Source organism: Bacillus sp. USDA818B3_A, from assembly GCF_009928415.1.
Lineage (GTDB): Bacteria > Bacillota > Bacilli > Bacillales > Cytobacillaceae > Neobacillus.
In genome coordinates this window covers 115,344-293,264 of record NZ_JAABNN010000005.1, presented here as the reverse complement: position 1 = coordinate 293,264, position 177,921 = coordinate 115,344, and the positions used below count along the sequence as shown (strand labels likewise).

The following is a 177,921-nucleotide window of genomic DNA, read 5'->3' as shown; positions in this document are numbered from 1 at the left end:
CGAATAACTCTGAAATCGCCCATTCCTTTTGGTAATGCTTCCTTTCGCGGTCTTTCTCCGCCTTGGCCCATAACTCTTTATTTAAATCATCTAGATTCAGGACATGCAATCCTGGTAAGAGAAAGTTATTCCGGACATACTTGACCATGGCCTCTACATGACCTTTCTCGTTTCCGCTATTTGGATTGCAGAACTCACACTCGAAACCATAATGAAGAACGAAGTTCTGGAATTCCTCTGTTAATTGCCGTTCGCCATTTGGTAGTATTTTCTTAACGGCAGGTGATAGGTTGTCGAATCGTATGGCTTTTGGCACGCCCCCCATATGGTGGAACACTCTTTTCATCCCTTCAAGAAAACACTCTTTGTTTTGAGAAGGGAATACTTGAAAATAAAATGAATTACTAAATGGGAAGGAAACTACAAGGTATGGCAAAACGATATCTGCCCCTCCGTAAATAAATGGTGCTTCCCCGAAATCTACTTGTGCTGTCCCAGGGACAGATTCTAATGGAAGAGCAGCCTCATCTACCACATTGAGGAACTCTTTTTTTCTCATAGAAACATACTCCCGAACCGTACGATCAGAGCCTTTAAAGCCATGGTTATCTTTTAACAAATCCCACATTCTCTTGGCGGTTCTACGAAACTTCTTTTTCTTTTTCATGTCCTCCTTGATCCATTCATCAATGATTGTCTTTACAGGCCCTAATACCGGAGCTATCCTAGTTTGCTTTTTCTTTGGCTTTTGGTTGAAATCCTCCATTTCTGCATACTTCTTTATAGTTCTTGGATCTCTTCCAGTTCTATTTGCTACATCTGAATATGTACAGTCTTTATTGTTAACTTCATGTCTGATATAATTAATTTCGGCCACTGCCAACATCTCCTTAATACCTCCTGCGCTTGTTTGTCCCAACAGGAAGTGTATGTGTATTTTGGAATGTTGACAAGTGGTTTTTTTATTTGTTTAGCCCCTAGAAGCCAACACAAATTAGGTGCCATATCCTACATTTTTATGATGCCATAAACATAGTTATCATGACGCTTGCACGTTCATAACGACCGGCAAAGAATTGGAATAAGAGTTCAAATCCTATTTTTGTGAATGGAACGTAGTAAGTCTAAGTAACTCGAATGGATGGCCCATTTATTTCATTAAATCGCTGAGCGATTCCGAAGAACTTATGTGGAGTGAGCTTTCGGCTATGTCGAAGGGGCTTTTACTGGAGCAAGGCGACAAGGGTATAAAGGGAAATTTGAATAGGCTCAGAAGGAGAAGATCTTTCATGATGAGATAGGCGAAATTCCCCATTCCATGCAAGTGGCCTTATTGCGTGTACTTCAGGAAAAGAAAGTTTTTTACAGTAACCCACCATGTTATTATGAAAATCAGGAGGGACGGTTCTAGAGGTTCACTGTTAAATAAATGGTGGACCGGAGGAATCGTCCCACTAGTATCTTAGGCTTTCCACTTTTCATACAAATACTTCAATCATTTTTTCAGTTTATAGCTTACAAATAAAAATCCGAATAAGATATGGTTGAAATCCCCACTGGCAATTTCAAAATTATTTGGAGAGTAAAGATGCAATAATTGCTAAGATGCCGGTCTTTCATTGACCGCTATTTTGGGATGAAGAAAATACTTAAAATACGGAAGGAACCTCTACTTTTCTCTTCAAGGTTTATCAAGTGAAAAATCAGTTAACAAGTCATCCCTATCATTAAATTCAGGATAAATGTCTGGATGCAGGATAAACCCAATTTTAGCCAACCCGTTTATTAGTCGGGGCGATGGTCTGCAAAAAAGGGGTTCATCCAGAATGAAAAGTTGATTGTTTTTGATGGCGTTCATATCATCCCAACCTGGACGCTTAAGGATTACTTTTGGGTTAACCTTCTCTTTTTGAACTCCTACCCATACAACACATATAACATCTGGATTTCGAAGTTTTACGTCTACCCAATCTGTTTGGACATTCGCCTCTGCTCGGTCTTCAAAAACGTTTCTTCCTCCTGCAAGTCTGCTGACCTCGGTTAGCCAGTTCTCTGCCCCAGGAGTGAAAACGGGCTTCGCCCACCACTCCCAATAAAGTGTTTTATGAGTATGTACTTTATGACTTAATGAGTCGTAATATTGAATAATTCGACTGAACTTTTCGTATAATTCTTTTGCTTTGTCATCCATTTTCGTTGCTTTTCCGACAAACAAAAAACATTCTCCGACTTCTTGTAATGTCTTCGGGTTCGGTACTATGACATATGGGATCTTGCGTTTTTCCAGTTCCATTATATTTTTTTTCATCCCGGGAACGGAAAGGGAGGCTAAAACTAAATCAGGTTGTAATTCCTCGACCTGATCCATGTCAATGTCCAAATCCGGACCTAACTTTGGTAATCCTTTGATTTCTTCCGGCCAATCAGAATAATCGTCTACTCCGATTAGTGACGAGGTTAACCCTAAATATGCTACTAATTCAGTATTGCTCGGACAAATAGAGATCAATTTCAATTTACTTCCCCCGCAAATAAATATTATTGCCCATGCCGATGGGCTAATAGTCTACTACTTTTTAAAAAAACATGTACAAATGGATAATTTTATATAATAATAACTTTAGCATAAAAAAATAATTTCACAACAGGTGCTAGAATCAATTGGGGTTCTAGCTTAAAAGGGAAGTTGGTTAAATTCCAACGCGGTCCCGCCACTGTAAATGGGAGCAGACTATAATTGACCACTGTCGAAAGATGGGAAGGTATAGGAAGCGATGATCATGAGCCAGGAGACCTGCCTGTTTATTACGCCAAAACCTACGCGGATAGGAATGTGTGGCATGTTAGACTCTATACTATTCTGTATTTGAATCTACCCATACCAACATCTCCATGATCTCATGGAGATGTTTTTTTTTTCGGACAAAAAGGCTTTGGCTTGATTACTTTTCATTATGCTAAAAAACAAAATCAGGAGGAATCGAAATGAAAAAATTGTATTCACTGTTGTTGATTACACTCTTAACAATAGTTTTGCTGGCAGGTTGTGCCGGGGCAACGAAACAGACGCAGGAAGGAAAACAGGCTGATTCAGCAAAGGTAACTTCAACCTTTCCAGTAACAATTAAGGATGCATTAGATAATGAAGTAGTGATTAAACAGAAACCTGAGAGAATCGTCTCTCTTATGCCAAGCAATACAGAAATTGCGTATTCTTTAGGGTTAGGGAAGGAAATTGTAGGTGTATCCGATTATGATAATTATCCGGAAGACACACGGAATAAAGAAAAAATTGGCGGACAGGAATTTAACACGGAGAAAATTATTGGATTAAAACCAGATCTGGTTCTAGCTCATGCTTCATCAGCCTTGATAGTGAAAGATGCACTAAAGCAGTTGAAAGATGCCGGCATTCCAGTTCTTGTTATTGCGAATGCCGAAAACTTTGAAACCGTTTATAATACGATTGATATGATTGGAAAAGCAACGGGCACAAACAAAAAAACGGATGAAGTGATTAAAGGAATGAAGGATAAAATGGCTGCTATTCAGGAAAAAGCAGCATCGATAAAAGATAAGAAAAAAGTATATATAGAGGTATCTCCTGCACCTGATATTTATACAACCGGAAAAAATACATTTATGGATGAAATGCTTGCATCCATTCAGACTAAAAATGTGGCAGGCGATCAACAGGGATGGATTAAAGTAGATCAGGAAGCGATTATTCAAAAAAATCCTGATGTTGTTATTACTACATATGGATATTACGTTAAGAACCCTGTCGAACAGGTGTTATCAAGAAAAGGCTGGGATAATATTAACGCGGTAAAAAATAAACAAGTCATTGATGTGAATTCAGACATTATGAACCGCCCAGGTCCAAGGGTTGTTGAAGGAGTAGAGGCGCTTGCAAAAGCAATCTATCCGGATGTTTTTAAATAATAAATACATGGCCTACGGGGCGGCAGGAGTCTTCCTGCTATTATCTGTGCTATTGGGAACATCGATTGGAACGGTGAATGTTCCCATTATAACCATTATCAAAATACTAGGATCCAAACTTCTTGGGCTGACTACAGAGCGAATGGATCCAATGTTCACCAATATTGTTCTGGACATTCGCTTGCCCAGGGTGATATTATCCGGTCTTGTTGGGGGAGCCCTCGCGATTGCGGGGGCGGCTTTTCAAGGCTTACTAAGAAACCCATTGGCAGATCCTTATACATTGGGGGTTTCTTCCGGTGCATCAGTTGGAGCTGTTTTCATACTATTCTTGCAAATTTCAATTCCATTTCTTGGTTCCTTTACCTTACCCGTAGTTAGTATCTTTTTTTCGCTCATTACTATCTTTTCTGTCCTTACTTTTGCACGAAAAATTGAGCGTTCAATGAGGATGGAAACCATTATTTTAACAGGAATTATTTTCAGTTCATTTCTTGGAGCCATTATATCCCTGTTGATTGCCCTGACAGGTGACGAACTCAGGCAAATTATCAGCTGGCTTTTGGGTAGTGTTTCGATGAGGGGATGGGCGTACATCAAGATGATCCTGCCGTTTTTTATGATTGGCTCGGTTATCCTGGTTCTGAACGCAAAAGAATTAAATGCGATGTCGTTTGGAGAGGAAAGGGCGCAGCATTTAGGTGTTAACGTTCAAAAAAGAAAACTAATCATTCTGATATCCGGTTCTACTTTAACAGGAGCCGCCGTTGCCGTTTCGGGAACGATTGGTTTTGTAGGACTTGTGATTCCACATTTGGCCAGATTATTATGGGGACCTGACCATCGACATCTCCTGCCATTATCCATTTTATTAGGGGGCGGGTTTTTAATCATAGCGGATCTTATTTCAAGAACCATCATTTCTCCGACGGAGTTACCAATTGGAGTGATTACAGCGCTTATTGGCGCACCGGTATTTGCAATCATTCTTTTACAAAGAAAAAAGACAGAAAGAGGTGGGTAAGAATGATCAGTGTTCAGCATGTTTCCGGCGGTTATACAAGTGAGTCCGTCCTTACGGATGTTTCTTTTGAAGTCGGTACAGGGGAATTGTTTGGAGTCTTAGGTCCAAATGGAAGCGGAAAGACTACATTGTTAAAAATTCTTAGCGGAATTTTGCCGATTCGAGATGGTGAGGTTTTCATAAAGGGAAAAAGGCTTCAGGAGTACACGACTAAACAGCTGGCGCGGATGGTTGCCGTTTTATCACAGCATTCTTCGCAATCCTTCTCCTATACGGTAAAAGAAACGGTTTCACTCGGACGCTATGCCCATCAACAAGGCTGGTTTCAATCGTGGAGTAAGGAGGATGAACAGGTTATCCAAAGGGTTATGGTGCAGACAGAGGTATCTTCTTTACAAAATAAAAATATACTCGAACTTTCCGGGGGGGAGAAGCAGCGTGTTTTTTTAGCACAGGCACTTGCCCAGGAGCCTGAAATCCTTCTTCTAGATGAACCGACAAACCATTTGGACCTCTCCTATCAAAAAGGATTATTGGATCTTCTTAAAACTTCGACGATTGAAAACGGCTTAACGGTAGTTTCTATTTTTCATGATTTAAATCTTGCCGGGCTTTATTGTGATCGGATTCTATTGTTAGAAAAAGGATCCATTAATATACAACATATACCGAATGAAGTACTGAAAGAAGATCGGATCCGAAGAGTATTTCATGCTGAGATCAAGAAACATCCACATCCAAAAGTCGCTGCACCCCAGATGGTTCTGCTTCCCAATTTGGAAAGGATAAAACATTCGGTGAAAATTGATGGGGATTTGCTTTCTTTTTCCAAGGAATACATTGAATTATCAGCTCCCATAGCGTTACGTACCATGTCTTCAGCTGTCTTGGGTTCAGGCGTGGGGTGGTATCAAAAATTTGTAAACCGGCATGTTGATAAGAACTATAATTGCGATGATTATCGGGAAGAAATGTCTGCTTTCCTTAAAGAAAATGGATTCGAACCGGCAGAGACAGTCGGGATGATGACCGCTGTTTATCTCGAGGATGTGGTATATCAATTGTATGAACAGGATGATCTATCAATCTTTGTTGTTGTTACTGCCGGTGTCAGCAATGCGATTGATGCTTCGAAAAGTGAAATCCACTCCTTTGAAAATATACCTGGAACCATTAACACATGGATTTTCGTCAATGGTGAACTGACAGAGGAGGCATTCATTCAAGCCATTATGACTGCAACCGAAGCGAAAGGGAAAGCCCTGTATGATCAAAAGGTCATCGACAAGGTCACGGGAACGATTGCGACTGGTACTTCAACCGACAGTATTTTAATAGCCGCCACTCAGGAAGGGAAATGTCAAGAAATTGCCGGAACAATTACGCCCTTGGGTAAACTCATTGGTAAAGCAGTTTATGAATGTACGACCAAAGCAATCCAAAAATCACAAAAAAGGATGCGCAGATGATGGTATATCATTTAATTTCGATTACAATCGCGTATCTCCTTGATTTGGTAATCGGCGACCCGCCAAATTGGCCACATCCCGTTAAATGGATGGGCAGCATGATTTCGTTTTTGGAAAAGCGTTGGAATAAAGGAGAAAGAAAACGCTTGAAGGGAACGTTCATGCTGCTAACCATTTTATTGGTAGTTTTTTTGATTAGTACTTTCTTTGTTTTAATAGCTTATAAACTTCATCCTGCACTTGGAATTCTACTGGAGAGCATGATGATTTCAACGACCATTGCGCAAAAAAGCTTAAAACAAGCCTCTCTGGAGGTTTATCGGCCGTTAAAAGATGGGGATCTGCAAACAGCCAGAGTAAAATTATCCTATATTGTCGGCCGGGATACTGATACGTTGGATGAAGCGGAAATTGCCCGCGGTGCCATAGAGACTGTCGCGGAAAATACAAGTGACGGGGTCACAGCGCCTATGTTTTGGGCATTATTGGGCGGCGCACCGCTTGCCATGGTTTATCGGGCAACCAATACATGCGATTCCATGGTTGGTTACATAAATGAGCGTTACAAGGAATTCGGTTTGGCATCAGCGAAATGGGATGATGTGATGAACTGGATTCCGAGCCGTTTGACAGGAATGATCATGGTACTGGGGAACAAGGTTAAAAAAACTAGCTTTCATGAAGCATGGACCGTCTTGTTTCGCGATGCCAGGAAGCACCCAAGTCCGAACAGCGGCTGGGGAGAAGCTGCTGTTGCTTCAATTTTGGGAATCCAACTGGGAGGGATTAATTATTACAAAGGTTTGGTATCGAATCGCGCAAAAATGGGGGATCCCATTCAACCGATACAGTCGGTGCATATCCGGCAAGCTAATACGATATTAAGTAAAACCGTTTTTTTATTTTTACTTTTTTTATGGGCAGGAGGGATGATCCTTGAAATGGCCATCACATGGTTCGAATCCACAATACTTATATGAAGCAATGGGTATACCGCTTCCAGAACGGTATCTTGATTTTAGCGCCAATATCAATCCACTTGGTCCTCCTGATACATTGAAAAAGAAGTGGCAGGATATTTTTAAAGAGGTCATGGTGTACCCTGACCCATATGCGTTAACGTTGAGGGAACAAATCTCAAAAAAGGAACAGATCCCAGTCGAGTCATTGCTGGCTGGTAACGGTGGAGCCGAGCTTATCACTTTACTAGCGAGAATGCTGGAAGGGAAAAAAGTGTTGGTGATTCAGCCCACATTTTCCGAATATGAGCAAGCATGCAGGGCCAATCGCTGCGAGATGATGACTCATCAATTAGAAGCACCAGATTTTGATCTCAACCTTGATCAAATCTGTTTAAAGTTGCAGGATGCAGATGCCATTTTTTTATGTAATCCCAATAATCCTACTGGAGTTGCCTATTCGGCATGCGATATTCTTGCGCTTGTCGAAGAATGTGAAAAGCAAGATTGTTTGTGTGTCCTGGATGAAGCCTTTTATGACTTTCTGCTGGACTATCAATCGTTAATGCCATACATAAATAAATTTTCCAATCTCATCATCATCCGGTCTATGACCAAAATGTTTGCCATTCCGGGAATTCGTCTAGGCTATGCCGCGGCAAATCCGGCCATTATTTCCAAATTGCAAACCTTACAATCCCATTGGAGTACCAATGCGATTGCTTTAGCAGCGGGGGAATTGTGTGTCAAAGAGGAAGCCTTTATAAAAAGGACCCAGGCCTTTATTGCCAATGAACGAAAAAGGCTATTTAAGGATTACAACCAACAGGAGTTTACCGTTTCAGCTTCTAAGGTGAACTTTTATTTACTTCAGGATACCTATTTAGATGGCCAATTTCCGTTATTTGAATATCTCCTGAAAAAAGGAATTATTCCACGCCACACCTTTAATTTTTCTGGGTTAGAAGGGAAATGGTTGAGATTTGCCATTAGGAGCAGTCAAGAAAATCAGCAGTTATTGGAGGTGTTGCACCAATGGCGGATACAGCATCATTGATCTTCATTACTGGCGGTGTCAGAAGCGGCAAAAGCCGTTTTGCTGAACGGATGGCTGAGATAATCGCTGCTCGGTCGGGCCGAAACCTGTATTATATTGCGACAGGTGTGCCATTTGATTCCGAAATGAGAGAACGAATCAAAAAACATCAGCAGGATCGTGAAAATCAAAAGGTTCACTGGAATACCATTGAGCAGTCTATAAGTATTGGGAATCTGGCTGACCAAGTTCATGACCGGGATATTTTGTTACTTGATTGTGTAACCACTTTATTAAACAATGAGCTCTATTCATCTAGGGATATAAGCGAACAAGTAGTATATGACAAGATGATAACCGGAATATTGGCATTAAAAAGACAAGCAGGGACCTTGATTGTTGTCAGTAATGAAGTTTTAAACGAACCAATAGTAGATAATGTGCTGGTACAAAGCTATAAACGGTTGCTAGGGTCTATTCATCAGAGATTAGTAGAGTCATCGGACCAAGCTTATTTAGTAGAAGCGGGAATTCCGATTGCCATGAAGAAGGTGATTACATGAAAGGCGTTATGATTCAAGGAACCGCATCGGATGTGGGAAAAAGTTTAGTTGTGACGGCTATTTGTCGAATGTTTGCAAATGAAGGCATCAAGGTTGCCCCTTTTAAATCGCAAAATATGTCAAATAACTCTTACGTCACTGTGGATGGAAAAGAAATCGGCAGAGCCCAGGGAATACAAGCGGAGGCGGCCTGGACAGAAGCAAGTGTATGGATGAACCCGATTTTATTAAAACCAAGATCGGATATGCACTCAGAAGTCGTCTATTTAGGAAAAGCAACCAAAACATTATCTGGACGGGAATATAGAGACAGCTTTTATGAAAAAGCGCTTGAGGTAATTAGGGAATCTATATCCCAATTGGAAAAACAATACGATTTCATCGTGATAGAAGGGGCTGGCAGTCCAGTAGAAATCAATTTAAAAGACCGCGAGATAGTAAACATGAAAGTTGCCGAAATGGCAGATGTCCCGGTAATCCTCGTTGCCGATATTGACCGTGGCGGGGTGTTTGCTAGTATCATTGGTACACTTGAATTGCTTGAACCGGAGGAAAGAAAAAGAGTTACCGGTATCATTATTAATAAATTCCGCGGGGATCTTACATTATTTAATGATGGGATCCGCTGGATAGAAGAGAAAACAGGCATCCCGGTTTTAGGTGTATTTCCATATATGGAAAACCATATGATTGATGGGGAGGACTCATTATCATTAAGCAGGCATTTCACCAGCAAAAAAAATGCAGCCCTTGATATTGCGGTGATTCAACTTCCGTTTATTTCGAATTACAGTGATCTTGAGCCGTTTTTGTACGAAGAGGATGTTTCACTGCGCTGGGTGAAAGATGCTTCGGAATTTGGCCAGCCTGATGCTGTCCTCATACCCGGAACAAAAAGTACAATCAATGATTTGCACTATTTAAGAGCAAAAAATCTGGAAACATCCATTCGAAAACATATAGACGATGGTGGTTTTTTGGTCGGAATTTGCGGGGGTTATCAAATACTTGGAGAAGAATTAATCGATGAATCAGGTTCAGATACTGGGATAACCAACAACTGTGTAAATGGATTGGGAATGATTCCTGCAAAAACCTTTTTTAAAAGTGAAAAAGAAACCATTAGGAAAGCCGCATATCTTCACGAGAATACCGGATTGTTGAAGAGTCAAAGGCTAGAAGGATATGAGATTCATTTAGGCCGTACGATATTAACGCAGGAGGGATGCTCCTTTCTCCAATCTTCGGAAGGAAAAGCAGATGGCTTCTACGGGGTAAATGGCAAAATCATTGGTACGTATCTTCACCATTTGTTTCATAATGATGAGTGGAGAAATCAATGGTTGAACAGGATTCGTGAGTGGAAAGGACTTTCAAGCAAAGAAGCATTTTATATCAAAGATTATAAGGATCTAAGGTTTGATGAATTGGCCCGGAAAATGAAGGGAAATCTCAACTGGGATCTGCTTAACCAAATTATCAACCAATGGAGTCAAAGAGCATGAAATGGATGACTGGGCTGTTGATTAACCTGCAATTTTTTACAATTGTCCCAATTAGACTGGAACTTCCAATGGGCCAAGACCATTTACGGAGTGCGGTACGAACTTTTCCATTATTAGGGTTATTGCAGGGGGTTTTTTATTCCTTCCTTTTGTATGCTGTGACGAACTGGATGCCTTTCTCCCATTTAGCTGCTGCATTTCTTTTGTGGCTGGCAACCATTGTGCTTACTGGGGGAATCCATTTGGATGGCTGGATGGATGCAAGCGATGCCTATTTTTCCTATCAGGATTGTGAAAAAAGACTTGAGATTATGAAGGACCCAAGAACTGGTGCCTTTGGAGTCATTTCCATTATTGTTTTATTAAGCTCCCGTTTCTTCTTTATCTACGAGGCAGGAATTAACATCCATTTGGAGGGCTATATCCTGATTGCTGCATTGCCTTTTTTTGGCAAGAGTATCATGGGTACCGTACTGTTAACCGTTCAAAGTGCAAAAAATGAAGGGCTTGGACAATTGTTTCAAGCTGCTGCCACAGTCAAAACGCTGTGGGTTTATCCTCTGTATATTATGACTTTTCTTTTATTTGCCGTATGTTTAGGGGGAAGTTTTATTTCTATGGGGATTTTTGCCCTTGCTGCCATGATTTGTTACTTGCTATGCCGCAGGAATGCCCTTAAGTGGTTTGGCGGGATTACCGGTGATGTGCTTGGGGCTGCGGTGGAAGGGACTGAATGTATTTTATGGATGACCATGTGGTTATTGCATTATTTCGTCATGGGCTAACCGAAGAGAATAAAAGAAAAGCATATATGGGCTGGAGTGACTCTCCGTTGTGCCCGGAAACGCAAAATTTAGCGACAACCAGGACATATGAGTGTTATTTTTCCAGTGACCTGCAACGGTGTGTAAGAACAGCCAATTTAATGTTTGGAAATGCAGAAATTTTCCATTTAAAAGAATTAAGAGAAATGAATTTTGGAAAATGGGAAGGAAAAACGTATGAAGAATTAAAGGATGAAGAGCTATACCGACAATGGGTTGATGACCCCATTACTATACATCCGCCAGATGGAGAATCTTATCCGCAATTCAGCAAAAGAGTTCAAAATAGCTGGAATCAAATAACTCAAATGCTTCTTTCAAAAAACATTCGGCGCTGTGCCTTGATTACACATGGAGGCGTCATACGGCTTCTTTTAGAAAAATTTGCACCGGAAGAAAAGCCATTTTGGAGCTGGAACGTGCCTCACGGAACAGGGTTCGAACTTATTTTTGAAAAGGTAGCGCTTAGGAGGAGAGAACGTTGCACTTTATTACAGGAGGTGCCTATAACGGGAAAAGAGCTTGGGTGAAAAAAACATATGGGCTTCAAAAAACGGACAGTTGGTTGTCCGCATATGAAAACCATCAGATTCCAGAGAATGTAGCCCATGATCGGGATTTTCTCATATTGGAAGGAATCGAGATTTGGTTAAAGTTGTTAACAGAGAAGGACGATATACAACAGTCTCGTAACTTTTGGAATAGATACTTGGATAACTGGCTGGAATGGGAAAGAGAAAAGGCTGACCGAAGTTTAATTGTGATTGGAACGGATATTACAAAGGGAATTGTCCCACTCGAAAAGGAAAATCGGATTTGGCGTGACCTGACTGGATGGGCGTTTCAAGATACGGCTGCTAAGGCTGAAAAAGTGGACATCATCTGGTACGGGCTTAATATAACCTTTAAATAAGGAGGAAATTAAGATGAGAATTTACACACGAACAGGGGATCAAGGGAAAACCAGCATTATTGGGGGCAGGGTTGATAAAGACGATACTCGCGTAGAAGCTTACGGAACAGTAGATGAAGTCAATTGTTTTGTCGGACAGGCAATGGTTGAATTGGACAAGGAAATTTTTACGGATGTCTTGGCAGATTTAGAAAAAATCCAGCATGAATTATTTGATTGCGGAGGAGATCTTGCCAACATATCAGCAAAATGGGAGAACAAGCTTCAACAAGAGTCTATTGATTTCTTAGAATCAAGAATCGATCAGTATATGGCAGAGGCACCTGAGCTTGAACGTTTTATCCTACCTGGAGGAACAAAGCCTGCCGCATCCATCCACATTGCCAGAACTGTGACAAGAAGAGCGGAGAGATTAGTCGTCAAACTATTGAAGACAGATCGAAAACCGCCGGAAATTACTCAGAAATTTTTAAATCGGTTATCGGATTATTTCTTCGCCTTGTCCAGGGTCATAAACTTCCGCCTGCAAGTGAAAGACGTTGAATATGTCCGTAGTGCGAAAGTATTTCGGGATGGAAAACGTAAGGCGGAAAAGTAAATGAATATAAGAAAAATAAGTTTACTAGCTTTAATGATTGCCTTGTCAGCAGTTGGGGCAAGCATCAAAATTCCTGCAGTTGTCAATAGTGTGGCTTTGGATGCATTTCCGGCTCTTCTTGCTGCCGCCTTTTTGGGAAAAGGTTTCGGAGCCATTACCGGTGGGCTCGGTCATCTATTATCGGCAATGATTGGCGGTTTTCCTCTGGGTGCGCTGCATTTCGTCATTGCAGTTGAAATGGCTATGCTAGTTTGGGTATTCGGGATCTTCTATGAAAAAAACAAAAAAATCTTGGCGGGCCTTGTTTTTGTTGTAAGTAATGCTTTTGTAGCGCCGAGCCCGTTTATTTTTATCATGAATTTGGGCTTTTATACTGCAATGATCCCTTCACTGTTAATTGGTTCGGCCATGAATACAGTGCTCGCAATCATTTTAATACCAAGACTTTCATACTTGGTGCAGTTTAGAGTAAAAAAGAAGGACTTCGACCTATGAGAAATGTTAAAACCATTCCTTTTCAGGAGGCAGGCAATCTTATTATTGCCAGCGATAACAGTGGTGCGATAGGAATAAAAAAAGATGACCTTGTTTTGGCACCATATGAAACAATTGCCTATTACTCTTTTCGAGTTGCCGTGATTGAATGTATGGCAGCAGGCGGAGAACCTGTATCGGTCGTTCTAAGTAACTTTTGCGGGAACGAGGCATGGGAGAAACTAACAAGAGGAATCGAAAGGGGCCTAGACGAACTTCAATTGAAAGATGTTGTGATTACAGGAAGCACAGAAAGCAATTTTTCATTGCAGCAATCTGCCATTGGGGTGATTGTCATTGGCAAAAAGCCAAGTGGAGAGATGGAAGATTTCATATTTAACGAACAGTCGCAGCTCGCTATTATTGGTAAGCCGTTGGTTGGTAATGAAGTAATCGAACAAGAAAATCATATTGTGCCATTGTCTATTTTTCAAGAGATTAGCAGGATGGATGGGATACAGGTGTGGCCTGTCGGTTCTAAAGGGATTTTATTTGAAATGAATCAGCTGAGCAAGAGTAAAACATTTGTAAAAGATAAAATGATTACGGAAGTAGATGTAGTTAAATCATCCGGACCAGCTACGTGTTTTATTGCAATTTATCAGGAAAGTGTAGAACCAGAAATTAGAAAATTGGCCGGAAGATATTTTCATACGGTCAAAATCATGAGCTAAATAAGAAAGCTCGAGGGAGGAGGGTTCAGCCGTGGAAAATCGTAGACTTGTCATTGCAGGTACAGGCAGCGGTGTCGGGAAAACAACTTTAACGATAGGACTTATGTCAGCCTTAATAAAAAAAGGTTATATTGTTCAAGGTTTTAAATGTGGTCCCGATTATATTGACCCCACCTATCATACAGCTGTAACCGGCAGACCAGGGAGGAATATTGACAGCTGGATGCTAGAGTCTGAGATTGTTAAAGAGATTGTATACCGTGGTAGCAAAGGGGCAGACATTTCCATTATAGAAGGGGTAATGGGATTCTTTGATGGGCATAATCCACTGAATAATACTGGTTCGACTGCAGAAATCAGCATGATTACGGAAAGTCCAGTGATCCTTGTCGTTAACTGTGATAATATGGCCAGAAGTGCAGCCGCAATTGTCAAGGGATTTCAAGAGTTTCTTCAAGGAACTAATATTGTCGGTGTAATTGTTAATCAGGTAGGCAGTGAAGGGCATTTTCAAATCGTCAAATCAGCGATTGAACAAGAATGCAAGATTTCGGTTCTAGGCTATTTGAAAATGGAACATGATCTTAGTATCCCGGAAAGGCACTTGGGGTTGATTCCTTCCGTGGAACGGGGTGACCTTACCTCCTATTTTGACAGACTTGGAGATTTAGTGCTTGAAACTGTGGATGTTCAATCCTTATTTGGACTAGCTAAGGCTCCAGCTTTAAAAATTAAAGAGTCCCAGTTTATTCGAAAAGAAAAATTGAAGGTACGAATTGCGGTTGCAAGAGATTCTGCTTTTAACTTTTATTATCAGGAAAATCTTGATATGTTGGAAGCGTTCGGGGCAGAGCTTGTTGAGTTTTCCCCGTTAAAAGGGGAAAAATTGCCGGACCATGTGAATGGTCTGTATATTGGCGGGGGATTTCCAGAAGAGTTTGCCGCAAAACTTGCTGAACAAAGAGATGTAAAATACTCCATCCGTACTAGGATTGAAAATGGCTTACCAACCCTGGCTGAATGCGGCGGCTTTATGTATTTAACAAATTCTCTTGAAACGACAGATAGAAAGAGATATGAAATGGTAGGGATCATTCCAGGTGAAGTGAAAATGCAACCCCAGCTTGCCGCTATAGGATATCGCGAAATTACAGGAGTGGAAGGCAATTATTTATTGGCTCCAAATCTAAAAGCAAAAGGGCATGAATTCCACTATTCTACCTTTCTCCCCAAAAAAGAAGGTCATCATGCCTACCAAATTAAAGGGATGCGAGGATTAACAGAAGAGGGCTATATGAAAGGGAATTTAATCGCGGGGTACACGCATTTTCATTTTGGTTCTTGCCCTGAAATGGTTGAAAATTGGCTGAAGAAATGTAAAGAGTCTCAAACAAAAAATTAAGCCTATAAAAATGACCCAAGACCATAAGACCTTTTCCTTTTTTGTATAGGACTTTGTACACTTATTAATCGGTTATTTAATTATCTGCCATCACCACCCAAGCCAAGTGGAGTGTGAAACCATTAATATTGGAATAGATAGAAGCTCATTCTAAATTTTGTTTTGATGAGCTTTTTTAAGAAATCTAAAAGATATTTTTATAAAAAATTTTGGATGGTTAATAAGAAAGGGGTATCCAAGTGATTTTTTATTCATTGGCTACCCCTAAATCTTTATTTAAAACACTTTCGTAGTCCAATCCTCACAATTCCAAATATCGGTCGCAATTTCACGATAGAAATCAGGTTCGTGGGATACCATCAAGATACTTCCGCGGTATGCCTTTAAAGCACGCTTCAATTCTTCTTTTGCGTCAACATCCAAGTGGTTGGTAGGTTCGTCTAGAATCAATAAATTCGTTTCTGTGTTTAAAATTTTACACAAGCGAACCTTGGCCTTTTCGCCACCAGAAAGGACTTCGACTTTACTTTCAATATGTTTCGTCGTTAATCCACACTTTGCAAGAGCCGCACGGACTTCCGCCTGATTCAAACTTGGGAACTCGCTCCAAATCTCTTCAATACAAGTGTTGTAGTTAGACTGTTTAACTTCCTGCTCGAAGTAACCGATGTGTTGATACTCGCCACGTTCCACTTTACCCGAAATTGGATCAACCAACCCAAGAATACTTTTTAAAAGAGTTGACTTACCAATACCGTTTGCACCCACGAATGCAATTTTTTGTCCGCGTTCCATTTTCAAGTTCAGAGGGCGGGAAAGTGGTTCATTGTAACCAATGACAAGATCTTCAGCCGTGAAAATATAACGACTAGCTGCACGAGCTTCTTTGAAGTTAAACTCTGGTTTCGGCTTCTCTTTGCCCAATTCAATAATGTCCATTTTGTCGAGCTTCTTCTGACGAGACATTGCCATATTACGAGTCGCCACACTTGCCTTGTTACGGGCAACGAAATCTTTCAAATCAGCAATTTCTTGTTGTTGACGCTTGTAAGCAGACTCTAGTTGTTGCTTCTTCATTTCATATATATTTAAGAAGTTATCATAGTCGCCAACATAGCGATTCAACTCTTGGTTTTCCATATGATAGATCAAGTTAACAACATTGTTCAAGAATGGAATATCATGTGAAATCAAGATAAATGCATTCTCATATTCCTGTAAATAGCGCTTCAACCATTCGATATGCTGTTCATCCAAATAGTTCGTAGGCTCGTCTAGTAATAGGATCTCAGGCTTTTCTAGCAACAGCTTAGCCAGCAAAACTTTCGTACGCTGACCACCGCTGAGATCATCTACATCTCGATCGAGTCCAACATCGTCTAATCCTAGACCACGAGCAACTTCCTCAACTTTTGAATTAATTTGATAGAAATCATTACTATCTAAAGTTTCTTGTAACTCTCCAACTTCTGCAAGTAAGGCATCGATATCAGCACCTTCGTCACCCATTTTTGCATAAAGTTCATTGATTTCTGCTTCAGTATCAAAAAGATATTGAAAAGCGGTGCTTAAAGCGTCACGCATCGTCGTACCTTTTTGAAGGACAGCATGCTGATCTAAATAACCAACACGAACTTTTCGTGACCACTCAACTTTCCCTTCGTCGGGCTGCAACTTCCCAGTAACGATATTCATGAAAGTAGACTTACCCTCACCGTTTGCCCCAACTAGTCCGACATGCTCTCCTTTTAAAAGTCGAAAAGACACATCATTAAAAATCGCACGATCACCGAAACCGTGACTTAAGTTTTTTACGTTTAATACACTCATTTTTTAACCCCTTATCTAATATCACATGTGGATATTTTACTAGATTTTAGCTACTTTTTCTATATTGAAGTAATTTTTGTGAAAAATGTAATCGATTTTCGAGGCGAATGGAAGTCTGCCCCTTATTAATTAAATGAGATTATTGAATTATATTTACTTGGATTATAACAATTGAGTAAGAGTCTAAGTAACGAAATCTCCTCTTCATCTATATTCTAAATTGTTGGAGGCAGAAAATCATTGTAAATTTTAGGGATATGGACCTTGAAATATTCAGATAAAAAATAATAGGGAAGTCATGAGACGTATAAAAATAACAGGCACAGATTTAGAAGTTCATTCCTTTCCCTTGAAGGAGTTGCTTTGGGAAGTAATTTTAATAAGGAAGACACCTTTAAATTAATAAAAAATTTTATCAAAAATCTTTTCTATTAACAGTCAATAAGATAACTGATAAAATGCTTGCAAAGCAAGGACATTTTTGAATCAGATTTGCTCATCATCACAATACTGCGGGGAGGAATAACTTTTTCTACATTTAATTGAAAGATTCGCCCTTGTTGAATCAACTCCAGTGCGAACATGGAAGGAACAATGCCAATTGCTAGATTACGTTCAACAAATGGCAGTACGGTTGTGGAGGTTCGAACACTGTATTCCGGATCAAGAAGAATTCCCTGCTCTTCAAACCACAAATCTAAATGTTCCCGAGCGCTCGTCCCTTTTTCTACTGTTACAAGCGGCAGCTCGCTTACCTCGTTTATGGACACAATCCGATTTTGGAGATTATTGTATGCAGAACCCGCTATTAAAATATCACGGAAATCCGAAACCTTAGTAATAATTAAATCTTCCGCATCAGGAATCGGGGAAACAGCAAAGGCTAAATCTACATTTCCATTACGCAGCATATGAATGATCTCAGGAGTCGAACTGCCCACAACATTCATATAGATGTCTGAGTGGCTTCGACGGAATGCCTCAATTTTTGGTATTAAATAATGATAAAGGGCTGTTTCGGTTGCACCAATTTCCAGCTTCCCAATCTCAAATTTTATCATTCGATTAAGCTCTTTTTCCCCGGTCATTAGCTCTTCCATTGCCTTCGTAACGTGCGAGAATAAAATCTCTCCTTCATTTGTTAATATCATCCCTTTTGCTGTTCGTGAAAACAATTTGCATTCAAAATGGTTCTCCAATTTTTTAATGGATTGTGTTACGGCAGGCTGTGAAAGGAACAAAGTATCAGCAGCTTTTGATATGCTGTTTAGACGTCCCACATAATAAAATGCACGATAATATTCCAAATTCAATTCAAGTGGCATCACAAATCCCCCTGCACTATTACTTATACTTATATTGTTTATAACTATCATTTATTAGCATTATAATACCTTTGCCAATTAAAATATAGGTAGAACAGATAGAAAGATAGACAAACTACTCGGAGATGAAAAAATGAAGTCAATTAGAATTGCGGCTGGAGCAGGGTTTGCGGGAGATCGAATAGAACCTGCACTGGATAACATTATCAGAGGGAATGTGGACTATATCATATTCGAATGCTTGGCAGAAAGAACCATTGCTCTCGCACAAAAGGAAAAGCATTCCAATCCAGACAAAGGTTACAATTATCTTCTAGAATATCGCATGGATAAAGTAATTCCATTGCTTAAGGACCATCCGGTTAAAGTCATTACAAATATGGGAGCAGCCAACCCCATTGCTGCAGCAAAGAAAATCTATGAAATTGCTTGTAAAAATGGGCTAAATCAATTGAAAATTGCTGCTGTTAGCGGTGATGACGTATTGAGTATAATCAATAACTATAGCCAAATGCCAATGATGGAAACGGGAGGTAAACTTGAAACAATCAGGGACAATATCATATCGGCTAACGCATATATTGGCGGACAAGCCATTTCAACAGCACTAGCAGAAGGGGCAGATATTGTTGTAACAGGCCGGGCTGCTGATCCTTCGTTAGCAACAGGTCCCATAATGCATGAATTTGGCCGATCCTATAGCGATTATGAGTTTCTCGGCAAAACAGTTGCAGCTGGGCATCTTTTGGAATGTGCAGGGCAGGTAATAGGCGGATATTTTGCTGACCCGGGTTATAAGGATGTACCGGAATTGTGGAATTTAGCATTTCCAATCCTAACCTTTTTTGAAAACGGCAACATAGTGATTGAAAAGCTTCCAGATACCGGAGGGATTTTAAACAATTTAACTGTAAAAGAGCAGTTGCTTTACGAAGTGCAAGATCCCATGAACTATATTACACCGGATGTAGTGGCGGATTTTTCTAATATTACGGTGGAGGAACTTGGAACCAATAGGGTGCTGGTGAAAGGAGCTTCTGGGAAAAGTAAAACCGGTTCATTAAAAGTAAGTGTTGGCTATCTTGATGGATTTATTGGCGAGGGTGAAATAAGTTATGGGGGACATAATTGTGTGGCCCGCGCTCAACTTGCAGAAGAAGTTATTAAAAAACGCATAGAAATACTAAAGGTGGATTATAAAGAGCTGCGGACGGATTTGATTGGAATCAATAGTCTATTTGGAGCAGCAACAGTTCAATTAGAAAAGACAGAACCAAATGAGGTTCGATTACGTGTATCGATGAGGACAGATCATAAAGAAATCGCAGAAATCGCAGCAAGAGAAGTAGAATCTTTATATGTAAATGGACCGGCAGGAGGAGGCGGAATTAGAGGAGATGTCACAAACATCGTATCAGTTGCATCTGTTCTGATACCCGAAGAAGATGTGAAATCTGGCATTATATGGGCTGGAGGTTCTGCACAATGAAGTTATATCAAATTGCGCACTCACGCACTGGTGACAAAGGAAATATCTCTACTATTTCTGTAATCGCTTACAGACAGGAAGACTACCCGTGTTTATGCGAACAATTAACAGAGGATAAAGTTTTGGCATGGTTTTCAAAAATAGGGGCAACAAGGGTGAAACGATATGAAGTTCCTAGTTTGGGAGCGTTAAATTTTGTTCTGGAAAACACTCTTGGGGGCGGTGTTACACGCTCATTGGCACTGGATAAACACGGGAAGTCATTAAGCGGACTTATGTTGGAAATGGACCTAAACTAAATAAAAGAAAGCGAAGGCAGGGGGGCTGGTTATGGATGAAAACGAATGGTTAGAGGAAGTTCAGCAATATATTAAACAGCAATACGCTAGTCTAGAAGTTAAGCCGATAGGTGAGGTACAAGAACCTGAAGAAATTATGTTAGCGATGGATGATGGTGTAAGGCTGCGTACAGTTGTGTATAACCCCCCTGGAAATGGTCCATTTCCAGCGATTCTAACACGAACCTGCTATCCTGCGATGGAAAGTATAATCCGTATCCAATCTGAAGAATACTGCAAGCGGGGATTCATGTTTGTCTACCAATTTTGCAGAGGAACTGGCGGTTCAGAGGGGAATTGGGAGCCAAATATCAATGAACGAAACGATGGGAAGAATACATTAGATTGGATTAACAGCTTGAATGAAGTGGAGAGTATCGGGTACATAGGGAATTCGTATCTTGCCCTTACAGGATGGGCAGTAGCAGATATTGTACCAGATAAGGTGAAGACCATGTACCTTACACATTACGGTACAGACAGGTTCACATCAGCCTACAAAAATGGATTGTTCAGACAAGATGTTCTGACTTCATGGGCAATGGATAACGCTGGCTTCCCAGTAAAGGCTGACTACATTGATTCTGCAAAATACCGGCCTCATATTAATGTTGATGAAGAGATGTGGGGAGCACGTCTCGATTGGTATCGGAGCTGGATTACAAGCACAAACCGGGATGACAGTTACTGGCGTGAAGGATTTTGGAGAGTGCTTGCTGATATACCGAAAAAGGTCACAATCCCCATTTATTTAGGTGGAGGCTGGTATGATCATCATCTGGGGAGTGCCTTCAAGACGTGGCAAAATTTATCGCAAAAAGCAAAAGAGCACAGCGTTTTCCGAATAGGGGCATGGAATCATGGTTTCATGCCATGCGTCCAAGGGGTTAAAGCGGAAAATTTGGATAATGCAGATGAAGTAAATGCGTTTAATTGGTTTTACAATTTGCTTGTCCAAAAAGAACTACCTGATGGGGAAGTAAAAATTTATAAAATTGGTGCTGACCTTTGGCAAAGCAAACGGGAATACCCATTTCAAAATGGTCAGTTGGAGTACTTTTTTTCAACTGACAAATGTGATGAAGGTGCATATGTGCTGCAAAGAAATGCGCCTGAAAAAAAGGACCAATTACACTATATTTACGATCCTGCTCATCCTGTATTATCTCATGGCGCAGAATCCATGATGCGTACCATGAATGAAGTCGGGAGTCTGCCGCAGCCCGAATGCGGGTGGCGTGAGGATGTCTTAAGTTTTGTATCTCCACCGCTTGAGACGGATCTTGATATTTTAGGCAATATAAAATTACAGTTATATGTCAGCTCAGAGGCCAAGGATACAGCATTTACCGCAAAAGTAATGGAAATACACGAAGATGGCAGAACGTATAACATACGTGGGAGCATTGGAACACTTGCCTATAGACAAAATGACGAAAGCAGCCGTTTGCCTTATGAACCAGGTGACATTGTAGAACTACATTTGGATATGTGGGATATTTCGTGGCGGCTAAAAGCTGGTTCACGCCTGCGTGTAGATATTTCCTCATCTGATTTTCCGCAATACTCTATTCATAGCAATCAAGAGGGGATTTGGTCATTACAAGAATCCACAAAAATAGTAAACCAGACACTGCACTTTGGGGGTAATTGCAAATCCCGCCTAATCCTTCCTATAGAAAGGTAAGTCGGATTTTCGTTAAGAGAGATAGTTAAGATTAAGAGAATCATATCTACAATTAGAGGGGATAAAAAATATGAAAAAAACAAGAATGATGGTAAAGGTATTTTTACTCGTTTTAGTCGCTATCCTTTTGACAACAGCTTGCTCTAGCAAAAGTAGTACAGGTACTACAGAATCCGGGGATAAAGGCTCAGCTTATAAAATCAAAATGGCCTACGTTAGCACTGGAACCAATCTTGATGACATTTCACAAGTGCAGGAGGAAATAAACAAGATTACCAAAAGGAAAATAAATGCCACTGTCGAGTTGGATCCAATCGGTATATCTGCATGGGACAATCAATCAAAGTTGATGGTAGCAAGTGGTGAAAAATTAGATCTCATCCTCTCCACATCGGTATTTGGTAATTATGCTCTTCAGGCAACAAGAGGAGAATTTATTCCCTTAGATGATTTACTAAAATCGCATGGAAAAGACATACTAAAGGTTTTTTCTGAAGATGTACTGGAAGGAACGAAAGTGAACGGTAAAATTTATGCAATCCCTAGTGCCAGGGAGTTTGGAGCTAATTATGGCTTTATAATGAGAAAGGATATTGTTGATAAATATCATATTGATCTCTCAAAGGTTAAGACATATCAAGATTTAACAGATGTATTTAAGATTGTGAAAGAGAATGAATCTAATTTAACCCCAATTGTAAACACTGGGAGTGGTGCAACAGATTCAAGGCTTGGTGGAATGTATGATTCATTAGGGGACGGTTTTGGAGCTATTAACTATCATGGTGATCCTAAGAAAATCATTAATTTATATGAAGATAAAGATTATATAGATCAGATTCAGTTATCAAGAAAATGGTACGAAGCAGGATACATTATGAAAGATGCAGCTACATCAAAGGAAACTGCGGCAAACATTGTAAAAGCCAATAAAGGATTCGGTTACTTTAATAATTTAAAACCTGGTTTTGAAGCGCAAGAATCAAGGCTAACTGGTCATGAGATGGTTTCTGTGGCACTATCAGATAGTTATATGGCAACAAATGGTGCAACAGCATTTGGTATGTCTATTTCTAAGAATAGTGAAAATCCTGAAAAATCGATGGAATTTTTAAATCTCTTATATAGCGACAAAGATATTATGAATCTACTCGCTAACGGAATAGAAGGTAAACATTATACCCAAAATTCTGATGGATCAATTAGTTTACCAGAAGGGGGAAAGGAGTCAAAGTATGTATTTAATAACTGGGAGGTTGGAAATAACTTCCTAACTTCTGTTTGGAAGGGTGACGATCCTGATCACTGGAAGCAATTACAGAGTTTTAATGATTCCATGATTAAATCACCAGCTTATGGTTTCACTTTCGATGTTAATCAAGTGAAGTCAGAAATTGCAGCATGTCAGAATGTAGTAAATCAATACCGGGATGGACTAGGATCTGGAACATTAGATCCTGATAAGTCACTAGTAGATTTTAATAAAAAGTTAAAAGCAGCTGGAATAGATAAGATTATTAAGGAAAAGCAAAAACAATATGATAAGTGGATGAAATTGCAATAATCCATCATAAAAATAATGGCTCTCAACCAGTTGGTTGGGAGACTTTTTATGTACATTTAAGGCTAACAAGTGTCATAACTTAAGGAATTTTATCGGTTAAATATAATATAATTATGTAAACTTATAATCAAGATGCAAAAATTTATTTACCATAATTTGTATTAAAGTTGTTGGATATATATCTAAAAAGAACGATGCTGCCGCAAGCTGCATCGTTCCTTTTTAATTAGGATCGTAGTTTAGATGTTTAATACATTTACATTACCTATCATAAAGGGATGGAAGATCCATTTATTGAATCTTTCTTACTTTCGTTTTTGTGATACTACGGCGGCCATCTAAGCTGCTAGGTGTCTCTCCATCAATTGTAACTCTTCGGACAACTCTTTGTGCATTGCCATAGTCATTGACTGCATAATGTTGGGTTGCGCGGTTATCCCAAATGATGACATCCCCCGCTTTCCATTTCCAGCGGACCGTATTTTCGAGTTGTGTAACGTGTCCTTGCAGGACTGAGAATATATGTGCAGAATCAGTGGAAGAAAGCCCGACAAAGTTTTTCACAAAATGGCCGAGTAGGAGATGGCGCTCTCCTGTTTCAGGATGGACATGGACAACGGGATGTTCGGTTTCATAAATGGTGGAAGTAAAGACCTCATCATGGCGTTTTTTCGCTTCAGCTGAAACGTTATTTTTCTTGGACGCATAATCGTAAGCATTGGTATGGACTGCCCATAATTGATTGGCTAGAATTTTTAATTCTTGTGGCAGATTTTCATAGGCAGCAGCTGTGTTTGCCCAAACGGTATCGCCACCTGCCTCTGGTATCACTACTCCCCGTAAAATAGAGAACTTAGGATATGCCGCTTCAAACGTTACATCTGTATGCCATGAATCGGCACGACCGCCATGATCCGAATGAAGTTCTAAAATATAGTTTGTTCCATTTTTTGCTGGAACCGTTGGATGAACAACTGGTTTACCGAACAGTTGCGCAAAAGCTTCCTGTCCTTGATCGTCTAATTGATGTTGATCACGAAAGAAAACAACCTTATACTTTAACAGGGCTTCACGGATAGAATCAACAGTATTGGCGTCTAGTTCACCTGAAAGTTTTACCCCTGAAATTTCTGCTCCAATCCGTCCAGCCACTGGTGTGACTACAATTGCAGCTCCATTTTGCACTTCTTTCACATTACTCATTTTATTTCCTCCTTGTTTTTCACCGCGAAAGCGGCGCTTAAATAATGGACCGATAAGACAAAAGAAAGCCAGAGCATTTGGCTCCGGCTTCCAGGTGACTGGTCAGCAATTCATTTGAATGTTAATTATGTAATCCCTATCGGTTTAATGTGATTTTAAAGGGTCTAAATTCTACTGTCAATTAAAAATATATAATGAGACTAATAGAAAAATCCTATTTGGAAAATTTTAAACATACCGTTGACGTTTAAAAATAGAGCTGTTAGGATAAGTGAAAACCAAGTAATTCAATAGGAAATAACCTATATCCACCGGACAACCGGAGACTTTTCTTTAAAAAGAGATGTCTTCGGTTTTTTATTTTCAAGAAACAGGCACCAAATAGAAATGCACCCAAAGCTCTTAGATATTTCTCGTAGCCGGTAAGGATATTTCAATTGGATGGATTGGTTTAGATCTTAAGAGAAGGAAGGGCATGTTATGAGGAATTGGAAAGGGAAAGTACTTTTATTATTAGTAGTATTGTCAATCGTTATTTCCGCTGGATGTCAGGAAAAAAAGACAGGTGCAGCCGGGACTAAAGAGGATGGCGGGTATGAAACATTAAAAATAAGATATGAAGGGTCGGTTGGCAGTGTTATTTACCCAGAGCTAGCGGAGGATTTAGGCTATCTTGGTCCAATTAAACTGGATTGGATCGGAAATCAAACAAGCGGACCTGCTTCTATTCAAAATGCAGCTACCGGTCAAACCGATTTTGGCGGTGCATTTAACGGGGCTATAGCCAAATTGATAGCGAGCGGGGCACCTATTAAGTCAGTCATTGGTTATTACGGCAGTGATAAGGATACATATACCGCTTATTACGTATTAAATGACAGTCCGATAAAAACTGCCCGCGACTTAATTGGAAAAAAGGTAGGTATGAACACAATGGGAGCCCATGCTGAATTCGTTCTAAAAGAATATTTAAAACAAAATGGATTAACAGATGAGGAAATTAAGAAAGTAACTTTAGTTGTTCTGCCACCGGTAAGTACAGAGCAAGCACTGCGGCAAAAACAAATCGATGTCGCTGTTTTGACTGGGATGTTAGGGGATCTGGCTGTAAAAAATGGTGGGCTCAGCAAACTTTTTAGTGATTATGATTTGTTAGGTCCGTTTACAGCCGGCAGCTATGTCTTTACCGAAAAATTTATTAAACAAAATCCAAATACAGTGAAAAAGTTTGTTGAGGCTACAGCAAAAGCCATTGAGTGGGCACAGACCCATTCACGAGAGGAAGTGATAGCCCGTTATGAATCTATTATTGAGAAACGGGGGCGCAAAGAAGATACAAAAACGCTGCAATATTGGAAAAGTACCGGTATAGCTGAGAAAGGTGGAGTGATTCAGGAAAAGGAATTTAGTATTTGGGTCGATTGGCTGAAGAAAAATGGTGAGTTCAAAGATGGCGAAGTGAAAATAAATGATTTATATACCAATGAATTTAACCCATATAAGGATGAACTTCAAAAAAAGTAAAGAGGTGAGAGAATGACAGCAAAAATTGAGTTTGAACATGTCAGTAAGGTCTTTAAAGTAAGGGATGTAGATAAAGGAAAGGGATCGTTTAAAGAATTTACAGCCATTAAAAATGTTCATTTTTCGGTAAACAGTGGAGAATTTCTTTCATTAGTAGGCCCATCTGGCTGCGGAAAGTCCACTTTGCTGGACCTTTTAGGAGGTCTGACGAAACCCACCTCCGGACGGATCTTATTGGATGGAAAACCGATTGAGGGACCCGGTTTAGATCGGGGGATTGTCTTTCAGCAGTATGCATTATTGCCTTGGAAGACCGCCAAAGGAAACATTGAATTTGGTCTAGAGTCAAAAGGTATTCCGAAAAGAGAGCGGGCTGAAATTTCGCGCTACTATTTGTCACTGGTTGGATTATCAGGTTTCGAGGATCGTTATCCGCATGAACTCTCAGGAGGAATGAAGCAGCGTGTGGCTATTGCCCGAAGTTTGGCGTTTGACCCTGAGGTGCTGTTAATGGATGAACCTTTCGCTGCACTTGATGCACAGACACGTGAAACCTTGCAGACAGAATTGCTTCGAATCTGGGAACATACTAAAAAGACCATTGTGTTTATTACACATGGGATTGACGAGGCAGTGTATCTAGGCCAGCGTGTGGCCGTCATGACTTCCCGGCCGGGTACGATTAAACAAATTATTGATAATCCGCTCCATTCAACAAGTCACGAAGAGGATCTGCGTTCGACCACAGCATTTGCAAATGCACGGCACCAGATTTGGGATTTACTCCGAGAAGAAGTGGTCAAAGCGCAAACATTTGAGAATAAGGATCAATCAGCTTAACAAGGTTTTAATTACTTAATAGAAGAGGTGAAGAAATGTCTGTTTTTGATAAATCATTCACAGTCCCAATGCAAAGTTCCCAGCGGATTGGTTTTAAATTTCATTGGGTGCAAAGTCTTGTAAAACAATCGATTGTCATTTTGCTTTTATTAATCCTTTGGGAAGCCGCTCCCCGAATGGGTTTTGTGGATCCCACATTCTTTCCGCCTTTTTCCAAAGTAGCAGAGAGTTGGTGGGGGTTAGTCATTTCGGGTGATCTGTATGCCCACTTTCAGGCCAGTATTCTCCGTTCGCTTTTCGGATTTGGGCTGGCAATCCTCGTTGCTATTCCTTTGGGGTTAAGCATTGGCTGGTATCCACTGGCTAGCGAATTGTTAAATCCGGTGCTGGAGGTGTTTCGTAATACAGCAGCCTTAGCGTTATTACCAGTCTTTATCCTGCTGCTTGGGATTGGTGAAACCTCTAAAGTTTCCATCGTCTTTTTTGCTTGTACGTTTCCGATTCTATTAAATACGATTAATGCTGTTCGAAATGTCGATCCGTTACTTATTAAGGCCGCGAAATCGATGGCACTGCCCCCGTACAGGTTGTTTTATAAAGTCATTTTGCCGGCTTCAATTCCGACTATTTTTACCGGAATACGTATGGCTGGATCCTCATCCATTCTTGTGTTGATTGCAGCCGAAATGGTTGGTGCTAAGGAAGGTCTGGGATACCTGATTAATTACTCGCAGCAGAACTTCCAAATCCCACAAATGTATGCAGGCATTATTACCATTTCATTGCTTGGTGTGTTCATCAATTATCTATTGGTATCCTTAGAAAAGAAATTTTCAAGCTGGAAAACAAATACAAATTAAGATTAAAAGAAAGAAGGAATGAAACATGACTGAAAATAATCGCGAAATGAAATTAGGCGCATTTTTTATGATTCCTGGACATCATGTCGCAGCTTGGCGCCATCCAAAAGCGGAATCTGATCAAATCATGAGTTTTGATTTTATAAAAAGACTGGCCCAAACAGCAGAGCGTGGAAAGTTTGATATGGTTTTTGTTGCCGATAACTATGCGGTAAGAAGGAACAATCAAAAGGCCCTTGGCCAAACCGTGAATACGTTATTTGAACCCTTTACCCTTTTATCCGCGCTATCTGCGGTAACAAACCATATTGGATTTGTCGGTACGGTATCAACTACTTTTAATGAACCATTCAATGTTGCCCGCAGATTCGCCTCACTTGATCATTTAAGCGGCGGACGTGCAGGGTGGAATGTCGTCACATCCAGCACTGACGTAGAGGCCCAAAATTTCAATTTAGAACAGCAGCTCCTTCATGAAAAACGTTATGAGAGGGCCGAAGAGTTTGTCGACGTGGTCACGAAGCTATGGGATAGCTGGGAGGACGATGCTTTAATTATGGATAAAGAGGCGGCCCAATTTGCGGATCCTGCCAAAATACACGCGATCAATCATAAAGGAGAATGGTTTTCTGTTGCGGGTCCATTAAATATATCCCGTCCGGTGCAAGGGCATCCTGTTGTGATCCAGGCTGGTTCTTCAGAAGCAGGGAAGGAGCTTGCGGCGCGGACAGCAGAGGTTATCTTCACTGCATGGCAGACCCTTGAAGAAGCACAAGCCTTTTACGTAGATGTAAAAGGAAGAATGGCAAAATACGGCCGCTCACCAGAGGAACTGAAAATCATGCCTGGGATTTTCCCAGTGATTGGAAGAACGGAGGAAGAAGCAGAAGCTAATAAGATCCTGCTTGAGGAACTTATTCCGGTCGAAGCGGGGTTATCTCTTCTGTCTGGAATGATAAGTGTTGATTTATTAGGCTATCCGGTAGATGGGCCTCTCCCTGATTTGCCTGAAGTGAGTGAGATAAATGGCGGGAAAAGTCGTTTCCAATTATTAAAGGATCTTGCTGATCGTGAGGGATTGACGATCCGCCAGTTGTATCAACGGATAGCCGGTGCCCGCGGACATCGGGAGATTAAAGGGACACCTGAACAAATTGCAGACCAAATGCAAGAATGGTTTGAAAATGGTGCAGCGGATGGGTTCAATATCATGCCTCCGTATTTGCCTGGTGGTCTGGAGGAGTTCGTCGATCTGGTTATTCCAGTACTGCAGCAACGCGGATTGTTCCGTACAGAATATACAGGCAAGACATTAAGGGAGAATCTCGGCTTAAAACGGCCAGTTAATACACTTATTGAGTCCATAAAAGAAACGGTTTAATCTCGTGTCTTTTAAAAAATCCTAGTTAATTAAACCTTGATTAGTTAAAGAGCGCAAAGTATCGACCATTATTGATCATTACTTTGCGCTCTTTTTTTTTGCCCTAATAGTTTAATAATCAGCTTTTAACTCCTATTTCAAATACATTTCTACCCCCGGTCCAATTGGAATATTTAATAAAGCAAAAACGACAAGCATAATAATCCAAACAACCAGAAAAGCAATCGTATATGGAAGTACTAAGGCGATATGAGTGCCCAATCCTGCTTTTTTGTCATATTTGATTAAGAAGCCAAGCATAACAGCCACAAACGGATTAAGCGGAGTGATCATGTTGGTGACCGAATCCGCGATTCGATAGGCTACCTGAGTATAAGCAGGGTTGAAACCCAACACCATAAACATCGGTACAATAATCGGAGCCAACAACGACCAGAGTCCGACCCCGCTTGTTACAAATAAACTCGAAAGGACAGTGACCAATACCAATAAAATAATTGCTGGCAGCCCGGTCAAATGCATCGATTCTAACAGCTCCGCTCCATTGACAGCCGTAAACACAGTTAGATTACTCCATGACAGATAAGCAATAAATTGCGCAATGAAAAAGGCTAGGACAATAAAACCGGATAGATCCTTAATCGACTCACCCATCATTTTGACTACATCTTGGATTCCCTTTATTTTTTTCACAGTAATTCCATATGTTAGGCCGATGACAATAAAGAAAAGCAAAATTATTGTGTTGATTCCGTTCATAAATGGTGAGGCGGCAATACTGCCATTCTCGCCCCGAAGCGGTGAATGGGGGACGGCTAGCGTCAAAATAATCAGCCCCCAAAACAAAATGGCGGAAAGAAAGGTATTCCGTATTGCCTTCCTTACTAGAGGGTCCTTGTTCGTTTCATCGTCTAAATCAATATGGACGTCTCCTTGATAGTTTCCTAACCTTGGTTCCACGAATTTATTATTTACAAACGCACCGACGATGGTGAGAACGAAAACAGATATGCCCATGAAATACCAGTTATCGACGGTATGCACGATAACCTTTGGGTCAATGGTATGTGCAGCCTGTGTGGAAAGACCAGATAGGGCGGCATCAAAGGATGAAACCACAAGATTGGCTGAAAAACCGATTCCGGTTGCGGCAATACCCGCTGCCAGCCCAGCAATCGGATTCCTTCCAAACAGGTGAAAAATCATCGCCGCCATGGGTGGAACAATAATGTAGGCGGAGTCTGCCGCGATATTGCTCATGATGCCGATAAAGAAGACGGCGTATGTAATGAAGCCTTTTGGAGCTCTAATTAGTGTTTTTTTAATAGCTGCTTCAAATAAACCTACTTTTTCTGTCAATCCTACCCCAAGACCAAGGACAACTACGATGCCTAATGGTTTAAATTCAACAAAGTTGCCGATTGTGGAGGATAACATATATTGAAGACCTTCCGCGGAAAGCAAACTTTTTACGATAAGTTCTTCTTTCTTTCCAGGAACTATTACACTAGTTCCTAACAGATTAAGAATCCAGGATGCTATCATGACAAAAATAGTTAAATATAAGAAAATTAAGACCGGGTGGGGAAGCTTGTTTCCCGCACGTTCTACCCCATCTAATAGAAACATGTATTTAGGGCGCTGCTGTTTCATGGTTGATTGACTTTGACTCATCTGTAAACCTGCCTTTCTCATCTCAAACTCTCTAAACTAGTCTCATTTATTTTTTGCATATTCCCCAAGCGCATGAAGTACATGGCAAGTGGATTTGATGCCATTAAAAAAGTAATCCATCCGTATATTTTCATTAGGAGCATGGTTTCTCTGATCAAAATTTGCATATGGAACAATCATCGACGGGGCTCCTAAAATTTTTGTCCAGACATAATCCGGAAGTGACCCGCCAAGACTCGGCTGAATGAGCGGTTCCTCACCATGAGCAGTGCCAATCGCTCTAGTCACCACCTGGACGACCTCAAGATCAGCCGGAGTTCTGGACGGTTTCATTGACCCCAAATACTTGACTTCGATGTCAGGGGCATGTATTTTGACATGCTGACAAAATTTTTGATAAATGTCCATCGGGTCCTGATCGGCAACCAAACGGATATCCATTTTTAAACTAGCGGTAGAAGGAATAATGGTTTTTAAACCCTCTCCAGCATGACCGCTTTGGATGCTGTTAATATTAAACGTCGGCTCCATCGTCAGCTTTTGATAATACGTTTCGCCATCCATATCGAGTTGCGGATAGCCCATTTTTCTGCCTATATCTTCGGCATCAAAGGGCAGGGTTCGAAGCAGCTCCGCTTCCCGCTCAGTTGGCTTTAGAATATGATCGTAAAATCCTTCAATTAGTACATGGCCATTGTTGTCACGCATCGTTTGCAATAACTCGACCAGTTTCCAAACGGGGTTCGGAACAATATTGCCCGCATTTCCAGAATGATTATCCCATTCAGCGCCCTTTGCTTCTAACTCAATTGCTAACATCCCCCGTACACCAAGTAAGATAAGTGGGGAGCCGCTTGGATGGGAGGAGCCGTCTGCTGTAAAGACAAGGTCCGCCTTCAAAAGTTCCTTATAGGTTTCGACAAAGGATGGGAGATGAACACTTCCCATTTCTTCCTCGCCTTCAAAAACAAACTTGATATTGATCGGTAATTCTTCAAACACATCCAGGTACGTTTTTATTCCAAGAAGCTGAGCCATCAGCTGGCCTTTATTGTCACCAGCTCCTCGAGCAAAGACTCTTCCTTCTCGGACCTCGGGTTCAAAGGGAGGGGATAGCCAATCCTCGATGGGCTCGGGAGGCTGGACATCATAATGGCCGTAAATCAGCAGAGTAAAGATGTTTGCATCCTTCATATATTCACCATAGACAACTGGATGCCCTTCTGTCTCTAAAATCCTAGTTGTAATACCAATTTTCTCCATCATTATTGAGAGGAGTTGAGCACATTCTCTAATCCCTATATTCTGAGTACTAATGCTTTTTTGTTGCAGCAGCGTAAACAGCTGTTGCAAATATCCTTCTTTTCTTTGTAAAATCAGCTCTTCCACATTGTACAGACTCATTTTCTGACCTCCTTTCGTAAAATAATCTAAATACTATTAATAATTAGAATAATAGTAATATATTATTATATTAACATGTTGAAAACAATGGAAAAATAGGGAGTAGATAGCGTCGTTTTCAAAAGGATTACAAAGAGGGTAAAAGGTCCTATCCTTATTCGATAAGACCTTCTATTTTTTGTGAGGCCTAGAATCTTTTTATCACTAAGATTGAATAAATTAATAATAATTTCATATTTTTTTAAATAGAGTAGTAAATTAGTCTCAAATAGTTAAGAAATTTTTGAAAAGAAAATGGAGTGATACGATGCATAATAGCTTTGATGTAATCATTACAGGAGCAAGATGCGCTGGTTCGACGCTCGCGTATTATCTTAGTGAGGCAGGCTTCAAGGTTCTGCTGGTTGATCGTGCGACTTTTCCGAGTAATACGTTATCCACTAATACCTTCTTTAATAATACAACAGCCCTGTTAAGAGAAATCGGTGTTATGGACCAATTATTAGCAACAAATGTGACCTCGGTTCGGGCCATTAAATTTCAGTTCGAGGACACCGTAATAGAAGGCCCTATTCCTGAGGTTGAGGGAGAGGATACTGCCTATTGTATTCGAAGAACATACCTTGATGATATTTTGTTGCAGCATGCAAAAAAACAAAAGAATATAACAGTAATTGAGGGATTCCGTGTAACGGATGTCGTTTATGATGGAGAAAAAGTAATCGGTGTGAAAGGGGCGGACGGATCTAAAAGAGAACAAGAATACCGGGCTCGATTAGTAGTGGGAGCTGACGGAAGAAACTCCACGATTCGAAAACTAGTAAATAGTCCGCTTAAAGTCAGCAGTCCTTCAACAGTTGCTGTCTACTTTGGCTATTTCAGCGGTATTCCTCATGATCCCGAACCTAAATTTGAGATATACAAAAGAGAAGATAAGCTGGCCATTCTTTTTCCTACAAATAATCATTCCTATGTAGCGGTGGCAAATTTTCCATTAGAAAATAAAAACTTAATGAATAGCTTTAAACAGAATCCAGAAAATAGTTTGCAAAGGTTTTTAAGTGACTATTTTCCAAATACAACAATAAGTGATCGGATAAAGGATGCCAAACTGACTGAACCGATTAGAGGATTGATTGGCTATGAAAATTACTGGTACCAAGGGATGGGGAAGGGTTGGGCATTGGTTGGGGATGCCATTTGCTTTAAGGATCCCGCTATGGCACAAGGTATCCATGATGCGATCTATGGTGCGAAAATTTTAGCAGATACCCTAATCAAAAATCGCGGTCAATTCGACCAATGGGAAAAGATAGCTGATGATTATCAACTCTCAATGGAAAATGAGTTCATGGTTCGTTTTTATATGGGATGCGAACTTTCCAAGAATGAATTAATCACCGAACAACAGGATGCAGTTAATAAAATCATCAGCATTCATCCTTCGGTAATAGAAAAGTTCTTCGGGATTTATAACTATGCAAACGAGCCGGCTGATTTTGAAAAGGAACTCAAACAGATTATCGAATCTATTTCCTAATTCAATCATAATATCTAAACTGAAATTGATTCCAATAAAAAATTAAGTTTACCAGCCTTCTTTGCTCTGTTAGGAACTCTACAGATCAAAGAGGCTTTTTTTGCGGGAATTATCATAATCTAAAAAACTATTAGCAAATTTAGACAAATAGATGAGAAGAATATATACTTATTATCAGGAAAAAACATGAAAAGAGGAGAAAAAATGGATATAAAACGTCAGAATGTCGATTTTGGTAATTCTATCTTTCAAACACTTGTGGATGGTTATTATTTTGAGATTCCTACCAATGTTGTAGAAATAACGAAAGAAAAGGCAGAAGGCCATTTTCCGTCTACCTTTAATGACCCCCAATTCCTTCTTCAAAATATGCTCATTTCAACTACGATTGACGGTACAGAAAAATATTATTTAGTGGGCGATTCTGCGGAAAAACAGGTGTTAGGAAACATTCATATCAACAAGCTTCATGATAAAACAGAATCTGAGATTCCCTATGTGATGTTCCTGGCGTCAGTCGCCTATTACCATGTATTAAAAGAAAGCAGCCATGAAGATAACCATGTAAATATTAATTATTTTTCAACCATGCTCCCCATCTGGTTACTAAAGAAAACAAACAAGTTCAGTGATATGCAGAATAAAATGGCCAGCAGGTTTGCAGGGGATCACTGCGTCGCGATTTTAACTCCAGGATTTGAGAGAAATGTAACGATCCACGTCGAAACAAGCAAATGCCGGATTGAAAGCGAAGTGGCTCGTTGGGCCATTAAAAAAGATTTTGATTTACAGGATCGTGAGGAAGCCAATTCATTTAATCATGTTGAAACCCTAATAGTCGACTTAGGGGGAGGGACCGTTGATCTAGCCTTGCTCCAAGCTGGACTTCAGTCACCTAAGAGCAGGGACTCATTGAACTGCTTCACTGACATTTCATATTTAAAACACATCGAAAAACTGAGAAACGAAAAGTTTCTCGAGTACTTTGATGATGTTCGCTCACTAGAAGAATTCATCATCAATAATATAGAGAAAACAAAAATGGAGCAGCGGGATGGAAATAGCGGTAAAACCGTTGATCTTACCGAGCAAATCCATGAGTCATTAAGGGAATATACGCAAATTTTATTAACAAAAATTGAAAACACATTCCCATCACCGAAAGATAAGGTTTATAAATATGTTTATATCGGTGGAATCGCCGGTATCCTTAAACGATTCATCGAAGAATCGATTGATACAAGGTATGGAACCGAAATTAGAGAGCAAAATCATCTGTTCCTGCCTGATGCAAGAAAGTTAAATTTATATGGTCTAGAAATATTAAGCAGGCATGAAACAAACGTAGTTTCCGCATAAGAGGGGAGAAGACCGTATGAGCAACAAAAATCAGCTTGGTAATAAATCTGCTGTCGGATCACACAATATCTATTCAGATCTGACTGCACAGATGTTTGCACCATTTTACGCTCTATCAAACTTTTTTTTACCTCCTGCTACTCGTCAAACGGATGCAGTCAGATCAAAGAATTTGGAATCAGGCAATAAAAACGAACGTGAAAGTATGTCTTTAAATACCTTGAAAATCTCTCCTAGGGTGTATTCATTTCTTGAGCAAAAAGCACAGGAGAATGAGTTGGAGGATTATATCTCGAATCTTGTTGAGCAGGATTTGGATCAATTGAAAAAAGACGAGACACTAGCATTAATCGATACTCTGCGTGAAGAGTTTTTAGGTAAGATCAATTTACTTAAACAGGAATTTGCCTCTGGTCCGGCTGCTAATCCTATTATGACAGGGGCCCTCCAGGCAAACGAGTTACGGGATTTTATCACGAAGCTCGGGGAGCAAAAATTGGATAAGGATCAATTCCAAGCTTTGTTAACGTCCTTTCGAAGCGAGCTCTTAAGTGAAATTAACCAGCTTAAAAATGAACTTACTTATCGTCCTGTTGAACCGACTCATCCAGATAATACAAAGCTTGCTATGGAAGATGCTAAACAAGTGGATGATATTAAAGAGGGGCAATTACTCAAAAGTGATCAAGTGACAGGCACTATTAATGAAGTGATTGAAATTGATTTTTAAAATAGGAAGTAGCAGAGTGATGTTAAGTGGTTCGGTATAGAGGAGGCAGCAACTGAAAAAACACGGGGAGAGGAAAATATGAAACAATTGGGGACGCTCTACTTTTTCTGTGGAAAAATGGGTGCAGGAAAATCAACTAAATCAAAACAATGGGCGATAGATAAAAATGCGGTACTGTTGTCTGAGGATGAATGGCTTTCATCTCTTTACCCCAATCAGTTCACATCATTTGAGGACTATCTAAAATTCTCTGCACAGCTCAAACCGTTGGTGAAAAAGCATGTCCAAAACATATTAAGTACCGGTACAGATGTAGTGATGGATTTTCCAGCTAACACTCAAAAACTGCGAAAATGGTTTTTGGATTTGGTATCAGAAGTCAATGCAGACCATCAACTCATTTTCCTTAATTTAAATAACGAGCAATGCCTGCGTCAAATTGCACAAAGGCGTAACGAACAACCCGAAAGAGCAGCTTTTGACACGGAAGCGATGTTTATTCATGTCACTAGTTTTTTTGAAGCGCCAAAAGAATCTGAGGGTTTAAATATTTTAGAGATCAGCGGAAAAGAATAACAAGAAGTTCAACACAGCTTTTTGGAACCATAAAGAACAAGTTTTCGGTTGGAGCCCGCTCTGATAAATTAAACGGAAAAATTCCGCTTAAATAGTAACTATGATTAAAAAAGGCTTAAATAGACGGAGAAATTCCGTCTATTATCTTAAAAAGTGCAAAAGTGGGGGATTTTTCAATGCATAACCGGAAAACCTCCCCTTATTTACTCCGAAATGAGCTCCATTCTAAATTTAACCGGAAAACCTCCGCTTATTTAACTTTTGCTGATTACTCGATTAAGGGCAAGACATCTTATTAAAAAGGGAGTAATTTTCATCCTCAAAAGTCCAAGAGAACCTCATTTTGATGCATTACGTACGGTGAATCAATTCACAGGTAAGTGAGGTTTTATATAAATAAGGTTTTGGTATTCCTACTAAAGAAACTCGCCAATTACTATGGCGAGCTTTAATCTCCTATATTCCAAAACGATACCAATGCGACTGTCATTTCGGCACCTTAATTTATAGGATTTCCACCTGGGTATCTATTTTACTGCTTCAACAGTGTTGCACTCAGACTCTTTTGCGGGTAATAGTCTATCAGAAACAATATACAAAATAATGGATCCAGACACGATGATTAAACCAATCGCATGAAATACAAGGGAAGGGGAAACCTTTTCACCTATATAGCCAATAATCGCATAGATAACAAACCCAAATATGGACGTTAAAGTGTAAATCATACTGTTCACTCGGCCTTGGTAATGGGTTTCTACCTGTTCATGGATTAACGTACTAAACAGGGTACGCGCCTGCAGGAGCGTCGTTCCGAACAAGAGGAAAATAGCACCTCCAGAAAAAATTCCTTCCATCAAAGGGATCATTCCAAAGAAGACTCCCATTAGCAGCAGGCTGATCGACATAAAATATTTCCTGCCAAACCAAGTAATCATAGTGGTTAAAGTAATTCCTCCAATGATCGCTCCCCAGGCAAAAAACGAATCTAGTAATCCCAAAACCTCTGGTCCCATTTTCATATCATTTCGAATGAACGGGACACTTAAAATATTATAAATTTGAATGGTGAACTCTGTTACGGCAACCAAAACCGCGATTTTTAATATCGTTTTGTTATCTCTTACATACTTTAAGCCATCCCTTAATTCACCGAAGAATGAGTTATACCCTTTCCCAATTTTGGATTTAGGATTGACCATCCCTTTTCGCGTGAAAAAGATCATAAAGCTAGAAGCAAATGCAAGTATTGAATTAGCAAGAATGGTATTTGCTCCTCCGATTAAGTGTAGCAGGAAGCCAGCAATGACCGAACCAATCAACATTCCTAATTGCATAGCTACACCAGCCATAGAGTTTGCCGATAGTAATTGATCTTTAGAAAGCATTTCTCTCATGAGTCCCTTTGAGGCTGGATAATATAAGCGGTCTGCTATGGCCATGAGAAATGAGATGCCATAAAGGACGGGGAGATGAAAGGTCCCTGTGAGTAAAAGAATCGGCACAGTGAGCAATAGAATCCCTTTCAAGCCTTGAATGATTACTACAATCATTCTTCTATCCCAATTATCTATTAACACCCCGAAGAAGGGTGAGAGAATAATGACTGGTAAGGTTGACAAGGAGAACAACCAGCCCAGGGAAGACGTGGATTCCGTTAGGTCCAGTACTAACCAAGACATAGTGAATAAGTGAATGCCTAATCCAATGTTTGATAGCGTATGACTGAATAGATAGAGAAAGAACGGCCTGAACTTGATTAACTGGAGCATACGATAACTCCTTCATTTTGCTCATCTTCTATAATAAATTGGATCTTGCTAAGGGCACACTGCGCATTACTCATGGCGGCATCTGTGTTTTCTCCTGTTGCCAGTACGCAAGCGGAACGGGAGAAGGAGTCTTTCATTCCAGTAATTTTATGTCCTTGTTTTTGCAAGATTTCAACTCTCGAAACTCCTGCTGTCGAGTTTGCTTCTTCTTCACCTAGAATTTCTTTCACTACCCCAGTCGTAGAAGGTGTTCCATACCAAATAGCAGCTGATTTTTTCATGTTTGGCGTTTGGGGAATCTCGTTAATAATACTTTCACCCATCGCTTGTTTTGCCCATAAATCTAGTAATTCTATTCCACTTGCCATATGGATTAACTCTGGAATAAAGTCTCCTCCTAAGCGGGTATGGGTTTCGATGATTTTAGGACCATCGCTTGTTAACATGATTTCCGTGTGGCTTGGGCCATGCGTTATTCCAATAGCGGTGAGGGCATGTTGAACAAATTCATGAATGGAGCGTTCGTAATCAAAATACACCCCTTGATAAGGAAGTCGATGGCCGACTTCAACAAAATGTTGTTCCTCTTTAAATTTTTCAGTGATACACATGATTTTATGAATCCCGTTCTCCGAAAAGGCTTCGACACTAAATTCTTTTCCCTCTAAGTATTCCTCTACAATCATCCCGGAACCGAAATCTGCCGTTTGGTACCAGCCTAACGCATGTTCTAATTCCTCTGCGTTTTGAATTTTAGCTACGCCAATGCTTCCCCAGCCATCAACGGGTTTGATGATAATAGGATATCCATGCTTTTCACCGAAACTAGCAATCTCTTCAGGGCTGTTAACAATGGTATTTTTTGTTTGATCCACACCATATTCTCTTAAGATGGATCTCATTATGATTTTGTTGCGGGTTCTCTCAATCACAATGGGGTCTAAATAGGTTAATTTTAGTTCTTGCGCAATATAAGCAGCCTTTTCTTGATCCATTTCATGGAAGCAGGCGATGCCATCAAAAGGGTCTTGTGTTTGGAAAAAGGCAGCAATCTCCATCCACTCAATCATGCTCTTATCTTTTGGTACACCAATGATACGGTGGTAGGTTTCTTTCTCATTTGATTTAATTTCAGAAGATACGTTGATCAGAGTAATTTTAGCCCCTAATTTTTTTAACCGTTTATGCATAATACTAAATCCACCAATTACTAAAATATGTTTACCCATGTTTAATCAAAACTCCCTTCATTTTTTGGTTTTCTGATTCTTTAATAAACTGAATCGGGTCCTTCATTCGGTCTGTTTCTGAGAAAGAGTAACATTCATTTCTAAACTGATGTTTTTTTATCTTTGGCGGGCATGACAAAGAAACCCCTTCTTGCAAAGCAAATTTTTCTAGCCATTCAAGTTTTAGACCTCGTTCAGACTCCCATTTTTGTAATTCTTCCATAGACATATTGTTTTGCTTAGCGCGTAAAGCTTTTATAAATGCTTTTTTTTCTTTTAATATTTGATTGGAGGCAGTCGTCATTTTAGTCATCCATGTCTCACTAAGTTTTTTGTATTCGATTACGTTTAAATAACCTAGGTGAAACAAGCATTGGTTGGCAGCTAAGGTCAACTTTTCTCCTAATTCCTGAGGAAGTTTTTTTCCTGCAATCGTTACGGATAGCTGACGAACCATTTTTTTCAATGCATGACCAGCACCTTTAGATTCAAACGCAGCCCCATCTACTAACAACGCAACGATTGATCGAATATGATTGATCCATAAATTTTTATCGTAAAAGGATAAATCTGCAAAAAATTCATGGTTGTTGACAATATTCGATAAGGGAGCAAAGTATTGATCTTGATAAAAGGTAGGAAGGCCTTCTCTTACAAAAGAAAGTCGTTCCATAAAAAAAGCACTATCTACGGATAGAGTGCCATTTGATTCTATAAAGCCAATAGAACCAATAGGAATGAGCCCATGCCGATAGGGGTAGAACATTTTTACATAATAGCCAGTCGGTCGACCGTTTCCTAAACTGGTCTCCAGACTTTGATTCCAACTAATCACACGATTCGAGGAAATACCTAGCGATAGAACATCATTTCTTAATCCAAGTTCATATGGTGCAAGAAAAATCAATTTACCTGGGTCTCCGTTAATGGCTTTGCAGACAAAATCTATGGCAAATCTTAACGCTTCCCGGCCGTCTGTATCTCCAAAACGAAACATTGATAACATTACTTCAAATGACGTTGATAAGGGATACTTGCCAATCTCCTGCAGCCTTTTGCTCGAGAATATTCTTTGGGCGGCCACATAAGCTGCCGGAGTGTGTTGTTTTTTTTCAAATAAATGCATGTGTGCCATGACAGCAGAGCCGATATAGTATGTGTCCTGGTTTTCTCTTACCAGGGACACTTCTGGCAAAATGTTATAATTTCTTTCTTCTCCCATACGAAAAAACAATTGACGAATCAACTTTTTCCACCTCTTTTATCAATTTGTTACAAGTTTGGTTTGCCTTGCTTGATTATTATGTTAAGGTTCGAACCTTACAAGTTTATAAACAGCAGCTTAAAAATGAAATACACCAATCTTACAATTTTTGATAGGTCTAAAAATGGCTGGCAGGGAATATCAGTTGGGCATGGAATTTATTAAGGATGTGTTTATAGGGAGGAATCAGTATATGGATGGAAGAGTGTTAATTATTGAGGATGATGATGCGATCGCTAGTGTGATAGGGACGTATCTTAGGAAAGAAGGATTTCAAACCGAATGGATTGATAATGGGCATGATGCTCTTACAGCTGCATCATCCGGTGAATGGGACTTAATTTTATTGGATGTGATGCTCCCGGGATTGGATGGGTTTGAAATATGTATGAAGCTGCGGACATTACGTATCGATGTACCGGTGATTTTTCTTACTGCTCGTGGAGAAGAAGTAGATCAAGTTTTGGGTCTTGGTCTGGGGGCAGATGATTATATAACGAAGCCATTTTCAGGTTTGGCGTTAACTGCAAGAGTGAAGGCACATTTGAGGCGTTATCGTGAATTAAAAGGAAACCAAGCTAACAATGAAACCGATGTGTTAATTTTCTCTGATCTAGAAATCGATCTTGGGGCATGTGTGGTCCGAAGGGAAGGCCGTGAAATCACATTATCTGCTAAAGAGTATGAATTACTCCGGTTCCTTATCTCCCGCCCAGGGCAAGTATTTACGAAGGAACAAATTTTCAGCAACGTTTGGAGTGATGGATACTATACCAGTGATGATAATACAGTAATGGTACATATCCGCCGGCTCCGTGAGAAAATCGAGGCAGACCCGTCCAAACCTCGGTATGTAATAACCGTACGTGGTCTAGGATATCGCTTTGCAAAGGATGCCTAATGGAAAGAACATAAATTTGTAAGCTTCTATTTAGGTTGATGTAAGATTGTCTCCTTATGATTGTTAGAAGGAGGTGTATCGATGATGAACTCAATGTCAATCGGGAAATATGAAGGACTTATATAAAAAAAGGTATGCCCCTGGCATACCTCAAATGGTTTTATTACCAGAAAATAGGGAGCCACGGCCATGACCACTGGCCGTCACCTGGTTTACGATGAGATACTTTCCCTTCTGGTAAGTTAATTTCAAATTCAATATCATATTCATGATCGGATCCCTTATATGTAAGGTAAACCTGATAACTCCGGTTTCCTAGATCGATGATCACAATCTTTGATCGATCAATTTCGTATCCAGAATCGCTTAACGCTTTTTCGCCCTCCTTAAAAGTAGAAGAGGAAAACAATAAAGCCTTTACTTGATTAATCTCACTTGGATTTTCCGCAGCAAACGCTGGAGTTGCAATCATGCTTAATAGAAGAATAAGACAAATAACTAATCGGTTGATAGAAACCATATGATACCCCCAATTTGATATTTAAGAATAAATCGTTTATTGGCCAATATTTATATTTTACAAGAAAACTAGGAAAATGTTAACAATTATCCATTAATATTGACCTATATTTTTATAAAATTAATAATCTTCAGAAATAGGAGTTTTCTATATGTTTAAAAAACTAAAAGTAAAGATGGTTTTCGTTTATATCGTGGCCGTGACATTGGCCTCCGTCTTTTTTATTTTGTTTAGTATGCTTTATTCCTATTTTCGTGGTCCATCGATGGCATATAATCTCCTTGCTGACTTAAAAAGTTCATCTTCGGAAAGAGTAGAAAAAATTGAAACGGCATTAAACCATAACAATGAATCAAGGATTCAAGAGATCTTTATGCCTAAAAAAATGTATCCTGGGGAACGAATTCAAGTAATAAAAATGGATGGTTCCGTTCTCGCTGATTCTCATCCGGGATTAAGCAAAAACGAGGAAGACACCATCCCTATACAAGAAGCCGTAGATTATCTGTATCTTTATTCAAAACAACTTTGGGAAGTGAAGTATGTAGATAAGCTGCCTTTTGTGGTTGAAATTAAAAAAGATGGTCAGATTTGGGGGTTATATATTATTACGATCCCTTCGAGTTCAATCCCTAACGTTGATCATATAACCTCTCCGCCGGGCACCCTTTTTTGGGTAATCAGTCTACTTATAACGATCATACTCATTGGTTTTATCCTTCTTTCTGTTTACGGCAGGATTTTGGTAAATCCTATATTGAAGCTATCTAGCATTGTGGAGCAATTTGCCCATGGGAATCTTAGCGCACGAGTGGAATTTAAAAGAATGGATGAAATTGGTACGCTTGGCCGGGATATAAATGTGATGGCAGATAATCTTCAAAAAGCGAATAGGAAGATTGAAGAGTTGGATAAAGCCCGCCGGTATATGGTAGCGGCGGCTTCTCATGACCTTCGAACTCCCCTTACAGCTGTTCTTGCCCATGCGGAAGCATTAGAAAATGGAATTACCGATAATCCTCAAGCATCACTTTCTGTTATCCATAACAAAGGATTATTACTCAAGGGGTTGATTGACGATCTATTTGAACTTGCCTCATTAGACGCACATCAGGAACAATGGGATCGAGTTCGGTTGAATCTAACAGAATTAGTTCGACGGGAAGTGGTGGCTATTTTCCCAAAAGTAGAGACCTCAGGAATTGAGATAGATATTGATGTACCTGAAGAGGAGTATTGGGTGAACATCACCCCAGGGAAGATTGAACGGGTAATTAGTAATTTTTTAGAAAATGCTCTTAAGTATGGGGCTATTGGAAAGTGGATGAGGGTTCGTCTGTGTTCGGAGAACAATTGGGTGCGTGTGGAAGTAGCAGATCGTGGATCTGGTATATCACCTGAAGAACGAGAACGGGTATTTGATCGTTTCTATCGTTCCGATACCGCGCGAACAAGTCGAATGGGGGGGAGTGGTCTTGGATTATCTATTGCACGTGAAATCATTCTAAGGCACGATGGAAGAATCGGAGTAGATAGTCCTGAGGAAGGATATACATGCTTCTGGTTTGAATTACCTATGATTTAAAGTGAAATAGGTTTTCCTGGACATGGAGATACATCGGTTGATTCCCATCTCGAGTTGCCAATCGTTTATAAAAATCTGACGGAGCTAAAAAAACTCGAGTTAATCCCATTTAAGCGTGCCATTGATAATGGGGCCTTTAGAAGTAGGTCAATCTGTGACTTTCGATGTTGAGCAAGGTCAACGTGGAGCTCGAGCAACAAACATCCGTAAATATTAAGAATAACAATTCATGCAGGCTCTTTTTACTGAGTCTGTTTTTTTATTTAAAAATTTTATTTAAAAAGCATGGAACCCACTCACGAATAATAGGGCACTTTTCTGAAATAAGAATTGCGCCCCTTATTTGGGAAAAAGCAGAATCAAAATTTTGCGAAACAGAACAGTTGAAAAGGACGGGGAGTAGATTATCCAGGTCCTTTTTTAGCTTGTCATTTTATTGGTGCTCCTGGAGCATAGTAGTATGGAGGCACTTTAAGCCATCCCCGTCTTTTCACAAGTTCTTTTAAGGTTGCTCCAAACGTCATATATTCCTGTAAATATTCAAGCCATATCAAGGTAACATCATTGCGCACGGTTTGAATGATTGCATTTGCACAATAGGAAATTAAAATAACCATTTTAATATTAAGGCTGTTTGCAAGTTCATCATCCGTTAACTTGACACCCAATGGAACATCGCTTGGGTTAGACTGAGGCTTGGACTCACTTAAGGGCGGAATGGGAACTCCCTCAGATAACATAAAGGTAATAATTCGTTCTTTCTGTGATTTGAACATCTCTACGGCTTCATGGAAAGCTTTTCTTAATTCGGGGTCCGTTGTACTGTTAATCCCTGCTTCGGAATGAACTTGTTCATCCGATAATTCGGAAAGATAGGACCAGCAGGACATGACTTCCCCCACATGTAATGGTGATTTGGGTTCATCATCAACAAATGATTGGATAACATTATTAACAGCTTTTATGACATCTGGCATACTCCTCACCTCACTTTTCCGTTTGTGGCAAACTTGCAGGATAATACGGTGGTGGAACCTTAAGCCATCCCCGTTTTCGCATCAATGATTTAAATGTTGTTAAAAAAGTTATGTGTTCTTGTAAAAATACGGCCCACATCAGACTAACATCGCTGCGAAGGGATTGTGCCGCCGTTTCCGAACTGTTTGTAATCGCCATCGATATTTTTTTCTTAAGGCTGTTTGCAAGTTCGTTATCTGTCAGCTTAACACCCAATGGAACAGTATTCGGGTCAGAGATTGGTTTCGATTCACTCAGAGGTGGTAATGGAATCCCTTCTGACCGCATAAATGCCGAAATTCGCTCTTTCTGCGATTTGAACATGTTAACTGCTTCTTGGAGAGCTTTTCTCAATTCAGGGTCCGTTGTACTGTTAATCCCTGCTTCAGTCTGTACTTGTGTCTCACCAACTAAAGCTAAAAATATCCAGCATCCCATAGCCTCGCCAATATGAAGAGGCGTTTTATTCTCATCTTTAATAAAAGACTGAACTACACTTTTCAACGCTTCTAAAAGATCAGGCACATACTCCACCTTCCTCTCTTTTTTTAAATTTCCCCCTAAAGGGTATTTTTAATGCACAGAAGTACAGACCTTTTATTGTGTAAATCCTTTATTTCTTACCTGATTGAAAAAGTAAGGACATCTGCTTGGCAAGAAATTGCGGTGTATAGGGCATATCCTTACGCAGCCACGCTGAAATCGTACCGATTAGAGCCGAAGAACCATGCCAAATAGCAATATCCTTTTGAATGCCTTTAGAAGCGAGCGAATTACTATCTATACTTTCAGTTATGGTTTCAGTAATGATCGTTAACAATCGCTCCGTAAAAATTGGAGTTCGTCTAGAACCAAGAACCACTTTATAGAATTTAGCATTCTCGGCAATATGCTCAAGCAGGGTGAGCAGCTTTAACCAATTAATATCATTTAAGGGATTTTGATTAGTTTCCGTACTCTTTAAAATAGACTCAATATCCTCTGCCATTTCTTGGGCCATTTTCTCTAGCATATCTTGAATGTCATCGTAATGGAGATAAAATGTCACACGGTTAATCGTTGCGCGTTCGGCAATCCGATTAACCGTTATTTTGTTGATTTCCATCTCCTGCAGCAAATCAATTAAGGCATCCTTAATCAATTGGCGGGTACGAATGATTCGAGGATCTACTCGGTGCTTTACATTATCCGTCATGTATATTCTCCCTTCCTTTTATTTGGTAATTTACAAAAATCTCAGTTCTGTCTATTATTTTCAAACTCCTAAACATAAATAAACTAAACGTAAACTAATTTACACTTCCTGAGAAATTGTCTGTTGTCATAACCAAGATCTCATTATAAAGTAATTTATACAATGTTAATTATTAAACACATTGTAAAAAAAGTCTACATTCAAAGGAGAAAGGATCGGAGAGATTTGACGAATACTCATAAAACTGTCACAAACTCGATAAAAAAAGGACCTATTATGTTCATTATGATTTTAGGTGCTTTCATTGCAACATTAAACCAAACACTCATGAGCGTCGCAACGCCTGAACTAATGGTTGAATTTAATATCACAGCTGCAACAGCACAGTGGTTAACAACAGGATACATGCTTGTTAATGGTGTCTTAATTCCCATTACCGCTTACTTTATGCAGCGGTTTACAACGAGGCAGCTTTTTCAAGCTTCCATGTTTATCTTTTTAGCGGGAACCATCGTTTCAAGCTTGGCAGACGGATTTTCATTATTATTAACCGGCCGTATGATACAGGCGGCTGGAGCAGGAATTATCATGCCGCTGCTTACGAATGTGATTCTGACCATCTTCCCTCCTAATAAAAGAGGAGCGGCGATGGGGATGGTCGGACTTGCGATTATTTTTGCCCCAGCTATTGGGCCTACCATTGCCGGCTATATTATCGAAAACTACAAATGGGAAACGATGTTTTATGGTATGATTCCATTTGCTGTCATTGTTATTGTATTGGGGTTCATTTATCTTCGAAATGTATCCGAACCAATCAAGACAAAGCTCGATATCCTGAGTGTTATCCTCTCAACCATTGGATTCGGCGCATTACTCTATGGTTTCAGCCGGGCAGGAAGTCTAGGATGGTCAGACATTGAAGTACTTAGTACGATTGCTGTTGGTGTCATATCGCTTGCACTCTTTTCATGGAGGATGTTGAAGACGCACAATCCTTTGCTCGACTTACGTGCATTCAAATACAACATGTTCTCTCTAACGACCATTATTAATATCGCGGTTACGATGGTAATGTATGCGGATATGATGCTGCTTCCGCTATACCTTCAAAACGTCCGCGGTTACACAGCCATAGAATCCGGCCTTCTCCTTCTGCCGGGTGCGCTGGTCATGGGCTTCCTTATGCCAATAACCGGCAAGCTGTTCGATCGTTTTGGCGCGAAGTGGCTGACGGTGATTGGAATGATTATTACCATTGTCACAACGTTGGGCTTTACGAACCTAACAGATTCTACAAGTTATACCTATTTGGTACTCATGTCCACAGGGCGTAGGATTGGGATGGCCTTGATGATGATGCCTTTGCAGACAGCTGGTTTGAATCAGCTGCCACAGAGTCTAAATGCACACGGAACCGCTATAAGCAATACGATTCGGCAAGTGGCTGGTGCCGTCGGTACTTCACTACTAGTAACGGTTATGTCAGACAGGACGAAAACACATCTTCAGGATATGATTCCTACGGCAGCTGCTAAGGGCTTGACCCAGTCACAGTTGATAAAGGAATCGACCATACAAGGGATTAATGACGCGTACCTTGTCATCATTGGAATTGGTATTATCGGATTATTACTTTCCTTGTTTATCAAGAAGGTTAAACAAGTCTCAGAAATGGAATCCAAAACCCTTATGGAACAAGCGAAACAGAGAACAGTGGAAACAACTAACTAAATCAACATCTAGATAATTGGTTATTTATGTTAAAATAAAAGGATAGTTTATTCAACTAAACCGCAGGTTGGTGAAATAAGAAAAGCAAAAAAAGGTTAACATTACCAATTTGTCATGATAATATGAATGTAATCTTTTAGAGAGGTGAGTTTAGTTGAGTAGAGTTGAGCAGAGTACAAAGTTAGATTTAGAACGAATTATTTTTATTGGTAGGACCTTTGAAGAGTATATGGACATGTTCTCGCTTTCAGAAGAAGAACTGCGAGGAAAGAAAATACTCGATTGTCCAGCAGGAGCTTGTTCATTTACTGCTGTTGGTAACAAATTGGGTTTAGATGTAACAGCTTGTGATATTGCCTATTACCATTCGGATGAAGACCTAAAAAATAAAGGTCTCCAGGATATTGAACACGCAATGGAGCATATGCAAAAAGCCCAAAACAATTATAAATGGGATTATTTCAATGATATAGAAGGTCTTAGAAAACATCGTTTAAGTGCCTTACAAGATTGTGCTAACGATATGAGGGAATCCAATGAAAGATACATCCCTGCCACTTTACCTTCTTTGCCGTTTAAGAATGCAGAATTTGATATTCTTCTCTCTGCACATTTTCTATTTATGTATGCCGATAGATTAGATTACCAATTTCATGTCGATACGCTAAATGAATTATTGAGAGTTACGAAAGAGGAAGTTCGTATTTTCCCGTTAATTGATTTAGAGGGAAAAAGATATGAGCATTTAGATAAATTAATAAGTTACCTGGCTGACAGTAGTTGTACAGTTGAAGAACTGAAAGTACCATATGAATTTCAAACAAATGCCAATTCGATGTTAAAAATAAAAAAAGGATAGTAAAAAGGGGTCAACGTAAATGCGTTGGTCTTTTTTTCTACCCATCTTGTAGAACTAACAATGCTTTAGTTTTAAAAAATTCATATACCAAAACTATAATAGCATACAAGACGAAAATCAATTTCTATATGGAATCGATTGCATTAAGGGCTTTGGTCAAGTAAACTTATTTTAATAATGAACAATGTAATTGATAAGGTGGTTTAATTAGTAAATGGCTACAATTTCAGATGTTGCAAAGTTATCGGGACAATCCAAAACGACCGTATCAAGGGTTATAAATAATCATCCATATGTTTCCGATGAGAAAAGGGAATTGGTTTTAAAGGCAATGGAAGAGCTGGGCTATACACCAAACCCTACCGCCAGGAGACTAAGAGGCCAGCTAACTACAACCATAGGGGTCATTGTCCCAAGAATCGTTAATCCTTTCTTTTCCTATCTCGTGAATTCTATCGAAAATGCAGCCTACCAAAAAGGATATCAGGTGTTAATAGCTCAAAGTAATGAGGACAAAGAAAAGGAACTGGCCTTTTTAAATCTGTTAAAAAACAAGCAGGTAGATGGGATCATCATGACCTCAATTGAAAATGATTGGAAAATTATAGAACAGTATACAAAATATGGTACCATCTTGCTGTGCAATGATTACGTCAATCAGGAAGTGGCTCCGATGATCCGTTTGGACCAGATAAGAGGGGCTTATCTAGGAATAAAACACTTAGTTGAAAAGGGTCATCAAAGAATCGCTTATTGTACGGGTGGATTATTCGATGCGCATGGGAGAGGGAGAGACCGCAATCTTGGATTCCAAAATGCCATGCAGGAAGCAAAAATAAAGATTAATCCAAGATGGATCTTTGTGGACCAACATACGATTGAAGATGGAAAAAGAGTGTTGAAGCAAATTCTTGAGATGGATGACCGTCCAACGGCCATATTTACAGGAAGTGATGAGGTAGCTGCAGGAATCATCATTGAAGCAAAGGAGCATAGTCTATCCATTCCTCAAGATCTTGCTGTTGTTGGTTTTGATGACCAACCAATTGCAGAAATTTTGGATCCGAAACTGACGACGATCCGTCAGCCTATGGACCAGATGGGGGAAAAGTCCGTACAGGTTATGATTGATTTGTTAGAAAATCCTAAAATGCAGATAAAAACGTATGAGCTGCCAATTGATTTAATTGTCCGCCAATCGACGTAAGCGTAGTCTCATGTTTAAAAGTGAAGTCTGGTATCGATTTCACTTTTTTATGTTATTAGGTAAATCGTTGGAAGAGATTGTATGATATTTGCAAACAAGAAAGCGTTGACAGGTTAAAGAACAGTAAATATAATAAAAATAGAACCGGTTCCCAAAGTTTATTATGATGATGTGGAATCGATACCATAAAAATATTTTAAGTGGGTTATAATTTTAAGCTATTATTATAGCGATTATTTTTTTTAATGAGTATGGAATCGATACCATATAAATGAATCGAGGGACTCATTTACAACAGGAGGGCAACATGGAGAAAAAATGGTGGCAAAAAGAAGTAATTTATCAAATCTATCCAAAGAGTTTTAATGACTCCAATAATGACGGAATAGGGGATATAAGAGGAATCACCCAAAAATTGGATTATCTACAGTCACTTGGGATTACAATGATATGGGTATGTCCAATCTATCAATCTCCGATGGCTGATAATGGATATGATATTTCTGATTATTATCAATTAAACCCAGAGTTCGGGGACATGAAAGATCTTGATGAATTAATAGATAAGGCAAAGGAAAAAGGGATAAAGGTTGTCCTTGACTTGGTCATCAATCATACATCCGATGAACATCCATGGTTCCAGGACTTATTGAATAATCCAAAGGACAGTAAATATAGGGATTACTACATTTTAAAGCAAGGAAATAACGGTCAGCCACCTACAAATTGGCGCTCAGTTTTTGGCGGGAGTGTATGGGAACCCTTGAAAGGTACGGAAGAGTATTATTTTCATTCTTTTCATGTGAAACAGCCTGACTTAAATTGGGAAAACAGGGAAGTTCGCGAAGAGTTATATAAAATGGTCAATTACTGGCTGGAAAAAGGGATTGCTGGATTTAGAGTAGATGCTATTACATTTATTAAAAAAGATCAAAGCTATGATAACATCCCTGCTGATGGGGTAGACGGGCTAGGCAAATGTACAAGGAAAACGCGGAATCGTCCCGGAATTGAAGTTTTCTTACATGAGTTAAATAAAGAAACCTTCTCTAAATATCATTGTGTAACTATCGGTGAAGCCCCAGGCGTTCCGTATGAACAATACGGTGATTATATTGGGGACAAAGGATATTTTTCCATGATATTTGATTTTAAATACGCAGATCTTGATGTTGCATCTGGCAGTGAGTGGTTTAAGAGGGTTGAATGGAATGTCTTGGATTTAAAGAAATTAATCTTTACTAGTCAAAATGAAATCCAAAAAGTCGGCTGGGGAGCCAATTTTATAGAGAATCATGACCAGAATCGTTCCATAAGCAAGTATATAAAAGAAGAAGCGGATCGAAATTTCTATTCAGCGACCATGCTGGGTGCTATGTATTTCAATTTAAGAGGGACACCTTTTATCTACCAAGGCCAGGAAATTGGAATGACAAATTTTAAACGAAAAAGCATTGAGGAATTTGACGATATTTCAAGTATTGATCAGTACTATCGATCAATGGAGGAAGGCTTTAGTGCAGAAGAAGCATTGCACTTTATAAACCTGCGAAGCCGTGATAATTCTAGAACACCTTTCCATTGGAATGCGCAGGAATATGGCGGATTTTCAAAAGTCAAACCATGGCTGGGGATGAATGAAAATTACAAAACGATTAATGTAGAACAACAAGAACAAGACCCAAATTCCATTCTCAATTTTTATAAAAAAATGATTCAAGTTAGACAATCAACTGAATCTCTTATTTATGGAGAGATTAAACCTATATTAGAAGAACATCCAACCATTATAGCTTATAAACGAAATTTTAACATGGAAGAAGTTGTTTGTTATTTCAACTTTTCAACTGAACCAGAGAACGTTGAATTGGAACTTTATCCATACGATGTCCTCCTTAATAACTACAAAGAAGAAGACGCTGCGATAACAGAGCAAGAATATACATTAAAGCCATATCAGGCACTAGTACTCTTAAAGAAGGAAGCGAACTAGCATGAGCGAAAATAAATATGAACGTATAGGAAATGAGATAGTTAAAGTTATCGGTATGGATAATATTGAATCGTATACTCATTGTGCCACGAGATTGCGCATTTCCGTAAAGAATCGTGAAAAAATTGATGATGAAGCGATTGAGAGAATCGATGAAGTCAAGGGCGTTTTTTATAATGCTGGTCAATACCAGATTATTTTGGGTACGGGGACAGTAAATAAAGTTTATGCCGCGCTAAGAGGGAACCAACCTGATCAGATGGATGAGCATCCCAATAAGAAAGCTTCTTCTGCCAGTAAGGAAAAGGGAATAAGAAGGGCTGTCCGGACATTAGCAGATATCTTTATCCCTATTATCCCAATTATTGCAGCTACAGGCTTATTTCTTGGTTTAAAGGGTGTATTGTTCAGTGACGCCTTCTTAGGTTTAATGGATATGAGTGCAAATGATATTCCTGAAAATTTAAAGACCCTTACATCTGTACTAACAGACACTGCGTTTGCCTTTTTACCAGCTTTAATTTGTTGGTCTGCATTTAGGAATTTTGGCGGTATGCCTATAATCGGTTTTGTCCTTGGATTAATGCTCGTTTCTCCTGCTCTTCCAAATGCTTATGCGGTAGCAGATGTCAATAGTGGGGTAGAACCATTAATGGCTTTTGGTTTTATTCCGGTAGTGGGTTATCAAGGTAAAGTATTGACAGCACTGGTGGTTGGTATTCTCGGTGCGAAACTTGAGAAAAAGCTCCGGGCCATCATGCCGAATGCGTTAGATTTAATTTTTACTCCTTTCTTTGTTTTATTAACGATGATGATTACTGGTTTACTCATCATCGGTCCTTTGCTACATTTTGTAGAAGCAGGGTTAGTAACGGTTATTACTAAACTTATTAGTGCTCCTCTTGGCATTGGGGGATTGTTAATTGGTTTCCTTTATCCATTAGCGGTCATGACGGGAATGCACCATTTGTTTATTGCAATTGAAACAACCTTGCTTGCCAACACTGGGTTTAATCCACTTATTACTCTATGTGCGATGTATGGATTTTCCAATGCAGGGGTTTGTTTAGGGATTACCTTAAAAGCAAAAAAGAAAACGGTAAAAGTAACTGGGATGAGTGCAACTCTAACCCAATTACTTGGTGTTAGTGAACCAGCCTTGTTTGGTGTCGTTATGAGATACAGTATGAAACCACTTTATGTGATGATTGCTTGTTCAGCGGTCGGGGGTGCGATTCTTTCGTTCTTGAATATTAAAGCTAATTCATATGGCTTGGCTGTCGTCCTTTCTCCTTTAATGTACATTTATGAGTGGAACCAGCTTGCTGTGTACGTTGTAGTGTCAATATTGATTTTTGTTGCTGCCTTTATTATCACATACCTTTTTGCGGTACCAAAAGCAGTTATGGAAGATGACCAGGATCAGAGTAAAAGTAGAGCCAGCTGATTGGTACTATTTTGATGAATTTTATACGGTTTATACGAGTTGCACTTAGCAGCTCGTATTTTTCATAAAATTAGTTTTGGAGGAAAAGCAGCATGGCATGGACAGTAGAAGAACGTTATCGAACATATGACAGTATGACTGAAGAAGAACGAAAAAGGCTGGAAGCATCAGTATCGGACAGTTTATGGCGGCAAAAATATCACATTCAACCGAAATATGGACTGTTAAATGATCCTAATGGATTTGTCTGGTATAACGGACGTTATTATTTGTTTTATCAATGGTTCCCTTTTGGAGCTGTTCACGGGATGAAGCATTGGTTCCAGACAGAATCCGCCGACCTGATAAACTGGGAAAATAAAGGGGTCGCGTTAAAACCTGAGTTTGGTTATGAAAGTCACGGGGTATATTCTGGAAGCGGGTTTGTACATAATCAACTTCTTTATCTGTTCTACACGGGAAATAAACGTGATGAACAATGGAATCGTCATGCTTCTCAATGTTTAGCGATCATGGATGAATCAGGAAGAATTATCAAACAGCCTGAACCAATTATTAAACGGCAGCCAGAAGGATACACGGACCAATTTAGAGATCCAAAGGTTTGGAAGGCGGATGATAAGTTTTTTATGATTGTTGGGGCACAACGAAGAAATTTGACGGGTTGTGCACTTCTTTACCAATCGAGTGATTTAACACAGTGGACGTGGATTGGAGAGGTCATAACAAAAGAAAAAGATTTTGGTTTTATGTGGGAATGTCCAGATTACTTTGAGTTGCAAAATCAGGGAGTTCTTTTATTTAGTCCCCAGGGGCTCGAGCCTAAAGGTGATGCTTATCAAAACATTTATCAAACGGGATTTTTTATTGGTAATCCTTTAGATACCTTAACGGGTACTTTTGAACATGGTGATTTTCAAGAACTGGATGCTGGGTTTGATTTCTATGCTCCGCAAACCACTTTATCCCCTGACGGAAGACGTATTCTTGTTGGCTGGATGGGATTGCCCGAAATTGAATATCCTACTGATTCCGAAGGATGGGCTCATTGTTTAACCCTGCCAAGAGAGTTATCTATTAAGGAGGGCAAGATTCTTCAAAAACCAGTAGCTGAACTTGAATTGCTTCGTGAAGGGAAAATAGAAGCTAATAAACTATTGAATAATGAATCAATAACTTTCGAAGACTTTGAGGGGGATATTTACGAACTATTAGCAGAATTCTCCTCAAGTACAGCTGAGGAATTTGGTATTGAGATCCGTGTTGGAGCAAATGAAAAAACAGTGATTAAATATCACGCTGATGAGAAAAAAGTTATTTTCGACCGTACCCACTCCGGGCAGGCGTTCGGTGAGGAGTTTGGTTCGATTAGGAAATGCAGTACGGAATCTGAAGCCATATCGTTCCGAGTCTTTGTTGACGTTTCTTCAGTTGAAATCTTTGTAAACAATGGGGAGAAGGTTTTCACTGGGAGAATATTTCCTGGCAAAGAAAGCAGAGGAATCCGCTTTTTTTCTCTTGGAGGACAAACAAAGGTAAAAGCGGAAAAATGGGAGCTTGGTAAAAAATAATATTTATAACAGGCTAATTGTTAGTATTTAACTAGTTTTTAAAAAAGGAGAAACATCCATGACTTACTTTAAAGTCGAGGCTGCTTCTCCTTTTTTTGAAGTAACGAATAAATTAGAAATGGTAAAAGAAGATTCCTTAAGTGATAGTGACCTTTTTTGGTGAATATTAGATAACAGATCATACTGATTTTGAAATTCCCCAGCATTTCATTAATTTGTGGATCCCATCTTCCATTTGTTGCAATGGAATCCCGCCAAAGCCCAATAGAAATGTTGGAGATTTCCATTCAATGGGGCTTAATAGATAATCGCTTACCGGATAAATGGCAATCTTGTTTCTTTCCGCCATCTCTTTTAACTCATTTTCACTTTTATTCAGTGGGACTGAAATTAAAATGTGCATTCCGGCTTTGTCACCGGTGATGGAGACATGCGGATAATACGTTTCAAATACCTCGGTTAATTTTTCATGTTTTTTTCGATAAATTTTCCGCATCCGGTTTAAGTGTTTGGAAAAATAGCCATCTCTCATAAAGTTAGCTAGAAGATGTTGATCAAATCTTGGTACGGTGGCGGAGTAAAAACTTAAAGTCTGTTTGTACTTTGACAGCAATGGCAGCGGCAATACAAAATAAGCAACACGCAGTGAAGGCATTAGCGATTTGGTAAACGTGCTGAGATAAATAACTTTATGATTTTGGTCCATACCTTGTAAAGCGGGAATGGGTTTTCCTTTATAGCGGAACTCACTATCGTAATCGTCTTCAATAATATAGCGATTTTCATCTTTTGCCGCCCAGTTTAATAGCTGGGTCCTTCTTGTTGCTGATAGAACCGCACCTGTAGGGAATTGGTGGGAAGGTGTAATGTAAACAATATTGGCATTGGTCCTTTCAAGCTTATCCACTACTAAACCATCATCATCAATCGGAATGGGCACGGCTCTATTTTGCAATTGGATTCTTGGGATGGCCGAATAGCCGGGATTTTCAAGGGCAAATTTTGAATCCTCTCCCAATAATCGCAGGATCATAGGCAGCAGTTGTTCCGTTCCTGAGCCGATGACAATCTGTTCAGGCTTGCAGCAAATCCCTCTAGATTGATAAAGATAATTCGAAATTTCTGCTCTTAATGCGAATTCTCCTTGCGGGTCCCCAATTTGCAACAACTCTTTTGAACCTTGATCATATAAGTTTTTCGCATATTTTCGCCAGATTGAAAACGGGAATGAATCGGTATCAATTTTTCCTGGGTGAAAGTCAAATTGATAGGTTTTATCCTTTGCTATATCAATAGGCATGGTTAACGGCTCTTTTTCAATATAAGGTAATTCATCAAACTCTTCTACAAAGAATCCTATCCGTGGTTTCGAACCAACATAGCCTTCCGCCATCAGCTGTGCATAGGCAATTTCAATGGTGGTTTGGCTGATATTTAAAAAGTCGGCTAATTTTTTTTTGGAAGGCAATTTAGTTCCAACTTCAATTTGTTTATGGATAATGGCGTCTTTGATTCCGAAATAAAGCTGTTCATACAAGGGTTTTTTTGTATTTTTATCCAATGTAAACATCAGCATGTCCATCTGCAATCCCTCCATCTGACCACATAATTTTTTTAAAAATTGAACCTTTTCACAAAGTCAATTTCTATTATACTAGTAATCATTAAAGAAATGGAGGGTTTATTGATGAAACAGGTAGGAACAGATAGAGTAAAACGCGGTATGGCGGAAATGCAAAAAGGCGGCGTGATTATGGACGTCATTAATGCCGAGCAGGCAAAAATAGCAGAGGCTGCAGGTGCAGTTGCTGTTATGGCTTTAGAGCGGGTACCATCCGATATTCGAAAAGCTGGTGGTGTAGCTCGTATGGCAGATCCTCGGATTGTAGAGGAAGTGTTGAACGCAGTAACCATTCCAGTAATGGCAAAAGCACGTATTGGCCATATTGTCGAAGCACGTGTTTTAGAATCAATGGGCGTTGATTACATAGATGAAAGTGAAGTATTAACACCTGCTGATGAGGAATTCCATTTATTAAAAAGCGACTACACCGTACCTTTTGTATGTGGATGCCGCGATTTAGGGGAAGCTGCTCGTCGTATTGGAGAAGGAGCTTCCATGTTACGTACGAAAGGTGAACCGGGAACTGGAAATATTGTCGAAGCTGTTCGTCATATTCGTAAAGTTAATTCACAGGTAAGACGTGTTGTTGGTATGAGCGCAGATGAATTAATGACAGAAGCGAAAATTTTAGGTGCACCATTTGAATTATTATTAGAAATCAAAAAATTAGGGCGCTTACCAGTTGTAAATTTTGCTGCTGGTGGGGTGGCAACACCTGCAGATGCCGCTTTAATGATGGAACTTGGAGCAGATGGTGTATTTGTAGGATCAGGTATTTTCAAGTCTGATAACCCAGAAAAATTCGCACGTGCCATTGTAGAGGCAACAACGCATTATCAAGACTATAAACTAATTGCTGAAATTTCAAAAGAGCTGGGTACACCGATGAAAGGTATTGATATTGCAACGCTAAATGCAAGTGAACGTATGCAGGAACGTGGTTGGTAATATGCTGAAAATTGGGATACTTGCCTTACAAGGTGCAGCCAGAGAGCATATAAGACAAATTGAAGAGCTTGGCTGTGAGGCCATTCCGGTTAAATCAGTTGAAAACCTAAATGAACTTAATGGACTAGTATTACCTGGCGGGGAGAGTACAACCATGCGTAAACTGCTAGACCGTTATGAACTGCTTGAGCCCATTCGTGATTTAGCCCTTAATGGAATTCCGATGTTTGGAACATGTGCAGGTCTGATTTTATTGGCAAAAGAAATCGCCGGCTCTGACACGCCGCATTTGGGATTAATGGATGTCGTGGTTGAACGGAATTCCTTTGGACGCCAAGTGGATAGTTTTGAAGTAGAATTGTCCACTCGAGGAATAGGGGACGACATTCCCGCTGTGTTTATTCGGGCCCCGCATATCGTGGCGGCAGGTGAAAATGTTGAAATTCTCGCCAAGCATGAGGATCGCATTGTTCTAGCTCGCGAAGGTCAATTTTTAGGTTGCTCTTTTCATCCAGAACTAACAGAAGACACTCGAATCATGAAATATTTTATTGAAATGGTACGAGAATACAATTAAAGATATCTTTCACGCCCTGCATTATGTCGGTAAAGTCGGCTTATTCAGGGCTTTTTTTAAAATATTTGTTGAATTCACTGCATGTGAAAAATAAACGGTAAATTTCCGGCTAAATTGGGAAATACCCATATTTCCTTAATAATAAGGGGAGTTTTTCCGTTAATATGCTCCAAATCTCTTGATTTAGCCTTATTTAGAGCAGTTAATCGGAATATTTCCGCTTATATCCGCTTCTTAAGCCTCCCCTATATACATTAGCAGGAAATTCTCCGCCTATGAATTTTCATCCCTTCACAAAATTGATACGGAGAAGGCAGAAATGGTTTGCAAACTTCATCATTCGCAATCAGAGGCATTGGTCATATAAGAAAAAATAGCAAGGGTAAAAACCTTGCTATTTCAAATATTACCTAATCTTATCATGTTCACTTCTCTTTACAATTAAGATTCCATGTAATTATGCTGCCGTTCAATTTTTCCATCATCATCATGAATATAGGCCATTGTTTTGGCTTCTTCTGCCATACGTTTTGCTTCTTTTACGGCCTCATTCTTTGAATCAGCTGTATAGGCTGGTTCCTCTTCACCCTCAACCTTCACTGCCCAGCGATCCTCGTCATGTGGAACGACATGAAATCTTGCCTCATCGGTCCCAGCGCGCTCCTTGAAATATTGATCACGGTCCGTTTGGTTATCTCTTTTATTTGTCATAGGTTTACCTCCAAGTATAAATTTTCCTAATACCGTACATTTACCCCTTCATCAAAATTAGAAACATAAGGTTGTTACTAGAATTTTTGATTAGTAGAAATTGGAAGTGAAGGATCCAAAATGAAAGGGTATATAACTTAAAAGATTGTAATAAGGAAGTGATTGGTATGCGTTTCGAACGAGCACTATTAATTTATAACGGTAATGCCGGAAAAAAAGACATGAAACAGGCACTTGGGCTTTCAGTCCCCATTCTGTCCTCTCATATATCAAATTTAATGATTATGCCAACCCAAAGAATCAACCATGCAAAAGAGATTTGTGAGCAATATGGATCGGAAATTGATTTGGTCATTATCCTGGGTGGAGATGGTACGGTCCATGAATGTATCAACGGATTGTCCAACCTGGATCATCGCCCGATGATTGGGATCCTGCCTGCTGGTACCTGCAATGATTTTTCAAGGTCCTTAATGGTTGACCAGGATATCGCAACTGCTGCAGAACAAATCATTCATGGTAAAAGTATGCCAGTGGATATACTCAAAGTAGATGACCATTACTGTCTAAACTTTTGGGGCACAGGGTTGATTGCCGAAACCTCCAATAACATTAGACAAACGGAAAAACATCATCTCGGAAAGATTAGTTATATGTTAAGCGCCATTCGTACAATGAAAGATATGGATCCATTTCATTATGTACTAGATATAGATGGGGAGAGAAAGGAAGGAGAGGCGCTATTAATTATTGCTATCAATGGGAATTACATAGGAACAAGGAAGCTGCCATTTCAAGCAATCAGTTATAATGATGGACTAGCAGATGTTTTTATCATCAAACATACAAACATGACGTTGTTGAAAGAACTTTTTACGACAGATATTACGATACTTAATAATGAAATAATCCAGGAAATGGACCATTATTCAGGAAAATCAATCACCATTCATACACAAGAAAAACAGGATGCAGATATGGATGGTGAAGTGTATACCAAGACACCTAGTCATATTAACGTTCTTAAACATCATCTTCAAGTGTTAATCCCAAATTAGAGGCGGCAGACAATTATATCTATCAGGCAGTGAACAGGGAGTTGTCACTTGGATATTGGAGTCAATCAATCACAGAAAATTTTAAAATAGACATTCTCATTAAGCAAATGATAGCATGAGAATAATAGAGTAGAGAGGATGTTTATTGATTTGATTCAGACTGTGATTTCAACCCTTTTTCAAGTGATGGTTCCGCTGTCGATACCGGTTATTGCCGGGTTTCTCCTTGGCCGATTTGCACGGATTGACACCAAGCCATTGTTAACCCTTACATTATATTATTTAAGCCCGGCTATGATATTAGATACCTTAATGACTGCCCGTGTTTCACATCATGATATCTTTCAAACGCTTGCTTTTTCCTTGCTTAACCTTGTCATGCTCTGGGTGATTGCAACAAGCGTAAGTAAGCCGCTTCATTTTCCGGCTAACGATAAGGCAGCTCTCGTATTAGTGTCCTCCTTTACAAACAGTGTCAACTATGGGCTTCCGCTAGTTTTACTTGCGTTCGGAAAATTAGGGCTCGAAAAAGCATCTGTTTATGTTGTCATTCAAATGGTCATCGTCAATACCATTGGCGTTTATTTTGCGGCACGCTCGCATTTTTCGATAAAAAACGCGGTGCGATCGGTGTTTACCCTTCCAGCTATTTATGCCGCGATTCTAGCACTTGTCCTTCGAAGCTTAGATCTTCCCTTACCTGGCGGAGTGGCGAAAGGGGTGTCCATGATTGCTGATGCTTACTCTCCAGTTGTCATGGCGATTTTAGGGGCGCAAATTGCAAGTGTCAAAGTCGCGAAGTTCGATTGGAAATCTCAACCCGCCTTTTGGACAGGGATGACTGTTCGTTTGTTGATTTCCCCTGCAGTTGCTTTGCTTTGCCTATCAATCTTGCAAATAAAAGGCATCTTGCAATCGGTTCTGTTTATTTTAGCGTGTATGCCTGTAGCCGTAAATGCCGGCATTCTTGCGGAAAAATTTAATGCATCACCTACAATTGTATCTAAGTGTATTCTTTGGACAACACTTGTCTCATTTATTATTTTGCCATTTCTAATTGTAGTTATAAAGTGATAGAGGATTTATATATTTTTTAGAAGGATATAAAAAAATAAGCAATCTTAGTCCTGTAAAGTACAGAAATACTAAGATTGCTTGGGAACGATACTTTTTATTTGAAGTCCTATGTTCGTTTATTATGAAAGTATGAAATAATTTTATGAAGGATAAAGGTTATGCAAAAATAGCTTTTGTTATTAAGAATAGAACAGATGGGGCAAGCAGGCACCCTAGGCCAGTATAAAATGTAGCGGTTACCGCCCCATATGGAACAAGTTTTGGATCGGTTGCGGCTAATCCTCCTGCTACTCCACTCGTAGTTCCCATCATACCGCCGTATACCATGGCAGTCCGCGGATTATTTAATCCAATATATTTTGCAATAAATGGTGTGCCAATCATGGTCAAGATGGACTTTACCAGTCCTGCGGCGATGCTAAGAGTGATTACTTCGGAACTTGCACCAATGGCAGATCCTGTTACTGGTCCTACAATGTATGTAGCCGTCCCGGCACCAATAGTCGTTAAGCTAATGGCATCTCTGTATCCAAAGGCAAGTGCAATAATAACACCAACGACAAAAGAGAGGACAACACCAATAAATAAGGATAGGACCCCGTTTACACCAGCTTTCTTGATTTCGCTAAAGTTTGCCCCAAAGGCGGTAGCAACGATCGCAAAGTCCCTGAGCATTCCGCCGCCCATTAGCCCGATGCCAGAAAAGAGAGTAATGTCTGATAAACCTTTTTCTCCTCCGGTAACGGCTCCCCCGATGTAAGCGAGGACAAGCCCAAGGGTAATGGCAATCGCAGAACCATGGATGCGGCCCTTTGTTAATTTATTAGAGAGAAAATAAGAGAGATACATAGTTAATCCGACAATGGCAAAAGCAACAATGAATCCATTATTTTTAAGAACATTACCTAATATTTCTAACACCCTGCTCGCCTCCATTCACATCGATTTCAAGAATATCTGCCTTGCCGCCCTTACTTAAAAGAGGAACGACCGCCCAGCTAATCACCACTACAGCCACTCCGGCGATAATAGCCAAGAATCCTCCATCTAGGGCCGCAACTACATTTTGCTGTGCTGACATGGCAATAACGATTGGAATGTACATTCCACTCCAAAAAGATAGACCTTCTTGCGTTTGTTTGTTTAGCTTATCTTTCTTTTTTAAATATTCCACAAGTAGAATCAGCATAAGCATAGCAAAGCCAACACCGCCGACATTTGCATCAATTCCAAGGATGTGACCTAAAAGATCTCCAAAAAACACCCCTGATAAAAAGCAGATCGATAATATTGCGACCCCAAAAATAATCATGCAATTTCTCCTTTTCAATTTTTTCTTTCGAACAAAAGGCATAAAACTGAAAGCGAACAGAACAATGAAACGTATGTCTGTACTAAGAAGAAATTCGAAATAAAGGAAAGCGTTTGCAAAACAAAAGAATCAACAGTCGACTGTATTCCTAAAACCCATAATAAATCGTAAGAAAATAAAATGTCAACCATTTTTTAAATTTTCTAAATATATTGAAATCTAATAACATAGGAGCTATAATGAAATCGACAGTCGACTATTTTAAAATCTATTAAAGGAGACCTCGTCATGAAAACGAATAAATTGACTCAAAATGCCTTATCCAATCATATTGCTGAACATATTACAGATCAAATTATTAAGGGGGAACTAGCCCCTGGAGAAAAACTGATTGAACATATTTATGCAGAAGAGTATGGAACCAGCCGCGCTCCTGTTAGGGAGGCTATTTATCTACTTTCCATTGAAGGTCTCGTGGAAAGAATTCCAAGAAAAGGGGCCGTGGTCAAAGATTATACAGAAAATGAGATCTATGATCTTCTTGAAATACGTAACATGCTTGAAATGATGGCGATTGAACGCATTGGCCGAAATGGAGTAGACCAAGTGGAATTACAGAAGATGGCTGATATTTTAAAAGAAATGAATGATGAGACCTCGGTTCATCAATATACCCAACTAAATCACTCTTTCCATATGGTACTCGTGGAAATGAGTAAAAGTGAGACGATTAAAACGATGTATTCAAGGCTAGGATGGCCACTGCTAAGAATTCAAAGCCTCTCGTTTGCAAACGATGGGAATATTGAAAAGTCTATAAAAGAGCATCAAATGTTAATCGAATTTTTGAGAGAAGAAAACATCAAGGAAGCAGCGAATCTCTTAAAGCGTCATAACGAGGATGTCATTTCAAGTATGAAGAAAAAGCTAGCTTCCCAAAATAAATAAGTTTTTACATGATTAATAGACTAGTTGATTTTTCAAACAAGGTGGTGAAAGTTGGTGAAGCTCGCATTCTTATTTCCTGGCCAAGGTTCTCAAAAGCCGAATATGCTAAAAGAACTGCCTGAACATCCAGCAGTTGAAGCTGTCCTGCAAGAAGCTACAGAGGTACTCGGAGAAAGCGTTTGCAATTTTCATTCCAATAAAACTTTGACATCGACCGTATCTGTTCAAATCTGTTTGCTAGTTTCCTCAGTTGCAATCTTAAAAGTCTTTGAAGCAGAAGGAATCTACCCCCATATTGTGGCAGGCCATTCGGCAGGTGCTTATGGTGCAGCCGTTGCCTGTAAGGCCATTGGGTTTGCTGATGCTTTAAAAATGATCAAGCTAAGAGGGCAGCTAATGGAACAGGCCTTTCCCAGCGGATACGGAATGGGTGTCATTACAGGATTGAATGAACAGACTGTAAAAGAACTTGTAAATTCTTGTTTTACAGAGACAGAACCTATTTACACCGCAAATATTAATGCTCCGGATCAAATTGTCATTGCAGGTTCTATTACTGCTCTGAACAAGGTCATTGACCGTGCCTCAACTAGTGGGGCAAGAACAGCGGAACTTCTAAATGTGAACATACCGTCCCATTGCTCCTTATTAGACGCAGTTTCTAAATCTTTACATCAGGAATTATCAAAAATTACATTCAGCCAGCCAGTCATTCCATATGCCTGTAACCGAACGGCAAGGCTTTTAAGATCGCCGGATCAGATTAGGGAGGATCTTGCCTTTAACGTTTCCCATCCAGTTATGTGGCATAATATTTCTTCCATCCTTTGTGAACACGGTACAAGGCTCTTTATTGAAATGCCGCCAGGGAATGTTCTTAGCAGCTTATCTAAAAAAGCATTGCCGGGTGCACGTTCTCTTTCTGTGGATGAAAACGGGTTTGGAAATTGTTTGGTTTTGGCTAGGCGTTTCTGTTCTGAACATTCTTAAGTATAAAAGATTGATAGGAGAAAGGGGATAGCAGGATATGCAGGCAATTAAGAAACACTCTTGGACAAAACGATTAGAGGCAAAAGAGAAGAGAATGGAGAAAATGAAAGACATAACAAGCAGCCGGATTATTCCTACGAACAAAATTGTTCAGGCGCTTGAAACCTTAATCGAGCCTGGTGACCGCGTTGTTTTGGAGGGAAACAATCAGAAGCAGGCATCCTTCCTGTCGACAGCCCTTGCCAAGGCAGACCCGGGAAAATTATATGATTTGCATATGATTATGTCGAGTATCTCCCGGCCTGAGCATTTGGATCTGTTTGAATATGGTATTGCTAAAAAAGTAGACTTTTCTTATGCCGGCCCGCAAAGTCTTCGGATTGCACAAATGCTGGAGGATGGGAAACTTACAATGGGTGAGATCCATACTTATATCGAGCTGTATGGAAGGTTGTTTATCGATTTGATTCCATCCGTTGCGCTGGTTGCTGCTGACAAAGCCGATGCGGCTGGTAATTTATACACTGGACCGAACACAGAAGAAACTCCAACCTTGGTTGAAGCAGCTGCTTTTCGTGATGGGATTGTCATAGCGCAGGTGAATGAACTAGTGGATGAACTTCCGCGTGTTGACATACCTGGTTCATGGATTGATTATGTCGTAGTGGCTGACAAGCCGTATCAGCTTGAGCCTCTTTTTACCCGTGATCCGCGCCATATTACTGATATTCAGGTGCTTCAAGCAATGATGATAATTCGAGGGATATATGAAAAGCATCAGGTGAAGTCGTTGAATCATGGAATTGGCTATAATACAGCTGCTGTGGAGTTGTTACTACCTACATATGGAGAAAAGCTTGGGCTTAAAGGGAAAATCTGCAAACACTGGGCGTTAAATCCTCATCCTACATTGATTCCCGCCATTGAAAGCGGCTGGGTAGAGAGCGTCCATTGCTTTGGCGGGGAAGTGGGCATGGAAAAATATGTGGCCGCAAGAAGGGATATATTTTTCACAGGCCATGATGGAAGTTTACGCTCCAACCGGACATTATGCCAGCTGGCAGGACAATATGCTGTTGATTTGTTTGTAGGTTCAAGTCTGCAAATCGACGCTTTCGGAAATTCTTCCACAGTTACCCGCGGACGGCTTGCAGGGTTCGGCGGGGCACCAAATATGGGGCATGACCCAGGCGGCAGGAGACATTCTTCCGAGGCATGGCTGGACATGAAAACGAATAATGAACCGCTTGCACGTGGGAAAAAGCTGGTAGTCCAAGTGGTAGAAACCTTCCAAAACGGAAATAAACCGGTGTTTGTTGAATCATTAGATGCCTTGGATGTAAAAAAGGATGCAAATCTCGCAACGGCACCTGTGATGATTTATGGTGAAGACGTCACACATATTGTGACTGAAGAAGGGATTGCCTATTTATATAAGGCAACCAGCATGGAAGAACGCAGGCAGGCCATTGCAGCCATTGCAGGCGTTACTCCAATTGGGCTTGAACATGACATCAGAAAGACGGATAAGTTGAGAAGGGAAGGACTCATTGCGCTCCCTGAGGATCTTGGGATTAGAAGAACCGATGCAAAGCGTTCCTTGCTTGCTGCTAAAAATGTAGAAGAGCTGGTGGAATGGTCAGATGGTTTATATGAACCGCCTGCTAAATTCCGCAGCTGGTAACAGGGTACAGTTCAAATGGAAAAAATACAAACCTACCCAGAGAAACTTGCCATTTTAGCAGTACAAGCGCTGATCGAAGAGGCAGAACTGACACCGAAACCAGGTCTTGTTGACAAAGAGAGCACAGGTTCCCATCAGGATATGTCGATAGAATTAATGATTCAATCTGCGAGATCATTAGAGCCGGCGTTCAGAGAAATGGCCAAGGTAAGCTATGGAAGGGTTCCTTCTCAGGAATTAAGGGAAGAGGTTGCTGCTATCGGGCGCCAAGGGGAAATCGATATGTTCCAAGCTACCGGGGGCGTGAATACACACAAAGGTGCGATCTGGGCATTGGGCCTGCTTATTTCAAGCGCAGCCATGAACCCAGGAGAGACATCTTTGGACCTGATTGCTAAAACCGCAGGAAACCTCGCCCTCTTCCAGGATAGGCACCTGCCGCAGCAAATAACAAATGGTAAAAGAGTAAAATCAAAATATGGAGTGAATGGAGCACTGGGGGAAGCACAACTTGGGTTCCCTCATATAAGAAATATATCTTTACCTGTTCTTTATGATTCGAGGAGCAAGGGCATTAAAGAGGACCTGTGCAGGCTGAATACCTTAATTGCCCTTATGGCAAATCTTGATGACACCTGTATTTTACATCGGGGTGGGGCTCGAAGCTTGACCACTACCAAGGAACTTGCTTCCGAGATCCTAAAATCTGGCGGAGTTTGGACACCGAAAGGCTGGAGGGTTTTAGAGGTGCTTAATAAATACCTAATAAAGAGCAATGCATCCCCAGGCGGAAGTGCGGATTTGCTTGCGGCTACGATCTTCCTCGATTCACTCTATGAAAATAACACTAGCCATTTATGGGGGTTCAATAAGTATACGATTATTAGTATCTAAGGAGGGAGCCATTATGGAAAAATTACTATTTCGTTTTCCTGCAACAAAAAAATTAAATTCGGTTTCACATGTGGGTGTGGTTGGATCTGGGGATTTGGAAATTTTGATGGAACCTTTAGATGGTACCTATACAGAAGTCATTGTACGTACTGGTACAACGGGGTTTAAAGAAACATGGAGTTACGTTTTAGAGAGATTTTTTTCACAGCATGATGTTTCCGCAATGATTAAGATTAATGATTTCGGTGCAACTCCAGGAGTTGTCACATTACGTTTATCACAAGCATTGGAGGTGGCTAATGATGCTCAATACGTTGAAAAATAGTTTTGTTGAATGCGGTGGTCGTGATCGGGCACGGGCATTGTTGGATGAATCCAGTTATAGGGAATTACTGGACCCATTCACAGGGATTGAATCACCCCATTTGGAACCACAGGGCATTGTCCCGCAATGTGATGATGGGGTGGTGATTGCAAGGGGAGAACTTCAGGGTCTTTCTCTATTGGTGATTTCATTAGAAGGGAATTTCCAAGGAGGAGGAATCGGTGAGGTCTCAGGTGCTAAAATTGCCGGTGCGCTGGAACTTGCTCTGGAGGAAAATAAAGCAGGCGGAGCAGTGTATCCAGTCATTGTGTTTGATACAGGGGGCGTAAGGCTGCAGGAAGCAAACTATGGATTATTGTCGATTGCAGAAATTGGAGCTGCCATTGTTGCGCTTAGGGAATATGTGCCGGTAATTGGTATGATTCCAGGGAAAATTGGAGCGTTTGGCGGGATGTCCATTACGGCTGGTTTATGCAGCACCTTAATCATGACCCGTGAAGGGCGGCTTGGATTAAATGGACCTGAGGTGATCGAACAAGAAGCGGGAATTGAGGAATTCGATTCCATGGATCGTCAGTTAATCTGGAATACCATCGGCGGGAATCAAAGAAAGGCAATGGGATTTGCCGACCTTATTGTAGATGATGATATGGCAGCTTTTCAACAGGCCATTCTTTCTTCAATCAAAACAGCTGCCGGAAAACCCCCAAGATGCACACAGGTTGAAAGGTATCTATCGTTTTTACAAACGGTCGATCCTTTTAAACCCATTAACGCAGAAAAAGCACGTCAAGTTTGGAAACAATTCGAGCAAAATACTCTAAATGAATATTTTTTTGAAGGACCTATTCAGGAGAAGGGGATCGTAAGCAGAGGGAATAAATGGTTTACTCTCTTAACAAAGGGGGCTCCATCTATTAGTGAAATCTCTTCTGTTCTTTGTGCAGATTCAATTATTGGAAATATTCCTGCACGGTTCCTTGCAGTGGTACCAGATCCATCTAGCCGCTTCCCAAGAGCACGATCCGGTGAATTCGGCCTTGAACAGGGATGGATGATCGCGAAGCATGTACGGGATGTGATCGAGGAGGATCGGTACCAGGAGAAGCGAGCCATTGTCGCCATTGTTGATGTACCAAGCCAGGCTTACGGCTATCGTGAGGAACTTCTGGGGATTCATCAGGCATGTGCTGCGGCAGTTGATGCGTATGCCACTGCTAGATTAGCAGGACATCCAGTCATAGCCTTTATACCCGGAAAGGCTATCTCGGGTGCATTTCTTTCCCATGGAATGCAAGCCAACCGTCTGGTCGCACTAGAGGATGAGGGTGTGAATGTTCATGTCATGTCCAAAAAATCAGCGGCTAGAATTACACGCCGTACGATTGAAGAAATGGAAGAAGCGACAAAAAAAGTGCCTGCCATGGCTTATGATATTCATTCCTTTGAAAAACTAGGGGCACTATTTGCCCTTATGGGTGGTATCAACGCAGATTCCCCTGGGATTTCTGACCGTGAAGCAGTCATCGGTAAATTAGTTGAGGCCATTGAAGACACCAAAAACAGTCCAAGCGATCTTAGCAGCAGACTCCACACTTCTTTTGCTCGAGAAGGCGGGCGGGCAGCTTCGATACTTGTACGGAAGAAGCTTTCAGAACAATGGCATTAGAACCACATGATTTACTAAAGATTAATCCAAAGGATATCATCAGCCACTCTCCATTCCCTGAATGGGTGTTTCCTTCTTTGGAGGCAGCCCCGTTTGTTGTGGTCAGGAGGATCCATGCTCCAAGAGGGGAGGTTGCCATTGGTATAAGAGGGAAGGAAAGAAGCCAGAGATTCGGTGCATTTTTACCAGTACAGTGTGTCATAAAACAAATAAAGCCTGAAGACCTTACCGGAAGAGATCTGTGGAAAGGTAAACCTTCCCCAGTTTTCGCTGCAATGGAGTTGGCAGAGGGCATACTCAATACCCACAAACTTTCATGGGGGCCCGGAGGAAGTGCGGGTTTCGAGCTTGCTAGTGGAGTGGAAACTGTAACATCCAAAAGTGACCTGGATTTAATCATTCGCTCACCGGAACCATTGGAGTTATCAATAGCGAGGGAGATAGTGGAAGGATTAAAAAAAAGTCTGGTAAGAGTAGATGTACAAGTGGAGACCCCTGCCGGTGCCTTTTCATTAATGGGGTATGCAAGGGGACAGGGACAGGTGTTAGTAAAAACGATGTTCGGTCCAACGTTGAGCAGCAATCCTTGGGACGTATCTATTCCTTCCTCCTTATTTAAGTAATGATCGCTTTTTTGGTTTAACTTTTAAAATTCGGGTATATAGTAATTAGCTGCTTTCCCCCATATTCTTTTTCCATACTAACTTTGACTATCTTATGGATAGTCCTTTTTTTTTGATTACATTAATCTATAAAAATTTCATTTACCTCGAATTACTCAACTAGTTTATAATATAAGGATGTCCTAATTGATTAATAGACATTAAATCCATTCAAAGTGTAAAAGATTTAAGCAGGTGATTACAATCGATATCATTGAAACAAGGGTGAGAAGTTTTATTGAAGATATCCAGCACCCTAAACAAAAAAAGAAAATCAATATTAATGATTTAGAAATTCAGTTGCGCAAGCGGTTGGATGATTATTTTGAAATGGATGGTTATACGTTGTTCTATCGGACAATCGAAGCATTGCAGGCAGAAGGACAGCTGACCCCGATTCAAAATCATCAATACAATGGAAGAACGCCAGCGCTTGCCTTATACTACTGGGTCAATATGAAAGTTCAGGCAGTCAAATGGGATCGTCTCGCGATGATGAAATTAGGAGACTTGTTTGATTTTTCCTATTATGAACGTCATCCCGAATGGCAAACAGAAGAGGAATGGAGCCGAATCCAAAATCTATATACCTTTCTAAAGTCCAGTCAGGAACGGGAAACCGTATCCGTTGAAGAAAGAAGCCTCGAGCTCTTTGGCCATGAAAAATTCTTACTAGATGGAGATAGTTTTCCTGAAGGAAAAGGCTTTTTAGCTAGAATTGGGGTATCAGAAGAGCAGCTTAAAATGGTGAACTACGGGGAGCCTTTTGTATTCTGGATTAAACAAGGGAAAGAACTCAAAGATATTCAGCGGGTTCTGATTGTGGAAAATCTATCTTTCTTCCATACTTCCATTAAATTATTGGAAGCAAATGAACTTGATTATGAACCAGAACTGATCATCTATGGGGAAGGAACGAAGATTGAACGGAGCTTTTCCTTTTTCTTTCGGATGTTTCCAGCTAAACCTTACCTATTTTATTATGCCGGAGATTTAGATGCTGCAGGATATGCTATTCTTATTCGCTTGATCGAAAAGTATCCAGATTGCTGTATTCAGCCGGCCTTAAAAATCTATCGCAAAATGCTAGAATGTCTCGAACAAAGAAATGACCAGAAAGCGGGCCAAACACAAAACACCCAATACCGTGATCCATTTTTTCAATGGTTTACTGACGACGAGCAAGCGATATTACATCAATTATGGCAGGAAAATAAACGGATTGCTCAAGAAGTGTTGACAATCGAATCATGGAGGAGATGGATGTGAACGAGTCATGGGAAGGATTTGGCAAGCGACTGCAGCGGCTAAATCCATTATTTGAACTTGGGAGGGGAATGGAAGTAGGGGAGTTGAAACCTTATATTCAAACCATTCTCATGCAAGTGCTCCTCACTATCTTTTATCGGGAATTAAATGATGATGATCATCGGCGCAAAGCGGATATCAAGTATATGGTGCAAGATTCGATCAAACAAATGAGGCTTTTAGCAGACGAAAAACAGATTGAACGGATTACAAGCGGGCTTTTATATCAGGGAAAAGAAGAGTATAGTAGACCGTTTGAAGCCTTCTATTATGATGAAATCAAACAATCCTGGGAAACGCAGACTTTCCGCTATGTTGCAATGGATGAATTATATACCAATCTAGAGATGGGCGGATCGATTGTTTATAAACTGACGGATGTTGCGCAAGAAATGATTTTTATGAGCAGGGAAATGGCGGAGGAGTTCTCCATCACCATTGAGCAGCTCTATAGTATGCAGCTGATTAAAAATGGTAATTTCCGCAAAGCTACGCGAAACCTCGATCACCTCATTTCACGAGTAAACCGCCTGATGGCTAATGAATTTACCTTCCAGAAGGAAATGATTAACAATCCCAAAATCTTATTGATTGAAGAAGAATGGCAGCGGGCTGACAATCGTGTGGAAATTGAAAAGCAATTTGAAGAAGAAAAAAACCACTTCCGTACGATCACTAGCATGATCGAAAAAACAAAACGAAGGAACGAAGAAGATGATTATATTCAGAAGGAACTGATTCTTCTTCAAGAAAAAATTGGCCATACCAGGCAATTGCATGATCGTTTTGCTAAATTGGTGATTCAAAATATCTCCTATGAGATGAAATTAAAAGCGGAAAACCCTTCCTTGTTCTGGGAAAACAGCCTGGTTTCCTTCCGTGAGCATTTTTATGAAAATTGGTTCCTGAGGGAAGGGGTTCAAGGGTTTAATGAAATAGAACGGGTGCTTTCGCCTTTATTTTCACCGAAGAATGAGTTTATTTTGCCGCTCGATTGGATTTGGGGTGAACAGGAATTGAACGAAACTCTAAATGCGGACATCGTAATCGAAGATGAGGTCGAAGAAAGCATTACTCGCCAGCGTGTAACCAACTGGGACTCTGTTATTAAGGCCTGGAGTTATGTTTTTCAATTTCTGCAAACATCCGGGGAGTTTTCATTGGCTGATTTAGAAGAACTGCCATTAGAAGTGCAGGATTTATGGTTTGAAGAATCTGAAACGATTGATTTATGGATGATGTTTGATAAAAAGCCGCTGAAGGTTCAGGTGCTGCATCGAAAGGAAGATACCTTAAGTGATGAAAGGGAAATCCTTCTTTATAAACTAATGATGGAGTATCCGCAATTTCAAGTGTTTGAAGGCTCTAAGATTTTCACATCCTTTGATCATCGAGCGGAGCCTTTCACTTGGTACAGAATGAAAATCACTCCTTTTAAAATATGTGTACAGGAGGAGAAAGTATGAATGCAGAAACAATTAAACAGGCGTCGGCCGTCTATTTTACTCTATTAAAAGACAAAGTAATCGACGAGAATAGTGAACATTTCCAGGCTTATTTTCATCCGGAAGTGAGACAGACCGTTCTCTTATTAGCGGACGAATCTGGTACCTATATCATTGAATCACCCAAGCGGATCCAATTGGTGGTCCAGCCAACCGGTTCCGTCTTTGCCACGAATTTTACTCATTTGAAAGATAAACATCGGCAAGTCGAAACGAAGAAACACTTTCATCTGATGAGCGTTGTCATTATGTCGTTTTTGGCGGCGATCGACCGCAACCAGGCGGCAAAAATCCGCACCAAGCGGGAAGGGATCAGCTATTACGCGTTAGAGCGGCAAGTGAACGATCTTATCATGAGTTGGGATAGCATCCTTAAAACGAAGCCTTCTTTTGGGGAAGAAGAACGGATTGATATGAAAGATGTGGTGACCACCTGGAAATACATGGAGGTCGACACGGACGATTATGGTGTTAAAAAAGGCAATCGGCGAACCAGAATTGGGTTAATTGCCGGTGCGATGCGTTTATTAGAGACGGAAGGATTAATTGTCATCCTTGACCGCGACGATATTCCAAAGGCGATTCCCAAACAAGAGCTTTTTGAGCGAATTGAATACTTGTATCACGATTATGACCGTTATGAATTATTTAAACAGTTAATGACTTCAGAGGAGGATGAGCATGCCGAAAATCCACAGAATTAGAATTGTCGGCCTCAAGTATGATGGCATGCAAAAGCAATACAAAGATACGACTTTTAATTTCCATAATGAGGAGACATCGACAAATGGCCTCATTGCGATGATGAACGGGGGCGGGAAAGGTGTGTTCCTGCAAACGATTTTTCAGATACTGAAACCTGGTACTTCATGGGGAAAACAAAATAACCGATATTATCAGCAGTTCTTTTTTAACAATAAAGAACAATTTATTCCTTACACCTTTCATGTCCTGATTCAATGGGAATTGGACGGTGCTGACCGCAGGCATTTGGTGACAGGAGGAATGTTCTCAGCTGAACAGCGGATTTCGATGAGTGAAGAAAGTGGAAATGATAGTAAGACATTGGAACAAGAAGCAAAGATCCTTCCTAATATTACTTTTTATACAAGAGAATTTGACCGGAAAGAAGAGGCAGCACTTGAGCATATTCCACTCTTTGAAAATGATGAGGTGGCTGAAACCGAGAGCTTGAAGGATTATTTGAAATGGAATGGATATGACGTTTACCGAGATACGAAAAAGCACTATCGCATCCTTGATACATACGGAATTAACCGTAAAGATTGGGATATTATGAAGGACATCAACAAGGATGAAGGAGGCGTTGGGAAATATTTTGAAGGAGCGGAGGATGATTTTTCCCTGTTTCAAAAAAGAATTATTCCGACCGTTAGTCAAGTGTTGCATCGAACCGAACATCAAAAGAACGATCTTGTGGAGATTTTCAAAAGCCAGGCAAGTATCGCGAAGGACCTGCCTGTTCTGTTAAAAAGAGAGCAAGCCCATAAAGAGTTTTTAGAAGACATTGTCCCATTTGAAGCGCACCTTGCTAAAGGGGTAGAACATAAAGAAATTGTTCAGGAAAGTATAAAGACTGGCAGACAGCTGCTGGGGGCTTTAGAGCATTTGAAACAAACGGAAGAGGAAGCACTGCTTACTTTAGAAAAAGAAATTGAAAAATTAATCGTAAGGCAGGCAGATTTACGTTTCCAAAAAGACAACTTAGAGTATGCAAAAGCGCACAGAGAAGTAATGGATTGGGAAAAGAAATTAGCCGAAGAACGAACCAAGCATACGTCTTTACAAGAGATTGTGAAAGAAAAACAGGAACGAAAAGATCAATACTCGTTTCAACTTTTATTGAAAGAGTGGTTTGAAAACGAACAGAGCATCCGCTCGCTTTCACAGCAAATCGAGAAATTGGAACAAAATAGCGGTTTAGAGCAAGTGAATCAAAGAATGGATGAAATCAAAAAAGAAGCAAGGGCGCAATGGGAACATTCCTATCTCTCCATTCAAGAAGCAGTTAAGCAGTACGCTGGGTATCAAAAGTTTCTTACTAAAAAAGGAACGGAGCTGTCGCGCCAGGATAAACAAAAGACAAAAGACATTGCGCAGCTTAGTACAGAAATTGATTATATCTATACGGATATACATAACTTTGAATCGAAGGAAGCGGCACTGGTCAAAGAATTTGGCGACCGTTTAACCTATGATTTAAAGGGACTCGTCGATTACCTTCAAAAACAAATTGAAGACAAGCAGGTAACGTTAGAGGAGCTGCAAGCAAAAGAGAAAGAATCTAGTGAAAAGCAAAATCAGCTTGCCACCTCACATGGGACACTTGTCCAATCCATTCAATTTTCAGAAGAAAAATGTGAAGAATTACAGGCTGCCAATGAAGCGCAAAAGCAGAAAGAATCGAAACTATTAGATAGGCTGCATGGTTTATTAGATGATGTCACAGCGCCGTTTACTCATTCGCTTCTTTCGAAGTATGTCATCCAGATTGAAGAGATGCTAGTAGACAACCGGGAACAAGGGGAACAAATTAAAAAAGATCTGTGGGAAACCCAACTCGACCATTCCTTAAATGATGAGCATTTCTGGATTGCCAATAAAGATGTGAAGGAATTAAAGGAATGGATCGATGAGAAGACGGGAATTGATGTCTTTTATGGAACTCAGTTTCTGCAATCACTAAGTACGGAGGAAATGAATAACTATCTTTTGAACTATCCGCTTCTTCCATACGGTCTGGTCGTCAGCCAGCATCAATGGCAAAAAATTAATCAGCAGGTCCTTTCAGGCAGGATGTTTAAAAGCCCTGTTCCCATTTTCTTGCGTGAAGAAATGAACCGTGAAAATCAGCAGTTATCCTTTGTGATTATCAACGGAACCGAGAGAGAGCTGTTAACTGATAAAAACCTATTTACTAATTGGAAAATAAAGATTGCTAAACAAATAGACGAAAAGAAAGATACTCTCAACGAAATTGAAAAAACAGAAGACTCCTACCGTCGTATTTTAAAAGAAATGGATCGTTTTTTATCAGGCGAGTTATCGAGTGATATCGAAAGAGCACTCCATCAAGAACAGAATGCCCTTCTTTCTAAGAAATCGAAATTACAGGAAATCACCACACAGGAAGCTAAAGAAAAAGAATTACAGCTTCAGCTCAAAGATCAGCTGGAAACGACGAAGCGAAAGATAGGCAAGCTTTCAAAAAATGTTGAGAAATTAGAGCTGTTTGACCAAGAAAAGACCCAATATCAAGAAAATAAACGGGTGAAACTAGAGAAAGAGAAACAAAAGGATGCCTTTAGCTCCGAGCAGCAAGAGATTGTTAAAGAGCACCAAGACATCGTTGCTCTGCAAAACAAGTGGAATCAAACGTATCTGGAATGGAAACTTTCAATCGAACAAAATATCAAAGAGATTAGCTTTTTTATAGAAGGGTCGGCTTATCCTGCTGATGAAAAAGCGGATCTTAGTGAAGAGGTTCCGAGTCTATCCCCACATTTATTAGAAGAGATCAATGGAAGTATACAAGAGTTAAAACAGCTGCAAAAGTCTAAGGAAGAACAGGCGAGAGAATTACTTGTGATTCAAGCAAGAAAAGAAACCGAGCAAAAGCAGCAAAAGAAATTAGAAAAGAAACTCGATTCGCAAAATAAGGAATGGAATCAAGCTCCAGAACCAGAGGAACCGATTAGTATATTAGAAAATATGCAGCAAACCGCACAAAAGGAAGCGAAGGCAGCGGAAAAAGAGGAACGGGAACAAGGGACGGCTGTAACCGTAGCCGAAACCTCCTTAAAGCTTGCAGCCGAACAGCGCGGCAAGTTAGGTAAAAAGATCGAAAAGCATGAGAAACAGCCTGAAGCATGGGAAGACCTCGATTTAGAGATTAAGGAAGTAGAAATTAAAGACCAAACAAAATTAGCGAAAGACGAAATAAAGAAGGCGGAGAAGCGCCAAAAAGAAACAGAAACGAAAATTACGGGATATGAAGGAGATTTATTAACCTTATCCGTTATCCTTAAGGAGGAAGCGGCAGCCTTTACGGACGAGGATGTTGAAAGAATTAACAGCCAAGGAAAAGCAGGGATCCTATCCTGGTGTGAAGAACATCAAGCGATTCAGGACGAAGGTCAAGAAAAACATGCGAAAATCGAACAATCCTTGCGTAATTTAAAGCTTGCGATTGAGGGAAAAGATTGGGAGATCCGCTTTAAAAATGAGGTCCTAACCACACTCGATCATCTGGATACAAGGCATTATGCACATATCCAAACCATCGTGAAAAACATGAAGCGTTTTTCACAAAGTGGATTGGAGCAATTAGAACTAGATAAAGAAAGGGCAGAGAACGCTCAAAGCTTCTGGGCCAGCCGTGCCAGCATGAAAGTGATGAGCATTTCAGAGGCCATTCGTTCGATGATTGCAAAAATGAAGCTGAAAAATGAACGAGGTTCCTTTCCTCTCGTTCAGCTAAAAGAAGATATCTTACCGAAAAAAGCTGAAGATATCGAACCATTATTAAAGCAGCATTTTGTTGCAGCGATTAATAAAATAACGAAACAATTTGATGTGATTGATGATGGGAATCAGGCCTTAGACCAAGAAATCAAACAGCTGATTAGTGATGAGCAAATTTTATTTGTCTCACTGCGGAATCGATATCCTGAACTGCTTGTCTATAATATGCGGACGGATAATGCCTTTATGTACGGAAAGCCGCAAAGGGAGCACTATTCAACCTGGCAGACGATTAATCAGGGTTCTCGGACGAAATCGGATGGCAGCGGCGGGCAAAAGTTATCGGCTCGTATGGTGATGATGATGATGTTATTATCCGTGAAAAGTGAGACCGATCAAAGCTGGGTTCCGTTAGTGTGTGATAATCCGTTCGGTCAAGCTGCATCCGCACATGTTCTTGACCCGATCTTCGCAGTTGCTGAAAAGTTGAAGTTCCAATTCATCGTCGTGACTCCGCCTGAACTGGTGAAAACGGAAATCAGCCAAAGATTTGAGGCCTATTATAAATTGGAATTCATCCGGGAAAAAGGAAAAGAAATTGTATCGGATACGATTGTTCCAGCGTTTCGGATTTACCAAGGGGAGGAAGTCTCTCCGGTAAGGTAAACAACGATCGAATCTAATAATCATGTAAAAAGTCTCACTTTCTGAAGGAAGGTGAGATTTTTATTTGTATCAGGAAAAAGGAAAAAAGGGGAAGAAGTCAAATGTTTTGTAATCACTCCTTGGTAAAGCTCAATGAAAGAAAGCTGATTTCCTTATTTGTTTAGAAATCAAGAAACTATTATAAAAAGCGTTAAGTCCACTTGGAGTAAATTCATGGTTTATTCCAAAGAACGCCCATTATTATAAAAAATAGAACAATAAATACAACAGCTAAAGCAATAAAACCTAATACTATCTTTCTCAATAAGCCTTTTTCAGAAATTAAAGCTAATATGAAAGAAATAATAATTGAGCCAAAGAGAATTTGAAGATAATATTTAACAAAGAACTGAGATTCCTTTTGGGAAATTAACCTGTCCTTTATTGGTAATTCAACACGAATCCTATTGTTTTTGCTTTTTTTGATTTTTAATGAAAAAAGTAGTTGACAATAAAAATAAAATTATGATATTATTAAAAATTTGATTAAAAATAATTTATATGTTAAGGTTAAAAAGGTTACCATATATGGAGGTGGATTATTTGTTTCAAATAGGCGATAACATTGTTTATCCAATGCACGGAGCAGGTATAATTAAAGCCATAGAAGAAAAGGAAATCTCAGGGGAAAAACAACAGTATTATGTCATAAAAATGTTAATCGGTAATATGCAAGTCATGATTCCTACGGGTGAAATAATGAGTTCAAGAATACGCCCTGTTACTGACATAACTGCATTAAAACACATCATAAGCATTTTTCATCAGGGAGAATCAGATAGATTACTGCCGTGGAAACAAAGGTATAAAGTGAACACGGACAAAATAAAAACGGGTAAAATACAAGAATGTACTGAAGTTGTACGTGATTTAATGCGTATGAAGAAAGAAAAAGCACTTAATACAAGCGAAAAAAAAATGTTAGATAACGCACATGAATTTTTGATTAGTGAACTGGGATTAATTAAAGGGATTACTGAAAATCAAATAAAAAGTTTCTGTTAAGGTAATTTAAGAAAAATGTATTATATCTCCCGGAAGTGTTCTGAATTTTATAGAAATATGTTTATTATTAAAAGTAAATCTTTTCAGAGACATTCAACTTCTCCAACACACCTTTAGAGCATTAACCTCTTTATTAATTCTACAATCTGATCCATTTAATTATTTAAATTTCTTTTACGAACGTTTGAGGAAATCTGGAAGAAACGCTCATGAAAAATGGGTGTTTTTTTAGCGAATAAAAAGAATAGAACTACCAAGTTATGGGGAAAGGATGGCAGTTGACAGTAAAAGGTTCCAAGCTTTTGGCGCTCTTTGTACTTTTAAAATGGGTTATTTAAAAATTTTATACAGTATAAAGTAAAAGAAAGCCAACCTTATTACTAGATGCAGGGTCACACTACATCAAAGTATTAATTAGCTCCTCTTTTATTATATGCCATTTTTTAGTGGATAAAAAGCAGTAAAACAAGTCCAAATTTATAACCATCATTCTTGGATGGTTTCGTATTAAACATATATACTGAATAAACTTTCATTCTTCAAGGTAATAATATGACCATACCAAGATATCTTGGTCATGTTTCAATCCATCAACAATTGTGTGCAATTTACACAATAGGAGGCAACTAAAAGTGGAAAAAGGTAAAGTAAAATGGTTTAACAGCGAAAAAGGTTTCGGATTCATTGAACGTGAAGGTGGAGACGATGTATTCGTTCATTTCTCAGCGATCCAAGGCGAAGGATATAAATCACTTGAAGAAGGTCAAGAGGTTACTTTTGACGTAGAGCAAGGTCAACGCGGACCCCAAGCTTCAAACGTCCATAAAGCTTAATTATAAGAAGAACGAATAAGGACAGACTTCTATTTAAGAGTCTGTTTTTTATTTTAAAACAAAATCAGGGTATCCCCAGATTATAATTGTAAAATTGCTTGTTTTTTCTTTACTTCTTGTTTGGTAGAAGATGATTGGAAATCTATGAAAAATACGTATTTCTTGAAAACAATATTCTTTTTTGGCAGGTCACATACAGTGGGATGCGTCGACACTTTTATATCAAACGTGATGATGCCTATTGTCTTTATTTCCCTTGCAACCGAGAGGTGGATGCCTTACTTACCTAATTAGCTTTTAAAATCAATATAGATGTGCATTCAATCAAGGAGTTTAGTCTAATATAAAAAATAGTAAACGCATAGAAGGGGTTTTTGGGTATGACAACATTTAAGGAATTGGGCATTAGTGAGCCCATTAAAAGAGCGATTACGGATATGGGATTTGAAGAAGCATCTCCTATACAAGAGAAAGCCATTCCCATAGCTTTGTCGGGGAAGGACATTATTGGTCAAGCACAAACAGGTACCGGAAAGACGGCTGCCTTCGCCATACCGATCTTGGAGAAAGTGGATACGAGCAAAAAATATGTTCAGGCGATTGCAATTGCACCTACGAGAGAATTAGCTATTCAGGTTTCAGAAGAGATCAATCGACTGGCGAAATACATGGGCATAACCTCTCTCCCTATTTATGGAGGGCAGTCGATAGATCGCCAAATTAAGGCATTAAAAAAGGGACCTCACATTATTACGGGTACACCCGGAAGACTTTTAGACCACATTAAACGTAAAACGCTAAAATTAGACCGCATCTCATTGGTGGTTTTGGATGAAGCTGATGAAATGTTAGATATGGGCTTTCTGGAGGATATCGAACGAATCCTAAAAGAGACCCCTGAAGAAAAACAAACCTTGCTGTTCTCCGCAACCATGCCTAAACCGATTCAAAATCTTGCAGAAAGGTTTATGAACGATCCAGAGTTAGTAAGGATGAAAGCAAAGGAAGTTACCTCTCCAACTGTAAAGCAAATTTATTACGAGGTTAATGAACGGGATAAATTTGAAGTGCTTTGCCGTCTTCTAGACGTAGATAACCCAGAATTAGCCGTGATTTTTGGAAGAACAAAACGACGCGTGGATGAATTAAGTGATGCATTGAATAAAAGAGGGTATCTTGCTGATGGATTGCACGGAGATTTAAATCAGCGACAGCGAGATGTTGTGATGAATAAATTTCGTGAGGGAAACATTGATATTTTAGTGGCGACCGATGTGGCTGCGAGGGGAATTGATGTATCAGGAGTTACCCACGTCTACAATTTTGACATTCCTCAAGACCCGGAAAGTTATGTTCACCGAATCGGACGAACGGGGAGAGCAGGAAAAACAGGTTTAGCTATTACATTTGCTACACCAAGGGAAACCGGACAGATCCGCAATATTGAAAAAGCCTCGAAAGGAAATATCCAGCGCAAATCAATACCGACGATAGCAGAGGCAAGGGAGTCTATACAGCAAGCCGCAGTAGAAAAGATGATTCAAATGGTAGAAGAGGAGCAGTACAACCAGTTTAAACGTGCAGCAAGCGAATTGCTCGATCAGTACGATTCGATTGAATTAGTTTCAGTTGCCTTGAAATTGTTGTCGAAGGAACAGAGGAATGTTCCTGTTCAGTTAACTTCCGAGACACCGCGATATGCCAGTAAGCCTAAAATAAAGGTACAAGAGAAATCAAGGAAAAACTATAGAGGGAATAGGGAATTTGGTGGAAAAGCGGGAAATGGTAAACGAAAAAAAACTACCATGACCTCACATAAAAAGTAAGGATTGTGAAAATAATGCAAGGAGGATTATAGTAGCTATTGTCCTCATTGTTTGCTTTTTTTCCTCCTGAATTAACTATATTTGGAACAATATAGCTTAAGGATTAATCGGCGTTAGAAAAAATATTTAAAGCTAACAAAATAAACCTCATACTAAAAAGTGCTGACGGATACAACTATTAAGCTACCGATATTAAAAGAAAATAAAAGATAATGTACTTGCAAATACTTTTCAAAAATGTTAAACTTTAGAAGAATTATTTTTGTTCGGTGTAAAGGATAATATAAGATTGACTATGCGTCTTGATGATCACTGAGTGCAAGGATAGTAACACATTGTGTGTGTAAAGCACACAGCAGGAGGAAACAAAATGGAACAAGGTAAAGTAAAATGGTTTAACGCAGAAAAAGGTTTCGGATTCATCGAACGTGAAGGTGGAGAAGACGTTTTCGTTCATTTCTCAGCGATCCAAGGCGAAGGTTTCAAATCTTTAGACGAAGGTCAAGCAGTTACTTTTGACGTTGAGCAAGGTCAACGTGGAGCTCAAGCAGCTAACGTGCGTAAAGCTTCATAATAATAATAAAAAAGCAGACTCTTAATAGAGTCTGCTTTTTTATTATTATTCGGTTTAAAAACAAGGAGCCCCACTCACGAATGAGTAGGGCACATGTAAACAAGTAAATCAAATGGTAAACACAGTGTATCACATAATGACGAATTCTCCTAATTACATTTTTATTGTGCTATTGTTGAAAGTGGCTAAAATTGTGAAGTTTTATACTTAAACTCCCTCAGTTTAATACGAATATCCCCCGAAGACTCGCTTATTAGAATCTTTTTCACAGAAACTAATACAAATGACCCCAATGAAGCTTTTAATGAAACAAAAAAACTAGCTATTTTCTGTGCTTTTAAGGACGGAGGAACTGACGAAGGTCGATTATTTATCTCCAAAAACTTGTGCTGAAACGCCTAATTTAGACAACGAAATGTCAACGCTATAAATTGATATCTTTATCGGTGTTCTCATTGGTTTAATAGGAGTATTCTTCGTAGGAAGGCAGTCTGCCTCAGGTCGACTCCCAAATTTAATAACCAAAACCATCCGAAGTCAGTCTCAATTTAGAAACTGTCTGAAAAAGGCGTTTGCTTTATGGGATAGGTTTAGACAGAGGCAATTACCAGTTAATATAGCTAGAGCGCAAAATAACTTTCCTTTTAGGAATTATTTTGCGCTCTTTTTAAAACATATAACACAACTTATTTATGATACTAGTTATTCATAGAATCACGAACTTCAAATGTTGAAAAAAATTTAAATCGCTACTAGTTGTGCTTCTTCAGCATCTTTATCTAATTTGAAACTTACTGTTTTATCTCCACAAACAAGTTCATAATCACCAAGGAATCCTTCAAATGTAACGATTCCGTTGTCATCTGTCTTACTCGTCACATTTGTATTCCAGTCTTCTTTGATCAGTTTCTTTACTGCTTTAAAGGATGGTTTTGGGCTATTATCTTTTCTGATAAATCCGGCAGGAGCACCCAGCCATGCACCATCATCGCTGAAAGACCAGGCTGTAATTGCTTCTACTAGAGGGTGTTTGAACAGAATGGAGTACATTTCTTCTACTTCTTTTGCCTGACGTTCTTCAAATTCAGGTGTAGATGGCCATTCTGGAATTTGGTAATCATTCAGGTCTTCAATTTCAGCTGGCATGATGTGGCCAGATGGTAATGTGTTTTCTGTAAAGTGAATGGGAAGGCCAAAGTGAGAGAAACGGTCTAGTACTTCTTCTAACTTCTCATGTCCCCAATACCCCTGATGCTGATGTGACTGTATTCCAATCGCATCAATGGAAATGCCTGCATTTAAACAGCCATCAATTAAGATTTCATAGTTAATAGATGTATTAAAGTCATTTAATAATAGTGTTGCACCAGGATTGAATTCACGTGTTTTAGCAAACATTTCTTTAATGATTCCCACACGGCCAAGGTCCTTAGATATTCTTGTAATACCATTATCATACTTGTCAAAGATAGGCATGATCACGACTTCATTGATGACATCCCAAATATCGATTAGTCCCTTGAAGTCAGAAACTTCCCGTTCAATTCTAGCAAACTGTGCTGCTAGGATTTCCTCATTGCTCATTTCCAACAGCCATGGAGCAGTTACCGTGTGCCAGCTGAGGGGGTGGCCTTTGACTGTTATGTTTCGGTCTTTTAACCACTGTGCAGCCGCTTTTAATTCTTTTGTCTTCGGTTTTCCTTTTTCAGGCTCGAATGTTCCCCAATAGAAAGGAAGTGTTGCAGCATTAAATACATCTAGGAACTGATCCAGTTTTCTTTCCTGAAAAGCAAGTCTTTCAGCTGAAACATTTTTGTTTGCTACGTCAATTGCATCGAAAATGCCGCAGCCAAATAGGAACTTATGGTTAGTCTGTTTTAATGCAATTTCTTTTCCTGCAATAGGATTTCCTGATCCATCCACAAGTTTGATCGTCTTGCTCGCCACACGGTGTTTCAATTCTTCCATTTTTGCCATTTTATTGCCCCCATTTCATGCATGTTAGCACAGCTTAATAACAAGAAAACGCTTTCGTGCCACTATTCTAAATTTTATCAAACTTTGTTTATCCATACAACTAACTATAATGATTTTTTAGAAGTTTTTTATTAATTTTTTCTTATTATATTTATAAATCTTGTAGAAAACCCAGACCGTTTCTTTCTACGAAAAAACTTATTTTTTTATTGCCAAAATTGGGCAAATATTACACAATAGAATAGTCAAAGTTAGAAGGTTAGTGGGGATGAGACACGATGAATGTACTTGTAGACAACAATGAAAAAAAGGCAGAGTTTATGAATCTATGGAATCAAATCGCTAACGAGAGGAAGTACCAAGTAACAGAGCTTGAAGAAAACTCCGAAGCATTTATCTTAAAAGACAAAGCCGGGAACGGAATTGGAACCATCGAGTTTGTTCCATGTGTTGGGAATCTCTTGGAAATGAATGACCTAGTGGATATATCAAATGAAACGCGTATTATGCAAAATCTAAAGCATTCTTACCAGGTTCGAAAAATGGGAGTGAAAAGAGAGTTTGCCTCAAAGACTGTCTTATTAGATTTGCTTAAACTTGCCGCTATGCATGCCAAAAATAAACAGGTACGCTTTTATTTGAGCTACTTGGAGAAAAACCATTATGACAAATTAACCGAAAAGTTTAAATTTCGAATCGAAAAAATAGGTGAGGAAACTGTGTTTGGCAAGAAAAGATTTGTTCCTGCTTTAATAGATGTTGAAGATGCAATTCAAAACACTCAAGGATATCCTATCTATATTAAATCCATCGCCTATTTAGTTAAAGGCACGAAAAAAGTTAAAACGTTTTTTGCATAGTGATTCTAATCATTTAAACAACTACATTCAAAACCATCCTGTCGGGTGGTTTTGCTCGTTTATCAGGAAATATTAAATTTCAAAGATTACTAATAAGGAAATATTTTTGGAGATTGATAACCTCATGTAGTGGTATTTATAATTAGAAGACGACTTAATTATGAAACGGGTGTTTAAAGTAATGAAAATCTTAAAAAATGATTGGGCTCCTTTACTAGCAGAAGAATTTGCAAAGGACTATTATATTAAGCTGCGTGAGATATTAAAGGAGGAATACCAAAACAAAGTGATTTATCCTGAAATACAGGATATATTCAATGCACTCCATTTTACTTCCTTTAAGGATACGAAAGTGGTGATAATCGGACAGGATCCATACCATGGAGCGGGACAGGCTCAGGGACTTAGTTTCTCGGTCAAGCCAGGGGTAACTGTTCCTCCGTCATTGAAAAATATATATAAAGAATTACATAGTGATATCGGCTGTGAGATACCCAATCATGGATCGCTGACGGAATGGACGAAGCAGGGGATACTGCTCCTTAATGCGGTGCTGACCGTACAGGCGGGGAAACCCAACTCGCATAAAGGGTTGGGTTGGGAAAAGTTTACGGATCGAATCATCGAAATCTTAAATGAACGGGAGACACCGGTCGTTTTTATCTTATGGGGGAAATTCGCTCAACAAAAGCAGCAGTTAATTACTTCGACAAGGCACTTTATTATAAAATCGCCGCATCCTAGTCCGTTTTCTGCTAACAGTGGTTTCTTTGGCAGTAAACCTTTTTCTCGAACTAATGACTTCTTACGAGAAATGGGGCAGGAGGAGATTGATTGGACTATCTCTAACATATAAAAATAAGAGGGCAAGTACTAGGTTAAGTCATATATTTAGAAGATCAGAAAAATACCCTGAATGTTTCAGATTCAGGGTATTTTTTGATGCAAATCTTATTTTGATTGATCGTGTGGAACTGTGACGGTAACGGTTTTAGTTGTCTTATTGCCAACTTTATCTGTTGCCGTAAAGGTAATCGTGTATACTCGTCCATTACCGCTTCCTAATCTGTCTGCACGAAGGTCAAAGGAAGTAGTAGAACCTGTAATAGGTTTATTGAAATTAGCTTTCTGAATATCATCAGATTGAAGCTTCTCATTGCTAGTAATGGAAGTTAACGCAACTGAGTCCATTCCTGATGCGGCATCAGATGAAGTAATTGTTGCCGTAACTGGTACCATTTTGTGATTTGGTGTCAAAATTTTCGTTTTGTCTAGAGTGATAGTTAACGATGGTGCGGTCTTGTCAATTTTGACTGTGGCTGTGTGTTTTGCCTCGACGTTTCCAGCGTTGTCTTCACTCCAATAAGTGATGGTGTGAACACCTTCATCAGAAATTGTGATAGATTTTCCAGTTTGTTCAGCACCGTTATCCACTTTGAAATGAGTTGCTTTAACACCAGAACCATTATCCGTTGCTGTTAAATCAACCTTAACGTCTTTATTCACCCAATCAGTTGGTGCGTTATCAGTGGTAACAGGGGCAGTAGTGTCAGCAGGCTTAACAAGCGTCAGAACTCCGAACACCGATGTATCTTGATATCCATTACCAGTTGTGTCGTTCCATGTAGCCGCACTTTGACGAGCGCCTTCTTTACCATCGTTAATTTGTACGTCAAAACCGATCTTAGTGTTATTTCCTGGCGCAATTGTCTTTAACGGAATCTTTATTTCAACAACGTAGCTATTACCAGATACATGGGTTGCTGATTCGAAACCATCAGCGATGCTAACAGGGTTGAAAGATGCCTCATTGGCAAAGTTTACGCGATATTGTCCATCGCCATTTTCATAGGATGATGTCTTTCCATTGTTTTCGTCAACGAAGACTTCAACTGAATCCTGTTCCCATGGATTTGGGCTGGACTTATCAAGCTGCGAGTCGCTTACCTGAGTCAGTACATAAAGGTTTTCGTTATCCCAAAGGACTTTGGAAACGCCATTTGCTCCTTGCCAAGCCATTTGATAACTGTTGACTGGAAGTTCCGGTGCATTGGTCCACGCAGCATCAATTGATCCGTCAATAACAGGTGTACCGTACATACCATTTCCTTGTCTAGCTTCTCTTTGTTCAGGCTGATTTTCTTCAATAAAGTTATCAGGATTAATTACTCCATAGTAAGCAGGTTTTGCTTGCAGGTCTTTATCAAATACTAATGGACTAGTGGCCGCTCTCCAGCTTGTTGCGTCATTCAGTCCCCAGAATGTAACACGAGAGATATGATCTGCATGTTCTTTGTAGATTTTAAATAACTGTGCGTATAAATAACCTTGCGTTCTTGCTTCCTCTGTAGTCAGTACATTGTTGGTTCCAGCTTGAATGTCAAGCTCGGTCACACTTACTTCTACACCTAGGGAAATAAACTTCTCCAAAGACAATCTTACATTTTCTGGGTTGGTGTTTTTATTGTAGTGTGCCTGCATACCGATGCCGTCAATGAGAAGTTTTCCATTGTGTGTGCTTGCATATCTTTCATTGATTTCTTTTACCATTTGGTAAATGGCTTCTGCTTTATTTTGATTATCGTCGTTGTAATCGTTGTAATATAGCTTCACGTTTAAGCCTTTTTCATCCAATACTTCTCTAGCTGCGAGGTAGGCCTGTTCCACGAAGTCTGGCCCAACTGCCTTGTACCAGCCGGATTGACGAAGTGATGCTTTCCAATCTGAAGGGTTGGATAGGCCATCGTTTATCGCTTCATTGACGACATCCCAAGAAATTACATTGTTGCCGTAATGCTCTACGACTGTTTTTACGTGGTTTCTTAAGTTTGCAAGTGCTACTTCTCTGCTTAAAGGATTACCATTATCATCTGCAAACAACCATGTTGGAGTCTGCTGATGCCAAACAAGGACATGTCCATGTAATTTTAGACCTTCATCCTTAATTTTTTTGACTAGCGCATCCTCATCGGTAAAGTCAAATTGACGATTCGCATCATACGCTTGGTCGGGTTTCATAGCGTTTTCTGCTGTAACCACATTATGATGCTTTTTGAGAAGTTGAAGTCTGACACCGTCCAGATCTCCCATTGATACTGCGTTTCCGATTAAGAAATCATCTTTGTAAACATCTTTTATTGGAGTTAAATCTTGGATTTCAATCGGGCCTGTACCAGTAGCTTCAAAGGTGATATCGTCAATATAGAAGGATGCAGTAGCGTTATTTGAACTTTCTACATAAATAGATAAAAATTCATCGCCTGCATTGGTATAACGGTATGTGCCTTCTAGCTTAACCCAGCCGTCTGCCTTGTTGATTGTTTTACCTTGAAGATTGTTATAGCTTGCGCTTCCGCCATTTCCTACCTGTGTGGAAAGCTGAAGCTGTGTGCTATCAGGTGAAATCAGCTTGACCCAAGCAGAAATCTTATATTCTTTTCCAAGGTCAACATATTTTTCAACACGTAAAGATGGACCATTCCAAGCCTGTGTTCTGCCATCAACTTTAAGGGCATATGAACCGCCAGAAGTATGGTTTGCTTCATTGGTTACAGTTAAAGTCTCAGTACCAGCTCTGCCTTCGAAACCTCCTGTTGTTTGATCCTCAAAAGTAATTGTGTTAAAGGCTTGCGAAGGTGGTCTTTGGTCTACAGGATCAGTGCCGCCGCCAGAAGTTACCTGTTCTGTTATCAGAATATCTCCGATGTAGAACGGAACGGTTTTTCCTGGATCGTTTGACTGAATGCGTAGTGCTCTATCTTTACTTGTATCAACAGTGTAATCCCCTGTTAAAGTAAAAGCTTGGCCAGCCTGATAATCTGCAGCTAAATACAAGCCATTATAGCTGTCCACATTCTGAAGGAGAGCTTGTGCACCTGATGGAACACTTACACTACCGTCAACATAACCTTTGACTGTAATCGTATATTTTTTTCCGTTTTCCATCCCGACCTTGCTGAATGGAATATCCACGCTATCCCAGTTGTTCGTTCTGCCACTTACATAGATAGCTTTTCCATCATCATTGCCATCAAACACTTTTCCGGAAACTGCTTCTACTTGCGGGTTGCCCGCTTTTGTAGCAACACCTACTCCCCCAGCAAAGGTTTCATGATATACCGTTTGCGTTGAAGTCTGGTCTCCAGTAGTCGGAGCCGGTCCGCCAATCATTTGTGCAAACTGAGCCAGGGTCTGATTGGTTACATAGTAACGACCCATGGTATAATTGTCGGCCCCATTAGGGTATCCAACCTTAAATGCATACTTAATCCCATTTTCTTTGTTTACCTGTATTACAGCATCATTATAGCTGCCATAAGGATATGCCATGAGAACAGGGTCTTTGCCTGTAATACTTTTAAGGTAAGTATTTGCTGATTTGATTTGATCCTCAGCTTGTTCTTTCGTTATAGAACTTCTAGTACCGCCATCAGTTCCCCAAATAGCACCGTCGTGAGTTTTTGTATGGTTCTCCAGACTCAAAGACGGGTTCTTGGCAAGATCTTGAAGCTGTGCTAGTGACATGCTGTAACCGCCGCCGATCCAGTCGCTCACAATAAACAAGACAGTCTTCATGTTATATTGCTCCAATGTCGGAAGGGCGTTGGTTATAAATTCAGGAGTTCCATCATCAAAGGTTAATAGAATCGGTTTTGCAGGAGCCGTTTCTTTTCCTTCCAAGATGTTCACATATTGTTCCGAAGACAAAGTGGTATAACCATTGTCATCAAGATACTTCATCATCTGTTTAAACGTATCTGTGCTAGTATCAGTCCATTGGTTGTTGGGATTATCCATAATTCGATGATAAAGAATAACTGGAATATCTGCAGTTGCCGCTTTTGCAACATGCGTAAACCAGCCTGACGGGATGACCAAAAAGGCTACCAGAAGTAATGAAACCAATCTTTTTATCTTACTCCTCATTTACTGCATTCCCCCATAAAATTTAATATACGGTATATAAAGCGCTTACAAAGAAACTCTAACTATCCTCCTCTCATTCTATTATCCTTCTATTTTAGCCTGTTACTAATAACAATTAACCCGTAAAAACTAAAGATATTCTTTAGAAAATTAAATATCTTTCATCATATAAAGTGGAATAATGTCCTTTGAAATAGTTATTTAATCCAGGTTTTGAAGGTAGTGATTCTAACAATCTTTAAATAAAACACTTCTATTTTTAGTAATTTATCTATATAATAAACTTTAAATTCATAAGTTTCATATTATTCAACTATGTTGAAATCCATAAATTAAAGAAAGTGGAGCTTGATTTGTTTAAATTGGCTGCAAAAGTTATTAGGAAATAAAAAAGAGAGAATGTTGATTAGTGGGATTGGTTTAGTCTGGCTTCTTGTTCTTCTTAATAAATAAATTAATTTCAATCATTCCTGAAAAATGAAAGGCGGGTGGAAAATATTTTTCCCTCTTTTAGTCCAATTGAATGGATCATTTCTATCATTGTAGGATGTTTAATAGGTGTAGCCAAGACAGCAATTGCTACTTTGGGAATTTTTAATCTCACTCTTTTGGTTCAGGTTTTTCCTGCAAAAGAAACAGTAGGTATGATGCTTCCGATGTTAATTATTGGTGATTTATTCGCTGTAATTTATTATCGCCGTAGTGTCGTTTGGAAACACTTATTTTCACTAATACCTTGGGTTTTTGCAGGGCTCTTAATCGGCTTTTTTGTATTGTGGAAAGTCAATAGTGAACAGCTGACTCTCTTACTTGGTTTATTAATTTTTGTTTTATTGGTTCTGCAAATTTGCAAGGACTTTATCCATTCTAAGGTTAATGATCATTTATTCGATTCAACTTGGTTCACCTATTTTATAGGAATATTGGCTGGTTTTGCTACCATGATTGGAAATGTATCAGGCGTGATTATGTCAATATACTTAATAGCTAAAGACCTTCCAAAAACCGAGTTTATTGGGACAGGAGCTTGGTTTTATTTAGTTGTAAATATAATAAAAGTTCCTTTTTACATTGGATTAGGAATGATTACTGTACATTCCTTTCAAATCAATCTTTGGATTACTCCTTTTATTTTTATTGGCGCTTATATTGGAATTAAAATAGTAAAGTATATTTCTCAACACATTTTTCAGAGGATAATATTAATTTTAGGTATGATAGGAGCCATTAAATTAATCTTGCAGAATTTATTTCCCTTTTAATATCTTAATATAAGAAATCCTTTGACTAAATTATCTAGTTGAAATAAACTAAACATAGTTGAATAAAATTAAAATTAGGTGTGATTGTGGATGGATTTGGGACAAAAGATTCGAAAACTGCGTAAAGAACAAAATCGAAATTTATCTGATATTGCAGATGCATGTGGATTTTCCAAAAGTTTGCTATCTAAAATAGAAAATGGAAAGACGGTTCCTCCAATAGCAACACTTGTAAAGATTGCGGAAACATTAGGAACCAAAGTTTCAGCATTGTTGGATGATCATGATGAGTCGGGCACTATTTTTACCACTAAAGAAACAAGCATGGATCAATTAGTTAAAACTGAAAAAGGTTATTCTTTTTTTGCTTTTGCTGTTGAACGACAAAATAAATTAATGCAGCCGTATTTGTTTGTAGCTAAAAAAGGTGAAACAGATAAAAAACCATTATCCCATACAGGTGAAGAGTTTATTTATGTACTTGATGGTGTAATGAAATATATAGTCGGTAATAATCAATATACACTTAGCACCGGGGACAGTATTTATTTTGATTCACTTGAAGAGCATAGATTGGAACCGTTAACGGATGAAGTAAGATACTTAGCCGTTTTTACCCAATCCAAAGCCGATGAATAGAACTATTGAAAACAACTATTTTAAAATAGTTGTTTTTTTCATTGTTATATATAAAAAATATTTCTAGATTCTATTGAGTGTTAAAGTCCATTGCTTGATCACCCCTGAAAAAAAGATTTTGTTTACTGTTTATCACTATCTATTTAAAAATAAAAAATTTGTATTAAAGAAGGATATCGTGGGAAATGAGTGAATTTTTTAAAGAATCTAAAGTTTTGAAAAAGTAAAAAAATAATATTGACTCGGAAACTTAGTTGAATTAAAATAAAAACAGTTGAACAAGGTTCAATAGCTTTTAATAGGAATAAGGGGTGAGCTTGTATGGGTAAATGTTTTAATATAGGTCTTATTGGTGCTGGTGGAGTAACAGAATTGCATTTAGAAGGGTACAAAGGTAAGAGTGATCGTGTGAAAGTAACTGCAATTTGTGACTCAAATCCTGCCATTTTAAAAGAGAGAGCAGACAAATTTGGAATACCTAACAGGTTTACTAGCTTAGAAGATTTTATTCAATTTAGTAATGTTGATGTAGCTGTTGTTTGTACTCCAACTTCAATCAGAAAAGATATTCTATTTCCGCTAATAGAAGCGGGATTTCCAATTTTTGTTGAAAAACCTTTTTCGGATTCTATTCAAGAAGCAATCGAAATAACGGAAAAGGCTAAAGAGCATAAAGTCCCTATTTCTGTAAACCAAAACTTTAGACGTCATTATCCGTTTGAATTAATGAAGGAAATAGTTGGTCGGGGGACAGTTGGAAATGTTACACAAATCATCTTTAATGAGATGTTTTTCAGGCAGGACCAAGGCTGGCGGTTAAATTGCGAACGACATGCTATGTCCGTTATGGGGATTCACTGGTTTGACGGTTTTAGGTTAGTTCTTGGTTCTAATCCAGCATCAGTTGCCTGCTTAACCCGTTCCTCATCTGCGATAGATTGTAAAGGTGAAACTGATTCCACTGTTTTAGTAGCCTTTGAAAATGGCACCATTGTAACCTATGTTCAAAGTTTTTCCAGTACATACCGGAAAAATGAAATGACTCTAATTGGTGAAACAGGAACCTTAGTCGCAAATCATACTTCTGTAAAACTGTACCGAAATGGTGAAAGAGAGCCGGTTCAAACTTGGGAGAATCATATTTCAAGAGAAGAAGCTACGTTCGGGGGGATCAATCAGTTACTAACTTCAATAGAAACAGGACAGGAAGCTCCAAATAGTTCTATCGATAATTTGAAAACGGTTGCATTACTTGATGCTGCCTATAGAGCTGCAAATGAAAAAAGAATCGTCACCTTTAAGCAAGGGGTATTAGTATGACGGAAAAATTGGCTTTTTCAAGACCAACAGAAACCATTGAAGAACAAGCTTCTCTTTTTCAGAACTATCGTTCCATTGGTTACGATGGTCTCCAATTAAAGATTGGGCAGTATGCACAGTATTTAGATAAACCAGAAAGATTTCTAGCAGATTGGGATACATCCCCTGGACTAGCTTCCGGGTTAATTACTGCAGGAATTCTTGATGACAAGAATAAAGAACAGCTGCGACGGGTTTTTAAATTTGCAGAAAAAGCGGGAACGGATCTGATTATCTTTTGTCATTTAATTCCAAGAGATCAGGTTGGAGTGGATGATATACGCAAGTTCGCAGATTTGTTCTCCGAACTGGGAAAAGAAGCAGAACAGTTTGGTGTAAAGCTATCCCTTCATCACCACTATAATAACCCAGTTATGTATAGAGATGATTTTGATGTATTTTTTGAAAAAGCTAAAAATAAAACGGTTGGGTTAACCGTTGATACTGCCCATCTTGTAAAATCAGGTATTACGAATATATCAGAAGTCATTCAAAGTTTTGGAGGAGTGATTGATAACTTCCATCTGAAGGATTTTGCTGATGGAGATTGGAGAGTCCTTGGAAAAGGAGATATCGATTTTTCACCAGTTTTTAAAGCAATTGACGATATTAAGTATAGTGGATGGATATCTGCTGACGAGGAAAGTGGAAGCAGTGTCATAGGTGGAATGAAGGATTGTTATTCCTTTATTAAACAGGGTTTACTGGTCAAAACAACCGATTAGTAAATTTTTAAAATAGCTGTTATCACCATTAAAATGAAATCGTTTTAATAGAGATAGCAGCTATGATTTTATCTTGGAACCAATCTGTAAGGATTATAGAAAGGTTGTGTTTCGAATTGGAAACCGTGTCTACAGTAACTTCTTCTTCACAAGTGATTGAAAAAAAGAAGAAAAGATCAAAGTTTTACGCGGATTTAAAACGTGATAAATTCCTTTATCTATTAATGCTCCCTGGTATATTGTTTTTTATCATTTTTAAATTTATTCCGATGTGGGGGATTATAATTTCATTTCAAGAATATTCGCCCTATCTTGGAATCTTAGATAGTGAATGGGTGGGTTTAGCTCATTTTGAAAGATTTTTTACTAACCCGGATTTTCTTATCCTTTTTCGTAATACGATGATGATTAGCTTATTAAATCTAGTTTTCTTTTTCCCGATACCAATCCTCCTAGCAATATTGCTAAATGAAATACGATCGAAAGTATTTAAACGGTCTATTCAATCAATTGTATATTTGCCTCATTTTCTTTCTTGGGTCATCATTGCAGGAATCTCATTCTTATTACTAGCTGAGTCTACTGGTATCATCAATCTCTTACTTGAGAAAATCGGATTGAAAAGCTTTGACTTCCTGACCAACGAAGGAACATTTTGGTATCTGTTAGTAGGGCAAAATATTTGGAAAGAAACGGGCTGGGGGACAATCATTTTCCTCGCAGCTGTTGCAGGAGTAAATCCTCAATTATATGAAGCAGCCAAAATAGATGGTGCGAGCAAACTCAGACAAATCTGGCACATTACCTTACCAGGGATAAAAAATGTCATTATTGTTCTGTTTATATTGCGACTTGGAAGCATTATGGATGTGGGTTTTGAACAGGTATTTTTAATGGCAAACGGTGCCGTCTCTAATGTAGCTGATGTATTTGAAACATATGTATATCGGAACGGTATCCAAAGCGGCCAATTTAGCTATACCACAGCAGTGGGCTTGTTTAAATCAGTAATCGGGTTAGTACTAGTAGTGTTTGCTAACTGGTTAGCAGAGCGTTTCGGGGAAGAAGGAATCTATTAAGAATGAGGGGGAAGAGATGAGAGAAAGTTCTGGGGATCGCTTATTTAATTTTTTTAACTATACTGTACTAACCATAATTGGGCTTGTAACTTTATTCCCTCTTTACTATGTTTTTGTCGTTTCATTTGCTACACCCCAAGAGTTTGTTGAAAAGAATGGATTTATATTGTTTCCAACTGAATGGACACTTGCGGCTTATAAATATTTGCTCAACACCTCAGCTTTTATTAAATCTCTTGGTGTAAGTACTTTTTTAGCGACTGTAGGAACAGCCTTAAGCCTTGTGGTAACAGCCGGAATGGCATTTTCTATCTCTCGTAAACGATTAAGAGGGAGAAAGATCATGTTAATGTTAATTCTATTTACCATTTTATTTCATCCTGGAATTATTCCACAATACATTTTGGTAAGGGATCTAGGTTTAATTAATAGTGTATGGTCATTAATTCTTCCAGTCCTTACTAGCGGATGGTACGTTATTTTGATGAAAAGCTTTTTTGATAGCATTCCAATTGAATTAGAAGAAGCAGCTAAAATGGACGGTTGTAACGATTTGGGGATATTTTTTCGAATTGTTCTGCCGTTATCGCTGCCAGCAATGGTTGCATTTGGATTATTTTATGCTGTTGCTTACTGGAATACTTTCTTTAACGCAATACTTTATATAAATGACTTTGACAAAGTACCTCTGCAGGTTGTGTTGAGAAATATGTTGATTGATTCAGATACATCAACGGGCGGTGCAGCGGCGGTTGAAATGGTCTCAGACCAGCAGATTCCTACACAAACAATAAAAATGGCAGCAGTGGTCCTTTCTACACTGCCAATTCTATTAGTCTATCCATTTTTACAAAAACATTTTTCAAAGGGTGTAATGTTAGGTTCCATTAAAGAGTAATCCAATTATTGTAAATGAGGGGGGCAGTATATGATGAGTAGAAATACAGGGGTTTCAAAAAGAAAATGGTTTACCTCCATATTGGTCACAGGGGTATTATTTAGCTCGGTGTTAGCCGGATGTTCCAATACAGAGGAAAGTTCAGCTGGTCAAAAAGGACCGGTTAAAATTTCGATTATGTCTGATTTTACAATTGCACAACCACCTTCAAAGGATAATCCTGTGTTAAAAGAGTTAGAAAAGAAAACAAATACAGACTTAGATATTACTTGGGTGGCAGGTCCAGATTATTTAGACAGATTAAATGTTGTCTTAAGCTCAGGTGATCTACCCGATCTTATTAAAATTGATGATGTCGTAAATCCGGTTTTTCAAAAGCTGGTAAAACAAGGTGCCTTTTGGGATTTAACCCCTTATCTGAAGGATAAAAAGAACTTAAAACAATATCCCGAGGTCATTTGGAAAAATACAACAATTGATGGGAAAAACTTTGTCGTTCCAGTTGCCAGACCTTTGGATGGCTTTGTTACCCCGTCTATCAGGAAAGATTGGCTCGATAAGCTAGGGCTTGAGATTCCTAAAACCACTGATGAATTATATGAAGTCATGAAGGCTTTTAAGGAGAAGAAACCAGGCGGCCAAGATACCACATATGGGTACACTATGCGTGCGGATTATTGGCTTGAGTCTGTATTTACGGGTGCAAGAGGAAAATGGAAAGAAGAAAACGGGAAACTCGTTGATGTAACACTGGGCTCTGATATTCGAGATGCTTTATTGTATAAAAACAAATTATATAATGAGGGCTTAATTCCACCTGATTATGCAGTGATGCAGGAATCGCAATTCTGGGATCTTGCCACTGGTAACAGGGCTGGTATTACGGCCGAAACGATTGAAGCAACATGGCGTTGGACCTACGACCAGTGGAAAAAGGATAACACGGTTAACTGGGAGCCGCTTGTTGCCATTAGCGCACCGGGGAAAGAACCATATGCCGAACAGTATAGAGGATATATTGGCAGTATTGCCATCCCTAAATCAGTCCCTGAAGCGAAGATGAAAAAGATCTTATCACTTATCGATTACGGCGCATCCGAAGAAGGTGGTACGTTAACTCTTTATGGTATAAAGGGTGTGCATTTTAACGAAGAAGATGGATTTAAGGTAACTACAGAACAAGCTGTAAAAGATAGTGTAGGTGTTGGGGCATTTGGAAAAATGTTTATGAAATTTGATCCCTATATGTATGCCTATGCACCGGGGATGCCAAAGGAAATATTTGATCGGAATAAAAAGATTATTGATGAAAAAGAACCTATAAGTGAACCAGATCCATCTATCGGATTGGTTTCCCAAACACAATTAACTATGGGTGCTGATTATGATAAAAAAATCAATGATTTAAAAATTAAAGTTATTATGGGGAAAGAGCCAATTGAGGCATGGGATAAACTGGTTGCCCAGCTTAAGAAAGATGCTACGTACCAAAAAATTATCAAGGAAATGAATCAAGCATACAAGGATCGTGAGGCTTCTTTAAAATAGTTAACTATCAGGAGGGCATGATCCATTTGTAAAAACGAGATGATTCTGATGCCAGGATTTTCGATAAATGGTCATGCCAAATCTTTAAAATTATAAGGAGATGAGAAAATGGCGACAATTACTGATTTAAAAGAAAAAAAACATGTTCTAGATATGGAGTGGGGAAAGATTCAATGGTTATGCGGCCAAGAGATAGATTCGGATTGTGAAATGACTTTTGGCATGGTTTTTATTAATGCTGGTGAGTCAAACCCGAGACATATACATCCCAATTGTGAAGAGTATATTTTTGTACTTTCAGGTGAATGTGACCATACATTAGGGGATGAGGTTCACCATCTTTCACCCGGTATGATGTTGAGAATTCCACGGGGAGTATCGCATAATGCAGTGGTAACAAGTTGGGAGCCGTGCCGTATGATTATTGCTTATTCTGCACCTGACCGTCAAACCATTGGGGAATAACAATTAGAACTAAATATTCACTTTGAGATGTTTATACTGCACAATTTCATTTGAGTAAAAGGGGTGTAGTACTTTTGACGAAGAAAGTGGTTCTTGTTGGTTCATTGGACACAAAGGGGATTGAATTCCAGTATGTAAAGGATGCTTTAGAAAAATTGGGCATCGAGACTCTGGTTGTTGACGTGGGTGTCCTTGATAAACCTGCTTTTAATCCAGATATTCCAAGTTCTGAAGTCGCACAGTTAGCGGGAACAACGTTAGAAATCCTTAGAAAAGAAAAAGATAGAGGGAATTCAGTAACTGTAATGGCTGAAGGAGCTGCCAAAGCGGTAGAAAAATTACTGGAACAAGGGATTGTTGGCGGCATTTTTGGAATGGGAGGTACAGCAGGTACTACTGTTGGGGCCACTGCCATGAAGGTCGTGCCTATTGGAATCCCTAAATTACTTCTTTCAACAGTTGCATCCGGTAATACAAGGCCATATGTGGGTGTGAAGGATGTATCAATGATGTATTCAGTGATTGATATTGCTGGGCTAAACAAACTATCACGCCGTATCTTGAGTAACGCTGCCTATGCAATGGCAGGAATGGTTAAGGGGATTTCTAGTGAGTTTGAACAAGTAGAAGAAAAAACAACGATTGGAATGACCATGTTTGGGGTAACAACACCATGTGTAACAAGAGTTCGGGAAATCCTTGAAGAAAAAGGATTCGATATATTAGTATTTCACGCAACTGGAACAGGTGGTCTCGCTATGGAAGAGTTAGTTGATGCAGGTTTTATTAAGGCAATTGCTGACATTACGACTACTGAATTAGCGGACGAATTGGTAGGTGGCATTTTCACTGCTGGCCCTTCAAGATTGGAAGCGGCAGGCAGATCTGGAGTACCACAGGTTGTATCGGTTGGAGCTTTGGACATGGTGAATTTCGGACCACCAGATACTGTTCCAGAAAGGTTTAATAATCGCAAGTTTTATCAGCACAATCCAACGACAACCTTAATGAGGACAACAATAGAAGAGAATCGTCAATTGGGAGAAATCATAGCGAAAAAGCTGAATCAAGCCAAGTCACCGACTGTTGTTATTTTTCCAAAAGGAGGAGTTTCGCTCATTGATCAGGTCTCTCAAGTGTTTGAAGGGGTAGAGGAAAGGAAAGCCCTATATAAGTCTTTGAAAGAAAATTTGCGATGTGATATTCCATTTTTTGAGAGTGATAAGGACATAAATGATCCTTCTGTATCTGCACTTATTGCGGAGCAATTATTAAGTATATTAAGAGAGGAGATCTCTATTAAATGAGTATAGCTAGAGAAGAAATCTTACAAAGGCTGAGGACAAATATTAAAGAAAATATAGCTGTGGTTGGTGCAGGAGCGGGTACAGGATTATCAGCTAAATGTGCTGAAATGGGCGGAGTAGATTTAATTATTATTTATAATTCTGGCAGATACCGTATGTCAGGCAGAGGTTCGTTAGCCGGATTAATGCCTTATGGGGATGCCAATCAAATTGTAGTAGATATGGGAAGAGAAGTTCTGCCAATTGTAGAAAATGCACCAGTGTTAGCTGGAGTATGCGGAACAGATCCTTTTAGGATAATGGATGTTTTCTTGGAAGATTTAAAACGTATGGGCTTTTCTGGGGTACAAAATTTTCCTACGGTTGGGCTCTGTGATGGGGTTTTCAGACAAAATCTTGAAGAAACTGGCATGGGGTATGATCTCGAAGTGGAGATGATTAGAAAAGCTCATAAACTTGGATTACTTACGACTCCCTATGTTTTTAATGAAGAAGATGCAATGAAAATGGCGGAAGCTGGAGCTGATGTGCTAGTAGCACATGTTGGGCTGACCACTAAGGGCAGTATTGGCGCAAAAACAGCCTTAACGCTTGACCAATCAGTGGATCTTGTTCAGAAAATACATGATGCAGCCAAATCTGTTAATCCAGAAATAATTGTATTATGTCACGGCGGACCTATCTCTGAACCGGAAGATGCAGCCTATGTTTTAAGTAAAACCAATGGAGTTGCAGGCTTTTTTGGAGCTTCCAGCATGGAGCGGCTGCCAACGGAAATTGCCATTACTGAGCAAGTTAAAAAGTTTAAGAATGTTTTATAGTTTATAAGAGTTTTTAAGTAGGAGTATTATTTCGATAAGGAAATACACATAATAATCATAATATTATTATGTTAACCAAATAACTTATTTTTTATTCATATAGAAACAGTCTCCAATCAGGTGGCTGTTTTTACTTTTTGAGATAAGCAGTATGACAACACAGTAGCAAGATTTTTCCTACAACTGAGATCACTAATAATAATATTAAAAATATTGTATGGAAATTTTATTAAAATAAAATTATCTTGATCCTTTGGAAAAGGGCCGGTTTTGAAAACCATAAAAGTGGAGATGATGGGGAGGATAAATCATATAAGTCATAGAAAAAGTATAGCGTAGTTTATTTTTTGAGGAGGGTTATAAATGGGAAGATTAGTTCATTTCGAAATACATGTAGATGATATGGAACGTGCCAAGAAGTTTTATGGAGAGGTATTCGGATGGTCCTTTCAAGACTGGACTGAATATGCGGGAATGCCTTACTTTGGAGCAGTAACAGGCAGTGAAGATGAACTTGGGATTAATGGTGCTCTAATGCAGCGCCAAAGTGCTCCGCCGGCGCCAAACCAAGCTTTAAATGGATATGCTTGTACAATGGGTGTGGAAGATTACGATGTAACAGAAGCTAAAATCATTGAAAATGGCGGCAAGGTGGCATTGCCAAAATATGCACTGCCAGGTATGGCTTGGCAAGGTTACTATGTGGATACTGAAGGCAACATATTCGGCATCCATCAACCGGATGCGAATGCAAAATAGAGTATATGATAGGTGAATACAACATGAACTCACAAGACACTGAACGAACGTTAGAGAAATTGCGGAATATCTGCCTTTCATTGCCCGAAGCCATCGAAGTCATTGACGGGTTTGGGCACAATACTTTTAAAATCAATGGGAAATCATTCGTCATCTCAGGTGAAAGTGAGAAAGGATTTAACTTATCATTCAAGTCCGACCGGGAAACGCAAGAACTTCTGCTGCAAAAGGAGCATTTTTATAAAACTCCCTATATAGGTCATCATGGCTGGGTCTCTATCAAGAATCCGGCTGAGGAAGACTGGGAAGAATTGAGTGATCTCATTCAAGAAGCCTATTTACGCGCGGCGCCGAAGCGTTTGGTTAAGAAATTTCGGGAGTTCGTTTAATGGGTGAAAGAAAATGAGACTTAGAAAAGCTGCCGATTCCCGCAGATAGAATCAAGAGGGTCCGCACTTATCGGTTGGGGGATCAGGGTTATAAAAAGACGGAAAAATTTCTCTTAATTAGTATTTATTGTTAAAAAGGGCTTAAATAGACGGAGAGATTCCGCCTATTGGCCCGAAAATTTCGATAATTAGAGATTTTGCTTTGCATAATCGGAAAACCTCCCCTTATATCCCAAAAAACGAGCTCCATTCTGCATCTAACCGGAAATTCTCGGCTTAATTTACTTTTGCTGGTCACTCGATTAAGGAAAAGACACCTCAAAACGGAACCCTTATATTTGCAAAGGCGCTGTGATGATATAGTTATTCAAGTATACAATAATAGACTTGGATAAATCTGTTTAGAAATAAGAGTTATATTCTGCTATAATAAATACTTTGAAAAGCAATCCTATGTCTTTACATAAGAAAAGAAACAAATTTTTTAGAAGGTGATCATCTTGAATAATAGCAACATAGACAAAGAGACTTATGATAAATTACTTGGCGCTTTAGAAGGAATGAAAGAAATGACTCAGAAAGCTCAAGCGAAACGTGAATTGAAAATTTGGAGTGAAATTTCTGTTCCTATAACCATAAAGGATGCTCTTGCGAGGCTTTCAAAAGACGATTTAAGTATCATTAGAAGACGTTTAGACATAAAAGGCGCAAGTCAATTAAAAAAAGGAGACTTAATCGAATTATTAAGTAGTAAAATCCCATTTGCTCTTGAAAAGCAATGCATGTATATGGACCAAGAGCAATACAACTTGATCAAAAGAATCATTCGTAATGGCGGGTATATGGAAGAGCCAAAATTGACTGCGAATCAATTAAACTACTTTCGCGACATAGGCATCCTATATACCGGAACTTTTGATGGAAAAAGAATCATCGCCCTTCCAGAGGAAATCGTCCAAAATCAGTTTTTGCAGGAGAACCACAAGCCATTAATCGCCATTTGCCGTCGAAATACCGAATGGATTAAGCTTACACAAGGATTACTCTACTATTATGGAACTCTCACTATAGTTGAGTTACAAAGTTTGCTAGAAAAGTACACGAACGGACCCGTCCAATTATCCGACTATCTATCAGTAATCGAGCAAGCTGTTTCTTACTATGAACAAATTAGGATGGACAAAACAGGATTTTCTAATATAAGAGTGTTTGATCCAGAAAAAGTGATTCTTGAACACAAAATGAGAAAAGACGTGGAATTTTTCCCATACTCCAAAGAACAAATTCTTAGAGCAGGTGAAGTGGACTATATTGAACGGAACGACAGCTATCTTCAATTTGTTCATTTTTTAACGCAAAACTATGAAATGACAAAACAAGAAGCTGATGATATTGTTAGCGAATGTGTCTACGCAACTAACATTGGTGAGGGTCCAAATGAGATTGTAAAATTTCTTCAAAGCAGAATCGAACTTCCGACTTTGGAAAGCCTGCGGGATACCATGGATATGCTCGTAAACCTTATGAATCATACGAAACAATGGGTGCTTAAAGGATATACACCGAAAGAGCTATCCGCACACAAGCAGCAATTTACACAAGTCTTACCAAAAAATAAAGACAATATTATCGATTTCACAACAAAAAAGAAAATTGGCAGAAATGATCCATGTCCTTGCGGCAGTAACAAAAAATTTAAAAAGTGCTGTGGAAGATAATTTATTGTTGAATGATTCAGTCTGCCTCTTTTAAGGGGCAGACTTTTCCTGTGGAACGCCTTGCACGAACAGGACAGGAATGATTATTATTAAAAGATTGATACGAAATAGGAAAGGATTTTCCGATGAATACATCTTTAGAAATGCTGATCCATTTATTTGAACGAGCGGCGCTTTTGTTAATTTGTCTGTTTTTTATGATCAGGATTCCAAGGTTTAAGGAATCCCTGCAAAAAGATCGTCATTCTCTTACCGAGCGGCTTGTGATTACACTCATGTTTTGTTTGTTTGCTATATTTGGTACCTATTCGGGGATCCATGTCGAAGGTTCACTGGTTAACATCAGGATTATCGCGGTTGTGTCGGGGGGGATTCTGTTCGGACCTTGGGTAGGGATTATTTCAGGAGTCGTTTCAGGCGTACACCGCTATTTGATTGATATTGGAGGAATCACTTCGGTCCCATGTCTAATCACAAGTATACTTGCCGGGATTGTTTCGGGTTACATCAACCGAAAAGTAAAAAGATCCTTACGTTGGATTTATGGAATTGCTGCCGGGATGTTTTGTGAAGTTTTGACGATGCTGTTGATTCTTGCCATGGCAAACCCATTTTCACTAGGCTTGGATATCGTGTCGAAGATAGCATTTCCAATGATCGCAGGAGAGGTTAATATTGGCCTGATCGTCTTATTGGTGATGAGTGTGGAGGGGGAAAAGGAAACCATTGCTGCAAGACAGGCCAAGCTGGCTTTGGATATCGCGAATAAGACGCTTCCTTATTTCCGCTCGATTAATGCGGATTCATTAAGGAAAATCTGCAGCATCATAAAAAACGATATCAAGGCAGATGCCGTTGCCATTACGGATATCCATAATGTGCTTGCCTATGTTGGTTTTGGGGAAGAACGGTATAAGATTGGACAAGAAATCATTAGTGATTTGACGAAAGAAGCGATTCGAACGGGGAAGTTCATTATACGAAATCAAATAGCCGATCACCATACGCCGCAAATCCACTCACTGTTGATTGTTCCTTTTGAGGAACATGGAGAGGTGACGGGAACATTAAAAATCTACTATCGTAAAGCATATAAGATGACTCATTCACTGCAGACGATGGCGATTGGGCTCTCTCAAATTATTTCAACCCTTATGGAAGTTTCTCGGATTGAACAAATAAAGGTAGCAGCGAATAAGGCAGAGTTGAAGGCACTTCAAACAAAGATTAATCCTCACTTTTTGTTTAACGCCCTCAATGCCATTGCCTCTACCACTCGCAGGAATCCTGACAAGGCCCGCGAGTTGATCATCAATCTTTCAGGATATATGCGCTACAATTTAGAAGTAAGTGATGAATTGATCGACATTCATAGAGAATTAGAGCAGGTCCGCGATTATGTGGAAATTGAAAAAGCTAGGTTCGGTAACCGTCTCACGGTGGAATATGATATTGATGAAGTGAATGTAAATATACCAAGCCTTCTTATCCAGCCTTTAGTGGAGAATGCCATCATCCATGGCATTTTGAAGAAAAAGGGGCCTGGAGTGGTAACCATTGAAGTCAAGGATTTCTTGGATAAAATAAGGGTCAGCGTTAAGGATACAGGGGCGGGAATTACTGAAGAAGTCATCAACAATTTACAGTCTGATACTGTACCGGCCAACAAAATTGGTTTAGCTAATGTTCACCAGCGTGTAAAACTTATTTATGGACATGGACTGGTTATACGCCTGCTGAACCCGGGAACAGAAGTTTTTTTTGATATAGAAAAGGAGTCTGTATGAAAGCAATTATTGTAGAGGATGAATTACCAGCTCGTCAGGAACTGGAGTATTTAATTGAGGCTTATAGTGAAATTGAAGTGACGAATACCTTTGATGATGGCTTAGAGGTGTTAAAATTTGTGCAAGAACAGGAAACAGATGTCATTTTTTTAGATATCAATATCCCGTCACTTGATGGGATGCTGTTGGCAAGTACAATCAGTAAATTCACAAAAAGACCGTATATAGTATTTACTACCGCCTACAAAGAACATGCCGCGCAGGCATTTGAACTTGAAGCATTTGATTATGTTCTAAAGCCATACGATGAAAAGCGGCTTGCAGCCATGTTAAGCAGGCTTGAGGCTGCGTTTAAACGTGACCATGCGGCGGAAGAAACAAAGCCGGACAGAAGGCGGAATGGAGAAGCACACGAAGTTGAGACCTATGCAAAAACTTCAACCCGAATCAATTTAAAAAAGAACGATAAAATCATTGTTACGGATGTAAACGACATTTATTATGCAGAAGCAAGCGAAAAGGTAACATTAGTTTATACACGTAATGACGAATATACCATGCAGATGAGCATCTCGGAATTTCATGCCCTGCTGCCGGAAGACATGTTCTTTCGCTGCCACCGTTCCTATACCGTTAACATAACAAAGATACGTGAAATTGTTCCTTGGTTTAACCAAACCTACCAATTGCGTCTAAAAGATCTCGCCATAGAGATTCCGGTAAGTAGAAGCAAGGTGAAAGACTTCCGGCAAATAATGAATCTATAACCTCCATTCATTCCGGATTATAGGCATTTCATTCCGAAAACGGTTTCTCTCTTTTTTTCAGTGGTATTATCAATCATGTAAACGATATCAAATAATATAAAACATGATTTTTTTAAAGGAAGAAAAGAGGGATTCTGATGAAAACAAGCACAGACCGCCGTTGGTTGATTGTGGTAGGAACAATTATCGTACAAATGGGGCTAGGAACTATTTATACCTGGAGTCTTTTCAACCAGCCTTTAGTAGACCGCTTTGGCTGGAACTTAAATTCTGTTGCTTTTACTTTTTCAATTACTAGCTTAGCCTTGGCATTATCCACTTTGGTTGCCGGAAAGCTGCAAGATAAATGGGGAATTCGCCGATTACTTACATTCGCCGGCATCGTGCTCGGTGTTGGATTAATGGTTAGTTCCCAAGTATCATCCTTGTCGATGCTTTATATTTTAGCAGGTGTCATCGTCGGTGCAGCAGATGGTACTGCCTATATCACTTCTTTATCTAATTTAATTAAATGGTTTCCGGAAAGAAAAGGGCTTATTTCTGGTATATCTGTTGGGGCATACGGTACGGGTAGTTTGATCTTCAAGTTTATTAACGGTTCATTCATTCAATCAGTAGGAGTAACCCAAGCATTCTTCTATTGGGGATTAATTGTAATGATCATGGTTGTCGGAGGATCTTTCTTAGTACGTGAAGCAAAAATAGCTCAACAGAACAGTATGCAAAACGGCAGCATTCAAAAAGATTATACGGTTAAAGAAATGCTGAAAACAAAGGAAGCGTATCTCTTATTTGTCATCTTCTTTACAACCTGCATGAGCGGATTGTTTTTGATCGGAATTGTGAAAGACATCGGCGTTAAAATGGCGGGGCTTGATATTGCAACAGCAAGTAACGCAGTGGCCTTAGTCGCCATCTTTAATACAAGCGGCCGAATCATTCTCGGTGCTTTATCAGATAAAGTGGGCCGTTTACGAGTGGTATCAGGCGCATTGCTGGTGACCGCAGCAGCCGTTACTGTTTTAAGTTTTGTTCAATTGAACTATGCACTGTTTTTTGCTAGTGTGGCCGCAATTGCGTTTTGTTTTGGCGGTAATATTACGGTGTTTCCGGCCATCGTAGCTGATTTCTTTGGCTTGAAAAATCAAAGTAAAAACTACGGAATTATCTATCAAGGCTTCGGAATAGGCGCGATTTCAGGATCATTTATTGCTTCTTCTTTAGGAGGATTTATCCCAACCTTTAAGTTGATTGCCGTCTTAAGCATTGTTTCTGTCATCATTGCTATGATGATTAAGGTACCGGGCAATGGAAAGCCGAAGATGAAGGATAAAAGGAATTCTGGGAAAATCCGCAGCTTGTCACCGGATACAAGAGCTAGTTAATAGCTGGTTCAATCAAATAAGTTAAAACAAAGCAAAGGCAGGGTAACTTGCCTTTTTTTTATATAAATTATTCTTTGAAACCTTTATTTTATGGGTAATAATATTATATCAAGTTATATCTAAATCTCTTGGAAGGACTTTATACTTTTTTTCAAGCTTTAAATAGTTTATAATTATCAGATAATACTAGATATTTTAGTAAATGAATTATTATAATAGAATAGGATAGCAATATTATTCAGTCAGAAAAGTCGTGTTCTATGTTGCATCTTGGATTTATAACACCTAAGCAGGACACGTTAGTCTTATTTGCAAAATAGGGGATGGGGAAGTTAAAATGAGCAACATGCCGAATAAAACAGATGTTATTTTAATTGGCGCCGGAGTCATGAGCGCTACCTTGGGATCTTTACTGAAAGAATTAGCACCTAATTGGGATATCAAAGTTTTCGAGAAACTTGAGAGCGCGGGAGAAGAAAGCTCAAACGAATGGAATAATGCGGGAACGGGTCATGCTGCATTGTGCGAACTTAATTATACATCCGAAAAATCTGATGGATCGATAGACATTAAGAAAGCGATTAATATTAATGAACAGTTTCAGCTTTCCAGACAGTTTTGGGCTTATTTAGTGAACAGCGGTTTGATCAGTAATCCGCATGAATTTATCATGCCAATCCCTCATATGAGTTTGGTGCAAGGTGAAAAGAATGTATCTTTTTTGAAGAAACGCTTTGAAGCACTGTCAAAAAATCCATTGTTCCAAGGGATGGAGTATTCCGATGACCATGACAAACTGAAGGAATGGATTCCGCTTATTATGGAAGGCCGGACATCGAATGAACCGATTGCTGCAACCAAAACGGATTTTGGTACGGATGTAAACTTTGGTGCATTAACTCGTTTATTGTTTGACCACTTAAAGCGGGAAAACGTTGAGATTAACTATCGACATAGTGTAGAAGACCTTAAACGGACAAGCGACGGCTTGTGGGAAGTGAAAGTGCATGATATCAATAGTGGAAAAATAGAATACCATACGGCTAAATTTGTTTTTATCGGCGGTGGGGGCGGAAGTCTGCCTTTACTCCAAAAAACGGGTATTCCTGAATCGAAGCATATCGGAGGATTCCCAGTTAGCGGACTATTTTTAGTATGCAATAAGCCGGAAGTGGTCGAGAAGCATCACGCAAAAGTGTACGGTAAGGCAAAGGTTGGTGCGCCGCCAATGTCTGTTCCGCATCTTGATACTAGATTTATTGACAACAAAAAATCATTACTGTTTGGACCGTTTGCCGGATTCTCACCAAAATTCTTAAAAACAGGCTCAAACTTTGATCTAATCGGTTCCGTAAAACCGAATAATTTATTAACGATGCTGGCTGCAGGCGTAAAAGAGATGTCTCTAACCAAATATTTGATTCAGCAAGTGATGTTATCACATGAGAAGCGTATCGAAGAATTACGTGAGTTTATTCCAAATGCAAAAAGCGAGGATTGGGATATTGTGGTAGCAGGCCAGCGTGTCCAAGTCATTAAAGATACGGAGACCGGCGGTAAGGGAACACTTCAATTCGGTACAGAAGTGGTCAGCGCTTCTGATGGCTCGGTTGCTGCTTTACTCGGTGCTTCTCCAGGTGCTTCTACTGCCGTTCATGTCATGCTGGAGGTACTAGAGAAATGCTTCCCGCAGCAGATGAAAGAGTGGGAGCCGAAAATAAAAGAAATGATTCCTTCTTATGGCATTTCCTTAGTGGAAAACCCAGAGCTTTTCCAAGAACTTCACACCTCAACAGCCGAAACACTTGGTCTAGTCGAGAAAGAACATGTCTACTCATCAGAAGAAGCACTTCCTGAAACTGAAAAAGAGCTAATTTTTAATTAATTAATCTTTAAGGAAGATAAAAATAAAAACGTGGAACCTTTGATCTATTATCGATTGAAGGTTCTTTTTTCGATTCAATTTGGTTGTAAATTATCTTATTATGTAAACTTAATTAATGCAACATAGAAACAGGAAGAATGTCCTAATAGTCTTTTTTAGCCATTCACTTTATAGCTTAACTCCTATAAGATAAAAAGATGAATGATAGTAATCTATTTGTAAGAGCTTTATACATAACAAGATGAAGTAGAATCGGCATTGCTAAACGCATTGTGGAAAGGTGATCTATGTGAATACAGATCAAGCTTTTGATTTTTTAAAAGACGCCGGACTTTCGGAAGATCTTTGTATGCAAACCGTTAGGCGCTGGCTGCGTGAGAAAAAAATTAAATTTGATGGTAAGTTGGGGCTTCAACAACCCGCCGGATATATTTTACAGGATACGGATCAAGCGATTCATTTGTTAGAGGACGCTGGTATTTCTGCTAGTATGGGCATTCAAGTCGTTCAACGCTGGCTGTATGAAGGTAAAATTCAAAAAGTAGGGAAGGGGAAGCAGCTAGCCGATTACCTGTCAAATGTAAAAAATCCTAAGCAGTTATTAAGCCGGCCTTCTGACCAGGACAAACTGATCCGTGAGTTAAAAGCAAAAATAAAAGTCCAGGATGACCATATCAAAGAACTAGAAGAGCTGCACAAGACTTCAATGAAATCTTTAACTCAACTAAGAAATAAATTGCAAAAACAAATCATCAACCTCGAGCTGGAGAAAAATGATTTACAAAGCGAAACTAGAAAAGTATTAAAAGAAAATATTGAGCTACGGAGCGAATTGTTATACTTAAAAGAAAAACTTTCTAAAGGTAAAAGAGAGCCTGAAAAAGTCCATTTTACCGCGTCTGCTCAAACATTGGATCATCGTAAGAAGTTAGGGTTATCTAAAAATGCGAGCGAGAAAGAAGTTTTATCAAGATATAAAAAATTATTACTCATGACACACCCTGATCATGGCGGCAACCCTTTAGTTTTTAATTACGTTAAAGCAGACTATGATGAATTTAAAAATGGTTTTTAAGGAAGTTATCTTGAATATGGAATTAAAATGGAATACTAAACACAGTGAACGGATCAAACAACTTAAGGAACCTGTTGCGAATCCAAGATTAGTGAGACTTTCCCCTTATCTTAAAGGTGGAATCGCTCTGGATCTAGCTTGCGGGCTCGGTGGTAACAGTTTGTTTCTAGCTCACAAGAATTATCAAGTGCTAGCATTGGATATTTCGGACGTAGCAATTGGTTATCTAAAGGAACAGGCAGCAAAAAATACCCTTCCAATTGATGCCAAAATAACAGACCTCACCAAACTCGACCAATTGAGCTGAGATAACCAATCCTTTGATACCATTGTAGTGACCTATTACTTGGACCGTACTCTTTTTCCTCATATCAAAAAAAAAGTCTAAAAGTGGGTGGGTATGTTTTCATAGAGACCTACTATCTCTCACCTAAAAACGGGAGCCAAGGAGTTTCAGATCAGTATAAGCTCAAACCTAAAGAATTGTTGGGCGAATTTGCAGACTGGAGAATACTTTATTTTGAAGAAAATGAAGATGTGGGACGTCAAACCCTTTTTTGTCAGAAACAATAGCATTCATCTAAACAATTTTTAACTCTCTTATAAACTGAAAAAAAAATAACTTTTATGGCACTATCTGATGTGAGAGGATGGTGCTTTTTTAATACTCTTTTAACTAGTTTCATGTGTAAATTACATATTGTTTTATCAAATTTTTATATGATTTTTGTGTTAATTTGTTAGGTTTAAAGAATTTCTCAAATTCGATAAGATGTAATCAAATAGTAAGGAGGAGGTCAAATGAAACCAGTTTTTAAGAAAGCGGATACATTGGTGATGGAATCCCCGAAAGATACAATCATGCCAGTAAGTAAGAAAAGGAGCTTTTGGAAAGTTTTTTTGCAGCAAAGATATTTATATCTGATGTCCATCCCTTTTGTCATTCTGGTGATTATTTTTAATTACCTGCCACTATGGGGCTGGACAATGGCTTTCCAAAATTATAAGCCGGCCCTTCCATTTTCAGAACAAGAATGGGTCGGGTTCAAACACTTTGCAGAGCTATTCTCCGATGAGAGATTTTACTTGGTCCTTCGTAACACCCTTGCGATGAGTATCTTGGGATTAGTTGTTGGCTTTGTGTTTCCCATTATGTTTGCTGTTCTATTAAATGAAGTAAGATTATCCTATTTTAAAAGAACCGTCCAAACGATCACCTATTTACCACACTTTGTTTCATGGGTGGTTGTTGCCGGGATCATTACGAAAATGCTTTCCATTGATGGCGGGGTTGTCAATGAGCTGTTAGTAAATTGGGGCATTATTGATAAACCCGTTCAATTTATGGCCAAAGGAGAGTATTTCTGGGGAATTGTAGTGTTATCTGACCTTTGGAAGGAAATGGGCTGGAATGCCATTATCTTTTTAGCGGCAATTGCAGGAATCGATTCACAATTATATGAAGCAGCCAAAGTGGATGGAGCAGGAAGATGGAGACAAATTTGGCATGTCACTTTACCGGGAATTCGGCCAACCGTTTTAGTTCTATTAATCCTCTCGATTGGCCATTTAACCAGTATCGGCTTTGAAAAGCAATTTTTATTAGGAAATTCTTTAACAGTTGATTATTCAGAGGTGCTTGATCTGTATGCATTAAACTACGGGATTGGTCTAGGCCGTTTCTCTTATGGTACCGCAATAGGAATCTTTAATTCAGTGATTAGTATTATCCTGCTGCTTATTGCCAACGGAATCTTTAAGCGCTTTTCAAATCAAAGTGTGATGTAAGGAGGGAGTGTGTACTTTGGCGAAGACAGCTTCATTTGGCAGACAAAAAAAATACGACCGGCTATTTGATATTGGAAATATTATTTTTCTAACGGTGATTGCGATCGTGACAGTTTATCCCTTTTTAAACGTACTGGCGATCTCCTTAAACGACTCTATCGACACTGTTCGCGGCGGCATCCATATTTGGCCGAGGGAATTTACATTAGACAATTACCGTGAAATCTTTAAATATGATAATTTAATTACAGGTTTTATCAACTCGGCTACTCGGACAGTTATTGGAACGATCCTTGGCGTTTTATCATCGGCTATGGTAGCGTTTACCTTAAGCAGAGCGGATTTTCAAGGACGTAAAGTGATATCAACCATTATTGTTCTGACCATGTATTTTTCAGGCGGACTTATTCCTGGCTACATGTTAATTAGGGATTTAGGGATGATTAACACCTACTGGGTTTATATTATTCCTGGTATTGTAAACGCTTTTAATATTATTATCGTTCGTTCATTTATGGATGGACTGCCTTATTCGCTGCAAGAATCGGCGAAAATTGATGGGGCCAATGATTTTACGATCTTTTGGAAAATTATTATGCCGCTCTGTAAGCCCGTTCTTGCAACAGTTGCCCTGTTTGTAGCAGTTGGTCAATGGAATTCTTGGTATGATACCTACTTATTTAACAGTCAAAACCCAGCCTTAACCACCTTGCAATATGAACTAATGAAAATCTTACAAAATACTAATATGGGTGCAACCGATCCAAATGCCATGAAGGGATTAACCAAGGACCAGATGGCTCAGTTTGTTTCCCCTGAATCTATTAAAATGGCGATTACGATTGTAACCGTTGTTCCTATCTTAATTGTCTATCCTTTCGTTCAAAAACATTTTGTACAGGGGATGACGATCGGAGCAGTTAAAAGCTAGGAAGTTAACTAACAGAGTATCTCTAAAAATAACAAAAAATGATAGTAGGAGGCAAAGTATGAAGCGCACTAGTAGATTTATCTTTTTATCGGTCCTCATTTTTATGCTGGTCATCACTGGGTGCAGCAAAGAAACATCCAAAAAAACAGCAAGCAAAAACAAAGACGGGCTAACGGAACTGACCTTATTTAGTGCCGATCCTAACTCCCAGTGGGACAATATGGAAAGTCCGGTAAGTAAATTGATTAAAGAAAAAACAGGTGTGACCATCAAACCAGAATTCGATGTAAATGGTGGTACACAAAAGATTTCATTAATGGTAGCTAGTGGTGAATATCCTGATTTAATTTTTCCAAAAGGCAGTGCAGGAACGTTAGTAGAAGCAGGTGCCCTTATTGATCTTACCGATTTAATAGACAAACATGCACCGAACCTTAAGAAAATTTATGGAGACTACTTCAGCCGTTTAAAATGGAGCAATGACGATAAATCCATTTACATTTTACCAACAAGTGCAATCGATACACAGTATTTTAGCCCAGGTCATGGGGTGGGACTTCAAAACTCTGTTGTAAAAGAACTTGGATATCCACAAATCAAGACATTAAAAGATGTGGAGAATGCGGTGAAAGCCTACAAAGAGAAATATCCGAAAATTGATGGACAAGACACCATTGGTTTATCCTTACTGGCAGATGACTGGCGCATTATGATTTCCACCACGAACCCTGCTTTCTGGGCAACTGGTGCATCTGATGATGGAGAATACTACATTGATCCTAAAACCTACAAAGCCACTATGCACTATAAACGTCCAGACGAGAAAGAATATTTCCGCTGGTTAAACCATATGAACGATATTGGCTTACTTGACCCTGAAAGCTTTGTTCAAAAATATGACCAATATATCGCGAAACTATCTTCTGGCCGTGTCCTTTCTATTACGGATGATGACTGGGAGTTTGCAGATGCCCAGCGTGCATTAAAGGAACAAGGGAAAGCGGACAGAATGTTTGGTATGTACCCGGCAACACTTACTGGTGATATGAAACATGCAAACTTCCAAAGCAGCGGTTACTTAGCTGGCTGGGGAATCGGGATTACAAAAGATTGTAAAGATCCGGTAGCTGCGATTAAATTCTTGGATTTCTTAGCTTCAGATGAAGGCCAGATCCTTCAAAACTGGGGGATTGAGGGTGAAAACTATAAGGTTGAAAATGGCAAACGTGTGATCCCTGCAGATGAAATGCAAAAACGTAATACCGATGCTAACTATGTGAAGAAGACTGGTATTGGTGTATTAAAAGGCTGGGCCCCTTCTTATGGTGATGGAGTAGCGGATGAAAGCGGCCAAACGTATACAATTGCCTCTCCAGAACAAGTGAAAGATTCTTACACAGATGTAGAGAAGGACGTATTGAAAAACTACGGTGTGGAAATGTGGAGAGATCTTTATCCAAAAACAGAAGAGTTCTCTGTCAAACCTTGGGGTGCCTCTTATAATATCCAAGTCGCAAGTGATTCGGAATTAGCTCTTATTGAGAAAAAAGCTCTCGATATTGTGAAAAAGCGTATTCCTGAAGCGATTCTTGCAAAACCATCTCAGTTCGATAAGGTCTATGATACTTTCCTTAAAGAATTAGATGCTGCCGGGGTAGAAAAAGCTGAGAAAGAACGTACAAAGTTAATCAAAGAAAGAGTGGAACTCTGGAAATAAACATGACGAAGGAGACCCATTATTTTTGGGTCTCTCTTTAAAAATATAACGAGGTGTGTGAAGAATAATGAAATTTACTGATGGTAACTGGCTAATACGTGAAGGCTTTGAGTTAATATCTGGTGTACAATTTTTCAAAGCCAGTCGACAAAATAATGGATTAAAAGTTCTTGTTGGACCAAGGGACCTCTCTGCCCGCGGCGGACAATTGGATACCCCGCTGCTAACGGTTGAGTTTTCTTCCCCCAAAGAAGATTGTATTCGTGTGAAGCTATATCACCATAAGGGTGTAAAAAAGCGCGGTCCTGAATTTGAATTATATGAGACTCAGGTACCTGTGTCCATTTTGGAGACAGAACAAGAAATTATTTTTACGAGCGGTAAAACTAGTGCAAAGATATCAAAGCAGGGTCCATGGGGAGTCGAGTACCAATATAATGGAAAGAAAATGACGGGCAGCGGCTTTAAAGCGATGTCTCATATTACAGATGCCAATAAAACAACTTATATGCGGGAAGAGCTGAATTTAGGTGTCGGTGAATATATTTACGGTTTAGGGGAGCGATTCACTTCCTTTATCAAGAATGGCCAATCAGTTGATATTTGGAATAAAGACGGCGGAACCAGCTCGGAACAATCCTATAAAAATATTCCTTTCTATCTATCAAACAAAGGGTATGGAGTGTTTATCAATCAGCCTGAAAATGTTTCATTAGAAGTCGCTTCGGAAAAGGTGTCAAAGGTTCAATTCAGCGTAAAAGGTGAATCACTGGACTATATTATAATTGGCGGCAGCGATTTGAAAGAAGTAATCAGTCATTATACTAGTCTGACAGGAAAACCTGCCCTTCCGCCAGCTTGGTCTTTCGGTTTATGGTTATCCACCTCCTTTACAACCAATTATGATGAAAATACGGTTAATAGTTTCGTAGAAGGTATGAGTGAACGGGATATTCCATTATCGGTATTCCACTATGATTGCTTCTGGATGGAGGCCCTTCACTGGACAGACTTTGAATGGGATCAGAGTATGTTCCCAGACCCTGCTGGGATGCTCCGGCGGTTAAAAGATAAAGGGCTGAAGATTTGTGTCTGGATTAATCCATATATTGCCCAAGAGTCGATTCTTTTTGATGAAGCTGTAGAAAATAGTTATCTATTGAAAAAAGCTAATGGTGATGTTTGGCAATGGGATAAGTGGCAGCCGGGAATGGGAGTAGTCGACTTCACTAATCCTGAAGCTTGTGAATGGTTTGCCGGTCATTTACGTCGATTGGTGGAAATGGGGGTAGATGCTTTTAAAACAGATTTCGGTGAGAGGATTCCTACAGATGTGGTTTATTTCGATGGTTCTGACCCGGAAAAAATGCATAATTACTATACCTTCCTTTATAACAAAGTGGTCCATGAGGTGTTAAAAGATCAGTTAGGGGAGGGAGAAGCAACCTTGTTTGCGCGTTCTGCTACGGCGGGCGGGCAGCAGTTCCCCGTTCATTGGGGCGGTGATTGTGATGCCACTTATGAGTCAATGGCCGAGAGCATTCGTGGAGGTCTTTCCTTAGGAATGACAGGTTTTGGTTTTTGGAGCCATGATATTGGCGGTTTTGAAAGTACGGCGCCAACCGATCTTTTTAAGCGCTGGCTGGCATTCGGATTGCTTTCGAGCCATAGCCGTCTGCATGGCAGCAGCTCCTACCGTGTGCCATGGGCATATGATGAAGAAGCCTCTGATGTTGCCCGTTTCTTTACAAAATTAAAATGCGGTCTCATGCCTTATATTTTTGATTCTGCCACAGAGTCTGCTGTCACGGGTCTGCCAATGATGAGAGCGATGGTTTTAGAGTTTCCGAGGGATCCTGCTGTTGAAACGCTGGATAGACAATACATGTTTGGTGACTCTTTACTAGTTGCCCCAGTGTTTAATGAAGAGGGGGAAGCTTCTTTCTACTTGCCAGAAGGCAAATGGACTCATTTATTATCAAATGAGCAGGTAGAGGGCGGTACTTGGAGACTAGAAGAACACGATTATTTTAGTCTTCCTTTATATGTACGGCCAAATTCTCTTGTCGCATTTGGCGGCGTCAATTCCAAGCCTGATTATGATTATGCGGATGGTGTCAACCTTCATTTATTTAATCTGGAGGATGGAAAAACTGCAAACTGCACCGTGCGGAATTTGTCTGCTGAAGCAGAGTTAGAGGTTTCAATAAGCCGCGAAGGCAACAAGCTATTTGTTTCTACAGATAGAAACGTTGGAAAACCATGGAGTCTAGTCGTTCGTGGCAGGGAGGAAGTTTTAGAGGTTACCGATGGAGCCGTGGAAACCACTGAACTGGGTGTCAAAATTACACCTGAAAGAGGAGTAAATCAGTTTACTATTACTCTATAAATAATAAAGAGTCCTCTCGGTTTGAGAGGACTCTTTATCCCGTGACGTAAAATTGGGTACTGCCTCTAATACTAGAATCTTACAAAAGAAGACCTGTTTCGGCAGGTTTTTTAATCTATCTGCAACACTCTATCAATCTAGTGTATAATTAAACTTATCACAAATTTACATATACTTCCTCATGGCGGTGAGCCTTTGTTAAAATATTTTATTAAAAAATTTAATGACCGTAATATCCATTCAAAGCTGGTGTTTTCATTTTTTGTCGCAGTCATTATCCCGTTGCTTATTGTTGGATTTTATTTAACACATGAACTTAGGACAAAGGCATTAAACGATGCCATTAGTGAATCATCCGCCAATATTGAGAGGGTAAAGAAACGGACAGCCGAAACATTAGAATCAGCTATTTATGTAGCCAACAATCTAACGCTCGACCAACAATTAAAAGAACTTGTAAATACGAGGTATTCCACTAGACAGCAAGTAGTGGAGGCCTACCGGGAGTATACAGCGTTCAAAACATCGCTTAATAATTTTGATGAATTATCCAATATTCGATTATATGTGGATAATCCCACGATGCTGAATAATTGGGAGTTTATGCCGGCTGAGGACTCCATCAAGAATACCTTTTGGTATAAGGCAGCGGACAAGGCAAATGGGCTGAATGGATGGTTTTATATGCCAGATGAAACCAAAAAAAGCCGCATGTTTTTAAGCTTAGTTCGGAAAATTAATTATTTTGATTATAAGACAAGCACCATTTTAGTGATCGATGTTAATACAGATAATTTAAATACAATCCTAAATCAGGAAAGTTCACCCATTATGATCGTTGATGATAGCAATAATGTGGTGGTCTCGAACCGGAAAAGTTTTATTGGTAAAAAGCTGAATCATATCATTAAAACGGACCAAAAGCTTACAGGAACCAAGGACTCCATTCGCGGCGAAGTAAATGGACAGCAATCAGAGATCGTAGTTGATTTGTTGTTTCCTGATACAAGTGTAAATAAACTCAAGTTTGTATCGGTTATTCCTAACGATACGATTTTAGCTGATGCAAATCGCTTTGTCACTCTTGGTGTTATGGTTATTTTTGTTAGTTTTGTAATCGCTGTCATCCTGATCTATCTCTTTTCCCGCTTGATATCTCATCGGATTGTCACCCTGAGTAATCAAATAAATGTGGTTGCAGAGGGGAATTTAGATGAAGTGATCCATGTCGAGGGCAGTGATGAGATTGGGCTGCTCGCTAACCAGTTGAATCGGATGGTCAAAAATATTAAAGATCTCATTACCGAGCTAGAGAAAATGCATTTAGAGAAGAATATTCTGGAAAAAAGGCAGCAGGAAATAAAGCTGAAAATGATGGCCAGCCAGATTAATCCACATTTCTTGTTTAATGCATTGGAATCCATTCGTATGAAGGCCCATTTAAAAGGCGAAAAGGAAATTTCCAGTGTAGTCAAGCAATTGGGAAAGCTAATGAGAAAAAGTATTGAAGTTTCAGCCGAAATGATACCTTTAAAAAAAGAAATCGAAATGGTCGTTTCCTATTTAGAAATCCAAAGGTTTCGGTATGAAGACCGTCTTAAATATGAGTTGGACATAGACCCCTTGTCGGAGAGCCTTTTCATTCACCCGTTGATTATCCAGCCTTTAGTAGAAAACGCTGTTATTCATGGATTAGAAGATAAGGGGAAAGGCGGAAAAATCAGTGTCATAACCCGGGTATTGGATAACCAGCTACAAGTTCAAATAAAAGATAATGGCACTGGAATTCCTGAGGAGAAAAGGGAGGCTATTCATAGAGCATTAAATCATATTGATGACAGCAAGGAAAATAGAATTGGATTGCTGAATGTTCATCAAAGATTATGTTTGACCTTTGGCAAGGCCAGTGGGCTTGTTATAGAGAGTGAGGCAGGCAAAGGAACGTGTGTTTCGTTCATCATACCAATAGGGGGAAACGAATATGTATAGGGTTTTAATTGTTGATGATGAACCACTGATTCGTGATGGATTAACAAGCTTAATACCTTGGTCTGATCATGGTTTTCAAGTGGTGGATACAGCCGTTGATGGGCATGATGCCCTTCAAAAACTAAAAACCCATTCCATTGACTTAGTGATTATTGATATTCGGATGCCGGGAATGGACGGAATCCAATTAATTGAAACGATTAGGCAGACTAATGCTGACATACGTTTTATTATTTTAAGTGGTTATGCTGACTTTGAGTATGCCCAAAAAGCCATCCGCAATCATGTGACAGGGTATTTATTAAAGCCTATTGATGAAGACGAGCTTATAGAATTATTAGGTCCTTTAAAAGAGAAAATGGACACAAAGAAGGAAATCATGCAATTACAAAGCCACAACTTATCTTTTCATAAAGATCAACTGATCCAGATATTGTTAAATACAAACGATGCAGCAGAACATCCTGATGTAAAATCAAAGATTGAAGAACTTAAACTTGATTGGAAAAAGTTTACTTTGGTTTTAATAAAAGAACAAACTAGAAACAAATTAGAGGCGAATCCTCTAAATTCTCTAAAAGAAAAGCTTGAGACGGTAGTTGAAGCGGAAAAAGGAATCGTATTTTCAACTGCGGAGCCATATATAGGCATTTTGTTAAAAGAATCTCTAAGAACAGAAGAAAGTCAAAAAAATCTTTTTGAGATTATCTCAAAAACAGCCGGTAAAGAAAGTATCATTGCTGGCATAAGTGAAGAGTTTCTTAGTATTTATGGGGTTAAACATGCGTTTGATGAGGCAAAAACTTTATTGGGCCAACACTTCTTTTACATGGAAAATGGTATCTTGAAAAAGAATTCAGAGTTATTTATTAAGGAACATCAACTGACTGACATCGAGATTTTACACCATGAATTCCCCTTGCACCTCTATTCTGAAAAAATCTATTATGCTATTGATCTTGCAGACAAAGAGGCTGTTGCGGAAAGGCTCCTAGAAGCAGCCCAGGTAATGGTCAAACTAGATTTTAATGAAGACGAAATTAGAAAAAGATTTATCCAGCTAGTGACGAATTTATTAAGCAAGTGTTCTGCTGCTAAACCTGCCCTCCAGCAAGTGATTACGGAGGTGTCGACAAGTGTTGTGGTCGACATTCATCATCAACCTAATTTATATTCACTTATTTGTTATCTCAATAAAATCTTAAGGAAAATTATAGATCATTTAGATGCGGGGGACCAAACGATTCAAATTAAAAAATTAGTGGATTTTATTCATCGTAATTATTATAAAAATTTAAAACTAGAAACCCTGGCGGATTTATTTAATTATAATAGTGCCTATTTAGGAAAGCTATTTAAAAATTACACTGGGGATTATTTTAATACATACCTTGATAAGGTTAGAATGGAAAATGCCAAAGCTTTGCTATCTCAAGGAAATAAAGTTTATCAAGTGGCAGAAAGTGTTGGATATGCTAATGTTGATTATTTCCATAATAAGTTTAAAAAATATATTGGTATGTCGCCAACAACCTTTAGAAAAAAGGGAAGAACAGAAAATGCATGATAATTATGCTTTTTAAAACAATGAAATAAATACTCTCTTAAAACCTGTTGAAAACAATCAATAGGTTTTTTTCATTTTTTGTAGTTACGTTCATTGTATGATTTATTTTTATTATCTAAAATCTCTAAGTCGAGATACATTTCTTGACGGTAAAAAAGTGGGAGAGTATCATGGGTACGTAAAATAGCCTAGGGTTATTTAGGTTACTTAAATGTTTATTAGATAAATATATATATTGGGGGATAAACAATGGAGGAAGTGACTTTATTAATTCATTATAAAGGGAAAAACTTTTTAACAAATGTAATTGTTGAGAAGGGTACCCCGGAAAAACAAATATTGCAGATCGCAAAAGAACAAATTAAGAAACAAAGGGGTAATTTAAAAAGGGCAATATAGATTCCCCTGATATAAATGGGAAGGAGTATGACGCCTTGAATGAGAAGAAAGAAGTCGGTGAAAAAGCGGCAGAGTTTGTAAAGGATGGGATGGTCATTGGTCTTGGAACGGGTTCAACCGTGTACTATACCATTTTGAAATTAGGAGAATTAGTCCAACAAGGACTCTCTGTTAAAGGGATCCCCACTTCTTTACAAACAGAGAAGTTAGCAAAAGAACTTGGCATCCCTTTAGTTTCCTTTCATCAAATTGATCAACTTGATGTGGCGATCGATGGTGCGGATGAAGTCAGCCCTGAATTGAACCTCATTAAAGGTGGAGGCGGTGCCCTATTAAGAGAGAAAATTATAGCGCAAGCAGCGAAAACTTTTATTGTTGTGGCAGACTCTCACAAAATGGTCAATAAGTTAGGGGCGTTCCCGTTGCCAGTTGAAGTGACACCTTTTGGAATGGAAATGACCAGAAAATATCTGCAAGAACTCGGAGGCTCTCCGGTAGTAAGAAAAAAGGATGGGATTCCATATCGAACAGATAACGGGAATTATATATACGACTGTAATTTCCCGGATATTATTCATCCTGGGGATTTGGAGAGAGACTTGAACATGATACCCGGCGTTGTCGATAATGGCTTATTTATTGGAATGGCCGATATAGTCATTACCTTAAATGCAAATAAGGAAATTGAAACCCTTTTACGGCATTAGGATGGTCGAAAAGGTACCACACCCTTCCAATTTATTAGATGAAAATGGGTTGAAAAAATAGAACACAATAAAAAGATGACCAGGCTTTAACCAAAGAACTCGTTCAATCTTTTGAACAGCCAGGAATATTATGGATTATGCCGCGCATGTGGATATGCGGCAGCAAAAACAAGTAAATAAAGGCATTCATACAAATGGAGGAAGTAAGCATGAAATTTTTTATCGATACTGCCAATTTAGACGAAATAAACAAAGCTTACAAAATTGGCGTTTTATCTGGTGTTACTACCAATCCATCTTTGGTTGCAAAAGAAGGCGTAAAATTTGAAGATCGGATCGCAGAAATCTTAAAAGCTGTTCCTGAGGTGGAGTCTGTATCGGCTGAAGTAACTCCAAATGCTTTAACTGCGGTCCAAATGATCGCAGAAGCTAATGAATTGATTAAAATTAATGGGGGGGATAAAAATATCACCATTAAATTACCTATGACATTAGATGGCTTAGAGGCATGCCGTTACCTTACTAAAAAGGGAGTAAAGACAAATGTCACCCTTATCTTCTCAGTTAACCAAGCTCTCTTGGCCGCACGTGCCGGAGCAACGTATGTATCGCCATTCTTGGGCCGCTTAGATGATATCAATGAAGATGGCGTACAGCTTGTTTCAAAAATTGCGGAATTGTTCCGTATTCAAAAATTGGATACACAAATCATTGCTGCTTCTGTTCGCCATCCAGATCATGTGACACGTGTGGCCATGGCAGGGGCTCATATTGCGACTATTCCATTTAAAGTCATTGAGCAATTATCTAAACATCCATTGACCGATCAAGGAATTGAAAAATTTGCCGCTGATTGGAAAAATACGCTGTAAACTAAAAATACCCTTATCTCCTAGGTAAGGGTAAAAAACCTAACCGTTATTAAGCCGGCATCTGTGGATTATTAAGGCAAAAAAATATTTTTATTCATTATAGTTAGTTGTCATTTCTTCTGCGAAAGCCATTCTGAAACAATTTTTGCTTTTTCAGGAGGGATGACCCCTGCAGGCATAGCATTTTTCCCGTGATTAATGATATTTTCGATTTCACTTTGCGAATACTTAGAGCCTATCTTTGTTAAATTGGGACCTGCTCCGCCTTGCAGGTTTTGACCATGACAGGTGACGCAATTATTGCCTACAATCTGTTCTGCCTTATCGGTTGAAGAGGTGCCCTTATCTGCGACTTGATTTGTTGCTTGTTTTTGAGGACCTTCATAAAAAAATAGTAAAAACACAAGACATCCTGCAAGGATTAGATTACCAATCATTGTAATCCGTACTTTCTTCATGCTAACACCCCCTTGTCCATAAAAAGATCATGATTTACAGCAGTGATGACCAATTATAAAAGATCGACCAAACAAAACCACTAAATAATATACCGGTTATAAAAATGCTCCATGAATATTTTTTATCTTCCCAGCATGCAACCATAAGGGCAATCCCCAATGGGAATCCGATGAATGTAAGCCAAGGGAAGGGATCGCTAAATTTGTAACAAAAGAGACCAATGGTCGATGTTAGTAAGATTGAAAAGAGCAGCTCGCTTAATGAAGATAATTCAGATTTCACATGAGTGTCCATGATTGACCTCCGTTTTAAGGTTCTTTCAAACAAAGTATTATTTAATATCCATGTAATTTTTCTTTTTCATTTATTTATTGTTAATATGTGCCTCAATCATAAACTTAGTCGAAAAGAACTAACACAAATTTTGTCAAAAAAAGTGAAAGGAAAATATAGAAACCTGTCCAATTTTGGAAAGGTTAAACTTGGATTAGAAATAGTCTAACAATGGCTAAATCCGAACATTCACCCAGTTAGTTCTGAATTCTTTATATTTTTTTACTCAAATCACAAAAATTTTTTTAATAAAGAAGAGGTAGTAAAGCAAAATCAGCCCTATGGTATATTGAAATATTCACATGATCAATTACTAACCTTTCAACGCCTTAGGTATCCTGTGTCTAAAAAGCACAGTTTTTTTTGTACCTGCTTATACTAATTCGTTAAAATGCCAATTATAAGCACGTTCATCGTTTATTCCTAGAAAATGAGTCGTGTTATAAAATATCACACAAAATATCAAGTGTTTGGGAAAGGTGATTTTATCTTCACTCTAGTATTTAATTATTTTAAAATATAAATTTATTGTGAGTTTTTCTGACAAAACCTTATAAAGTAAACGTTTTTCATCAAAAAATGTAAATGTTTTCATTTGAAAATAGATACTGAGAAAACATTTTCTTGCGATTTATCTATTTACGAATGAAAAATTGCAGTATATAATTTGTATTAAATTAACATCGAATGTAAGAGATGGAAGGGAAATCATCAAAAATCTTACTAGATGTTAAAAAATCTAACATAAGCCTATCTATCATCACTGTATTCTACTTCTAAGACACTTCTCATCACGAATGCCATTTCAAAATATACACTTTACTATTTTCTAACTCCTAAGAAATGTTACTAACTCTCGAGCAACAGCAAAAGATCAACTAAGGTTTTTACCTTCTTGCCAACATGTTTGGTTGGAAGCTCATATTAATCATCGATCCAATAAGGGGGTGGGGTAAAGGAAGGTAAATTTTTTTACCTATTGAAATCTGAATATTAAATAAATTCAATAAACAAGGGGGCCATATGATGAGAGGAAAACGAAGTATTTTTAACAGTCTAATAGCGATGCTTGTAATGATTTTAGTTCTTAGTGCCTGCAGCAGTAATTCTAGTACAACAAGTTCAACAGAAAATACTTCAGCAAAGGATTCAGGGAAGCCTACATACGGGGGGACGTTAGTCAGAGCCAATATATATGGAGATCCGCAAAACTTAGATCCGGCCATTCGCTCACATGGCACGAACCCATCGATGATAACATGGAACATATTTGAACCGCTTGTCCGCTACGATGCTGTGGAGGGGAAATTCCTGCCGGCCAATGCTGAAAGTTGGGATATTAGCTCAGACGGCAAGGTGTATTCCTTTACCTTACGGAAGGGAGTAAAATTCCACAACGGCCGCGAAGTAACGGCAGAAGATTTTAAATACACATTAGAACGTGTTCTAAATCCAAATACAGCTTCCCCTAATGCAGGTAGTTTAACAGTTATTGCGGGCAGCAAAGAATTTATGGCTGGAACGAGCAAAGAAGTTTCCGGAATTAAAGTCGTTGATTCTAGTAAGTTAGAAATTACCCTATCAAAACCTGATAACACTTTCTTAACCATTATGTCCTTACCATTTACAGGGGCTGTGCCAAAAGAAGTGGTAGAGGAAAAAGGAGAGAAATTCGGTCAGGAGCCTGTCGGTGCAGGGCCATTTAAGTTCTCCAAATGGGTAAGAGACAGTGAGGTGGATTTAGTCGCAAACGAGGACTACTATGCTGGTAAACCATACCTCGAAAAAGTAGTTTATAAGATTATGACCGACCAAACGGCGCGTGACAATGCGTTTGCTTCTAAACAAATCGATATGATGGTTTTAGGTGATGCTCAATATAAGCGTTATTCAACCGATCCATCTTATAAATCTCAAATCGTTGAAGTACCGGAACTATTTACCCGAAATATGAAATTCAATCTTGATAAAAAGGGACCATGGCAAGATGTTCGCGTCCGTCAAGCCATTAACTATGCCATTGACCGTGAGACGATTATTGACTCTGTTATCCAGGGCAAAGCCTATTCTGCTCAAGGTGTATTGCCAACTTCCATCCAAGGCTTTAACAAAGCGGTCAGCACCTATAAATATGATCCTAAAAAGGCAAAGAGTCTACTTGAAGAAGCAGGGTATGGCAATGGATTTACCTTAACGATTTTAACTACTTCCCATCCAGCCTTTGGCTTACCGGCTGTTGAAGCATTAAGTGGATATCTTGAAAAAGTAGGAATAAAGGTGAAGACAGAGCAAGTCGATTTTGCTGCACTAACAGACCGCTTAAATAGCGGCGATTATGAAGTGGCCATGTCTTCAAACGGGGGTTCTACCAATCCAGTTGAATATTTAAGCCGCTATTTCCACTCGAAAAATGATGGAGCTTCCGGAAATACCAGTCATTATAAGAACACAGAGGTAGATACGTTACTGGATCAAGCGAGTGAGACCACTGATGACAAGGAAATGATTAGTGACCTTCAAAAGGCGGAAGATTTGATTGTGAAAGATGCCCCGTGGTGGTTCTTTAACTACAATAAAGCAGTTATTGTCCATCAGAAATGGGTAAAGGGCTTGCAGCCTGTTCCAACAGATATTGACTATCAAGATCTGACAAAGGTGTGGATCGACGAAACTCAAAAATAAAATGAAGGGAGCTGCCAGCTATGATGGGATACACGGTTCGCCGCTTACTTGAGGCCATTCCAATCTGGATCGCAATTACGCTGATTGTGTTCATCTTAATGAACATTATTCCCGGCGACCCGGTGGCACAATTAATGGATGCCCGTTCTGGTGCCTTGGATAAGCAAGTGATTGAACAAATTAGGGAAGAGTGGGGTCTGAATGACCCGCTTGCCCTTCAATATCTGAATTTTTTGAAAGGTGCAATTGTAGGGGATTTCGGAACCTCTTACCAAACACGGAGCGGGGTTACGGAGTTATTGCTGGAGCGTATTCCTGTTACGGTGAGTATTACGGTTTTAGGCTTAATGATGGCCATCATAACAGGAATTGCGATTGGTATCATCGGTGCTTATAAACGAGGTACATGGGTAGATTCCCTTGTAAGTTCCTTCTCGGTTTCAGGTGTTTCGATTCCTTCCTTCTTTTTAGGTTTGATCTTAATGTACATCTTTGCTGTTAAGTTCAAGATTCTGCCTTCTTCCGGATACCAAGCAGGGGAGTTGAAATTCTTAATTCTCCCGGCTGTGACCCTTGGTTTGGCAGTGAGCGGGGTCATCGCCCGTATCACCCGATCATCGATGATTGATGTATTGAAACATGATTATATCACGACAGCATATTCGAAGGGCATCTCATCGTTAAGAATAACCATCCTGCATGCGCTAAAAAATGCGTTGCCGCCGATTATGACGATTATTGGTGTTCAAATGGGACTGTTGCTTTCAGGGGCCGTGATCACGGAGACGATCTTTGGACTCCCAGGGATTGGCCGGCTTTTAATTGATAGCATTTTGCAGCGGGACTTGCCGACGGTTCAAGGCTGTGTCGTCTTTATCGCCACGATATTTTTACTAGTTAACTTGTTGACTGACCTTTGCTGTCGCTGGATTGATCCAAGAATTAAAGTCGAAGCGTAAAAAAGCAAACGGCCTCCATTGCCTCGTAAATGGACGATGGAGGATTTTCCACAGAGGAGAGGATTGTAATGGAAACTGTTGAAACACACGTGTTGGAGCAAACGTCCACTTTTCCGCGGCAAAAAGCAAGGAAAAAAACCATTAAACTCTCATTTTCCATGATAGGCATTGGGATTGCTGGACTTGTCTTAGCGGGGACCATTTGTGCTCCCCTCTTAACAAACTATAATCCGAATACCAATGACCTGACCCGGGTATTGCAGGCGCCAAGTGCAGCCCACTGGTTTGGTACCGATCATCTAGGCCGGGATTTATTTACCCGGGTCTTGTATGGGGGACAAAAATCTTTATTAATAGCCGTTGCGGTTCAATTGATGTCTGTTGTCATCGGTGCAATGTTAGGACTGATTTCGGGTTACTTTGGAGGGAAAACAGATAAAGTGATCATGGCGGTAACCAATATTATGTTCAGTTTCCCAGGTCTATTGTTCGCCATCGCAATCATGGCAGCACTTGGACCAAGTATATTCAATCTTATCCTTGCCTTAGGTATTGTCAGTTGGCCGGAAGTCTGCCGGCTGGTCCGCTCGCAGACCATGTCCTTAAAGGAGCGGGAATTTGTGGAAGGCGGTCATGCCCTGGGTGCTAGTGTCGGCCGGATTCTATTTCGATACATCCTCCCGAACTGCTACGGAAATATCGCTGTTTTAATGACACTCGGGATGGCTACCACAATCCTAGCCGAATCCAGTTTAAGCTTTCTTGGTTTAGGGGTGCAGCCGCCAGATCCCAGCTGGGGATCCATGGTGAATCAAGGAAAGGATTATATGTTCTTTGCCCCGTGGTATTTGTTCGCTCCTGGTGCGGTCATGTTTGTCACGATATTAGGGATTAATTTACTGGGAGATGTTCTTCGCGATTACTTCGATCCGAAAATGAAATCTTCCAAATAGGAAAGGGGTCTGGTCACATGTCTGCTCTGCTTGATATCCGGGATTTACGGGTTGGTTTTCGTAAAAATGATGAAGTTACTGATGTATTAAAAGGGGTTCATTTTTCACTTGAAAAAGGAGAAAGTCTTGGGATTGTCGGAGAGTCGGGCTGTGGAAAAAGCATGACCTCCTTAGCGATTATGGGTTTATTAAAAAACAAGGGGCTAGTTGCCACAAATGGTGAGATTTTGTGGGAAGGAGATAACCTGCTAACCCATACCAAGCAAGACTGGCGGGGACTTCGCGGGAATGATATCGCAATGATTTTTCAAGAACCGATGACCGCCTTAAACCCGCTCCTGACGATTGGCAGGCAAATCACGGAACAGATTCTTGCCCATCAATCCATCAGTAAAAAGAAAGCTGCCGAAAAAGCAGTTGAGATGTTGAAGCTTGTGGGAATACCCTCTCCAGAACAAAGATTGAAAGCTTATCCACATGAATTATCCGGGGGAATGAGACAAAGGGCAATGATTGCGATGGCCTTATCCTGTGAGCCAAGATTATTGATTGCCGATGAACCAACAACAGCCCTTGATGTAACCATTCAGGCGCAAATCTTGGACCTACTAGCAGGCGTCTCGAAGAAAATGGATATGTCCATGATATTAATTACGCATGATTTAGGGGTGGTCGCCAATTACTGCCAAAAAGTCATTGTTATGTATGCGGGAAAGGTAATGGAAGAAGCAAGCAAAGATCAATTATTTGCTGCCCCGCTGCACCCTTACACGAAGGGCCTTCTGCAATCGGTAACCTCGATTGAGGAACAAAGTGAACGGATTTATTCCATTCCAGGCCGGGTTCCATTACCGGATGAAATGGTAACTGGCTGTGTGTTTCATGATCGCTGCCCTTATGCGATTCAACAGTGTGTCAATCAAGAACCACCATTGATGGATTTAGAAGACGGAAGAAAAGTAAGTTGTTTTCGCCATAAAGAAATCATGGAAGGGGGAGGAGTAAATGGCATTGTTAGCTGAGAAAGAACCATTAATGGAAATTAGTCATTTGAAAAAATACTATCCTGTGAAACATGGATTACTAAACCGCTTAAAGGGTCAGGCGCCTCCGGTTGTGAAGGCAGTGGACGATGTCAACTTTACGATTTATCGAGGCGAGACATTGGCTCTTGTCGGGGAGTCCGGCTGCGGAAAAAGCACAACGGGACGGTCGCTTTTGCGTTTGATAGAACCAACCGATGGCAAAGTTCTTTTTGAAGGAAAAAATATATTGGAGCATTCGAATCAGGTATTAAAGAAGGCGAGAAGGGAGATGCAGATTGTTTTCCAAGATCCTTATGCATCCCTCCATCCTCGGATGACCGTGGCAGAAATTATCGCTGAACCCCTTCATATACATAAGGTTGGGACAAATGCGGAACGGGTGAAACGAGTCGAGAGTTTGATGGAAACCGTGGGTCTTTCTGCAAGAATGAAGAATCGGTATCCCCATGAATTCTCGGGCGGACAAAGGCAGCGGATTGGGATTGCCAAGGCGCTTGCCCTTAATCCGAAGCTTGTCATTTGTGATGAGCCGGTATCGGCCCTTGATGTATCCGTCCAAGCGCAGGTCATCAACCTGTTTCAAGATTTGCAGAAGGAATTCAACTTAACCTACTTATTTATTTCTCACGATTTAAGTGTGGTAAAACATATTTCAGACCGCGTGGGTGTGATGTATCTAGGTAAGCTGGTGGAAATTGCAGATACCGAAGATCTTTTTAACAGGCCTAAGCATCCATATACAAAAGCGTTATTGTCTGCTCGTCCGATGATTCATGAAAAAGATCAGCTGGAACGGATTGTTCTTGAAGGGGAGCTGCCAACACCGTTGAATCCGCCAAGCGGCTGCCGTTTTCATACCCGCTGTCCGTTTAAAACGGAGCAGTGTTCGGTGGAGGAACCGGTGATTAAAGACATTGGGGGCGGTCATCAGCTTGCCTGCCATTTAATGTAGGGTTGGAATTACCTGTTCGGAGGTCTATAAGGTTTTATCAGCGGTTTTTACGCTGATATCAGCGATATTAACCGAAATATCAGCGGTTTCTAGAAACTTATCAGCGGAAATTTAAATTTATCAGCGATTCTTTAAATTAACCACAAATATATATAAAGTGGTTTGGCACTATTAGGAGGTCTATGGGGATATATCGGCAGTTATTAACTAATTCTATCAAAAAAGTTTACATCTAAAAAAGCAGCCTTCATTAGAAAGGACTTACCATGACAAGAAAGTCGTTTTACTTACTAGCTTTCATTATGTTCCTCTCCATGACAGGGTACGGCATCGTACTCCCGGCCTTGCCATACTTAGCCGATCATTTGGGACTGAGCTCATTTCAAATGGGCAGTCTGATTACCGGCTGGGCGTTAACCCAATTCCTTGTCGTTCCGTTTTGGGGAAGCCTGATTGACCGCATCGGCCGGAAACCGGTTCTGCTGATTGGATTAATTGGGTTCGGGATTGCTTTTTTATTAATGATTTTCGCTGAATCCTACCTGCAGCTGCTCGTGATTCGAATCATCGGAGCGATTATTTCGAGCGGAACACAGCCTGCTGCCCTGGCACTTGTGATTGATACACATGAAAAAGAAAAACGGAGCCGCGCTATAGCCAGCATGGGGGCTGCCAATGCTCTTGGTTTCCTTTGCGGACCAACCGTAGGTGCCATGTTTTCACCGCTCGGGTTACATGCCCCTTTTATTGCGGCCGGATTGCTTAGTCTCTTGACCATCCCTTTTGCTCATTTCCTTCTGCAAGAACCTGAACAGAAGAACCAAAAGCTGAAGGAGATCTCCTTTAAAGATTCCATTAAACATATGGTGAAACCAGGATACCGTCATCTGTTGCTCATTACCTTCGGGTTGGCAGTTTCAACCTCCAGTTTGTTTGGAGTTCTAGGATATTTTATGATTGAACGGTTTTCATCATCGGCTAGTGAAACAGGGTTTGCCTTTAGTGCTCAATCCCTCTCTTCCGTAGTCATTCAGCTGTTTTTTATGGGAGTCATCCTTGCAAAACTTCATGAAATTTCGATTACGAAAATGGGGTTAATAGTAGAAATGCTCGGGTTTGCCTGCATCGCTTTTGCGGTTTCGACATGGATGGTTTTTGCTGGCTGCCTCTTGGTTGGAGCAGGGCAGGCGATTGCAAGACCAACGATTATCTCGCTTTTATCCAAACAGGAGGCGGTCGGGCAAGGGACGGTGATGGGGTTTCAGCAATCCATGGATAGCTTCGGCAGAAGTGTGGGGCCGCTGTTTGCCGGCTGGATTTTCCTGTTCCATCCATCGGCCCCGTTTATTTTTTCAACATGCATTTGCTTGGTTCTCTTCATCTTTATAGTGTTCAGTCTAAAAAAAGAAAGTCAATCATTGATGCGAGAAAAGGAGACTGGTAATGAATATCTTGCTAAATAACAGGATTGTACCTAGAGAAAGCTTTTCAGTAGATATAGAGGATCGGGGCTTTCAATTTGGGGATGGAATCTACGAAGTTATCCGAATTTATGATGGAGTTTTTTTCGAATGGGAGGCGCATTTCGAACGTTTGATCCGCAGTGCCAAAGAATTAATGCTGCCTCTGCCGCAAGCTATCGACATACTCTATGAAAATCTACAGCTTCTTTTGAAAGAGAGTCAGATTACCGATGGATCGGTTTATATTCAAATCACACGAGGGACGGCGCCCCGGTTCCATGCCTTTCCGGAAAAAACGGAGCCGACCTTAGTGGCATACGTTCGTGAAATGAAGCGGCCGCTTGAGCAAATAAGAAACGGTATTAAAGTTATTACAGCAGAGGATATACGCTGGCTTAGGGTAGATATAAAGAGTCTTAATTTGCTAGGAAATGTTTTAGCGAGACAAAAAGCCGTCGAACAAGGGGCGGCGGAAGCGATTTTGATCCGAGATGGCGTGGTAACGGAAGGAAGCAGTTCCAATGTTTTTGCCATCAAAGGGAATCTTTGCTATACCCATCCTGCTAATCATCTTATTTTAAATGGTATTACCCGGCAAGTGGTATTGCGTTTGATTAAGAATACTAATTTAACGTTACGAGAAACACCTTTTACCATGGAGGAATTAATAGAAATGGATGAAGTATTTATTACAAATACAGGTCAAGAAGTGTGCCCCGTGATTCAAATTGACGAAGTCAAGATCGGGAAGGGATCCCCAGGTTTTTATACTCGTCAATTGCAGTCGGCCTTTGAATCATTGTTAGGTTCTGTAATCCCTTCATCATCCTGAAAGGAAGATTACTGGAAATAAAAATTTGATAGTTACAACTTACTTTTAGGAGGAATGATCAAATGACAATCTTAAAAGAATTTACGTATTCAAAACGGTTTCCAAAACTCCCTTTAATCGCAGCTGCTTTTGCCGATCAGCATCCCGATTTAATCCCGCTGGCCTTTGGATTGCCGGCCAAAGAATCTTTTGATCTCTCCCTTATGATCGAGTCCTCCGTGGAGGCGATTAAAAAAGGGGGAGTCAAACCGCTCGAATACGGGGGTGGGGCAGGGCCTACTGTCGTTGCGGAATGGATTAAACAAAGGTCCATGTTGCGTTCCGTGCGTGCTGAAACGAATGAAATACTCGTTACAGCCGGCTCAAGCCAAGCAATCGATATCGCGACCAGAACCCTGACAGACCCTGGCGATCATGTATGGGTAGAAGGGCCGTCCTTTTTCGGGGCCATCCGCCAGTTTTTATTGGCAGAAACAAAGTTGACTTCCTTTCCGGTCGATGAAGATGGGTTAAGGGTTGATTTGGTGGAGCAAAAGCTGCAGGAAGTGAAAGAAAATGGTGGCCACATGCCAAAAATGGTTTATGTCATGCCAAATTACCACAATCCAACAGGGGTTAGTCTTTCGATTGAAAGAAGAAAGAGACTCGCGGAATTGGCGTATGAATATAACTTCTATGTCCTTGAGGATGATGCCTATGTGGAGTTAAGTTTTACCGGGGAGTATGTCCCATCCATTTATTCTTTTGGACCAGAACGTGTCGTTTATTTAAGTACGTTCTCAAAAATTGTCGCACCGGGAATCCGCATGGGCTGGGCCGTAGCGAGTGAACCCTTGATAAATAAAATGCGAATGTTAAAATCGGATGGCTCGACGAGTGTGTATGTTCAAGAAGTGGTTTCGCAATTTTTATCAACGATTGATTTTGATCAGCATGTAGACTTCCTTAACTCCATTTATCGGTCAAGAATGGAAGCCATGGTAGTGGCTATTGAGGAATCCTTTGAGGAGGAAGTTTCTTATATTGTGCCTGACGGGGGCTTCTTCCTCTGGTTAACCTTCCCGGAAGGAACAGATACGAGTCAGTTTATGCAGCAATCACTGAATAAAGGCGTCAGCTATTTAGATGGAGCCCATTTTTATTTGAATGCCGATGAGAAAAATCATATCCGACTCGGTTTTACCTACTGCAGCGAGGAAGAAATTAAACGGGGGATTGAGCGTTTGGCAGAATCTTATCAAGAATATAAACAAAGCATGTTCGTCTTAGAGGGGGGAAATAAATGAAGGTAATGACCAAAAAAGTTTCTCCTTCCATTTACATTCGTTATGATCTTCCGGAGGTATATCTGAAACAATTTAAAGAGATTTGTCCGAATATTGTGGTAGAGCCGTGGAAATTTGATGAACCTGAGCCAGAGGTGACCGTAGATTTATCAGATTGCGAGGTTGTATTAACCCTGGGTATGCGTGATAACCTCAACATATTAAAAAAAGCCAAAAACGTAAAATGGGTCCATTCCGTTAGCGCTGGATTGGATGCGATGCTCACCGAAGAGGTGAAAAACAGTGACGTTATCATTACTAACGCCAAAGGATGTACCTCTGTCCCCATAGCTGAACACACGATTGCATTAATCTCCGCATTTGCCAGAGCGGTACCGGCAATGGTGAGAAACCAACGAACGCAGGACTGGTGTAAAGTGCTGCCAGTCAGAACGCTTGCAGGCTCCACTGTCGGGATTATTGGATACGGAGAAATCGGCTATGAGATTGCGAAACGATGTAAAGGGTTAGATATGAAGGTGATTGGCTGCCGCAGGAATCCTGCTAAGAAGAACAAGGAATACGAACCTGCCGATCTAGTGGTGGGTATGGATCAGGTGGATGACGTCCTTTCAAAATCTGATTATGTCGTTATTGCGCTTCCTTCCACAGACGAAACGATCCATTTTATGAATAAAGAACGCTTTGAAAAAATGAAAAAGGACAGCTATTTAATCAATGTTGGACGCGGGAACACGATTGCTGAAGAGGATTTAGTGGAATATTTGCAGAGTGGAATAATAGCAGGGGCGGGGCTGGATGTATTTGAAGTCGAGCCATTACCAAAAGATCATCCGTTTTGGTTTATGGATAATGTGATTGTCTCCCCGCACAATGCCTACAACTCTGCAAATCATTCAGAGCGGGTTATGGAATTAATTTTAGAAAACCTAAAACGTTTCTATGCAGGGAAACCGCTCCTTAATGTAGTAAACAAAGAATTAGGATATTAGGATCGTTTTTTAAAAATCAGGTTCTTTCACAGGAACCTGGTATTTTTTTATGCATAAAGAATTTTCAAATAATTTTTATTAACTATTGTGAGTTTTTCAGGTATAATGTTTCAAACAAGATTGAGAGGTTTAAGAGATGAATGCATTTATAAAAGACCAAATTGAATTATTCCAAGAACAAAATAAGAACCGCGGCCGGCTTCTAGTAAGCTGTCCGGACCAGCCAGGCATTGTTTCTGCCATTTCAAAATTTTTATTTTCCCATAATGCCAACATTATTGAATCCAGCCAGTATTCCACCAATCCTGAGGGAGGCATCTTTTTCATTCGGATTGAATTCGAGTGCCCTGGGTTAACGGAAAAAGCAAAAGATATGGAAAGCCAGTTTAATGATATTGCTGAGAATTTTTCGATGGAATGGAAATTTACGCATGTCCACAATATCAAGAAGGCTGCGATCTTTGTATCGAAAGAACTTCACTGCTTGCTCGAACTTTTATGGGAATGGCAAAGTGGAGATTTAATGGCTGACATTGCTCTTGTCGTGAGTAATCATGAAAATGCACGAGAGGTCGTTGAGGGGCTTAATATCCCGTTTTATTACATACCGGCTAACAAGGAAATTCGTCAACAAGCAGAAGCCGAACAGCTTAAGCTTTTAAAAGAGCATGAGATCGATTTCATCGTATTGGCTCGTTATATGCAAATTTTAACGCCGAATTTTATTGAGGAAAATCCAAATAAAATTATTAATATTCACCATTCGTTTCTACCTGCGTTTGTTGGGGCCAGGCCGTATGAGCGCGCGTTCAATCGCGGGGTGAAATTAATTGGTGCGACCTCGCATTATGTGACCAATGACCTTGATGAAGGCCCGATTATCGAACAGGATATCAGCCGGGTAGGCCATCATGATAATGTGGATAGTCTTAAAAAAATCGGCCGGAGAATTGAACGAAGCGTGCTGGCTCGGGCTGTAAAATGGCATATCGAAGACCGAATTATTGTTCATCAAAATAAGACGATTGTGTTCTAATTAATAAGATTATTGGACAAATTAGTGTTTATAAGAAGGAAATGTCCATTAAGGAGACAGCTATTAGACAATTTATCCAAGGATTCGCGAAATTTGTCCATTAGCTGTTTTCTAAAAGACAAATTCAATAGGTTAGAGGAAACTTTGTCCAATAGGCCCTCCCTATTGGACATTTTTTCGGTTAAAAAGAAGTAATTGTCTTATAGCGTTGTACCTATTGGACAATTTATCCAAGGATTTGTGTAATTTGTCCAATAACTGTCTTATAAAAGACAAATTCAATAGATTAGAGGAGTTTTTGTCCAATAGACCCTGCCTATTGGACATTTTTTCAATTATAATAAAGAATCTGTCTTATAGAGTTAAACCTATTGGACAATTTATCCAATCATTCGTGAAATTTGTCCAATAGCTGTCTTCTAAAAGACAAATTCAATAGATTAGAGAGATTTTTGTCCAATAGACCCTGTCTATTGGACATTTATTTAATTAAATAGTTAAAACATCTGCACTGATCATGACCTGTGGTCCATGAGAAATTCCAGCGATCAATTTGCCCTCCGCATTTAATTCTTTGACAAAACGAACCACATTACTTAAGGGTCTTAAGTTTCAGTTAAGGAAGTCATGTTATACTCTTACTCGTTAGTTACCTAAGCTACTTCAATACCAGTCATCCTCAAATTTTAACAGAAGAGAGGGGAAACTATTGAGAAAGAGATTAGATTGGTTAGATATTGGCAAAGGATTAGGAATGCTGCTGGTAATGTTAGGACATGCAGATATTCCAGCTCTTTTAAAAACATATATCTATACCTTCCATATGCCATTATTTTTTTTCCTATCAGGGTATTTATATAATAAAGATAAATTTCCAAACCTAAAAGTCTTTTTAATTAGAAGAACGAAGTCATTAATACTCCCATATTTGTCTTTTTCCCTAATCGCGTATCTTTGGTTTTTATTATTAAATCATTTAGGGCTTGTCAGCTATGAAAACAACTTATTCACTCCGTTAATAGGTTCATTAATAGCAATAAGAAAATCCATTTGGACCGTTCATACCGGTGCACTATGGTTTGTCGCCTGTTTGTTCTGTACGGAATTATTGTTTTATTTTATTGCAAAAATGGGAAGAACAAAACTGACCATTGGAATCTTATTGTTAGTAAGTTCAGCTGCAGGCTGCATTTATAACAAGACGGTTGGACAGCCTTTGCCTTGGAATCTAGATGTTGCCCTAATTAGCGTTGGATTTTATGGTGGAGGTTATTTATACAAGGAATACAATAAAAGGTTTGAAATCTTTAATCATCTAAAAACCTTTGTCCTTTTGTTTATCGTTAATATCTTAATTGGATACTTAAATTATGCTCTTACAGGTGAAAGAGTTGATTTTTATAATAGCAGTTTAGGCAATATCGGGCTTTTCTATCTATCTGCTTTTTCAGGAATTGGTGCATTTGTCATATTAATTAAGCATTTGAAGAAAAATAGGTTTCTGCAATACATTGGAAAGAATTCTTTCATTTATTTAGCTTTCCACCAAAAAATCGTATTTTTTATCTTTAGTTTAATGATTCAGAAATCGGTTTTAAATATTGAAACGATCTCAGACTATCCGATTGTGGAAGGATTGATATACACATTGATTACCGTGGTCATATTGATACCAGCAGTATATGCCATCAATCATTATTTCCCATTCATGTTAGGGAAAACAACAAGAAAGGGCAGTAGAGAACTTTCATTGAGTACAAATATATAATTTAACAATTTGTTCATAATTTGGTAATAATTCATGGGCATCCTACCATCTGTAAACAAAAACCACTTATTAGGAGGAAGTTACAAGATGAGAAAGATGCTGATGAATTATTTTTTTGCCCCTGCTTTATTGATTGGTCTTTTGGGTCCAATCCAAGCGTTTGCGGCAACACAGACAAATGAACAACAAAATCAATCAGCAGAGGCCCATGGCCATGGACATGGCCACGGGCATTTCAGACCCAACCCTGAGTTTATAAAAAGTCAGGCAGAGTCGCTAGGGATTAAGACTGACGGCAAAGATACAGAGACGATTGCCAAAGAAGTTAGAGCAGCCATGATTAAAAAGAGAGCAGAGGAGCTCGGGATTAGTACGAAAGGGAAAGAGATTGATTCCTTAGCCAAAGAGGTTTTTGAAAAACAAATAAAAAATGAGGCTAAAAAGTTAGGGATTTCTACAGAAGGAAAGGAACTTCGTGATGTAGCCCGTGAAATCCAGGAAACTCAGATAAAAGAAGAAGCGAAAGAATTAGGGATATCAACGGAGGGAAAGGACCTCCGTGATGTGGCTCGTGAGGTACGTGAAACACAAATAAAGAAAGAAGCAAAGGAATTAGGCCTATCCACAGCCAATAAGGATTTTCATCAACTCGCCAGAGAAGTCCGTGATAAAAAGATCTTCCAAGCAGCAGAGGAGCTAGGAATCGACACTAAAAATAAGTCCGCGGACGAGCTATTCCAAGAAATCATGACCAAGCATGCAGATAAGGTTGATAAGCTAGATCTGTTTCCTCATAGAGGACACGGAATGCATTTTTTCTTTAAGGGTCCAAAAGAAGGATAATAGAAATGAAGAGGCTGGCCCAAAAGGATAACTAGGGCAGCCTCTTTTTTCAACATAAGGACGGTCATGCTTCAAACGAATATCTTGGATAATTAAGGAAAAGATAACATTAAAATTAAACTAGGCTAGGATTGGTAGAATGATAAGAATGATGGCAATCTCACTCGCGGTTTTAGTCATTTGTATCACAATCTGGAATAAAGCCGCTGCCGAAATGGAAGATAAAAGATTAGGGATCAAAACCATCAGCATAAATGAAACGAAAGAAAATGATGTGCAATTTAAGCCCAATATCGTTTATTCAAAACCAGGGAATAAGGCCTTAAACATGCATTTGCTGATTCCGAAGAATGCCCCGTCACCACGCCCCTTGATTATCTATATCAAAGGGGGAGGCTGGGGCAGAAACCATCCACAGAAAACATTTATCTTTATACCGCAATTGGTTCAGTTCGCCAAAAGCGGATATGTTGTGGCAAGTGTGGAACATAGGACGAGCCATGAAGCCAAATTTCCTGCCCAGCTTTATGATATAAAAGCAGCTATCCGCTATCTTAAGGAACATGCTGAGCAGTATGGTATCGATTCCGAGCGAGTAGGCGTTTGGGGGAGCTCTTCGGGCGGTCATCTGGCAGCGTTAGTTGGCACAACCGGGGGTGTAGAGCAGCTTGAAGGGCAATCAGGGAAACTGAGTGAAGACAGTTCAGTGCAAGCCGTTGTCGATTGGTATGGTCCAACTGACTTTTTACAAATGAGTAAGTATCCTGCTTCTATCGACTTTGATGCTCCGGATTCACCTGAATCGATGTTAATCGGCGGCCCAATTCAGGAAAACGAGGAAAAGGTAAAAAAGGCAAACCCGATTACCTACATCACCCCTGATGACCCGCCGTTTTTAATCATGCATGGGGACAGGGATCGGAGAGTTCCATATAACCAAAGTGTTTTACTGTATAGTGCTTTAAAAAAGGCACATGTCGAGGCATCGATGTACAAAATCCAAGGCGCGGGGCATGGAGGGTTCGCACGCCCGGTCATCCTAAATACGGTTCAAGCATTCTTTGACGACCATTTAAAAAAGAGAAGGTGACCAAACGGTCACCTTTTTCACATTTCGTAACTAAAAATGTTAAAACTTATCTTTATTTTATTAAAACTATGGTCACGGATAGTTCATACTTTTTCGATTAAATAAAAGGACTTAGTATTCTAATAAAAATTTAATCAAGGAGGTCATTTCCTATTTGAAAAAGACGCATCTTTACGAAATAGATTTCATGCGGACATATATCATGCTGGGGGTTCTTTCAGTACATACGATGACCATCTTTACTAATCAAATGGACGATGAGAGTATTACTTCTTTAGCGATGTCAGCTGTCCACTCTTCTATGCATGTTACCCGGCTGGCGTTTATGTTCATTACAGGGTTAGTTTTATTTATTACTTACTATTATAGAGAGTTTCATATTCTTTCTTTTTGGAAAAAGAGATTGGTGTTAATCGCCATCCCTTATTTATTTTGGAATGTAATCTATCTTCTGTTTCGCAGCAGCTATTCATCAGAATTAACGGGCTCTTTTTCAAGCTTTATGAAGGAATTGGGTACATCCCTCATGCAGGGGGATGAATTTTACATCTATTTCGTGTTAATTAGTTTTCAGTTTTATCTTGTATTTCCTTTCCTGCTGTATGGGCTGAGGAAGTTTGAAAAATGGCATCTTCAGATATTTATTGGAAGTGTCATTCTGCAATTAGTGTTGATGACATTTTATAAATTTGGCATCCCGCACCTAAACAGAACGGGTTGGCCGTATTTGTTTTCTCATTATGGAGTATTTGTCCTGACTTATCAATGCTGGTTTATCTCTGGAGGAATGGTCGCATGCCATTACGAAAAAATTTGCCAATTCATTGAAAGGCATTCCCGAGCGATCATTTGGACCCTTTTAGGCAGTGTTGCGGTTATGTGGGCCTACTATTTTTACAATCGCTTTGTCCTTTTGCTGACGGAAAATAAGGCCCAAGAGCCCCATCAGCCTTTATTTCTCCCCTATAGTTTACTGGTGATCACAGTACTCTTTATGTTGGGAAGAAAGTGGTCACACAAACGTACCGAGGAAAAAATGCATTACTTTAGCAGCTATATTATGCTTGCTTCTCACACCTCATTTGGAATGTTTCTCGTTCAGCCATTTCCATTGTTCATCATCAAACAAATCGTGCCGTTCTTTGACGATGTCAAGTGGCTGTATGTGATTCTACTGCCGGCCTCCATTTTGTTTGTATATGGTTCATCCATGTTTCTTTCCTATTGGCTCAACAAAATTCCGCTGATTTCCTTTGTGGTTGGGAAAAAATCAAAGCTGCAAACCAGGGTAAAAACAGTTCCCGTCCCTGGAAAATTGTAAATTTAGGAGATGATTAGATGTCTGAATTAACAGATAGACTTACGTACTCGTTTTTTATACCAAAACCCATCATCCATGATGAGGAACAATGGTATTTTACTAATAATTTATTATCTGATATTTCAAAAGTTCAAGATTGCCTCGCGGGTGCAGGAATTCAAAAAGGAGACCGGGTGTTAGTAAGTATCCCTAATTCCTACAAATTTATATGTCTATATCTAGCTATTATCGATTATGGTGCAGTAGTTGTTCCTATTAATCCAGAGATGCCGGAATATGAACTTATGGCCTTCCTGCATCGATCCCGAGTTGTGAGTGGTTTTATTGGAAGTCACCATTCATCCATATTATTAAAGGAACAGGCGCAGAATTTCGCCTTGAAGTCCTTTTTTTCTGTTGAAGAAGAAGCGATTTTAAAAAATAAGTATGATTACAGCGGATCAGAATGGCTGGAAAAGGATATTAGCGGAAAGATTATCAATCGTGTACCCTATGAAACTTTCGAAAATTCCTTAGCAGTCTTGCTTTATACCTCTGGGACAACAGGAAAGCCGAAAGCTGTGGGTCTAACCCATGGGCAGATTTTAGCAGCGATAGAGAATATCATTACATCACATGAATTAAGTGCAAAAGACATCACTTATTGTTTTTTACCTTTATTTCATATTAATGCTCAAGTTGTTGCGGTCCTTTCCACGTTATTATCTGGAGGAAAGATCGTCATCGCAGCTAAGTTCAGCGCCTCAAAGTTTTGGAATGTGATAAATGAACATAATGTAACATGGGTTTCTGCGGTGCCAACCGTAATCTCCATACTATTGAACTCCTCTCGACCAAGTCATATTTCGGAGCGTTTACGGTTCATTAGGTCCGCCTCCTCCCAGTTGTCGATGGTGATCGCACGGCGCTTTGAGCAATCGTTTGGGATTCCCCTTATCCAATCCTATGGCATGACAGAGGCAGCTAGTCAAATATGTGTCAATCCACTGCCTCCTGGAAAAAGGGTCTTAGGATCTGTCGGGCGGCCGGCAGGGCTGCAATTAAAAGTGGTGGATCCAAATGGCGAGCAATGTTTGCCGAATAAGATTGGAGAAATAGCCATTCAAGGAAAAAATGTGATTCATCACTACATCGAAGCAGATAATCAGAATGACTTCCAGCACGGGTGGTTCCATACAGGTGACCTGGGGTATGTGGATAAAGACGGGTATGTGTTCATTGTCGGCAGGATCAAAGAAATGATTAACCGAGGCGGGGAAAAGATCAGCCCATATGAGGTAGAAGAGGTGATCCGCCAATTACCAGCCATCAAAGAGGCTGCTGTTATAGGAATGCCGAACCCGCTATATGGGGAAATGGTCGTGGCTTATATTGTTAGCCGCAGCAGCCAAGGAAACAGCGACGACGTCACGAAAATGGTAATGGACCATTGTGAAAAAAAACTATCAAGCTATAAATGTCCAGCTGAAGTTTATCTAGTAGAAGAAATCCCGGTTGGTCCAACTGGGAAAATTCAACGCTCTAAATTAAAAGAAATCAGTACCGAAACTTATCATAATCAAACATCAAACCGAATATCGGGATTATTCAAATGAGAATAGGGTTGTGGAAAAATAGTGAAAAAGAATAGAAGAGTCATTTTGATATTTATTAGTTTTATGCTACTTAACATCTTTATTGCGGGATGCAGTAATAGTGCCAGCGAAGCGAATAGTGATACAACCAAAAGCGAAGAAAAGGTGGTACGGATCGGCTATCAGAAAAATGGCCCGCTTTTTATCGTCAAATCATTAGGAACACTCGATCAACGCTTAGAGGAATTAGGCTATAAAGTGGAATGGAAAGAATTCCAGGATGGCCCTTCCCTTCTTGAGGCCCTGAATGCAGGAAGTATTGATTTTGGACGGGTCGGTAATACACCGCCGATTTTTTCCCAGGCATCTGGTTCAACCTTGAAGTATGTGGCTGCAGGAGCTTCCAAATATGAAGGCAGCGGGATCCTGGTAAGTAAGGACTCCTCCATAAAATCTCTTGAAGATTTAAAGGGGAAAAAGGTTGCTTTTTCAAAGGGATCGAGCTCCCATTATCTAATCGTCAAGGCGTTAGAAAAAGCAGGGCTTACACTGGATGATATTGAACCCGTTTATCTAGCACCAGGCAATGCCCGAGTCGCCTTTGAACAAGGCCAAGTCGATGCATGGGCCGTTTGGGATCCTTATACGGCTTCAACAGAAGTGAACTCCGATGCTAAATTACTAGTGAATGGAGAGGGATTAACAACCGACCGTGATTTCTTCGTTGCCTCCGAAAAATTTGCCAGTAATCAACAAGCTGTGATCAAAGCGATGCTTGAAGAAATAACAGACGCGATGGATTGGGCTAACAACAATCATCAAGAACTCATTGATATGCTTGCAAAGGCACTAAAAATGGACACCGAATCTGTTACTAAGACAGTCGAGCGCCGTGTCTATGGTGTAGAAGAGATTACAGATGAAATTGTTACGGAGCAGCAGGAAATTGCTGATTTATTTTATCAGTTAAAAATTATACCTAAGAAGATTACTGTATCAGAAGCAATGAATGTTAATTAATGGAGGTAAAAGTATGTTTAGGAAATCTTGGGGAGCTAAGTTGCTCCCTTGGCTCATTCCTGCGCTTGTCCTGATTTTATGGCAAGTTTTTAGCTCGGCTGGCATTATTCCTGCTAAGATCTTGCCATCACCAATTGCGGTGATGAACGCGGGAGTGGAACTTTCTGCATCTGGAGAATTAGGGGATCATATATCGATCAGTTTATATCGAGCTTTAGCCGGATTTTTCATTGGCGGAACAATTGGCTTGGCCCTTGGGTTGTTTAACGGTATGTTCAAACCCTTTGATTTACTGTTTGATACAACCATCCAAATGTTAAGGAATATCCCTCACTTAGCTCTCATCCCGCTTGTCATCCTATGGTTCGGTATTGATGAAACATCAAAGATCTTCCTCGTAGCGCTTGGTGTACTTTTTCCTGTTTATATTAATACCTATCATGGCATTAAGTCAGTGGATAAAGGGTTGATTGAAATGGGCCGGGCCTATGGTTTAAAAGGATTTTCCCTATTTATTCATGTCATTTTTCCAGGTGCGCTATCTTCTATTTTAGTAGGAATTCGTTATTCGCTTGGAATCATGTGGACGACATTGATCGTTGCTGAAACCATTGCAACTAATTCGGGAGTAGGGTATATGGCGATGAATGCGCGGGAGTTTATGCAAATGGATATCATCGTCTTAAGTATCATTATATATGCCTTACTGGGCAAGCTTTCTGATTGGATTGCGAAATTATGTGAAAATAAATGGTTAATGTGGAGACAGTTGTCGTAGGAAATTTGTGAGAGGGGGAAAAGGCAAATGGAAAAGAAGGAATTGTTAGTATTACAAGACGTTCAAAAGGGTTATAGCAATCTTCCCGTTTTAAAAGGGATTAATCTTTCATTTAAAGAAGGGGAATTTATTTCGATTGTGGGGAAGAGCGGTTGTGGAAAAAGTACCTTGCTTCGAATGCTTGCTGGGCTGGAATCAGTTAGTGGCGGCAATATTTTGATGAATGGAAAAAAATTAGAATCATTAAACACGAATGCTCGAATCATGTTCCAAGATGGAAGATTATTACCCTGGAAGAATATCATCCAGAACATAGGACTTGGCCTCACAGGTGATTGGAAAGACAGGGCAATGGAGGCATTACGCAGTGTTGGCCTTGAAGACCGCGCTTCAAATTTCCCGTCTTCCCTTTCCGGGGGACAAAAGCAGCGAATTGCATTAGGACGGGCGCTTGTCCATGAACCCCAGCTCCTTCTATTGGATGAGCCCCTAGGTGCCTTAGATGCACTCACAAGAATGGAAATGCAAAAACTAATAGAGTCCATCTGGGCAAACAAGCACTTTACGACTGTACTGGTCACACATGATGTGGAAGAAGCCGTTATGTTATCAGACCGAGTTATTGTTTTAAGGGATGGGAAGGTCAGCATGAATCAAACGGTTAATCTGCCGAGGCCAAGACAACGATCCAATCCTGCTTTTAATAGTTATGTAGAAGAAATATTAGATCAAATTATGTCTGAAGAAAAAAGTCTTAAAAAAGTCGCCTACAAGGTTGTTTAGTGACTATATAATTAGAAAATTACAAGCAGGGTCTAGTTTTAGATCCTGCTTGTTTTATTTTTTATCAATTATTTTCGCTAATTGTTTTAGTGTTTTTAGGTACTAATGGGATTTGGTTATAAATGTTCACAATTAGGCGTGTGATTGGCTTCAATGTGGAACTGAATTTATAAACAAGGGAGCTTACCGCAATTCCAACGATCATGCTGCCAAGTACATCAAATGGATAATGATGACCTACATAAATACGAGAAAAACCTGTTAGTATGGCAAAAACGAGCATACCAAAACCTATTTTTCGGTGGCGTAGCAATATGGCAAGGGCTAGGGAAAACGCACCTGTCGTGTGGTCACTTGGAAATGAAGCATCCTTTGCATGTTGAATTAGCGGATGGACGTGATGTGTAACAAATGGACGTGGTTCATAATAAATATGACCGAGAACAAAATTTATGAGTAAACCTATACCACCAGTTATTGCTGCATAAACCACCGAATATTTATACTGTTCTTTACCTAAAAACCACATAAGCAGCAAAACTACAGCAAAAACAATCAATGCATATTGTGTGGTGAAGACCATTACCTTGTCCATAATGGGGTGATGTCCTGCAAGTTGGTTGATTGCCTTAAATATTTGATAATTCATTCTATCCCCTCATCTCCGAATTAAAGAATGTTTTGTTCAAACTGAATTGGGCAATCTAATCATACAAATAAACATTTAGGTTCTCCTTAACAAAGCATTAATAATTCATTAAGATTTAAAACTCCTATTTGGTTAACAGGGGATTATTTCTGTTTAAACAATAGGCTATAAATGATAATATGAAATTAAAAAAATCAAAGGATATCACAAATGGATTGGAAACCTGATCGAAACTCAAAAACACCAATTTATAGACAACTTGCCGAGTATATTGAGAACGGAATTGCTGATGGTACATTTCCGCCGGATAAGCCGCTGCCTTCTGAAAGAGGTTTAGCTAAAGAGCTTGGGGTTAATAGAAGCACAGTCATTGCTGCCTATGATGAACTCGAATCCAACGGACTCATTAATCGAAATAGGGGAAGCGGGACGACCGTCAGCAAAGATATTTGGGGAATGACTAAGAAACGGATTCCAAGCTGGAACCGGTATATTGAGGCAGGTTCATTTTTGCCTAATTTGCCTGTCACTCAAAGGATTCACAAGGAAATGGCAGAGCAGAAACTCATTAATTTAGCCAGCGGGGAATTATCTCAGGATCTTTTTCCGATGAACTCACTGCGAGAGATTACCGCCAATCGATCCTTTATCGGGTCCTTAGGTTATGATCATCCCCAAGGCAGCGTCATCCTTCGTGAGACCCTAACGAATCATGTCAAACAATTCCGCGGGATTGAAACGGACCCTTCTTCAATCCTAGTTACATCAGGGGCGCAGCAGGCCTTGCATCTCGTTGTTCAATGCCTTTTAAAGCCGGGGGATGCCGTTGCCATCGAAGCCCCTTCCTATCATTATAATTTGCCTGTTTTTAAATCAGCTGGCATCAAAACGTATCCCTTAAAGGTAGATAAGGAAGGGATCAACCCAAACGATATCACCGAATTATATAAAAAACATCGAATCAAAATGATTTTTTTGAATCCCATTTTTCACAATCCGACTGGAACTTTAATGGATGAAGAAAGACGGAAAAAGGTGCTGGAAATATCCTCTGAATACGGGATCCCAGTTGTGGAAGATGATCCATACAGCTTAACATCATTTACAGGGGAAAAAATGCGGACGCTTAAATCATTTGACCAGCATGGAAATGTGCTTTATATTAGTTCGTTGACCAAGATAGTTGCTTCAGGACTAAGAATCGGCTGGATTATCGGACCAAGGGCGGTGATTGAGAGGCTGTCTGATGCCAAACAGCAAGTAGATTTTGGACATGCAAGTTACAGTCAATGGATTGCAAATGACTTTTTAGACTCGACGGAGTTTGAATCCCATATCAAGCATCTCGTGAAACAGTTAGAAAGCAGAAGAAATCAAATCGTTGATAGCCTTGAGTCAAATTTACATGGACTCGTTGAATATACGATTCCAAATGGCGGTATTCATCTATGGTCCCGGATAAAAAAGGAAGTTAATGAAATCCAGTTGCTTGAAGAATCGATTAAACGAGGAGTTATTTTTGTTCCGGGTTCGACGATGGGCTCCGGAAAAGGATTTGTCCGTTTTACCTTTTCAAGGGAAAAGGAAGAAAATATTCATGAAGGAATTAAAAGATTTGCAGATGCCCTTCATACCGTATTAACCTAAAAGAAAAAGGATAGCTGAATACAGTAACTGGTTTGGTTTTAAAGTAGGAAAGTAAATTAGCAATATATTTCAGAGTTCAATTCGCATATGAATTGGACTCCTTTTATTTGTTAGTATATAGGCATTTTCGTATTATTAGTAGGTTTTTAGAACATATAATATACACTGTTTCTGATGGAAACAAGAAAAATGATATAGTTGACCTTAACATAATTTCGTGTTAATTTGTATATGCAAATGATTAAAAGGATCTGATTAAATGAATGAAGAAGAACAGGTATTAATTCATTGTCTTTACTTTACAGCCAGCCGGTTTGCTCGTAACATTACAAAATTAGCCGAAAAAACATTTGATTTTGGTGACTTAGCTCCTTCATATCTTTACATGATTATGATTGTGAAATTCCATCCGGAAATCACACAAAAGGAACTATGCCACAAGTTATCCATAGCGCCTTCGACAAGTACGAGGTTTATTGATAAACTTGAAAAATTAAAACTGGTCACCAGAAAAATGGATGGAAAACAAACGTTTATCTCTTTAACTGAAGAAGGAGAAAAAATGTACCATCAATTTCGGGTTTCTTTAAAAGAATTGTTTACTAGCTATTCCAGTGTCTTAGGAAGCGAATTCAGTAAAGATTTAAGTAAAATGCTTCACGAAGCAAGCAATAAGCTAGAAAAAGATCAATAATTTTTTTACCCTTTCATTTGCATATACAAATAAGTTGGAGGCTGTTGTTATGTTGGAAAAGATTTTGCTAATTGTCGGTGCTGGACCAGGGATTAGCTTAAATACAGCAAGGAGATTCGGAAAAGAAGGCTTTAAAGTTGCTCTGATTTCCCGGAGTATGGAGTCACTACAAAAATATGAATATGAACTTAAACATGATGGGATCGAAGCAAAAGGATTTCCAGGGGATGCCTCTTCAGAAGAATCTTTAAAAACAGCCATTAAGACAGTAATTAAAACTTATGGAAAAATTGATGTACTTTTATATAATGCTGCTTCAGGAAGACCAGGCAAACCAACAGCATTAAGCGTTGACCAATTAGTAGAAGATTTTAAAATCAGTGTAGCTGGAGCTCTTACTAGTGTAAAAGAAGTGATTCCTCATATGGAAAATGGAACAATTTTATTAACGGGCGGAGGATTAGCTCTTCACCCCTATGCTGACTATTCTTCCTTAGCGATTGGAAAAGCAGGAATTCGCAATTTAGCATACAGCTTACAACAAGAATTGAGCCCTAAAGGAATTTATGTTGGAACCTTAACCATAAAAGGGTTTGTACAAGAAGGAACCTACTTCTCAGCTGAAAATATTGCGAATGCATTTTATAGCATGTTCGAAAATCAAACGGAAACAGAAATTATATTTGAAGAAAAATAAAATTTTTTAAAACTACATTTGTATATACAAATGTAAAAGTTCTCGGATGAAAAATAAGTGTATTCAAAACTAGAAAAAAAGGAGACTTAAAAATGAAAACTCTTGTAATTATTACCCACCCAAATTTGGAACAATCTCGAATTAACCGCACTTGGATGCAGGAATTGAAAAAACACGAAGAAATTACGATTCATACTCTTTATCAAACGTATCCGGACGGGAAAATAAACGTAGCACACGAGCAAAACCTATTAGAATCACATGACCGTATTATTCTTCAATTTCCATTCTACTGGTACAGCACGCCTACTTTGTTAAAACAATGGCAGGATGAAGTGCTCTCTTACGGCTGGGCTTATGGAGAAGGCGGAAACAAGCTTCACGGTAAAGAACTAGGTCTTGCGATTTCAACCTTTGGGCCGGAAAATTCTTATCAGCCTACTGGCTACAATCATTTTACTATGGAGACTTTAACAACTCCTTTGCAGCAAACAAGCAACCTCATAGGTACTCGTTTTATGCCGTTATTTGTGCTCAATGGTGTTATGCATGTCACAGATGAACAACTTGAAGAAAATGCAAAAGCCTATGTAAATCACGTTCTTCAGCCATCTTTAATAGAAGCTTAATTAAAATATTTAAATAAAGGTATTTCTTCCACTGAAATACCTTTTCATGATTTTTGTTTACATATACAAACAATTGAAAGGTGATCAAAATGAAAACATTAGTTATTGTTACCCATCCAAACTTGGAACAATCGAAGGTAAATAGAACCTGGATGAACCGTCTTCAACAAGAAGAAAATGTTACTGTCCATAATCTATATGCACATTACCCAACATTTGAGATTGATGTGGAAACAGAACAGCAGCTCCTAATGGAGCATGATCGTATCGTTTTGCAATTCCCATTCTACTGGTACAGTTCACCAGCTTTATTAAAACAATGGCAGGATTTGGTTCTTACTTACGGTTGGGCATATGGATCAGAAGGAACGAAATTGCGCGGCAAGGAGCTTGTGTTAGCTATTTCAACTGGCGGACCAGAATCAGCCTATCAAGCTGGAGGATATAATTACTTCAGCTTGAGCGAATTAACCAAACCATTCCAGGCAACCGCTAACTTAACCGGAATGAGGTTCTTGCCTACTTTTACGAAGCAGGGAGTACGCCTATTAACGAACGAACAAGTCCTCGAAAGTGCAGAAGAACTGGTACATCATTTGAAAAATAACTATTAGAAAAGGGGTCTTAATCAAGCCTAGAATCCTCTTTTAAGGGCACCAAGTTTTTTAAGATATGTACTTCCTTCCCGACCCATAGCAATGACATGATGACGCTAAAAAAACACCTTGACCTCAACTTAGGTTTAGGTTGTATATTCTTAATTGTATTAATCAATATAATATTGGAGGAAAAAAATATGACAAAATACGCTTGTAACAGGGGCAAATAAAGGTATTTTAATAAAAATTCAACAGAAAATTGCAAGACTTGAACGTGAGATGAAAAAATGATTGAAAAAAGACCAACGTCACACACGTTTGGTCTTTTTTCAATTGTTTTTTAGATTTCTCTTTTAACACAACTACTTTTTAAAAAGTTAGGATGATCTTCCTTGCTGTATCGATACCGTTTTGGATACAGTCTGGAATACCAACTCCATAATAGGAACAACCGGCAAGGATGATTCCAGGGTAATCGGCTGCCAGTTTGCTTTCAAGCGATTCTACACCTTTTGGATGGGAAATCAAATAATTTGGCATTTGATCGGCCCATTTCGTCACTTCGCTGGCAACTGGTTTGGCAGTGATCCCGAGACTTTTGTAAATATCCTCTAACGCCATCTCAAGCAGTTCCTCTTTCTCCATTTTTTCTAACGAAGCGTAGGCAGGATGGCTGTTTTTATAAAACAGTCTGACAAGCAGGTTTCCGGAACCTGACGTATGCTCCCACTTCCGGCTTGTCCAAGTACAGGCATTGCAGGACAATTCATCCGTATTTGCAGCAATAAAACCTGTTCCATCTGAAGGGAGCAGACTGTCAGGCACGTCAAATCCCATATACACACTGATAAGTGAACTGTTTTTGAATTTGGAGAATTCATTTATAAGTTCTAAATCATCGATTAGCTTTTCGGCAGCTGTATTCGGAATACTAAGTACGACGTAATCCGCTTCGATGATTTCCTGATTGTCTAGAAACACTTGATACCCGCTCTTGCTTTTTTCAATTTTAACCGCCTTTGTTTTGGTTAAGATTTCTGTATCATCCAGCTTTTCCTCAAACGCGTCAATAATTGATCCCAGACCATTTTTAAACGAAATAAACTTTCTTTCTCCGCCTTTAAATCTTTGTTTATTGGCCTCGAGCCCTTTAATAATACTTCCGTATTGTTCCTTATAATCGATCAAATAAGGAAGGGTAGAGGCAAGTGTTAAATCAGTTAATTTTCCGGAATAGACGCCTGAAAGGACAGGGGCAATTTGTTTTTCGACCAGTTCTGTCCCTAGAAAATGCTCAAGAAAAGAACCGATGGAATCGTTCTTTGTGAAAGTTTCATTTTTTGTATAAAAGTCCTTCAGTGCCGCGACCTTTCCTTCTGCAGAAACGAGCGTGCTTTTCGCCAAAGATTCAATACTTGCAGGAATACCGAAAACGGCATCCTCAGGAATTAACTTTAATTCTCCATCTGAATATATGTAGGAACGGCCTGTCGCATTGAAGACCACTTCATTTTCTAAACCAAGTTCTTCGATTGTTGTCATAGTTTCCATTTTACGGGCCACGATGGAATCCGCACCCGCTTCCATCACAAATCCGTCCTGTTTAATGGTTCGGATTTTCCCGCCAAGATGCTCTGACGCTTCTGCGAGCACCAGCCGAACATCTGATTTATGTGATTTTTTCCATTTTTGCAATTCATATATGGCGGATAATCCCGTAATCCCGCCGCCAATTATTACAACTGTTTTCAATCTTGCCACCTCTAATGTCATATCAACTTTGCCCCTCAAGTGTACCATAATGGGAGGGACTAGACACTTTCCCTGTTTTCCTCTTCATCATTATAGTGTATTTAGAGATACTTCGCTAATTGAGCTCCATATTGTCATGGGGGCGTTAAAAAGGATATTTAATATTTAAAGAGAATTATATTCAAAATGAATATAGATAAAGGAGATTAACATGAAGCTAGTATTGATATTTGGTCCGCAACCTGGGGGAAAGGCTTAAACGAAATAAAAGTCCTCATAGACTTGAACATAAGCCTACCAAAAGAAAAGTTGAATGTTCTGAAAATGAATTAAAAAAGACGATGAAGAAACATAGATTAAATTCATTAGAAGGGGAAATCAAAAAGAAGGAGTATATAAAAATAAATAATACTAAAATAAGTGCAGAACAAGTCGCGGAAATCATTAAAGACACATTTCAATTATAAGGCTCAGTACTGCGCTGAGCCTTAGTTTTTTATACAAATTGTCACTCTAAATAGTAAATTTCTGAAGGTTGTCAGACATGAGGCTATAGGCGACCAATTTTTTCTTGTACTGTTTTACGACATCCACACGGTCATTATATCTGTATAAAAATAACCTAACATCTTTTTTGCCCGTCTTAGTATCAATGACTAAAGGAGTTTCACTATTCTCCGGATGTAAAAATGATTCCTCTGTTCCAGGATATATATAGTGTTTCTTTAAGAAAATGGCCTCGTTAAAACTATTAACTAATTTTACTTTGTCTTCCCCTTCCAACGGTTTTCCGTCCCTCGTTAAGGTAATTTTGTCAACACTAAGTTTTGAATGAGTTTCAAATTTCTTGATCAGCCATTCCACCGGTCCAGTCGGAAGACAAGTGATTAAGAGTTTAAGAATGCTAAGAAGAACAATCGAAATAATTGTCCATACCATAAATCATCATCTCCATCTAATACTTATTATATTATTTGCTGGTTTCACTAAGTTAGCCAAATATAGATGCCAAGTGAAATGAGAGCGAGGAAAATAATCACCACGTAAATTAAAGTTAGATTTGTGGTGTTTCTCTTGGTGGAGCTACTGTAGTTTTCATCCGATTTCCCGGTTAAAAATAGTGTAGAAACGATGGCAAAGATTATAACCAGCGTAACTAAACCGAACATGATATTCATGATTCACCTCGACTATTATAATATAAATATAGAACTTTTACATTAATCATAACGTATGAAGATTAATAATTAACCATCCAATTTATCTAAAAATTGACCATCCAATTTAAAAGAGAATAGTCAGCAGATGATACAGGATGTTAGAAAACTTAAAAAGGGATGAGCTTGTTTGGGGATCATCGCAAATTAAGAAGGGGAACATTATGGACAATTGTCGAAGCTAATTTTATTATGGATTATTTAGCTGAATTAGCTTCGGGTTATGTGGGGTTACGGGGTAATAATAACAAATGTCACCTTAGTTTCTTAAAAGTATGGAGGAACCTCTTTTTCATACCGGAGAGGATTAGGAGACCAATATCCTCTCGTTCAATATACGTACATAACGAACTAAACTAGAATTGATAGTAAATATTCCTTGATCATTTTTCACGATAAAGTATTGATTACGATCCATCTTTTCAAAAATCTCTTTTTCCACTTCTTCTTTTTTTACATCTAAGGTTTTTATCATTTTTTCAGTAATAAAACAATCGTCAAACGTATAGCAGATGGTAAATTCTTTCAAACGAATTCTCCTTTCTCATATCATTTGAAGTGGGCATAGCGAGCTTATTTCTTTTCAACTTTGACTATGCCGTTACCTAGATTATTTTTATCAAAATAGCAAATGACCTGATCATTAACTTTTATTGAATCACCTGATGTGATTTTTTCAGCAGAAAAAATAATTTCGTTCCCATTTTCTTTTTCACCGTAGTATTGATCACCCTTAATATTAGTAATCTTGTATGTAACGGTAGTGTACTTGGAGGAACTTTCGCTTTTCACGCTTGTATTATTTACAGGAGTGGATGACTGAAATTTAAGTAATACTAATAAAATTGAACAAAGCGCCACAAGAATTATTATTCTTTTAATCATATACTTACCTCCTTCTTTGTATTTTAAGAAATAAAAGAGGAAAGTAAATCCATCTTTTATCCTTAGTCTTTTGTACCTATGAAACTTTAAAACATCAAATAAAAATTTATGTAGATGAATTTCTAAATGTATATTACCCCAAAAAGTGTGTTTCTTATCTAAATTGTGGGTACATAAAATTCTAGAGAAGAAACTAGCATTTTGTCAAATAAAGTCTATTGAAAGCAGTCGACGCTTAAATGAGATGGTGATATTTGTCCGCAAAATAAACAGCACTAATACGTAAATTAAATCAATCTTCCTACAATACATGTGATTTTTTTCACATAATGTTCAAAATTAAAGCGGTCATAGGACTAATCTATCATGTATATTAACACTATATTCATATTGTTAATGTTATCAAGGGGGATTTACCAATGAAAAAGATATTTCAACTCATCATCATGCTCGGACTTATTATGACACCTTTTCTTACTGAGGCTCATGTGAAGTGGTTCACAAATGTGGAGCCGCATAAGGAGTCTATTGAACATATTTTATCACCGATATTTATATTCTTTGCTCTATTAGCTGCCATTGTTTTAGGTTCATTAACACTTATCATTCCTAAAATGACGGAATGGGCACCAGTGAAAAAGTGGGAGGACCGCCTCTCAAGCTTAAGAAAGTATTCTCGTTACCTACTAAAATACGGAACTGCCGCCGCATTAATCATTCAAATGATCAATGGAACATTGTTTGCTCCTGAGTTCCATATCGAAAATACTTTAGCTGTAGTATTAACTTGGGTTACCATTGGATTCTTATTAATTCCACACCATATTTCTACAAAAATTGGTGCATCCATACTTTTAGGATTATTCATTTATGTTACCATCCATCATGGTGTTTTCTATATGCTGGATTACGGCTTTTATGTGGCAATTATCGGTGTTTTATTGGTCGGCAATACCAAGCTTGAAAAAGCAGGGTTCCCGTTTTTATACCTTGGAACTGGATTATCACTAAGCTGGGTAGCCGTTGAAAAATGGGTTTATCCGGATATGGCCTTGGATATCGTAGCCAACCACCATGTACCAACATTTGGCTTTGCTCCAGATTTATTTGTAGTAATGTGTGCGTTTATTGAATTTGTTGTGGGTTATTTATTAGTTGTTGGTATTTTAAATCGAGTTCTAGGCTTTGTTGTAACAGGTATCTTCATCTCTACTACGATGCTTTTTGGTATGACAGAAGTGATTGGACATTTCATGATTCACATCGTGTTATTAATTTTCATAATTGAAGGTGTATCATTCTACAACCCGCCAATTAAAATGCATAAAACAAAACTGGATCAATTTATCTTTGTTTTCTTGAATTTCATTTTTGTATTAGCGACCTTCTTATTGATTTACTATCGATTTGCATAGGTTTAATGTTAAAAAATAAATCCACCCTTGTATGTATGATAGGGTGGATTTATTTATGTTTAAAAAGTTAAAACGGATAAAAATAATATGTAGCCACGCCAACAATAATACCTGTAATCGCTCCACCGAATACTTCGATTGGCTGGTGGCCTAATAATTCTTTTAATTTTTTTCGAGATTCGGGTTTTTTTAAATTTGGATCCTTTAACGTTTCAATCAGGGTATTAAAATCGACTAATAATGTGTTTAAAATTTCGGCATGATATCCAGCGTGCCTGCGTACACCTGTCGCATCATGCATGACAATAGCCGAAACGACCACACAAATGGCAAATTCATTGGATTGGAATCCAGATACCAACCCAATGGCTGTGGTTAAGGAAATAATGGTGGATGTATGCGAACTAGGCATTCCGCCAGTGCTAAACATCAAATTCCATTTTAATTCTCTTGTCGAGATAAAATGAATTGGTATTTTTACAAATTGGGCAATCAGCATGCCCAAAAGTGCAGCCAAAATGGGATACGATAAAAACATACTTCACCTCCGCCAGTTAATAAAACATTATCACTCATTCACATTGAACTCATATTTTTATTTACCCTTCCTTTAAATAATATAGACTATTTACAATAAAAATGGTTTATTTTTGCAATTACTTGGGAATGTTTATTTAAATATTTACTTCATGTGTTCTATTTTATTATTTACTATTTTTTACTTTGTACAATGATTCTATTTCTCATAAATAATCACTTATTTCTACCCAAAATAGTGCTATAATAATCCATGGTTCATTTACATATATTGTGAATGGCAAACAAATTGAAAAGAAGTGTAGCGAATGAATAAAATTGCAGTGAAATTAAAACCTCGGACTGTTTATTTGTTAGATAAGTATTTTACTGGCGAATCGATTGACTACAAAAAGCTGTTTGCCATTATCACACCTATTTTTGTAGACCAGGCTTTTTTGATTTTTATGAGTCTATTAAACACTGCAATGATCAGCTCTGCTGGGGTTGATGCTGTTAGTGCCGTTAGTATGGTAGATTCATTGAACATCTTTCTAGTCAACGTCTTTATTGCAGTGGCTACAGGTGGAACGGTAATGGTCGCTCAATACAAAGGGAGCGGAAATCCAGAGATGGTTTCTAAAACAGCCACACAAGCGATCATGGCTGTTACCTTATTTTCCTTATTGTTAAGTTTACTGGTGATTACTTTTCATACACCTACCTTAAGCCTTTTATTTGGTAAAGCGGATCCAAACGTCTTCCAAAATGCGCGCATTTATTTGATTGGCAGCTGTCTGTCTTATCCACTTATCGCTATTTTCCAGGCGGTAACGGGAGCCCTTAGAGGAGTCGGAGAGACCAAACCCTGCCTTAATCTATCATTATTAATGAATGTAACGAATACAGTCCTCAATATTTTACTCATCACTGTTTTTAAAATGGGAATCGAAGGGCTGGTCATTTCAACTATTATTGCAAGATTACTGGGTGTAGCAGCTTCATTAATTTATATCGTTAAATACAATGAAACGATCCGGTTTACTTTTAGAAATGCTTTGCACATCGATATGGCTATCTTAAAGAAAGTCATGTTCATTGGCCTTCCGTTTGCAGCAGAACAATTATTTTTCAATGGCGGGAAACTGTTGACGCAAACGTTCATTGTACAGTTAGGAACACTTGCCATGACATCCTATGCCATTGCGAACTCCATTGCCTTACTATTTCAAATGGGGCCTAACTCGTTAAGTATCGCCATTATAACGGTTGTAGGGCAGTGTATGGGGAGAAGGAACATTCAGGATGCCAGGAAGTTTATCCTTTCATTAATTGGTCTTGGCAGCGTCTTGTTTTTAATCGCTGATATGGTATTAATCCCATTGTTTCCGCTATTGATTAAAATGTTCAATGCTCCAGATGAGATTATCCCGACCATCTTTACGCTTATTTTAATATCTGCGATAGGTCACCCGCTCTTGTGGCCAGTAAGCTTTATCATGCCATCTGCGTTAAGGGCAGCAGGTGATTCGAACTTTACATCCATTGCTTCGTTGTTATCCATGTGGCTGCTTCGGGTCGTACTTGGGTATCTTCTAGGGATTACCTTTGGTTTTGGAATTATCGGGGTTTGGACGGCCATGAATATTGAATGGGGCATGAGGACACTTATCTTTAGCTGGAGATTTAAAGGGAAGAAGTGGTATGCCCATAAGCTTGTTTGAGGAATTAAAACTACTATACTATTACACTAAAAAGCTGCCAGTGAATGGCAGCTTTTTAGTGTGATAAAATTATGCAGCAATCATGGATTTCTTTCCTTTAACAAGACTCATAAATAAAAACCGGACGACTGGTCCCATAATCAAGAGTTGTAGAGGAAAAGCAAAGATAAAGTTTTTCCAGACAATCGTTAAGTAGCTTAATAGGATTGATTCTGATGGAAATCCGTTTGTAAGGACAGCAGTTGTGAATCCGTACAAAGACATAAATAAAACCATTCCTACGATCATACAAAATGAAATCGATAGAATCACATTGACCTTCTTAGATTTGTCGAAGGGAAGAAGGAAAGCCACTTTCTTGGCTGCAGGACCGACAATAAATAAATCCAGCAGTAAGGCAATGATAAATCCGATAATCCCTTCGATTATTATTTCACCCAAGGCTAGCTTACCGAACAATCCGTTTATATATAAATTATAAACCGTCATGACTACAACCATCCCAAAACACATCATTGTTCCAAAAATAATACTTTCTTTCTTCGTTGTTGGCACTTCTAGATCATTCCTTCCAAATTAGTCTTTTGTATTATAGCTATAGTGTTAACTTTGACATAAGTGAACATTTTGTGAATTATATTTGGTTTGGCTAAATATATGAATCTGAATCATTTTCGAAAAGGTTTATGATAAAATATTGATATATTTTTGATTTATGTAATAATTAAGAATTATCAGGAGTTATGTCGAACAAGGAGAGATTCTAATGACAAATATCAAAACGGCCCTAATTGTTGGCGGTGGTATCGGAGGGCTTGTTACTGCCCTAAAACTTCACCGCGTTGGCGTGTCAGTGCGTGTCTTTGAAAGTGTCGAAACAATTAAAGCTTTGGGGGTAGGGATTAATCTTTTACCACATGCAGTCAGGGTGTTAACTGAGCTTGGTTTGGCAGAGGAACTGGAAAAGATAGGCATACCAACAGCGGAACTAATCTATGTCAACAAATTTGGCAAAAATATCTGGCGGGAGGCGCGTGGAATAGAAGCAGGGTATCATTGGCCGCAATATTCCATTCACCGTGGAAAGCTTCAAATGCTGTTATTAGAAGCGGTCAAAAAAGAAATTGGCGAGGATTCAGTTCATACCGGTCATCATCTGAAATCTTTCCAAACCTTTGGAGACCTAGTGGTGGCCCAGTTTGAAAACAGAAAAACGGGAGAAAGTCTTGGATCGTATCATGCTGATATTTTGATAGGAGCGGATGGTATCCATTCTGTTGTTAGAAAATTTTATTATCCGGATGAAGGGCTGCCTAAATTTAGCGGCCGTATTTTATGGCGCGGTATCACTGAATCGTCAGCTTTCCTTACTGGAAGATCGATGATAATGGCAGGATATCAGGATCAAAAATTCGTGGCCTACCCGGTTTGTCCAGAAACTGCGGCGAAGGGGAGCTCGCTCGTTAACTGGATTGCAGAATTGTCTGTCGAAGACGAAATGCCATCTCGTGCAGACTGGAACAAAAAAATCGACAAAGAAGTATTTGCTCCTGCGTTTGCTTCTTGGGATTTTGGCTGGCTGAACGTGCCAAAACTAATCGAGGACACTGACGCTGTTTATGAATTCCCCATGGTTGACCGTGATCCGCTGCCGCAATGGACGTTCGGGCGTGTAACCTTATTAGGAGACGCAGCACATCCTATGTATCCGATTGGGTCCAATGGCGCTTCACAAGCGATCCTGGATGCAGATGCATTAGGCGAGGCTATTTTAGAACATTATGATGCCGAACGCGCCTTGAAGGTATATGAAGATGTTAGATTAGAGGCTACAGCGAACATTGTTAGGACTAATCGTAAAAATGGTCCTGAACAAGTCATGCAAATAGTCGAAGAACGTGCGCCTAATGGATTTACTAATTTAGATGATGTAGTTTCCTATCAAGAACTAGAGGAGATTGCTAATAAATATAAGCAGATTGCTGGGTTTGACAGGGAGAAGCTGAATAGTAAGATGGGAGTAAAATCATGATTGAGCATATTGTCTTATTAAAATTTTCCTCAAAGACGACGGAAGAACAGAAGCAGGAATTGATTCGCAAGACATTATTGCTGAGAAATGAGATTCCCGGCATTATGGATATTCGGCAGGGGAATAATTTTTCAGACAGGAGTCAAGGGTTTGAGATGGGATTGACTGTACGCTTTGAAGATCGGACGTCTTTGGAAAACTATGGTCCGCATCCGTCGCACCAAGAGGTTTTTAGTTACTTACAGGAGATTGGCTTGGAAGATAGTATTATTGTAGATTTTGAGATATAGTTGCTTTTTTGTAATAGCCTATAGTTTTTTACTGTTGCTTTACAGAATTTTTCATAACGGTTGTGAAGGACAAAATCTAGTTTTTAACAAGAGAGAAAATCCTTCATCCGAGTTATGAAGGACACCCTCACGGTGACCTAACTTGAAAAAGTCCTTCATTCGAGTTATGAAGGACAGCCCTTGGTTGTCTAACAGGGAAAGTGTCCTTCATCCGTGTGATGAAGGACAAAACTTGATTGCCAAAACAGGAAATAATCCTTCATCCGTATGATGAAGGACAAACACCCGGTGGCCAAACAGGAAAAAGTCCTTCATCCGAGTTATGAAGCACAAACCCTGCCGGCCTAACAAGAAAAAGTCCTTCATCCTGATTATGAAAAATCCCTTAAGGATTCGTCGACCATAATCCAGCCGACTTAAGGAAAACCCGCGGATGAAGTTTTAAACCCGCAACTAATAAATCAGCCAAATCTTCCGGCTGCATCACATTCTCTGGATTACCAGAAATAAGATTCGTTTCAATCGCTAAATCGGTAGCAACCGTACTAGGTGTTAACGCAGTGACACGAATATTATGCTTCCTTACCTCAAGAGCAAGTGATTCTGTCAGACCCAAAACCGCAAACTTTGAAGCACTGTATGCACTGGTTACCGGCGCCCCTTTTTGCCCTGCAGTAGAAGAGATATTCACGATATCTCCCGCTTTCTTCTCAATCATCCCAGGTAAAACCACTCTAGTTACATTATAAACACCCATCAAATTGACCCGAATAATATTCTCCCATTCCTCCGGAGCTAAATCGAGGAACCCTCCAAATTTGGCAACACCGGCATTGTTAACCAAGATATCAATGTTTCCTAAATCTGATTGAATATGTTCAAAGGCATGTGTGACGGATTCTAGATCCGATACATCAGCGGTGGCAGCTGAAATTTGTACATCATACGGTTCGAGTTCAGACGTTACTTTTTCAAGATTAGACATGTTCAATCCGATTAGACCGAGATTAACGCCTTCCTTCGCTAAAGCAATGGCCACAGCACGGCCAATTCCTCGTCCGGCCCCAGTAACAATCGCATTCTTACCTTTTAATGAAATCATAATAATCAATCCTTACCTTAAAATTTAGAACAACTATAAATTGAGCAAATACAAGAACCAATATACTCTAAAATAGAAAAGAACCTCAAGTTTAAAACCCGAGGTTCTGTTTTTTATTAACCTGCTAATTCATTGGACGTCTTTTTAGCGGTCTTATTTTTAACTTGTTTCCTAGAAACCTTATTCACAAAGAAAGTAATAACAAATGAACAAACTAAGCTTCCAGCCATCGCAATAATAAAACCCGTTGTATTATTGGACAAAAGCGGGGCCATAAACGATGGAACGTAAGCCGTACCACGGACATCAAAGAAGCCGACAAGCAAACCGCCTAAACCTGATGAAATGATGGCTCCGGCAAAGATCATTTTGTTGGAGAACATAAATGGATAGGCCGCTTCAACAAAAGTACCAAATCCCATGTTGATTGCAAAACCAGGGGCGGCTACGGCTGCCTCGCCTTTGTCCCTTGGTGAAACAATATTGGCCAGGGTTATCCCAGCTGATACCATCACCAATCCAACCATATCCACAGCCCCTAAAAAGCTGTTACCCGTCTTCTCCATTTCCAAAAGGACGATTGGTAAAATCGCTGCATGATAAATCCCGCCGATAATGGCTGGCCAAATTAACAGTCCTGCAATTAATCCGGCTAATACACCATTCGTAGAAACTAGGAAATCGATTAAAGCACGAATTTCGCCACCCAGCCATAAAGCAACCGGAGCAATCAGAAAATAAACGGCTAAACCAGAAATCAATCCAGAAATTCCTCCTGCCGCAATATTTACGGTTGTAGCAGGAAACCTCCATTCTACACATTTTCTAAATATGTATTGAACCAAAAGCCCGGCCAAAATACCTGCAATAATTCCTCCGATGATTCCGCCTTTAACCGCTAATACCCCTGCAACAATACCCGCGACAATCGAAACCTCATCCAGTTCTGCGACTTGTTTAGCGGCAACAACTGCTAAAATCACTGGGAGAGCGTTAATCATTAAATCAAACACTTCACTAAGTCCTGACAATCCTGGTATCTTGCTAATCGCTAAAACCAAGGCCATCGCAATAAAACCAGGAAGGGAGGACAACATCATTCCGCGCAGGTTTATGCGTTTAAAGACGGAAGATGCTGATTGCTCTAATTGATCATTAGAAACTGCCTTACCGATGATAGGACGGTAGGAAAGTCCAAAATGCTTGCTTAAGGAAGTGATGAACGTAACGGCTCTCGTTCGATTCGTTGTACCTGTGGTTCCAGAAGTAGAGATGACGTTAACCCCTTTGGAAGCAATCGTTGCCATTGAGGTTCCACCCGTACCGGTCGCTGGCAATTTTTTCTTAGCAGCTGCTTCTACCGTATGTAAATTGGCACCGTTTGGATCGGCACTCATTAAAATTAGTGCATCCACTTCTCCAAGATTAATTTTATCAGCTATCTCCTTATCCAGAAGTGAAGCCGCTTTGTTGACTTCTGCAATCGTCCCTGCGGCTGTTACAACAGGGCTCTTTGTTTGTTCATCCCAAGTATATAACTCAGCCTGTGTATCATTCTTGATGTTATCCATGCTAGCTTTTGCTGCAATAAATTGTAGAGCTGTACACACCATCCCAGCAGCTTCAATTTGTAAGAGCAGCTCATCTAATAGTTTTACTGGATCTTTTCCCCCTAGGTAAAACAAATTGCCTCCACTGCTGGCGATAATCGCAATTTTCTTTTTTTCTAACTCCTTCATCTTATTCACCTTCCCCTTTACTATCCATCTATAATGATTTTAGTACAATAATACAGTAAAACTTTAATTTATTAAAGTATTAAAATAAATATTTAAATTTTTCAAAACAACCATAAAACTGGATATCAATAAGGAATAACAATTGACTAGATAATAAATCCTACGAATAGGTGTATTTCGAAGTTAAATAATTTACATTCCATTTCAAAGTGGTATTATTGTAAGTATATAATTTTTAAAGGCTTGTACTATTACTAGGTACTAATTCTTAGAAATTTCAATAAGAGCACAGTTTCTATACATACATGTGTTTTTAAATTATTAGATTGGAGATTGACAACAGTGGATTTTAAATCATTGATTGCACCAGAACATTTTAATTTAGCCAGTGAAATCTCAAAGCATGCATCCGATAAAATTGCTTTGAAATGGGAAAATGAGAATGGCGAAACTAAGACAATTACATATGACGTACTAAATAAACAGGCAAATAAACTGGCCAATGGGTTTACTAAGTTAGGACTGGAGAAGGGCGACCGCGTTGTCGTGATGACCACTCGTTTAATTGAGTCCTATGTGATTTATCTAGCGTGTTTAAAAGCGGGAATCGTCATTAGCCCGTCATCGGAGCTGCTGCGGGCAAAGGATTTGGTTTACCGTTTAAATCATTCCGAAGCAAAAGCAGTTATATCTTATTACAACTTAATTAAAGAATTTGAAAATATTACTGACGAAACACCATACCTTCAACATAAAATCGCTTTTGGGGAAGAAGTGCCAAATTGGCTTTCAATGGAAACATTAATGGAAGAAGAATCAGAGACTTTTGTTGATGTCGATACATTAAAAGATGATTTTGCCTTTTTAGCCTATACATCCGGAACAACTGGGCAGCCAAAAGGTGTGGTTCATAGTCACGGGTGGGGTTATGCTCATTTGCGAATCGCTGCTTCTAAATGGCTGAATATTAGTGAAGACGATCTTGTTTGGGCAACTGCTGCGCCAGGCTGGCAAAAATGGGTCTGGAGTCCTTTCTTATCGATCCTCGGCTCCGGGGCTACTGGATTTGTCTATAACGGCCGATTCCAGCCGCATAAATATTTACAGCTTCTTCAGGATAACAAGGTCAATGTGTTATGCTGTACACCAACTGAATATCGGATGATGGCAAAATTGGATGATATATCCACTTTTGATTTAACTCCACTGCACACCGCTGTTTCTGCGGGGGAGGCTTTAAACCGTGAAGTTATTGATGTCTTCAAAAATGAATTTAATATCTTAATTCGTGATGGTTACGGCCAAACCGAAAGTACGTTATTGATTGCCAATTTAAATACAGATGTTAATAAATTAGGTTCGATGGGCCAGCCGTTAATGCCTGAATACTTAGCGGTTGTCGACGATGAAGGCCGTCCTGCTCCTATAAATGAGGTTGGGACGATTGCGGTTAAAAAGGATTTCCCGGCATTATTCCAGCAATATTATAAAAACTCTGAATCAACGGCCGCTTCTTACCTGGGAGAATATTTCTTAACTGGGGACCGCGCTTGCCGTGATGAGGACAATTATTACTGGTTCCAAGGAAGAAAAGATGATGTCATTATTAGTTCCGGCTATACGATTGGACCTTTTGAAGTCGAGGATGCACTGATGAAACATAAGGCCGTGAAAGAGTGCGCTGTGGTGGCGTCACCGGATCCTGTTAGAGGAAATGTTGTCAAAGCATGTATCGTTCTAAAAGAAGGGATCGAAGGGACCTCTGAATTAACAAAAGAATTGCAGAGCTTTGTTAAAAACTCAACAGCTCCTTATAAATATCCACGTGTAATTGAATATATGGAAGCACTGCCTAAGACGGACTCTGGAAAAATCCGCCGCGTGGCATTAAGATCTCAAGGAAAGTAAGAAGATAAAGTGGTGTTAACATGCTATGGCTCTGTGAGTCATAGCATTTTTCTTAATAAAAATTTTTCAAAAATTCAGTGACATAAGCACTTTGCAGGTTGATTATTGTATAAAGGAATTGTATAATATAAAATTATTCCTACCTGAATAGTCTGAATTGAAGTTTCGGAACATTGCGAGATTATTCTGCTAGATTGCTAGAGGTACATAAGGAGAGATTGGTATGTTTTGGACATATTTGGCTTTTATCATAGCATTCTTCTTCGCAATGAACATTGGAGCAAGCGGGACTGCTGCGTCAATGGGATCAGCCTATGGGGCTGATGCGATCAAGAATAAATGGCTTGCTATGGTTCTTGTAGCAATTGCCGCTTTTTTAGGTGCAGTTCTTGGCGGAGGAGAAGTCGTGAAGACCATTGGTAATGGGATTATTCCATCTAAGATCCTGACGATTGAACTGGTCGTCCTAATCCTTGCCGGTGCAACCTTGACGTTGTTTATTGCGAATCTAATGGGAATTCCCTTATCAACAAGCGAAGTAACAGTTGGTGCCATTGTTGGTGCAGGTATTGCCTATAAAAATTTATTCCTTAATAGTTTGCTGGTTATTTTTGCTTTTTGGGTAATTGTTCCTGTTATTTCATTTCTCATTACTTTTATTCTTGGAAAAATCATTGCTGCATCTGAAAAGCGCTGGCCAAGTTTGACTAAACAAGGAAATTGGAAAAAATGGCTGGGCCGTATCCTTGTCTTCGGCGGCTGCTTTGAAGCCTTCTCAGCAGGAATGAATAATGTGGCCAATGCGGTCGGACCATTAGTCGGGGCAGGAATGCTTTCAACGACAAAAGGAATCTGGATTGGCGGCTTATTTGTGGCGTTGGGTGCCATTTTATTAGGTGGAAGGGTAATCGAGACGAATGGAAAGAAAATCACTAAACTATCGTTATTAGAGGGAAGTGCGATATCCTTTACGGGCGGGGCTCTCGTTACCATTGCTTCGGTTTTTGGATTGCCAATCCCGCTTACTCAAGTCACCACTTGTGGAATCTTAGGAATCGGGGCATCACAAAAAGGAATCGATTTTTGGCAAAAAGCGGTCATTCGAAAAATTTTAAAGGTCTGGCTCATTTCACCGTTAGCTTCATTGGTTATTTCTTATACGTTAATTAATCTTTTTATTAAAAATAATTTTTATAACATCATTGTTATTTTAAGCACTTTAATCGCCGCGCTGGGAACTTTAAGTCTATATGCCAACATCCGTAAAGAAAACAGCACGATTCACGATGAGGGTGGAGGAATTTAATTTTCATTCAAAAAAACATAGCTTAAGACATCATCCAAAGGGATGGTGTCTTTGCTATGTTTTAAAGGATATTTGGAGGAAAAGGACCTGGCGGGATTTAAACCCGCAAGATGCATTACAGTCTTCAGCGAATGACTGCAAGCTGCTCTGATCAGTTGAGCTACAAGTCCTATTTATATAGTCCCCATCTTCCCCTGATTTATTCAGATAATGTAGTTCAAAATAAGTGTTTTTTATTTTTGTTTTCATAATTATGTCGTAATTCCAAAAAGTAATTAAATATTCCTATTATATAATGTTATATAATAGGAATAAATTATAAATAATCCATTGCAAATCATGTTGGTAAATAGTTCAATTATATATATAACAGAGGGTAATAAGTTGAGGAGGATATAGATGAACGTTCAGGCTAATGGGGATTCAAACGAAATGAAAAAGCTGCGTTCACAAATTGCTGAACTCGAACGGCAAAACCAGGAGCTCTCAAAGCAAATCCGAATAACTGAATCCTTATATCGCAGTATACTGGATGCTTTACCAATCAATATCTTCCTGGAAGTTCCTGATGGGCGTACGATCTATGCTAATAAAGAAGCATGCCTTTCCAATGGGAAAGATCTAAATGAATTAATTGGAATGACGATCTTTGATGTTTTTCCTCGTGAAATTGCAGAATTAAATCGAGAATATGATCTCGAAGTATGGAAGAAACGAGAGCTAATCACCAAAGAATTCCCCAGCGGATATAAGGGTGAAGAACATTACATGTTTTCCGGAAAAACCATCATCCATATCGATGAATCGAATGAGGATTTTTTATTAGGTTTTGGGCTGGATATTACAGACCGGGTGTTAGCTGAAAATCGTCTAAAGGAAAGTGAAGAAAAGTTTAGAAGTTTAACGGAGCAGGCGGCAGATAGTTTTTTTCTGATTGGAACAGATGGAAGGCTTACAGAAGTTAATCCAACTGCCTGTGAAGTGTTAAGCTATTCAAAAGAACAATTAATCGGAATGAACATAGAAAATATTTTTTCTAAGCTCACTTCAAAAATTAAACAATTAAAACTTGATTCGAAAGAGCAGTCCTCCATCATTTTTGAAGATCTGATGACAGGCAAGGATCATTTGGTAATTCCTGTTGATATCAATATCCGTCTGATTAATATTGGTGAAAGGCCAATGTATTTTGCTTTATGCAGAGATATCCGTGACAAAAAAAGAGCGGAAGAGCAAATCAAACATATGGCCTATCATGACGCACTAACCGATCTGCCAAATCGTTGGGCAATCCAGTCGATTCTAGAACAACATATATCGAAAGCCACCGAACAAAATACTAAGTTAGGTTTTATTTTGCTGGATTTGGATTATTTCAAGGTGGTAAATGATAGCTTAGGGCATGAAGCGGGAGATATCCTGCTTAAGGAAGTGTCAAGCCGGCTCCTATCTGTAGCCGAGAATAGACCGATTGACGTGGCCAGATTTGGGGGAGATGAGTTTATTGTTCTTGTTCCACATTTATCGAGTGATGAGATCTTTGACATTTGTGACAGAATAATGGAGATCATGTCAGACCCTTTTCTTATCCTGGATCAAAAACTAAATATTACCACAAGTATGGGGATTAGCTTTTATCCCAAAGATGGGAAAGACATTCATTCGCTTATCAAAAATGCAGATCTGGCGATGTATGGTTCAAAGGAACAGGGAAGAAGCTGTTATAGTATCTATCATTCTGAGATGACCCAAATGGTCAATAAGAAAATGGATTTAGAGATTCTAAAAAAGGCATAAAAAGGAGAGTGGCTGCCCATTCTCCTTTTTTGCTTGTTACTACTCTTCTGGTGTGTCTTTGTGCTGAACACTTTCAGGAAGGTCCAATACACCCCAGTTTAAGGGATTCCTTTTTTTAATGTCTTTTAATGTTTTTTGCTGTTGTTTATTTGAATATTCATTATTATCATCATTCCTTTTTTCTTTTACCACAAGTGAACACCTCTTATTAGTTTATTTCTTAGTTTTATCTCCATTAATGAAAGCTATCCCAAACTATTTTTAATCCTCAAAAAGGGAAAATGGTGTTATCATGTTAGATAAATCCAATACTTTATTTTTATCGGGAAACAACTTTTTGGGGGATCTTTATGGCTGTAGTAAAATCAGTGAAAATTGATGGTGAGAACATTCACCTATTTAATAGTGCAATCTATGTTTTTGCAGCAAGTACAGGCTTTACCTTGGAGTTAGACATCATTGTCAGCGAGGTAGCAGTGAAGAAATATAAAAAGGAAAATAATCTGTTTGTTGAAATAGATTTAGAAGATGGGGAGAGTATCCATTCTATCATGCAAGTAAAAGTTTTATCGGGAGGATTGCCGCAGCTCAATTTATTCTGTGAAATAGATGACCCCGATGATTATTCTTTTTTAGACCGTGTGAATGAGGATGATGCATGGTTTCCGAATATAGAAGAAGGGATCACCTTGGAGCAAATCAGGGAAGTGGAAATGCCAAATGAGGATATCAGTGTAAAGGTAAAACTTCCGATTGACCAAGTAGAATGGTTGAAAAAACAGAAAAAGGCAAAATTGAATGAATTACTAAAAGAATTCATTTATGAGCATTGGAAAAGACAAGACTAGTGTTCGGAGGGGATAGAATGAAAATTGTCATTACCGGCGGTTCAGGTTTTATCGGCCAGAAATTAACTGATTTCTTTCTTGAAAGAGGCCACGAGTTAGTTGTGTTAACAAGAAAAAAGGTACATAAGACGGAAGAAAGATTAACCTATGTAAACTGGATGACCGAAGGATCCTCTCCGGAGAATGAAATCAAGCATGCGGATGCGATCATTAATTTAGCTGGGGTATCGATTAACAAAGGGAGATGGGATGCAAACCATCAAAAGCAAATCTATGAGAGCCGAATGAAGGCAACCGATGAACTCATTCGAATGATCAATCACTTTGAAAAAAAACCTAGTGTCTTAATCAATGCGAGTGCAATTGGTGTTTATCCTGCTTCATTACATGAAGTCTATACAGAGGGCTCGATAGAAGCAGCAGATGATTTTTTAGGCCGTACTGTACTGGATTGGGAAAAGAAAGCAGGGCAGGTAGAACGGATGGGGATCCGGCCTGTATTTATGAGATTTGGGGTAGTCTTAGGTAAGGAAGGGGGAGCACTTCCATTGATGGTGCTGCCTTATAAATTGTTCGCCGGAGGTACGGTTGGGTCTGGGGAGCAGTGGGTGTCCTGGGTCCATGTCCAGGATGTTATTCGAGCCATTGATTTCGCCTTGCAAAATCAACGACTGCGTGGACCTGTCAATGTGACTGCTCCGACTCCAGTTAGGATGAAGGAGTTTGGAAAAAGGATTGGTACTGTATTACATCGGCCGCATTGGCTGCCCGTCCCATCCTTTGTCATGAAAATAGTGCTCGGAAAGAAGAGCGCTCTAGTCTTGGAAGGGCAGTATGTGGTTCCAGCCGTTTTGCAAAAAGAAGAATTTGAATTCACCTATCCGTCACTTGATGATGCTTTAAGAGATCTATTATAAATTATTTGAAAAGCATCCAATAATTACGACTTATTGGATGCTAAATCTGAGCGATCGGCAGCTTGCGGCGGCTGTTCCATCCAGCCGTTATCTATCAAAATATTCGCGCCATCTTCCACAAACAACGTCATTTCTAATAATGCGCGTGTATACATCGCTCCTATGTCTTTTCTTCCATTAACCGCTAATGAATTCCCGAAAGCTCTTATTTTCATTGAGAACATATCAACCTTGTGGAAAACCATTAGTTTATCAGAGAAAGGTGAAAAGGTAGAGTCTGTTACCAAATGGTCTAAAAGAGTCGGAAAAGGCAGGTTGTCTTTATGTAGTTTTTCACTATACTGATTAACGGCCCGGTCTGTTATTTCTCGGCCTCGGATGAGGAATTGTCTTACCTTTTCATCCTTAGCAGCCTGACTAAATCCAATTAATAAGCCTTTGCTCGTTACATTGTTTTCAATGTTATCATAAAGATGTGTAATCTCCAGAGCATGTAAAGGACGGACATCTCCAATAAATCCATTTAAGAAACTCTGTTTTTTAATAAAATCGACCTTTTCCGGAATTGGCAGCACAGGCGGTTTGATTATTAAACCCTTGGTCATTAAGACATCATTAATCTGACCTATAAGTGTAGTTGTAGAATCATTACAATAAATGAAGAATTCCTTGATATCTTTACGCATGACTATTGGAATGGCTACCCCATATATACTTAATCCAGCTTTTGCCGCGTACTTTAAATAATGTACATAAAATTCATCCTGAAATAATCTAGGGGCGCCTAGATTGACATCCTCCTCTGTAAAACCAATTGGAATAGGGTAGTTTTCCCTTTTCAAAAATTCTTCTATTTTTTTCATAAACTCCCCAGTTAAACTTAATCCATTTTCCAAAAGTAATCGCACGTCCTCATCTTCCACATGCTTGAGGAAGTAAGTTAAGATCTGTTTGGACATACTGTTCCCAACATAAGTTGCCCATAGTTTAGCTAACTCTGCTGCAGTTAATTTTGCGTTTGGTTTTAAGTTTTCAGGGTTTAATTTCAATGGTTTTAATGTTTTATTGGGCTGCATCAGTCATTCCCCTTAGTGATTTTAATCTTAGTTTTTTCTATTGTTTGGGAATTATCCAAATGAGGTATTATAAATGGGAAAATGAATATTTGGTTTGATTTTGTGGAAAATAGTTTCGTATACAACAGATTAGGAGTGATTCTTACATGGAACAAAGTTTATATGAGAAATTAGGCGGGCAAGAAGCGATCGGGAAAGTGGTGGACTATTTTTATAATGAATTAGTCTTAAAGGATGAGACTGTTAGTAAATTTTTTGAGAATACAGATATGGAAAAGCAAAAAAAACATCAAACTAAATTTATAAGCTTTGCTCTTGGCGGCCCCAACCAATACTCGGGGAATTCGATGGCGAAAGCACATAAAGGAATGAATCTGCAGCCAGAACATTTTAGTGCGATTGTTAATCATTTGCATGATGCCCTTGCCCATTATGGAGTGAGCGAAAGTGATATTGATACGGCTTTAACTAAAGTAGCAACTTTAAGAGACGATATCATCTACCAATAAGCAAACAAAAAGGGACTCATTGTCGGATGTACAATGAAGTCCCTAATTTCTTTAGAGAAGTTTAAACCAAACGGGAGTATGATCATTTGGATCGCCGTTATAATTTATCATAATTTCCTCACCTGGTTGTATATCGGTATGGGCATAGAAGTCAATGGTCTTCTGTGACAGGTTAAGTTTATATAAGGCGTTTGGTGTAAAAGAATGGTTAAATAGTGAACCATGGCCCAATGCCAATGCACATTCCTCTAAATCTTCTCCCCACCAAAAAACATATTCGATAAACACCGTTTTCTTTAAATGTTTATATTCCTTGCTTGGAGAAATAATGACTGGGGCTTCATGTATCAATTCACCCTTCTTTATGCTCTTTGTTGCAAATACTCCTCTGCCATATTTACTTTCTTTTACCTCAATCAAGTTTCATCCACCGCCCAAATTTTTAAATGTCTCTTTATTACTCTATGCCAGTTGGGTTTGGCAGGTCCTTATAGAAAACACACGAATACGGGATAAGACATAAACTAATTCAAATATGTGGTTCGGGGTGGGAACGATGGAAATACCTAGGGACTTGAATGAAGCGAATAGTAACAGTAAGGAAAATGATCAAGTTATTTCACAATTGGAAAAAGAAGTTGCCCTCGGTCTTTGGATTCAAGTGATTGGACAGTTTATCGAGCTTAAGGGCTTAACGGGGTTATTCCAATTAGAAGATGATTCTAATAGGGTAGGGGAGCAGCAAATCCTGACTGGGGCTTGGGTGCGGACCATCGGACAATTGATGGAGGCTTTTTCGGTGCAAAGCCAAATTGGTGAAATTGATAAAATAAAATTGATACAAGAACAAAAAATCGCGATTGCGGGTGATTTCCTTGTGTCAGTGGGGTCAGCCTATGAAGTAATCGGCGGACTGCGAGTGCTTGATGAGGAAACGGAAAAACCTCCCCGGATTGTTCCTTAGTTTTGAGCCATAAGGAACTGCTTAAGAGTTTTCCAATGAATGAAGATTACGAGATACAAGATCCATAAGTATAGATTACTTACTCAAGTACAAGATAAAGTTAAAAGTGGGATGCAGGGGGTAGATAAGATGATTAGCTTAGATGATATTATTCTAGCGCGGGAAAAAATGAAGGGGATTGTGCACACAACTCCCCTGGACTTTTCGCAGACCTTTAGCGATATATCCGGACATAATAAAGTATATCTTAAGCTTGAAAACCTGCAGAAAACAGGATCTTTTAAAGTAAGAGGCTCTTATAATAAAATGATATCCTTAACGGAAGAGGAATTGCAAAGAGGGGTGATCGCTGCCTCCGCGGGAAATCATGCCCAGGGAGTGGCTTATTCGAGCCAGATGCTGGGGATTCCTTGTACCATTGTTATGCCAAAGGGGGCACCGCTTAGTAAAATTTCGGCAACCAGACAGTATGGGGCGAAGGTGGAACTGCAAGGAAATGTGTTTGATGATGCTCTTGCCTATGCATTGGATTTAAAGGAACAAATGGGAGCCACCTTTGTACATGCCTTTGATGATGATGCAGTGATCGCAGGGCAGGGAACAGTTGGTTTAGAAATCCTAGAACAGCTTCCAGACGTTGAAGCCATCATGGTTCCAGTTGGGGGCGGCGGACTTGTTGGCGGAATTGCTTTAGCTGTTAAAGAAAAAAATCCCCATGTCCGAGTATATGGTGTTCAAGCCATGGCCTGCCCGAGCATGAAACAATCATTAATGGAGAACCAGCCCGTTCGTGTCGATTCAACACCGACGATGGCAGATGGAATTGCTGTTAAGAAACCGGGGGTACATAATTTTGAGCTAGTTGAAAAATATGTGGATGATATTATCTGTGTGGATGAAATGGAGATTGCCCGTACCATGCTATTATTGTTAGAACGCAATAAGCTGCTGGTAGAAGGGTCCGGGGCGGTTTCTTTGGCATCTCTTTTATATCAAAAAGTAAATATTAAAGAAAAGAATGTGGTGGCTGTACTCAGCGGCGGCAATGTTGATGTTAACTTTATTTCACGGATCATTGAGCGTGGTATGGTGGAGTCAGGCAGATACGCTCATTTTTCCATGATCGTCAAAGACAAACCGGGTGAACTGCAGCGAGTGCTGGGATCAATATCTGAATTAGATGCGAATATCCAATCTGTTCATCACGATCATTTGGGGGAGGATATTTATCCTGGCTATGTAAAGATAGACTTGGCTTTAGAGACAAAGGATCAGGATCATATTGAGGAAATAAGGAATGTTTTAAAGAGTAAAGGATATGATGTGTGAGGCAAAGTTTAATCTGAGGGCAGAGGTATTCGCTATGAGAATGCCTCTTTTTTAGTGAGAGTGTTCCTTTGGGAGCGTCGATAGGGCTCTGCTTTGTATTTCAAATAGAAGGGGTTGATTAGTTGGGAATCGTTGCGGGATCCATGTTTTCCGATTTTAAAAATGACATAAATACGTTAAACCTCCCACTGCAGGATCACGATATTCTCAATGAGAAGTTTTTACTTGAGCAGGACCCACAAAAGAAGTTAGAGATTTATTACACACCGTTCGATTATATTAATGAACGGGCTAAAGTCGTTATTGTCGGGATCACCCCTGGATTGCATCAAATGAAGAAGGCCTATACCACTGTATTGGAATATAAGGATTGCGGTTTAGGTGATGAGGAAATTCTCCACCAAGTGAAAATGAAGGCGAGCTTTGAAGGGACGATGCGGAAAAATCTCGTTGCCATGCTGGATGAACTGGGACTGGCTGATCATTTGGGAATCCCAACTACCCTGGAACTATTTAGTTCAGCGAGTCACTTGGTTTACAATACATCTCTGCTTCCATATGCTGTTTTTTATGATCACAAGAATTTTAATGGTTCCAGACCAAATATAATGAAGACAGAACTTTTATGGAAATATGTACTTACATTCTTTGTTAACGATATAAAGAGACTTCGAAATCCTTTAATTATTCCGTTAGGTGTTAATATCTCTAAGGTTTTAACCTTCTTAGCAGATCAGCAGTTGATACAGAATGAATATATAGTAAACGGCTTTCCGCATCCGTCTGGAGGAAATGGCCACCGCCATAGGCAATTTCGGGAGAATAAGCAAGCAATGAAAAGACAGGTGGATGATTTTTTCTCAAAAAGTCTGTAGGAGTGAAGATAATTGAACAAAAAAATGACTTCACCTTATCATTTGGTGAAGTCATTTTTTAAAAGTTAATATACGTCGCGCTGGTAGCGGCCTGCTTTTTTCAAATCAATGAGATAGGCTTCCGCTTCTTCAAGGGTCTTGCCGCCTTCTTTTTCAATAATGTTTAAAAGCATGTTGTGAACATCTTTGGCCATGTAAGTCTTATCTCCACAAACATAGAAGTAAGCTCCATTTTCCAGCCATTCATACAACTCTTTGCTGCTTTCTTCCATTTTATGCTGCACATATACTTTTTTCTCTGAATCACGAGAGAAGGCTGTCTCTAATTTTGCAAGGGTGCCTTCCTTTTGATATTTTTCTAATTCGTCTTGATAAAGGAAATCTGTCGCCGCATGCTGATCGCCGAAAAATAACCATGATTTTCCTGCGGCCTTGGTTACTGCACGTTCCTCTATAAATGAACGGAATGGTGCAATTCCTGTTCCAGGGCCAACCATGATGATATCCTTGTCCCCTGACTCTGGCAGGTGGAAATGCTTATTTGGCTGAACAAAAACAGGAAGGGTTTCACCTTCTGTAACACGTTCGGCAACCTGCACTGAACATACACCCTTACGGTCACGGCCGTGTGCTGTGTAACGTACAGCACCAATGGTTAGATGGACCTCATCCGGGTGGGCAGAGATACTGCTTGCAATGGAATACAAACGTGGTGTCATTTTTCTTAGTAAAGAAACAATCTCTTGGGCGGTAGCCTTCCATGGGCCAAATTCACGGAGCATGTCAAGTAAATCCCGTCCATCGGTATATGCTTTAAGTTTGTCCGTATTTTCCACTAGGACCAGGTTTTTCAGCTCTTCATTATCAGTAAATTCCGCAGCCTGCTGGAGAATTTTTTTCGACAAGAGCGTAATTTCAAAATAAATGGTTAATGCATCTTTTAAAGCAAGTGTTTCACCTTGCTTATTGATGGTAACAGCTGTTTCCGCGTCCCAATGCATTTCCTCAATTATTGACGATACAAGTTGGGGATCATTTGATGGGACGATGCCAAGGGCATCCCCAGGGTTATAGGAAAGTCCTGAACCTTGTAAAGATAATTCAATATGCCTTGTTTCTTTACTTGAATCGGCACCATTTAAATTTATGTTTTTGAGTACCTTTGCGTGAAAAGGATTTGTTCTAGAATAAGTTGGTGGAACTTTTTTGTTTTCTGCAGTCACTTGCATAATATTTTCACCCCAAATACAAAATGTAACCATACTAGTTAGTGTTGCTTTCCTCGTTCAATTTAACACAAAATGAACAATTCAGATATGTTTTTTTGCACAAAAAACTTTTGAATTTTTTAAATATATTAATATAAATAGAAAAAATTATCAAATAAATTATACTGAAGAGAGGGAAGGGGACCGCATAAAAGTTATACTTTAAATAATTATAGTTTTTTTACTGCAAAAGAAAAATCAGCTCCAGAGGCTTGGAACTGATTTCTACAATATTATTTATGGTCAATAATTGCCCAATAGGCTGGTTTTACATTGTAATCTGGATCAAAGACGAATGGGGCATCTTTTCCTGATCCTTTTATTACAGTTGCATACGGTGCAATGAGGTCGGTTACAACGTTTCCGTTAGCATCATAATAAACATCGGCGCGGTCATTTAACCATGTATGGTTATCAGCAATACCCCAGAAGGTTACGTTGCTTATTTTATCGCCTAATTTCTCATATAATTTAAATAAACGATCGTAACGCTCTGCCTGATCTGCGAATTTCTGTTGTGGGATGGCAGCGTAGGTTGGGAACGATCTTACCGGCCAGCCGTACATACTGACATCTAGCTCAGTAATTTGATTATCCAAACCTAATTCGGCATACATGTTGATGGTATCTTCAATTTCTTTTTCAGATGGCCAGCCGATTTGGATGTGGGACTGGTGGCCAACCCCATCAATAGGAACTCCTTGCTCTTTTAAGCTTTTCACTAAGTTATAAAGGTATGTTCTCTTTGGTTCAACTTCAGTATTATAATCATTGATATAAAGCTTTGCGTCTGGTGCAGCATATTCACGGGCCGTTGCAAAAGCGACCTTAATATAGTCAAGTCCTGTGATTAAGTACCATGGGGATTGGCGATAGCCATTAGGATTTCCGCCCCATTCATCGATTACCTCGTTCACAACATCCCAAGATTTTACGTCATCTTTATATCGTGTTACCACGGCTTGAATATGATCGTGTAAACGCTGTAATAAAAGCTGTTTGTTTTTCTCAAGGTTTGCTGGATCAGCAACCACTTGTTTTCCATCTTGCCAAACAACCATTTGGTTACCGTTTGCATCTTTGAAGAACCAATCAGGCACCTGGCTATGCCAAACAAGATTATGTCCTCGAACATCCATACCATTTTCTTTGGCAAATTTGATGATTTGGTCTGCAGGACCCCAGTTAAATTCACCTTTTGCAGGCTGTAAACTTGCAGGCTTCATCACATTCTCGGCAACAATACTATTAAAATGACGCTTTAACATGGCTGCATCATTGCCTTGTAATTGAGAAGGCTCAACCGCAGCACCGATTGTAAAAACATCTTTATAACGCTGGTCCAGTTGTGGTGCTGTCAGACCACTAATAGCTGGTTTATTTTCAATGTTTGTTGCGGCATTTGCTGCTCCAACAGGTAATAATAAGGCTAACGCTAATCCGGAAATCACTGGTTTACGCAATACTTTTAACATGTTCTGGGTCTCCTTTTATAAATATATTTTTTGAAAGGTTTTCTGGAAACTATAGAAGAACCTCCTTTTCATAGTTTTATAGTCTCAAGGTAAAAGAAAGGGTTTTCATTTGATGATTCGTTTATGTAACACTATTTACCCTGACATGCTCATTATAAAATATTTTATATACTTTATCCACACAACAAACAAAGTTTATTGTGAATTTTATAAATTTAGTTGAAAAGAACTAGTATTAAAACGATAAAATACGTTTAAACCAACTTTATTTAGTGTAAAATACCTATTTGGAAATGTGAGTTATTTAATGTTTTTATAGTAAAAACTATGTCGTCAAGTAAATAGTAGATTTATTATTGTTTGATGGATAAACAAAGTTTTGTGTTTCTCCAACCAAATTAACACATTAATACTGTGCCAGTAACCTTTATGGTGCCTGTCACTTTTTGCATCTTATTGGTGATGTTAACTAAAAATGTTTGAATCTTTAGATAGGAATGCCAATGACTTGTTTGAATTTTCTCATTATAATTATGGGTAAAACTTAAACTTTGTTTTAGCGTCAGGGGGATTAGGAACGTTATGAGAGATCGTTGGAATGCTTTTATGAATGAACATTTAATTATGAATCCTACTGGCTCGGGAAGTTTAGACGGGTATACGTTTGCGGTTAAGGATGTTTTTGCGATTGAGGATTATGTTAGTAGTGCCGGAAATCCTGATTGGCTGCGAACTCATTGTCCAGCCAAGCGAAACGCCCCAGTGATTGACCAGTTATTAGCCCAAGGGGCATATCTCAAAGGAATGACCCATACAGATGAATTAATGTATAGCTTGAACGGTGAGAACTTCCACTATGGAACACCAACTAACCCGCGTGCCGAAGACCGAATTCCTGGTGGTTCTTCAAGCGGCTCTGCTGTTGCGGCGGCTGGAGGGATAGTGGACTTCACCCTTGGAACGGATACAGGGGGATCGGTCCGAATTCCGTCATCGTATTGCGGTCTTTTTGGTATCAGGCCGACACATGGTCTGGTGAATATAGATGGAGTGATTCCGCTTGCCAAATCCTTTGATACGGTAGGATGGATGGCTAAAAATCCTGAAATCTTGGTAAAAGTTGGGGAAGTTCTGATTGGCAGGGAAGATGATTCTGACGAAGATTTTACAAATCTTTATTTCGATGAAGAAGCATGGTCATTTGTCGACGGAGACAGAGATACAAAGGGCTGCATATTAAATGCCGCTAAGATTTTACAGGAACGAGTCAGTAACAGTGAGACTATTCGAATTTCAGGAAACGGACTGTCCAATTGGGCAGAGCTTTTTAGATCTATCCAAGGAATAGAAATATGGAAGGAACATGGTGCTTGGATTGAAGAAGCAAAGCCATGTTTTGGGCCGGGAATCAGTGAACGATTTGCATGGTCGAGTTCGTTAAACCCTGATGGACTCGACTCCTTAAATAGCAAACGGGAGGAAATCAAACAGAACCTCGCAAACCTTTTAAAAACGAATGGTCTGTTGGTAATCCCGACTGCTCCGGGAGAAGCGCCTTTACGCCAATTATCTATGGAGGATATGGAGCAATATCGAAACAAAACGATGCAGCTTACCTGCATTGCTGGATTAACTGGCTTTCCGCAGGTCACGATTCCGTTGCTGAAAGCAAATGGGATCCCCATTGGGTTATCATTCATCGCCAATCAAAACCAAGATATGAAACTGCTTAGATGGGTCCAGGAGTTTACCCGCATTTTAAAGGAAAGAAATGTTGATATAGCAGAATAGAGAAAAGGGGTTATCAAATGCAAACTCAAACCCATTGGTCCCATCGGCCGACAACAATGGCACCAAACGCAATGATTACGACACCTCATTATTTGGCCTCCCAAGCTGGTATGAAGGTTCTGCAGGAGGGCGGAAACGCGGTAGAAGCAGCGATTGCCGCCGCTTCAACAATTGGTGTGGTCTATCCCCATATGAATGGAATCGGCGGAGATAATTTTTGGTTAATCTACAACGCTAACAACAAAGAATTAATGGGATTAAATAGCAGCGGCCGTTCTGGGGAGAATGCTGCGATTGACTTTTATCAAAAGCAGGGGCTAAAGAAGA

Annotated in this window: 157 protein-coding genes, 1 tRNA gene, 4 pseudogenes and 1 riboswitch (1 of these 163 cut by a window edge); of the genes and pseudogenes, 124 read left to right on the top strand and 38 right to left on the bottom strand. The window is 39.3% G+C overall.

Going from position 1 to position 177,921, the window contains the following annotated elements; translation table 11 throughout:
• Positions 1-886, bottom strand: an 886-nt coding sequence (gene istA, locus GXK58_RS12620) for an IS21 family transposase (protein WP_160723318.1), incomplete at its 3' end; no start/stop codon positions are given.
• Positions 887-1,134: 248 nt separating this feature from the next.
• On the opposite strand from istA, the pseudogene GXK58_RS12610 reads away from it, so the two are divergent.
• A pseudogene (locus GXK58_RS12610) lies at positions 1,135-1,360 on the top strand (sigma 54-interacting transcriptional regulator); the annotation flags it as partial.
• Between the two features lie 321 nt (positions 1,361-1,681).
• On the opposite strand, the gene GXK58_RS12605 reads toward GXK58_RS12610, so the two are convergent.
• The gene (locus GXK58_RS12605) at positions 1,682-2,515 is read right to left on the bottom strand and encodes a cobalamin-binding protein (RefSeq protein ID WP_160723316.1); all 834 of its coding nucleotides are present in this window, start codon (positions 2,513-2,515) and stop codon (positions 1,682-1,684) included.
• Between the two features lie 114 nt (positions 2,516-2,629).
• A riboswitch (cobalamin riboswitch) is annotated at positions 2,630-2,816 on the top strand.
• A gap of 169 nt (positions 2,817-2,985) precedes the next feature.
• Here GXK58_RS12605 and GXK58_RS12600 point away from each other — a divergent pair.
• From GXK58_RS12600 to GXK58_RS12535, 14 genes are read left to right on the top strand one after another with little or no spacing between them, the layout of a single operon-like run.
• Complete coding sequence (locus GXK58_RS12600) at positions 2,986-3,945, top strand: ABC transporter substrate-binding protein (protein WP_160723314.1); 960 nt, start codon at positions 2,986-2,988, stop codon at positions 3,943-3,945.
• Positions 3,911-4,969: a FecCD family ABC transporter permease gene (locus GXK58_RS12595; RefSeq protein ID WP_160723312.1), complete on the top strand. Its 1,059-nt coding sequence runs from the start codon at positions 3,911-3,913 to the stop codon at positions 4,967-4,969. The genes GXK58_RS12600 and GXK58_RS12595 overlap by 35 nt, the downstream gene beginning before the upstream one ends.
• Before the next feature lie 2 nt (positions 4,970-4,971).
• Entirely contained in the window at positions 4,972-6,438 is a 1,467-nt protein-coding gene (locus GXK58_RS12590) for an adenosylcobinamide amidohydrolase (RefSeq protein ID WP_160723310.1), read from the top strand.
• Complete coding sequence (gene cbiB, locus GXK58_RS12585; protein WP_160723308.1) at positions 6,435-7,418, top strand: adenosylcobinamide-phosphate synthase CbiB; 984 nt, start codon at positions 6,435-6,437, stop codon at positions 7,416-7,418. The genes GXK58_RS12590 and cbiB overlap by 4 nt, the downstream gene beginning before the upstream one ends.
• The gene (gene cobD / locus GXK58_RS12580; protein WP_160723306.1) at positions 7,375-8,454 is read left to right on the top strand and encodes a threonine-phosphate decarboxylase CobD; all 1,080 of its coding nucleotides are present in this window, start codon (positions 7,375-7,377) and stop codon (positions 8,452-8,454) included. The genes cbiB and cobD overlap by 44 nt, the downstream gene beginning before the upstream one ends.
• Complete coding sequence (locus tag GXK58_RS12575; protein ID WP_160723304.1) at positions 8,433-8,996, top strand: bifunctional adenosylcobinamide kinase/adenosylcobinamide-phosphate guanylyltransferase; 564 nt, start codon at positions 8,433-8,435, stop codon at positions 8,994-8,996. Before cobD ends, GXK58_RS12575 begins: the two co-directional genes overlap by 22 nt.
• The gene (locus GXK58_RS12570) at positions 8,993-10,501 is read left to right on the top strand and encodes a cobyric acid synthase (protein ID WP_160723302.1); all 1,509 of its coding nucleotides are present in this window, start codon (positions 8,993-8,995) and stop codon (positions 10,499-10,501) included. Before GXK58_RS12575 ends, GXK58_RS12570 begins: the two co-directional genes overlap by 4 nt.
• Positions 10,498-11,286: an adenosylcobinamide-GDP ribazoletransferase gene (gene cobS, locus GXK58_RS12565; protein WP_160723300.1), complete on the top strand. Its 789-nt coding sequence runs from the start codon at positions 10,498-10,500 to the stop codon at positions 11,284-11,286. The genes GXK58_RS12570 and cobS overlap by 4 nt, the downstream gene beginning before the upstream one ends.
• Positions 11,235-11,855 (top strand): histidine phosphatase family protein, encoded by a 621-nt coding sequence (locus GXK58_RS12560; protein WP_237389649.1) that lies wholly within the window; start codon positions 11,235-11,237, stop codon positions 11,853-11,855. The genes cobS and GXK58_RS12560 overlap by 52 nt, the downstream gene beginning before the upstream one ends.
• Positions 11,807-12,238: a bifunctional adenosylcobinamide kinase/adenosylcobinamide-phosphate guanylyltransferase gene (locus GXK58_RS12555; RefSeq protein WP_160723298.1), complete on the top strand. Its 432-nt coding sequence runs from the start codon at positions 11,807-11,809 to the stop codon at positions 12,236-12,238. The genes GXK58_RS12560 and GXK58_RS12555 overlap by 49 nt, the downstream gene beginning before the upstream one ends.
• Before the next feature lie 13 nt (positions 12,239-12,251).
• A complete protein-coding gene (locus GXK58_RS12550) occupies positions 12,252-12,836 on the top strand; it encodes a cob(I)yrinic acid a,c-diamide adenosyltransferase (protein WP_160723296.1) in 585 nt (194 codons plus the stop codon).
• Complete coding sequence (locus GXK58_RS12545; protein WP_160723294.1) at positions 12,837-13,331, top strand: ECF transporter S component; 495 nt, start codon at positions 12,837-12,839, stop codon at positions 13,329-13,331.
• Positions 13,328-14,044: an AIR synthase related protein gene (locus tag GXK58_RS12540; protein WP_160723292.1), complete on the top strand. Its 717-nt coding sequence runs from the start codon at positions 13,328-13,330 to the stop codon at positions 14,042-14,044. Before GXK58_RS12545 ends, GXK58_RS12540 begins: the two co-directional genes overlap by 4 nt.
• Before the next feature lie 31 nt (positions 14,045-14,075).
• Positions 14,076-15,446 carry a cobyrinate a,c-diamide synthase gene (locus tag GXK58_RS12535; protein ID WP_160723290.1) on the top strand — a complete coding sequence of 457 codons (1,371 nt, stop codon included), beginning with the start codon at positions 14,076-14,078 and terminating at the stop codon, positions 15,444-15,446.
• A gap of 276 nt (positions 15,447-15,722) precedes the next feature.
• Here the strand turns inward: GXK58_RS12535 and GXK58_RS12530 are convergent, their stop codons facing one another.
• Together GXK58_RS12530 and GXK58_RS12525 are read right to left on the bottom strand one after the other, a co-directional pair.
• A complete protein-coding gene (locus tag GXK58_RS12530) occupies positions 15,723-17,276 on the bottom strand; it encodes an ABC-F family ATP-binding cassette domain-containing protein (RefSeq protein WP_160723288.1) in 1,554 nt (517 codons plus the stop codon).
• A gap of 431 nt (positions 17,277-17,707) precedes the next feature.
• Complete coding sequence (locus GXK58_RS12525; protein ID WP_160723286.1) at positions 17,708-18,601, bottom strand: LysR family transcriptional regulator; 894 nt, start codon at positions 18,599-18,601, stop codon at positions 17,708-17,710.
• A 133-nt stretch (positions 18,602-18,734) separates the two neighbouring features.
• On the opposite strand from GXK58_RS12525, the gene GXK58_RS12520 reads away from it, so the two are divergent.
• The 4 genes from GXK58_RS12520 to GXK58_RS12505 all read left to right on the top strand — a co-directional run bounded on the left by GXK58_RS12520 (position 18,735) and on the right by GXK58_RS12505 (position 23,679).
• A complete protein-coding gene (locus tag GXK58_RS12520; RefSeq protein ID WP_160723284.1) occupies positions 18,735-20,090 on the top strand; it encodes an acyclic terpene utilization AtuA family protein in 1,356 nt (451 codons plus the stop codon).
• Positions 20,087-20,389 (top strand): AtuA-related protein, encoded by a 303-nt coding sequence (locus tag GXK58_RS12515; RefSeq protein ID WP_160723282.1) that lies wholly within the window; start codon positions 20,087-20,089, stop codon positions 20,387-20,389. The genes GXK58_RS12520 and GXK58_RS12515 overlap by 4 nt, the downstream gene beginning before the upstream one ends.
• Before the next feature lie 31 nt (positions 20,390-20,420).
• The gene (locus tag GXK58_RS12510) at positions 20,421-22,115 is read left to right on the top strand and encodes a CocE/NonD family hydrolase (protein ID WP_160723280.1); all 1,695 of its coding nucleotides are present in this window, start codon (positions 20,421-20,423) and stop codon (positions 22,113-22,115) included.
• Between the two features lie 70 nt (positions 22,116-22,185).
• Positions 22,186-23,679 carry an ABC transporter substrate-binding protein gene (locus GXK58_RS12505; RefSeq protein ID WP_160723278.1) on the top strand — a complete coding sequence of 498 codons (1,494 nt, stop codon included), beginning with the start codon at positions 22,186-22,188 and terminating at the stop codon, positions 23,677-23,679.
• A 291-nt stretch (positions 23,680-23,970) separates the two neighbouring features.
• On the opposite strand, the gene GXK58_RS12500 is transcribed toward GXK58_RS12505, so the two are convergent.
• Positions 23,971-24,882, bottom strand: a complete 912-nt coding sequence (locus GXK58_RS12500; RefSeq protein ID WP_160723276.1) for a TauD/TfdA dioxygenase family protein — start codon at positions 24,880-24,882, stop codon at positions 23,971-23,973.
• Between the two features lie 480 nt (positions 24,883-25,362).
• Here GXK58_RS12500 and GXK58_RS12495 point away from each other — a divergent pair, with 480 nt between their 5' ends.
• The 4 genes from GXK58_RS12495 to GXK58_RS12480 are packed head-to-tail and all read left to right on the top strand — an operon-like array spanning position 25,363 to position 29,487.
• Positions 25,363-26,406, top strand: coding sequence for an ABC transporter substrate-binding protein (locus GXK58_RS12495; RefSeq protein WP_160723274.1), 1,044 nt, complete (start codon positions 25,363-25,365; stop codon positions 26,404-26,406).
• A gap of 12 nt (positions 26,407-26,418) precedes the next feature.
• Positions 26,419-27,246, top strand: coding sequence for an ABC transporter ATP-binding protein (locus tag GXK58_RS12490; RefSeq protein WP_160723272.1), 828 nt, complete (start codon positions 26,419-26,421; stop codon positions 27,244-27,246).
• Positions 27,247-27,281: 35 nt separating this feature from the next.
• On the top strand, positions 27,282-28,106 hold the full coding sequence (locus tag GXK58_RS12485; protein ID WP_160723270.1) for an ABC transporter permease: 825 nt from the start codon (positions 27,282-27,284) through the stop codon (positions 28,104-28,106).
• A 25-nt stretch (positions 28,107-28,131) separates the two neighbouring features.
• Positions 28,132-29,487 (top strand): LLM class flavin-dependent oxidoreductase, encoded by a 1,356-nt coding sequence (locus GXK58_RS12480; protein WP_160723268.1) that lies wholly within the window; start codon positions 28,132-28,134, stop codon positions 29,485-29,487.
• A gap of 132 nt (positions 29,488-29,619) precedes the next feature.
• Here GXK58_RS12480 and GXK58_RS12475 read toward each other — a convergent pair whose 3' ends face one another.
• Together GXK58_RS12475 and GXK58_RS12470 are read right to left on the bottom strand one after the other, a co-directional pair.
• Positions 29,620-31,161 carry an AbgT family transporter gene (locus tag GXK58_RS12475; protein WP_237389648.1) on the bottom strand — a complete coding sequence of 514 codons (1,542 nt, stop codon included), beginning with the start codon at positions 31,159-31,161 and terminating at the stop codon, positions 29,620-29,622.
• A gap of 42 nt (positions 31,162-31,203) precedes the next feature.
• The gene (locus GXK58_RS12470; RefSeq protein ID WP_160723264.1) at positions 31,204-32,565 is read right to left on the bottom strand and encodes a M20/M25/M40 family metallo-hydrolase; all 1,362 of its coding nucleotides are present in this window, start codon (positions 32,563-32,565) and stop codon (positions 31,204-31,206) included.
• Positions 32,566-32,872: 307 nt separating this feature from the next.
• Between GXK58_RS12470 and GXK58_RS12465 the strand changes: the two genes are divergently transcribed.
• The 4 genes from GXK58_RS12465 to GXK58_RS12450 all read left to right on the top strand — a co-directional run bounded on the left by GXK58_RS12465 (position 32,873) and on the right by GXK58_RS12450 (position 36,770).
• The gene (locus GXK58_RS12465; protein WP_160723262.1) at positions 32,873-34,105 is read left to right on the top strand and encodes an NAD(P)/FAD-dependent oxidoreductase; all 1,233 of its coding nucleotides are present in this window, start codon (positions 32,873-32,875) and stop codon (positions 34,103-34,105) included.
• A gap of 204 nt (positions 34,106-34,309) precedes the next feature.
• The gene (locus tag GXK58_RS12460; protein WP_160723260.1) at positions 34,310-35,464 is read left to right on the top strand and encodes a ParM/StbA family protein; all 1,155 of its coding nucleotides are present in this window, start codon (positions 34,310-34,312) and stop codon (positions 35,462-35,464) included.
• A 16-nt stretch (positions 35,465-35,480) separates the two neighbouring features.
• Positions 35,481-36,194: a hypothetical protein gene (locus GXK58_RS12455; protein WP_160723258.1), complete on the top strand. Its 714-nt coding sequence runs from the start codon at positions 35,481-35,483 to the stop codon at positions 36,192-36,194.
• Positions 36,195-36,272: 78 nt separating this feature from the next.
• Positions 36,273-36,770: an AAA family ATPase gene (locus GXK58_RS12450; protein WP_160723256.1), complete on the top strand. Its 498-nt coding sequence runs from the start codon at positions 36,273-36,275 to the stop codon at positions 36,768-36,770.
• Between the two features lie 527 nt (positions 36,771-37,297).
• On the opposite strand, the gene GXK58_RS12445 is transcribed toward GXK58_RS12450, so the two are convergent.
• The 3 genes from GXK58_RS12445 to GXK58_RS12435 are packed head-to-tail and all read right to left on the bottom strand — an operon-like array spanning position 37,298 to position 41,017.
• Positions 37,298-38,542, bottom strand: a complete 1,245-nt coding sequence (locus GXK58_RS12445; RefSeq protein ID WP_160723254.1) for an MFS transporter — start codon at positions 38,540-38,542, stop codon at positions 37,298-37,300.
• Positions 38,530-39,771 (bottom strand): ATP-grasp domain-containing protein, encoded by a 1,242-nt coding sequence (locus tag GXK58_RS12440; RefSeq protein WP_160723252.1) that lies wholly within the window; start codon positions 39,769-39,771, stop codon positions 38,530-38,532. Before GXK58_RS12440 ends, GXK58_RS12445 begins: the two co-directional genes overlap by 13 nt.
• On the bottom strand, positions 39,764-41,017 hold the full coding sequence (locus tag GXK58_RS12435) for a hypothetical protein (protein ID WP_160723250.1): 1,254 nt from the start codon (positions 41,015-41,017) through the stop codon (positions 39,764-39,766). Before GXK58_RS12435 ends, GXK58_RS12440 begins: the two co-directional genes overlap by 8 nt.
• A 211-nt stretch (positions 41,018-41,228) precedes the next feature.
• Between GXK58_RS12435 and GXK58_RS12430 the strand changes: the two genes are divergently transcribed.
• Complete coding sequence (locus GXK58_RS12430) at positions 41,229-41,936, top strand: response regulator transcription factor (protein ID WP_160723248.1); 708 nt, start codon at positions 41,229-41,231, stop codon at positions 41,934-41,936.
• A 163-nt stretch (positions 41,937-42,099) separates the two neighbouring features.
• Here the strand turns inward: GXK58_RS12430 and GXK58_RS12425 are convergent, their stop codons facing one another.
• Positions 42,100-42,456, bottom strand: coding sequence for a hypothetical protein (locus GXK58_RS12425; RefSeq protein ID WP_160723246.1), 357 nt, complete (start codon positions 42,454-42,456; stop codon positions 42,100-42,102).
• Positions 42,457-42,607: 151 nt separating this feature from the next.
• On the opposite strand from GXK58_RS12425, the gene GXK58_RS12420 reads away from it, so the two are divergent.
• The gene (locus GXK58_RS12420) at positions 42,608-44,041 is read left to right on the top strand and encodes a sensor histidine kinase (protein WP_160723244.1); all 1,434 of its coding nucleotides are present in this window, start codon (positions 42,608-42,610) and stop codon (positions 44,039-44,041) included.
• A gap of 12 nt (positions 44,042-44,053) precedes the next feature.
• A pseudogene (locus GXK58_RS27535) lies at positions 44,054-44,176 on the top strand (glycoside hydrolase family 3 N-terminal domain-containing protein); the annotation flags it as partial.
• 293 nt (positions 44,177-44,469) lie between these two features.
• Here the strand turns inward: GXK58_RS27535 and GXK58_RS12405 are convergent.
• The 3 genes from GXK58_RS12405 to GXK58_RS12395 form a co-directional block, all read right to left on the bottom strand.
• A complete protein-coding gene (locus GXK58_RS12405) occupies positions 44,470-45,018 on the bottom strand; it encodes a DUF3231 family protein (protein WP_160723240.1) in 549 nt (182 codons plus the stop codon).
• A 10-nt stretch (positions 45,019-45,028) separates the two neighbouring features.
• Entirely contained in the window at positions 45,029-45,583 is a 555-nt protein-coding gene (locus GXK58_RS12400; protein ID WP_160723238.1) for a DUF3231 family protein, read from the bottom strand.
• Positions 45,584-45,671: 88 nt separating this feature from the next.
• Positions 45,672-46,253, bottom strand: coding sequence for a TetR/AcrR family transcriptional regulator (locus GXK58_RS12395; protein WP_160723236.1), 582 nt, complete (start codon positions 46,251-46,253; stop codon positions 45,672-45,674).
• A 276-nt stretch (positions 46,254-46,529) separates the two neighbouring features.
• On the opposite strand from GXK58_RS12395, the gene GXK58_RS12390 reads away from it, so the two are divergent.
• The 6 genes from GXK58_RS12390 to GXK58_RS12365 all read left to right on the top strand — a co-directional run bounded on the left by GXK58_RS12390 (position 46,530) and on the right by GXK58_RS12365 (position 55,064).
• Positions 46,530-47,987 (top strand): DHA2 family efflux MFS transporter permease subunit, encoded by a 1,458-nt coding sequence (locus GXK58_RS12390; protein WP_237389647.1) that lies wholly within the window; start codon positions 46,530-46,532, stop codon positions 47,985-47,987.
• Positions 47,988-48,141: 154 nt separating this feature from the next.
• Entirely contained in the window at positions 48,142-48,846 is a 705-nt protein-coding gene (locus GXK58_RS12385) for an SAM-dependent methyltransferase (RefSeq protein WP_160723233.1), read from the top strand.
• Between the two features lie 214 nt (positions 48,847-49,060).
• The gene (locus GXK58_RS12380) at positions 49,061-50,053 is read left to right on the top strand and encodes a LacI family DNA-binding transcriptional regulator (RefSeq protein ID WP_160723231.1); all 993 of its coding nucleotides are present in this window, start codon (positions 49,061-49,063) and stop codon (positions 50,051-50,053) included.
• Between the two features lie 307 nt (positions 50,054-50,360).
• Positions 50,361-52,046 (top strand): glycoside hydrolase family 13 protein, encoded by a 1,686-nt coding sequence (locus tag GXK58_RS12375; protein ID WP_160723229.1) that lies wholly within the window; start codon positions 50,361-50,363, stop codon positions 52,044-52,046.
• A 1-nt stretch (position 52,047) separates the two neighbouring features.
• Positions 52,048-53,493, top strand: coding sequence for a PTS transporter subunit EIIC (locus GXK58_RS12370; RefSeq protein ID WP_160723227.1), 1,446 nt, complete (start codon positions 52,048-52,050; stop codon positions 53,491-53,493).
• A 92-nt stretch (positions 53,494-53,585) separates the two neighbouring features.
• Entirely contained in the window at positions 53,586-55,064 is a 1,479-nt protein-coding gene (locus GXK58_RS12365) for a glycoside hydrolase family 32 protein (RefSeq protein ID WP_160723225.1), read from the top strand.
• Positions 55,065-55,242: 178 nt separating this feature from the next.
• Here the strand turns inward: GXK58_RS12365 and pdxR (GXK58_RS12360) are convergent, their stop codons facing one another.
• Positions 55,243-56,646 (bottom strand): MocR-like pyridoxine biosynthesis transcription factor PdxR, encoded by a 1,404-nt coding sequence (gene pdxR, locus GXK58_RS12360; RefSeq protein ID WP_202171349.1) that lies wholly within the window; start codon positions 56,644-56,646, stop codon positions 55,243-55,245.
• Positions 56,647-56,751: 105 nt separating this feature from the next.
• Between pdxR (GXK58_RS12360) and pdxS the strand changes: the two genes are divergently transcribed.
• The gene (pdxS, locus tag GXK58_RS12355; protein ID WP_160723223.1) at positions 56,752-57,636 is read left to right on the top strand and encodes a pyridoxal 5'-phosphate synthase lyase subunit PdxS; all 885 of its coding nucleotides are present in this window, start codon (positions 56,752-56,754) and stop codon (positions 57,634-57,636) included.
• A gap of 1 nt (position 57,637) precedes the next feature.
• Positions 57,638-58,213, top strand: a complete 576-nt coding sequence (pdxT, locus tag GXK58_RS12350; protein WP_160723221.1) for a pyridoxal 5'-phosphate synthase glutaminase subunit PdxT — start codon at positions 57,638-57,640, stop codon at positions 58,211-58,213.
• 441 nt (positions 58,214-58,654) lie between these two features.
• On the opposite strand, the gene GXK58_RS12345 is transcribed toward pdxT, so the two are convergent.
• Positions 58,655-58,924, bottom strand: a complete 270-nt coding sequence (locus GXK58_RS12345; protein ID WP_160723219.1) for a DUF2188 domain-containing protein — start codon at positions 58,922-58,924, stop codon at positions 58,655-58,657.
• Between the two features lie 167 nt (positions 58,925-59,091).
• Between GXK58_RS12345 and GXK58_RS12340 the strand changes: the two genes are divergently transcribed.
• Positions 59,092-59,982 carry a diacylglycerol/lipid kinase family protein gene (locus GXK58_RS12340; protein ID WP_160723217.1) on the top strand — a complete coding sequence of 297 codons (891 nt, stop codon included), beginning with the start codon at positions 59,092-59,094 and terminating at the stop codon, positions 59,980-59,982.
• 150 nt (positions 59,983-60,132) lie between these two features.
• Entirely contained in the window at positions 60,133-61,056 is a 924-nt protein-coding gene (locus tag GXK58_RS12335; protein ID WP_160723215.1) for an AEC family transporter, read from the top strand.
• A 159-nt stretch (positions 61,057-61,215) separates the two neighbouring features.
• Here the strand turns inward: GXK58_RS12335 and madM are convergent, their stop codons facing one another.
• Entirely contained in the window at positions 61,216-61,980 is a 765-nt protein-coding gene (gene madM / locus GXK58_RS12330) for a malonate transporter subunit MadM (RefSeq protein ID WP_202171348.1), read from the bottom strand.
• A complete protein-coding gene (madL, locus tag GXK58_RS12325; protein WP_160723211.1) occupies positions 61,961-62,371 on the bottom strand; it encodes a malonate transporter subunit MadL in 411 nt (136 codons plus the stop codon). Before madL ends, madM begins: the two co-directional genes overlap by 20 nt.
• Positions 62,372-62,659: 288 nt before the next feature.
• Here madL and GXK58_RS12320 point away from each other — a divergent pair, with 288 nt between their 5' ends.
• The 15 genes from GXK58_RS12320 (at position 62,660) to GXK58_RS12250 (ending at position 81,784) form a co-directional block, all read left to right on the top strand.
• A complete protein-coding gene (locus GXK58_RS12320) occupies positions 62,660-63,319 on the top strand; it encodes a GntR family transcriptional regulator (protein ID WP_160723209.1) in 660 nt (219 codons plus the stop codon).
• Positions 63,320-63,373: 54 nt separating this feature from the next.
• A complete protein-coding gene (gene mdcH, locus GXK58_RS12315; protein WP_160723356.1) occupies positions 63,374-64,309 on the top strand; it encodes a malonate decarboxylase subunit epsilon in 936 nt (311 codons plus the stop codon).
• A gap of 37 nt (positions 64,310-64,346) precedes the next feature.
• The gene (gene mdcA / locus GXK58_RS12310) at positions 64,347-65,993 is read left to right on the top strand and encodes a malonate decarboxylase subunit alpha (RefSeq protein ID WP_160723207.1); all 1,647 of its coding nucleotides are present in this window, start codon (positions 64,347-64,349) and stop codon (positions 65,991-65,993) included.
• Between the two features lie 15 nt (positions 65,994-66,008).
• The gene (locus GXK58_RS12305) at positions 66,009-66,887 is read left to right on the top strand and encodes a triphosphoribosyl-dephospho-CoA synthase (protein ID WP_160723205.1); all 879 of its coding nucleotides are present in this window, start codon (positions 66,009-66,011) and stop codon (positions 66,885-66,887) included.
• A 13-nt stretch (positions 66,888-66,900) separates the two neighbouring features.
• Positions 66,901-67,212, top strand: coding sequence for a malonate decarboxylase subunit delta (locus tag GXK58_RS12300; protein WP_160723185.1), 312 nt, complete (start codon positions 66,901-66,903; stop codon positions 67,210-67,212).
• Entirely contained in the window at positions 67,190-68,881 is a 1,692-nt protein-coding gene (locus GXK58_RS12295; protein WP_160723354.1) for a biotin-independent malonate decarboxylase subunit beta, read from the top strand. Before GXK58_RS12300 ends, GXK58_RS12295 begins: the two co-directional genes overlap by 23 nt.
• The gene (locus GXK58_RS12290; protein ID WP_160723183.1) at positions 68,872-69,504 is read left to right on the top strand and encodes a malonate decarboxylase holo-ACP synthase; all 633 of its coding nucleotides are present in this window, start codon (positions 68,872-68,874) and stop codon (positions 69,502-69,504) included. Before GXK58_RS12295 ends, GXK58_RS12290 begins: the two co-directional genes overlap by 10 nt.
• Before the next feature lie 234 nt (positions 69,505-69,738).
• Positions 69,739-70,812, top strand: coding sequence for a Wadjet anti-phage system protein JetD domain-containing protein (locus tag GXK58_RS12285; protein ID WP_160723181.1), 1,074 nt, complete (start codon positions 69,739-69,741; stop codon positions 70,810-70,812).
• Positions 70,803-72,317: a hypothetical protein gene (locus tag GXK58_RS12280; RefSeq protein WP_237389646.1), complete on the top strand. Its 1,515-nt coding sequence runs from the start codon at positions 70,803-70,805 to the stop codon at positions 72,315-72,317. The genes GXK58_RS12285 and GXK58_RS12280 overlap by 10 nt, the downstream gene beginning before the upstream one ends.
• Positions 72,314-73,060, top strand: a complete 747-nt coding sequence (locus GXK58_RS12275) for a DUF6063 family protein (RefSeq protein ID WP_160723177.1) — start codon at positions 72,314-72,316, stop codon at positions 73,058-73,060. The genes GXK58_RS12280 and GXK58_RS12275 overlap by 4 nt, the downstream gene beginning before the upstream one ends.
• Complete coding sequence (locus GXK58_RS12270; protein ID WP_160723175.1) at positions 73,038-77,507, top strand: hypothetical protein; 4,470 nt, start codon at positions 73,038-73,040, stop codon at positions 77,505-77,507. The genes GXK58_RS12275 and GXK58_RS12270 overlap by 23 nt, the downstream gene beginning before the upstream one ends.
• A 582-nt stretch (positions 77,508-78,089) precedes the next feature.
• Positions 78,090-78,551, top strand: coding sequence for a CarD family transcriptional regulator (locus tag GXK58_RS12265; RefSeq protein ID WP_202171347.1), 462 nt, complete (start codon positions 78,090-78,092; stop codon positions 78,549-78,551).
• A 632-nt stretch (positions 78,552-79,183) separates the two neighbouring features.
• The gene (locus tag GXK58_RS12260) at positions 79,184-79,384 is read left to right on the top strand and encodes a cold-shock protein (RefSeq protein WP_160723171.1); all 201 of its coding nucleotides are present in this window, start codon (positions 79,184-79,186) and stop codon (positions 79,382-79,384) included.
• A 380-nt stretch (positions 79,385-79,764) separates the two neighbouring features.
• Positions 79,765-81,210, top strand: a complete 1,446-nt coding sequence (locus GXK58_RS12255; protein WP_160723169.1) for a DEAD/DEAH box helicase — start codon at positions 79,765-79,767, stop codon at positions 81,208-81,210.
• 370 nt (positions 81,211-81,580) lie between these two features.
• Complete coding sequence (locus GXK58_RS12250; protein WP_160723167.1) at positions 81,581-81,784, top strand: cold-shock protein; 204 nt, start codon at positions 81,581-81,583, stop codon at positions 81,782-81,784.
• A 741-nt stretch (positions 81,785-82,525) separates the two neighbouring features.
• Here GXK58_RS12250 and GXK58_RS12245 read toward each other — a convergent pair.
• Positions 82,526-83,761, bottom strand: coding sequence for an endo-1,4-beta-xylanase (locus GXK58_RS12245; protein WP_202171346.1), 1,236 nt, complete (start codon positions 83,759-83,761; stop codon positions 82,526-82,528).
• A gap of 278 nt (positions 83,762-84,039) precedes the next feature.
• On the opposite strand from GXK58_RS12245, the gene GXK58_RS12240 reads away from it, so the two are divergent.
• Positions 84,040-84,621 carry a hypothetical protein gene (locus tag GXK58_RS12240; RefSeq protein WP_160723165.1) on the top strand — a complete coding sequence of 194 codons (582 nt, stop codon included), beginning with the start codon at positions 84,040-84,042 and terminating at the stop codon, positions 84,619-84,621.
• 181 nt (positions 84,622-84,802) lie between these two features.
• On the top strand, positions 84,803-85,477 hold the full coding sequence (locus tag GXK58_RS12235; RefSeq protein WP_160723163.1) for a uracil-DNA glycosylase: 675 nt from the start codon (positions 84,803-84,805) through the stop codon (positions 85,475-85,477).
• A gap of 95 nt (positions 85,478-85,572) precedes the next feature.
• On the opposite strand, the gene GXK58_RS12230 is transcribed toward GXK58_RS12235, so the two are convergent.
• Positions 85,573-89,547, bottom strand: coding sequence for an endo-1,4-beta-xylanase (locus GXK58_RS12230; protein ID WP_160723161.1), 3,975 nt, complete (start codon positions 89,545-89,547; stop codon positions 85,573-85,575).
• Positions 89,548-90,035: 488 nt separating this feature from the next.
• Between GXK58_RS12230 and GXK58_RS12225 the strand changes: the two genes are divergently transcribed.
• The 28 genes from GXK58_RS12225 (at position 90,036) to fsa (ending at position 121,774) form a co-directional block, all read left to right on the top strand.
• Complete coding sequence (locus GXK58_RS12225) at positions 90,036-90,809, top strand: sulfite exporter TauE/SafE family protein (RefSeq protein WP_237389645.1); 774 nt, start codon at positions 90,036-90,038, stop codon at positions 90,807-90,809.
• 90 nt (positions 90,810-90,899) lie between these two features.
• Positions 90,900-91,448 (top strand): helix-turn-helix domain-containing protein, encoded by a 549-nt coding sequence (locus GXK58_RS12220; protein ID WP_160723159.1) that lies wholly within the window; start codon positions 90,900-90,902, stop codon positions 91,446-91,448.
• 321 nt (positions 91,449-91,769) lie between these two features.
• Positions 91,770-92,768: a Gfo/Idh/MocA family protein gene (locus GXK58_RS12215; protein WP_160723157.1), complete on the top strand. Its 999-nt coding sequence runs from the start codon at positions 91,770-91,772 to the stop codon at positions 92,766-92,768.
• The gene (locus tag GXK58_RS12210) at positions 92,765-93,532 is read left to right on the top strand and encodes a sugar phosphate isomerase/epimerase family protein (RefSeq protein WP_160723155.1); all 768 of its coding nucleotides are present in this window, start codon (positions 92,765-92,767) and stop codon (positions 93,530-93,532) included. The genes GXK58_RS12215 and GXK58_RS12210 overlap by 4 nt, the downstream gene beginning before the upstream one ends.
• Positions 93,533-93,648: 116 nt before the next feature.
• On the top strand, positions 93,649-94,611 hold the full coding sequence (locus GXK58_RS12205) for an ABC transporter permease (RefSeq protein WP_442862470.1): 963 nt from the start codon (positions 93,649-93,651) through the stop codon (positions 94,609-94,611).
• Between the two features lie 16 nt (positions 94,612-94,627).
• The gene (locus GXK58_RS12200; RefSeq protein ID WP_160723151.1) at positions 94,628-95,509 is read left to right on the top strand and encodes a carbohydrate ABC transporter permease; all 882 of its coding nucleotides are present in this window, start codon (positions 94,628-94,630) and stop codon (positions 95,507-95,509) included.
• A gap of 30 nt (positions 95,510-95,539) precedes the next feature.
• Positions 95,540-97,057 (top strand): extracellular solute-binding protein, encoded by a 1,518-nt coding sequence (locus GXK58_RS12195; RefSeq protein WP_160723149.1) that lies wholly within the window; start codon positions 95,540-95,542, stop codon positions 97,055-97,057.
• Between the two features lie 108 nt (positions 97,058-97,165).
• Entirely contained in the window at positions 97,166-97,522 is a 357-nt protein-coding gene (locus tag GXK58_RS12190; protein WP_160723147.1) for a cupin domain-containing protein, read from the top strand.
• 74 nt (positions 97,523-97,596) lie between these two features.
• Complete coding sequence (locus GXK58_RS12185; RefSeq protein WP_160723145.1) at positions 97,597-98,829, top strand: Tm-1-like ATP-binding domain-containing protein; 1,233 nt, start codon at positions 97,597-97,599, stop codon at positions 98,827-98,829.
• Positions 98,826-99,650, top strand: coding sequence for a phosphoenolpyruvate hydrolase family protein (locus GXK58_RS12180; protein ID WP_160723143.1), 825 nt, complete (start codon positions 98,826-98,828; stop codon positions 99,648-99,650). Before GXK58_RS12185 ends, GXK58_RS12180 begins: the two co-directional genes overlap by 4 nt.
• 363 nt (positions 99,651-100,013) lie before the next feature.
• Entirely contained in the window at positions 100,014-100,409 is a 396-nt protein-coding gene (locus GXK58_RS12175; protein WP_160723141.1) for a VOC family protein, read from the top strand.
• 23 nt (positions 100,410-100,432) lie between these two features.
• A complete protein-coding gene (locus GXK58_RS12170; RefSeq protein WP_237389644.1) occupies positions 100,433-100,798 on the top strand; it encodes an MmcQ/YjbR family DNA-binding protein in 366 nt (121 codons plus the stop codon).
• A gap of 500 nt (positions 100,799-101,298) precedes the next feature.
• Complete coding sequence (locus GXK58_RS12165; protein ID WP_160723137.1) at positions 101,299-102,516, top strand: YecA family protein; 1,218 nt, start codon at positions 101,299-101,301, stop codon at positions 102,514-102,516.
• Positions 102,517-102,641: 125 nt separating this feature from the next.
• Positions 102,642-104,303: a sensor histidine kinase gene (locus GXK58_RS12160; RefSeq protein ID WP_160723135.1), complete on the top strand. Its 1,662-nt coding sequence runs from the start codon at positions 102,642-102,644 to the stop codon at positions 104,301-104,303.
• Positions 104,300-105,070 carry a LytR/AlgR family response regulator transcription factor gene (locus GXK58_RS12155; RefSeq protein ID WP_160723133.1) on the top strand — a complete coding sequence of 257 codons (771 nt, stop codon included), beginning with the start codon at positions 104,300-104,302 and terminating at the stop codon, positions 105,068-105,070. The genes GXK58_RS12160 and GXK58_RS12155 overlap by 4 nt, the downstream gene beginning before the upstream one ends.
• 137 nt (positions 105,071-105,207) lie before the next feature.
• Entirely contained in the window at positions 105,208-106,455 is a 1,248-nt protein-coding gene (locus GXK58_RS12150; protein WP_160723131.1) for an L-lactate MFS transporter, read from the top strand.
• Between the two features lie 337 nt (positions 106,456-106,792).
• Positions 106,793-108,340 carry a malate:quinone oxidoreductase gene (locus tag GXK58_RS12145; protein ID WP_160723129.1) on the top strand — a complete coding sequence of 516 codons (1,548 nt, stop codon included), beginning with the start codon at positions 106,793-106,795 and terminating at the stop codon, positions 108,338-108,340.
• A gap of 289 nt (positions 108,341-108,629) precedes the next feature.
• Positions 108,630-109,415 (top strand): hypothetical protein, encoded by a 786-nt coding sequence (locus GXK58_RS12140; protein WP_160723127.1) that lies wholly within the window; start codon positions 108,630-108,632, stop codon positions 109,413-109,415.
• A gap of 16 nt (positions 109,416-109,431) precedes the next feature.
• Positions 109,432-109,722 carry a methyltransferase domain-containing protein gene (locus GXK58_RS12135; protein ID WP_160723125.1) on the top strand — a complete coding sequence of 97 codons (291 nt, stop codon included), beginning with the start codon at positions 109,432-109,434 and terminating at the stop codon, positions 109,720-109,722.
• A 554-nt stretch (positions 109,723-110,276) separates the two neighbouring features.
• Positions 110,277-111,203: an ABC transporter permease gene (locus tag GXK58_RS12130; protein WP_442862472.1), complete on the top strand. Its 927-nt coding sequence runs from the start codon at positions 110,277-110,279 to the stop codon at positions 111,201-111,203.
• 16 nt (positions 111,204-111,219) lie between these two features.
• On the top strand, positions 111,220-112,134 hold the full coding sequence (locus tag GXK58_RS12125) for a carbohydrate ABC transporter permease (protein WP_160723121.1): 915 nt from the start codon (positions 111,220-111,222) through the stop codon (positions 112,132-112,134).
• A gap of 58 nt (positions 112,135-112,192) precedes the next feature.
• Positions 112,193-113,851 carry an ABC transporter substrate-binding protein gene (locus GXK58_RS12120; protein WP_160723119.1) on the top strand — a complete coding sequence of 553 codons (1,659 nt, stop codon included), beginning with the start codon at positions 112,193-112,195 and terminating at the stop codon, positions 113,849-113,851.
• A 67-nt stretch (positions 113,852-113,918) separates the two neighbouring features.
• Positions 113,919-116,240, top strand: coding sequence for an alpha-xylosidase (yicI, locus tag GXK58_RS12115; protein ID WP_160723117.1), 2,322 nt, complete (start codon positions 113,919-113,921; stop codon positions 116,238-116,240).
• A gap of 195 nt (positions 116,241-116,435) precedes the next feature.
• Positions 116,436-118,229 (top strand): sensor histidine kinase, encoded by a 1,794-nt coding sequence (locus GXK58_RS12110; protein WP_160723115.1) that lies wholly within the window; start codon positions 116,436-116,438, stop codon positions 118,227-118,229.
• Positions 118,222-119,796, top strand: a complete 1,575-nt coding sequence (locus tag GXK58_RS12105; protein ID WP_160723113.1) for a response regulator transcription factor — start codon at positions 118,222-118,224, stop codon at positions 119,794-119,796. The genes GXK58_RS12110 and GXK58_RS12105 overlap by 8 nt, the downstream gene beginning before the upstream one ends.
• A 249-nt stretch (positions 119,797-120,045) precedes the next feature.
• Complete coding sequence (locus GXK58_RS12100) at positions 120,046-120,195, top strand: BA3454 family stress response protein (protein ID WP_160723111.1); 150 nt, start codon at positions 120,046-120,048, stop codon at positions 120,193-120,195.
• 35 nt (positions 120,196-120,230) lie between these two features.
• Positions 120,231-120,902 carry a ribose-5-phosphate isomerase RpiA gene (gene rpiA / locus GXK58_RS12095; RefSeq protein WP_160723109.1) on the top strand — a complete coding sequence of 224 codons (672 nt, stop codon included), beginning with the start codon at positions 120,231-120,233 and terminating at the stop codon, positions 120,900-120,902.
• Between the two features lie 209 nt (positions 120,903-121,111).
• Complete coding sequence (gene fsa / locus GXK58_RS12090) at positions 121,112-121,774, top strand: fructose-6-phosphate aldolase (RefSeq protein WP_160723107.1); 663 nt, start codon at positions 121,112-121,114, stop codon at positions 121,772-121,774.
• Positions 121,775-121,884: 110 nt separating this feature from the next.
• Here fsa and GXK58_RS12085 read toward each other — a convergent pair whose 3' ends face one another.
• Complete coding sequence (locus GXK58_RS12085) at positions 121,885-122,232, bottom strand: c-type cytochrome (RefSeq protein WP_160723105.1); 348 nt, start codon at positions 122,230-122,232, stop codon at positions 121,885-121,887.
• A gap of 34 nt (positions 122,233-122,266) precedes the next feature.
• Entirely contained in the window at positions 122,267-122,527 is a 261-nt protein-coding gene (locus GXK58_RS12080; RefSeq protein ID WP_160723103.1) for a hypothetical protein, read from the bottom strand.
• 1,065 nt (positions 122,528-123,592) lie between these two features.
• On the opposite strand from GXK58_RS12080, the gene GXK58_RS12075 reads away from it, so the two are divergent.
• The 10 genes from GXK58_RS12075 to purU all read left to right on the top strand — a co-directional run bounded on the left by GXK58_RS12075 (position 123,593) and on the right by purU (position 134,767).
• The gene (locus tag GXK58_RS12075; protein WP_160723101.1) at positions 123,593-125,248 is read left to right on the top strand and encodes an ABC transporter substrate-binding protein; all 1,656 of its coding nucleotides are present in this window, start codon (positions 123,593-123,595) and stop codon (positions 125,246-125,248) included.
• A 20-nt stretch (positions 125,249-125,268) separates the two neighbouring features.
• On the top strand, positions 125,269-126,207 hold the full coding sequence (locus GXK58_RS12070) for an ABC transporter permease (RefSeq protein WP_160723099.1): 939 nt from the start codon (positions 125,269-125,271) through the stop codon (positions 126,205-126,207).
• 68 nt (positions 126,208-126,275) lie between these two features.
• Complete coding sequence (locus GXK58_RS12065) at positions 126,276-127,160, top strand: ABC transporter permease (RefSeq protein WP_160723097.1); 885 nt, start codon at positions 126,276-126,278, stop codon at positions 127,158-127,160.
• Between the two features lie 17 nt (positions 127,161-127,177).
• Entirely contained in the window at positions 127,178-128,182 is a 1,005-nt protein-coding gene (locus GXK58_RS12060) for an ABC transporter ATP-binding protein (RefSeq protein WP_160723095.1), read from the top strand.
• On the top strand, positions 128,166-129,158 hold the full coding sequence (locus tag GXK58_RS12055; protein WP_160723093.1) for an ABC transporter ATP-binding protein: 993 nt from the start codon (positions 128,166-128,168) through the stop codon (positions 129,156-129,158). Before GXK58_RS12060 ends, GXK58_RS12055 begins: the two co-directional genes overlap by 17 nt.
• 266 nt (positions 129,159-129,424) lie before the next feature.
• Complete coding sequence (locus GXK58_RS12050; protein WP_160723091.1) at positions 129,425-130,621, top strand: MFS transporter; 1,197 nt, start codon at positions 129,425-129,427, stop codon at positions 130,619-130,621.
• Entirely contained in the window at positions 130,602-131,453 is an 852-nt protein-coding gene (gene dat, locus GXK58_RS12045) for a D-amino-acid transaminase (protein ID WP_160723089.1), read from the top strand. Before GXK58_RS12050 ends, dat begins: the two co-directional genes overlap by 20 nt.
• Positions 131,454-131,515: 62 nt before the next feature.
• A complete protein-coding gene (locus GXK58_RS12040; protein WP_160723087.1) occupies positions 131,516-132,739 on the top strand; it encodes an aminotransferase-like domain-containing protein in 1,224 nt (407 codons plus the stop codon).
• Entirely contained in the window at positions 132,736-133,731 is a 996-nt protein-coding gene (locus GXK58_RS12035) for a D-2-hydroxyacid dehydrogenase (protein WP_237389643.1), read from the top strand. Before GXK58_RS12040 ends, GXK58_RS12035 begins: the two co-directional genes overlap by 4 nt.
• Positions 133,732-133,867: 136 nt before the next feature.
• The gene (gene purU / locus GXK58_RS12030; protein WP_160723085.1) at positions 133,868-134,767 is read left to right on the top strand and encodes a formyltetrahydrofolate deformylase; all 900 of its coding nucleotides are present in this window, start codon (positions 133,868-133,870) and stop codon (positions 134,765-134,767) included.
• Between the two features lie 489 nt (positions 134,768-135,256).
• Here the strand turns inward: purU and GXK58_RS27640 are convergent, their stop codons facing one another.
• Entirely contained in the window at positions 135,257-135,358 is a 102-nt protein-coding gene (locus tag GXK58_RS27640; protein ID WP_337248177.1) for a hypothetical protein, read from the bottom strand.
• A gap of 118 nt (positions 135,359-135,476) precedes the next feature.
• On the opposite strand from GXK58_RS27640, the gene GXK58_RS12025 reads away from it, so the two are divergent.
• From GXK58_RS12025 to GXK58_RS11990, 8 genes are all read left to right on the top strand, one after another.
• Positions 135,477-136,535, top strand: coding sequence for an acyltransferase family protein (locus GXK58_RS12025; RefSeq protein WP_160723083.1), 1,059 nt, complete (start codon positions 135,477-135,479; stop codon positions 136,533-136,535).
• Between the two features lie 87 nt (positions 136,536-136,622).
• Entirely contained in the window at positions 136,623-137,378 is a 756-nt protein-coding gene (locus GXK58_RS12020) for a hypothetical protein (RefSeq protein WP_160723081.1), read from the top strand.
• 139 nt (positions 137,379-137,517) lie between these two features.
• On the top strand, positions 137,518-138,468 hold the full coding sequence (locus tag GXK58_RS12015; RefSeq protein ID WP_237389642.1) for an alpha/beta hydrolase: 951 nt from the start codon (positions 137,518-137,520) through the stop codon (positions 138,466-138,468).
• A 154-nt stretch (positions 138,469-138,622) separates the two neighbouring features.
• Entirely contained in the window at positions 138,623-139,789 is a 1,167-nt protein-coding gene (locus tag GXK58_RS12010) for an acyltransferase (protein ID WP_160723079.1), read from the top strand.
• Between the two features lie 17 nt (positions 139,790-139,806).
• Positions 139,807-141,384: an AMP-binding protein gene (locus GXK58_RS12005; RefSeq protein ID WP_160723077.1), complete on the top strand. Its 1,578-nt coding sequence runs from the start codon at positions 139,807-139,809 to the stop codon at positions 141,382-141,384.
• A 21-nt stretch (positions 141,385-141,405) separates the two neighbouring features.
• Positions 141,406-142,383 (top strand): sulfonate ABC transporter substrate-binding protein, encoded by a 978-nt coding sequence (locus GXK58_RS12000; RefSeq protein WP_237389641.1) that lies wholly within the window; start codon positions 141,406-141,408, stop codon positions 142,381-142,383.
• 13 nt (positions 142,384-142,396) lie between these two features.
• Entirely contained in the window at positions 142,397-143,161 is a 765-nt protein-coding gene (ssuC, locus tag GXK58_RS11995; RefSeq protein WP_160723075.1) for an aliphatic sulfonate ABC transporter permease SsuC, read from the top strand.
• A gap of 27 nt (positions 143,162-143,188) precedes the next feature.
• Entirely contained in the window at positions 143,189-143,944 is a 756-nt protein-coding gene (locus GXK58_RS11990; RefSeq protein ID WP_160723073.1) for an ATP-binding cassette domain-containing protein, read from the top strand.
• A 64-nt stretch (positions 143,945-144,008) separates the two neighbouring features.
• On the opposite strand, the gene GXK58_RS11985 is transcribed toward GXK58_RS11990, so the two are convergent.
• Positions 144,009-144,593: an undecaprenyl-diphosphatase gene (locus tag GXK58_RS11985; RefSeq protein WP_160723071.1), complete on the bottom strand. Its 585-nt coding sequence runs from the start codon at positions 144,591-144,593 to the stop codon at positions 144,009-144,011.
• 210 nt (positions 144,594-144,803) lie between these two features.
• On the opposite strand from GXK58_RS11985, the gene pdxR (GXK58_RS11980) reads away from it, so the two are divergent.
• The 5 genes from pdxR (GXK58_RS11980) (at position 144,804) to GXK58_RS11960 (ending at position 148,874) form a co-directional block, all read left to right on the top strand.
• A complete protein-coding gene (gene pdxR, locus GXK58_RS11980) occupies positions 144,804-146,240 on the top strand; it encodes a MocR-like pyridoxine biosynthesis transcription factor PdxR (RefSeq protein ID WP_160723069.1) in 1,437 nt (478 codons plus the stop codon).
• 259 nt (positions 146,241-146,499) lie between these two features.
• Positions 146,500-146,934 (top strand): MarR family winged helix-turn-helix transcriptional regulator, encoded by a 435-nt coding sequence (locus GXK58_RS11975; protein ID WP_160723067.1) that lies wholly within the window; start codon positions 146,500-146,502, stop codon positions 146,932-146,934.
• A 49-nt stretch (positions 146,935-146,983) separates the two neighbouring features.
• Positions 146,984-147,631 (top strand): SDR family NAD(P)-dependent oxidoreductase, encoded by a 648-nt coding sequence (locus tag GXK58_RS11970; RefSeq protein ID WP_160723065.1) that lies wholly within the window; start codon positions 146,984-146,986, stop codon positions 147,629-147,631.
• A gap of 92 nt (positions 147,632-147,723) precedes the next feature.
• Positions 147,724-148,260 carry an NAD(P)H-dependent oxidoreductase gene (locus GXK58_RS11965; protein WP_160723063.1) on the top strand — a complete coding sequence of 179 codons (537 nt, stop codon included), beginning with the start codon at positions 147,724-147,726 and terminating at the stop codon, positions 148,258-148,260.
• 89 nt (positions 148,261-148,349) lie between these two features.
• Positions 148,350-148,874 carry an NAD(P)H-dependent oxidoreductase gene (locus GXK58_RS11960; RefSeq protein ID WP_160723061.1) on the top strand — a complete coding sequence of 175 codons (525 nt, stop codon included), beginning with the start codon at positions 148,350-148,352 and terminating at the stop codon, positions 148,872-148,874.
• 354 nt (positions 148,875-149,228) lie between these two features.
• Here the strand turns inward: GXK58_RS11960 and hemG are convergent, their stop codons facing one another.
• Positions 149,229-150,611 (bottom strand): protoporphyrinogen oxidase, encoded by a 1,383-nt coding sequence (hemG, locus tag GXK58_RS11955; RefSeq protein ID WP_160723342.1) that lies wholly within the window; start codon positions 150,609-150,611, stop codon positions 149,229-149,231.
• 230 nt (positions 150,612-150,841) lie between these two features.
• Here hemG and GXK58_RS11950 point away from each other — a divergent pair.
• Positions 150,842-151,078 (top strand): annotated as a pseudogene (locus tag GXK58_RS11950) (shikimate kinase); the annotation flags it as partial.
• 46 nt (positions 151,079-151,124) lie between these two features.
• Here GXK58_RS11950 and GXK58_RS11945 read toward each other — a convergent pair.
• The 3 genes from GXK58_RS11945 to GXK58_RS11930 form a co-directional block, all read right to left on the bottom strand.
• Complete coding sequence (locus GXK58_RS11945) at positions 151,125-151,550, bottom strand: YfmQ family protein (RefSeq protein WP_160723057.1); 426 nt, start codon at positions 151,548-151,550, stop codon at positions 151,125-151,127.
• A gap of 585 nt (positions 151,551-152,135) precedes the next feature.
• Positions 152,136-152,357 (bottom strand): hypothetical protein, encoded by a 222-nt coding sequence (locus GXK58_RS11935; protein ID WP_160723053.1) that lies wholly within the window; start codon positions 152,355-152,357, stop codon positions 152,136-152,138.
• 44 nt (positions 152,358-152,401) lie between these two features.
• A complete protein-coding gene (locus tag GXK58_RS11930) occupies positions 152,402-152,713 on the bottom strand; it encodes a hypothetical protein (RefSeq protein WP_160723051.1) in 312 nt (103 codons plus the stop codon).
• Positions 152,714-153,132: 419 nt separating this feature from the next.
• On the opposite strand from GXK58_RS11930, the gene GXK58_RS11925 reads away from it, so the two are divergent.
• Positions 153,133-154,128, top strand: a complete 996-nt coding sequence (locus tag GXK58_RS11925) for a hypothetical protein (protein WP_160723049.1) — start codon at positions 153,133-153,135, stop codon at positions 154,126-154,128.
• Between the two features lie 67 nt (positions 154,129-154,195).
• Here the strand turns inward: GXK58_RS11925 and GXK58_RS11920 are convergent, their stop codons facing one another.
• Complete coding sequence (locus tag GXK58_RS11920; protein ID WP_160723047.1) at positions 154,196-154,666, bottom strand: divergent PAP2 family protein; 471 nt, start codon at positions 154,664-154,666, stop codon at positions 154,196-154,198.
• A 307-nt stretch (positions 154,667-154,973) separates the two neighbouring features.
• Between GXK58_RS11920 and GXK58_RS11915 the strand changes: the two genes are divergently transcribed.
• Positions 154,974-156,368, top strand: a complete 1,395-nt coding sequence (locus tag GXK58_RS11915) for an MATE family efflux transporter (protein ID WP_160723045.1) — start codon at positions 154,974-154,976, stop codon at positions 156,366-156,368.
• A gap of 69 nt (positions 156,369-156,437) precedes the next feature.
• On the opposite strand, the gene GXK58_RS11910 is transcribed toward GXK58_RS11915, so the two are convergent.
• Positions 156,438-156,923: a DUF2798 domain-containing protein gene (locus tag GXK58_RS11910; protein ID WP_160723043.1), complete on the bottom strand. Its 486-nt coding sequence runs from the start codon at positions 156,921-156,923 to the stop codon at positions 156,438-156,440.
• 211 nt (positions 156,924-157,134) lie between these two features.
• Here GXK58_RS11910 and GXK58_RS11905 point away from each other — a divergent pair, with 211 nt between their 5' ends.
• Positions 157,135-158,400 carry a flavin-dependent oxidoreductase gene (locus tag GXK58_RS11905; RefSeq protein ID WP_160723042.1) on the top strand — a complete coding sequence of 422 codons (1,266 nt, stop codon included), beginning with the start codon at positions 157,135-157,137 and terminating at the stop codon, positions 158,398-158,400.
• Entirely contained in the window at positions 158,397-158,690 is a 294-nt protein-coding gene (locus GXK58_RS11900) for a Dabb family protein (RefSeq protein WP_160723040.1), read from the top strand. The genes GXK58_RS11905 and GXK58_RS11900 overlap by 4 nt, the downstream gene beginning before the upstream one ends.
• 385 nt (positions 158,691-159,075) lie before the next feature.
• Here the strand turns inward: GXK58_RS11900 and GXK58_RS11895 are convergent, their stop codons facing one another.
• Together GXK58_RS11895 and GXK58_RS11890 are read right to left on the bottom strand one after the other, a co-directional pair.
• On the bottom strand, positions 159,076-159,792 hold the full coding sequence (locus tag GXK58_RS11895; RefSeq protein ID WP_160723038.1) for a 3-ketoacyl-ACP reductase: 717 nt from the start codon (positions 159,790-159,792) through the stop codon (positions 159,076-159,078).
• Positions 159,793-159,908: 116 nt separating this feature from the next.
• The gene (locus tag GXK58_RS11890) at positions 159,909-161,531 is read right to left on the bottom strand and encodes a PTS sugar transporter (protein WP_160723036.1); all 1,623 of its coding nucleotides are present in this window, start codon (positions 161,529-161,531) and stop codon (positions 159,909-159,911) included.
• Between the two features lie 342 nt (positions 161,532-161,873).
• Here GXK58_RS11890 and GXK58_RS11885 point away from each other — a divergent pair, with 342 nt between their 5' ends.
• Both GXK58_RS11885 and GXK58_RS11880 read left to right on the top strand, forming a co-directional pair.
• Entirely contained in the window at positions 161,874-163,439 is a 1,566-nt protein-coding gene (locus GXK58_RS11885) for an acyl-CoA synthetase (RefSeq protein ID WP_160723034.1), read from the top strand.
• Between the two features lie 223 nt (positions 163,440-163,662).
• On the top strand, positions 163,663-164,745 hold the full coding sequence (locus tag GXK58_RS11880) for an inorganic phosphate transporter (RefSeq protein ID WP_160723032.1): 1,083 nt from the start codon (positions 163,663-163,665) through the stop codon (positions 164,743-164,745).
• Between the two features lie 82 nt (positions 164,746-164,827).
• Here GXK58_RS11880 and GXK58_RS11875 read toward each other — a convergent pair.
• Positions 164,828-164,915 (bottom strand) — tRNA-OTHER (locus tag GXK58_RS11875).
• Between the two features lie 229 nt (positions 164,916-165,144).
• Here GXK58_RS11875 and GXK58_RS11870 point away from each other — a divergent pair.
• Positions 165,145-166,542: a sensor domain-containing protein gene (locus tag GXK58_RS11870; RefSeq protein WP_160723030.1), complete on the top strand. Its 1,398-nt coding sequence runs from the start codon at positions 165,145-165,147 to the stop codon at positions 166,540-166,542.
• Positions 166,543-166,581: 39 nt separating this feature from the next.
• Here the strand turns inward: GXK58_RS11870 and GXK58_RS11865 are convergent, their stop codons facing one another.
• Complete coding sequence (locus GXK58_RS11865) at positions 166,582-166,734, bottom strand: hypothetical protein (RefSeq protein ID WP_160723028.1); 153 nt, start codon at positions 166,732-166,734, stop codon at positions 166,582-166,584.
• A gap of 158 nt (positions 166,735-166,892) precedes the next feature.
• Between GXK58_RS11865 and GXK58_RS11860 the strand changes: the two genes are divergently transcribed.
• Both GXK58_RS11860 and GXK58_RS11855 read left to right on the top strand, forming a co-directional pair.
• Complete coding sequence (locus tag GXK58_RS11860) at positions 166,893-167,390, top strand: hypothetical protein (RefSeq protein ID WP_160723026.1); 498 nt, start codon at positions 166,893-166,895, stop codon at positions 167,388-167,390.
• Between the two features lie 17 nt (positions 167,391-167,407).
• Positions 167,408-168,307 (top strand): TIGR01777 family oxidoreductase, encoded by a 900-nt coding sequence (locus GXK58_RS11855; protein ID WP_160723024.1) that lies wholly within the window; start codon positions 167,408-167,410, stop codon positions 168,305-168,307.
• Positions 168,308-168,330: 23 nt separating this feature from the next.
• Here the strand turns inward: GXK58_RS11855 and GXK58_RS11850 are convergent, their stop codons facing one another.
• The gene (locus GXK58_RS11850; protein WP_160723022.1) at positions 168,331-169,383 is read right to left on the bottom strand and encodes a DUF3231 family protein; all 1,053 of its coding nucleotides are present in this window, start codon (positions 169,381-169,383) and stop codon (positions 168,331-168,333) included.
• A gap of 146 nt (positions 169,384-169,529) precedes the next feature.
• Between GXK58_RS11850 and GXK58_RS11845 the strand changes: the two genes are divergently transcribed.
• Complete coding sequence (locus GXK58_RS11845) at positions 169,530-169,892, top strand: group I truncated hemoglobin (RefSeq protein WP_160723020.1); 363 nt, start codon at positions 169,530-169,532, stop codon at positions 169,890-169,892.
• A gap of 51 nt (positions 169,893-169,943) precedes the next feature.
• Here GXK58_RS11845 and GXK58_RS11840 read toward each other — a convergent pair whose 3' ends face one another.
• Positions 169,944-170,312: an SET domain-containing protein gene (locus GXK58_RS11840; RefSeq protein WP_160723018.1), complete on the bottom strand. Its 369-nt coding sequence runs from the start codon at positions 170,310-170,312 to the stop codon at positions 169,944-169,946.
• A gap of 136 nt (positions 170,313-170,448) precedes the next feature.
• Between GXK58_RS11840 and GXK58_RS11835 the strand changes: the two genes are divergently transcribed.
• From GXK58_RS11835 to GXK58_RS11825, 3 genes are all read left to right on the top strand, one after another.
• A complete protein-coding gene (locus tag GXK58_RS11835) occupies positions 170,449-170,856 on the top strand; it encodes a hypothetical protein (RefSeq protein ID WP_160723016.1) in 408 nt (135 codons plus the stop codon).
• Positions 170,857-170,985: 129 nt separating this feature from the next.
• Positions 170,986-172,185 (top strand): threonine ammonia-lyase, encoded by a 1,200-nt coding sequence (ilvA, locus tag GXK58_RS11830; RefSeq protein ID WP_160723014.1) that lies wholly within the window; start codon positions 170,986-170,988, stop codon positions 172,183-172,185.
• Positions 172,186-172,307: 122 nt separating this feature from the next.
• Positions 172,308-173,060: a uracil-DNA glycosylase family protein gene (locus GXK58_RS11825; RefSeq protein ID WP_237389640.1), complete on the top strand. Its 753-nt coding sequence runs from the start codon at positions 172,308-172,310 to the stop codon at positions 173,058-173,060.
• A gap of 65 nt (positions 173,061-173,125) precedes the next feature.
• Here the strand turns inward: GXK58_RS11825 and GXK58_RS11820 are convergent.
• Together GXK58_RS11820 and GXK58_RS11815 are read right to left on the bottom strand one after the other, a co-directional pair.
• Positions 173,126-174,274: pseudogene (locus GXK58_RS11820) on the bottom strand (sulfite reductase subunit alpha); the annotation flags it as partial.
• Positions 174,275-174,561: 287 nt separating this feature from the next.
• Positions 174,562-175,803, bottom strand: a complete 1,242-nt coding sequence (locus GXK58_RS11815; RefSeq protein ID WP_160723010.1) for an endo-1,4-beta-xylanase — start codon at positions 175,801-175,803, stop codon at positions 174,562-174,564.
• Between the two features lie 582 nt (positions 175,804-176,385).
• Here GXK58_RS11815 and GXK58_RS11810 point away from each other — a divergent pair.
• On the top strand, positions 176,386-177,594 hold the full coding sequence (locus GXK58_RS11810) for an amidase (protein ID WP_160723008.1): 1,209 nt from the start codon (positions 176,386-176,388) through the stop codon (positions 177,592-177,594).
• Positions 177,595-177,611: 17 nt separating this feature from the next.
• Positions 177,612-177,921: the start of a gamma-glutamyltransferase gene (gene ggt, locus GXK58_RS11805; protein ID WP_160723006.1), read on the top strand. It continues 1,346 nt past the right edge of the window; 310 of the gene's 1,656 nt are visible here — the first part of the coding sequence; it begins with the start codon at positions 177,612-177,614; its stop codon lies beyond the right edge, outside the window.

What these genes read in the sequence shown, in the direction of transcription:
- GXK58_RS12600 (WP_160723314.1), top strand. Translation starts at nt 2,986, where the DNA reads ATGAAAAAATTGTATTCACTGTTGTTGATTACACTCTTAACAATAGTT.
- GXK58_RS12590 (WP_160723310.1), top strand. Translation starts at nt 4,972, where the DNA reads ATGATCAGTGTTCAGCATGTTTCCGGCGGTTATACAAGTGAGTCCGTC.
- cbiB (WP_160723308.1), top strand. Translation starts at nt 6,435, where the DNA reads ATGATGGTATATCATTTAATTTCGATTACAATCGCGTATCTCCTTGAT.
- GXK58_RS12575 (WP_160723304.1), top strand. Translation starts at nt 8,433, where the DNA reads ATGGCGGATACAGCATCATTGATCTTCATTACTGGCGGTGTCAGAAGC.
- GXK58_RS12570 (WP_160723302.1), top strand. Translation starts at nt 8,993, where the DNA reads ATGAAAGGCGTTATGATTCAAGGAACCGCATCGGATGTGGGAAAAAGT.
- cobS (WP_160723300.1), top strand. Translation starts at nt 10,498, where the DNA reads ATGAAATGGATGACTGGGCTGTTGATTAACCTGCAATTTTTTACAATT.
- GXK58_RS12560 (WP_237389649.1), top strand. Translation starts at nt 11,235, where the DNA reads ATGTATTTTATGGATGACCATGTGGTTATTGCATTATTTCGTCATGGG.
- GXK58_RS12550 (WP_160723296.1), top strand. Translation starts at nt 12,252, where the DNA reads ATGAGAATTTACACACGAACAGGGGATCAAGGGAAAACCAGCATTATT.
- GXK58_RS12545 (WP_160723294.1), top strand. Translation starts at nt 12,837, where the DNA reads ATGAATATAAGAAAAATAAGTTTACTAGCTTTAATGATTGCCTTGTCA.
- GXK58_RS12540 (WP_160723292.1), top strand. Translation starts at nt 13,328, where the DNA reads ATGAGAAATGTTAAAACCATTCCTTTTCAGGAGGCAGGCAATCTTATT.
- GXK58_RS12530 (WP_160723288.1), bottom strand. Translation starts at nt 17,276, where the DNA reads ATGAGTGTATTAAACGTAAAAAACTTAAGTCACGGTTTCGGTGATCGT.
- GXK58_RS12525 (WP_160723286.1), bottom strand. Translation starts at nt 18,601, where the DNA reads ATGCCACTTGAATTGAATTTGGAATATTATCGTGCATTTTATTATGTG.
- GXK58_RS12520 (WP_160723284.1), top strand. Translation starts at nt 18,735, where the DNA reads ATGAAGTCAATTAGAATTGCGGCTGGAGCAGGGTTTGCGGGAGATCGA.
- GXK58_RS12515 (WP_160723282.1), top strand. Translation starts at nt 20,087, where the DNA reads ATGAAGTTATATCAAATTGCGCACTCACGCACTGGTGACAAAGGAAAT.
- GXK58_RS12510 (WP_160723280.1), top strand. Translation starts at nt 20,421, where the DNA reads ATGGATGAAAACGAATGGTTAGAGGAAGTTCAGCAATATATTAAACAG.
- GXK58_RS12505 (WP_160723278.1), top strand. Translation starts at nt 22,186, where the DNA reads ATGAAAAAAACAAGAATGATGGTAAAGGTATTTTTACTCGTTTTAGTC.
- GXK58_RS12500 (WP_160723276.1), bottom strand. Translation starts at nt 24,882, where the DNA reads ATGAGTAATGTGAAAGAAGTGCAAAATGGAGCTGCAATTGTAGTCACA.
- GXK58_RS12495 (WP_160723274.1), top strand. Translation starts at nt 25,363, where the DNA reads ATGAGGAATTGGAAAGGGAAAGTACTTTTATTATTAGTAGTATTGTCA.
- GXK58_RS12490 (WP_160723272.1), top strand. Translation starts at nt 26,419, where the DNA reads ATGACAGCAAAAATTGAGTTTGAACATGTCAGTAAGGTCTTTAAAGTA.
- GXK58_RS12485 (WP_160723270.1), top strand. Translation starts at nt 27,282, where the DNA reads ATGTCTGTTTTTGATAAATCATTCACAGTCCCAATGCAAAGTTCCCAG.
- GXK58_RS12480 (WP_160723268.1), top strand. Translation starts at nt 28,132, where the DNA reads ATGACTGAAAATAATCGCGAAATGAAATTAGGCGCATTTTTTATGATT.
- GXK58_RS12475 (WP_237389648.1), bottom strand. Translation starts at nt 31,161, where the DNA reads ATGAGTCAAAGTCAATCAACCATGAAACAGCAGCGCCCTAAATACATG.
- GXK58_RS12470 (WP_160723264.1), bottom strand. Translation starts at nt 32,565, where the DNA reads ATGAGTCTGTACAATGTGGAAGAGCTGATTTTACAAAGAAAAGAAGGA.
- GXK58_RS12465 (WP_160723262.1), top strand. Translation starts at nt 32,873, where the DNA reads ATGCATAATAGCTTTGATGTAATCATTACAGGAGCAAGATGCGCTGGT.
- GXK58_RS12460 (WP_160723260.1), top strand. Translation starts at nt 34,310, where the DNA reads ATGGATATAAAACGTCAGAATGTCGATTTTGGTAATTCTATCTTTCAA.
- GXK58_RS12455 (WP_160723258.1), top strand. Translation starts at nt 35,481, where the DNA reads ATGAGCAACAAAAATCAGCTTGGTAATAAATCTGCTGTCGGATCACAC.
- GXK58_RS12450 (WP_160723256.1), top strand. Translation starts at nt 36,273, where the DNA reads ATGAAACAATTGGGGACGCTCTACTTTTTCTGTGGAAAAATGGGTGCA.
- GXK58_RS12445 (WP_160723254.1), bottom strand. Translation starts at nt 38,542, where the DNA reads ATGCTCCAGTTAATCAAGTTCAGGCCGTTCTTTCTCTATCTATTCAGT.
- GXK58_RS12440 (WP_160723252.1), bottom strand. Translation starts at nt 39,771, where the DNA reads ATGGGTAAACATATTTTAGTAATTGGTGGATTTAGTATTATGCATAAA.
- GXK58_RS12430 (WP_160723248.1), top strand. Translation starts at nt 41,229, where the DNA reads ATGGATGGAAGAGTGTTAATTATTGAGGATGATGATGCGATCGCTAGT.
- GXK58_RS12425 (WP_160723246.1), bottom strand. Translation starts at nt 42,456, where the DNA reads ATGGTTTCTATCAACCGATTAGTTATTTGTCTTATTCTTCTATTAAGC.
- GXK58_RS12420 (WP_160723244.1), top strand. Translation starts at nt 42,608, where the DNA reads ATGTTTAAAAAACTAAAAGTAAAGATGGTTTTCGTTTATATCGTGGCC.
- GXK58_RS12405 (WP_160723240.1), bottom strand. Translation starts at nt 45,018, where the DNA reads ATGCCAGATGTCATAAAAGCTGTTAATAATGTTATCCAATCATTTGTT.
- GXK58_RS12395 (WP_160723236.1), bottom strand. Translation starts at nt 46,253, where the DNA reads ATGACGGATAATGTAAAGCACCGAGTAGATCCTCGAATCATTCGTACC.
- GXK58_RS12390 (WP_237389647.1), top strand. Translation starts at nt 46,530, where the DNA reads ATGTTCATTATGATTTTAGGTGCTTTCATTGCAACATTAAACCAAACA.
- GXK58_RS12380 (WP_160723231.1), top strand. Translation starts at nt 49,061, where the DNA reads ATGGCTACAATTTCAGATGTTGCAAAGTTATCGGGACAATCCAAAACG.
- GXK58_RS12375 (WP_160723229.1), top strand. Translation starts at nt 50,361, where the DNA reads ATGGAGAAAAAATGGTGGCAAAAAGAAGTAATTTATCAAATCTATCCA.
- GXK58_RS12370 (WP_160723227.1), top strand. Translation starts at nt 52,048, where the DNA reads ATGAGCGAAAATAAATATGAACGTATAGGAAATGAGATAGTTAAAGTT.
- GXK58_RS12365 (WP_160723225.1), top strand. Translation starts at nt 53,586, where the DNA reads ATGGCATGGACAGTAGAAGAACGTTATCGAACATATGACAGTATGACT.
- pdxR (WP_202171349.1), bottom strand. Translation starts at nt 56,646, where the DNA reads ATGGACATGCTGATGTTTACATTGGATAAAAATACAAAAAAACCCTTG.
- pdxS (WP_160723223.1), top strand. Translation starts at nt 56,752, where the DNA reads ATGAAACAGGTAGGAACAGATAGAGTAAAACGCGGTATGGCGGAAATG.
- pdxT (WP_160723221.1), top strand. Translation starts at nt 57,638, where the DNA reads ATGCTGAAAATTGGGATACTTGCCTTACAAGGTGCAGCCAGAGAGCAT.
- GXK58_RS12345 (WP_160723219.1), bottom strand. Translation starts at nt 58,924, where the DNA reads ATGACAAATAAAAGAGATAACCAAACGGACCGTGATCAATATTTCAAG.
- GXK58_RS12340 (WP_160723217.1), top strand. Translation starts at nt 59,092, where the DNA reads ATGCGTTTCGAACGAGCACTATTAATTTATAACGGTAATGCCGGAAAA.
- madL (WP_160723211.1), bottom strand. Translation starts at nt 62,371, where the DNA reads ATGATTATTTTTGGGGTCGCAATATTATCGATCTGCTTTTTATCAGGG.
- GXK58_RS12320 (WP_160723209.1), top strand. Translation starts at nt 62,660, where the DNA reads ATGAAAACGAATAAATTGACTCAAAATGCCTTATCCAATCATATTGCT.
- mdcA (WP_160723207.1), top strand. Translation starts at nt 64,347, where the DNA reads ATGCAGGCAATTAAGAAACACTCTTGGACAAAACGATTAGAGGCAAAA.
- GXK58_RS12305 (WP_160723205.1), top strand. Translation starts at nt 66,009, where the DNA reads ATGGAAAAAATACAAACCTACCCAGAGAAACTTGCCATTTTAGCAGTA.
- GXK58_RS12300 (WP_160723185.1), top strand. Translation starts at nt 66,901, where the DNA reads ATGGAAAAATTACTATTTCGTTTTCCTGCAACAAAAAAATTAAATTCG.
- GXK58_RS12295 (WP_160723354.1), top strand. Translation starts at nt 67,190, where the DNA reads ATGCTCAATACGTTGAAAAATAGTTTTGTTGAATGCGGTGGTCGTGAT.
- GXK58_RS12290 (WP_160723183.1), top strand. Translation starts at nt 68,872, where the DNA reads ATGGCATTAGAACCACATGATTTACTAAAGATTAATCCAAAGGATATC.
- GXK58_RS12280 (WP_237389646.1), top strand. Translation starts at nt 70,803, where the DNA reads ATGGATGTGAACGAGTCATGGGAAGGATTTGGCAAGCGACTGCAGCGG.
- GXK58_RS12275 (WP_160723177.1), top strand. Translation starts at nt 72,314, where the DNA reads ATGAATGCAGAAACAATTAAACAGGCGTCGGCCGTCTATTTTACTCTA.
- GXK58_RS12270 (WP_160723175.1), top strand. Translation starts at nt 73,038, where the DNA reads ATGCCGAAAATCCACAGAATTAGAATTGTCGGCCTCAAGTATGATGGC.
- GXK58_RS12255 (WP_160723169.1), top strand. Translation starts at nt 79,765, where the DNA reads ATGACAACATTTAAGGAATTGGGCATTAGTGAGCCCATTAAAAGAGCG.
- GXK58_RS12250 (WP_160723167.1), top strand. Translation starts at nt 81,581, where the DNA reads ATGGAACAAGGTAAAGTAAAATGGTTTAACGCAGAAAAAGGTTTCGGA.
- GXK58_RS12245 (WP_202171346.1), bottom strand. Translation starts at nt 83,761, where the DNA reads ATGGCAAAAATGGAAGAATTGAAACACCGTGTGGCGAGCAAGACGATC.
- GXK58_RS12240 (WP_160723165.1), top strand. Translation starts at nt 84,040, where the DNA reads ATGAATGTACTTGTAGACAACAATGAAAAAAAGGCAGAGTTTATGAAT.
- GXK58_RS12235 (WP_160723163.1), top strand. Translation starts at nt 84,803, where the DNA reads ATGAAAATCTTAAAAAATGATTGGGCTCCTTTACTAGCAGAAGAATTT.
- GXK58_RS12230 (WP_160723161.1), bottom strand. Translation starts at nt 89,547, where the DNA reads ATGAGGAGTAAGATAAAAAGATTGGTTTCATTACTTCTGGTAGCCTTT.
- GXK58_RS12220 (WP_160723159.1), top strand. Translation starts at nt 90,900, where the DNA reads ATGGATTTGGGACAAAAGATTCGAAAACTGCGTAAAGAACAAAATCGA.
- GXK58_RS12215 (WP_160723157.1), top strand. Translation starts at nt 91,770, where the DNA reads ATGGGTAAATGTTTTAATATAGGTCTTATTGGTGCTGGTGGAGTAACA.
- GXK58_RS12210 (WP_160723155.1), top strand. Translation starts at nt 92,765, where the DNA reads ATGACGGAAAAATTGGCTTTTTCAAGACCAACAGAAACCATTGAAGAA.
- GXK58_RS12200 (WP_160723151.1), top strand. Translation starts at nt 94,628, where the DNA reads ATGAGAGAAAGTTCTGGGGATCGCTTATTTAATTTTTTTAACTATACT.
- GXK58_RS12195 (WP_160723149.1), top strand. Translation starts at nt 95,540, where the DNA reads ATGATGAGTAGAAATACAGGGGTTTCAAAAAGAAAATGGTTTACCTCC.
- GXK58_RS12190 (WP_160723147.1), top strand. Translation starts at nt 97,166, where the DNA reads ATGGCGACAATTACTGATTTAAAAGAAAAAAAACATGTTCTAGATATG.
- GXK58_RS12180 (WP_160723143.1), top strand. Translation starts at nt 98,826, where the DNA reads ATGAGTATAGCTAGAGAAGAAATCTTACAAAGGCTGAGGACAAATATT.
- GXK58_RS12175 (WP_160723141.1), top strand. Translation starts at nt 100,014, where the DNA reads ATGGGAAGATTAGTTCATTTCGAAATACATGTAGATGATATGGAACGT.
- GXK58_RS12170 (WP_237389644.1), top strand. Translation starts at nt 100,433, where the DNA reads ATGAACTCACAAGACACTGAACGAACGTTAGAGAAATTGCGGAATATC.
- GXK58_RS12160 (WP_160723135.1), top strand. Translation starts at nt 102,642, where the DNA reads ATGAATACATCTTTAGAAATGCTGATCCATTTATTTGAACGAGCGGCG.
- GXK58_RS12155 (WP_160723133.1), top strand. Translation starts at nt 104,300, where the DNA reads ATGAAAGCAATTATTGTAGAGGATGAATTACCAGCTCGTCAGGAACTG.
- GXK58_RS12150 (WP_160723131.1), top strand. Translation starts at nt 105,208, where the DNA reads ATGAAAACAAGCACAGACCGCCGTTGGTTGATTGTGGTAGGAACAATT.
- GXK58_RS12145 (WP_160723129.1), top strand. Translation starts at nt 106,793, where the DNA reads ATGAGCAACATGCCGAATAAAACAGATGTTATTTTAATTGGCGCCGGA.
- GXK58_RS12135 (WP_160723125.1), top strand. Translation starts at nt 109,432, where the DNA reads ATGGAATTAAAATGGAATACTAAACACAGTGAACGGATCAAACAACTT.
- GXK58_RS12130 (WP_442862472.1), top strand. Translation starts at nt 110,277, where the DNA reads ATGCCAGTAAGTAAGAAAAGGAGCTTTTGGAAAGTTTTTTTGCAGCAA.
- GXK58_RS12120 (WP_160723119.1), top strand. Translation starts at nt 112,193, where the DNA reads ATGAAGCGCACTAGTAGATTTATCTTTTTATCGGTCCTCATTTTTATG.
- yicI (WP_160723117.1), top strand. Translation starts at nt 113,919, where the DNA reads ATGAAATTTACTGATGGTAACTGGCTAATACGTGAAGGCTTTGAGTTA.
- GXK58_RS12105 (WP_160723113.1), top strand. Translation starts at nt 118,222, where the DNA reads ATGTATAGGGTTTTAATTGTTGATGATGAACCACTGATTCGTGATGGA.
- GXK58_RS12100 (WP_160723111.1), top strand. Translation starts at nt 120,046, where the DNA reads ATGGAGGAAGTGACTTTATTAATTCATTATAAAGGGAAAAACTTTTTA.
- fsa (WP_160723107.1), top strand. Translation starts at nt 121,112, where the DNA reads ATGAAATTTTTTATCGATACTGCCAATTTAGACGAAATAAACAAAGCT.
- GXK58_RS12085 (WP_160723105.1), bottom strand. Translation starts at nt 122,232, where the DNA reads ATGAAGAAAGTACGGATTACAATGATTGGTAATCTAATCCTTGCAGGA.
- GXK58_RS12080 (WP_160723103.1), bottom strand. Translation starts at nt 122,527, where the DNA reads ATGGACACTCATGTGAAATCTGAATTATCTTCATTAAGCGAGCTGCTC.
- GXK58_RS12075 (WP_160723101.1), top strand. Translation starts at nt 123,593, where the DNA reads ATGAGAGGAAAACGAAGTATTTTTAACAGTCTAATAGCGATGCTTGTA.
- GXK58_RS12070 (WP_160723099.1), top strand. Translation starts at nt 125,269, where the DNA reads ATGATGGGATACACGGTTCGCCGCTTACTTGAGGCCATTCCAATCTGG.
- GXK58_RS12065 (WP_160723097.1), top strand. Translation starts at nt 126,276, where the DNA reads ATGGAAACTGTTGAAACACACGTGTTGGAGCAAACGTCCACTTTTCCG.
- GXK58_RS12060 (WP_160723095.1), top strand. Translation starts at nt 127,178, where the DNA reads ATGTCTGCTCTGCTTGATATCCGGGATTTACGGGTTGGTTTTCGTAAA.
- GXK58_RS12055 (WP_160723093.1), top strand. Translation starts at nt 128,166, where the DNA reads ATGGCATTGTTAGCTGAGAAAGAACCATTAATGGAAATTAGTCATTTG.
- GXK58_RS12050 (WP_160723091.1), top strand. Translation starts at nt 129,425, where the DNA reads ATGACAAGAAAGTCGTTTTACTTACTAGCTTTCATTATGTTCCTCTCC.
- dat (WP_160723089.1), top strand. Translation starts at nt 130,602, where the DNA reads ATGAATATCTTGCTAAATAACAGGATTGTACCTAGAGAAAGCTTTTCA.
- GXK58_RS12040 (WP_160723087.1), top strand. Translation starts at nt 131,516, where the DNA reads ATGACAATCTTAAAAGAATTTACGTATTCAAAACGGTTTCCAAAACTC.
- GXK58_RS12035 (WP_237389643.1), top strand. Translation starts at nt 132,736, where the DNA reads ATGAAGGTAATGACCAAAAAAGTTTCTCCTTCCATTTACATTCGTTAT.
- purU (WP_160723085.1), top strand. Translation starts at nt 133,868, where the DNA reads ATGAATGCATTTATAAAAGACCAAATTGAATTATTCCAAGAACAAAAT.
- GXK58_RS12020 (WP_160723081.1), top strand. Translation starts at nt 136,623, where the DNA reads ATGAGAAAGATGCTGATGAATTATTTTTTTGCCCCTGCTTTATTGATT.
- GXK58_RS12015 (WP_237389642.1), top strand. Translation starts at nt 137,518, where the DNA reads ATGATAAGAATGATGGCAATCTCACTCGCGGTTTTAGTCATTTGTATC.
- GXK58_RS12005 (WP_160723077.1), top strand. Translation starts at nt 139,807, where the DNA reads ATGTCTGAATTAACAGATAGACTTACGTACTCGTTTTTTATACCAAAA.
- ssuC (WP_160723075.1), top strand. Translation starts at nt 142,397, where the DNA reads ATGTTTAGGAAATCTTGGGGAGCTAAGTTGCTCCCTTGGCTCATTCCT.
- GXK58_RS11990 (WP_160723073.1), top strand. Translation starts at nt 143,189, where the DNA reads ATGGAAAAGAAGGAATTGTTAGTATTACAAGACGTTCAAAAGGGTTAT.
- GXK58_RS11985 (WP_160723071.1), bottom strand. Translation starts at nt 144,593, where the DNA reads ATGAATTATCAAATATTTAAGGCAATCAACCAACTTGCAGGACATCAC.
- pdxR (WP_160723069.1), top strand. Translation starts at nt 144,804, where the DNA reads ATGGATTGGAAACCTGATCGAAACTCAAAAACACCAATTTATAGACAA.
- GXK58_RS11975 (WP_160723067.1), top strand. Translation starts at nt 146,500, where the DNA reads ATGAATGAAGAAGAACAGGTATTAATTCATTGTCTTTACTTTACAGCC.
- GXK58_RS11970 (WP_160723065.1), top strand. Translation starts at nt 146,984, where the DNA reads ATGTTGGAAAAGATTTTGCTAATTGTCGGTGCTGGACCAGGGATTAGC.
- GXK58_RS11965 (WP_160723063.1), top strand. Translation starts at nt 147,724, where the DNA reads ATGAAAACTCTTGTAATTATTACCCACCCAAATTTGGAACAATCTCGA.
- GXK58_RS11960 (WP_160723061.1), top strand. Translation starts at nt 148,350, where the DNA reads ATGAAAACATTAGTTATTGTTACCCATCCAAACTTGGAACAATCGAAG.
- GXK58_RS11945 (WP_160723057.1), bottom strand. Translation starts at nt 151,550, where the DNA reads ATGGTATGGACAATTATTTCGATTGTTCTTCTTAGCATTCTTAAACTC.
- GXK58_RS11930 (WP_160723051.1), bottom strand. Translation starts at nt 152,713, where the DNA reads ATGATTAAAAGAATAATAATTCTTGTGGCGCTTTGTTCAATTTTATTA.
- GXK58_RS11925 (WP_160723049.1), top strand. Translation starts at nt 153,133, where the DNA reads ATGAAAAAGATATTTCAACTCATCATCATGCTCGGACTTATTATGACA.
- GXK58_RS11920 (WP_160723047.1), bottom strand. Translation starts at nt 154,666, where the DNA reads ATGTTTTTATCGTATCCCATTTTGGCTGCACTTTTGGGCATGCTGATT.
- GXK58_RS11915 (WP_160723045.1), top strand. Translation starts at nt 154,974, where the DNA reads ATGAATAAAATTGCAGTGAAATTAAAACCTCGGACTGTTTATTTGTTA.
- GXK58_RS11905 (WP_160723042.1), top strand. Translation starts at nt 157,135, where the DNA reads ATGACAAATATCAAAACGGCCCTAATTGTTGGCGGTGGTATCGGAGGG.
- GXK58_RS11900 (WP_160723040.1), top strand. Translation starts at nt 158,397, where the DNA reads ATGATTGAGCATATTGTCTTATTAAAATTTTCCTCAAAGACGACGGAA.
- GXK58_RS11895 (WP_160723038.1), bottom strand. Translation starts at nt 159,792, where the DNA reads ATGATTTCATTAAAAGGTAAGAATGCGATTGTTACTGGGGCCGGACGA.
- GXK58_RS11890 (WP_160723036.1), bottom strand. Translation starts at nt 161,531, where the DNA reads ATGAAGGAGTTAGAAAAAAAGAAAATTGCGATTATCGCCAGCAGTGGA.
- GXK58_RS11880 (WP_160723032.1), top strand. Translation starts at nt 163,663, where the DNA reads ATGTTTTGGACATATTTGGCTTTTATCATAGCATTCTTCTTCGCAATG.
- GXK58_RS11870 (WP_160723030.1), top strand. Translation starts at nt 165,145, where the DNA reads ATGAACGTTCAGGCTAATGGGGATTCAAACGAAATGAAAAAGCTGCGT.
- GXK58_RS11860 (WP_160723026.1), top strand. Translation starts at nt 166,893, where the DNA reads ATGGCTGTAGTAAAATCAGTGAAAATTGATGGTGAGAACATTCACCTA.
- GXK58_RS11855 (WP_160723024.1), top strand. Translation starts at nt 167,408, where the DNA reads ATGAAAATTGTCATTACCGGCGGTTCAGGTTTTATCGGCCAGAAATTA.
- GXK58_RS11850 (WP_160723022.1), bottom strand. Translation starts at nt 169,383, where the DNA reads ATGCAGCCCAATAAAACATTAAAACCATTGAAATTAAACCCTGAAAAC.
- GXK58_RS11845 (WP_160723020.1), top strand. Translation starts at nt 169,530, where the DNA reads ATGGAACAAAGTTTATATGAGAAATTAGGCGGGCAAGAAGCGATCGGG.
- GXK58_RS11835 (WP_160723016.1), top strand. Translation starts at nt 170,449, where the DNA reads ATGGAAATACCTAGGGACTTGAATGAAGCGAATAGTAACAGTAAGGAA.
- ilvA (WP_160723014.1), top strand. Translation starts at nt 170,986, where the DNA reads ATGATTAGCTTAGATGATATTATTCTAGCGCGGGAAAAAATGAAGGGG.
- GXK58_RS11815 (WP_160723010.1), bottom strand. Translation starts at nt 175,803, where the DNA reads ATGTTAAAAGTATTGCGTAAACCAGTGATTTCCGGATTAGCGTTAGCC.
- GXK58_RS11810 (WP_160723008.1), top strand. Translation starts at nt 176,386, where the DNA reads ATGAGAGATCGTTGGAATGCTTTTATGAATGAACATTTAATTATGAAT.